The sequence below is a fragment of the Rhizobium sp. NLR10b genome, from assembly GCF_019685435.1.
Classification (GTDB): domain Bacteria; phylum Pseudomonadota; class Alphaproteobacteria; order Rhizobiales; family Rhizobiaceae; genus Rhizobium.
The window spans coordinates 170641-392919 of the sequence record NZ_JABDWV010000002.1; the positions used below are offsets into that span (position 1 = coordinate 170641).

General features: G+C 61.6%; 226 protein-coding genes, 1 tRNA gene, 13 pseudogenes and 1 riboswitch (2 of these 241 cut by a window edge). Of the genes and pseudogenes, 124 read left to right on the forward strand and 116 right to left on the reverse strand.

Going from position 1 to position 222279, the window contains the following annotated elements; genetic code table 11:
• The 3 genes from HJB91_RS03245 to HJB91_RS03255 all read right to left on the reverse strand — a co-directional run.
• On the reverse strand, positions 1–115 hold the 5' end (the start) of the coding sequence (locus tag HJB91_RS03245; protein WP_210630685.1) for a cupin domain-containing protein. Its footprint begins 302 nt before the window's first position; 115 of the gene's 417 nt are visible here — the first part of the coding sequence; its start codon is at positions 113–115; its stop codon lies beyond the left edge, outside the window.
• Positions 116–181: 66 nt separating this feature from the next.
• Positions 182–937 carry an SDR family oxidoreductase gene (locus HJB91_RS03250; RefSeq protein WP_210630687.1) on the reverse strand — a complete coding sequence of 252 codons (756 nt, stop codon included), beginning with the start codon at positions 935–937 and terminating at the stop codon, positions 182–184.
• 66 nt (positions 938–1003) lie between these two features.
• Positions 1004–1483 (reverse strand): carboxymuconolactone decarboxylase family protein, encoded by a 480-nt coding sequence (locus HJB91_RS03255; RefSeq protein WP_085778718.1) that lies wholly within the window; start codon positions 1481–1483, stop codon positions 1004–1006.
• Positions 1484–1614: 131 nt separating this feature from the next.
• Here HJB91_RS03255 and HJB91_RS03260 point away from each other — a divergent pair, with 131 nt between their 5' ends.
• Complete coding sequence (locus tag HJB91_RS03260) at positions 1615–2541, forward strand: LysR family transcriptional regulator (RefSeq protein ID WP_221145483.1); 927 nt, start codon at positions 1615–1617, stop codon at positions 2539–2541.
• A gap of 84 nt (positions 2542–2625) precedes the next feature.
• The gene (locus HJB91_RS03265) at positions 2626–3753 is read left to right on the forward strand and encodes an ATP-dependent RecD-like DNA helicase (RefSeq protein ID WP_210630692.1); all 1128 of its coding nucleotides are present in this window, start codon (positions 2626–2628) and stop codon (positions 3751–3753) included.
• Between the two features lie 53 nt (positions 3754–3806).
• On the opposite strand, the gene HJB91_RS03270 is transcribed toward HJB91_RS03265, so the two are convergent.
• Positions 3807–4499 (reverse strand): MerR family transcriptional regulator, encoded by a 693-nt coding sequence (locus HJB91_RS03270; RefSeq protein WP_221145482.1) that lies wholly within the window; start codon positions 4497–4499, stop codon positions 3807–3809.
• 431 nt (positions 4500–4930) lie between these two features.
• On the opposite strand from HJB91_RS03270, the gene HJB91_RS03275 reads away from it, so the two are divergent.
• A complete protein-coding gene (locus HJB91_RS03275; protein ID WP_210630696.1) occupies positions 4931–5683 on the forward strand; it encodes a pyridoxine 5'-phosphate synthase in 753 nt (250 codons plus the stop codon).
• 350 nt (positions 5684–6033) lie between these two features.
• Here the strand turns inward: HJB91_RS03275 and HJB91_RS03280 are convergent, their stop codons facing one another.
• Positions 6034–6939 (reverse strand): SDR family oxidoreductase, encoded by a 906-nt coding sequence (locus HJB91_RS03280; RefSeq protein ID WP_221153436.1) that lies wholly within the window; start codon positions 6937–6939, stop codon positions 6034–6036.
• A 122-nt stretch (positions 6940–7061) separates the two neighbouring features.
• Between HJB91_RS03280 and HJB91_RS03285 the strand changes: the two genes are divergently transcribed.
• A complete protein-coding gene (locus tag HJB91_RS03285; RefSeq protein ID WP_210630699.1) occupies positions 7062–7478 on the forward strand; it encodes a helix-turn-helix domain-containing protein in 417 nt (138 codons plus the stop codon).
• 99 nt (positions 7479–7577) lie between these two features.
• Here HJB91_RS03285 and HJB91_RS03290 read toward each other — a convergent pair whose 3' ends face one another.
• From HJB91_RS03290 to HJB91_RS03305, 4 genes are all read right to left on the reverse strand, one after another.
• Positions 7578–8792 carry an MFS transporter gene (locus tag HJB91_RS03290; RefSeq protein WP_221145480.1) on the reverse strand — a complete coding sequence of 405 codons (1215 nt, stop codon included), beginning with the start codon at positions 8790–8792 and terminating at the stop codon, positions 7578–7580.
• A gap of 108 nt (positions 8793–8900) precedes the next feature.
• On the reverse strand, positions 8901–9524 hold the full coding sequence (locus HJB91_RS03295; protein WP_221145479.1) for a TetR/AcrR family transcriptional regulator: 624 nt from the start codon (positions 9522–9524) through the stop codon (positions 8901–8903).
• Positions 9525–9585: 61 nt separating this feature from the next.
• Positions 9586–10503, reverse strand: a complete 918-nt coding sequence (locus HJB91_RS03300) for a helix-turn-helix domain-containing GNAT family N-acetyltransferase (RefSeq protein ID WP_221153437.1) — start codon at positions 10501–10503, stop codon at positions 9586–9588.
• Positions 10504–10741: 238 nt separating this feature from the next.
• Positions 10742–11461, reverse strand: a complete 720-nt coding sequence (locus tag HJB91_RS03305; protein ID WP_221153438.1) for an aspartate/glutamate racemase family protein — start codon at positions 11459–11461, stop codon at positions 10742–10744.
• A gap of 155 nt (positions 11462–11616) precedes the next feature.
• Between HJB91_RS03305 and HJB91_RS03310 the strand changes: the two genes are divergently transcribed.
• From HJB91_RS03310 to HJB91_RS30530, 5 genes are all read left to right on the forward strand, one after another.
• Positions 11617–12081 (forward strand): Lrp/AsnC family transcriptional regulator, encoded by a 465-nt coding sequence (locus HJB91_RS03310; protein WP_210630708.1) that lies wholly within the window; start codon positions 11617–11619, stop codon positions 12079–12081.
• Between the two features lie 173 nt (positions 12082–12254).
• On the forward strand, positions 12255–12788 hold the full coding sequence (locus tag HJB91_RS03315) for a BA14K family protein (RefSeq protein WP_221153439.1): 534 nt from the start codon (positions 12255–12257) through the stop codon (positions 12786–12788).
• Between the two features lie 178 nt (positions 12789–12966).
• Entirely contained in the window at positions 12967–14232 is a 1266-nt protein-coding gene (locus HJB91_RS03320) for an NAD(P)/FAD-dependent oxidoreductase (protein ID WP_221153553.1), read from the forward strand.
• Positions 14160–14591, forward strand: a complete 432-nt coding sequence (locus HJB91_RS31100; protein WP_311044432.1) for a LysE family transporter — start codon at positions 14160–14162, stop codon at positions 14589–14591. The genes HJB91_RS03320 and HJB91_RS31100 overlap by 73 nt, the downstream gene beginning before the upstream one ends.
• Positions 14474–14767, forward strand: a complete 294-nt coding sequence (locus HJB91_RS30530) for a LysE family translocator (RefSeq protein ID WP_282615061.1) — start codon at positions 14474–14476, stop codon at positions 14765–14767. Before HJB91_RS31100 ends, HJB91_RS30530 begins: the two co-directional genes overlap by 118 nt.
• Before the next feature lie 112 nt (positions 14768–14879).
• Here HJB91_RS30530 and HJB91_RS03330 read toward each other — a convergent pair whose 3' ends face one another.
• The gene (locus HJB91_RS03330) at positions 14880–15926 is read right to left on the reverse strand and encodes an NAD(P)-dependent alcohol dehydrogenase (protein ID WP_210630712.1); all 1047 of its coding nucleotides are present in this window, start codon (positions 15924–15926) and stop codon (positions 14880–14882) included.
• A 202-nt stretch (positions 15927–16128) separates the two neighbouring features.
• Between HJB91_RS03330 and HJB91_RS03335 the strand changes: the two genes are divergently transcribed.
• From HJB91_RS03335 to HJB91_RS03345, 3 genes are all read left to right on the forward strand, one after another.
• Positions 16129–17037 carry an AraC family transcriptional regulator gene (locus tag HJB91_RS03335; protein ID WP_210630714.1) on the forward strand — a complete coding sequence of 303 codons (909 nt, stop codon included), beginning with the start codon at positions 16129–16131 and terminating at the stop codon, positions 17035–17037.
• 100 nt (positions 17038–17137) lie between these two features.
• Positions 17138–18196, forward strand: a complete 1059-nt coding sequence (locus HJB91_RS03340; protein ID WP_210630715.1) for a glycosyltransferase family 2 protein — start codon at positions 17138–17140, stop codon at positions 18194–18196.
• Positions 18196–19878 carry a hypothetical protein gene (locus HJB91_RS03345; protein ID WP_221153440.1) on the forward strand — a complete coding sequence of 561 codons (1683 nt, stop codon included), beginning with the start codon at positions 18196–18198 and terminating at the stop codon, positions 19876–19878. Before HJB91_RS03340 ends, HJB91_RS03345 begins: the two co-directional genes overlap by 1 nt.
• Before the next feature lie 31 nt (positions 19879–19909).
• Here the strand turns inward: HJB91_RS03345 and HJB91_RS03350 are convergent, their stop codons facing one another.
• Entirely contained in the window at positions 19910–20914 is a 1005-nt protein-coding gene (locus HJB91_RS03350) for a sugar-binding transcriptional regulator (RefSeq protein ID WP_210630719.1), read from the reverse strand.
• Positions 20915–21005: 91 nt separating this feature from the next.
• The gene (gene ugpC, locus HJB91_RS03355; protein ID WP_221145472.1) at positions 21006–22040 is read right to left on the reverse strand and encodes a sn-glycerol-3-phosphate ABC transporter ATP-binding protein UgpC; all 1035 of its coding nucleotides are present in this window, start codon (positions 22038–22040) and stop codon (positions 21006–21008) included.
• Between the two features lie 150 nt (positions 22041–22190).
• Between ugpC and HJB91_RS03360 the strand changes: the two genes are divergently transcribed.
• The 6 genes from HJB91_RS03360 to HJB91_RS03385 all read left to right on the forward strand — a co-directional run bounded on the left by HJB91_RS03360 (position 22191) and on the right by HJB91_RS03385 (position 28725).
• The gene (locus tag HJB91_RS03360; protein WP_210630722.1) at positions 22191–23549 is read left to right on the forward strand and encodes an extracellular solute-binding protein; all 1359 of its coding nucleotides are present in this window, start codon (positions 22191–22193) and stop codon (positions 23547–23549) included.
• A 13-nt stretch (positions 23550–23562) separates the two neighbouring features.
• Positions 23563–24528, forward strand: a complete 966-nt coding sequence (locus HJB91_RS03365; protein WP_221145667.1) for an ABC transporter permease subunit — start codon at positions 23563–23565, stop codon at positions 24526–24528.
• 2 nt (positions 24529–24530) lie between these two features.
• Positions 24531–25451: an ABC transporter permease subunit gene (locus HJB91_RS03370; RefSeq protein WP_210630724.1), complete on the forward strand. Its 921-nt coding sequence runs from the start codon at positions 24531–24533 to the stop codon at positions 25449–25451.
• A gap of 27 nt (positions 25452–25478) precedes the next feature.
• Entirely contained in the window at positions 25479–26207 is a 729-nt protein-coding gene (locus tag HJB91_RS03375) for a glycerophosphodiester phosphodiesterase family protein (protein ID WP_210630726.1), read from the forward strand.
• A gap of 3 nt (positions 26208–26210) precedes the next feature.
• The gene (locus HJB91_RS03380; RefSeq protein WP_210630728.1) at positions 26211–26927 is read left to right on the forward strand and encodes an HAD family phosphatase; all 717 of its coding nucleotides are present in this window, start codon (positions 26211–26213) and stop codon (positions 26925–26927) included.
• A 166-nt stretch (positions 26928–27093) separates the two neighbouring features.
• Positions 27094–28725, forward strand: a complete 1632-nt coding sequence (locus HJB91_RS03385) for an FGGY-family carbohydrate kinase (protein WP_221145469.1) — start codon at positions 27094–27096, stop codon at positions 28723–28725.
• 26 nt (positions 28726–28751) lie between these two features.
• Here HJB91_RS03385 and HJB91_RS03390 read toward each other — a convergent pair whose 3' ends face one another.
• Positions 28752–29210, reverse strand: a complete 459-nt coding sequence (locus HJB91_RS03390) for a hypothetical protein (RefSeq protein WP_405047648.1) — start codon at positions 29208–29210, stop codon at positions 28752–28754.
• A gap of 188 nt (positions 29211–29398) precedes the next feature.
• Between HJB91_RS03390 and HJB91_RS03395 the strand changes: the two genes are divergently transcribed.
• The 4 genes from HJB91_RS03395 to HJB91_RS03410 all read left to right on the forward strand — a co-directional run bounded on the left by HJB91_RS03395 (position 29399) and on the right by HJB91_RS03410 (position 33793).
• Positions 29399–30049, forward strand: a complete 651-nt coding sequence (locus HJB91_RS03395; RefSeq protein ID WP_210630733.1) for a TetR/AcrR family transcriptional regulator C-terminal domain-containing protein — start codon at positions 29399–29401, stop codon at positions 30047–30049.
• 50 nt (positions 30050–30099) lie between these two features.
• Positions 30100–31119, forward strand: coding sequence for a ketol-acid reductoisomerase (gene ilvC, locus HJB91_RS03400; RefSeq protein ID WP_210630735.1), 1020 nt, complete (start codon positions 30100–30102; stop codon positions 31117–31119).
• Between the two features lie 195 nt (positions 31120–31314).
• On the forward strand, positions 31315–32376 hold the full coding sequence (locus HJB91_RS03405) for a polysaccharide pyruvyl transferase family protein (RefSeq protein WP_210630737.1): 1062 nt from the start codon (positions 31315–31317) through the stop codon (positions 32374–32376).
• A 115-nt stretch (positions 32377–32491) separates the two neighbouring features.
• On the forward strand, positions 32492–33793 hold the full coding sequence (locus tag HJB91_RS03410; RefSeq protein ID WP_221153441.1) for a Coenzyme F420 hydrogenase/dehydrogenase, beta subunit C-terminal domain: 1302 nt from the start codon (positions 32492–32494) through the stop codon (positions 33791–33793).
• On the opposite strand, the gene HJB91_RS03415 is transcribed toward HJB91_RS03410, so the two are convergent.
• Genes HJB91_RS03415 through HJB91_RS03425 form a run of 3 tightly spaced genes read right to left on the reverse strand, consistent with a single transcriptional unit; the run spans position 33767 to position 36473 of the window.
• Positions 33767–34741 (reverse strand): beta-xylosidase, encoded by a 975-nt coding sequence (locus HJB91_RS03415; RefSeq protein WP_210630740.1) that lies wholly within the window; start codon positions 34739–34741, stop codon positions 33767–33769. The genes HJB91_RS03410 and HJB91_RS03415 overlap by 27 nt on opposite strands.
• A gap of 32 nt (positions 34742–34773) precedes the next feature.
• Entirely contained in the window at positions 34774–35373 is a 600-nt protein-coding gene (locus HJB91_RS03420) for a histidine phosphatase family protein (RefSeq protein WP_210630742.1), read from the reverse strand.
• Positions 35370–36473 (reverse strand): inositol-3-phosphate synthase, encoded by a 1104-nt coding sequence (locus HJB91_RS03425; RefSeq protein ID WP_210630743.1) that lies wholly within the window; start codon positions 36471–36473, stop codon positions 35370–35372. The genes HJB91_RS03420 and HJB91_RS03425 overlap by 4 nt, the downstream gene beginning before the upstream one ends.
• 142 nt (positions 36474–36615) lie before the next feature.
• Between HJB91_RS03425 and HJB91_RS03430 the strand changes: the two genes are divergently transcribed.
• Entirely contained in the window at positions 36616–38367 is a 1752-nt protein-coding gene (locus HJB91_RS03430) for a hypothetical protein (protein WP_221145459.1), read from the forward strand.
• On the opposite strand, the pseudogene HJB91_RS03435 reads toward HJB91_RS03430, so the two are convergent.
• The 9 genes and pseudogenes from HJB91_RS03435 to HJB91_RS03475 all read right to left on the reverse strand — a co-directional run bounded on the left by HJB91_RS03435 (position 38331) and on the right by HJB91_RS03475 (position 44796).
• Positions 38331–39127 (reverse strand): annotated as a pseudogene (locus HJB91_RS03435) (TIGR04290 family methyltransferase). The gene HJB91_RS03430 and the pseudogene HJB91_RS03435 overlap by 37 nt on opposite strands.
• Before the next feature lie 25 nt (positions 39128–39152).
• A complete protein-coding gene (locus HJB91_RS03440) occupies positions 39153–39416 on the reverse strand; it encodes a DNA-directed RNA polymerase subunit alpha C-terminal domain-containing protein (protein WP_210630747.1) in 264 nt (87 codons plus the stop codon).
• A 136-nt stretch (positions 39417–39552) separates the two neighbouring features.
• Entirely contained in the window at positions 39553–39876 is a 324-nt protein-coding gene (locus tag HJB91_RS03445; RefSeq protein ID WP_210630749.1) for a hypothetical protein, read from the reverse strand.
• Between the two features lie 74 nt (positions 39877–39950).
• Positions 39951–41522 (reverse strand): sorbosone dehydrogenase family protein, encoded by a 1572-nt coding sequence (locus HJB91_RS03450; RefSeq protein ID WP_221122673.1) that lies wholly within the window; start codon positions 41520–41522, stop codon positions 39951–39953.
• Between the two features lie 8 nt (positions 41523–41530).
• The gene (locus HJB91_RS03455; protein WP_221153442.1) at positions 41531–41959 is read right to left on the reverse strand and encodes a DUF2231 domain-containing protein; all 429 of its coding nucleotides are present in this window, start codon (positions 41957–41959) and stop codon (positions 41531–41533) included.
• A 278-nt stretch (positions 41960–42237) separates the two neighbouring features.
• Positions 42238–42825, reverse strand: coding sequence for a cyclopropane-fatty-acyl-phospholipid synthase family protein (locus tag HJB91_RS03460; RefSeq protein ID WP_221145457.1), 588 nt, complete (start codon positions 42823–42825; stop codon positions 42238–42240).
• Positions 42815–43150 (reverse strand): type II toxin-antitoxin system RelE/ParE family toxin, encoded by a 336-nt coding sequence (locus HJB91_RS03465; RefSeq protein WP_221153443.1) that lies wholly within the window; start codon positions 43148–43150, stop codon positions 42815–42817. Before HJB91_RS03465 ends, HJB91_RS03460 begins: the two co-directional genes overlap by 11 nt.
• A complete protein-coding gene (locus HJB91_RS03470; protein ID WP_210630758.1) occupies positions 43134–43385 on the reverse strand; it encodes a type II toxin-antitoxin system ParD family antitoxin in 252 nt (83 codons plus the stop codon). The genes HJB91_RS03465 and HJB91_RS03470 overlap by 17 nt, the downstream gene beginning before the upstream one ends.
• 310 nt (positions 43386–43695) lie before the next feature.
• Positions 43696–44796, reverse strand: a complete 1101-nt coding sequence (locus HJB91_RS03475) for a branched-chain amino acid aminotransferase (RefSeq protein ID WP_221102477.1) — start codon at positions 44794–44796, stop codon at positions 43696–43698.
• A 388-nt stretch (positions 44797–45184) separates the two neighbouring features.
• Here HJB91_RS03475 and HJB91_RS03480 point away from each other — a divergent pair, with 388 nt between their 5' ends.
• Complete coding sequence (locus HJB91_RS03480; protein WP_221145453.1) at positions 45185–46405, forward strand: PLP-dependent aminotransferase family protein; 1221 nt, start codon at positions 45185–45187, stop codon at positions 46403–46405.
• A 278-nt stretch (positions 46406–46683) separates the two neighbouring features.
• On the opposite strand, the gene HJB91_RS03485 is transcribed toward HJB91_RS03480, so the two are convergent.
• The 3 genes from HJB91_RS03485 to HJB91_RS03495 all read right to left on the reverse strand — a co-directional run bounded on the left by HJB91_RS03485 (position 46684) and on the right by HJB91_RS03495 (position 49683).
• Complete coding sequence (locus HJB91_RS03485) at positions 46684–47727, reverse strand: DUF2278 family protein (protein ID WP_221153444.1); 1044 nt, start codon at positions 47725–47727, stop codon at positions 46684–46686.
• 204 nt (positions 47728–47931) lie between these two features.
• Entirely contained in the window at positions 47932–48990 is a 1059-nt protein-coding gene (locus HJB91_RS03490; protein ID WP_221153445.1) for an aldo/keto reductase, read from the reverse strand.
• Positions 48991–49212: 222 nt separating this feature from the next.
• A complete protein-coding gene (locus HJB91_RS03495; protein ID WP_221153446.1) occupies positions 49213–49683 on the reverse strand; it encodes a MarR family winged helix-turn-helix transcriptional regulator in 471 nt (156 codons plus the stop codon).
• Positions 49684–49876: 193 nt separating this feature from the next.
• On the opposite strand from HJB91_RS03495, the gene HJB91_RS03500 reads away from it, so the two are divergent.
• From HJB91_RS03500 to HJB91_RS03545, 10 genes are all read left to right on the forward strand, one after another.
• Complete coding sequence (locus tag HJB91_RS03500; RefSeq protein ID WP_210630768.1) at positions 49877–50644, forward strand: alpha/beta fold hydrolase; 768 nt, start codon at positions 49877–49879, stop codon at positions 50642–50644.
• Between the two features lie 122 nt (positions 50645–50766).
• Positions 50767–51744, forward strand: coding sequence for an ABC transporter substrate-binding protein (locus HJB91_RS03505; protein ID WP_221153447.1), 978 nt, complete (start codon positions 50767–50769; stop codon positions 51742–51744).
• 7 nt (positions 51745–51751) lie between these two features.
• Positions 51752–53446 (forward strand): iron ABC transporter permease, encoded by a 1695-nt coding sequence (locus HJB91_RS03510; protein ID WP_221153448.1) that lies wholly within the window; start codon positions 51752–51754, stop codon positions 53444–53446.
• The gene (locus HJB91_RS03515) at positions 53434–54453 is read left to right on the forward strand and encodes an ABC transporter ATP-binding protein (RefSeq protein WP_221153449.1); all 1020 of its coding nucleotides are present in this window, start codon (positions 53434–53436) and stop codon (positions 54451–54453) included. Before HJB91_RS03510 ends, HJB91_RS03515 begins: the two co-directional genes overlap by 13 nt.
• Before the next feature lie 117 nt (positions 54454–54570).
• Complete coding sequence (locus HJB91_RS03520; RefSeq protein ID WP_221153450.1) at positions 54571–55680, forward strand: endonuclease/exonuclease/phosphatase family protein; 1110 nt, start codon at positions 54571–54573, stop codon at positions 55678–55680.
• Between the two features lie 8 nt (positions 55681–55688).
• Positions 55689–56459, forward strand: a complete 771-nt coding sequence (locus tag HJB91_RS03525; protein ID WP_210630777.1) for an NUDIX hydrolase — start codon at positions 55689–55691, stop codon at positions 56457–56459.
• Positions 56460–56686: 227 nt separating this feature from the next.
• Positions 56687–57598 (forward strand): PhzF family phenazine biosynthesis protein, encoded by a 912-nt coding sequence (locus HJB91_RS03530; protein ID WP_210630779.1) that lies wholly within the window; start codon positions 56687–56689, stop codon positions 57596–57598.
• A gap of 219 nt (positions 57599–57817) precedes the next feature.
• Positions 57818–57893: transfer RNA gene (locus tag HJB91_RS03535), tRNA-Lys, on the forward strand.
• Positions 57894–58034: 141 nt separating this feature from the next.
• A complete protein-coding gene (locus HJB91_RS03540) occupies positions 58035–58331 on the forward strand; it encodes a hypothetical protein (protein WP_210631595.1) in 297 nt (98 codons plus the stop codon).
• Between the two features lie 804 nt (positions 58332–59135).
• Complete coding sequence (locus HJB91_RS03545; RefSeq protein WP_210630781.1) at positions 59136–59438, forward strand: acid shock protein; 303 nt, start codon at positions 59136–59138, stop codon at positions 59436–59438.
• A 513-nt stretch (positions 59439–59951) separates the two neighbouring features.
• On the opposite strand, the gene HJB91_RS03550 is transcribed toward HJB91_RS03545, so the two are convergent.
• Entirely contained in the window at positions 59952–60266 is a 315-nt protein-coding gene (locus HJB91_RS03550) for a hypothetical protein (protein WP_221145435.1), read from the reverse strand.
• A gap of 332 nt (positions 60267–60598) precedes the next feature.
• Between HJB91_RS03550 and HJB91_RS03555 the strand changes: the two genes are divergently transcribed.
• Together HJB91_RS03555 and chrA are read left to right on the forward strand one after the other, a co-directional pair.
• A complete protein-coding gene (locus tag HJB91_RS03555) occupies positions 60599–61414 on the forward strand; it encodes a sulfurtransferase/chromate resistance protein (protein WP_210630785.1) in 816 nt (271 codons plus the stop codon).
• A 1-nt stretch (position 61415) separates the two neighbouring features.
• Positions 61416–62837: a chromate efflux transporter gene (gene chrA, locus HJB91_RS03560; protein ID WP_221153451.1), complete on the forward strand. Its 1422-nt coding sequence runs from the start codon at positions 61416–61418 to the stop codon at positions 62835–62837.
• On the opposite strand, the gene HJB91_RS03565 is transcribed toward chrA, so the two are convergent.
• The 4 genes from HJB91_RS03565 to znuA all read right to left on the reverse strand — a co-directional run bounded on the left by HJB91_RS03565 (position 62838) and on the right by znuA (position 67554).
• Positions 62838–64169, reverse strand: a complete 1332-nt coding sequence (locus HJB91_RS03565) for a hemolysin family protein (protein ID WP_210630788.1) — start codon at positions 64167–64169, stop codon at positions 62838–62840.
• Positions 64170–64262: 93 nt separating this feature from the next.
• On the reverse strand, positions 64263–64646 hold the full coding sequence (locus HJB91_RS03570) for a VOC family protein (RefSeq protein WP_210630789.1): 384 nt from the start codon (positions 64644–64646) through the stop codon (positions 64263–64265).
• A gap of 475 nt (positions 64647–65121) precedes the next feature.
• Positions 65122–66327 carry a zinc metallochaperone GTPase ZigA gene (gene zigA / locus HJB91_RS03575; RefSeq protein WP_221153452.1) on the reverse strand — a complete coding sequence of 402 codons (1206 nt, stop codon included), beginning with the start codon at positions 66325–66327 and terminating at the stop codon, positions 65122–65124.
• Positions 66328–66471: 144 nt separating this feature from the next.
• Positions 66472–67554, reverse strand: coding sequence for a zinc ABC transporter substrate-binding protein ZnuA (gene znuA, locus HJB91_RS03580; RefSeq protein WP_221153453.1), 1083 nt, complete (start codon positions 67552–67554; stop codon positions 66472–66474).
• A 101-nt stretch (positions 67555–67655) separates the two neighbouring features.
• Between znuA and HJB91_RS03585 the strand changes: the two genes are divergently transcribed.
• From HJB91_RS03585 to HJB91_RS03610, 6 genes are all read left to right on the forward strand, one after another.
• On the forward strand, positions 67656–68606 hold the full coding sequence (locus HJB91_RS03585) for a metal ABC transporter ATP-binding protein (RefSeq protein ID WP_221153454.1): 951 nt from the start codon (positions 67656–67658) through the stop codon (positions 68604–68606).
• Positions 68599–69411 (forward strand): iron chelate uptake ABC transporter family permease subunit, encoded by an 813-nt coding sequence (locus HJB91_RS03590; protein WP_210630811.1) that lies wholly within the window; start codon positions 68599–68601, stop codon positions 69409–69411. The genes HJB91_RS03585 and HJB91_RS03590 overlap by 8 nt, the downstream gene beginning before the upstream one ends.
• A complete protein-coding gene (locus HJB91_RS03595) occupies positions 69408–69806 on the forward strand; it encodes a Fur family transcriptional regulator (RefSeq protein WP_221153455.1) in 399 nt (132 codons plus the stop codon). The genes HJB91_RS03590 and HJB91_RS03595 overlap by 4 nt, the downstream gene beginning before the upstream one ends.
• Before the next feature lie 143 nt (positions 69807–69949).
• Positions 69950–71458, forward strand: coding sequence for a hypothetical protein (locus HJB91_RS03600; protein ID WP_221153456.1), 1509 nt, complete (start codon positions 69950–69952; stop codon positions 71456–71458).
• Between the two features lie 158 nt (positions 71459–71616).
• Entirely contained in the window at positions 71617–72192 is a 576-nt protein-coding gene (locus HJB91_RS03605; RefSeq protein ID WP_221153457.1) for a transglutaminase-like cysteine peptidase, read from the forward strand.
• A 68-nt stretch (positions 72193–72260) separates the two neighbouring features.
• The gene (locus tag HJB91_RS03610) at positions 72261–72659 is read left to right on the forward strand and encodes an ester cyclase (protein ID WP_221153458.1); all 399 of its coding nucleotides are present in this window, start codon (positions 72261–72263) and stop codon (positions 72657–72659) included.
• Positions 72660–72679: 20 nt separating this feature from the next.
• Here HJB91_RS03610 and HJB91_RS03615 read toward each other — a convergent pair whose 3' ends face one another.
• On the reverse strand, positions 72680–73051 hold the full coding sequence (locus HJB91_RS03615; RefSeq protein ID WP_210630816.1) for a hypothetical protein: 372 nt from the start codon (positions 73049–73051) through the stop codon (positions 72680–72682).
• A 311-nt stretch (positions 73052–73362) separates the two neighbouring features.
• On the opposite strand from HJB91_RS03615, the gene HJB91_RS03620 reads away from it, so the two are divergent.
• Both HJB91_RS03620 and HJB91_RS03625 read left to right on the forward strand, forming a co-directional pair.
• On the forward strand, positions 73363–73764 hold the full coding sequence (locus HJB91_RS03620; protein WP_210630817.1) for a hypothetical protein: 402 nt from the start codon (positions 73363–73365) through the stop codon (positions 73762–73764).
• Positions 73765–73978: 214 nt separating this feature from the next.
• Positions 73979–74686 carry an isoprenylcysteine carboxylmethyltransferase family protein gene (locus tag HJB91_RS03625; protein WP_210630818.1) on the forward strand — a complete coding sequence of 236 codons (708 nt, stop codon included), beginning with the start codon at positions 73979–73981 and terminating at the stop codon, positions 74684–74686.
• A gap of 178 nt (positions 74687–74864) precedes the next feature.
• Here HJB91_RS03625 and HJB91_RS03630 read toward each other — a convergent pair whose 3' ends face one another.
• The gene (locus tag HJB91_RS03630; RefSeq protein WP_221153459.1) at positions 74865–75395 is read right to left on the reverse strand and encodes a gamma carbonic anhydrase family protein; all 531 of its coding nucleotides are present in this window, start codon (positions 75393–75395) and stop codon (positions 74865–74867) included.
• Between the two features lie 10 nt (positions 75396–75405).
• A complete protein-coding gene (locus HJB91_RS03635) occupies positions 75406–76101 on the reverse strand; it encodes a fumarylacetoacetate hydrolase family protein (RefSeq protein WP_221153460.1) in 696 nt (231 codons plus the stop codon).
• Positions 76102–76373: 272 nt separating this feature from the next.
• Here HJB91_RS03635 and HJB91_RS03640 point away from each other — a divergent pair, with 272 nt between their 5' ends.
• Positions 76374–77126 carry a nucleotidyltransferase domain-containing protein gene (locus HJB91_RS03640; protein WP_221153461.1) on the forward strand — a complete coding sequence of 251 codons (753 nt, stop codon included), beginning with the start codon at positions 76374–76376 and terminating at the stop codon, positions 77124–77126.
• 566 nt (positions 77127–77692) lie between these two features.
• Here the strand turns inward: HJB91_RS03640 and HJB91_RS03645 are convergent.
• The 4 genes from HJB91_RS03645 to HJB91_RS03660 all read right to left on the reverse strand — a co-directional run bounded on the left by HJB91_RS03645 (position 77693) and on the right by HJB91_RS03660 (position 85639).
• Entirely contained in the window at positions 77693–78673 is a 981-nt protein-coding gene (locus HJB91_RS03645) for an SDR family oxidoreductase (RefSeq protein WP_221153462.1), read from the reverse strand.
• A 171-nt stretch (positions 78674–78844) separates the two neighbouring features.
• Positions 78845–79402, reverse strand: a complete 558-nt coding sequence (locus HJB91_RS03650) for a DUF308 domain-containing protein (protein ID WP_210630823.1) — start codon at positions 79400–79402, stop codon at positions 78845–78847.
• 553 nt (positions 79403–79955) lie between these two features.
• Entirely contained in the window at positions 79956–81923 is a 1968-nt protein-coding gene (locus HJB91_RS03655; protein ID WP_221153463.1) for an adenylate/guanylate cyclase domain-containing protein, read from the reverse strand.
• Positions 81923–85639: a FecR domain-containing protein gene (locus tag HJB91_RS03660; RefSeq protein ID WP_311044433.1), complete on the reverse strand. Its 3717-nt coding sequence runs from the start codon at positions 85637–85639 to the stop codon at positions 81923–81925. Before HJB91_RS03660 ends, HJB91_RS03655 begins: the two co-directional genes overlap by 1 nt.
• A 130-nt stretch (positions 85640–85769) precedes the next feature.
• On the opposite strand from HJB91_RS03660, the gene HJB91_RS03665 reads away from it, so the two are divergent.
• Positions 85770–86309: a Pycsar system effector family protein gene (locus HJB91_RS03665; RefSeq protein ID WP_210631596.1), complete on the forward strand. Its 540-nt coding sequence runs from the start codon at positions 85770–85772 to the stop codon at positions 86307–86309.
• A 54-nt stretch (positions 86310–86363) separates the two neighbouring features.
• Here the strand turns inward: HJB91_RS03665 and HJB91_RS03670 are convergent, their stop codons facing one another.
• Both HJB91_RS03670 and HJB91_RS03675 read right to left on the reverse strand, forming a co-directional pair.
• Positions 86364–86852, reverse strand: a complete 489-nt coding sequence (locus HJB91_RS03670) for a RidA family protein (RefSeq protein WP_221145424.1) — start codon at positions 86850–86852, stop codon at positions 86364–86366.
• Positions 86846–87571: an SDR family NAD(P)-dependent oxidoreductase gene (locus HJB91_RS03675; RefSeq protein WP_221145423.1), complete on the reverse strand. Its 726-nt coding sequence runs from the start codon at positions 87569–87571 to the stop codon at positions 86846–86848. The genes HJB91_RS03670 and HJB91_RS03675 overlap by 7 nt, the downstream gene beginning before the upstream one ends.
• 186 nt (positions 87572–87757) lie before the next feature.
• Between HJB91_RS03675 and HJB91_RS03680 the strand changes: the two genes are divergently transcribed.
• Both HJB91_RS03680 and HJB91_RS03685 read left to right on the forward strand, forming a co-directional pair.
• Positions 87758–88660 carry a LysR family transcriptional regulator gene (locus HJB91_RS03680; protein ID WP_210630828.1) on the forward strand — a complete coding sequence of 301 codons (903 nt, stop codon included), beginning with the start codon at positions 87758–87760 and terminating at the stop codon, positions 88658–88660.
• A 191-nt stretch (positions 88661–88851) separates the two neighbouring features.
• On the forward strand, positions 88852–89628 hold the full coding sequence (locus HJB91_RS03685; RefSeq protein WP_221153464.1) for a DUF1194 domain-containing protein: 777 nt from the start codon (positions 88852–88854) through the stop codon (positions 89626–89628).
• A gap of 132 nt (positions 89629–89760) precedes the next feature.
• Here the strand turns inward: HJB91_RS03685 and HJB91_RS03690 are convergent, their stop codons facing one another.
• Positions 89761–90450, reverse strand: coding sequence for a VOC family protein (locus HJB91_RS03690; RefSeq protein WP_210630830.1), 690 nt, complete (start codon positions 90448–90450; stop codon positions 89761–89763).
• A gap of 298 nt (positions 90451–90748) precedes the next feature.
• Complete coding sequence (locus tag HJB91_RS03695) at positions 90749–91183, reverse strand: 6,7-dimethyl-8-ribityllumazine synthase (RefSeq protein WP_210630831.1); 435 nt, start codon at positions 91181–91183, stop codon at positions 90749–90751.
• 79 nt (positions 91184–91262) lie between these two features.
• A riboswitch (FMN riboswitch) is annotated at positions 91263–91405 on the reverse strand.
• 463 nt (positions 91406–91868) lie between these two features.
• Between HJB91_RS03695 and HJB91_RS03700 the strand changes: the two genes are divergently transcribed.
• Both HJB91_RS03700 and HJB91_RS03705 read left to right on the forward strand, forming a co-directional pair.
• Positions 91869–92315, forward strand: coding sequence for an SRPBCC domain-containing protein (locus tag HJB91_RS03700; protein ID WP_210630832.1), 447 nt, complete (start codon positions 91869–91871; stop codon positions 92313–92315).
• A gap of 173 nt (positions 92316–92488) precedes the next feature.
• Positions 92489–92797: a GCG_CRPN prefix-to-repeats domain-containing protein gene (locus tag HJB91_RS03705; protein ID WP_210630833.1), complete on the forward strand. Its 309-nt coding sequence runs from the start codon at positions 92489–92491 to the stop codon at positions 92795–92797.
• 80 nt (positions 92798–92877) lie between these two features.
• Here HJB91_RS03705 and HJB91_RS03710 read toward each other — a convergent pair whose 3' ends face one another.
• On the reverse strand, positions 92878–93102 hold the full coding sequence (locus HJB91_RS03710; RefSeq protein ID WP_210630834.1) for a hypothetical protein: 225 nt from the start codon (positions 93100–93102) through the stop codon (positions 92878–92880).
• 456 nt (positions 93103–93558) lie between these two features.
• On the opposite strand from HJB91_RS03710, the gene HJB91_RS03715 reads away from it, so the two are divergent.
• The 3 genes from HJB91_RS03715 to HJB91_RS03725 all read left to right on the forward strand — a co-directional run bounded on the left by HJB91_RS03715 (position 93559) and on the right by HJB91_RS03725 (position 96722).
• Positions 93559–94656 (forward strand): adenylate/guanylate cyclase domain-containing protein, encoded by a 1098-nt coding sequence (locus tag HJB91_RS03715; RefSeq protein ID WP_221153465.1) that lies wholly within the window; start codon positions 93559–93561, stop codon positions 94654–94656.
• A gap of 186 nt (positions 94657–94842) precedes the next feature.
• Entirely contained in the window at positions 94843–95493 is a 651-nt protein-coding gene (locus tag HJB91_RS03720; RefSeq protein ID WP_221145419.1) for a helix-turn-helix transcriptional regulator, read from the forward strand.
• Positions 95490–96722, forward strand: a complete 1233-nt coding sequence (locus HJB91_RS03725) for an MFS transporter (protein WP_210630837.1) — start codon at positions 95490–95492, stop codon at positions 96720–96722. Before HJB91_RS03720 ends, HJB91_RS03725 begins: the two co-directional genes overlap by 4 nt.
• Positions 96723–96736: 14 nt before the next feature.
• Here the strand turns inward: HJB91_RS03725 and HJB91_RS03730 are convergent, their stop codons facing one another.
• The 4 genes from HJB91_RS03730 to HJB91_RS03745 form a co-directional block, all read right to left on the reverse strand.
• Positions 96737–97642: a LysR family transcriptional regulator gene (locus HJB91_RS03730; RefSeq protein WP_221153466.1), complete on the reverse strand. Its 906-nt coding sequence runs from the start codon at positions 97640–97642 to the stop codon at positions 96737–96739.
• Between the two features lie 182 nt (positions 97643–97824).
• Complete coding sequence (locus HJB91_RS03735) at positions 97825–98847, reverse strand: LLM class flavin-dependent oxidoreductase (RefSeq protein ID WP_210630839.1); 1023 nt, start codon at positions 98845–98847, stop codon at positions 97825–97827.
• 145 nt (positions 98848–98992) lie between these two features.
• Complete coding sequence (locus HJB91_RS03740) at positions 98993–99328, reverse strand: hypothetical protein (protein ID WP_210630840.1); 336 nt, start codon at positions 99326–99328, stop codon at positions 98993–98995.
• Between the two features lie 5 nt (positions 99329–99333).
• On the reverse strand, positions 99334–100131 hold the full coding sequence (locus HJB91_RS03745; RefSeq protein WP_221153467.1) for a DUF899 family protein: 798 nt from the start codon (positions 100129–100131) through the stop codon (positions 99334–99336).
• A 115-nt stretch (positions 100132–100246) separates the two neighbouring features.
• Here HJB91_RS03745 and HJB91_RS03750 point away from each other — a divergent pair, with 115 nt between their 5' ends.
• The 4 genes from HJB91_RS03750 (at position 100247) to HJB91_RS03765 (ending at position 104446) form a co-directional block, all read left to right on the forward strand.
• Entirely contained in the window at positions 100247–101467 is a 1221-nt protein-coding gene (locus HJB91_RS03750) for a helix-turn-helix domain-containing protein (RefSeq protein ID WP_221145413.1), read from the forward strand.
• 27 nt (positions 101468–101494) lie between these two features.
• Positions 101495–102124 (forward strand): PQQ-binding-like beta-propeller repeat protein, encoded by a 630-nt coding sequence (locus HJB91_RS03755; RefSeq protein ID WP_221153468.1) that lies wholly within the window; start codon positions 101495–101497, stop codon positions 102122–102124.
• Between the two features lie 167 nt (positions 102125–102291).
• Positions 102292–104034, forward strand: coding sequence for an ATP-binding protein (locus HJB91_RS03760; protein ID WP_221153555.1), 1743 nt, complete (start codon positions 102292–102294; stop codon positions 104032–104034).
• Positions 104035–104044: 10 nt separating this feature from the next.
• Positions 104045–104446 carry a PleD family two-component system response regulator gene (locus tag HJB91_RS03765; protein WP_210630844.1) on the forward strand — a complete coding sequence of 134 codons (402 nt, stop codon included), beginning with the start codon at positions 104045–104047 and terminating at the stop codon, positions 104444–104446.
• Between the two features lie 131 nt (positions 104447–104577).
• Here the strand turns inward: HJB91_RS03765 and HJB91_RS03770 are convergent, their stop codons facing one another.
• Complete coding sequence (locus HJB91_RS03770) at positions 104578–105999, reverse strand: PLP-dependent aminotransferase family protein (RefSeq protein ID WP_210630845.1); 1422 nt, start codon at positions 105997–105999, stop codon at positions 104578–104580.
• Positions 106000–106180: 181 nt separating this feature from the next.
• Between HJB91_RS03770 and HJB91_RS03775 the strand changes: the two genes are divergently transcribed.
• Entirely contained in the window at positions 106181–107044 is an 864-nt protein-coding gene (locus HJB91_RS03775) for a DMT family transporter (protein WP_221153556.1), read from the forward strand.
• Between the two features lie 29 nt (positions 107045–107073).
• Here the strand turns inward: HJB91_RS03775 and HJB91_RS03780 are convergent, their stop codons facing one another.
• Positions 107074–107226 carry a hypothetical protein gene (locus tag HJB91_RS03780; RefSeq protein ID WP_221102478.1) on the reverse strand — a complete coding sequence of 51 codons (153 nt, stop codon included), beginning with the start codon at positions 107224–107226 and terminating at the stop codon, positions 107074–107076.
• Here HJB91_RS03780 and HJB91_RS03785 point away from each other — a divergent pair.
• Complete coding sequence (locus HJB91_RS03785; RefSeq protein ID WP_210631599.1) at positions 107219–107665, forward strand: DUF4168 domain-containing protein; 447 nt, start codon at positions 107219–107221, stop codon at positions 107663–107665. The two genes, HJB91_RS03780 and HJB91_RS03785, sit on opposite strands and share 8 nt — an antisense overlap.
• A 72-nt stretch (positions 107666–107737) precedes the next feature.
• Here HJB91_RS03785 and HJB91_RS03790 read toward each other — a convergent pair whose 3' ends face one another.
• The 3 genes from HJB91_RS03790 to HJB91_RS03800 all read right to left on the reverse strand — a co-directional run bounded on the left by HJB91_RS03790 (position 107738) and on the right by HJB91_RS03800 (position 109509).
• On the reverse strand, positions 107738–108124 hold the full coding sequence (locus HJB91_RS03790) for a cupin domain-containing protein (protein ID WP_210630846.1): 387 nt from the start codon (positions 108122–108124) through the stop codon (positions 107738–107740).
• A 154-nt stretch (positions 108125–108278) separates the two neighbouring features.
• The gene (locus HJB91_RS03795; protein ID WP_221122703.1) at positions 108279–108545 is read right to left on the reverse strand and encodes a DUF2277 domain-containing protein; all 267 of its coding nucleotides are present in this window, start codon (positions 108543–108545) and stop codon (positions 108279–108281) included.
• Positions 108546–108906: 361 nt separating this feature from the next.
• Positions 108907–109509, reverse strand: coding sequence for a hypothetical protein (locus HJB91_RS03800; RefSeq protein WP_221153469.1), 603 nt, complete (start codon positions 109507–109509; stop codon positions 108907–108909).
• Positions 109510–109558: 49 nt separating this feature from the next.
• On the opposite strand from HJB91_RS03800, the pseudogene HJB91_RS30535 reads away from it, so the two are divergent.
• Positions 109559–109669, forward strand: a pseudogene (locus HJB91_RS30535) (dihydrofolate reductase); the annotation flags it as partial.
• On the opposite strand, the gene HJB91_RS03805 reads toward HJB91_RS30535, so the two are convergent.
• Positions 109669–110118, reverse strand: coding sequence for a DUF6130 family protein (locus HJB91_RS03805; RefSeq protein ID WP_221145402.1), 450 nt, complete (start codon positions 110116–110118; stop codon positions 109669–109671). The pseudogene HJB91_RS30535 and the gene HJB91_RS03805 overlap by 1 nt on opposite strands.
• A gap of 75 nt (positions 110119–110193) precedes the next feature.
• On the reverse strand, positions 110194–110604 hold the full coding sequence (locus HJB91_RS03810; RefSeq protein ID WP_221145400.1) for an organic hydroperoxide resistance protein: 411 nt from the start codon (positions 110602–110604) through the stop codon (positions 110194–110196).
• Between the two features lie 406 nt (positions 110605–111010).
• On the opposite strand from HJB91_RS03810, the gene HJB91_RS03815 reads away from it, so the two are divergent.
• Positions 111011–111232: a DUF2798 domain-containing protein gene (locus HJB91_RS03815; RefSeq protein WP_210630850.1), complete on the forward strand. Its 222-nt coding sequence runs from the start codon at positions 111011–111013 to the stop codon at positions 111230–111232.
• A gap of 95 nt (positions 111233–111327) precedes the next feature.
• Here the strand turns inward: HJB91_RS03815 and HJB91_RS03820 are convergent, their stop codons facing one another.
• The gene (locus tag HJB91_RS03820; RefSeq protein ID WP_221145398.1) at positions 111328–112242 is read right to left on the reverse strand and encodes a LysR family transcriptional regulator; all 915 of its coding nucleotides are present in this window, start codon (positions 112240–112242) and stop codon (positions 111328–111330) included.
• Positions 112243–112560: 318 nt separating this feature from the next.
• On the opposite strand from HJB91_RS03820, the gene HJB91_RS03825 reads away from it, so the two are divergent.
• Positions 112561–113529: a DMT family transporter gene (locus HJB91_RS03825; protein WP_221145395.1), complete on the forward strand. Its 969-nt coding sequence runs from the start codon at positions 112561–112563 to the stop codon at positions 113527–113529.
• A gap of 330 nt (positions 113530–113859) precedes the next feature.
• On the opposite strand, the gene HJB91_RS03830 is transcribed toward HJB91_RS03825, so the two are convergent.
• From HJB91_RS03830 to HJB91_RS03890, 13 genes are all read right to left on the reverse strand, one after another.
• Positions 113860–114504 carry a hypothetical protein gene (locus HJB91_RS03830; protein ID WP_210630853.1) on the reverse strand — a complete coding sequence of 215 codons (645 nt, stop codon included), beginning with the start codon at positions 114502–114504 and terminating at the stop codon, positions 113860–113862.
• 174 nt (positions 114505–114678) lie between these two features.
• Positions 114679–115617 carry a sialate O-acetylesterase gene (locus tag HJB91_RS03835; protein ID WP_210630854.1) on the reverse strand — a complete coding sequence of 313 codons (939 nt, stop codon included), beginning with the start codon at positions 115615–115617 and terminating at the stop codon, positions 114679–114681.
• A gap of 423 nt (positions 115618–116040) precedes the next feature.
• Positions 116041–116379 carry a slr1659 superfamily regulator gene (locus HJB91_RS03840; protein WP_210630855.1) on the reverse strand — a complete coding sequence of 113 codons (339 nt, stop codon included), beginning with the start codon at positions 116377–116379 and terminating at the stop codon, positions 116041–116043.
• 7 nt (positions 116380–116386) lie between these two features.
• A complete protein-coding gene (locus HJB91_RS03845) occupies positions 116387–116947 on the reverse strand; it encodes a slr1658 superfamily regulator (RefSeq protein WP_210630856.1) in 561 nt (186 codons plus the stop codon).
• A gap of 3 nt (positions 116948–116950) precedes the next feature.
• A complete protein-coding gene (locus HJB91_RS03850) occupies positions 116951–119311 on the reverse strand; it encodes a SpoIIE family protein phosphatase (protein ID WP_221122682.1) in 2361 nt (786 codons plus the stop codon).
• Complete coding sequence (locus tag HJB91_RS03855; RefSeq protein WP_210630858.1) at positions 119308–120480, reverse strand: class I SAM-dependent methyltransferase; 1173 nt, start codon at positions 120478–120480, stop codon at positions 119308–119310. Before HJB91_RS03855 ends, HJB91_RS03850 begins: the two co-directional genes overlap by 4 nt.
• Complete coding sequence (locus HJB91_RS03860; protein WP_210630859.1) at positions 120477–120986, reverse strand: hypothetical protein; 510 nt, start codon at positions 120984–120986, stop codon at positions 120477–120479. Before HJB91_RS03860 ends, HJB91_RS03855 begins: the two co-directional genes overlap by 4 nt.
• A 72-nt stretch (positions 120987–121058) precedes the next feature.
• Complete coding sequence (locus tag HJB91_RS03865) at positions 121059–122702, reverse strand: bifunctional diguanylate cyclase/phosphodiesterase (protein ID WP_210630860.1); 1644 nt, start codon at positions 122700–122702, stop codon at positions 121059–121061.
• A gap of 239 nt (positions 122703–122941) precedes the next feature.
• Positions 122942–123772, reverse strand: coding sequence for a sugar phosphate isomerase/epimerase (locus HJB91_RS03870; protein ID WP_259669828.1), 831 nt, complete (start codon positions 123770–123772; stop codon positions 122942–122944).
• Positions 123772–124977, reverse strand: a complete 1206-nt coding sequence (locus HJB91_RS03875) for an NAD(P)/FAD-dependent oxidoreductase (protein WP_221122683.1) — start codon at positions 124975–124977, stop codon at positions 123772–123774. Before HJB91_RS03875 ends, HJB91_RS03870 begins: the two co-directional genes overlap by 1 nt.
• Positions 124978–125078: 101 nt before the next feature.
• Entirely contained in the window at positions 125079–125390 is a 312-nt protein-coding gene (locus HJB91_RS03880; protein ID WP_210630863.1) for a MocE family 2Fe-2S type ferredoxin, read from the reverse strand.
• Positions 125387–126421 carry a sterol desaturase family protein gene (locus tag HJB91_RS03885; protein WP_210630864.1) on the reverse strand — a complete coding sequence of 345 codons (1035 nt, stop codon included), beginning with the start codon at positions 126419–126421 and terminating at the stop codon, positions 125387–125389. The genes HJB91_RS03880 and HJB91_RS03885 overlap by 4 nt, the downstream gene beginning before the upstream one ends.
• 169 nt (positions 126422–126590) lie before the next feature.
• Entirely contained in the window at positions 126591–127592 is a 1002-nt protein-coding gene (locus HJB91_RS03890; protein WP_210630865.1) for a LacI family DNA-binding transcriptional regulator, read from the reverse strand.
• A 268-nt stretch (positions 127593–127860) separates the two neighbouring features.
• Between HJB91_RS03890 and HJB91_RS03895 the strand changes: the two genes are divergently transcribed.
• The 3 genes from HJB91_RS03895 to HJB91_RS03905 all read left to right on the forward strand — a co-directional run bounded on the left by HJB91_RS03895 (position 127861) and on the right by HJB91_RS03905 (position 129580).
• Entirely contained in the window at positions 127861–128553 is a 693-nt protein-coding gene (locus tag HJB91_RS03895; protein ID WP_210630866.1) for a type 1 glutamine amidotransferase domain-containing protein, read from the forward strand.
• Positions 128554–128610: 57 nt separating this feature from the next.
• Positions 128611–129024, forward strand: a complete 414-nt coding sequence (locus HJB91_RS03900; RefSeq protein ID WP_210630867.1) for a GFA family protein — start codon at positions 128611–128613, stop codon at positions 129022–129024.
• Positions 129025–129136: 112 nt separating this feature from the next.
• Entirely contained in the window at positions 129137–129580 is a 444-nt protein-coding gene (locus tag HJB91_RS03905; protein WP_210630868.1) for an SRPBCC family protein, read from the forward strand.
• Between the two features lie 144 nt (positions 129581–129724).
• Here HJB91_RS03905 and HJB91_RS03910 read toward each other — a convergent pair whose 3' ends face one another.
• From HJB91_RS03910 to HJB91_RS03925, 4 genes are all read right to left on the reverse strand, one after another.
• The gene (locus HJB91_RS03910; RefSeq protein ID WP_221153471.1) at positions 129725–130048 is read right to left on the reverse strand and encodes a hypothetical protein; all 324 of its coding nucleotides are present in this window, start codon (positions 130046–130048) and stop codon (positions 129725–129727) included.
• 81 nt (positions 130049–130129) lie between these two features.
• On the reverse strand, positions 130130–131059 hold the full coding sequence (locus HJB91_RS03915) for a hypothetical protein (protein ID WP_221153472.1): 930 nt from the start codon (positions 131057–131059) through the stop codon (positions 130130–130132).
• 280 nt (positions 131060–131339) lie between these two features.
• Positions 131340–131513 (reverse strand): hypothetical protein, encoded by a 174-nt coding sequence (locus HJB91_RS03920; RefSeq protein WP_097593426.1) that lies wholly within the window; start codon positions 131511–131513, stop codon positions 131340–131342.
• Between the two features lie 134 nt (positions 131514–131647).
• The gene (locus HJB91_RS03925; RefSeq protein WP_221153473.1) at positions 131648–131998 is read right to left on the reverse strand and encodes a hypothetical protein; all 351 of its coding nucleotides are present in this window, start codon (positions 131996–131998) and stop codon (positions 131648–131650) included.
• Here HJB91_RS03925 and HJB91_RS03930 point away from each other — a divergent pair.
• Positions 131991–132191 (forward strand): hypothetical protein, encoded by a 201-nt coding sequence (locus HJB91_RS03930; RefSeq protein ID WP_064803441.1) that lies wholly within the window; start codon positions 131991–131993, stop codon positions 132189–132191. The two genes, HJB91_RS03925 and HJB91_RS03930, sit on opposite strands and share 8 nt — an antisense overlap.
• Before the next feature lies 1 nt (position 132192).
• A complete protein-coding gene (locus tag HJB91_RS03935) occupies positions 132193–132402 on the forward strand; it encodes a hypothetical protein (protein WP_210630871.1) in 210 nt (69 codons plus the stop codon).
• Positions 132403–132684: 282 nt separating this feature from the next.
• Here HJB91_RS03935 and HJB91_RS03940 read toward each other — a convergent pair whose 3' ends face one another.
• Positions 132685–133575: an SDR family oxidoreductase gene (locus HJB91_RS03940; RefSeq protein WP_210630872.1), complete on the reverse strand. Its 891-nt coding sequence runs from the start codon at positions 133573–133575 to the stop codon at positions 132685–132687.
• 90 nt (positions 133576–133665) lie between these two features.
• On the opposite strand from HJB91_RS03940, the gene HJB91_RS03945 reads away from it, so the two are divergent.
• On the forward strand, positions 133666–134490 hold the full coding sequence (locus HJB91_RS03945; RefSeq protein WP_210630873.1) for a helix-turn-helix transcriptional regulator: 825 nt from the start codon (positions 133666–133668) through the stop codon (positions 134488–134490).
• 27 nt (positions 134491–134517) lie between these two features.
• Here HJB91_RS03945 and HJB91_RS03950 read toward each other — a convergent pair whose 3' ends face one another.
• Positions 134518–135036 carry a hypothetical protein gene (locus HJB91_RS03950; protein WP_259669820.1) on the reverse strand — a complete coding sequence of 173 codons (519 nt, stop codon included), beginning with the start codon at positions 135034–135036 and terminating at the stop codon, positions 134518–134520.
• Between the two features lie 83 nt (positions 135037–135119).
• Positions 135120–136142, reverse strand: a complete 1023-nt coding sequence (gene ftsZ, locus HJB91_RS03955; RefSeq protein WP_210630874.1) for a cell division protein FtsZ — start codon at positions 136140–136142, stop codon at positions 135120–135122.
• Between the two features lie 318 nt (positions 136143–136460).
• Here ftsZ and HJB91_RS30540 point away from each other — a divergent pair, with 318 nt between their 5' ends.
• Positions 136461–136856 (forward strand): hypothetical protein, encoded by a 396-nt coding sequence (locus tag HJB91_RS30540; RefSeq protein ID WP_247241721.1) that lies wholly within the window; start codon positions 136461–136463, stop codon positions 136854–136856.
• A gap of 187 nt (positions 136857–137043) precedes the next feature.
• Here the strand turns inward: HJB91_RS30540 and HJB91_RS03965 are convergent, their stop codons facing one another.
• Positions 137044–137451, reverse strand: a complete 408-nt coding sequence (locus HJB91_RS03965; RefSeq protein WP_349239622.1) for a 2'-5' RNA ligase family protein — start codon at positions 137449–137451, stop codon at positions 137044–137046.
• A 33-nt stretch (positions 137452–137484) separates the two neighbouring features.
• On the opposite strand from HJB91_RS03965, the pseudogene HJB91_RS03970 reads away from it, so the two are divergent.
• From HJB91_RS03970 to HJB91_RS04055, 18 genes and pseudogenes are all read left to right on the forward strand, one after another.
• Positions 137485–137601, forward strand: a pseudogene (locus HJB91_RS03970) (peroxiredoxin); the annotation flags it as partial.
• A gap of 114 nt (positions 137602–137715) precedes the next feature.
• Positions 137716–138996, forward strand: a complete 1281-nt coding sequence (gene blh / locus HJB91_RS03975) for a bifunctional sulfur transferase/dioxygenase Blh (protein WP_221153475.1) — start codon at positions 137716–137718, stop codon at positions 138994–138996.
• 105 nt (positions 138997–139101) lie between these two features.
• Entirely contained in the window at positions 139102–139665 is a 564-nt protein-coding gene (locus tag HJB91_RS03980; protein WP_221145381.1) for a hypothetical protein, read from the forward strand.
• Between the two features lie 155 nt (positions 139666–139820).
• Positions 139821–140744, forward strand: a complete 924-nt coding sequence (locus HJB91_RS03985; protein WP_221153476.1) for an MYG1 family protein — start codon at positions 139821–139823, stop codon at positions 140742–140744.
• A gap of 223 nt (positions 140745–140967) precedes the next feature.
• On the forward strand, positions 140968–141357 hold the full coding sequence (locus HJB91_RS03990) for a cytochrome c family protein (protein ID WP_221153477.1): 390 nt from the start codon (positions 140968–140970) through the stop codon (positions 141355–141357).
• 143 nt (positions 141358–141500) lie between these two features.
• Positions 141501–142319: a cytochrome c oxidase subunit II gene (locus HJB91_RS03995; protein ID WP_221153478.1), complete on the forward strand. Its 819-nt coding sequence runs from the start codon at positions 141501–141503 to the stop codon at positions 142317–142319.
• A 51-nt stretch (positions 142320–142370) separates the two neighbouring features.
• Positions 142371–144149 (forward strand): cytochrome c oxidase subunit I, encoded by a 1779-nt coding sequence (gene ctaD / locus HJB91_RS04000; RefSeq protein ID WP_210630881.1) that lies wholly within the window; start codon positions 142371–142373, stop codon positions 144147–144149.
• The gene (locus HJB91_RS04005) at positions 144146–144859 is read left to right on the forward strand and encodes a cytochrome c oxidase subunit 3 (protein WP_210630882.1); all 714 of its coding nucleotides are present in this window, start codon (positions 144146–144148) and stop codon (positions 144857–144859) included. Before ctaD ends, HJB91_RS04005 begins: the two co-directional genes overlap by 4 nt.
• A gap of 23 nt (positions 144860–144882) precedes the next feature.
• Positions 144883–145602 carry a heme-copper oxidase subunit III family protein gene (locus tag HJB91_RS04010; RefSeq protein WP_210630883.1) on the forward strand — a complete coding sequence of 240 codons (720 nt, stop codon included), beginning with the start codon at positions 144883–144885 and terminating at the stop codon, positions 145600–145602.
• Between the two features lie 24 nt (positions 145603–145626).
• Positions 145627–145992: a cytochrome C oxidase subunit IV family protein gene (locus tag HJB91_RS04015; RefSeq protein ID WP_210630884.1), complete on the forward strand. Its 366-nt coding sequence runs from the start codon at positions 145627–145629 to the stop codon at positions 145990–145992.
• A 109-nt stretch (positions 145993–146101) separates the two neighbouring features.
• Positions 146102–146683 carry a dienelactone hydrolase family protein gene (locus HJB91_RS04020; protein ID WP_221145373.1) on the forward strand — a complete coding sequence of 194 codons (582 nt, stop codon included), beginning with the start codon at positions 146102–146104 and terminating at the stop codon, positions 146681–146683.
• A gap of 143 nt (positions 146684–146826) precedes the next feature.
• Positions 146827–147834 (forward strand): AraC family transcriptional regulator, encoded by a 1008-nt coding sequence (locus tag HJB91_RS04025; protein ID WP_221122688.1) that lies wholly within the window; start codon positions 146827–146829, stop codon positions 147832–147834.
• 366 nt (positions 147835–148200) lie between these two features.
• Positions 148201–149379: an efflux RND transporter periplasmic adaptor subunit gene (locus tag HJB91_RS04030; RefSeq protein WP_259669821.1), complete on the forward strand. Its 1179-nt coding sequence runs from the start codon at positions 148201–148203 to the stop codon at positions 149377–149379.
• 56 nt (positions 149380–149435) lie between these two features.
• A complete protein-coding gene (locus tag HJB91_RS04035; RefSeq protein WP_210630887.1) occupies positions 149436–150140 on the forward strand; it encodes an ABC transporter ATP-binding protein in 705 nt (234 codons plus the stop codon).
• Positions 150137–151276: an ABC transporter permease gene (locus HJB91_RS04040; RefSeq protein ID WP_221145371.1), complete on the forward strand. Its 1140-nt coding sequence runs from the start codon at positions 150137–150139 to the stop codon at positions 151274–151276. The genes HJB91_RS04035 and HJB91_RS04040 overlap by 4 nt, the downstream gene beginning before the upstream one ends.
• Before the next feature lie 4 nt (positions 151277–151280).
• Positions 151281–152501 carry an ABC transporter permease gene (locus tag HJB91_RS04045; RefSeq protein ID WP_221153479.1) on the forward strand — a complete coding sequence of 407 codons (1221 nt, stop codon included), beginning with the start codon at positions 151281–151283 and terminating at the stop codon, positions 152499–152501.
• A gap of 385 nt (positions 152502–152886) precedes the next feature.
• Positions 152887–154377: a right-handed parallel beta-helix repeat-containing protein gene (locus tag HJB91_RS04050; RefSeq protein ID WP_210630890.1), complete on the forward strand. Its 1491-nt coding sequence runs from the start codon at positions 152887–152889 to the stop codon at positions 154375–154377.
• A gap of 386 nt (positions 154378–154763) precedes the next feature.
• The gene (locus HJB91_RS04055; protein ID WP_221153480.1) at positions 154764–156233 is read left to right on the forward strand and encodes a right-handed parallel beta-helix repeat-containing protein; all 1470 of its coding nucleotides are present in this window, start codon (positions 154764–154766) and stop codon (positions 156231–156233) included.
• 51 nt (positions 156234–156284) lie between these two features.
• Here HJB91_RS04055 and HJB91_RS30545 read toward each other — a convergent pair.
• From HJB91_RS30545 to HJB91_RS04065, 3 genes and pseudogenes are all read right to left on the reverse strand, one after another.
• A pseudogene (locus HJB91_RS30545) lies at positions 156285–156634 on the reverse strand (nodulation protein).
• A gap of 44 nt (positions 156635–156678) precedes the next feature.
• Positions 156679–157454 (reverse strand): annotated as a pseudogene (locus tag HJB91_RS04060) (protocatechuate 3,4-dioxygenase).
• A gap of 122 nt (positions 157455–157576) precedes the next feature.
• Complete coding sequence (locus HJB91_RS04065; protein ID WP_210630892.1) at positions 157577–159478, reverse strand: potassium transporter Kup; 1902 nt, start codon at positions 159476–159478, stop codon at positions 157577–157579.
• 217 nt (positions 159479–159695) lie between these two features.
• Here HJB91_RS04065 and HJB91_RS04070 point away from each other — a divergent pair, with 217 nt between their 5' ends.
• Complete coding sequence (locus HJB91_RS04070) at positions 159696–161279, forward strand: Na+/H+ antiporter (RefSeq protein ID WP_221153481.1); 1584 nt, start codon at positions 159696–159698, stop codon at positions 161277–161279.
• A gap of 326 nt (positions 161280–161605) precedes the next feature.
• Here HJB91_RS04070 and HJB91_RS04075 read toward each other — a convergent pair whose 3' ends face one another.
• The gene (locus HJB91_RS04075; RefSeq protein WP_221122693.1) at positions 161606–161779 is read right to left on the reverse strand and encodes a hypothetical protein; all 174 of its coding nucleotides are present in this window, start codon (positions 161777–161779) and stop codon (positions 161606–161608) included.
• A gap of 133 nt (positions 161780–161912) precedes the next feature.
• On the opposite strand from HJB91_RS04075, the gene HJB91_RS04080 reads away from it, so the two are divergent.
• Positions 161913–162335 carry a TIGR02594 family protein gene (locus HJB91_RS04080; protein ID WP_210630895.1) on the forward strand — a complete coding sequence of 141 codons (423 nt, stop codon included), beginning with the start codon at positions 161913–161915 and terminating at the stop codon, positions 162333–162335.
• 236 nt (positions 162336–162571) lie between these two features.
• On the opposite strand, the gene HJB91_RS04085 is transcribed toward HJB91_RS04080, so the two are convergent.
• The 3 genes from HJB91_RS04085 to HJB91_RS04095 form a co-directional block, all read right to left on the reverse strand.
• The gene (locus HJB91_RS04085) at positions 162572–163060 is read right to left on the reverse strand and encodes a hypothetical protein (protein ID WP_221145354.1); all 489 of its coding nucleotides are present in this window, start codon (positions 163058–163060) and stop codon (positions 162572–162574) included.
• A gap of 276 nt (positions 163061–163336) precedes the next feature.
• Positions 163337–164740, reverse strand: a complete 1404-nt coding sequence (locus HJB91_RS04090; RefSeq protein WP_221153482.1) for a pyridoxal-dependent decarboxylase — start codon at positions 164738–164740, stop codon at positions 163337–163339.
• Positions 164741–164905: 165 nt separating this feature from the next.
• Complete coding sequence (locus HJB91_RS04095) at positions 164906–165820, reverse strand: phytanoyl-CoA dioxygenase family protein (protein ID WP_221145352.1); 915 nt, start codon at positions 165818–165820, stop codon at positions 164906–164908.
• Between the two features lie 93 nt (positions 165821–165913).
• Between HJB91_RS04095 and HJB91_RS04100 the strand changes: the two genes are divergently transcribed.
• The 3 genes from HJB91_RS04100 (at position 165914) to HJB91_RS04105 (ending at position 168066) form a co-directional block, all read left to right on the forward strand.
• A complete protein-coding gene (locus tag HJB91_RS04100; protein WP_221122696.1) occupies positions 165914–166735 on the forward strand; it encodes an AraC family transcriptional regulator in 822 nt (273 codons plus the stop codon).
• Between the two features lie 185 nt (positions 166736–166920).
• The gene (locus HJB91_RS30550; RefSeq protein WP_311043516.1) at positions 166921–167250 is read left to right on the forward strand and encodes a hypothetical protein; all 330 of its coding nucleotides are present in this window, start codon (positions 166921–166923) and stop codon (positions 167248–167250) included.
• Between the two features lie 309 nt (positions 167251–167559).
• Positions 167560–168066 carry a GNAT family N-acetyltransferase gene (locus HJB91_RS04105; RefSeq protein WP_221153483.1) on the forward strand — a complete coding sequence of 169 codons (507 nt, stop codon included), beginning with the start codon at positions 167560–167562 and terminating at the stop codon, positions 168064–168066.
• Positions 168067–168206: 140 nt separating this feature from the next.
• On the opposite strand, the gene dapB is transcribed toward HJB91_RS04105, so the two are convergent.
• Positions 168207–169010: a 4-hydroxy-tetrahydrodipicolinate reductase gene (gene dapB / locus HJB91_RS04110; RefSeq protein WP_221153484.1), complete on the reverse strand. Its 804-nt coding sequence runs from the start codon at positions 169008–169010 to the stop codon at positions 168207–168209.
• Positions 169011–169154: 144 nt separating this feature from the next.
• Complete coding sequence (locus tag HJB91_RS04115) at positions 169155–169370, reverse strand: hypothetical protein (protein ID WP_210630900.1); 216 nt, start codon at positions 169368–169370, stop codon at positions 169155–169157.
• Positions 169371–169402: 32 nt separating this feature from the next.
• On the opposite strand from HJB91_RS04115, the gene HJB91_RS04120 reads away from it, so the two are divergent.
• Both HJB91_RS04120 and HJB91_RS04125 read left to right on the forward strand, forming a co-directional pair.
• Entirely contained in the window at positions 169403–169720 is a 318-nt protein-coding gene (locus HJB91_RS04120) for a hypothetical protein (RefSeq protein WP_221153485.1), read from the forward strand.
• Positions 169677–170150: a VOC family protein gene (locus tag HJB91_RS04125; protein ID WP_210630901.1), complete on the forward strand. Its 474-nt coding sequence runs from the start codon at positions 169677–169679 to the stop codon at positions 170148–170150. Before HJB91_RS04120 ends, HJB91_RS04125 begins: the two co-directional genes overlap by 44 nt.
• 39 nt (positions 170151–170189) lie before the next feature.
• Here HJB91_RS04125 and HJB91_RS31105 read toward each other — a convergent pair.
• The 6 genes and pseudogenes from HJB91_RS31105 to HJB91_RS04150 all read right to left on the reverse strand — a co-directional run.
• A pseudogene (locus HJB91_RS31105) lies at positions 170190–170273 on the reverse strand (GFA family protein); the annotation flags it as partial.
• 6 nt (positions 170274–170279) lie between these two features.
• The gene (locus HJB91_RS04130) at positions 170280–171056 is read right to left on the reverse strand and encodes a phosphodiester glycosidase family protein (RefSeq protein ID WP_221153486.1); all 777 of its coding nucleotides are present in this window, start codon (positions 171054–171056) and stop codon (positions 170280–170282) included.
• Between the two features lie 22 nt (positions 171057–171078).
• Positions 171079–171300 (reverse strand): annotated as a pseudogene (locus HJB91_RS04135) (4-hydroxybenzoate octaprenyltransferase); the annotation flags it as partial.
• 367 nt (positions 171301–171667) lie between these two features.
• Entirely contained in the window at positions 171668–171841 is a 174-nt protein-coding gene (locus HJB91_RS04140) for a hypothetical protein (RefSeq protein ID WP_210630903.1), read from the reverse strand.
• A 509-nt stretch (positions 171842–172350) separates the two neighbouring features.
• Complete coding sequence (locus HJB91_RS04145) at positions 172351–173349, reverse strand: DUF808 domain-containing protein (RefSeq protein WP_221153487.1); 999 nt, start codon at positions 173347–173349, stop codon at positions 172351–172353.
• 173 nt (positions 173350–173522) lie between these two features.
• A complete protein-coding gene (locus HJB91_RS04150) occupies positions 173523–174335 on the reverse strand; it encodes a hypothetical protein (RefSeq protein ID WP_221153488.1) in 813 nt (270 codons plus the stop codon).
• 154 nt (positions 174336–174489) lie between these two features.
• Between HJB91_RS04150 and HJB91_RS04155 the strand changes: the two genes are divergently transcribed.
• Positions 174490–175365, forward strand: coding sequence for a bifunctional helix-turn-helix transcriptional regulator/GNAT family N-acetyltransferase (locus tag HJB91_RS04155; RefSeq protein ID WP_221153489.1), 876 nt, complete (start codon positions 174490–174492; stop codon positions 175363–175365).
• Positions 175366–175495: 130 nt separating this feature from the next.
• On the opposite strand, the gene HJB91_RS04160 is transcribed toward HJB91_RS04155, so the two are convergent.
• Positions 175496–176149, reverse strand: a complete 654-nt coding sequence (locus HJB91_RS04160) for an O-methyltransferase (protein ID WP_221153490.1) — start codon at positions 176147–176149, stop codon at positions 175496–175498.
• 91 nt (positions 176150–176240) lie between these two features.
• On the opposite strand from HJB91_RS04160, the gene HJB91_RS04165 reads away from it, so the two are divergent.
• The 3 genes from HJB91_RS04165 to HJB91_RS04175 all read left to right on the forward strand — a co-directional run bounded on the left by HJB91_RS04165 (position 176241) and on the right by HJB91_RS04175 (position 179217).
• Positions 176241–176879, forward strand: coding sequence for a TetR family transcriptional regulator (locus tag HJB91_RS04165; RefSeq protein ID WP_221145349.1), 639 nt, complete (start codon positions 176241–176243; stop codon positions 176877–176879).
• A 515-nt stretch (positions 176880–177394) separates the two neighbouring features.
• Positions 177395–178840, forward strand: coding sequence for an adenylate/guanylate cyclase domain-containing protein (locus HJB91_RS04170; protein ID WP_221153491.1), 1446 nt, complete (start codon positions 177395–177397; stop codon positions 178838–178840).
• A 17-nt stretch (positions 178841–178857) separates the two neighbouring features.
• The gene (locus HJB91_RS04175) at positions 178858–179217 is read left to right on the forward strand and encodes a hypothetical protein (protein ID WP_259669823.1); all 360 of its coding nucleotides are present in this window, start codon (positions 178858–178860) and stop codon (positions 179215–179217) included.
• Positions 179218–179333: 116 nt separating this feature from the next.
• On the opposite strand, the gene HJB91_RS04180 is transcribed toward HJB91_RS04175, so the two are convergent.
• Positions 179334–179975 carry a dihydrofolate reductase family protein gene (locus HJB91_RS04180; protein WP_221153492.1) on the reverse strand — a complete coding sequence of 214 codons (642 nt, stop codon included), beginning with the start codon at positions 179973–179975 and terminating at the stop codon, positions 179334–179336.
• An 89-nt stretch (positions 179976–180064) separates the two neighbouring features.
• Between HJB91_RS04180 and HJB91_RS04185 the strand changes: the two genes are divergently transcribed.
• A complete protein-coding gene (locus tag HJB91_RS04185; protein ID WP_221153493.1) occupies positions 180065–180586 on the forward strand; it encodes a helix-turn-helix domain-containing protein in 522 nt (173 codons plus the stop codon).
• Between the two features lie 13 nt (positions 180587–180599).
• On the opposite strand, the pseudogene HJB91_RS04190 reads toward HJB91_RS04185, so the two are convergent.
• Both HJB91_RS04190 and HJB91_RS04195 read right to left on the reverse strand, forming a co-directional pair.
• Positions 180600–180887 (reverse strand): annotated as a pseudogene (locus tag HJB91_RS04190) (GNAT family N-acetyltransferase); the annotation flags it as partial.
• Between the two features lie 139 nt (positions 180888–181026).
• The gene (locus HJB91_RS04195; RefSeq protein ID WP_221153559.1) at positions 181027–181515 is read right to left on the reverse strand and encodes a BA14K family protein; all 489 of its coding nucleotides are present in this window, start codon (positions 181513–181515) and stop codon (positions 181027–181029) included.
• A 386-nt stretch (positions 181516–181901) separates the two neighbouring features.
• Between HJB91_RS04195 and HJB91_RS04200 the strand changes: the two genes are divergently transcribed.
• A complete protein-coding gene (locus HJB91_RS04200) occupies positions 181902–182882 on the forward strand; it encodes a hypothetical protein (RefSeq protein WP_221153495.1) in 981 nt (326 codons plus the stop codon).
• Between the two features lie 143 nt (positions 182883–183025).
• Here HJB91_RS04200 and HJB91_RS04205 read toward each other — a convergent pair whose 3' ends face one another.
• The 3 genes from HJB91_RS04205 to HJB91_RS04210 all read right to left on the reverse strand — a co-directional run bounded on the left by HJB91_RS04205 (position 183026) and on the right by HJB91_RS04210 (position 184545).
• On the reverse strand, positions 183026–183241 hold the full coding sequence (locus tag HJB91_RS04205; RefSeq protein WP_210630913.1) for a hypothetical protein: 216 nt from the start codon (positions 183239–183241) through the stop codon (positions 183026–183028).
• A gap of 186 nt (positions 183242–183427) precedes the next feature.
• Positions 183428–183661: a hypothetical protein gene (locus HJB91_RS31220; protein WP_405047651.1), complete on the reverse strand. Its 234-nt coding sequence runs from the start codon at positions 183659–183661 to the stop codon at positions 183428–183430.
• A 47-nt stretch (positions 183662–183708) separates the two neighbouring features.
• Positions 183709–184545 carry an alpha/beta fold hydrolase gene (locus tag HJB91_RS04210; RefSeq protein ID WP_221153496.1) on the reverse strand — a complete coding sequence of 279 codons (837 nt, stop codon included), beginning with the start codon at positions 184543–184545 and terminating at the stop codon, positions 183709–183711.
• Between the two features lie 544 nt (positions 184546–185089).
• On the opposite strand from HJB91_RS04210, the gene HJB91_RS04215 reads away from it, so the two are divergent.
• Positions 185090–186046: a S1C family serine protease gene (locus tag HJB91_RS04215; protein WP_221153497.1), complete on the forward strand. Its 957-nt coding sequence runs from the start codon at positions 185090–185092 to the stop codon at positions 186044–186046.
• A gap of 135 nt (positions 186047–186181) precedes the next feature.
• Here HJB91_RS04215 and dusA read toward each other — a convergent pair whose 3' ends face one another.
• From dusA to HJB91_RS04235, 4 genes are all read right to left on the reverse strand, one after another.
• Positions 186182–187183, reverse strand: a complete 1002-nt coding sequence (gene dusA, locus HJB91_RS04220) for a tRNA dihydrouridine(20/20a) synthase DusA (protein WP_210630916.1) — start codon at positions 187181–187183, stop codon at positions 186182–186184.
• A gap of 184 nt (positions 187184–187367) precedes the next feature.
• A complete protein-coding gene (locus HJB91_RS04225; protein ID WP_003540801.1) occupies positions 187368–187580 on the reverse strand; it encodes a cold-shock protein in 213 nt (70 codons plus the stop codon).
• A gap of 667 nt (positions 187581–188247) precedes the next feature.
• Positions 188248–188715 (reverse strand): DUF3828 domain-containing protein, encoded by a 468-nt coding sequence (locus HJB91_RS04230; RefSeq protein ID WP_210630917.1) that lies wholly within the window; start codon positions 188713–188715, stop codon positions 188248–188250.
• Positions 188716–188833: 118 nt separating this feature from the next.
• Positions 188834–189220, reverse strand: a complete 387-nt coding sequence (locus HJB91_RS04235) for a GNAT family N-acetyltransferase (protein ID WP_221153498.1) — start codon at positions 189218–189220, stop codon at positions 188834–188836.
• 396 nt (positions 189221–189616) lie between these two features.
• Between HJB91_RS04235 and HJB91_RS04245 the strand changes: the two genes are divergently transcribed.
• Positions 189617–190315 carry a hypothetical protein gene (locus tag HJB91_RS04245; protein WP_221153499.1) on the forward strand — a complete coding sequence of 233 codons (699 nt, stop codon included), beginning with the start codon at positions 189617–189619 and terminating at the stop codon, positions 190313–190315.
• A 167-nt stretch (positions 190316–190482) separates the two neighbouring features.
• On the opposite strand, the gene uvrB is transcribed toward HJB91_RS04245, so the two are convergent.
• From uvrB to HJB91_RS04260, 3 genes are all read right to left on the reverse strand, one after another.
• The gene (gene uvrB, locus HJB91_RS04250; protein ID WP_221153500.1) at positions 190483–193494 is read right to left on the reverse strand and encodes an excinuclease ABC subunit UvrB; all 3012 of its coding nucleotides are present in this window, start codon (positions 193492–193494) and stop codon (positions 190483–190485) included.
• Between the two features lie 154 nt (positions 193495–193648).
• Complete coding sequence (locus tag HJB91_RS04255; protein WP_221153501.1) at positions 193649–194155, reverse strand: hypothetical protein; 507 nt, start codon at positions 194153–194155, stop codon at positions 193649–193651.
• Between the two features lie 59 nt (positions 194156–194214).
• Complete coding sequence (locus tag HJB91_RS04260; RefSeq protein ID WP_221153502.1) at positions 194215–195954, reverse strand: rhomboid family intramembrane serine protease; 1740 nt, start codon at positions 195952–195954, stop codon at positions 194215–194217.
• Positions 195955–196765: 811 nt separating this feature from the next.
• Here HJB91_RS04260 and HJB91_RS04265 point away from each other — a divergent pair.
• The 4 genes from HJB91_RS04265 (at position 196766) to HJB91_RS04280 (ending at position 198666) form a co-directional block, all read left to right on the forward strand.
• On the forward strand, positions 196766–196999 hold the full coding sequence (locus HJB91_RS04265) for a DUF982 domain-containing protein (protein ID WP_259669832.1): 234 nt from the start codon (positions 196766–196768) through the stop codon (positions 196997–196999).
• A gap of 147 nt (positions 197000–197146) precedes the next feature.
• Positions 197147–197536: a hypothetical protein gene (locus tag HJB91_RS04270; RefSeq protein ID WP_210630921.1), complete on the forward strand. Its 390-nt coding sequence runs from the start codon at positions 197147–197149 to the stop codon at positions 197534–197536.
• 76 nt (positions 197537–197612) lie between these two features.
• Complete coding sequence (locus tag HJB91_RS04275) at positions 197613–197990, forward strand: hypothetical protein (RefSeq protein WP_221153503.1); 378 nt, start codon at positions 197613–197615, stop codon at positions 197988–197990.
• A gap of 334 nt (positions 197991–198324) precedes the next feature.
• Positions 198325–198666, forward strand: a complete 342-nt coding sequence (locus HJB91_RS04280) for a lipoprotein (protein WP_221153504.1) — start codon at positions 198325–198327, stop codon at positions 198664–198666.
• 149 nt (positions 198667–198815) lie between these two features.
• Here the strand turns inward: HJB91_RS04280 and HJB91_RS30555 are convergent.
• Together HJB91_RS30555 and HJB91_RS04285 are read right to left on the reverse strand one after the other, a co-directional pair.
• Positions 198816–199006, reverse strand: a pseudogene (locus tag HJB91_RS30555) (DUF805 domain-containing protein); the annotation flags it as partial.
• Between the two features lie 56 nt (positions 199007–199062).
• Positions 199063–199782 carry an adenylate/guanylate cyclase domain-containing protein gene (locus HJB91_RS04285; RefSeq protein ID WP_221153561.1) on the reverse strand — a complete coding sequence of 240 codons (720 nt, stop codon included), beginning with the start codon at positions 199780–199782 and terminating at the stop codon, positions 199063–199065.
• Positions 199783–200093: 311 nt separating this feature from the next.
• Between HJB91_RS04285 and HJB91_RS04290 the strand changes: the two genes are divergently transcribed.
• The 5 genes from HJB91_RS04290 (at position 200094) to HJB91_RS04310 (ending at position 202889) form a co-directional block, all read left to right on the forward strand.
• A complete protein-coding gene (locus HJB91_RS04290; protein ID WP_210630924.1) occupies positions 200094–200882 on the forward strand; it encodes a DUF899 domain-containing protein in 789 nt (262 codons plus the stop codon).
• Positions 200883–201008: 126 nt separating this feature from the next.
• Positions 201009–201377: a DUF4087 domain-containing protein gene (locus HJB91_RS04295; RefSeq protein ID WP_221153505.1), complete on the forward strand. Its 369-nt coding sequence runs from the start codon at positions 201009–201011 to the stop codon at positions 201375–201377.
• Positions 201378–201508: 131 nt separating this feature from the next.
• On the forward strand, positions 201509–202069 hold the full coding sequence (locus HJB91_RS04300) for an NADH-quinone oxidoreductase subunit B family protein (RefSeq protein WP_282615039.1): 561 nt from the start codon (positions 201509–201511) through the stop codon (positions 202067–202069).
• Positions 202070–202208: 139 nt separating this feature from the next.
• Positions 202209–202586, forward strand: coding sequence for a response regulator (locus HJB91_RS04305; protein ID WP_210630926.1), 378 nt, complete (start codon positions 202209–202211; stop codon positions 202584–202586).
• 48 nt (positions 202587–202634) lie between these two features.
• Entirely contained in the window at positions 202635–202889 is a 255-nt protein-coding gene (locus tag HJB91_RS04310; RefSeq protein WP_210630927.1) for a hypothetical protein, read from the forward strand.
• 30 nt (positions 202890–202919) lie between these two features.
• Here the strand turns inward: HJB91_RS04310 and HJB91_RS04315 are convergent, their stop codons facing one another.
• A complete protein-coding gene (locus tag HJB91_RS04315; protein WP_221153562.1) occupies positions 202920–203843 on the reverse strand; it encodes a LysR family transcriptional regulator in 924 nt (307 codons plus the stop codon).
• A gap of 100 nt (positions 203844–203943) precedes the next feature.
• Here HJB91_RS04315 and HJB91_RS04320 point away from each other — a divergent pair, with 100 nt between their 5' ends.
• The 4 genes from HJB91_RS04320 to HJB91_RS04335 all read left to right on the forward strand — a co-directional run bounded on the left by HJB91_RS04320 (position 203944) and on the right by HJB91_RS04335 (position 208944).
• Positions 203944–204825, forward strand: coding sequence for an NmrA/HSCARG family protein (locus HJB91_RS04320; RefSeq protein ID WP_221153506.1), 882 nt, complete (start codon positions 203944–203946; stop codon positions 204823–204825).
• 151 nt (positions 204826–204976) lie between these two features.
• Positions 204977–205777, forward strand: coding sequence for a class I SAM-dependent methyltransferase (locus tag HJB91_RS04325; RefSeq protein WP_210630929.1), 801 nt, complete (start codon positions 204977–204979; stop codon positions 205775–205777).
• Between the two features lie 472 nt (positions 205778–206249).
• Positions 206250–207761, forward strand: coding sequence for a DUF1800 family protein (locus HJB91_RS04330; RefSeq protein ID WP_210630930.1), 1512 nt, complete (start codon positions 206250–206252; stop codon positions 207759–207761).
• A 10-nt stretch (positions 207762–207771) separates the two neighbouring features.
• A complete protein-coding gene (locus HJB91_RS04335; protein WP_210630931.1) occupies positions 207772–208944 on the forward strand; it encodes a DUF1501 domain-containing protein in 1173 nt (390 codons plus the stop codon).
• A gap of 211 nt (positions 208945–209155) precedes the next feature.
• Here the strand turns inward: HJB91_RS04335 and HJB91_RS04340 are convergent, their stop codons facing one another.
• Both HJB91_RS04340 and HJB91_RS04345 read right to left on the reverse strand, forming a co-directional pair.
• A complete protein-coding gene (locus HJB91_RS04340) occupies positions 209156–209743 on the reverse strand; it encodes a hypothetical protein (protein ID WP_210630932.1) in 588 nt (195 codons plus the stop codon).
• Between the two features lie 18 nt (positions 209744–209761).
• Positions 209762–210148: an acyl-CoA thioesterase gene (locus tag HJB91_RS04345; protein WP_064803309.1), complete on the reverse strand. Its 387-nt coding sequence runs from the start codon at positions 210146–210148 to the stop codon at positions 209762–209764.
• Between the two features lie 273 nt (positions 210149–210421).
• Here HJB91_RS04345 and HJB91_RS04350 point away from each other — a divergent pair, with 273 nt between their 5' ends.
• From HJB91_RS04350 to HJB91_RS04360, 3 genes are all read left to right on the forward strand, one after another.
• Positions 210422–212242 (forward strand): methyl-accepting chemotaxis protein, encoded by a 1821-nt coding sequence (locus HJB91_RS04350; RefSeq protein ID WP_210630933.1) that lies wholly within the window; start codon positions 210422–210424, stop codon positions 212240–212242.
• A 151-nt stretch (positions 212243–212393) separates the two neighbouring features.
• Positions 212394–213740, forward strand: a complete 1347-nt coding sequence (locus tag HJB91_RS04355; RefSeq protein ID WP_221145322.1) for an extensin family protein — start codon at positions 212394–212396, stop codon at positions 213738–213740.
• Positions 213741–213855: 115 nt separating this feature from the next.
• Positions 213856–214203 carry a CAP-Gly domain protein gene (locus HJB91_RS04360; RefSeq protein ID WP_210630935.1) on the forward strand — a complete coding sequence of 116 codons (348 nt, stop codon included), beginning with the start codon at positions 213856–213858 and terminating at the stop codon, positions 214201–214203.
• A gap of 77 nt (positions 214204–214280) precedes the next feature.
• Here HJB91_RS04360 and HJB91_RS04365 read toward each other — a convergent pair whose 3' ends face one another.
• Positions 214281–214613, reverse strand: a complete 333-nt coding sequence (locus HJB91_RS04365) for an NUDIX hydrolase (RefSeq protein ID WP_221153507.1) — start codon at positions 214611–214613, stop codon at positions 214281–214283.
• A 97-nt stretch (positions 214614–214710) separates the two neighbouring features.
• A pseudogene (locus tag HJB91_RS30560) lies at positions 214711–214821 on the reverse strand (siderophore-interacting protein); the annotation flags it as partial.
• A gap of 109 nt (positions 214822–214930) precedes the next feature.
• Between HJB91_RS30560 and HJB91_RS04370 the strand changes: the two are divergent.
• Both HJB91_RS04370 and HJB91_RS04375 read left to right on the forward strand, forming a co-directional pair.
• Positions 214931–215890 (forward strand): acetylxylan esterase, encoded by a 960-nt coding sequence (locus tag HJB91_RS04370; protein WP_221153508.1) that lies wholly within the window; start codon positions 214931–214933, stop codon positions 215888–215890.
• Positions 215887–216614 (forward strand): annotated as a pseudogene (locus HJB91_RS04375) (esterase family protein). The gene HJB91_RS04370 and the pseudogene HJB91_RS04375 overlap by 4 nt, the downstream one beginning before the upstream one ends.
• A gap of 48 nt (positions 216615–216662) precedes the next feature.
• Here HJB91_RS04375 and HJB91_RS04380 read toward each other — a convergent pair.
• Positions 216663–217088: pseudogene (locus HJB91_RS04380) on the reverse strand (type II toxin-antitoxin system VapC family toxin).
• A pseudogene (locus tag HJB91_RS04385) lies at positions 217085–217284 on the reverse strand (FitA-like ribbon-helix-helix domain-containing protein). Before HJB91_RS04385 ends, HJB91_RS04380 begins: the two co-directional pseudogenes overlap by 4 nt.
• Before the next feature lie 359 nt (positions 217285–217643).
• On the opposite strand from HJB91_RS04385, the gene HJB91_RS04390 reads away from it, so the two are divergent.
• The 4 genes from HJB91_RS04390 to HJB91_RS04405 all read left to right on the forward strand — a co-directional run.
• Positions 217644–219089 carry an MFS transporter gene (locus HJB91_RS04390; protein WP_221145315.1) on the forward strand — a complete coding sequence of 482 codons (1446 nt, stop codon included), beginning with the start codon at positions 217644–217646 and terminating at the stop codon, positions 219087–219089.
• Between the two features lie 127 nt (positions 219090–219216).
• Entirely contained in the window at positions 219217–220281 is a 1065-nt protein-coding gene (locus HJB91_RS04395; RefSeq protein WP_221153509.1) for a sensor histidine kinase, read from the forward strand.
• A gap of 200 nt (positions 220282–220481) precedes the next feature.
• Positions 220482–221033, forward strand: a complete 552-nt coding sequence (locus HJB91_RS04400) for a DUF924 family protein (protein ID WP_221153510.1) — start codon at positions 220482–220484, stop codon at positions 221031–221033.
• Positions 221034–221168: 135 nt separating this feature from the next.
• Positions 221169–222279, forward strand: partial view of a mechanosensitive ion channel family protein gene (locus tag HJB91_RS04405; RefSeq protein WP_221153511.1) — the 5' portion only. It continues 1412 nt past the right edge of the window; 1111 of the gene's 2523 nt are visible here — the first part of the coding sequence; the start codon lies at positions 221169–221171; its stop codon lies off the right edge, out of view.

The window sequence follows — 222279 nt, forward strand, 5'->3', positions numbered from 1 at the left end:
GCAGTTCGTGCTCATAGACGAGCGTCACCTTCGCGGATTTGCTGCTGTCGTGGGCGGCGGCACCGGTCGCGGCGAGAAAGGCGAGCGCGGCGGCGATGATTGATGCTCTGATCATGGGAATCTCCTTTGTTGCTGAGGTGGAGAGGACGCGTCCGAGCGGCCGCGTCCTGAGGCAGGCCAATCACTTCGACCGGGCTGATTTGGCGAACCACTCTTCGAAGGTGATCGTGCCGAGCCGCGGATTATCATCGGAGACGAGCGACTGATCGTTCAGCCTTGCGCCGAAATATCGCGCCTCTGCATCGGCCTCGACGGTCCTCGGGTCTTTCACCGCCGTCAGGTAGCGGGCGACGAGCTCGCTGAGGCGGGCGCGCTCGGGACCTGCGATCTCGACCGTCGCATTGGCCGGGGCTGAAAGCGCCACATCGGTCATGGCGTCGGCAACATCATCGGACGCGATCGGCTGCACATAGGCGGGCGACAGCCGAACCGTCTGGCCGACCGTGCCGGATTGGGCGATGCCGTTCAGGAATTCCATGAACTGCGTCGAATGCACAATGGTATAGGGAATGCCCGAGGACTCGATCAGCTTTTCCTGGGCGAGCTTGCCGCGGAAATAGCCGCTTTCCTGCAGGCGCTCGGTGCCCACGACCGAAAGGGCGATATGGTGCTTGACGCCTGCGGCCTTTTCGGCGGCGAGAAGATTGCGTCCCGAGGTCTCAAAGAATTCGAGCACGGCCTGGTCCTCGAAGGAGGGTGAATTTGCAAGGTCGAGCACGACCTGGGCGCCCGCAAGCGCTTCCGCCAGCCCTTCTCCGGAGATCGTGTTGACGCCTGAGTTCGGCGAGGCGGCAATCACCTCATGCCCGCGTTTGCGCAGGCGCTCGACAGTCTTCGAACCGATGAGGCCGGTCCCGCCGATGACGACGATTTTCATAAGGGATCTCCTTTCGCTGCCGCGGCGCGGCAGCGTCAAAATTGAATCTTCTATGAGTTGCGAGGCTTAGTTCAGGCCTGCCTTATCGAGGCCATAGGCTTTGTCGGCCGTGCCGGGCACGGTCTTGAAGCCGACATTGACGCGGTTCCAGGCATTGATGGCCATGACAACGAAGGTCAGGTCGGAGATTTCCTTTTCGGAAAGCTGGCCGCGAACCCGCTCATAGATCTCGTCGGGTACGCCGCCCTCGGGAAGTTTCGTCAGCGCTTCGGTCCAGGCCAGCGCTGCGCGCTCGCGGGGAATGAACAGGTTCGATTCCCGCCAGATGGCGACGTGATAGATCCGCAGCTCGCTCTCGCCGAGGATTTTGGCCTGCTTCACATGCATGTCGAGGCAGAAGCCGCATCCGTTGATTTGCGAAGCGCGGATCTCGACCAGGGCCTGCAGCTTCTCGTCGATCACGCTGCTGCGGAGCGCCATGCTGAATTCCATGAATTTCTTGAAAAGTTCGGGGGACTGCTGGGCGTAGTTCAATCGCTGGGTCATGTCTTTTTCCTCTAATTAAGGATATTTTTCATCCTTATGGATAAACGATATCCTTAATTGCTGGACTGTAAAGCCATTCTCGCCTAGTCTGGCGGCATAAAGCCTATGCGCAAAAGTATGAGGGGGCTGTCATGGATATCGTTTCGGCATTGCGGAGCTTTCAACGCGTCGTGGAGACGGGCTCGTTTTCAGCGGCAGCACACGATCTCGACGTGACCCAGCCAGCGGTCTCGCGGCAGGTTGCCGCACTCGAAGGTCATTTCAACACGCGCCTCCTGCATCGCACGACGAGCGGCCTGTCACTGACGGCGGAAGGGGAACGGATGCTGCCGATGGCGCTCAGGATTCTCGAAGCGGTGGAGGAGCTCGGCGATGCCGCCGGATCGGATGGAGTGGTCGCTTCGGGCAAGGTCCGGCTGAGCGTTCCGGCACCGCTCGGCCTCTATCTCAGCGAGCGGCTGGGCGATCTTCTCGCCGCCCATCCGAAGCTGTTGGTCGAGCTGCTTTTCAGGGAGCAGAGCTCGGATATGATCGAGGAGCGCCTGGATCTCGAAGTGCGCCTTGGCCCGGTCGCCGACAGCAGCCTCGTCTGCCGGCGGATCGGCTGGACGACGGCTTTCCTCGTCGCTTCTCCCGCCTATCTCGCACGCAGGGCGGCGCCGCGCGCCCCGAAGGACATCAAGGACCATGAATGCCTGTGCTACAGCAGGGCAGGCGAGGCCAACATATGGTCCTTCTCGAATGGCTCGGAGGACATATCCGTCAGGATATCGCCGCGGCTGACGGCCTGTAACGCCGTCGCCATTCACAGGGCGGTCCTTGCCGGCGCGGGGCTTGCGGTGCTCTCCCACGTCATCGCCATGCCCGACATTGCCGCCGGGCGGCTGATCCCGGTGATGAAGGATTTTCAGCCGAGCCGGCTGCCGGTTACCGTCGTCTATCCCTCGCGACGCAACATGCCGCTGCGCGTCAAGACTGTTCTGGATTTTCTGATGGATGCGATGGCGCAGGACCCGTCGATGTGCGCAGGCGGCGTGGACCGGGGCTGGGACGGGTGATTTGGCAGGATCTGCCGCCATCGGCCATGCGGTGTCAGTTTCCGCCTTGCCTAATAGCGGCGAATCCTGCCAAGTCGTCCGATCATGCAATTTGCGCCGCAACAAGACGAAGCCCTGAAGGCTGTTTCGAAATGGCTGAACGAAGGGCGCTCGCCGCTCTTTCGCCTGTTCGGCTATGCCGGAACGGGCAAGACGACGCTTGCCCGGCATTTTGCCGAGAATGTCGACGGCGACGTGCTGTTTGCCGCCTTTACGGGCAAGGCCGCGCAGGTGCTGCGTTCGCGCGGCGCCTCCAACGCCAAGACCATTCATTCGCTGATCTATCGCCCGCGTGGCGAGGAGGCGGTGGAGGACGAGGAAACCGGCAAGACTTCGATTGCGCCGATGTTTGCGATCAACCGGCAGAGCCCGGTGGCGAAAGCGGCACTGATCATCGTCGACGAATGCTCGATGGTGGACGAGGCGCTCGGCAAGGACCTGATGAGCTTCGGCACGCCGATCCTGGTGCTTGGCGATCCCGGCCAGCTGCCGCCCGTCAGCGGCGGCGGCTACTTCACCAACCAGGACCCGGATTATCTTCTGACCGATATCCACCGGCAGGCGCGCGACAATCCGATCATCAAGCTCGCCATGCAGGTGCGCGAAGGCAATGAGATCATGTATGGCGACTACGGCACCGCCAAGGTGATTTCGAAGAATGAGGTGACGCAGCAGCTCGTGCTCGATGCCGACCAGGTGCTCGTCGGTACCAACCGCACGCGGCGGCGCTATAATCAGCGGCTGCGCGAATTGAAGGGTTTTTCCGCCGATTATCCGCAGACCGGCGACAAGCTCGTCTGCCTCCGGAACGATCCGGCCAAGGGCCTGCTCAACGGCTCGCTCTGGCAGGTGATGACCTCGTCGAAGGAAACGACGAAGCCCGGCATCAATCTGCTCGTCCGTCCCGAGGACGACGACATGGATCGCGGGGCGGCCAAGATCAAGCTGCTGAAACAAGCCTTCGAGGATGTCGAAGGCGAGATTCCTTGGAACACCCGCAAGCGCTATGACGAGTTCGACTACGGTTATGCCCTGACCGTCCACAAGGCGCAGGGCTCGCAATGGAATGACGTCGTGCTCTTCGATGAGAGCTGGGCTTTTCGCGATACGCGGGAACGCTGGCTCTATACCGCGATCACGCGCGCGGCGGAGACGCTGACGATCGTTCGCTGACAGCGCTCGGCCGGGGGAAGGGGACGGTGGCGAACGTCCGGGCACGACCCGGGCTAAGCTTGCACGATGCCGAGCAGGACCGCCTTGGCGATTGCCTGGAAGCGATTGTTGGCACGGAATTTCAGGATGATGCCGGCTTCGAGATCGCGGGTCTCGTCATGCTTCAGGTCGAGCGCCCGGGCGATGCGCTGGGTGGAATAGCCCTCTGCCATCAGTTCCAGGCAACGCAGTTCCTGCGCGGTCAGGCTGGAACTGTCCTGATTGTCGTTGAGCGGCGGCGTCTCCATGCCGTCGTCGAAATCCAGGAGATCGCCGACCTGTTGGAGCTGGCGGTGCAGCGTCGACATTTCGGCCGTCAGTTCGCGCTTGCGCACCTGCAAGGCCTCGCGAAACATCGCCTCGGCTGTTTCCTGCGAATCGGCCTTGCGAAGCTCGTCCATCAACTCCTGGATAACCGCGATCGGCATGCCTGTCTCGCGGCAGACTGTGATGACGGCCATGCGCATCACGTCGTCCTGGCCATAGACCCGCATCAGGCCGATGCGATTGGCCGATATCAGTCCCTTTTCTTCGTAGAAATGCAATGTCCTGTGCGTAACGCCGAATGCGTTGGCCATATCGGCGATAGGCACCGGACCTCCCGGTAGATCCGGCGGCAGCGCGGCCGAAGGCAGGAACCGGTATTTCGACCGGGCCTCCGAAACGATACCGGCGGCAGCAAACAGGCGTTTGGAACCGTCTGGCATGAACCCTCCTAGGGCATCTTGTTGCACCTCATGCGGATTTGCCAGTTGCTTCCCGGTCGCGGCGAGTGGGGTTTCCTCTGAGCGTCTTACATGGGGAAAGAAGCAGTACGCGGCCTACGTTTACGCGACACAATGTCCACGTTATGCGTGAACGATCTTTTTTAGAAGTGCTAAAAATAATCTCTTTTAAATGGGATAGCAACGCGACGGCGTGCTTTGCAGGCTTTGCGCGAAGGTTCTGGCAAAACACGTGCCGCACCCGCCGCATCTTCGCAGCGGCGGGAACTGCTATTCCTGGTAGCTCCTCACTGTTGTAATGCCGATCCATCAATGATCGGCGTCGCATTCATCTGCGATTCTCGTTGGCCATCGCCGGACACTTGGCTTAAAAGCGGGGCCACCCGTTTCCGAGACCGATGGATAATCCCGCCATGCCAGCCAAGCTCTCCGTGAACCTCAACGCTATTGCCATGCTGCGCAACCGGCGTGATCTGCCCTGGCCGAGTGTCGAAGTCCTGGGGCGCATAGCCCTTGCATCAGGCGCCAGCGGCCTGACGGTGCATCCGCGCCCCGATCAGCGGCATATCCGTTTTTCCGACCTGCCCGTTATCCGCAACCTGATCGACGATGAATTCCCCAAGGCCGAGTTCAACATCGAGGGATACCCGACTGACGAATTCCTCAATCTCTGCGCCGGCGCTGCACCCGAGCAGGTGACGTTGGTGCCCGACGATCCCTCCCAGGCGACCTCCGATCACGGCTGGGATTTCCGCAAACATCAGGCGTTCCTCACCGATGTCGTCGCCCGGCTGAAGAAGATGGGATGCCGGGTCTCGCTCTTTGCCGACGGCGACGGCGATGCGGAAGCGGTCAAGATCGCCAAGGCGGTCGGCGCCGACCGAATCGAACTCTATACCGGCCCCTATGGCGGCTGCTACGACGCGCCCGAACGGGCGGCTCCCATCCTCGAAGCGCTGGGAAAGACTGCAGACGCGGCGCTGGCGATCGGCCTTGGCGTCAATGCCGGGCACGATCTGACGGTCGCAAACCTGCCTGATCTGGTGAAGCGCATTCCAGCGCTTGCCGAGGTTTCCATTGGCCATGGACTGACTGCCGATGCGCTGGAATATGGCATGGCGGAAACGGTGAGGCGTTTTTGCAGGGCATGCGGGCAGAAGGTTTGAGGAAGGCCGTTGCCTCTGTGTTTTGACCGGAATCGAGTCATGACGTTTCTGGCGGCAGGCGCAGTGGGCGTATTGGGTCGTCAGCGCCCAAGGACTTGGGCGCACTGGATTCCTGCGACAAGCACAGGAATGAGGGAGATCAAAATAAGCGCTGTTGCCAGAATTTCCGGTCGTCATTGAGACAGCAGGTAACGGGAAGCGTTACCTTTCCGCCCCTCATTCCTGTGCTTGTCACAGGAATCCAGCCACGGCGCGTCCGCGCCGTGAATGACTCGTTTGCAGTAACGAGGTTTTCTCATTCAAAACCTGACCGCTCATCCCTGCGACACGCGCAGGGATGAGCGGAATGTTCAATGGGCATCGGCGCCAGCAGCCGTCAACGCAGCCTTATGCGCCACGAAGAAATCCTTCAGCGGCTGCGGCTGTTTACCCGTCAGCTTGATGAAGTCTTCGGTCATGATCTCGAACTTGCCGGCGCGGATGTTGGCGTCGGCGGAGACCAGCATGTCGGCGATGAAGCCGGGGAGGCCGGCGCCGCGGATGCCCTGGCCGAGCTGCTCGTCATTGACGTCGACCACGTCGAGCGGCTTGCCGGCGGCCCCGGAGACGGTGGCGGCGACCTGCCGGTTGGTCAGCAGTTCAGTGCCGGTCAGGGTATAGGTGGCGCTTTCGGAGGTGCCGGAGGCAAGCGCTGCGGCGATCGCCAGGGCGCAGTCGTCGCGTGCAATAGTCGAGATCTTGCCGTCGCCCGTGGCGCTGTACCATTTGCCGCCTTGCAGGTTGTGCGGCATGCCGTGCAGGTAATTGTCGTGATACCAGGCGTTGCGGAAGATCGTATAGGCGATGCCGCTCGCCTTGATAGCGTTTTCGGTGCCGAGGTGGTCGGGTGCGAAGATGACGAGCGAATTGTCCGGGGACGGCATCGAAGTATAGGCAATGTGTTTGACGCCTGCCTTGGCGGCGGCAGCGACGGCAGCCTTGTGCTGGGTGAGGCGCTTGCCGGGGGTATCGAGCGCGTCGGTGCTGATGATCAGCAGCCGGTCGACGCCGGCGTAGGCCTTCTCCAGGCTGGCCGCATCATCGAAATCGGCCTTGCGGGTGGCGACGCCCTTGTTCGCCAGCTCAACGAGCTTTTCCGGGCTGCGCGTTGCCGCGACGATCCTGCCTGGGGCGACCTTGTAGGTGTCGATGAGGTGATGGATGACACGCTGGCCGAGCTGTCCGGCGGCGCCGGTGACCAGGATGGTTTCGCTCATACGTCATTTCCTTCTGCGTTTGATGACAGTCTCAAAAAGAGACTAACACTAGAATAGGAATTGACTTGGCGGTGTAAAGCAGGCAGTTTTTCGGCTCTACGTTACCAAAAGGGAACCAGCAGATGAGCGGCGAGGTCCTCAGTTTGAAGAACAGGATGCCGGAGATGCGGCGCGAGATCGATCTCGCTGGTCTCGATTTTTCCAACTGCCCAGTCAGGGACATGATGCAGCATATCGGCGGCAAATGGTCGACGTTGCTGCTTGAGATATTGGCGGCTCGGCCTTGCCGGTTTGGCGAGTTGCGGCGGATGCTCCCCGATATCTCACAGCGCATGCTGACGCAGACGCTGCGCGACCTGCAGAGGGACGGTTATGTCAATCGCGAAGTCTTCCCCACCAAGCCGCCGAGCGTCGAATATTCGATGACCGATCTCGGCCGTTCGCTCTACCAGCCGCTGTCGCAGCTCTTGAATTGGGCGGAAGCGAACCACGAAGCGGTTCGTGACGCTCGCTTGCGCTTCGATTCTGCAGAGAGCTAAAGCATGTCGCGATCTTTCAGATTCGCTATCATGCTTTAGGTCTTTGTTTTTCCGCATGTCTTAATCGCAAAACCGCTGCACGCTTTTGCGAGACATGCTCTAGGCTTTGTTGCCACGCCCTTCCGTCAGGAACAGCAGGAAGGCCAGCGCAGGGAAGGCGAAGCCGATCCACGACGTCATCGTCCAGCCGCCGGTCGCATAGGCCCAGCCGCCGAGCGCCGAGCCGAGCGCGCCGCCGCCAAAGAAGGTGGCCATGAAGAGGCCGTTCAGTCGGCTGCGATGTTCCGGGTTAAGGCCGTAAATGGCGCGCTGGCCGCAGACGAGATTGGTCGTGACGCCGAAATCGAGCATGATCGCGGCAACGGTGAGAAGGATCAGGGCGGCGAGCGAACCGTCGCTTGCGAAGTGGCTGATCAGGAAGGAGGCCATGCCGAGCAGCATGGCGATCGTCGAGGCGATTCTGGTCATGCCGCGGTCGGCAAGGCGGCCGGCGATTGGCGAGGCGACGGCGCCGGCGGCACCGGCAAGCGCAAAGAGGGCGATGCCGTTCTGCGTCAAGCCAAAAGCCGGGCTCGCGAGCAGCAGCGGCGTCGTCGTCCAGAACAGGCTGAAGGCGCCGAACATGCCGGCCTGGTAAAGGGCGCGGCGCTGCAGCACCCGCGAGGTCAGGGCCAGACGGGCCATGGAGGCCAGCAGTTCGCCATAGCCGAGCCTCGTCTTCGGCACACGGACCGGCAGGTTGGCGCGCAGCACGATGGCGAGCACGAGCATCAACGCTGCCGTGACGTAATAGACCATGTGCCAGGAGGAGGCCTCGGCGACGAAGCTCGCGAAGGGCCGCGCCAACATGATGCCGCAGAGTAGGCCGCTCATGACATTGCCGACGACCTGGCCGCGTGTGGCATCCGGCGCCATGTTCGCGGCAAAGGGTACGAGCACCTGGACGGCGACGGAGGCGAGGCCAATGGAGAGCGAGGCGGTGAGAAACATCGCAGGCGTCGTCGACAGGGCGGCGCCGATCAGTGCCACCGCAGAGACGGCGATCAGCAGCAGCACCAGCCGGCGGTTTTCCGTGAGGTCGCCGAGTGGCACGATCAGCAGCAGGCCGAGGCCGTAGCCGATCTGCGTCAGCGTGACGATCAGGCCGGTTGCGGCAGGGGAGAAGCCGAGATCGGCACTGATCGGGCCGGCAAGCGGCTGGCCGTAATAGAGATTGGCGGCGACCAGCCCGCAGGCGGCGGCGAAAAGGAAGGTGAGCCAGGGGGATAGTGCGCGTGGAATGGCTTTATCCGGCGTGGTGGCTGAAATGCTCATCAGAAACTCCGGTATTCAAAGATCGTGAGAGTTGAATGCAAAAATGCTGTCTTCGGCCACCCGATCCTTGAGCGGATGCCACTATTTCGATCGTCTGGACGTACCCGTTCAGGTCACGAGCTTCATCGCCGCTTCGGCTGCGGCAACCATCTCCTGCCTGCTGCGTCCTGTTTTGCCGATGACGCGCAAGCCCTTGGTAAAGCAGAGAAAGGCGAGGGCGGCGGCATCAGGGTCCACCGTCTGCGGGATGGTGTGGTCGGCCTGGCCGATGCGGATGAGATCGGCCATCAGCTTCTCGTCAGCGGCAAAGGCAGTGGCGACATGGGCGGCCGTTTCATCGTCGAGCAGGGCGAAGTCATTGGCACCGCCGACGACGAGGCAGCCTTTGCGGCCGGCCTCGCCATGGGAGAGCTCCGTATAATACATCACCATCTGGAAGACCTTTTCGCGGCCTGTTTCCGCAGACGCAATCATCGCTTCCAGGCGCCGCCGGCCGAGTTGGCGATAACGGGAAAAAGCGGCGACAAAGATACCGCGCTTGTCCTTGAACGCCTTGTAGATGCTGCCCGAGGCAAGGCCCATCCCCTCGGCCAGATCGCTGATGGAGGTGGCGTGATAGCCGCGTTCGGAAAAGACCCGCAGGGCCGCATCCAGGGCCGCGTCCATATCGAACTCCCGCGGACGGCCACGGCTGCGGGTTTTTTGATCTGATGTGAGGTCGGCGATGATCATGGCCCCTAATTAGGGAACGATCATTTCCAAATCAAGCGGAATTTTCTGCTATGCAGCAAATTCAGAGATCGAGTACCCATGTCTGCCCGTTCGCCTCCGGGCCGAACATCTGATGTCTCTCCTCGGAGACAAGTCGGAAGCCGGCCTTGATGTAGATCGCGCGGGCCGTATCCAGCATGTCGTTCGTCCAGAGCGAAAGCTGGCGATAGCCCTTGTGTCTGGCGAATCGGATGCATTCCTCGACCAGTAGCTTGCCGAGCCCGAGCCCGCGGGCGGATTTGTCGACATAGAGCAGGCGCAGCTTGGCGATGCCGTCGCCGCCATTGGTGACGAGGACCGAGCCGATATTGACGCCGCCGCGCTCGGCGATCCAGCAATATTCCTTCTCGGGATCGAAATTGGCGAGGAATTTGCCGGCGACCTCGGCGATCAGCGCCTCAAAGCGCAGGTCCCAGCCATATTCGTCGGTATAGAAGCGGCTCTGGCTCTCGACGATCCAGCCGATATCGCCGGCGCGATGGGCGCGGATGATCGCCGGCACGGGCTTTGCCGCCGGGTCGAGCAGGACGCGGATCGTGTTCATGGCCGAGACGACAGCCTGCGGCTCGCTGGCTGCAAGCGTGTCGAAACGGGCGGCGATCTGCGCATTGGCGCGCCGGCCGAGTTCTTCGAACTCTTTGCGTCCCCGGTCGGTGACAGTGATGATCTGGCTGCGCAGATCGGCTGGATCGGCGCTGGTATCGATCAGCCCTTCGGCGCGGAAACGCTTGAGGATGCGGCTGAGATAGGCCGGATTGAGATGCAGGTCGCGGGCGAGTGCGGTGGCGCTGACGCCCGCATGCGAGCCGATCTCGAAAAGGATGCGGGCGTCCGTCAGTGCATAGGGCGAGTCGAGATAGGCCTTGTTCAGGAGGCCGAGGAAATTCGTGTAAAAGCGGTTGAAGTCGCGGGCGGTTTCGATGAGGGCGATGTCGGACATGGTGATCTCCAGGGGGAGATCTCGCCAGACTGCTGATAAGGCCCGCTCCTCGCTCGCCGTCATCCTCGGCCTTGTGCCGAGGATCTGCCACCCTATCGACCGGAAGCAGACGCTCGGGACAAGCCCGAGCATGTCGAAAGAAGGGTTGGCCGACTGAGTCAACACACTGACAATAGTCTCCGTATGAAGACTATTGTCATGCATTTAGTTGACTGAGTCAACTACATGTCGACCTGCATCAAGCGGCTTCCTCTTCCACTTCTTCCTCTGCGCCGAGGACGAATTCGACCGCAGCCCGGGCATGAATCGCCGTGGTGTCGAAGCCCGGCAGCGGCAGACGGTCGGGATCGAGGATCAGACAAATCTCGGTGCAGCCGAGGATGATACTGTCGGCGCCGTTTTCCACGGCGCGGTCGGTGATATCGATGAGTTTCTCGCGCGAGCGGTCATGCACCTTGCCGGCGCACAGTTCGTTGAAGATGATGTCGTGCACAGTGGTGCGGTCGGCGGCGTTGGGCACCATGATGTCGAGGCCAAGGTTCTTCATGCGGTCGGCGTAGAAGCCGTGCTCCATCGTGTAGCGGGTGGCAAGCAGCAGCGGGCGCTTGCGGCCGGCCGCATGCAGCGATTTCGCCGTTTCGTCGATGATGTGGATCAGCGGCACGGAAATCCTTGCCGCGACTTCCTCGGCGATCAGGTGCATGGTATTGGTGCAGATGAGGACGCAATTGGCGCCGGCGATCTGCAGGCGCAAGGCCACGTCGGCGAGGCGGCGGGCGGCTCCATCCCAGTTACCGGCCTTCTGAAGCGCGACGATCTCTTCAAAATTGACCGAATGCATTATGACCTCGGCCGAGGCGAGGCCGCCCTTGCGGGTGCGCACCATCTCGTTGACCAGCCGGTAATAGACCGCCGAACTTTCGAAACTCATGCCGCCGATCAGGCCGATCGTTTCCATCTCTTCATGCTCCCATGTTTCAACTTTTGGAAATGATGCCGCAATGCCGGCGCGGTGTGTTTGCGTTGTTTGTCCTGCTCGTCTAATGTGTGCTATTATTTTGCGCGGTTTGGAGTGATGGCGCAAAATTAAGGCGGAAGGTTCACTTCTCACACATGCTGGATGATCGCGACAGACGTATTCTCGATATGCTGCAGAAGGATGCGGGCATCTCCGTAACCAACCTTGCCGAGCGCGTAGCGCTTTCGGTGTCGGCCTGCTCGCGGCGCATCCAGCGGCTGGAGGAAAGCGGCCATATCGCCCGGCGCATCGTCGTGCTCGACCGCGAAAGGATGGGCGTTCCGACGACGGTCTTCGCGCTGGTGAAGACGGCGCATCATTCCGATGAATGGACGGAAAGCTTCCGCCGGATCATCAGCGACATTCCCGAGATCGTCGAGGCCCACCGGTTGACCGGCAATCACGATTACATCCTGAAGATCGTCCTGCCGCGCGTCGAGCACTACGACGTGATCTACAAGCAGATCGTGCGCAAGCTGGAACTCTTCGACGTCTCGGCGTCGATCTCCATGGAAGAATTGAAACATGGAATGGCGATACCCGTGGGTTACGCCCGGTGAACCGTGCCATGCGGAAAAAGTAAGGTCGGAATGCAGGAGGAGCCGATAATCCTCAGTGCCATCGGCAGCGATTAATTTGTCTCGATACGGAACGTTTTTCGTTATATTATGTTCACCTTTGGTTCAGGAGGAGGGGAGGATATTCCTCCTCTTGGAGGAAGAGGAGAACAGTCATGAGAAAGCTGGCAATCGTCACGTTGGCCTTGATCGTGGGTGCCCCCGGCGTCACGCCGGCTCAGGCGTTTCCGGCTATCAACCCACCCAGGATCGAAGCACAGCAGCAAATCGAGCAAGTGCAGTGGCGTGGCCACGGCGGTCATTGGGGTGGCGGTTATCATGGAGGCGGGTATCACGGCCATCATCACCACAATGGATCGGGCTGGGGCTGGGCCTTGGGCGGTCTAGCCGTTGGCACCATCATTGGCGGCGCGTTGGCGCAGCCCTATTACGGCTCGTACTACGGTTCACCCTACGGCTATTACGGTTCGCCTTACCGCTATTATGGCTCGCCCTACGGCTACTACCGCCGGCCTTTCGGGTATTACGGCGGCTATTATGGCCGGCCCTATCGGGCCTATGCGTCGTCTGCCTACTATGGAGGCAGCCACGAGAGCTGGTGCTATGCCCGGTATCGTTCGTACAGAGCGTATGACAATACCTTCCAGCCCTATTCTGGCCCCCGTCGTCAGTGCATCGGTCCCTATTGATCGGCACTGACGCCATCTGCGTTATGAACTGGTTTCAGGCCGCCCAACTTCTTCGGATCCGTCGGGCGGCCTTTTCGGCTGCGATCGGCGCAGGGGAGACATGCCGAAACGGCGGTTGGCAAGCTTTGCGCCGAGGCCCACATTGGCTTTCAGCGAAATGGCGCAAAAGGGGCAGGTCATGGGCGATCATCACGTCGTCGTTGTCGGCGGCGGATTCGGCGGGCTGCAGCTCGTCAACGGGTTGAGAGACGCAGGCGTGAAGATCACGCTCGTCGACCGGCGCAACCACCATCTCTTCCAGCCGCTGCTCTATCAGGTGGCGACGACCATTCTATCCACCTCGGAAATCGCCTGGCCGATTCGCCGCCTCTATGCCGATCGGCCCGACGTGACGGTGCTGCTCGGCGAAGTCACCGATGTCGACAGAGGCGCAAAGACGGTCTCGTTACGCAGCGGCATGACTCTGGGTTACGACACGCTGGTGCTGGCGACCGGGGCGACACATGCCTATTTCGGCCATGACGAATGGGAGCCGGTGGCGCCCGGCCTCAAGACGCTGGAGGACGCGACGACGATCCGCCGGCGGGTGCTGCTCGCCTTCGAGAAGGCGGAGATGGAGGCCGATCCGGCGATACGCGATGCGCTGCTGACCTTCACCATCGTCGGCGCCGGGCCAACCGGGGTCGAGCTTGCCGGCATTATCGCCGAGCTCGCGCATTTCACGCTGCCGGACGAATTCCGCAACATCGATACGCGCAAGACCCGCGTCGTGCTGGTCGAGGCCGGCCCGCGGGTGCTGCCGACCTTCGCCCAGGAGCTTTCGGCTTATGCACAAAAGGCGCTGGAGAAACTCGGGGTCGAGGTCCTCCTCGGCAAGCCGGTGACGGAGTGCGGCGCCGACGGCGTGCAGATCGGGGAGACCTTCATCCCTAGCCGGACGATCGTCTGGGCCGCCGGCGTTACGGCTTCGCCGGCCGCCCGGTGGCTTGACGTGCCGGCCGACCGGGCGGGGCGTGTGGTTGTCGAAAAGGATCTGAGCGCGCCCGGCCTGCCCGATGTCTTCGTCATCGGCGACACGGCCTCCGTGATGCGCGAGGACGGCAAACCGGTGCCGGGTATCGCACCCGCCGCCAAGCAGCAGGGCGCTTATGTCGCCAAGGTCATCCGCGCGCGTCTTTCGGGCAAGCCGGCACCGGCGCCCTTCAAATACTGGCACCAGGGCAGTCTGGCGACGATCGGCAAGAGTGCCGCGATCATCGATTTCGGCCGGATCAAGCTCAAAGGCTGGATTGCCTGGTGGATCTGGGGCCTTGCCCATATCTACTTCCTGATCGGCACCCGCTCGCGCTTCTCCGTCGCCTGGAGCTGGCTGTGGATTTATCTGAGCGGCCAGCACAGCGCCCGGCTGATCACTCAGCGGGAGACGATGCGGGAGGAGGGGTAGGCTGCTTCTTGGGGCAAGTCACAACCGTCCTTGCCGAGGCCATCCAGGTCTCGTTGCTGATCCTGGGCGTTGCCTCGTTGCTTCAAGCCTCGCCGCTTGCTTTCGACATTCTGCGCTGGGCGGGAGCCGCCTATTTGGCCTGGCTGGGCGCCAACCTTATTGCGGAGCAGGCCGACACGGCGCCGGCGCAAGGGCGGCGGCGCGGTCCGTCTCGACTGCGGCAGCGCTTCGCGAGGGTACGATCAACAATCTCACCAATCCGAAGGCGCTCGTCTTTCTCTTTGCCTTCCTTCCGCAATTCGTCAATCCTGAGAGTTCCTGGCCGGTGGCGGTTCAGCTTCTTGTTTTCGGGGCGGTGACGAAACTTTCAAATTTCGTCATCCTCAGTTCCGTCGCATTCGGCGCGAGCACGCTCGGCGGCTGGCTCTCGCGCCGTCCGATGCCGATCGTATGGCAGGAGAGGTTCGCCGGTATCATGATGGTCCTCCTCGGCCTCCGGCTCGCCTTTTCAGGGGATGCCCGAGTTGCCCGATAGCCGTCATCTTCAGCAGACACGAAGACCGCCGCCGAAGTCGAGCTTTCCGACTTCGGCGGCTGCCGGCATGTCACATTGGCGCGGCTGTCGGAGCAGCCGCCTCCCCCTATCTTCAGGCCGCCAGCGAGGCGATGTCGATGACGAAGCGGTAGCGGACGTCGCTCTTCAGGACGCGTTCATAGGCTTCGTTGACCTGGTCGATGTCGATCTTCTCGATCTCGGAGACGATGTTGTGCTTGCCGCAGAAATCCAGCATTTCCTGGGTCTCCTTGATCGAGCCGATCATCGAGCCGGAGATACTCTTGCGGCCGGGGATAATCGAGAAGGCGTGCACCGGGATCGGATTCTCCGGCGCCCCGACGACCACGAAGGAGCCGTCCACCTTGAGAAGGCCGAGATAGGCGTTCCAGTCGATCTCGGCGCTGACGGTGCAGATGATCAGATCGAACGTGCCGGCAAGCTTCTTGAAGGTTTCCGGGTCGTTGGTGGCGTAATATTCCTTGGCGCCGAGCTTCAGCCCGTCTTCCTTCTTGGAAAGGCTCTGGGAGAGAACGGTGATATCGGCGCCCATGGCCGAACCCAGTTTTACGCCCATATGGCCGAGGCCGCCCATGCCGACGATCGCGACCTTCTTGCCGGGGCCGGCATTCCAGTGGCGCAGCGGCGAATAGAGGGTGATGCCGGCGCAGAGCAGCGGCGCGGAGGCGTCGAGCGGCAGGTTGTCGGGGATGGACATGACATAGCCCTCCTTGACGACGATCGAGTCGGAGTAACCGCCCTGGGTGCGCGTCTTGCCGTCGGCTTCGAAGTCATTGTAGGTGCCGCTGAGACCCGGCATGTACTGTTCGCGATCGAGGTCGCGCTCGGCGCAGCCGATGCAGGAATCGACGAAGCAGCCGACGCCGACGCGGTCGCCGACCTTGAACTTGGTGACAGCGGAGCCGATGGCCGTGACGATGCCGGCGATCTCATGGCCGGGCACGATCGGATAGACGGCGTTCTTCCATTCGTTGCGGACGGTGTGGATGTCTGAATGGCAGATACCGGCAAACTTGATGTCGATGACGACATCATCTGGTCTGGGGTCGCGGCGCTCGAAGGTGAAAGGAGTCAGCGGCTTGGAAGCGTCGGTGGCGGCGTAGCCTCTTGCAATCGGCATGGGAACCTTCCTTTTCGTTTTGGGAGGGGTTGAATGGGATGGCGGACTATTGCCCGGAACGACGGGAGAGGGTTAGAGCGATCCTCTCAGCTTTTTGCACGATCCTGCAAAAGTGAGGCGCCTATCTGTTTGCGAAACGGCCGTGGCACTCTAGATAGAGACGGTATCGCCGGCTCAGACAGTTGACAGAAAGAGTTGCCGCATGACTTTGCCCTTCAGCCCCTATCAGGAAATCGTCGACATCGCGATGCGCTTTGCGCCCAGCGACGGCGAGTTCTCGACTGCCATCGGCAATCTTCATGTCAGTCGCCGGTCCAAGCCGAGCGATCCCTTGCACAGCAGTTATCGGCCCTGTTTCGCCTTCGTGCTGCAGGGCGCCAAGAGCCTGCAGCTTGGGACGGAGCAGATCAGCTACGGGACCGGCGATTATCTCCTGACCTCGCTCGACCTGCCGGTCGCTTGGCGGGTCACGGAGGCGAGCCCCGAGGTGCCGCATCTCTGTCTTGGGCTGGCAATCGATTCCGAGAAGCTGCTGGAGTTGCTCAGCCGCATCGACGTTCCGCGCCCGGCCGCCCATACCGATGGGCAGCGCGGGATGGTGGTGAACGTCGCGCCGCCGGAGCTGATGGATGCCGCCGTCCGCCTGCTGCGCTTGCTCGATCGTCCAGGTGACATTCCTGCCATGGCGCCGCTGATCGAGCAGGAAATCCTTTACCGGGTGCTGACCGGGCCGCACGGCGCGCGGCTGATCAACATCGCCACGGCAGACAGCCACAGCAACCGGATTGCGCGCGCCGTTGCCTGGCTGAAAGAGAATTTCGCGCGGCCGCTGCGCATCGAAGACCTTGCCGAGCGCGTCAATATGAGCGTGTCGTCCTTCCATCACCATTTCAAGTCGGTGACGGCGATGACGCCCGTCCAGTATCAGAAGCAGCTTCGTCTGCACGAGGCGCGCCGGCTGATGCTCGTCGAGCGGCTCGACGCGGGCACGGCTGGCCACCGCGTCGGTTATCAGAGCCCGTCGCAATTCAGCCGCGAATATAGCCGCCTCTATGGCGCGTCGCCGGCCCGCGATGTCGACGGCGTGCGCGAGATCATCGCGGCGGAATAGCGCTGAGGGGCGTCGGCGCGGCTGCCGGCCAGCCATTAAAGGATGTTTGACCTTTCCCGGCTAGGCTGGCGCCATCAAACAAGCAGGCACCGCCGTCCGCATGACGCAAGCACCGTTACTTTCCATCGTCGCGCCTTGTCATAACGAGGAAGACGGCCTGCGCGAATTCTGCCGCCGCGCCGCCGCCGCTGCGCAGAGCGTCGCCGGCGACGCCTTCGAGCTCATTTTGGTCGATGACGGCTCGTCGGACGGCACCTGGGAGATCATTTCGGATCTGGCGGCAAAAGTGCCGCAGGTGCTCGGCGTCCGTCTCCTGCGCAATCACGGCCATCAGCTGGCATCGACGGCCGGCCTTTCGGCGTCGCGGGGCGAGCGCGTGCTTTTGATCGACGCCGATCTTCAGGACCCGCCCGAACTGCTGTTGATGATGATGCCGATCATGGAGCGCGGCGCCGATGTCGTTTACGGCCAGCGCACGCGTCGCGAGGGCGAAACCTGGTTCAAGCTCGCCTCCGCGTCGCTCTTCTATCGCACGCTCTCGAGACTCGCTTCCGTGACCATTCCGCGTGACACCGGCGATTTCCGGCTGATGCGCCGGCGCGTCGTCGATATCCTGCTGGCGATGCCGGAGCGCGATCGTTTCATCCGCGGCATGGTCAGCTGGATCGGCGGCCGGCAGGTGGCTCTGCCTTACGAGCGGGACGCCCGTTTTGCCGGCACGACGAAATATCCACTGCGCAAGATGATCAATTTCGCGCTCGATGCGATCACCAGCTTTTCAACGACGCCGCTGCGCATCGCCACATGGCTCGGCATGATCAGCGCCGGTGTGGCGGTGGCGCTGCTCGTCTATACCCTTGTTCGCTGGCTGCAGGGCGAGACCGTCACCGGCTGGTCGTCGATCATGGCCGCCGTCAGCGTATTCAGCGCCATCCAGCTGATCTGCATCGGCATCATCGGCGAGTATCTTGGTCGTCTCGTCCAGGAGAGCAAGCGGCGGCCGATGTTCATCGTCGAGACGATCCTGCGGGGCAGCTACCATGCCGAACTGCCGACGGCTTTTTCGGAAATGAGCGCCGGCGACCGGCGCGCGGCGCTGGATTCGGCCTTCGCGCCGACAGAGCCGCCGCGGCCGCAAAGGAGCAACCGGACCAAATAATGAATCGAATTGCTGCGCCTATTCATGCCGCGGCCGGGCCGGAGGATTTGATCGCCCGGCAAGACTCCACCATAGCGATCGCCGTGTTCGTCACGCTTGCGGCTGCATTGGTCGGCCTGTTTCACTTCCCGCCGGTTCTCGACTACGCCAATCACTACGCCCGGATCTGGCTGCTTTCGGGCGGCATCGGCGAACAGCCGTTCCCTGAGATCTATGCGATCGATTGGAACCGCACCTTCACCAATGTCGGAATCGATCTTGTCGCCGTCTGGCTGGGGCCGCTCGTCGGCGCCGACAGGCTGGCGCGGGCATTGCTTTTTCTGGCGATCGTGTTGCCGCCGCTTGGTGCGATCGGGCTGCACCGCGCGCTGTTCGGCGGCCGGCACTACTGGCAGATCGCCATGCTCTCGTTTAGCTGGTGCGCCACGATGATCGGCGGCTTCATCAATTTTCAGATCGGCCTCGGCATGGCCTTGTTCTTCTCGTGCATCGATCTGCGGCTGCAGGGCGGAAATCCGGTCTGGATTTTTGCCTGGCGCCTCGCCGCCGCATTGCTGCTGACAGTGATGCACATCTTCTCGCTCGGGTTCTATATCGCCATCGTCTGCGGCCTCGAATTTTCCTGGCGCATCGACATATTGCGATCGAGGGTGGGGTTGGCAAGGCTTGCCGGCCGCTTGGCGCTCGTGGTCAGTGTCTGCGCCCTACCGCCGCTCGCTTTGTACCTCCGTACTGCTGCTTTACCGGATGCCGGCGGGAGCGGCCTTGGACTTGCCTGGAACGATGGCGTCATCCTGATCCTGATAAACATTGCCTCCGCCATCACGACTTATCTTCCGTTGGTTGACGTCGTGCTGATTCTGCCACTGATCCTCATCTGCACGCGGGCCGCACGGACGGGCGACATTCAGGTGCATGCAGGGCTCGCGGTCACCGCCTGCGGATTGTTGCTTCTTTCCTGTATTTCGCCACGACACGCTCTCGGCACCGGCTGGATCAGCTGGCGCTTTCCGATCATGACAGCACTCGTGGCCATGGCGATGGTGTGCCCGTTTGCCAATTTGACGCGCCGGCAGGCGCTGTCGCTGGCGCTGATCATCAACCTTGCGGTCTTCGGCCGAGCCGCCTGGATCGGCTGGAATTGGTGGCTGGCGCAGAAAGATGTCGCGGCTGTCGAGACTGCGCTGAGAAAGATGCCTGCCGGCGCGGCCGTGCTGCCCCTGGGGCATGAACCGGAGACCGCCAGCAGCCTTGCCCATTCCAATCGGCACTTCGCCTGGGGATTGGATACCTTCCGGCATCTGCCGACGCTCGCCGTGCCGTTCTCGCATGCTTTCGTGCCGACGCTCTTCACGGCAAAAGGCAAGCAGCCGCTTTCCGTCCTGCCGCCATGGTCTCATATCGCGGTTCCCGAGGGCAATCTGGTGTCGATCGGCGTACTTTCATGCCCGGCAATGATGCGGGAGTATGAGGGCTTTACGCCCTATCTTTCGGATTGGCGCAGGCGTTTCGATTTCATCCTCGTCGCCAATGCCGATATCCCTGACCGCTACGTCGGCAACTCAATGCCGGCGGGGCTGACGCTTATCGAGGATGCCGGTTTCGCCAAGCTTTATGCGATCGACAAGGTAACGCCGGCGGAGCCTCTCTCGCTCCCGGCCGGTTGCGCCAGGGCGTCTTAGACTTAGCTGCCGATGCCGTGCATGTCCGGCGCTACGAACTGCCGCTCGTCCTGAGCTCGCCAGCAAGCTGTTGTGCCTGTCGTGCAGTGTCTTCATCGCAAATCAACACGTTGCCGAGGCCGGACAGCAGCACGGCTGCGATAGCCTGCGCCTTGTTCCAGCCGCCTGACGCGAAGACGACATTGGGAATGGAGCGCAGAGCTTCCAACTCGGGAGCGATCGCGCACCTGTTTATCGCATGGTCGATCGGCCGCCCGATCTTATCGACGAACTGGCCGAGCACGTCGCCACAGGCACCGGCTGCGAGCAATTCCTCAATGTTGATGTTGCGCGGCAAGCCGTAGCGCATCAGCAGCGAACGCTCGGTCATGTCGCCGATGCTGAGCACGATGACGTCATTGGTCTCGATCTGTCGAAAGGCCGATTCAAAAACATCCTGTTGGATGATTGCCGTCCGCGATTCCGGGCTGCCGGCGTAGATCGGCGCAGCAAGATAGGAGCATTCGGCATTGAGCTGGCGAGCAAGGTCGCTCGCAATGTCAAAGGTATTGATTTCGATGCCGTGCGTCAGCCCGCCCATGACCGAATTGACGCAGATATCAGGCCGTTTGAGGGAGGGCATATGACGCACCATCTCGCGGAGCGTCGCTCCCCACCCGACGCCAACGCCGCGGATATTGCCGCCGTTCAGCAACTGGACGAGATAATCGGCGGCCGCCTGGCCGAGCAGGACGGGGATCAGTTCCGCATCCTCCGGCGTCGGTACGATAATTGCCCGATTGAGGTTGAATTCTGCCGCCAGCTGCTGCTCCAGGGCGATACAGGAGGTCAGCCGGGAATTGAGGGTGATCGTCACAAGGCCGGATCGGCGCGCCTCGGCGATGATCTTGTTGACGCGAAGCCTGTTGGTCGAAAGCGCTTCGGCGATTTCGCCCTGGGTGCGTCCCTCCATGTAATAGAGCCAGACGACGCGCACCTGCATCTGCTCGTCCGGCAGCGCAACGGGCGCGGAAGAAGCACTTCTGTTCTGTGACATGCAATAATCTGCGCCTCCGTTCGACGCCATGGATCTCAAATCCCCGGCGCTTGTCAATCGCAGGGGCCCGTCGTCGGCCGCTTCACCGCGGTCAGTCGGTTCGCCGGCCGGTCGACTTGTTGAAGGGATGCAAACCTTCCATGCGTACATGGCACGAAATGCGGTCGTGTTCCTGCAGACGCCGATCGCTAGGCACGCTCGCGACGATGTGCTTCCGGCTGTCGTCGATGCGCAGATGCACGTTGTTCTCATCGCCAACGGTTTCGATCAATTCGACATAGGCGTCGAACCGGAGATCATGCGCCGATCCGACCCCGAGGTTGATCGAACCAGGTCTGACGCCGACGAGATCGGTGTCTTTCGGAAGCGCGATGTCGCTGAGGCCGAGTTCATCCAGTTCGATCAGATTCATCGGCGGCGAACCGATGAAGCCGGCAACGAAGACGGTTTCGGGACGGCGATACACCTCGATCGGTGTCCCGATCTGCTCGATTCGGCCGCCGTTCATGACGACGAGCCTGTCGGCGAGGGTCATCGCCTCGAGTTGGTCGTGCGTCACATAGAGGCTGGTCGTCTCGAGCTGCCGCTGCAACCTGCGGATTTCGACGCGCATTTGCACGCGAAGCTTCGCATCCAGATTGGACAACGGTTCGTCAAAGAGGAAGGCGGCTGGATCGCGGACGATGGCGCGGCCCATGGCAACGCGTTGGCGCTGTCCGCCTGAGAGCTGACGAGGGCGGCGCTCGAGGAATTCGCCGATTTCCAGAATGTCGGCGGCGTCAGCGATCCGCCGGTCGATCTCGGGGCGAGGAACGCGGCGGTTCTTGAGTCCATATTCGAGATTCTGCCGAACGGTCATATGAGGATAGAGCGCGTAGTTCTGGAAGACCATCGCAATGTTGCGGTCGGCCGGATCGACACGGCCAACGTCGTTGCCTGATATCCTGAGGTGCCCGGAGCTTATGGCTTCGAGCCCCGCGATCATCCGCAGCAAGGTCGATTTCCCACATCCTGATGGCCCGACCAATACGATCATTTCGCCGTCCGCGACGGTCAGATTGATCCCTTTTACCGCGGGAACCGGTCCGTAATTCTTCCTCAGGTCGATCAGTTCGATAGCGGCCATGGCATCCTTCCTCCTGGATCGTCATACATTTGTAACATGCTATTGACATTTGTAACAAGTGACCCCAACCTTGTTTTATCGCCACTCTGGGAGGGGTTGACCGACGCTCGACGCCCGGTCGGCGAACAAGGCAATGGAGAGGAAAACCAAATGACGGCAATGTCTTCGATAAGGTCCCGCATGGGGCTGACGATCCGGTCATTCGCGGCGGGCGCTGCACTGATGACGCTCGGATTGGCAAATGCGGGCGACGCCAGCGCAGCCGATCGCGTCAAGATCGAATGGTGGAATGCGGCAGGCGGCCGCCTGGCTGAAATCACCAATCAGTTGATTAAGGACTTCAACGCCTCGCAGGACAAATACGAGGTCGTCGGCATCGGCAAAGGCAATTATGAAGAGACCATGGCGGCAATGGTGGCAGCCTACCGCGTCCATCAGCAACCGGTGCTGATCCAGGCGGCCGAGCGCGGCTTTCTGACCATGTACAATTCCGGCGCGATCATTCCGGTGCCGGAGCTGATGGAGAAGGAAGACTACAAGATCGACTGGAACGATTTCGTCGCTCCGGTCGCCGGTTTTTATCTCGTCGACGGGAAGCCGGCGGCAATGCCCTTCAACAGCTCGACGCCGATCTTCTGGTACAATGCCGATCACTTCAAGGCAGCCGGGTTCGACAAGCCGGGCGAGACCTGGCAGGAGCTCGACAAGCAGCTGCGCGCCATCAAGGACAAAGGCGTTTCAAAATGCCAGATGGCGCTTGCGAACGACTTCTACTGGAGCCTGATCGAGAACTATGCCGCGATCCAGGATCAGCCTTACGGCACCAAGGCGAATGGTTTCGGCGGCCTCGACACCGAATTCATCTTCAACAAGAGCCCCTTGCTGGTGGGTCAGGTGACGCGCCTCAAGACGTGGATGGACGCCGGCATCCTGCAGATCGCGGGGCAGGGCCTCTCGCCAGACCAACTGTTCACCTCTGGAACCTGCTCGACCTATGTGGCCTCCACCGCGGCGCATGCCGCCGTCGAGAGCGGCGCGAAATTCAATTGGAGCGCAACGTTCCTGCCGCATGAGGAAGGCGTCGAGCCGAAAAACAGCACCATTGGCGGCGGTGCGCTCTGGGTTCTCAAAGGCAAGACCGAGGAAGAATACGCCGGCGCGGCCGCCTTCCTGAATTTCGTCGCCTCGCCGAAGACGCAGGTCTGGTGGAGCAAGCAGACAGGCTACGTCCCGGTTACGAATGCCGCCTATGAGCAGGCCAAGTCCGAGGGCTACTTCAAGGACCACCCGACCCGCGAGATCGCCATTCTCCAGCTCACGCGCGGCACCCCGACCGATAATTCGCGCGGCTTCCGCTTCGGCAATCATAATCAGGCGATGGCGCTTCTGGTGGAAGAGATTCAGGGTGTGTGGACCGGCCAGAAGACACCACAGCAGGCGCTGGATGCCGCGGCGGCCCGCGGAAACCAGATCCTCCGCCAGTATGAGCAGCTTCATGCAGCAAAGTAGAACCCTGGGAAAGATGGAAGGCGCCGCCCGGCGCCTTCGTATCCCCGATCTTCCGTCGACGGGCCGCTCGGTTGCGCAGCCGTCGGAGGCCGGGTTGAAGTCCGCCCACTTCAGCAAGCCGTGGCTCGCCTTCGGCCTGGTTGCGCCGCAACTGGTGATCCTGCTGTTCTTCTTTTTCATCCCATCCTACAAGGCGCTGTCGCTGGCCTTCGTTCAGGTCGATCCCTTCGGCGGCACGCAGATTTTCGTCGGGCTCACCAATTTCTACAATCTGTTTGCAAGCCCGGAGTATCGCGCCAGCGCGCTGTTCACGCTGTGGTTCACCGTTGCACAGAACGCCGCAACGCTTCTGCTTGCCGGGCTCTTTGCCTTCGCGACCGATTTCGTGATCAGAGGTAGGGGGATCTACAAGAGCATCATCCTGCTTCCCTATGCGATCGCGCCTGTCATATCGGGCGTGATCTGGGCCTTCCTGTTCAATCCGGCGGTGGGGCCGATCGCGCAGCTTCTGCACGGGTTCGGCTTCGAATGGGATCCGAACCGGCGGCCTTTCGATGCGCAGCTTCTGGTGACCATCGCTTCCGTCTGGAAGAATGTCTGCTACGACTACATCTTTCTCGTCGCCGCATTACTCGCCGTGCCTGTCTCGCTTCTGGAAGCGGCAAAGCTCGACGGCGCAAGACCCGTCCGGCGCTTTTTCACGATTTCGCTTCCGCTGATCTCGCCGACGATCTTCTTCCTCGTGGTGATGAACTTCGTCTACGGCTTGTTTGAAACCTTCGGCATCATCGATGCGGTCACGCGCGGCGGCCCAGCGGGGGCGACGAACAGCCTGGTCTACAAGGTCTATCAGGACGGCTTCGTGCAACTGGATCTCGGCTCGTCGGCCGCCCAGTCGGTGCTTTTGATGCTGATCGCCGTCCTGTTCACCATCGTTCAATTCCGCTCCCTCGAGCGCAAGGTCAATTACCAGGTGTAGTCATGCCCGAACGTCATCTCGGTCTGTCGATCTTCTGCCACGCGATCTTGCTCGTCGGCGCGGTTTTCGTCTGCCTGCCTCTTTATTTTGCCTTCGTCGCCGGGTCGCTCACCTTGCAAGAGGTTCAGCAGGCGCCGTTCCCGGTGGTGCCGGGCAGGCATTTCTTTGAAAACCTGGCAGCGGCCTGGCAACAGGGCGAATTCTCCCAGCTGTTCCTGAATTCGATCATCGTCACCGCCGGCATCGTCATCGGCAAGCTGGCGATCTCGCTGATCGCCGCATTCGGCGTGACCTATTTCCGCTTCCCATTTCGCATGACGGCCTTCTGGCTCATCTTCGTGTCGCTGATGCTTCCGGTCGAGGTCCGCATCATTCCGACCTACGAGGCGGTCGCCGATGCCGCCGGCCCGATCCGCTGGCTGGTCGGGACCGTCGGGCTTTCCGGCGTCGTGGAACGGCTGACAGGATACAGCATCGAAGCCTCGTTGAAATGGAACATGGTCAACAGCTATGCCGGCCTGATCCTGCCGCTGATTGCCTCCGCCTCCGCAACATTCCTGTTCCGACAGTTCTTCCTGACAGTTCCGGATGAACTTTGCGAGGCGGCCAAGCTCGACGGCGCCGGTCCGCTGAAATTTTTCAAGGATATCCTTCTTCCGCTGTCGAGCGCCAACATCGCGGCCTTGTCGATCATCCTGTTCCTCTATGGCTGGAACCAGTATTTGTGGCCGCTGCTCTTCACCACGGACAAAGAGATGGGAACAGCGGTGCTCGGGCTGAAGCAACTCGTTCCGGTCTCCGACTCCGCACCCGCCTGGAACATTGCGATGAGTGCTGCGCTGCTCGTCATGCTTCCGCCGGCAGCCGTCATTCTCTTCATGCAACGCTGGTTCACCAAGGGGCTGGTGGACTCCGGGAAGTAAACGCCGAATCTCAAGGATATTCAGACGATGGTGCATATCATCGGCCACCGCGGTGGCCGCAATCTCTGGCCCGAGAACAGCCTCTCGGGCTTCCGTAAACTTGCGCAAATGCCGGTGGATGGCGTGGAATTCGACATCCACCTGACACGATCGGGAGAAATGCTGGTCATTCATGATCCGACGCTCGATCGCACGACCGATGCGCAGGGCATGGTCGCCGACCTCGGCCCCCGACAACATCGCGAAATCCGTCTCAAGGAAAGCGTTGGGGAAACGATCCCGGCGCTGGAAGAGGTCCTCGCCGTCTTCAAGAACACACCCCTCGAGCTTCATATCGAGCTGAAGACCCAGGCCGATGGGACGCCTTACGAGGGGCTCGCCGCCACGGCATTTGCCGCCGTCGAGCGGCTTGGTCTTGTGGAGCGCTCGATCCTGACGAGCTTTCATCCCGATGTGCTTGCCGATATTCGCAAGGTCGCTCCTGGAATTCGCATCTTGTCGTCCTTCGACACCAAGTCCGCCGAACGCCTCGGCCTTGCGAGCGGCCTCAGCCTGATGAAGCGATGCTCGGATATCATCGCCGTCGAAAAATCTCTCCTGCAGGCGAAGTGGGACGAGATCACCCAAATTGTGCCGCTGGACCGCCTCGGCGCCTGGGTTCCGAACGAACTGAGCGATCTCGACTATTGGCTTGCCAAACCGATCCGGCAGATCACGACGGACCGTCCGGATCTCGCCTTGCAGGCGCGGGGTTGAGACATGCTCAATAGCCGCATCGATTATCCCGGCATCCCAGGCGCCGTGGACAGCATCGACCTCGTGATCTTCGATTGCGACGGCGTGCTGATCGACAGCGAGCCGATCGCCAGCCGCACACTGGCAGATACGCTCCAGGGCGCAGGCATTGCGATCACCGCAGCCGAGGCGCATGTCAAATTCACCGGAAATTCGGAAAGCATCATCGCCGAGATGTGCCGGCGTGAATACGGGATCATCGACGTCGCCGCGCTGTTCGAGAAATGGCATCTTCACCTGTTCGAGGAATTCGCGCGCTCGCTGACGCCCATTGCCGGCATCGCCGAGGTCGTCAACAGTCTCGACCGCCCTAAATGCGTCGCATCGAACAGCACGATGCGGCGGTTGCGCAACAGCCTGGGCAAACTCGATCTCTGGAGCGCCTTCGGCGAAGACGTGTTCAGCGCCGAATTCGTCTCCCGGCCGAAGCCGGCGCCCGATCTGCTGCTATATTGCGCCGAGCGTTTTCGGGCCCGGCCGGCGAGATGCATCATGATCGACGACAGCGTTCATGGTGTGACGGCGGCAATCGCCGCAGGCATGACGGCCATCGGATTCGTCGATCCGGCCGATCCGAGGCCCGGCCGCCGCGCCGTGCTCGATGCCGCCGGAGCCACCGCCGTTGCGACAGGGGCAGGGGAGCTTACCGCCATTCTGGAAAATGTCGGAGGGAGGCTGTGAGGCGCCCCGGGCGGTGGGCGCGCTCGGTGCCCAGCCTCCTTGCCATGTCGCCGTGACCGCGTAATGTCAGCCTCCCTGGAGGCGGGACTCTTTCCAGACAACAGACTTCGAAATTCGACCCCAGCCGCTAATCAACCCGATCCTTGGCGATCTGAAACGAGAGACCATGAGCGACACATCTCATACAGCGGAAGCCGGCGCTAAATATGTCATCGGCGTCGATGTCGGCACCGGCAGCGCTCGAGCCGGCCTGTTCGATATGGCCGGCCGCATGCTTGCCTCCGCCAAGCGAAATATCAGCCTGTTTCATGAAGCCGGTTCCATCGTCGAACAATCGAGCAGCGAAATCTGGAGCGCCGTTTGCGCGGCCGTGCGAGAGGCGGTTGCCGCAGCCGGCGTCGACCCGGCTTCCGTGGTCGGGCTCGGATTCGACGCCACCTGCTCGCTCGTCGTCCTCGGCGAAGGCGGCAAGTCGCTTCCCATCGGGCCTTCGGAAGATCCGGACCGGGACATCATCGTCTGGATGGACCATCGCGCCGTCTCGCAGGCGGAGCGCATCAATGCGTTTGGGCATGAGGTGCTGCGTTATGTCGGCGGTCGTATTTCGCCCGAAATGGAAACACCCAAACTTCTCTGGCTCAGGGAAAACCGCCCTGGCGTCTTTGATGCTGCCTGGCAGTTTTTCGATCTTGCGGATTTCCTTACCTGGCGGGCGACTGGCGATCTGTCGCGCTCGACCTGTACAGTCACCTGCAAATGGACCTATCTCGCTCATGAAAAGCGGTGGGACAGCGGTTATTTTCATCAGATCGGTCTCGGCGTGCTGGCAGACGAAGGGTTTGCCCGCATCGGAAAAGTCATTGTCGAGCCCGGTTCGGCACTCGGCCAAGGACTGACTGCGGCAGCGGCGAAGGAGCTCGGCCTGACGCCGGGCACGGCCGTAGCAGCCGGGCTGATCGATGCCCATGCCGGCGGTGTCGGAACCGTCGGTGCCGATCCGGAAGCCAATCTTGCTTATGTTTTCGGGACCTCTTCCTGCACGATGACGTCGACGGCAGAACCGTCTTTCGTGCCCGGTGTCTGGGGACCTTACTATTCGGCGATGGTGCCGGGCCTGTGGCTGAACGAAGGCGGCCAGAGTGCCGCCGGCGCGGCGATAGACCACCTCCTCTCCTTCCACCCGGCGGCCGGCGAGGCGAAGGAGCTTGCAAAGAGCGCCGGTATTGCTCTGCCGGTCTTGCTTGCCGACATGGCCACCCGCAAGGCGGGGCGTTCTTCCGGCGCCGTCAAGCTGGTGGCCGGGCTGCACGTCGTACCCGAATTCCTCGGCAACCGTGCGCCCTTTGCTGATCCGCATGCCCGCGCGGTCATTGTCGGTCTCGGCATGGAGCGGGATGTCGACAACCTGGTCGCGCTTTATATCGCGGGGCTTTGCGGCATTGGCTACGGCCTCAGGCAGATCATCGAAACGCAGGGCGAGGCGGGGGTGACCATCGAGAACATCGTCATCAGCGGCGGGGCCGGCCAGCACGATTTCGTCCGCCAATTGCTCGCCGATGCGAGCGGCAAGCCGGTGGTGGCGACGAAGGCCGAGGAGCCGGTATTGCTGGGAGCGGCCATTCTCGGCGCCGTCGCCGGCCGGCAGTTTGCGGATGTCCGAGCAGCGATGAGCGAACTCACCCGGGCGGAAACACGGTTTCAGCCATCGGGGGGCGAAATTTCCAATCTCCACCGCAAGCGTTACCAGGCGTTCAAGGAGCTTCAGACGTTGGCGCGCAAGCTTCGCAGCGATGGCTGACATCGCTGTGCGACAAATGCCGCGGGCTAATTATTGATGGCGATGATCGCCCAATGGCTCTCCTCGCAGGCGTTGTCGTCGCAGACTGCACCCATCCAGACGGCGCCATTTGCGAGCATCACTCCTTCGCTGCTGACGAAGAGATCCTCATACTGCTGGCGGCCGACAGCGCGGCGGGTCTCCTGGGTCACCAGATCGTCGAAATTCTCGATGAAATCCTCGGCGTTTTCGACATCATAGGTTTCGCCATCTGCCTTTACGCTCAGCGGATATTCGGCAAGGCCTGCGATGGTTTCTGCATCGCCGGCGCGCATCGCCTGGACGAGTTGGCGCAGCGGCCGGTCGAACCCGGCGGCATCGCCGTGCAATTCCTCGATGCGATTATAGACCTCACTATCCGACTGCGCGGCGGCGCGGCCGGTGAAGGACGTCGTTGCCAGGAGCATCGCTCCCGTCAGGAGAAGGGCGGCAGATGGACGCAACATGGAAGACTCCCGGCAAATGATTTTGCGCGGCATTATGCAATCTGCATCCGGTGTCCGCCTATCCAATTCTGGTGCAGCGCCGGCCTTTCCCGTATAAAAATCTGCCTGGACCTGCTTGACGGCCCGATCGGATTGTCGCATAAAGCTCGCGAACCGTACCGTACGGTACGTATAGGGGAGCCTTGACCGTGTCCGTCGATACTGCAGAGCCGAACGAATTTTCGTCGCGCCAGAACGCCGTTCTGGAGCAGGCGCTGCGGCTGCTCGTTGATGGCGGCGAGAAGGCGCTGACGACCTCCGGTGTTGCGCGCGCCGCCAATTGCTCCAAGGAAAGCCTCTACAAGTGGTTCGGCGATCGCGACGGCCTCTTGTCGGCGATGATCGCCTATCAGGCGAGCAAGGTGCGCACCTTCGAGCGCAACGGCGAACGGCTGACGGCGACGAGCCTGCACGATCATGTCGTCATCTTCGCGCGGGACCTGCTGGAGGTGCTCGCCGGCGACGTCTCGCTGGCGCTGAACCGGCTTGCCATTGGCCAGTCGCACCGCGACGGCTCGAAACTCGGCAAGCTTTTGCTCGAACGCGGCCGCCGCCAGATCGACCGGCGCGCCATGGCGCTGATCGACGCCGGAAAGAGGGCAGGGCTGCTGCGGTTTTCCGATGCGGACGAAGCCTATCATACGCTTTACGGCCTTGTCGTTTCCGACCTGCATGTGCGCATGCTGCTCGGCGAACCCGGCCTCAAGGATACCGCGCGCCAGGCGGAGAGGGCGGTCACCGCCTTCCTCCGGCTCTACGGCACGGACAAGGTTCTGGCGGAGATGCCGGCTCTCGGCTGATTTCGCCTTAATGACAGTCAACAGGACAAGCACAAGGGAAGGAACTTCAAATGCGCGTCTATTACGATCGTGATGCCGATCTCAACCTCATCAAGGCCAAGAAGGTCGCCGTCATCGGCTACGGCTCGCAGGGCCGCGCCCATGCGCTGAACCTCAAGGACAGCGGCGCCCAGAACCTCGCCATCGCGCTGAAGGCCGGTTCGCCCACGGTCAAGAAGGCCGAGGCCGATGGCTTCAAGGTCATGACCGTCGCAGAAGCCGCCGGCTGGGCCGACCTGATGATGATGGCAACGCCGGACGAACTGCAGGCCGACATCTACAAGTCGGACATCGCGCCGAACATCCGCGACGGCGCCGCCATCGCTTTCGCCCACGGCCTCAACGTTCACTTCGGCCTGATCGAGCCGAAGGCTTCGGTCGACGTCGTCATGATCGCCCCGAAGGGCCCGGGCCACACGGTTCGCGGCGAATACCAGAAGGGCGGCGGCGTTCCCTGCCTCGTCGCCGTTCATCAGAACGCCTCCGGCAACGCTCTTGAACTCGCTCTCTCCTACGCCTGCGGCGTCGGCGGCGGCCGTTCCGGCATCATCGAAACCAACTTCCGCGAAGAGTGTGAAACCGACCTCTTCGGCGAACAGGTCGTTCTCTGCGGCGGTCTCGTCGAGCTCATCCGCGCCGGTTTCGAAACGCTGGTTGAAGCCGGTTACGCGCCTGAAATGGCCTATTTCGAGTGCCTGCATGAAGTGAAGCTGATCGTCGACCTGATCTATGAAGGCGGCATCGCCAACATGAACTACTCGATCTCCAACACGGCCGAGTGGGGCGAATACGTCACCGGTCCGCGCATCATCACCGAAGAAACCAAGGCTGAGATGAAGCGCGTGCTCAAGGACATCCAGACCGGCAAGTTCACCTCCGAGTGGATGCAGGAATACCGGTCGGGCGCCGCCCGCTTCAAGGGCATCCGCCGCAACAACGACAGCCATCAGATCGAGGAAGTCGGCGCCAAGCTGCGCGGCATGATGCCCTGGATCGGCAAGAACAAGCTGGTCGACAAGTCGGTCAACTAAGCTGTTTCAGCAAGGCCGGAGTGAAAGCTTCAGCCTGCAAACTGCTGATAACCCCCGGCTGAGCTGGGGGTTATCTGATTCATTGCGACATGCTGAAGAAAGCTGCTCCCGAACCAGGAGCGAGCTGCGGTTTGTTGGGAACGGAACTGGAGTTGGTCGGTTAGTGGAATCTATTCGATCTGCTTCAGGGACCAGATGCCTAAGGCCGGAATTCTTACCTTTCATCGCTGCATAAATTACGGCTCCTATTGGCAGGCACGCTGTCTGGCCGAAGGCCTTGCGTCCATGGGAGTGGAAGCCGTTCTTCTGGAACATGTGTCCGATCGCGTGAACCGCGCGGAATGGCGATGCGCGCTGCAACCGCTGCTTCCTGCCGCAACGCCCAAGGAAGACTACCCGCTCTACAAAGCGAAGATCCGGAAATTCTTTCACTCGTTTGCCAGCCTACCTCTTTCATCGCCTTTTCCCTTGGAGAACCCAGCGGCGATGGACGACTATTCGCTCATCGTCGTCGGCAGCGACGAGGTGTGGAACCTTCGCCATCCCTGGTATGGCGGGTATCCGCTGTTTTATGGAGAGGGCCTGCGATGCGGGCGTCTTGTCTCCTATGCCGCGACGTTTGGAAGTCTGGCGTCGTCGGAGCGGCTGGAGGGTTGGGCGGAAAAGCTGCGTAAGTTCTCTCATATTTCGGTTCGGGACCTCCATTCGGACCGGATCATCCGCGAGACATTGGGACTGGAGCCCGAACTCGTTCTCGACCCGTGCCTGCAATTTCCGCAGACGATGAAGGCGAGCGGGGATGACGGGGAGGCGGCAGCGTATATAGCCGTCTACGGGCACAGTTTTCCCGTGTGGTTTCAGGATGCAGTGCGCCGATGGGCACGAGACCGGGGTCATCCGCTTGTCAGCATCGGCTATCGGAACGATTGGGCCGACGAACAATGGATTGATGCCGGCCCGGAGGACTTCGCCAGCTTCATTTCCAAAGCAAAGGCTGTCGTAACGAACTTCTTTCATGGATGCGTGTTCTCGCTCGTCAACGACAAGCCATTTGCATGTGTGCTCTCCGATTACCGCTCCAACAAGCTTCGCGATCTAACGCGGCTCGTCCGAGCCGAACATCATGTGCTGACCGAAGATACGACGCCCTCGCATCTGGATGTTATCCTCGGTAACCCACTTCCTATGGGCATTTCGCAGCGCATATCTTCGCTGCGCGATACATCCAACGTCTATCTCAGCCATGCCTTGCAATAGCTCCGCTCGACAGAATCGGCTCACGCCGGGCATCGCTCCCAAGGATATTGCAGGCGCCGGCTTCTGCATCGGCTGCGGCTCCTGTGCCGCAAGGTCAGCGCGACCTGATGTGCGCATGGAACTCGACCGGTACGGGCAGATGAAGCCGACAGGCCCGACGACTTGGTTGCGGGGCCGTGATGAAGAATTTGCGCGAATTTGCCCGTTTTCGCCGGTGGCCCGGGACGAGGACGAATTGGTAGCCGAATACTTTGCCGGTGCGAGAAACCGAGACCCTCTGCTGGGCCGTTTCGAGGCTGCCTTTGTCGGCCATGTCGAGGAAGGGGAATATCGTTCGAGTGGCAGTTCCGGCGGCATGGTCACCTGGGTGGCGGCGGAATTGCTGCGCCTGGGGCTTGTCGACGGTGTTGCTCACGTCAAGGCGAGCGATGATCCGCAATCGGAAGGGCGCCTGTTTCATTATTCGCTGTCACGTAATCTGCAGGAACTTCAGGCCGGCGCTAAATCCCGATATTATCCCGTCGAGCTTTCCGGCGTGCTTCAGTCCATTCGCGAGGCGCCCGGCCGGTACGCCGTGGTTGGCATTCCCTGTTTCATCAAGGCGGTGCGACTGGCCTGTGCCAATGACCCGATATTGAAGGAGCGAATTGCCTTCACGCTTGGGCTGTTTTGCGGCCATATGAAAAGCGCGCGCATGGCCGAGAGCTTCGCATGGCAGATGGGGCAGGACATCAGCAGGGTTAAACGGCTCGACTACAGGAAGAAAGCCCAGGATCGGCCTGCGAATTGGTATCGGGCTGAGTTGACCCTCGAAAACGGAGAGACGTGCGCCCAAGACTGGTGGCATCTGGCCGATGGGGACTGGGGCGCGGGCTTTTTTCAGAATTCCGCCTGCAATTTCTGCGACGACGTCGTTGCGGAAACGGCCGATATCGCTTTCGGGGATGCCTGGAAGGAGCCCTATTCCTCTGACGGAAGAGGAACGAACGTGGTGGTCGTCCGCTCAACTGCACTTCTGGATGCGATCCATGCCGGGATCGCTGAGAAGAGGATCGTACTGTCTTCAGTGGATTCCGACTTCGTTATCGCCACCCAGGCCGCCGGATTCCGCCAGCGTCGCGAGGGCCTCGCATTCCGCTTGACCTGGCCTCGCATGGGTATGCGCCCGCGTAAACGCGTCCGTGCCGGCAGCCCGAACCTGTCTCGGCAGCGCATGGCGGTCTACATCATGCGCTATGGGATCAGTTTCTGGAGTCATCGCGTCTTTTCGATCGCCGTTTTCCTGCATAGCCCCGGACTTTACATTCTGTGGGCTCGTGCTGCCCTGGCATGCTATCAGGGCGTCGCTTATTCCCGGGGACCGATCGGCAGGATAGCCCAGAGCCTGGGTTTAGCCGGCTCCGAGGGACGCACGTGATTCAAGCCCCAGCAGTCGGGCTGCCGACTTGGCAACGCGCGACACATATCCGCTATCCCTGTGCGGCGCGTAACGGTCGACCATTTCTTCGCAGAAGCCGGCGAATTCTTCGGGCACCAGGGGTGCACTGGTATGGTGCGGCGCGATACCTCGATGCTCCGGAGTGAAGCAGAATGTCACCGTTACGTCAAAATCTTCGAGGGCCCGCATCTGTCGGTCGAACCAATCGAGGGCATTGGGCCGGAATCGGTCTGCCCAGGAAAGCCCGGTACGCACAGATTTCACGCCCAGCCGCCTCATCCAGGCAGCGGCCTCATCCAGCCGCGGATCTTCGAAATGGAACCATTGCACCAGTCCGAAATCCGGCGTGTGTTTGGCAAACTCCTCAAGCGCCGGTTTCGGCGTTCCGTCTTCGCGCAAAATGCCCATATAGTAGTGTCGATAGTAGGAGGAGCCTTCGGCTTCGCGATGACGCGTTGTTGCCTCCCATGATCGTGGGAGGTCGTAGAGGCTGTACCATTGGCAGCGCTCGACTTTGCCCTTGAGCAACTCGGCAGTTCGTTGGAGACCCCACAACTGCACTTCCTCCGCGCCGAAGGTCGAGACGCCCACTTCGCTGACCCAGATCGGCAGATCGGTGACGGCGCGTATTTCGTTGATTTTCTCCGGCCAGTCATGAATCTGCCAGAGGTTCCAGTCGAGCGGGAAACCATGCAGCGCGACGGCATCAAGGTGATCGAGCACACCGTAATTCTTCATGCGGCTGATGAAGAAGGGGTCTATCGGAGATATTCCGCCGAGCACCTTCGTCAGTTCCGGATTCTTGGCTGCGATAGCATCGGCCGCCAGGATTGCCATTTGCGCAAACAGGCTCCATTCGGGATCGATCTCAGGATCCCAGTGCGATTTGTTGTTCGGCTCGTTCCAGATCATTGCAGCTTCGATCATTTGACTTCCCCGGGCAGGATTTAACGAACGGGTTATAAGGTCACTTCGTTGAGCGTCATCACTTTTGCACCCCAGTCGCCGATCACAACCGTCGTGACGGAGGCGGGCGCGATATCAAATCTCGGCCAAGCATCGAGCGGCAGTCCCAGAACATGGCAGACCGCCGCCTTGATCACATCGGCATGAGACACCAGAGCTATTCGCTTCCCATTCCCGCAGCTGGTAAGGCTCTCCATGAGGCTGAAAATCCGAGCCTGGATGTCCAGCATGGTCTCGCCTCCGGGCGTGCGGGTGAGGCTGCGTGTGGTATTCCAGCGGCGCCACAGGGGATCGTCGTTGAGAACGTCGAACGTCTTTCCGGACCAATTGCCGAAATTCACCTCGTCCAAAGCATCGTCCGTTTGCGGTAGAGACAGGCCACAGGCCGATGCGATACCTTCTGCCGTCTCCCGTGTTCGTTCGCGCGGGCTGGTGTAGATCTCATTGATGTCCTCGCGCCGCAGCCTCTGCCCGAGACGCTGAACTTGCGAGCGGCCGGCTTCGCCAAGCGAAATACCGGCTGTACGGCCCGCCAGGAAATTCCCGACATTGTCGTGCGCGGCGTGACGCACCAGGAAGAACGTTGCCGTCATTCCGCGGCTCCGCGCAGAACATCCTCCTGGTCATCGATGAAATTCTGCGTTCGGCGGCGGGCCTCGTAATCGGTGAACTGCTGCGGCGGCGATTTCATGAAATAGCTCGATGGCCCTGTCAGAGCTCCGCCTAGGCCTCGGTCGAGGGCCAGTTTGGCGCAGCGTATTGCATCGATGACCACGCCGGCGGAATTGGGCGAGTCCCACACCTCAAGCTTGAGCTCTGCATTGAGCGGCACGCCCCCGAAAGTGGTACCCTCGAGCCGAATATAGGCCCATTTCCTATCGGTGAGCCACGGAACATGGTCACTCGGCCCGACATGTACATCGTCTGCAGGAAGCGGAATGTCCAATTGGCTGGTGACCGACTGGGTCTTGGAGATTTTCTTTGATTCCAGCCGCTCGCGCTCGAGCATATTGAGAAAATCGGTGTTTCCGCCGAAATTGAGCTGGTAGGTCCGATCTACACGGACGCCCCGTTCGCGGAAGAGATTGACGAGCATTCTGTGGACGATGGTCGCCCCCACCTGGCTTTTGATGTCGTCGCCGATGATCGGCAGCTTTCGGGCGGCGAACTTCTGCTGCCATTCCGGTTTGGAGGCTATGAAGACCGGAATGCAATTGATAAAGGCGCAACCTGCCGCGAGCGCCTGTTCGGCGTACCACTTCGTTGCTTCTTCCGAGCCAACGGGAAGATACGAAACCAGCACGTCCGTGCGGGTTTGCCTGAGGATTTCCGCCACGTCCGCTGAAGGCTCCGTCGATTCCTCGATCCGATCCTTAAGATATCTCCCTATCCCATCCATCGTTCTGCCGCGATTCACCTCGACCCCGAGCGGAGCGACATCTGCGAAACGTTGCGTGTTGTTTGGCTCGGCGTAGATCGCTTCCGCGACATCGCGCCCTACCTTTGAAGCCGCGACATCGAAGGCTGCGGATATCTCAATATCGTGCACGTGATATCCACCGAGATCAATGTGCATGAGGCCCGGAACCGGCTCGTTTTCCCGGGCGTTATCATAGTAGGTAAGTCCTTGAACCAATGACGAGGCGCAATTGCCAACTCCCACCAATCCAACGCGAATGGATTTCGAACGCATGGTTCCCTCCAGGGGCTGCTTGCCGAGGCATCTACAAAGCTAACAAGCGGGAGCCGCCACGGTTCCCGGCCCTCCCGATTATTTCAATCACGTCTGGCGGTCGTCGAGTTCGGGCAGGCATTGCCGCAAAGAGGAGGACCGGATGCTGGTCTATGGCGATGTCGAGCACATCGAGAACGCAGCTGCAGTACGCGCATCGATTTCCAAAATGATGATGGCGTGCATCGACATGCAGCCGAGCCGGCAGCGCCACGAAGCCCTGGTTCGTGCATTCATCCTGACTGGGGAACTGGTTCAGGGACTGGCCGATCAGGAATTCGGGAGAAAGGGCGCGGACGATATGTCCGTGTCTCAGGACGCAGGCGCGAAACTTCTGCGCATGCAGGCACGGGCGATCATGCGATCGTGGCGAAACGGTTTTGCCGGCAGTCTGTCCTTTCCAGAGGATTGGCGAGCCAAACTCGATTGTCTTGCCAGTGCCGATCCGGTGCGGACGAAACGCGCAGAGGGCTACGCTTTTTATGCTGTGTATCCCGAGAGCTATATCGAGTCGGCTTCGATCTCCAATTTGACGCCTAAGACAGTCGTCATCGGGATACGAAGCATAGGAACCGGACTCGCGGCCCTGGTTTCTGCAGCCTTGGGTGCCGAGCCGGCTTATTCGTTGCGCCCGACTGGCCACCCCTTCGAGCGGCGTGTACGTGTCGCACCGGCTCTATCGAAGCGCATTCTTGCCGACCCTGAAACCGATTTTGCCATCGTCGATGAGGGGCCGGGGCTATCGGGGAGCTCGTTCGGTTGCGTTGCGGACTGGTTGCAGGAGAACGGCGTGGCGTCTGGCCGGCTTCATTTTTTCCCGAGCCACACGGGTGAACCGGGCCCGCATGCAAGCGAGCCCCATCGGACCCGTTGGCGAGATCGGCCACGCCATGTCGTCAGCTTCGACGATCTTGTCCTCAAGCCCCAAGATCCGAAACACCGTCTGCAGACATGGGCGGCCGATGTTGTCGGAGTTGCGCGTTCATCGTGGCGGGACCTGTCCGGTGGCGCTTGGCGCGGGGTTCGGTATCGCGATCCTTCACATTGGCCGCCGAGCTACATGCAGATGGAAAAACGCAAATTCCTGATGGAGGCCGAAGGACGGGCCTGGCATGTCAAGTTTGCCGGACTCTGCGGGAGCGACGTCGACAAGGCCAGAAGAGGCTCTTTGCTGAGCGAAGCCGGCTTTATCCCGAAGATTGCCGGCACCTGTTACGGATTTCTCATCGACGAGTGGCTGGATGGAACGCCCCTCGACCATAGCGGCGTCAGCAGGCGCGACATCGTGGATCACCTCGGACGTTATCTCGGTTTTCGTGCCCGTCACCTCCCGGCACGAAGCGGCGGCGCCTCGATCCAGAAACTGTATGAGATGGCCACTCACAATATTGCGGAAGCGGCAGGATCGGACACGGCAGAAAATTTGAGGTGCCTGACAGGCACGCCCGGGCGGCTAGCCGGACGATTGCGGCCGGTCGACACGGACAACCGGCTTCACCCCTGGGAATGGCTGACGACCACCGCCGGGCGGCGCATCGTGAAGACGGATGCGCTCGATCACAATGCGGCCCACGATCTGATCGGGTGCCAGGACATTGCCTGGGACGTCGTGGGTGCCTGCGTGGAATTCGAACTCTCGAGCAAGGAGCGTGATCGTCTTGTCGATCTCGTCGGTCGGGAAGCGGACTGCGATCTCAGCGACGACGTGCTCAGGTTTTTTGAGCCCTGCTATCTCGGTTTTCAGATAGGCCTGTGGTCGCAGGCCAGGGCCAGCGTCGATGGCGCGGAGGCAGAGCGCATTGAAAATACCATCAAACGTTACCTGGACCGCCTGCCGCCATTGATTGGACCATGACTGCGGCGATCTGGCAGTTTATCAGCAAATAACGGAGGCGGTTCCGCCATCGGGTGGCGAGTTCCATGTTCCACCAGATAAACTTCACGTTCCGGATTGGCACGAATGACAAACCCGGCGCTTCTCAGCATCGCTTCGACCGCCGCCTTGTTCGGAATGAACCAATTGGTCGGGTCGCCAGCGTAACGTTGTTCCACGAAATACACTTTGGGAAAGCCGCGCTGCTCAAATATTGTCGTGTTGAAGAAGTCGTAGTTTTCGCTGAGTGCCGCGACTTCCTCTTCACCGCGCTGCATGCATTGAAACAGCATCTGGCCGCCGACAACATGCTCATGCAGAAGGTCGAGCGCCAGCAGCGGATGCCGCAGGTGATAAAGGACACCCATGAAAAGGACCAGGTCAAATCTCTCCTTCAGTTTTTCCACCTCGTACACCGACATCAGCTTGAACTCGATATCCTCACCTGTCTGTCTGGCTGCGAACTCGGCTTGCCTGAGGTAATGCGGGTCGGAATCGATTCCGACGACCCGTCCGGCATTTCTTCTTTTCATTTCAAGTGAATAGAACCCGGCGTTGCAGCCGATGTCGAGAACGCTGCACCCCCGGAGATCTTCAGGCACAACCTGCTGAAAGTGGGCCCATTTGAAGGAGGGGTAGTCACCAAGGAAATGATCAGGTGCTGTCTGAACGCCGTTAATTCGTTGTGAAACCATGGCCTCAGGGCTGCGATGTCGCTTTCCAGTCGAGCCTTCTCGTTCATTCCGTGCTCCGATCCGCAGCGTCGATCATTGCTTCGACTGTGCCGCCGAGATGTGTGTTCGGTTACGTTTGAATTTTCTGATCGCCGACCGTATCTGCTCGACGGACCGGGGGCCGATCCCCGGGAGTTGGAGGAGTTCAGCGTTCTTCATATCTGCCAATTGGCTCATTCGGTGAATTCCGCTTCTGCCGAGCGAACGGGCGATCCATCCAGCGAGACAGGTGGTCAATAAGGGATCTTCGGTATCTCCCCCTCCAATCTTCGTCCGCTTTTGAGATACCTGCGGCATGTTCAGCTTTAGCCGGCTTCTTCAGATGTGGTCGAACCCTCTTGATGGTTTTCGGTTCCCGCTGAAGAAGAAAAACCCGTCAATTCTGTGCGACATTGTCCTTGTCGGCTCACACAAAGATTTCTGGACGGTGAAACTAATCATCAGAATTGTTCGACGGATTGGTGTTGGGCGGCATATCTCCCGGACGGATGATGCGCGAATAACCGGTGTCGGGCGCCGGCTCCACCATCTCGGCGTCGCCGACGGGAGGGGGCCTGAGTTCGCCGTTGCATTCGTCCAGTTTCTTGGAGAGATCTTGGTGGTCATCCGCTGAACCGCGGCTCTGGTTTGGCTGTGACGGGGCGACGCATTTGTCAGGCGGCGCCTGCGCGTTCGCCTGGAGCGGTAGGGGAAGGATCGCCACGGCGAGCGACAGCGCGCTTAGGAGTCGTTTGAACTCCCGGGATGTGGTCGGCATGCCTGAAACCTCCGTTTGTAGTTTATCCAGATGTCATCTCAGTCCTTCTTTCGAATTAGGCCTCCACCAAGTCCTTAGGGGCCGGCCGCAGGGGCAATCTGCATCGGCCCAGGCTGAAACTTGTCCGGCAGTCCGGAAAGTGGTTTTTGGCCGGTCAAGCGCTCGTCGACCGAGGCCTGGTGTCCCTGGGTTTGGGCGGTGGAATTCGTCGGTTCCGTTCCGATGCCGGGGTTCGAAGCGAAGGTCGGCGCTGTTTTCGAATTCGTCGAGCCTTGTGGATTCCCCGATAGCTGATCGGTGCCAATTGGCTGCGGCGTGACTTTGCCGTCGGATGAAGCGACGCGCCAAACGGTGTTGCCGGCATCATCTGCAACAAGCAGCGCTCCCGTCCCATCGATCCCCACTCCGACCGGCCGCCCCTTTGCCTGATCGCCCTGGATAAAGCCAGTGACGACGTCCTGGGCCTTGCCAGATGGCTTGCCATTCTGGAACGGTACGAAGACTACTTTGTAGCCATTGAAGCTATTCCGGTTCCAGCTGCCGTGCTCGCCGATGAAGGCGCCGTTGGCGTATGCGGCTGGCAGCGCGGAATTCATCGAGAAGGTCAATCCGAGCGCGGCAACATGGCTGGACAGGGCGTAGTCCGGTCGGATTGCCTTTTCGATCATATCGGTTCGGGGCGGATGAACGCGAGCGTCGACGTGATTGCCGTAGTAGCTCCACGGCCAGCCGTAGAAGGCGCCGTCCTCCACAGAGGTCATATAGTCGGGAACGAGGTTTGGGCCGAGCTCGTCACGCTCATTGACGACAACCCAGAGCGCCCCCGTTTCGGGATTGAAGGTGAGACCGTTCGGATTGCGCAGACCGGAGGCGAAAACGCGGGCGGCGCCGGTTTGCCGGTCGACCTGCCAGACCGCTGCACGGCCTTTCTCTGCCTCCAGCCCGTTCTCGACGATGTTGGAATTCGAACCGACCGAGACATAGAGCGTCAGGCCGTCGGGGCTGAGGGCCAGATCCTTTGTCCAATGATGATTGATCGGGCCGCCGGGAAGCGGCGTCAGGATTTTCGGCTGCGCGGTGATGTCGTTCCGGCCGAGTTCGTAAGGGTAGGCAAGGATGGCGCTCGTCGTGGCGACGTAAAGCGTATTGTTTATCCAGGCAAGGCCGAAGGGGGAATCGAGCTTCTTCAGCAGGTCATGGCGTTCATCGACGGTGCCGTCGCGATTGGTGTCACGCAGCAGCGTAATGATATTGCTCTCTTTCTGTTCACCGCTGCCGCCGTGGGCGATAGACATGATCCAGCCGCGGATGAGATCCTTCGGCCGCGAGGTCGGTTCGCCGGTCGGGCCGCGGGACTGGACGACGAGCACGTCGCCGTTGGGCAGCGTATGGACCGTGCGCGGATTGGCAAGGCCCTTCGCATAGGCAGTGACCTTCAAGCCATCGGGAACGGCAGGCGTCTCTCCTTCCTTCCAGTCGACCACTTCCGCGACCTTGAGATCAGATATCAGGGAGGAAGACGGCTCAGGCAGAACCGGGTTCGGGCCGATCTGCTGCGACAGATCGAATTCGGCCTCCTGCGCCGACGTGCCGAATCCGAAGAAAAGCAACAGAACCGACGGGCCGAGAATGAGGGACCTCATCATCATATCCTCTAGGCCAATCTGGCATATTTGCGGGCAGAAACAGCGACTGCCACCAGGCAAAGCGCTGATGTAACGGCCGAGAGCGTCAGCCCATAGGGAACCACGGCAGTCCATCCGTCGCCGGCATGGACAAGGCTGTTCAGGAAGGCGAGGACGAGGATGATCAGGTAGAGAAGCACAGACGGGAAAGCCGACCGCAGCGGACGGGTGCGGGGCCGCGCAAGGTCAATCAAGCCAGCCAGGATCGCAATCGCGCCGAACACCACGCCGGCGCACAACAGCCAGGCGGAGAAGTTCTGCCACATGAGGTTGTTGCTCTGCCAGAAGGCGATATCGGTCGCGAGCGCAAGCGTGAAGCAGACGAAAGGGAACGGGACGAAGAGCGACTGTATCGGATAGGCGGTCGCGTCCCGATCGTTGGGGGAAAGTATAGCCATGGCATGCTCCGAGCGGCAAGAGCGCAGATATGCGATCCAACCGTGGAGGCAGCGGATAGTTCCGTTGCGGCGGCACCGGTTCGTCGATCGCCTCCTCGGCGAAATCGCAGAATTGCGGCGGCCGCCTTTCGCGTTGCACTACCGGAATGACAATGTTTGGAGGCCCCTCTGTCGGTCATGCCTGCGACAGGCGGAGGAATGAAGGAGGGGCAGCGTTTTCGCCTGAAAGGGCGACGGTGCCAAGACTGCCGCCGAACACGGGGACGAAGCGCCGACCTTTATCGTTGCGCACTCACGATGAGCCAGCGGGTCGGCTTGCCGTCATATCCGCCGCCGTCGCTTTCCTCGACGGCGAGGTTGCGCCAGCCGCCTGCCGTCAGAAGCGCCGACAGCCAATCGGCGGATGGATAGTTGTAATAGCGCCCGAAGCCGTCATGCCCTTCGGCTTCTCCCGACTTGAAGCTTGCGTGGAGGATGCCGCCGGTTCTGAGCGCGCGGTGAATACGGGCGAAGATGTCGGGCAGGGCCGATCTCGGGACATGAAGGAGACTCGCTTCGGCCCAGACGCCGTCGAACGCGACCTCGGCGTTGAGATCCTCAAACAGCATGACCTTGACCTTCCTGCCGATTCGCGCCTCGGCCTGTGCTGCGAGTTCGGGTGAGCCGTCGGTTGGCGTCACGTCAAAGCCTTGAGAGAGCATGTAGGCGCTGTCCTGGCCGCCGCCGCAGCCAAGTTCGAGGATCGCGGCTCCCGGCGCAAGTCGGGCAAGAAAGGCGTCGAGCTTCTGTTTCGGCAGGCTGCGCGCGCGGTTGGCGTATATCTCTGCGTTGTTGTCGTAGAAGGCGGAGGTGCTGTTATGGGGCATGGGGGGTGGCCGGTCCGGGTCGTCGGTGGGATTGGAGATGTCTTTCGGCAAGTCGGTCGGCGCCGATGATGTCGATGACGAGTATGCCGTCGGGTATTTCCCGGTAGAAGGCGACGTGGCGCATGTGGAGGAGGCGGCGAAGGCCGGCGCCGAGCGCGTCACACTCGTCGCCCATGGAGGGCACGCGCGAAAGAAGTATGAAAATCCGGTCCCAGTCGAGAAGGTAGGCATCCGCCTGCGCCTCGCCGAAATGCAGATTGGCATACTCGTCAATGCCTGACAGTACGGCGTCGGCCGTTCGGGTCAGCCTATAGGTTGATGTCACGCAGCTTCACCTTCGTTTCCAACAGGATATCGTGAATGCGCCGGTCGCTGATACCGCTCTCCTCGGCCTGCCTCAGGATCTCGCGCAGTTCGTCGTCGTCGAGCTTACGGTGGTCCTGGTCCTTCACGATCAGCTCCGCCACGAATGCGTCGGCGCTGTCGTATCTGCCGCTTGCGACACAGCGCGAGATGTAATCCGCCAGATTATTCGGAAGCGAGATCGTCATTTTCGCCATTGAATTCGCTGCCGTCCGTGCGTGCCGGTTCAGCCGTCCCTGATGCCCGTTACCATTCCCGACCGTTGATAGAAGCGTTGGCACCCGCAGTCGAGCGCTTGGGTCACATGATGGTCAGTCTTCTTAGCGCTGTAGACGGCGCGTTCGAGATCCTTGACACGGGCGTCGCAAGTCAGGATGCCGGCATCGTGGCGCTCGTGGTCGCGTAAACGATCGTATTGGCGTCAGCCCGACTGCTTTGAAGGCGAGGCCGAGAGCGGCGCCTATCATGCCAGTGTTGGCGCCGCCGTTCGCGTGGAAAGCCTGACGTTCAGACCGGGATGAGGCGCGTCCAGCCGTGCTCATCGTTCGTTACGCCCTTCTGCAGACTGACGAGCTGCTGGCGCAGTTCGCTGGTCAGCTTGCCGGTCTGTCCGTCTCCGACCAGAAACTCGCCGCCGGCATGTCGAACCAGGCCGATGCCCGCCAGGACTGCGGCAGTGCCGCAAGCGAAGGCTTCGACGAGCCTGCCACTGGCGGCATCCTCTTGCCATTCCGCGAAGGAGTAGGGACGCTGCTCCACGCGCAAGCCCCTTTCTTCGGCGAGCACGATGACGGAAGCCCGGGTGATGCCCGGCAGGATCGTGCCGCCAAGGGGCGGGGTCACCATCGATCCATCATTCATCACGAAGAAGACGTTCATGCCGCCGAGTTCTTCGACCCAGCGATGCTCCGCGGCATCGAGGAAGACGACCTGATCGCAACCCCTCTTCGCGGCTTCCGCTTGCGCCACCAGGCTGGCAGCGTAATTTCCGCCGCATTTTGCAGCGCCGGTGCCGCCGTTGGCTGCACGGGTGTATTCGGTCTCGACCCACAGGGAGACGGCCTTCGCGCCGCCCTTGAAGTAGGCGCCGACCGGAGAGGCGATGATGCAGAAGACATATTCCTGAGCCGGACGAACGCCGAGAAACGCCTCGTTGGCGAACATGAAGGGGCGGAGGTAAAGGCTGGCGTCGCCGGACGGAATCCAGGCCTTGTCGACGCGGACCAGTGCTTCGACCGCCTTCAAAAAGAGTTCTTCGGGCACAGGAGGCATCGCCATGCGGGTCGCCGACTGCGCGAAGCGGCGTGCGTTCTCTTCAGGCCGAAAGAGCAGAATCCGGCCATCGTCTGCTTTGTAGGCTTTCATGCCCTCGAAGATTTCCTGCGCGTAGTGCAGCACGGCGCTCGCGGGATCGAGCTCCAAGGGCCGCCTGGGCGTAACCTTCGCGTCGTGCCAGCCCTTGTCGGCCGTCCATCGGGCCAGGACCATGTGATCCGTGAAGAGCTTCCCGAAGCCGGGCGTCTCCAGTGCCTGGATCCGGTCGGCATCCGAGACGGGAGACTTGTGGAGTTCGATTTTGATTTCAGGAGAGGCCGACGTCACGGTCATTGCTGGCACCTTGATAGCAAATAAAATGGTGGCGGCGACACTACCCCCGCCGAGCCGGTTTTGGAAAGGTCTGAAGCAGCCGGTTTCGGCTTTGATCAGAGGAATAATCGCTTGAGGTGGCTGACGTCGAGCAACAAATTTGGAACCGAGCGCCTTCGATCAGGGATGCGTCACCATCAAGTGAAACCGCGACATCAGCATTACCCGAAAGGCTTCGGTCGGTTCGGGAATTTCACTCCTATCGGGAATGACGTTCGCGAATTTTGCACCAAGGCCTTGGAATATGAGATCTCCGACTTGTCACCATGACAAGAAAATAGGTCAGCATTATTGACATAATTTCCGCCGCATGATTTGTCGGCGACATAGAAAATACGAGGAAACCTCCATGCTGAACTGGGACACCATGTTTGCGTCGCGATCGTCGCGCATGCGCGCATCCGAAATCCGCGAGCTCCTGAAGCTTCTCGACCAGCCTGACATCATTTCCTTTGCTGGCGGCATTCCGGATCCGGCGCTGTTTCCAGCCGACGAATTCCAGCGGGCCTATGCGGATATTTTCTCGGGTGCTGCGGTCAACTCGGCGCTGCAATATTCGGTCAGCGAAGGATACAAGCCGCTGCGCGAATGGCTGGCCGGGCAGATGGCGGCGCTCGGCATTCCCTGCGAACTCGACAACGTCTTCATCGTTTCCGGCTCGCAGCAGGGGCTCGATTATCTCGGCAAGCTCTTCCTGTCGCCCAATGATACCGCGCTCGTGACCTGGCCGACCTATCTTGGCGCCCTGCAGGCCTTCAACGCCTATGAACCGGCCTACGACCAACTGACGCTGAACGGCAACCGGACACCCGAATCCTATCGCGTTGCCGCGGCCGCTGCCGGCGGCAAGGTGAAGTTCGCCTATCTCTCGGCGGATTTTTCCAATCCGACCGGCGAAACGGTCGATCTCGATGGCCGCAAGAAGGTGTTGGCGCTTGCCGAAGAACTCGACGTCGCCGTCATCGAAGATGCTGCCTATCAGTCGCTGCGTTACGATGGCGATCCGATCCCGCCGATCCTGGCGCTCGAAATAGCCGAAAAGGGCCATATCAACGATACTCGCACGATCTATTGCGGCAGCTTCTCCAAGACCCTCGCGCCCGGCCTTCGCGTCGGCTTCATCGTCGCCAATGCGCCCGTCATCCGCAAGCTGGTGCTGATGAAGCAGGCGGCCGACCTGCATTCCTCGACGATCAACCAGATGGCGATATCGGATGTCGCCGTGCGCGGCTTCAACAAGCAGGTCGCCAAGATCAAAGCGGTCTACAGCCATCGCCGCGACTGCATGCTGGCAGCGCTCCAGAAGTACATGCCCGAGGGCACGGGCTGGACGAAGCCGGAAGGCGGCATGTTCATCTGGATCACGCTGCCGGAAGGCATGGACGGCGCCAAGCTGCTGGCGAAATCGCTCGAAACGGTCAAGGTCGCCTTCGTGCCCGGCAAGGCGTTCTTCGCCGACGGCTCCGGCGCCAACACCTTCCGCGTCAGCTTCTCCTGCGCGAATGAGCAGATGATCGAGGATGGGATTGGTCGGTTGGGTAGGATGATCGCTGAGGAGATTGGTGGGTGATTGCTTGAGAGATGAGAAGACGCCGCGGCACTCACCGCCGTCCCTCATTCCTGTGCTCGTCACAGGAATCCAGCCACGGCGCGTCCGCGCCGTGATGGACTCTTATTCGTGAAAGACTCTCTCGTGCCCAAGTCCTTGGGCACGCTGGATTCCTGTGACGAGCACAGCAACGAGGGAGGGGAGGGAACTACTTCCGCCTTCTTCTCTCAGAGGAAACGGGTAAGCGGTTTATCCTTCCATTGCCATGCTTTCGGCAAGCCAGCCAGGCGGAACAACAATCAAAAAATCGTCGTCCAGCCCTCGTTCGCCGTTTCGCTCTTGCCGTAGCCGACGCGGTCGGCGACCGCTCCGTCGGTGTTGCGCAGGATGATGTCGCCGCCCCGGTTGGCGAACTGCGGGCCGCCGGCGGCTGCGTCGAGCGCGATGGTGCGGATCTCGCCTGCGGCAAGCGCTCCCGACAGCGTCTGCGTCCGGCCGTTTTCGTCCTCCAGCTTCCAGCCATCGAGCGATACCGATATGTCGGAACGGTTGATAATCGTCACCGTCTCATTCTCGATGCCGCCTGCGCCGTTCACCGGGTTGATCAGCGCGGCGATGATGCGCAGGGATGAGGCGACGACCGGCTGCGGCCGGCGGGTGCCTTCGCCGCGGCCCTGGCCGCCGCGATTTTCCGAAACCGGATGGCCGGTCGCCGCATCGGTGTTCCAGTTCTGCGACTGGAAGCAGAGGAAGATTGCCGCCCATTCGTCGGTATCGGTGAAATGGACGAGCAGCGCTCCGTCCTGGTTCGGCCCGTTGGTGGCCTTGAAACCGCCACTGTCTCCCTGGTTCATATGGATATCGTGGATGCCGTTGCCCGGCTCGAATTCGAAATATTGGTCGGGTTTGTTGTGCTCGGGCCCCCAGGCTTCGCCGAAGGCATAGAAATGGATGTCGGGATCGGCAATGCCTTCGTCGACGATCGGCTCGATGAACTCGCGAAGATCGTTCTTCGGGCCGGAGAGCTGGAAGGGCGCGACGTTCATGTCCTCGCGCTCGATCAGGCCGCCACGGACATAATCGATCGCAAGCTCCGGACGATCCCTGCGGATGTCGGTCAAGCCCATCGGCAGGGCTTCGAGCGCCTCCGTCAGCGTCCCGTGCTTGAAATCGACGACGCTGGCATAGAGCAGGTCGTGCGGCGATTCCTTGGAGCGGACATTCAGCGCGATGCGGTAGCTGACGCCGTTCGCCTCGATGCGGATTTCGAGATGGGGATCGTTGTCGTCATCAAGGGCGAGCGCGCTCGCGGTGCCTTTCAAGACCTTGTAATTCTTCAGCATGAGAACCTCGCGGGAATGGCGGGACCTCACGATAACACGGCGAAGGCGCATCTTTTGTGATGGCTAAATCGCAGCGCGATCCCTCAGATTCGGTGCCACGATTTAGCTTTTTAATTTCACGCATGTCGTCCCCGCGAAACCGCTGCACACTTTTGCGCGACATGCTTGTCTTTCGCCGTGCAATGGCTGACTTGCAGCTTGGTGCTATTGCTGCAGATGTGGGCCAAAAAGCTCGAGGTCGGCTTCGCCGAGCCTGTCGCTCGCCGTGTTCAGCTGGTGCCAGTAGGGATAGATCACCGGCGGCAGGCTGACGGCGTCGAGACGCTTGCGCTCCTCTCTGGTGAGCTTCAGCTCTGCGGCGGCGATGTTGTCGCGGAACTGGGCTTCGGTGCGCCCGCCGATGATGACCGAGGTGACGGCCTTGCGGCCGACCAGCCAGGCGAGCGCCACTTGAGCGGCCGAAACGCCGCGTTCCTCGCCGATCGCCACCAGCGTCTCGACGATGTTCCAGAGGCGGTTTTCGTCGCGGATCGGCGGTTCGGTCCAGCCGGCGAACTGGCGCGTGCCTTCGGGAGCGGCCTGGTTGCGGCGGTGTTTGCCGGAGAGCAGACCGCCGGCAAGCGGGCTCCAGACCAGCACGCCGAGGCCCTGGTCAATCGAAATCGGCAGCAGCTCGTATTCGGCGTCGCGGGCTTCGAGCGTATAATGGATCTGCTGACTCACGAAGCGTTGGTAGCGGTGTTCGTTGGCAATGCCGAGCGCCTTCATGATGTGCCAGCCGGAATAGTTCGAGCAGCCGACATAACGCACCTTGCCCTGCCGGATCAGCGTGTCGAGCGCTTCCATCGTCTCTTCGAGCGGCGTCTGGCCGTCCCATTCATGCACCTGATAGAGGTCGATGACATCGGTCTTCAGGCGCTTCAGGCTGGCCTCGCATTCGCGAATCAGGTGGTAGCGCGACAGGCCGCAGTCGTTCGGGCCGTCGCCCATGCCGAAGCGGGCTTTGGTGGCGAGCAGCACGCCCTGCGGCCGCTTGCCGGCGAGCGCCTCGCCGATGATATTTTCGCATTCGCCTGACGAATAGACGTTGGCGGTGTCGATCAGGTTGATGCCGGCATCGATGCAGATGTCGATCATCTTCTTCGCCTCGGAGACGCCGAGATCGCCGACCATCTTCGCCCAACCGACGCCGCCGAAGGTCATCGTGCCCATGGTCAAAGTCGAAATCTTCAAGCCGGAACGGCCGAGCAGACGATATTCCATTGAAACTCCTCCTTCATCGAAACGCGATTGACGTACCTCAACGCAATAGCATGACAATGGCGGCATGTTCACGCCTGCGTGAGGGGTCGGCGAGATTGCGGGCGCCCGAGGCTAAGATCAATTGCGCGGCGCTGGGGCGCGGGCAGATCGTACAATATGTGATCGGCTTGTCGACGGAAATCGTTCTGGCGTGGAGACGACGCAGCGGGGGGCTGCCGCGGGTCAGGTCTCGTCCTTGTTCTTCTTGTGAATGTTGTCGCGGAGCGAAGCGATCGTATCGCGAATCTTGCTCACGGTCTCGGCGTCGAGACCGACGGCTTTGCCGATGCAGTCGAACACGTGGGTCGCGCGGCTCTTGAGGGATTGTCCCTTCTGCGTCAGGCGCACAAGCACCTGGCGCTCGTCGGCGGGATTCCGGTTGCGAGTGACGAGATCGACATTTTCCAGTCGCTTCAAGAGCGGGGTGAGAGTGCTGGAATCGAGGAAAAGCGTCTCGCCGAGATCCTTCACCGTGCGGTCGTCGCGCGCCCATAAGGCGGTCATGACGAGGAATTGCGGATAGGTCAGATCCAACTCGTCGAGCAGGGGGCGGTAAAGCTGATTGAAGGCGTGGCCTGCCGAATAGATTGAAAAGCAAAGCAATTCATCGATCTTCGGCACGTCGGCAACACCATTCGATGGCGTGTCTTTCATCACGTTCTCCTCTGCGCTCAATATAATTTGCGCACGATCTGTTTGCAAGCTATTGACGACGTGAACGATGAAGGTTATTTATATCGCACACAAATAAATCGTCCACAAATTAGATTCCGATTTGGAAACTTGAAGGCACGCGAACGTACCAGTTCGGCTCCTTTGAACTTCAACCGACGAAAGGAAATGACCCATGTTCAAGTTTGCTGCAGTCGTCGCCCTGGCGGGCGCTCTTCTTTCCGGGGCTGCCGTCGCTCAGTCGGCCAAACCTACCGTCGTCCTCGTTCACGGCGCCTTTGCCGATTCATCCAGCTGGAACGGCGTGGTCGAGATCCTGCGCAAGGACGGTTTCCCGGTCGTTGCTGCCGCCAATCCGCTGCGTAGCGTTTCCGGCGACGCCGCCTATGTTTCCGATGTCGTCGGCAGCATTGCCGGCCCCGTCGTCTTGGTCGGCCATTCCTATGGAGGGCAGGTGATCTCGACCGCCGCGAACGGCCATGACAACGTCAAGTCCCTGGTCTATGTCGCGGCCTTCGCGCCGGAGGCAGGGGAATCGGTTGCGGATCTCGCCGGCAAGTTTCCCGGCGGTACGCTGAGCGGAGCGCTGGCGGTTCCGGTGAAGCTCAGTGCAGGCGGCGTCGATCTTTCCATAGACCAGACCAAGTTCCATGACCAGTTCGCCAGCGACGTGCCGGCTGAGCAGGCTGCCCTGATGGCGGCGGCCCAGCGGCCGATCACCGAAGCGGCCCTGACCGAAAAATCCGGCGAGCCTGCCTGGAAGAAACTGCCGTCATGGTTTGTCTACGGCACCAGCGACAAGAACATCCCGGCCGCAGCTCTTGGCTTCATGGCCGAGCGGGCAGGGTCCAAGCTGACCGTCGTGGTCGATGGCGCATCCCACGTCGTGATGGTTTCGCAGCCGCAGAAGGTGGCGGAGCTCATCGAAGAGGCCGCGAAGTAACGTCTCTCTGAAGGGTGACGGCAATTCAGCAGCACAGGGCGCAGCGCAGCCGCTGCGTCCTGTCACATACCTGTCAACGACCCCTAATAAGGGAGGGTGACGCAATCCCGAGGACCCCTCCCATGAAGACGATCGTTTCCGCCGCTGCTCTTCTCGCCGCGAGCCTTTTTGCCATTCCGACCTCGGCCGCAAACCTCGTTCTCTACACCAGCCAGCCGAACGAGGATGCGCAGGCGACGGTCGATGGCTTCATGGTCGCCAATCCCGATATCAAGGTCGACTGGGTGCGCGACGGCACGCCGAAGATCATCGCCAAGCTCCAGGCCGAGATCCAGGCCGGCAACCCGGTCGCCGACCTTCTGCTCATCGCCGACATGGTGACGCTGGAGCGCTTGAAGCAAGACGGCAAGCTGCTCGCCTACAAGTCGCCGGAAGCCGCGCAATACGACGCCAGTCTCTATGACGCCGACGGCTACTATTACTCGACCAAGCTGATCACGACAGGCATCATGTACAACACCTCGGCCGGCATGAAGCCCGCGGGCTGGAAGGACCTGACCAAGCCGGAGGCCAAGGGCCTCGTCACCATGCCGAGCCCGCTCGCCTCGGGTGCGGCGCTCATCCACGCCCAGACACTGGCTGCCGTTCCCGGCCTCGGCTGGGACTTTTACAAGGCGCTTCAGGCAAACGGCGCGATTGCCGCCGGCGGCAACGGCGCCGTGCTGAAGTCGGTCGCCTCGGGCGAAAAGGCTTACGGCATGGTCGTCGATTACCTGCCGATCCGCGAGAAGGCCAAGGGCGCGCCCGTCGAGTTCGTCTTCCCGAGCGAAGGCGTTTCCGCCGTCACCGAGCCGGTCGGCATTCTCGCCAGCACCAAGAATGCGGAGGCGGCGAAGAAATTCGTCGATTACGTGCTCTCGGAAAAGGGCCAGGAAGGCTTCCTCAAGCTCGGCTATATCCCGGCCCGCAACGACATGAAGCTGCCGGAGGGTTTCCCGGCGCGCGACGCCATCAAGGTGCTGCCGATCAAGGCGGAGGAAGCTCTGAAAAATACCGATCAGGATCTGAAGACCTTCTCGGGCATTTACGGTTCGAACTGATCCTTCCATGCATGGTTATGTGAGATCGGGAAACAGCCAGCCCGCCTGGCTGTTTCCTTTTATCGTCATATCAGTCCTGATCCTCAGCGTGCTGCCGCTCGCCCGCCTCGCCATGGTCGGCATTGCGGCCTTCGCCAACGGCGGCGTCATCGATGTGCTGAGCGAACCGTCGCTCTGGCAGGCCACCTATTACACCATCGTCACCGCGGTCTTGGGCACGATCATCTCGCTTCTCATCGGCTGCCTCTTCGCCTTCCTGCTGACGCTGACCGATCTTCCCGGCAAAGGGCCGCTCAGCTTCTTCTTCGTGCTGCCGATGATGATCCCGCCGCAGGTGACGGCGCTTGCCTGGGTGCAGATGTCGGGGCCGTCGAGCCCGTTGTTGAAGGCGCTCTCGCTTGCGCCGCCGCTGGGGTCGCCGCAGCCGCTCTATTCGGTGGGCGGCATCGCGCTGCTCTATGGCGTGCAGCATGCGCCGCTGGTCTATCTGGCGCTCAGGGCCGGGCTGATGACGCTGCCGCGCGACGGTGTCGAGGCCGCGCGGCTTTCCGGCGCCTCGAGCCTCAGGGTGTTCCGCGACATCATCCTGCCGCTGTCGCTGCCCGGCATCATCGCCGGGGCGGCAATCTCCTTCGTCTCCTGCACCGGCAATTTCGGCATTCCCGCCATTCTCGGCATCCCCGCCTCGATCTATACGCTGCCGACGCTCATCTTCACCAAATTCTCAGCCTTCACCAGCCGCACCTTCGGCGATGTCGCCGTGCTCTCGGGCATCATCGCGATGATCTCGGTCGCAGGGCTGATGATCCAGGACCGGGCGCTCAGAGGCCGGGACTATCGTGTCATCGGCCTGTCAGGGGCAAGTGCCGCTTTCCAGCTCGGCCCCTGGCGCTTCCTTGCCACGCCGCTTCTCTGGGCGATCCTGTTCTTCATGCTGGCCGCACCCTTCTCCGCGCTCGTCGCCGGCGCGCTGGTGCCGGCCTATGGCGTGCCGCTCACCTTCAAGACCATGTCGCTGCATGCCCTTCAGGAGATCCTATTCCGGCAGGCGGTCACGCGCACGGCCTTTGTCAATTCGCTGTCGCTTGCCGGCGCCACCGCGCTTGGTCTGCTCGTCGTAACGGTGCTTGCGGCTTATGTGCTGACGCGGCGCAGAGACCTGGCGTCGCGCATCGTCGCCAGCCTGATCGAGATACCCTATTCGCTGCCCGGCATCGTCTTGGCGGTCGCCTTCATCCTGGTCTTCGCCGCACCCGTCCCGGTCCTCAACATCTCGCTTTACGGCACGATCTGGATCATCCTGATCGCCTATTTCTCCTCCTTTTTCGCCGTCAGCCTAAAACCGCTGATCAGCGCCTTCCACCAGCTCGATCCAGCGCTGGAAGAGGCCGCACGGCTTTCCGGCGCCGGCTTCGTCCGCCGACTCTTCGATATCATCGTGCCGCTGATTGCGCCCGCCGTCGGCGCCTCGGTCATCCTCGTCTTCCTGATCGCCTGCGACGAGCTGACGATCTCGGCGCTGCTCTGGTCGGCCGGCACCCAGACGCTCGGCGTCGCGATCTACAATCTCGATGACAGCGGCAGTTCCGACCTTGCTTCGGCGCTCTCAGTGCTCGTCGTGCTCATGGTACTCGTCATGATGCTGCTGCTCGAGCTTCTGGCCAAACGCCTTCCGAAAGGGGTGGTCCCATGGCGCAACTGATCCTCAATCAGGTGGCCAAGGATTTCGGCACCGGAAGGGCGGCCGTCAGCGGTTTTTCGCTCGATGTGCGCGAGGGCGGTTTCCTGGCGCTGCTCGGGCCTTCCGGCTGCGGCAAGACGACGGTGCTGCGGATGATCGCCGGTTTCGAGGCGCCTTCCGACGGCTCGATCCATCTCGGGGAGCGGCTGCTTGCCGATGCGGCGCAATCGCTGCCGCCGGAAAAGCGCAATATGGCGATGGTCTTCCAATCCTATGCGCTCTGGCCGCATATGAGCGTGGCCGACAATGTCGGCTATCCCCTCAAGGTGCACGGCATCTCGGGTGAGGCCTACCGGGCGAAAGTACAGGACGCGCTCTCCACCGTCCGGCTCGCCGATTACGCCGGGCGGCGGCCGGCCGATCTCTCCGGCGGCCAGCGCCAGCGAGTGGCGCTCGCCCGCTGCCTGGTGACGTCGCCTGACGTCGTGCTGCTCGATGAGCCGCTCGCCAATCTCGACCGGCACCTGAAGCAGGAGATGGAGGAGACCTTCCGCGAGTTCCACCAGCGCTCGGGCGCGACGATGATTTACGTCACCCACGATCAGAGCGAGGCGATGGCGCTCGCGACCGACGTCGCCGTCATGTCGGAGGGCCGGCTGCTGCAGGTGGCATCGCCGGCCGAAATCTATGCCCGGCCGGACGGCCGCATTGTCGGCGGGCTGATCGGGCGCGGCGCGATCCTGACGCTGCCTGTGATGGGCGGCGAACGCCATCTGGAGTGGGATGAGTTGCAGGATGCGCTGCAGGCGGCCAATATCGATGGCGCCGATATTCTGGTGCGGCCGGAGGATGTGATCATCGGCGGCGAGGGCGCTCCCGCGACCGTCGAATCCGTGCTTTTCGAGGGCGAGCGCTACGCCGTCAAACTGACGCTCGGCAACGGCCAGACGCTGCGCGCCTACAGCCGCGTCGTCGTCGAGGCCGGAGAAGCCGTGCGTGTCGTCATCCGCGCGGGGTGGCGGCTCTGATCGAGATAATCGCATCCGGGGGCGGCAAGAGGGGCGTTTGTCCGCAATTTTCTCGGCCCGCCACCTTTTCCTGCAGCGATTGCCGGATAAGGTACTGCGCGCAACCGGACTCATTCCATGTCGCTTCGCCTCGCCACTTTCAACGTCGAAAACCTGCTCACCCGTTTCGATTTTACGGGTTTTCGCAACCAGCTTCGCCAGGACCGCGTCATCAAGCTTTTCGAGGTGAACAGCGAGGGCGTCTATCAGCAGCTCGAGCAGGCGCGCGTGATCGCCGCCACCGATGATACGAGGCAGATGACGGCGCTGGCGATCGCCGATGCCGACGCCGATATCCTCTGCCTGCAGGAAATCGACAATATGGCCGCTCTTCAGGCGTTCGAATACGGCTATCTCTTCCGCATGGTCGGAAACGGCTATCGGCAGAAATTCCTGGTCGAGGGCAATGACAGCCGCGGAATCGATGTCGCCGTGCTGATGCGCGAGGAAACGCGCGACGGTCAGAAGATCGAGCTTCGGGATATCAGAAGCCATGCGATGGCGACCTATCGCGATTTCGATCTCTTCGACGAGGAACTGGCGCTTACCAACCGTATCGACGACAAGATCTTCAAGCGCGACTGCCTGGAGCTCGACCTCCTGATCGGCGGCAGGCCTTTCTCGCTCTATGTTGTGCATTTCAAGTCGATGGGCAATCCGCGCGACGGGCTGGACGGGCGGCAATCGACACTGCCGCTCCGTCGCGCCGAGGCGCGCGCCGTGCGTCGCATCATCGAGGACCGCTTCGGCGTCGGCCACACCGCCTCGAAGAGCTTTGCGATCTGCGGCGACATGAACGACTATCAGGAGCGCGTCGCCGTCGTTGGGCGGCGAGGCGCCGGTTATCATTTCGAGCATCAGGCGGAGACCGAAAGCGCGCTCGACGTCTTCAGCCATGACAGTTTTGCGGAAAATGTCGTCCGCCGTCGTCAGCCCCTCGACCGCTGGACGCTTTATCATGCGCGCGGGCCGCAGGAGCAGCACCTCTGCCAACTCGACTATATCTGGCTTTCGCCCGCACTTGCCGCCCATAATGCCGGCCGCCTGCCCGAGATCATCCGCAGCGGCCAACCCTACCGCACCATCTTCCCGCCGGGGCAGGAGGTGGAGCGTTATCCCCGTAGCGGCTGGGACCGGCCGAAGGCCTCCGACCATTGCCCCGTCGTCATGACACTGGATCTCCCCTGAAAGCGAACATGAAAACGAATTTGAGCAGAAATTTTCCGAACGCCGATTTTCCCGATGATTTCGCCGGCTGGCCGCCGGAGAACACGGTCTTCCCCATCGCCGGCGTTGATCTCCGCGTCCTGCCCGGCACTCATCCTTTCGTCGCCGCCGAGGAGACGGCGATCCGCGAGAATTGGGTGAGGGAGATCGCCGCCAACCCGGCGCTCTTCGATGGGCGGCTGATTTTCCAGCAGCGGCTGTCGCTCGGTAAGGAAGGAATTTCGGGTGAGGGCTACGTCACGCCCTTTTCCGCCTTCATGTACTGGCGCCGCCAGCCCCAACGCCAAGGCGGGCTGCACATCTTCGCCTATCCCGTGCTCGAAAGCTCCGACGGCGCGCTGGTTGCGATCCGCATGGGTGCGCACACCGCCAATCCCGGCCAGGTCTATTTCGCCGCCGGCTCGCTGGAACCCGAGGATATCTTCAACGGGCGCTGCGACATCGAAGCCAATATGCGCCGCGAGGTTCTCGAGGAAACCGGCCTCAATCTTTCCGATTCGGTGGCGGGGCAGCAGCTCTTTTCCAGCCACGCCAGGCGTACGGTGACGTTGCTGAGGCTCTTCCGTTTCGACCTGACGGCAGACGAGATGGTCGATCGGATCGAGGCCCACATGCTGGTCGCCGAAGACAAGGAGATCGCGGGTGCGGTGGCGATCCGTTCGGCTGATCGTGACGCGTATCCGTATAACATCTCCATGCTGCCGGTGATTGACTGGTATTTCGGGAAGAGTGGCGCATAGGGCGCGGCAATCGGAGGCCGCCCTCGTCCTTCGGGGCCCCTTTCGGGGGTACCACGCTCGTCAAGCGCTTCCGAGAAAAAATCGATTTTCATTAACGATCCCGCGCAAATTGCGGGCTGCCGACGTCTCGTGCCGGAGACGGGTTGTTCTTACCCGAGTTAGCGCCTTGCACTCGGTCGCATGGTCGGGCAGGTTGGCGGCGCGACGATCGATTCAAGGAGGCCGATGTGGCGCGAAGCTACAGCGTCTATGACGTGTTCACCGATCGAAAGCTTGCGGGCAATCCGCTGGCGGTGGTTTTCGACGGCGACAATCTCAGCGACGAGGCGATGCAGGCGATCACCCGGGAGATCAATCTCTCCGAAACGGTTTTCGTGCAGCCTTCAACCAATCCCGCCTACGCGGCGAAGCTCAGAATCTTCACGCCGGGCCGCGAGCTGCCCTTTGCCGGTCATCCCACAGTCGGCACGGCGGTGGCGCTGGCCGAGCGGGCTCATGGCGCAGCGGCGCTCGATCTCGTCATGGTGCTTGAGGAAAATGTCGGGCCGGTGCGTTGCGCCGTGCGGCTGAGGCAGGGCGAGGCGAGCTTTGCCGAATTTGACCTGCCGCGCAAATCGCAGCAGGCCGTCATGCCGCTCGACAAGCTCGGTATTGCCGATGCGCTGTCGTTGAAGGTCACCGAAATCGGCTTCGAAAACCACGTTCCGTCGGTCTGGAGCGCCGGCGTTCCGTTTCTGCTCATTCCGGTGCACGATGTCGGCACGGCGCAGCGGGTGGAATTCGATCCGCAGCTTTGGGAAAAGATCGTGCCCTTCGTCGATGGCGCGCTGGCCTCGGCCTATGTCTATTGCCGCGGCGGCGTCAACCACGTGGCGAAGTTCCATGCGCGCATGTTCGCCAGCGGCATGGGCATCGTCGAGGATCCGGCCACCGGGGCGGCGGCGGCCGCTCTCTCCGGCGCAATCCGCCATTTTGACCGGCTGACCGACGGGCACCACCCGATCATGATCGAGCAGGGCGTCGAGATGGGCCGTCCGTCCTTCATCCACCTGCATATCGATGTCGAAGGCGGGACGATTTCCAACGCGCGGATCGGCGGCCAGGCGGTGCGACTGGCGAGTGGCACACTCGATCTTTGAGTTTATGAGAGCGCCGCGCTCCGGCAGGCGGGACGCTCTATCATCTTGAATTGGCGCATCATCCCTCGCGGAGATCGTTTCCGATTTTTAGGATTGTGCGCCGCATTTCGGCGCTGCGGAAAAATCTTTGAGATTAACCAAAGAATTTTCGCTGATGCGCTGGACAAGCCTGCCGATCCTGTTTATACGCCCCGTCACACCGCGCAGCCAAGCGCGAACGGGTGATTAGCTCAGTTGGTAGAGCAGCTGACTCTTAATCAGCGGGTCGTAGGTTCGAGCCCTACATCACCCACCAATCTTCTTGAAAAGATCGAGATTTTTAAATTCGGACCGGGCTTCCGGTTTGATGGAAATCGTTCCAGAAACGGAAGATCTGGTTGATACTGGCTGCACCGACACGCTTGCCCTATGTTCTTCTCCGAAGCTGGAGGGTTTCATGAAAAGCGTCGTCTTTGCCGTTGCCTTGTCGCTGTCGTCGCCGGCTCTTGCTGGCGGCGTGATGGAAGTCAAAGCGAGCGCACATAGCTGCGGCGAGATTGCGCAGATCATCCGTCAGAATAAGAAGGTCTTCGTTCGAGTCGGTTTTGGCGGGCGCAGTTTTCGGTATCCGCCGGCGCAATGCAGCCTGGGCGACAAGCGCAGCACGGCGAGTTTCCGCGATGCTGAAGGGCGGCAGTGCGTCCTTGATTATGCCTGCGTCTATGATCCCGCCTCGCTTTACAATTTCCCCTGACAATGCGGCAACTGTCTTAACTCTTTGAGAACCATTGACAAATGGGAGCGAAACTCCTTGAACCCGGAGCCTCAATGCCAGGGAAATGTCATGTCAGAGCAGCCTGGCTTTAGCATCGGGGCCGCCGTAACCGGTTGGCCACCTTCAGAAGTGGATCTGGCTGCCTCTATTTTGCGAGCACATAAAAGCTATGCGCTCGCTACTATCGCAACCTGCTGGCCGACGCCAACTTCTTGAGAGATCAGCTCCTTATCGCCAGCAGTCTGATGTCGAAAAATATCGTGCGCCGCTTGAAGGCTCAGAAAGAGCGTCTTGTACCATGAAGCACCAGAAGGGCATCGACCTTGTCAGGTCTGGCGCCGACGCCGGCTACTCAGTCAACGAAGGCAGCCGACGAGGGGCTTCAGGACTGGGCTCGACCAAACCTGCGAGAAGGGCCACGGCCTATGGCGGGGATCAGCTGACATTGGCCGAGGTCAAGAAAGGGGAGAGCCTCAGCGCGAGGTGCGTGGCATGCTGTCACGAAGCCCGGATCGACCATTCGGAGCTCGCGCGACGGTTCGGCGCCAGTACGATGATCGGCATGCCGACGCCAAGGCTGCGGTGCGGATCGTGCGGCAATAAGGGTAACAACAGATGGATTGCGGATGGAGGGGCATCGCATCACTAGGCACCACACGTCAGGCGATGGTCGCTTTGAATGAGAGCGGGCGGGAATTCCTGCTCCGACGCGGTGCAGGCGAATTCCCTACTGGCCCTCTGGGCCGAGCGCCCTACTTCAGCCCTCCCATCCAGGAGTTACCCATGAAAAGTGTCGTCGTGGCCGTCGCGTTATCGCTGTCGTCGGCAGCCTTTGCCGCCGAGACGGTGGAAGTCAATGCCAGGGACCACAGCTGCGCGGAACTCCGACGCGTCATTCAGCAGGAAAAGCGGGTCTTCGTGCGCATGGGATTCGGCGGCCGCAGCTTTCGTTATCCGCCGGCGAGGTGCAATCTGGGGGACAAATACGACACTGCGCGAGTGAGAGACGCAGACGGCAAGATCTGCCTCCTCGACCATGAGTGCGTCTACGATCCTCAGTCTTTCTATAACAGAATCCCCAACTAGCCTTTGAATCCCAGCGTCGCTCGACCAATCGAGCCTGCGAAAGCGCCGGCCCGGTCCGGACCGATGGCGGCGATGTCGACACGATGGAGAGCCATTCCGGCGGCAGTTACAAGACCTCCGGTAGCCGAGACCGCTTTTCCAGACCGGCAGAGCCTTAAGGGTCCGACGGCAAGAAATCAATAAAGGCAGGTAGCCGGACTGGTTCGGAGTTGGTGACGAGAACAAGAAAAAAGGCCGGGCGAAACTCGCACCGAGCTTCCTCGATCTGTCTCAATGACGGCTGCCAGTACATCCGTGGTCAGCCGTCAGAGACAAATTTAATAATCTCTAAATAAGTGCCGATTGCGGTTATTCAAGGGCCGGCCGCACAAAAGAAGCTCGTGCCCGCGCGTCACCCTGAGATTGCGGTCACCTTAGGATCATACGCATCTTCGATGCATAGATCCTCCTTGGCGTGTCCTGGCCGGACGCGCCAAGGAGGTATCTAGCGCGGCTCCTTTCGACCGGCAGCGGTTACTGCTGAGCAGGAGCGGCCGGCGGGGTAGCCGGTGCGGGTGCCGGAGCAGGCGTTGCGCTGTTATCGGTCGGAGCGATCGGCTTAGCCGGGGCCGGCTCGGACTGGGTCGTGGAGGCTGTCGTATCCGGCGAAGTGCCGGGAGGTGTGCTGCTCCACTGCGAATAGGCGAATGCAGCAACAGCGATCACGGCCAATGCAGCAACCCAAACAACCCACGTATTGCTGCTGCGCGTCGTCGGCGTCGTGCGCAGATCCAGGTTCGGGTTCAGCGGGCGGTTCGGATCGTTGGCATTATTGGGGTCGTACGTCATGGTACTTTCTCCTCTTTCGGTGATGAAGTAATGGATCAGTGGGACTTTTGTTCCATTCTGGGGCCGAAGTGCCTGTGTTGGCGGGATTTTTGAGCCTGGAGCGGCTTCTTGAGCGGAAAGCAAAAGGCAATTGCGGGGATGACGCCTGAGGAGATCGTGCTGTCATACGCACAGCACAGCCGCCGTATAGACGGGCATAACCGCAGCGGAAGCGTCGTTCTTGACAGGACGGGGTGTCTTTGCCAATGCTTTGGATCTGGGGTCGCGATCACCCCACGAGGCGTCATGCTGAAGAATCGCGTCCGGTAAACCCGATCAACGGAGGACGCGTCATGCCGTCATTTCTCGAAATTTCTCCCGACAAGCTCAGCCGCCTCATTGGTACTCCTGGGGCGCCCTGCATCATCGACGTCCGCACGGACGAGGATTTCGGGCTCGATCCGCGCCTGGTGCCGGGCTCGATCCGGCGCGACCACGCCGAGGTTGCGTCCTGGGCTGATAGCATCAATGCCGATGCCGTCGTCGTGGTCTGCCACAGGGGCGCCAAACTCAGCCATGGTGTCGCCGCCTATCTCAGGCATGCCGGGATCGAGGCGGAAAGCCTCGAAGGCGGCTTCGAAGCCTGGGTCGCGGCGGGACCCGTCGTGCCCGAGGCGAAGCTGCCGCGTCGCGACGGGCAGGGACGCACCGTCTGGGTGACACGGGCGCGGCCAAAAATCGACCGCATTGCCTGTCCCTGGCTGATTCGGCGTTTCGTCGATCCGAATGCCGTCTTCCTGTTCGTGCCGGCGCCTGAAGTTGTCGCCGTCGGCGAGCGCTTCGGGGCTGCGCCCTTCGATATCGAGGACGTGTTCTGGAGCCATCGTGGCGAGCTCTGCACCTTCGACGTGATGGTCGAGGAGTTCGGCCTGGCCTCCGAACCGCTCTTGCGCCTGGCGCGGATCGTCAGGGCGGCGGATACGGCCAGGCTCGATCTCGCGCCCGAGGCATCCGGTCTGCTTGCCGCCTCGCTCGGCCTCTCGAGAATGTATTCCGACGATCTGGAGCAGCTCGAGGCCGGAATGCTTCTCTACGATGCCTTCTTCCGCTGGTGCCGCGATGCGACCGAAGAGACCCACAACTGGCCCGCGCCGAAAAAGAGAGTATGAGATGGTCGACATGACGGAGAATGCGCCCGCCGGACAGGCGGGCAAGAAGGACGCGGGCGAGGGGCATCACCACGGCGTTTCGTTTGGGGAGGCGTTCCGGGTGTGGCTGCGCGTCGCCGCCTTGAGCTTCGGCGGCCCGGCCGGCCAGATCGCCGTCATGCACCGCATTATCGTCGACGAGAAGCGATGGATCGGCGAGCACCGCTTTCTGCATGCGCTGAATTATTGCATGCTGCTTCCTGGCCCCGAGGCGCAGCAGCTCGCTGTCTATATCGGCTGGCTGATGCACCGCACATTGGGCGGTCTCGTTGCCGGCGTGCTCTTCGTGCTGCCGGGCTTCCTGTCGATCCTCGGCCTCAGCTACATCTACGCGGCCTATGGCAGCGTCGGCATCGTCGCCGGCCTGTTCTTCGGCCTGAAAGCGGCCGTCCTTGCCGTCGTCGTGCAGGCCGTCATCCGCATCGGCAGCCGGGCGCTGAGGAACCGCGTCATGCTTGCCGTGGCGGCCGCGGCCTTCGTCGCCATCTTCTTCCTCCACGTGCCGTTCCCGCTGATTGTGTTGGCCGCCGGAATCATCGGTTTCTTCGGCGGCAGGCTCGGTCTCGACGCCTTCAAGGCGGGCGGCGGCCATAAGGCCGCAAGCGGCGCGATGCTGTCGGATGCGGAATCGGCGCTAGGCGAGGGTATTCCGGCGCATGCGCGCGCCAACCTCGCCTGGTCGATGCGCATATCAGCTATACTGCTCGCCCTCTGGCTGGTGCCGGTCGCCACCCTTTACGCGTTCATCGGCCCAGGTGACGTCTTCAGCCAGATCGGCCTGTTCTTCAGCAAGATGGCGGTCGTCACCTTCGGCGGCGCCTATGCCGCGCTCGGCTATGTCGCGCAGGAGGCCGTGCAGCATTTCGGCTGGCTGAAGCCGGGCGAGATGCTGGACGGTCTCGGCATGGCCGAGACGACGCCGGGGCCGCTGATCATGGTGCTCCAGTTCGTCGGCTTCATGGCCGCCTTTCGCAATCCCGGCTCGCTCGATCCGATGCTTGCCGCCACCCTTGCTGCGATCCTGACGACATGGGTAACCTTCGTGCCCTGTTTCCTCTGGATCTTCCTTGGTGCGCCCTTTATCGAAAAGTTGCGCGGCAATGTCGCGCTTGCCGGGGCAATGTCGGCGATCACGGCGGCGGTGGTCGGCGTCATTCTCAACCTCGCCATCTGGTTCGGCCTGCATACGCTGTTTGCCGAAGTCGCGCAGGTCAGTTTCGGAAACCTGCGGCTCGATATTCCACAGCTGCAATCTGCCGTACCGGCGGCGATCGCGCTCTCTGTCGCCGCCGCCATCGCACTTTTCCGCTTCAAGACCTCGGTTATCACGACGCTCTTCGGCTGTGCGATCGCTGGCATGCTCTGGACGCTGGCGATAAACTGATCAGGCCTCTGTTCCCTCGGCGGGAACGCGGGTTGCGAGCATCTTGTCGATGCGCATGCCGTCCATGTCGAGCACCTCAAAGCGCCAGTCTTCGAAGAGGAAGGTTTCGCCGGCTTCCGGGATATGCTGGAGCTGATGCAGCGCGAAGCCCGCCAGCGTATGAAAATCGGCGTCGGGGCGATCCTTGAGGCCCAGCCGTTCGAAGGCGTCGAAGGCCGGCATCATCGCGTCAATCAGCAGCGAACCGTCTTCCCGCACGACAATGTCGGGCTCCTCGTCGGCGCCCGGCAGATCGCCGGCGATGGCTTCGAGCAGGTCGGTCTGGGTGACGATGCCTTCGAGACTGCCATATTCGTCGACGACGATGGCGAGGCGAACGGGCGACGCCTTGAAGCTGTCGATGACGCGCACGACCTTGCTACCCTCGTGCAGCACCAGGGGCTGCTTGATCACCTCCAGCGGCCTGACCTTGCCGCCGTCGAGGACCTGATCGAGAAGATCCTTCTTCAACACCATGCCGATCGGTTCGTCGATCGAGCCGCGGGCGACCAGCAACTGCTCATGGCTGCACTCTCGGATCGTCTTCAGAATCTCCGCCTCGCTGTCGTCGGCATCAAACCATTCGATGTCGAGACGCGGGGTCATGATGTCGGAGATCGGCCGGTCGCCGATGTTGAATACCCGCTCGACGAGTTGCTGCTGCACCTGGTTCAGAAGACCGGCCTCCTGGCTCTCGGCGACCAGCAACTTTAACTCCTGCGGGGAGTGGAACGAGGATTCTCCGGTTCCGGCGCGAAGGCCGACCGCCCGCAGCACAAGGTTGCCCATACCGTTCAAGGTGAAGATCGCCGGCTTGAACAATAGCAGGAAGAGGCCGAGGGGACGCACGACGGCAAGCGAGGTCGCCTCGCTGCGCTGCAGCGCCAGGCTTTTCGGCGCAAGTTCGCCGAGCACGATGTGCAGCGCCGTGATGATGACGAAAGCGATGACGATGGAGACGGTATGGGCGCCGGTTGTCGCCCACGGTTCAGGCAGCCAGGAGAGCAGCGGTTCGATCAGATGGGCGAGCGCCGGCTCGCCTACCCAGCCCAGAGCCAGCGACGAAATGGTGATGCCGAGCTGGGTTGCGGCGAGATTAGCATCGAGATTGTCGATGGCGCGCTGGAGAGCGGAGGCGTTCATGCGACCGGCCGCGACAAGCTCGGTAACACGGCTGCGCCTCATCGAAACCAGTGCGAATTCTGCGGCGACGAAGAAGCCATTGGCAGCGACGAGAAAGAACACGGCTAGTATCCCGACAAAGTCGAAGAGCCCGCCCGCGGATTCGGACATATTTTGCTTACCCCTGAATTGATGCGAGTCCGAAACTACACGCTCGCACAGAGCTGGCAAGGCGCGGCCGCCATTCTTGCGATGCCGCGGCGCTTATCGCTTCGGCGCTTCGAAGAGCTCGACAGGGTTTCCGGCCGGGTCTTCCAGCAGGATCTGCTTGCCGCCGATGCCCTGGACTATGTCGTTGCGAAAATGCGCGCCCGCCTGGCGCAGTTTAGTGACTTCGGCTTCGAGGTCGGCGACTTCGATCTGGATGCGGTTCCATCCACCGGGCTCCGGCCATCGTCCGTCCGGCATCGCCTGGGAGGCTCCGCCCGGTCCGGTTGTGCCGCTGACGAGCAGACGAAAACCGTCCCTCGTCAGAATAGCGAAGCTCGGGGCCGGGTGAAGCGCGACCGAAAAGCCGAGATGCCGCGTGTAGAATTCCAACGCGGCGTCGACGTCGTCAACGATATAACGCATGCTGATGCCGGGCATGATTTCCTCCATCATCTTTAAGGCGAGCGATCCCGAACGACGGATCCAATGGCCCCAGGCGCTCGATCGAAGGTGCGGAGCAGCGCTCCGTTATTTGAATCTGCGCCCAATTCCGCACAAAATCGAATCCGATCCTCGGGACTATGCGTCGATCGCGTCGTGTCGGGAAGAACGGCAGTTCACTGGAGTGTGTAAAATTAAACTAAAACGCCGATTGGGAATGGATGAGGGCGGTGAAGGGATAAGCACAGTCGCTCTCCCCGCCTTCCTCATTCCTGTGCTCGTCACAGGGATGAGGGTGGGTGAGGTGACGCCTGCCCTAAACCTTCCGGCGCACAGCGGCGATGATGCCAAGCAGTCTCTTCGGCATCAACCTTCACATCGCCCTCATGCGTCGACGGATGCAGCCCCTCGACCGGCGGCAACGGATCGCATTCCTCGCAGACGCAGCGATATCGTTTGATCGCTGTCGCCTTCATGCCGCCTGCCGGCTCCAGCTGGCGAAGGGGTCGGGCAGGTTGCGCCAGCGTTCAGGTGTGAAGGCATCACTTTCCACCAGACAGGCGTCGAGTTCGCTGCTGATCCACGCGTCGTCCATCGGGTCGGCGCCGATGAAGACGATTTCCTGGCGACGGTCGCCCCATACGGGGTCGAGATAGGGGCCGATGGCGCTGAGGAAACCGGGCGCGTCGGGCCATTGTTCGCGCGGCACGGAAGCCCACCACAGGCCCATCTTGCCGGTGCGCACGATCGCGCCGGCCTGGCTGATCTCGCCGACATGGTGCGGTCGGGTCGCCAGCCAGAAGAAGCCCTTGGCGCGCACCACGCCCGGCCATGTCCGATCGAAAAAAGCCTGCAATCTTGCCGGATGGAAGGGCCGCTTCTCGCGATATACGAAGGAGCGAATGCCGTATTCCTCGGTCTCCGGAACGTGATCCCTGAAGCCGTGCAGTTCCTTGTACCAGAGCGGATGGGTCTCGGCCCTCTCGATGTCGAAACGGCCGGTGCCAAGCACCTCCGCGAGCGGCACCTTGCCGAAATCCGCCTCGATCAGCTTCGCATCCGGATTGAGGCCGATGATGATCTTGCGTGCGGCGTCGCGCTGCTCGTCGCTTGCCGTGCCGATCTTGTTCAGCACCACGACATCGGCGAATTCGATCTGCTCGACCAGCAGGTCGACGATCATCCTGTTGTCGCCGTCGCCTGCGGTTTCGCCGCGGTCGGCGAGGAGATCGGCCGAGGCATAGTCGGCCAGCAGATTGGCGGCATCGACGACGGTCACCATCGTATCAAGCCTTGCGACATCGGACAGGCTTTCACCGTTCTCGTCGTTGAATTCGAAGGTGGTGGCGACGGGCAGGGGTTCGGCGATGCCTGTGGATTCGATCAGCAGGTAATCAAAGCGGCCCTGATCTGCGAGCTGACGCACCTCCTTCAGCAGGTCGTCGCGCAGAGTGCAGCAGATGCAGCCGTTGGTCATCTCGACCAGCTGTTCCTCCGTGCGAGAGAGATTGGCGCCGCCATCGCGCACCAGTGCGGCGTCGATGTTCACCTCGCTCATGTCGTTGACGATCACGGCGACGCGCAGGCCCTCGCGATTGGCGAGCACATGGTTGAGCAGGGTCGTCTTGCCGGCGCCGAGAAAGCCGGAGAGCACCGTGACCGGAAGTCTGTTGTCCATGGGAACCTCATCGGATCGATATTTGATGTTATATCATTACATCTGTGGCGACGAAAAAAGGCGGAACGGGGTCATCCGCCTCTTTCCGCCTCAGCTCTCCCCGGGAGGCCTTTTATCAAGGCGCTCCCGCGCGTCGCATGAATGTCATGCGCTGGAGAGGCAGGCCTTCATGCTGTCGGCAATGCCGCGCATGAGGGTGAAGTAGAGATCGGGGCCGGCCTTGAGGGTCGCTGCTTCCGGATCGAGCACACCTGATTTGGCGCTCGTGCCTTCGATGACGACCTTGACGAGGCGCGGCTCGAATTGCGGTTCGGCAAAGACGCAGGTTGCGCCGAGTTCGCCGACCTTGCGGTGGATTTCCGACACGCGCTCGGCGCCGGGAATGGTTTCCGGGCTGACGGTGATCGAGCCGGCGACGCGGATGCCGTAACGGTTCTCGAAATATTGGTAGGCGTCGTGGAAGACGACGAAAGGCTTGTCCTTGACGGGGGCGACGGTGGCGGCGATCTCCTTGTCCAGCGCCGTCAGCTTATCGTCAAGCGCCTTGGCATTGGCCTGATAGGTCAGTGCATTGGCGGGGTCGGCGGCGACCAGTGTCGTGGTGATGACAGTCGCCATCGCCTTGGCATTCATCGGGTCGAGCCAGAGATGCGTGTCGAAGGCGCCGTGGCCGTGCTCATGCTCTTCATGATCATCGTGATGCGCGTGGCCACTGTCATGTCCGGGCTCAGCCGCATGATCGTGGCCATGGTCATCTTCGGCGGCATCCGCTTGCTCGGGGGCGCTTTCGTGGTCCCCGTCGTCATGCGGCTCGAAGGCGCCGCCTTCGCGGAAGGGCAGCTTGGTTAGTCCTGGAGCGTTGTCGAGTTCGACGACACTGGCGTTCGAGCCCAGCGTCTCGAGCGGCTTTTCCAGGAAAGCCTCCAGGTTCGGGCCGACCCAGAAGACGACCTTCGCCTCCTGCAAGGTCCGCGCGTTCGAGGGCTTCATGCTGTAGGTGTGCGGGGAGGCGGCGCCATCGACGATCAATTCCGGCTCGCGCACGCCCTGCATGATCGCCGCAACCAGTGAGTGGATCGGCTTGATCGAGGTGACGACGACGGGCGCATCGGCAGCCCGCATCGTCCCGGCCAAGAGCAGGGCGGGGATCGCAAGGACCGGGATGGCGAGGGCAGCCGAAATTCTGAGGGCCAGGGTTTTCAGGGCAGGCCCCAAGGCGCGTTTCATCATCTGCTCCGCTTGAATTACAAATGTTATGTTATTACATCAATTGCGTTATGCTATAACGTGTGCAATAGCAGGATGCAACAGCGCTTTCGGAAAATTTGATGCTCTCTCCCGCAAATACCAAGGGCGAACGGCTGGTTTCGCTCGAAAATGTCGGCGTGTTGCGCGGCGGCCGCTGGCTGGTGCGCGGCGTGGAATTTTCCGTTTCGCGCGGCGAAATCGTCACGCTGATCGGGCCGAACGGCTCGGGCAAATCGACGAGCGCCAAGGCGGCAATCGGTGTGCTGAAGCCGGACGAGGGCAGGGTGGAGCGCCTCTCCGGCCTCAAGGTAGGCTATGTCCCGCAGAAGCTTTCGATCGACTGGACGCTGCCGCTGACGGTGCGCCGACTGATGACGCTGACCGGGCCGCTGCCAGAGCGCGACATACAGGCCGCACTCGAAGCCGCCGGCATTGCCCACATGATTGGCGCCGAGGTGCAGCACCTTTCCGGCGGTGAGTTCCAGCGGGCGCTGATGGCCCGGGCGATTGCCCGCAAGCCTGACCTGCTGGTGCTCGACGAGCCGGTGCAGGGGGTGGATTTCTCCGGCGAGATCGCGCTCTACGACCTCATCAAATCGATCCGCAACGCCAGCGGCTGCGGCGTCCTGCTGATCTCGCACGATCTCCATGTCGTCATGGCCGAGACCGATACGGTGATCTGCCTCAACGGCCATGTCTGCTGCCGCGGCACGCCCGAGGCCGTCAGCCGCAGCCCGGAATATGTGCGCCTGTTCGGCAGCCGGGCGGCTCAGACGCTCGCCGTCTACAGCCATCATCACGACCACACGCACCTGCCGGATGGTCGCGTGCTGCATGCGGACGGCTCAGTGACCGACCATTGCCATCCCGAAGATGGACATCACGCGCATGAGCACGCTCACGATTCCCGTGAGCATGCACATGGCCAAGATCATAGGCATGCGCATGCCCACGCTCATGGCGATCATCATGGGCACGATCATGCTCATGAACATGCCCATTCCCGCAGCGGGGAGGGCCGCCATGCTTGACGATTTCTTCGTGCGCGCCATCCTTGCCGGCGTCGGGCTGGCGTTGACGACCGGGCCGCTCGGCTGCTTCATCATCTGGCGGCGCATGGCCTATTTCGGCGATACGATCGCCCATTCGGCGCTGCTCGGCGTCGCGCTTTCGCTGCTCTTCGAATTCAACCTGACGCTAGCCGTCTTCGCTGTCGCCGCGCTCGTCTCGGTGCTGCTGCTCTTCCTGCAGAAGCGCCAGGCGCTGTCGGCCGATGCGCTGCTCGGCATCCTCTCGCATGCGACGCTGGCGATCGGCCTCGTCATGGTCGCCTTCATGAGCTGGGTCAGGATCGATCTCATCGCCTTCCTGTTCGGCGATATCCTCGCCGTGTCCACCACCGATATTGCGCTGATCTGGGGCGGCGGGCTGTTCGTGCTGGCGGCGATCGCCTGGCTCTGGCGGCCGCTGCTCGCGGCCACCGTCAATGCCGAGCTTGCCGAGGCCGAGGGGCTGAGACCCGAGCGGGCGCGGCTGTTCTTCATGCTGTTGATGGCCGTCGTCATCGCGATTGCCATGAAGATCGTCGGCATCATGCTGATCACCTCGCTGCTGATCATTCCGGCGGCGGCGGCGCGGCGCTTCTCGGTCACGCCGGAGATCATGGCTGTGCTGGCCTCGCTGATCGGAGCGGCCGCCGTCGTTGGCGGGCTGTTCGGCTCGCTGACCTACGACACGCCGTCCGGTCCTTCGATCGTGGTCGCGGCGCTGATCCTCTTCATTCTCAGCCTGCTTCCCGTCAGGCGCCGCGCGCTCGCGCAAGGACAAGGCTCATGACAACACCGCAACTCACCAAGAACCAGTCGCTGGTCTTCGAGGTGCTTGAGAAGGCCGAGGGGCCGCTCAGCGCCTATACCATCCTCGACAAGCTGCGCGACCATGGTTTTCGCGCGCCGCTGCAGGTCTACCGGGCGCTGGAGAAGCTGCTCGAATATGGTGTCGTGCACCGGCTCGAAAGCATCAGTTCCTTCGTCGCCTGCGCCCATCCGGGCGACAATTGCCACAGCCACGGCATCGTCGCCTTTGCCATCTGCGAAAGCTGTGGCCAGGTGATGGAATTCCACGATCACGAGGTCGACCACCGGCTGATGAGCTGGGTGCGCGGGCAGAAGTTCAAGCCCGAGAAGACCACGATCGAGATTCGCGGATTGTGCGAGGCCTGCGCGGCGTAAGACGGGGAGCCGTCCCGTTGCAAACAACAGGGCGCTCAAAAGGATAAGGCCGGCAAACCGGCCCTCCACATGCTGACAACCTTTTTCCGTCCGAGTCAGCCTCGCGCTGGCTTCGAGGATCTGCTTGGTGCGACCGCACGGAGATGCTCGCGACAAGCGCGAGCCTCAGGAAAGAGGGGTTCGCCCGCTCTGCCGGCCAGCGGAGTGGCGCGGGCAAACCGCCTCAATCGTTCCGATCAGTTTTTGCCGGAACCGCCCTTGCCGGCACCATCATTGCCGCCCTTGCCGGCGCCGTCATTGCCGCTGCTGCCCGCGCCGTCGTTGCCGCCCTTGCCGGCGCCGTCATTGCCGCTGCTGCCCGCGCCGTCGTTGCCGCCCTTGCCGGCGCCATCATTGCCGCTGCTGCCCGCGCCGTCGTTGCCGCCCTTGCCGGCACCATCATTGCCGCTGCTGCCCGCGCCGTCGTTGCCGCCCTTGCCGGCGCCATCATTGCCGCTGCTGCCCGCGCCGTCGTTGCCGCCCTTGCCGGCACCGTCATTGCCGCTGCTGCCCGCGCCGTCGTTGCCGCCCTTGCCGGCACCTCCATTGCCGCTGCTGCCCGTGTCGTCGTTGCCGCCCTTGCCGTGGCCGTGATCTTCCCCGTCCTTGCTGCCGCCGTGATGGTCTTTTCCACCCTTACCGGGTTCGTCCTTGGCGTGGTCGTGATCCTTCCCGCCTTTGCCGCGGCCGTGATCATCGTGGTCCTTGCCGCCCTTGTCGCCTTTGTCGCCCTTGTCGCCCTTGCCGCCCTTGTCGCCTTTGCCGCCCTTGTCGCCCTTGTCGCCCTTGCCGCCCTTGTCGCCTTTGTCGCCCTTGCCGCCCTTGTCGCCTTTGCCGCCCTTATCGCCCTTGTCGCCCTGGTCGCCGCTGCCGCCCTGGTCGCCGCTGCCGCCCTGGTCACCGCTGCCGCCCTGTTCACCGCTACCGCCCTGATCACCGCTACCGCCCTGATCGCCGCCACCGCCCTGATCGCCGCTGCCGCCCTGATCGCCGCCACCGCCCTGATCGCCGCTGCCGCCCTGATCGCCGCCACCGCCCTGATCGCCGCTGCCGCCCTGGTCGCCGCTGCCGCCCTGATCGCCGCTGCCGCCCTGGTCGCCGCTGCCGCCCTGATCGCCACTGCCGCCCTGGTCGCCGCTGCCGCCCTGATCACCGCTACCGCCCTGATCACCGCTACCGCCCTGATCGCCGGTACCGCCCTGATCTCCGCTACCGCCCTGGTCGCCGCTACCGCCCTGATCGCCACTGCCGCCCTGGTCGCCGCTGCCGCCTTGATCGCCGCTGCCGCCATTCTGGCCGACGTCTTCGCTGTCCCCGCCATTGCCACCGTTGCCATTGCTGGCGTGCGAGCTGGTGCTGGAAGTCTTCTTGCCACCGGCGTCATGGCTGCTGCGATCCTTATCGTTCGGACCGAATTTGCTGTCGGTCTGTATTGCCCGCGTGGGCATGCACAGCCTGTATTCGAGGGTGCCGCGGACTGCGGCCTTGCAGTTAACGACTGTGGGGGCTGCCGTCGCCAAGCTGCTGCTTGCCAGAAGGGACGCCACAGCGAGGCTGAATTTTGCTGCTCTGCTGATCATTTCACTCGTCTCCCAAGGTTAATTAACCGTTAATGGGGAGAAGACTTATACTAACAAGGGATTAACATGAAGAATAAACAATGGTTAATCTGTTTCTATCGCCAAATAGAGTTAAATTCGCAAGTATAAAATTTTAATAAATTTTTATACTGGTCGTGATATTCTCCCGTTACGAACAGAAGGAATCGGCCATGAAGCGTCTCCTTTCTCTTGCGATATTTTTGGTAATTGTTCCGCATTTTCCGGCAGTTGCGGGATCATCGCTGCCCGTGAAGCGAAGCATCGGCGCACCGGTGGGATTCGCTGCGGCCTGCGCCAAGTACAAGTGGCTGTGCGGCAGGACGGTGGCGCAACAGTTGGACGAGCAGGCGGGAATAGCGCTTCTTCAAAAGGTCAATCGTGCCGTAAACGGACGTATCGTTTCGGCGGAAGATCGCTCGTCATCCGGAAATGGGGATGTCTGGTCACTGCCAGCTGCCGGCCGTGGCGACTGCGAGGACTATGCGCTGCAGAAGATGAAGGACTTGATCGAGGCGGGTTTTCCATCGAACAGACTGGCGCTTTCCGTGGTGATCGGACCGCATGATCAGAACCACGTCGTTCTGATTGCCCGCACGGCCGGCGGCGATTATGTGCTCGACAATCTGACCAGCACCGTGAAGCCCTGGCGCACGACGGGTTACACGTTTTTGGCCACCCAGGATTTCCAGTCGCGCACAGGCTGGCGCGTGACGCTTGCCGGTCCCCGCGCCGGCGAGTTCTCCTGAGCTGAAAGCCGCGAGTCGGCGCGCTCGCCGCCGCTGCCGAATGCTTCAGCCGAGCAAGGAATTCGTTCGTGACCAAAGCCGAACTTGCCGATCTTTACCGAGGCTACATCGCCTGCCTGAACCGCCAGGACTGGCCCGATCTCGGCCAGTTCGTCGACGAGGATGCGGTCCATAATGGCCGGCGGCTTGGACTTGCGGGCTATGTCGCCATGCTGGTGCGGGATTTCGATCTGATTCCCGATCTTTCTTTCAATGTGCGAATGCTTCTTATCGATCCGCCTTACGTTGCCTGCCGTCTGGGCTTCGACTGTTCGCCGAAAGGAAAATTTCTCGGGCTGGATGTGAACGGCAGGCACCTTTCCTTTACCGAAAACGTGATCTACGAATTTCGCGGCAGAAAAATCATCGAGGTCTGGTCGGTCATCGACAAGGCGGCGATCGAGGCTCAGCTTGTGGACGGGCTGTGACACGGCGGAGCGGGACTTCGTCAGAGGATGGCGACGCGCTCGCCGAAAGGCGTATCGTCGTCGAAATTGCGGGTGCCGATCCGCTCGCTTTCACCAGACAGGAGCGGCTGTTCCGCGTCTTCGCCGGCCTCTTCCCCTTCGCCCGATCGCGCATGCCCATGCTGCTTTCGTGGATGCTCCTCGTGGTCGACAAGCAGATCCGCATGCGGAACAAGAGTGCCCGCACCATTCGTCTCCGCGGCTCCCTTGGATGCGTGCTGATCGGCCGTGATCTGCGACTGGCGGGCGGCAACCCAGGCATTGTCGGGTTCCGAGCCGATCGAGGTGCTGATGCCGACCTTGGTGGGCTCGGACGCGGCCGTGGAGGAGATGCGGTTGACGGCTTCGACCATGGGGCACTCCTGCTGGTGTGAACCGGCGGACCAGTTGAGCCGTCATCCGACGGCTGATTGGCCGATCCAGGTTTCATATATTGGGCCTCAACGGGAAAACGCAAGGCGGCTTGGCTGCCCGCTGGAAAAGGCGGAATCGGGTGCAAAGGCAGGAAATTCGACGATGGATTGCATGGCCGGCAAGCTGCCTGGCGCGTGCAAGATGTAAGAATCAGAAACACTTTGTGACTAAGCTACTACAAAAGCTGCACTTTTCGACTTGCGAGGCAAGTAGAGATGACGGATATTGCTCTCATGTTGAGGACGCTCTCATGATCCGAATGATAGAAGACCCTGCCGAACTGGCTGGCGAAGACATCACTGGCAAATATATTCTCCGGAAGCTGAATTATCATTGGTTCGCCTACGGCAAGGCGGCCATCGTGACCGCCTGTAAAGGCACGATCCTCCATCTCGATCGGGAGGAAACGGTGTATTCCGAGCGCTGGGGCCGTCGTGCCTACACGGGGACCGGTAAGCGTTATCCCGGCGGCATCTGTCCAATTTCGGCGGTTGCCTGTGTTTGCGATACCCCTGATGACGTCAATGCCGTCATTCAGCTGGATGTGGAAGCACAGGACGAATTCTATCAGCTGATCGCCAAGACGGAAGCCAAGGTTCGGGCGCTTGCCGCTTCGTCGGGCGAGAACCAGTTCTTGGAAGCGGCCGAATAGGCGTTTTTCAGCAATATCCAATCCTGCCGCAACGGCAGTCTCCGGCCACGCAACTGCGGAAACAATGACGCCTGTTATCGGGGGGGTTTCATTTGCCGTCTCGCCACGGGTTGTTGCGCGCGTTTCACTTCCTAAATCAGGCGTAGGACAGTCAGACTTTTGCGGCCGCTGCCGACAGCAGAAGGCGCTTGCCCGGTGGAACGGAAAAACGGTCATGACGCAGGAACACAGCCGGCCGCGTCGCTCGTTTGCGGCGGCGCCGTCGCTCGGATCGCTCGCGATAACCGTTGCAGTGATGATTGTCGCACTGTTCTGGCCCGCCGGCACGTTCGCCTGGCCGCGCGGCTGGATCTTTCTCGGCCTCTTCGTGGCGCTGACAGCAATCGCGCTCGTCTGGATCTGGCGGACGAATCCGGAGTTGTTTGCGGCGCGTAGCCGATATCAGAAGGGAACCAAGCGCTGGGACGCCGTGGTCGCGACGCTGACGATCATTCTCTTTGCCGCCATTCTTCCGGTCGGCGCGTTCGATGACGGCCGTTTCCACTGGGCGCCGCAACCCTGGTGGGTCGTTGTCCTCGGCTATCTCGTGATGAGCGCGGGCTATCTCGGCCTCACCTGGGCACAATCGGTCAACCGGCATTTCGAGCCGACGGTGCGCATCCAGACCGACCGCGACCACAAGGTGATCGACAGCGGCCCCTACGCCGTCATCCGCCACCCCGGCTATGCAACCGCCATTTTGCTCGCCGCCGGGACAGCGCTGTCACTCGCGTCGATCTATGCGTTGATCCCCGTGGGGCTGCTCGTCGTCGTGCTCTTTGGCCGGACGCTCGGAGAGGAGGCGGAGTTGCGCAAGGGGCTTGAAGGATATGCGGAGTATATGGAACGGGTGCGCTGGCGGTGGATTCCCGGTGTTTGGTGAGCGGTTTCAAGCGCCTGTGACCGGTCCTCGTCCTTCGAGGCTCCGGCCCTTTCGCCTGCGCATCCGAGGATGAGGGTTGATCAGTATGCCGTGTGGCCGGGCCTGCGCGAAGTCCGAGGTTGCCAGCCAGCCGCTAGGCTTGCTTTCCGATGAGGGCCGCGAGGGCTGCCACCGGCAATCACGCAATCACCCTGAGATCCCGCCCGAACCGCTGCCAATTCGCCACATAATTTTCCGCCGAGCGGCGAATACCCTCGACAGCCGCCTCGTCAAGCACCCGCACCACACGGGCGGGTGCGCCGACGATTAACGAGTTGTCAGGGAATTCCTTGCCCTCCGTCACCAGCGCATTGGCACCGACGAGGCAGTTGTTGCCGATCTTGGCGCCGTTGAGAATGGTCGCACCCATGCCGATCAGCACGTTGTCGCCGAGCGTGCAGCCGTGGAGGATGGCGTGGTGGCCGATGGTGCAGCCCTTGCCTGTCGTCAGCGGAAAGCCCATGTCGGTATGGGCCATCACCCCTTCCTGGATATTGGTGCCGGCGCCGATGGTGATTTTCTCATGATCGCCGCGCAGCACCGATCCGAACCAGATGCCGACATTCTCGCCGAGTTCGATATCGCCGATCACATGCGCATCCGGCGCGATCCAGTGGAGGCCGGCGGGCGGCAGTTTCGGCATCAGGCCGCCGAGGGCGTAGACGGGCATGGGTCTCTCCTCAGACAATGTCGACGGAGAGCATCGCGACGCCCTCGATGCCGCAGGTGATGCGGTCGCCCCTGGCAACCGCGCCGACACCGGCCGGCGTGCCGGTCATGATCACGTCTCCGGGCGCCAGTACGAAGAGCTTCGACAGTTCGGCGATGATCTCCGGCACCTTCCAGATCATCTGGTTGAGGTCGCCGTCCTGGGCGCGCCTGCCGTTCTGCTCCAGCCAGATCCGGCCGTCGGCGGGATGGCCGAGGCGGCTCGCCGGCACGATCGCCGAGAGGGGGGCGGAATGTTCGAAGGCCTTGGCGAGTTCCCAGGGACGGCCGAGCGTCTTGGCCTCGCCCTGCAGGTCGCGGCGGGTGAAATCGATGCCGACGGCATAGCCGTAGATGCAGTCAAGTGCATTCGCGGCCTGGATGTTCGCACCGCCCGATTTCAGCGCCAGCACGCATTCCACCTCGTAATGCACGTCGTTCGACAGCGGCGGGTAGGGGAAGGCATTGCCAGGCGGCAGCAGATTATCGGCGTTCTTCTGGAAGAAGAAGGGCGGCTCGCGGCTCGGATGATGACCCATCTCGATCGCATGGTCGGCATAATTACGCCCGACGCAATAGACGCGGCGCACCGGAAAACGCTCGTCGCTGCCATCAACCGGCAGCAAAACCGGTGCGGGACGCGGAATGACGGTGGCGGGATGGGGCATGGCGGGGCTTCCTGTTCAACGAGTCTTAGGCTCATCTTAGACGGAAAACAGTGTCGCGGGGAAGCGTGCTTGGCGGATTGACGCTGTTGCCGGCGGGCGATAACTTACGTCCATGAGCAGGATTTTCGCAGTCTCCACGACGTCTACGACCACCGCTTGGCGGCGGGTGGCAGACGCGTGAACTGAATTCCGTTCATCGCAGAAGACACCAACCCGCCGGAAACGAGCGGGTTTTTTGTTGCCGCTCGTCTCCCGCATTCGAGGACGAGAACATGGACGATATCGGGAAACAAATTGTTGCCGAGCGGACGCTTGCCGCCGCCTGCCGCTCTCTGGCCAGCCGTTATGCCGGGGCCGCCTTCGCCTATGTTTCCGGTTCCATCATGCGCGGTGAGGGGACCGAGTTTTCGGACATCGATCTCGTCGTTGTATTTCCGTCGCTCGAGCGGGCCTGGCGGGAATCCTTCACCGAAGACCGTTTTCCGGTCGAAGCCTTCGTCCATGATCCGCAGACGCTGGCGTTTTATCTCCATCAGGATGCGGAGGGCGGCTGTCCCATCATGGTCCATATGGTTGCGACGGGCAGCATCGTCGGGCCTGACATCGAGCGTGCGCGGTTCATCCAGGCGAAGGCGGCGAGCGTTCTTGCCGCAGGGCCGAAGCCTCTCGATGGCCCGAGCTACGATATGCTGCGCTATCAGGTCACCGATCTCGCCGATGACCTGCGCGGCCACCGCCCGCCTGAAGAGATTGCCGCCATCGCCGCGCTTCTCTATCAGAAGCTCGCCGATTTGATGCTGCGCGGGCGCGGCGCATGGGCTGGTCGCGGCAAGTGGGCGCCGCGGCTCCTGCGGGAGCTCGATGTGGAACTGGCAGCAGACTTCGATGCCGCGTTCAGACTGGCGGTGCAGGGTGACGGCGCCCGGTTCCTGGCTCTCGCCGATCGGGAAATTGCCCTGCATGGCGGGCGCTTTTTCGACTGCTTCAGGCAGGAGGCTCCTGTGGAGGCGCGGCGGCGAGAATAGGCGCGAGCGGTGCGCCGCTGTCGGATGTAGGCAAGAAGCAGGGTTGCGCCCTGTCTTCGGGCTCCGGCCTTTGGCCTGCGCGCCTTCAGGATGAGGGATGTTGGAGGATGCCGCGCCTGATAAAAAGCGTTGGAGAATGCCGCGCGTTAAAACAGACGTTGGGCTATCGCGTGACAGCCTTGGAAGCCGATGCCTTGAAAACAGGGATAGCTTTCTCGAGCGTATGTCCTGAATTAGCGCGGGGGCCTATCTGGTGGGAAGGAAGGTTGATTATTATATCAGACCCATCAAGGGCTTGGAGGATGATTTCTACCGTGACGAAAAAGAAGCAATGAGCTGTGGGCCGGTTGATGTCACTGGTGGCGATCGTGTGGAACATTTCGGTCACTGTTACAGCTACCGCAGCAGGTGCCTATTTCGGCTGGCAAAGTCACGGGCTTGTGGGAGCGTTGGCACTTGGTCTTGTAGGGGTCGTGGTGGGAGGCCTCCTCCGTTCGCCCTCGGCCCTTTTGGAGATGCTGACTTAAATTCTATCTGACCTTGAGCCTCAGCCCTAAAGAGCAGACCTAACCAAGAGCACTCTGCTCTGCGCAAATCCTATCAATCAACGCATCCAGCTCCCCCTTCGGCGGGCGGCTCTTCGCCAGGCGCTGCTTGAGGTGCATGATAGAGTCGGCCAGGATTTCGTCCAGGCTCTCGGCGCAGGTAAAGTCGCCAGCCACGCGCTTGACCTTCGAATTGTCGAAGATCGCAGTCCAAGCCTTGTCGCCGAGGAGGGGGCCGATCCAATCCGGATTGTACTTGATCAGCGTGTCCGTCGGCACGTGGACGATCTTGGCCTCCACGCCGAGCAATCTTGCGATGGTCTTCTGGATATCGTTCCAGATGTGGGCGCGGTCCGAGGTGATGTGGAAGATTTCACGGAGCGCCGCGCGATTGCCGAAAAGGCCGATGAAAGGCACCGCGAAATCGACTGAGCGGGTGAGTGTCCATGGAGTGTGGCCGTCGCCGGCCACGATGATGGGGTCGCCGTCCAGCATGCGCCTCGCCATGATGTCGCTGTCGCCCATCATGATCGGCAGGCCGGTGCGGACGGTGTGGCTGGGGCGGACGATCGTCCATGCAAGATCACCGGATTTCCTGAGCAGTTCCTCGCAGGCGATCTTGGCCTGGCTGTACGGCCAGTAAGGATTGATCGCCGGGGTCTTCTCGGTGATCACGTAATGACGCGGCGGTTTTTCGTAGACCGAGGCCGATGAGATGAAGATATATTGGCGGCAATTTCCGGCGAAGACCTCGATGTCACGTGCCACCTGATCTGGCGTGAAGGCGATGAACTGGCAGACGACATCATAGTTCGCTTTGGCGAGATTGGCATAGGCGCTCGATCCGAGTTCCCCGACGATCGGGGTTACCCCGTCAAGCAAGGCTGTGCTTCTCAGGCCGCGATTGAAGACGCTGACATGATGGCCCTCGGCAACGGCGCGTTCGACGCATGGATGGGAGATCTGGCCGGTGCCGCCAATGAAGAGGACTTTCAAAGCCATGGAGTGACCTCAGGGCCTGTGGGCGGGATATGCGGTCACTCTTAATAGCCGGAAAGAAGGGGGGCGTCTCCCCCAATCTCGTGTGCTGCCGAGAGCATGGGAGTGGCTGGTGCCCGACCCCCGCCGGTGGCGATGGATGCCCCGAGATTGCCGCCGTGTGGCCGGGGCCGTTTATGCACGTGCCTTGCGACGGACTGCGACGACGAGCCAGACCGAGGACAGCAGGAAGTAGAAGGCGCCGAACCCGGCATAGGGCACGATATCGAGGATATTCGGCGCGGCGGCGGCAAAGGACTGGCTGATCATGAAGCCGCCGGCAAGGGCCGATTGCGCGCCGCTCATGATCATGACCCATTGGGCGCCGTAGATGCGCCAGCGCCTGACGCCGGTATAGAGCTGCAACAGGCCGGAAAGGATCGCCCAGGCCCCGAACACGGTCAGGACCGCGTAGGTGCTGTGGCCGAGCGCGATGACGACGGCGAGGGCCGTGACGGTGCTGACAGCGACATTCAACGTCTGAGACGGGTTGGCCTGCAGGCCGCCATTGACCCTGGTGTCGACCAGATTGGCCAGCGCATCCCACAGGGGATAGATCACCAGCAGAAAGGCCACGGCGCTTGGCTGCCGGGCAAGGAGAATGGCGGCGGCAATCCAGATCACGGAGAAGGCGGCACGGATGAAATAATAGGATCTCAGCCAGTCGGACTGGGGGGAAGATTGAGTTTGCATCGGCAGATTCCTTTCTAATTGCCATCCTACTAGTAGGTAAATAAAAACGAGAGTCAACGTCTCGGCCGCACACCTTCTTGTGATGCCGCGATGCACCGAAAGACTTGACAATCTATCTACCAGAAGGGAGGCGTTATCTCCCCGACAAGGGTGGAGATTGGCAAGTGGCCTGACCGTCGCTCCTTCCCAGCCGGCAGCGACAATCATGGTGCTTTAGTTGTTTGGGGAAGCCGTTACGCCCAGCCGATCTCCCCTCCTTGTGGGGGAGATGTCCGGCAGGACAGAGGGGGTGCCACGCGGCACGCCCATCCACTCCCACCTGAAATAGGCATCCCAGTCGCACAACGCCACTATACAGCAACGGCAACGTACAAGGATGAGGAGCGCGTTGGAGGATGCCGCGCCGAAGCTCAAGAGAGCCTCATCCTGAGGTCCCCGCAGGGGCCTCGAAGGGCGAGGCGGGTGCGCCAAGGCTGGATGGATGCAAAGGAACAGCGTTGGGGAAAACGAGCGGTTCCTGGAGGAGCATCTGTGCACAACTGTCGCTGCGCGATTACTCCCCGCCTTCCGTCAGCGCATCCCTGACGATCGCATAATAACCGGCAAGCTCGGGAATATCGGCAGACAGCTTGTCGAAGACCGGGTCCGACGGGGCGAGCGTGGCGGAATATTTGGCGTCGATGAAGGCCTGGTGGGCGGCCAGCGCTTTGGCGTCGGCTTTGTGAACGACGGTGAAGACGGGTGAGGGGGCGGTGCGGCCCTTGACGATGATGCGGTCGAGTTCGACGACGATATAGGTGTCAGCGACCAGCCTGGCGGTTTCTTCTCCGAGCAGCAGCGCCACGCCGTAATTCTTCGATGCGCCTTCAAGGCGGGAGGCGAGGTTGACGCTGTCGCCGAGGCAGGAATAGTCGAAGCGGCGGGTCGAGCCCATGTTGCCGACGATGCATTCGCCGGTGTTGATGCCGACGCCCATCTTCAAAACATGCGGCTTGCGGCCGAGTGCAGCCGCCTCCCGCTCCAGCTGCCCGTTCAGCCGGGAAATCGCCGACTGCATGGCGAGCGAGGCGCGCACGGCGTGAAGCGCATGGTCGGGGTCGTCGAGCGGCGCATTCCAGAAGGCCATGATGCAGTCGCCCATATATTTGTCGATCGTGCCGCCGTGATCCATCACCACGTCTGAAAGCGGCGTCAGCAGACGGTTGATCAGGCCGGTCAGCTGCTCCGGATCCTCCTTCAGCGTCTCGGCGATCGTGGTGAAGCCGCGTACGTCCGAGAACAGCACCGAAAGCGTGCGCCGCTCGCCGCCGAGCCTCAGCTGCGACGGGTCACTCGACAGGCGCTTGACAAGATCAGGCGAGATGTATTGGGCGAAGGCGCGGGTGATCTGACGCTTGTTGCGGCGCTCCTCGGCGAAATCGAAGGCGGCCTGGGCGAAGACGACGGAGATATAGGCGACGGTCGGGCCGAGCGGTGAAACGAAGACATGGGTAAGTCGGATGCCGGCGGCACTGACGGCCGCGAAGGCGAGGAGCGCCGCCGCACTGTTCACCACCGTCAGCCAGCCCGTTGAGCGCCAGACGGTGGCGGCGGCAAGCAGCACCGATACCAGGATGCAGGCGGCAACCGTCGGCAGCCGGCCCTCGGCGATCGATAGGCCGCCGCGGATATTGTCGTAGATCGTCGCCTGGATTTCGACGCCGGAGACCAGCTTGCCGGTGTGAACTGTATAGGGTGTGGCGAAGGCATCGACACCGCCCTTGTCGATGGCAGGTGCGTTCTGCAGGCTTAAGCCGACGAGCACGACGCGGTCCTTGAAGTAGCCCGGCGGCAACAGGTTCTTCGGGTCAAGCGCCTGGTAATAGGAGACTGTGGGATAGCTGCGGGCCGGGCCGAAGGATTGGATAAGCCGGCCAGCCGGCAGCGCTTCGGGCGCCACGCCCGAGACCTTTGCTAGCATCGCCGCGAAGCCATCCTCATAGCCCGGGATGCGCCGGAAGATGCCGTCGCCGCTCAGATCGATCGAGGCGATGCCGGTGACGGCGCCCGCTTCGATCATTTGCGGCAGGGGTGTCGCGCGGATCAGTTGCGAGGCCTGCGGCGTCTCGATCAGTGTCTCGTCGCCGGCCAGCACCACATCGGGGCCGACCGCCCTGGTGATCGCCGCGTCATTATCAGATGTAGAGGGTTCGGCCATGATGATATCGAGGCCGATCACGCGGGCGCCGGCGGCGCGCAGTTGGCTGATGAGCTCGGCATGCAGGCTGCGCGGCCAGGGCCACTGCGCATTGATATCGGCAAGCGAGGGTTCGTCGATCGCCACTATGACGGGTCCGCCGGGTGGCGGACGGGGGTCGTCGACGGTCGAGAGATAGTCGAAGCTTCTGAGCTCCAGCAGCGACCAGGCGGGCAGGCGCGACAGGAGCAAGGTGGCGATCAGCGTGGTCAGCGATAGCACCAGCAGCCTGAGATGGCGGCTCCTGGTCTGCCTGGCCTGCAGGGGCTTGTCCCGCACCCGCATCAGAAGCGGACTTTGAGGGTGCCCTTGAAGGCGCGGCCCCAGCCGGGCACGCCGGGCGTGATCTCGAAGTCCTCGTCGAGCAGATTATAGGCGGCCGCTTCCAGCTCCATGCGCTTGTCGAAGGGCTCCCAGACCAAGTGGGCGTCGAGGCTCCAATAATCGTCGAGTTTGGTGCCGAACCGATCGCCGTCGCGCTCGCCGATATAGTTGGCGGCAACCGTCGCCTTGACCTTGGCTTCGTTGACCCAGGTCAGCGCAATCTGTCCTGAATTCTGCGGTATGAAGGGAAGGGGGCCGCCGTAGATCGGTTCGAGCGGATCCCTGTTTTCCGAATCCATGTAGGCGTAGGTGGCGGAAAGGCCGAAACCATGGCCGAGCACGACGTTGGCGGTGACGGCAGCGCGATCGATGCGGCCGCGCGAGATCGGCAGACTCGTATCCGAGGGCAGCGAGATGAGCGGAAAATCGATCGAGAAATCATGCAGTTCCTGATGCTGGTACTCCACTGACGTGAAGAAACGGTCGGTCCATTCGGCATCCCACTGGAGGGCGACCGTATCCGTATAGCCTTGCAGATTGTTCGAAAACTGGTTCGCCTGCAGCCCAAGTACGCCGATCGGGGAAAGAGTCGGCACGGTGGTATCAAAGCTCTGACGCATGAAGGCAGCACGCAGCCAATGGTTTTCAACCGGCGCCCAGGCAAGACCGAAGCGCGGCTCCAGCCGGCTGATATCAATGCCGTCCCCCTCCATGCGCGTGGCGAACAAGGCGTATTCGCCCTTGAGATCGGGCGTGATCTCATGCAGCACATCGACATAGGCGCGGCCGATATCGATGGTATTCTCGGTACGATCGGGAGGAGCTGTCAAGCCCAGGAGCGTCGTATCGACGCTGCTGCTGGCATCCATCCAGCCGCCTTCGATGCCGTAGCGAAATGTCAAAGGTCCGGCACCTATGGAATGGCTCAAAGCGCCGATATAGGTATGAGATTCGATCTCCTGAGTGACGTTGGTAAAGGGAATGACGAAGGGAACCCCTGCGCCGATAAACACCGGGTCCACGTCGACATCAAGCGCGCTGTTCGTGGTCGATTTGCTTCCTGAATAAAGCAACGCTCCATTCAACACGTTTTCATAGGCAAACGTATGGCTCCAGCCGATGCCGGCATATGTGGTTTCTCGTGCGGTCTGCTCTGTTGTGTAGAGAGGCAGCGCGATAGGGACACGGAACAGGAGTTCCATGAACCCGGTGTTTGAGGACAACGCATTCAGGGTTCCATCGTTCTTGCCATGGTTGACGAAGGCTACTACGCGATCGTCAGGCGTGACTGTTGCCGTCAGATAACCGTTGGCGCCCAGCAGCTTGTTATCCGTCTGGACACCGCCGAAATCCCGGTAGTCGCGGTCGAGCGCCAGTTCTTCCCAGGTCAGATTGCCGTAGAAGCTGATCGGGATCGTCGCGTTTGAATAGCCTTGGATATCGGCTTCGCCGATGCGCCTTGTATGGCCGTCGACACTGTTGATGCCGCCGCCGAGCGAGCCTTCGATGAAGGGCACGTCGAATAGAGTTGCCGAGCGCGAGCGGCCGGAGAGCATGTGCGGAGAGATCAGCAGGCCCTGGATGAAGGATGAGTAGCTCGACGCGTTGCCGCGGTTCTGGATGATATTGTCGTCGCTGAAGTTCGTCGCGTTGACGAAAGGAAAGATGCTGCCCTTGATCGACTGATCGATATAGCCGCTGCCTTGGAAGGGATCGAAAACCGCATCGCCGTAATAGCGGCCCCAGGCATCCAGCCCCTGGAGCCGGAAGGCGTCGTTCAGCGTCGAGCCGGCGCTCGCATTGGCGCCGAGGCCGCTGTAATCGCCGCCGCGGGCGCGCGAGCGGCGCAGGAACTCCTGCGCGTTGCGGATCGCGCCGTCGGCGGCGTAATCGTCGATATCGACGGCAGTGCGGAATGCCGAGATAGCCGGATCGTTCTTGTCGAGGCGGTCGGCATTGTCGAGTGCCTGCTGGGATGGAATGCGGTCGCCCTTTTCGTAATGGGCGGCAGCGAGCATCAACTGCGACTGCGAATGCGCCGGATTGGCCGTGCTGGCGGCAAGCAGATCTTGCAATGCTTTGTCGCGCTCGCCGGTCTGCAGGTAATAGCGGCCGCGGGCGAGCAGGACGAGATCGAAGGATGGATCGAGGGCGATTGCCGTATCGATCTCGCGCTTGGCCTCCTTCATCCGCCCCTGGTCGAGATAGAGGATTGCCAAGTTCGCGTGCAGCAGCGGGTCCTGCGGATCGAGCTCGATCGCCTTCTTGAAGGCCTTTTCCGCTTCGCCATTGGCGTCGCGCGAACTCTCCAGCAGGCCGAGCGAATTCAGCGTGCCTGATGCGCCGGGGGCAAGTGCTATGGCGCGGTTCAGATCGGCAAGCGCGCCGTTGATGTCGCTCTGATAAACCGCCTTGTAGCTCGCGCGAGCGGAGAGCGCCATCGGATGGTCGGGGTCGAGCGCCAGCGAGCGTTCGATCGCCTCCTTCATCTGTTCGCGGTCGTCGGTGAGCTGCGCCAGCTGGGCGCGGACCGCCGGCAGGGTCGGATCGTCGGGATAGCGCTGTTCGGCTTTCTTGATGATCTCGAGAGCTGCGCGCGGGTTTTGCAGGAAGCCGGCCGTATAGGCCTGCATGATGGCGCCGTAGGGGCCGGTGGTATTGGCCGGCGGCGGTTCGGCATGCTTCGGATCGGCAAGCGAGCGGGCGAAATAGGCGCCATATTGCGCCATGTTGCGGCGTGTCGGATCGAGATGCGGCAGGGCCTTCTGGAAGAGCTTGGCGGCATCGCCATAGCGCTTTTCAGAGCCGGCGATGGTGGCGTCGATCAGGTCGATGCGTGCCTGCTGGGCTGCCGTCAGCTTGCGGCCGCGGATATTCTCTAGTGTTGCGGCTGCGGCCTGGCGTCCGTCGAAGGCGCTCTGCACTTCGGCGAGTTCCAGCCAGTCTTCGGTGGTGCGGCGCTCCGGCGGCAGCGCCAGCAGGCGGCGGCGCTCCGTCGCCATGCGGTCGGCCCGCAATGGCGAGGTCGGCATCAGGTCGAAGCCGTCGCGCAGGTCCAGATAGAAGAGCATTTGCTCGCGGTCGTCGGGATTGACGCTGATGATCTTGTGCGGCGCCTGGCCGATGGTGGCGACTGCCCCTTCACCCTCGCTGACCTCGACGCTGCCCTGCGGGTTGGAGAGCGCCACGCGGCCTTCGAGCACGATCATCGAGGTCTTGGCGCCCTCGACAGTCATCGTCCAGTCGGTGCCGCGGATCGCGGCGGCGGCGGCCGGTGTTTCCACGGTCAGGCCCTGGCCGCCGCGCTCTGCGCGTGCCCAGATGGTGCCGGATTGGAGATTGAGCACCGTATCGCCGCTTGCGGCCATCTTCTTGACTTGCAGGGAGGAATTGCGGCCGAGTCGCACCTGCGTATGATCGGAAAAGACGATGGCGAGCTGGCCATTGGCATTGGTGCGCAGCACGTCGCCAGTCAACAGATCCTGGTTGATGTCAACGACGCGCCAGTCCGACACGTCGATGAATCGCACTTCCTCGCCGGTCTTTCGGGCGATCACCGAGCCGGCGACCGGCGTGGCGCGCGGCACGGGATCAGCCATCGCCGGCAGCCCGAAACCGGGCACGGCAAACGCAAGCGCCATCCCGATGCGACAGATGTTACTGGAATAACCCCGCATGTCCTCGACCCCATACCCCGCTTCCCCTTTGTCCGCGTAGAGTGGAAAAGTCAAGCATGTTGCACACGTGTTCTTGCTTTCGCCGAGGAGTGTAATATCAGGGAAACACTTTGGGGTATGGAGTATTCAGGTGAGCGAGTTTGAAAATGCCACTGAGGTAATGCTGAGCAATCCCTCAAGCGGGGACGTCAGCACCGAGTATTTCGATCATATCAAGAAAATCAACGACATATTTTATGATCAGATCAAGATATCCGATCAGAAGGCCGCCTATATCTTTACCTTCATGCTTGCCTTTCTGGTGAGTTCCAGCGAGGTGCGGGCCGTCTTCAGCCTGGGGCGCTACACAGGCGGCACGCCGGGCAGCATACTGTTTTCCGGCCTGCTTGCCGCAGCCTCGGTCTTCTCCATCCTGTCGGCGATTCTTGTCGTGCTGCCGCGGCGTCTCGGCGCCTCCACCTCGCTGTTCTGGGGCTCTTGGCCCAAGCATCGCGACATGTTCTTCGAGGCCGCTGTTCGCCGTGACGAGCGCTACCTCTTCGACCAGTATTTTGAAAACGCCAACATCCTCTCTGCCATCGCCTGCAACAAATATCGCTGCGTCACCTTCGCCTTTCGTGGCTTGATGGTGAGCGTGATCGCCTATGTCTTGCTTTTGATTGCCGGGTGAGGGTGAGGCGGCGATGCCAGGGATGCGGGGCACGCCGAGGCGCGCCCTGATCATTCAATCTTCGACTTCGAGGACGAACTCGATCTCGATCGGCACACCTAAGGGCAGGCTGGCGACGCCGAGGACGACGCGGCCGGAGAGTCTTTCCTCGCCGAAGACCTGGAGCAGCATTTCGGATGCTCCATCAGCGACCTTCGGGTGGTCGCGGAAATCGCCTTCGGTGGCGATATAGACGCCGAGCTTGACGACCCTGACGACCCTGTCCAGCGAGCCGAGGTACTCTCTGGCGGCGGCGAGGGCGCTGAGCGTCGCCGTTTCGGCTGCCTTCCTGCCGTCTTCGGCCGTCAGCGTACCGCCGACGCGGCCGATATAGCGCGGTTTGCGGTCGATGACCGGCAGCATGCCGCTGAAGAAGACCAGCTTGCCTGTCCGGATCGCCTCGACATAGGCCCCGAAGGGCGTCGGCGGCGGGGGAAGCGTGATGCCGAGGTCCTGCAGCCGCCGTTCCGCGCTGGCTGCCTGCGCTTTTCGATGGTTTACCATTTGCCCAGATGTGCTCCGCCGTCGACGTGCAGCACCTCCCCGGTGATACGCGGGGCTTCCATCAGGAAGAGGACCGCTTCGACGATCTCATCGACATTTGAAATGCCAGCTATCGGCGACAGCGTGCTCAGGAAATCCTTCGGATTGTCCTTGTGCAGCGGCGTGTCCACGACACCGGGAGCCACGATATTGAAGCGAATTTTCTCGTTCGCATATTCCATCGCCAAGTTCTTGGAGATCGCGTTGATGCCGCCTTTCGTCATCATCGACACCGAAGCGGAGAAGCCGGCGATCGGATGATCGGTCAATGGCGTCGTGATGCTGACGACGCTGCCGCCTGACTTCTGTGCGCGCATCTGTCTGACGGCCAGTTGGGTCAGATGGATGAAACCTTCGAGATTGGTCGAAGACAACGTCCTGAAATCCGTCATCGTGAAATCGACAAACGGCTTGGCCAAGAAGATGCCGGCATTGTTGACGAGCGCGTCGATCGAGCCGAAACGGTCGATCGCGGTTTTGGCCACGTGGGCCGCAGTCTCGGGATCGCCGATGTCGCCGTCGACGAGGGCCAGCCTGTCGGAAGCCGTGAGAGCATCCGACGCGCTGACCTGGCGGGAGGTGGCGACGACGTTGTAGCCGCGTTCGACGAAGGCATTGACGAGGCCTGCTCCGATACCCTGGGAGGCCCCGGTAATGATGACTGTCTTTTGCTTGGTCATGTTGAACTCCATTAATCTGGTTCGGGCAACACGAGCCTTGCGAGGGCGGGTCGCTCGAGATGGGCCGGCGCCTTAGCGCCGGCCATCGGTTGATGTGTTTTCGCAAGGTGAATATGGCGAAAACCCTATTGCTCGATTAGATGGAAATATCTGGATTCTCTTTTGCAATGATGCAAGAGTGAAGGCATGGCGGACCTCAACGACATCGCTGTTTTCGTAAAGGTGGCGCAGTACGGGAGTTTCAGCCGTGCGGCCCATTCCCTCGGCATGCCCGTTTCAACTGTCAGTCGGAAGGTGACATCGTTAGAAGAACAGCTCGGTGTGACGCTCATCCAGCGCACGACGCGTAAGCTCAGTCTTACCGCGCAGGGGCAGGCCTATTACAATAGGTGCAGCGAGCCGCTCGCTCATCTCGTGGACGCCGAGCAGGCTCTTACGAAAACGCAAAGAAAGCCGGAGGGATTGTTGAAGATCTCCGTTCCGGTGATCTTCGGGCAGGAACCCTTCTACGAATTCGTCTCCTGTTTTCTGAAGATCTATCCCGATATTCAAATCGATCTTTTCGTCACCAATCTGTTTCTTGATCTGATCGCCGAAAATATCGACCTCGCCATCCGTTTCGGCGAGCTGAAGGACTCCTCCATCGTCGCGCAACGGCTCGGCAAGAGCGTCCGATATCTCGTCGCCGCACCCAGCTATTTCGAAGGCCGGGCGCTTCCTTCGAAGCCGGAGGACCTTAGGGATCATGATTGCGTGCTCCTGAACGGCCGCAACGGCGAAGGGGAGTGGCATCTGGTCAGCGGTCGGCGAGCGATCGACGTCCGTGTTAAGGGGCCGGTCTCCAGCCGGGATTTTGATGCAGTCAGCGCCTTTACCTATCGCGGCCACGGAATCGGGCTGCTGCCCTCGACCTATTGCGACGACGAAATCCGGAGAGGTGAGCTCATCCGCCTGCTGCCCGACTGGTCGTCGGAGGAAATCTTCGTACATGCCGTATACCCCACCCGGCGCTTCCTGCCCTTGCGCCTTCAGGTCTTTCTGGAAGCGCTGAAGACATGGAAAAGCCCATTGTGGTTGCCGCTCCACTGAATGCGGGATGGCATAAGGGACAGATGTCCCATAGCAGGCCTGACATAAGGCCCGGGAATACGCCAAACGAGCACTCACAGGCGCGCCTGGCGCTTTGTCATCACTGAAAATTGAAACCGCCGGCGCGTCCGAGCACCCGCACCTCCGCAAGCTGTGTTACAGTTTCTTCGCTTCCTGACGAGGATTTGCCGATGCTGACGACACTTGCTGTGCTCATGGCTATTACCGGCGTCGCGCCGGCAGCTGGGGCGGGCGGAAACGAGGTCGACGTGACGCTTGTGCTTGCCGTCGACACCTCGCGGTCCATGGATTTCGAGGAGATCGGCATTCAGCGCGACGGTTATGTCGAGGCGCTGAAGCATAAGGAATTCATCGATGCGGTCAAGGGCGGTCTCACCGGCCGCATTGCCATCAGCTATTTCGAATGGGCTGGCTATGTCGTCCAGGATTCGATGATCGACTGGCAGGTGATCGAGACGGAAGCGGATGCGATCGCTTTCGCCGACAAGCTCGATGCCCGGCCGATCGCCACGCAACGACGCACCTCGATCTCCACCGCCATCGATCAGGGCGCCAGCATGATCATCACCGGTCCCTTTCGCGGCAGGCGCGAGGTGATCGACATTTCCGGCGACGGCCCCAACAATTCCGGCGATCCTGTCACACCCGCCCGCGACAAGGCGGTGGCATCAGGCATGATCATCAACGGGCTGACCATCATGCTGCGTCCTTCCGATGCACCCGGCGGGCTCGACAAATATTATGCCGATTGCGTGATCGGCGGCCCCGGCAGCTTCGTGCTGCCGGTCAACAAGATCGAGGATTTCGCCATCGCCGTGCGCCGAAAGCTGGTGCTCGAGATCAGCGGCATTTACCCGTCGCCTGGGGTGGAGAGGATCGCCGCCGACGCGCCGACGACGGATTGTCTGATCGGCGAGAAGCAGTGGCGGGATATATTTGATCGATGAGGTGCGGGCTATGGCGCGCGACTTGGGACGAGCAGAGACGGGGGTGCCGCATGGCACCCCTAGAAAGGAAAGAAGCCTCGCCCTGAGGGGCTCGAAGGCGAAGCGGGTACTCCCAGCGTCTGTCGCCGCAACCTACAACGGCAGCTGCCTGCCGGCCTGCTCGCTGACCATGTATTCGGCGTACCAGTCCGGCCAGTTCTCGTCATGCTTGCCGCCGTTGCGTTTCTCGTGTTCGCCGTGGGCTTGGGCGGCGCGGCGGAGTGCCGCCGCAAGGTCGCTCGATGTCGAGAAGGCCGTCTCATCGGCGTCGATGCGTCCCGGCAGGCGGGTGGTGACTTCCTGAAACAACCAGCCGTTGCCATCCGGATCCTTGAAGGAGGCGAAGGAACGGTAGCTGCGGTGCTCGGGGTCGCGGCCGGCGACGCGCAGGCGGCCGAAGAGATAGGGCTCGTCCGTGCCGGCATAGACGCCCGATGCGTCGTGGAAGACCTCGCTCACCTCGACGCCGCGGGCGATGAGATCGCGCCGCGCGGCCTCGATGTCGGAGACGATCAGGTAGAGCCCTTGCGCTGAGCCGGGGGCGGCGGCCGTGACGTTCCTGCCGAAGATGATGGCGCAGCCGGAGCCCGGCGGGGTGAACTGAATCACCCGGAAATCGACATCATTGGCAAAGTCGGCGTCGAGCCTCCAGCCCAGGTTCTCATAAAAGCGTTTGGCGCGGTCGACGTCGGAAACGGGGATGACGACCACTTCGAGCTTGGTGTCGATCGGCCGTGTTTCTGGAATTTCGATGGGGGTTTCACTGCGCATTGCATTGCTCATCTTCAGCTCCCCTGAGGTTTGGACGCATTAAGAATGGCGATACATGTCGGGATCGAGTGGACCACAGCGTGGGGTGGGCGTCGAATCAATTATTCTGCTGTTGGAGAAGACGGCGGGCTTCTCCCGCCGTCAGTTTGTCGACAAGCCCGTCCTCTATTTGGCGTCGTCCTCGGCCTTGGCCGATGATCTGCTGCACCTGATGTAGATGCTCGACAAACCCGAGCATGACGAAAGAGCGGTTGGCCGACTTCGTCAGTTGGGGGATAGCGGACCGATCCTGCGCCTGTCGCGCGGGCTTCTATGCCGCAAGGGCGGCGCGCGTTTTGCCGATCATCAGGGCGGCGCGTGCCGCCTCGCGGCCTTTCTCGACGAAGTGCGCGCGATAGATCTGGGTATGGTGTTCCGTCTCCTGATACTGGTGCGGTGTCAGCGAAACGGATAGCACCGGCACGCCCGTATCCATGCCGGCACGCATCAGGCCGTCGACGACGGCCTGGGCGACGAATTCGTGGCGGTAGATCCCGCCGTCGACGACGAAGGCAGCGGCGATGACGGCGGCGTAACGTCCGGTCGCGGCAAGATCGCGCGACAAAAGCGGCATTTCGAAAGCGCCGGGGACATCGAATATGTCGATCTGTTCGGCGGGAACAAGCTGTTGGAAGCCTTCAAGCGCACGGTCGACGATATCGGCGTGCCAGCCGGCTTTGACGAAGGCATAACGGGTGGGTGTCATGGTAATCTCCTTTGGCGTACAGACACATCACCCAAGGCGATCACGAGCATCCGCCGCCAGCCCGGAGGGCAGCAGCAGCGCACGTTCTCTTTCATCCGGACTATGACCGTCGGCTCAGGCATCTCACCTGATCTGCTGACCCTTCCGAGGAAGGCGCTCGCGGGCTCGCAATCGAAACTGCATACCGCCGGTAGGGACTTTCACCCCGCCCTGAGAACGGCGCGGACAATAGGGGCAAGGCGGCGGGCTGGCAATAGGGTAAGATGGTTTCCGGATGGGTGCGTTGGTGTGTCCTCTAATATGGCCATTTGCCTTTCGCTGCAGCTCAAGGCGTTCATCGCTTTCGCTCCCCGCCCCTCATCTGCCTGCCGGGCTTCTTTTCCCCGCTGGGGAGAAGGGGAATCGCGGCGGGCGCCTCGCTCCATTTGAGATGTTTGCGGTAGGTATGGTCACCGTGAGGCTTGCTTCCCCTTCGCCCCAGCGGGGAAAAGAAGCCCGTCAGGGCAGATGAGGGGGTGAGCGACGATGGGAGCGAATGCGCTGAGCGTCAGCGAAGGGCACATGCTCCACCACCCTTGTTGAGCATGCCCTTCCGCCTACATGCTTCTGCTGAGGAATATCCATGTCGAAAAAGCATGCTGCTCCGCCTCACTGAGGGGTAGAGCAGCAACCATGGGAGAGAGCGATGCCAGAATCTTTCGTCGTGCGCCGCGAGACGCATCTTGCAGCGCCGCCGGCGGCGGTGTTTGCGCTGATGACCGATCCGGAGAAGATCCTGCGCTGGATGGGGACGGAGGCCGAGGTCGAGCCGGAGCCCGGCGGGCTCTATCTCGTCAACGTCACCGGCGCCCGTTTTGCGCGCGGCTCGTTTCGCGAGGTGGTGCCGGTGCATCGGCTTGCCTACAGCTTCGGCTGGGACGGCAGTGAGGTGGTGCCGCCCGGGTCGAGTCTGGTCGAGATCGACCTGATCGAACAGGGAGGCGGGACGCTTTTGCGGCTCACCCATAGCGGCCTGCCGAGTGCGGAGCAGTGCGCTGGCCACGAGGAAGGCTGGGCGCATTACCTCGGACGGCTCACCGAGGTCGCCGCCGGGCGCAACCCCGGTCCAGATCCATTTTACGGCAGGAGATGAACGGTTTTCGGCAGGCGGCGGGACGCCCCTCAAGCGCTTGACGCTACGGGAAGAACGGTTTGCCGCGGTCAAAAAAGTGCTGCTTTTTCGTCCGCAAACATGAACGTGCAGTTCATCTCCAGTTCAATTTGGCGGTCCTAAGGTGATTGCGGCTGGATGAAATGGAGTTTTCGATGAAGGCACTTTCTATCGCGGCTGCCTTGCTCGCTGGCAGCCTCTCGATCGGCACGGCTCAGGCGATGCCGATCGGGGCAATCAAGGTTGAGAGCACTGTCACAAAGGTCGACTACGCCTGTGGTCGCGGTTGGCACCTGACCCGCTGGGGCGAATGCCGGCGCAACTGGCACCGCCCGCCGCCTGTAGCTTTCTATGGCGGTCCGCCCCGCTGGGGCTGGGAGCGGCGTCATCGCGATTGGGATGGCCCGCGCTGGGGCTATGAGCGGCGCTGGGACCGCGAACGCCGCTGGCGGGATGACTACTAAAAAGCCTTTGACAGAGGCAGACAAACGAGGGCCGGTGCGATGTTTCGCCCGGCCTTTATCCGTTGAAATAACGAATGCGCTCAAATGCGGCTGACGAGCCAGTGCTTTCCGTCGATCAGCTCTTCAAGCTCGGCCGGATCCTTGACGCCGAACTCGAACCATTCCACGAGTTCCTTCGCCTTCCGCTTGCTTTCCTCGGCTGTAAAGTCGATCCCATAGCGCTCGCACCAGCGTCGAAGGATCGACGTCAGCAGCGTCATGTCATTCCCGTCAAGCGGGTCTTTCGGCCAGTATGTCGTGCCCATCGCAACCCCTCAATCGCTAATGACAGGCTGGCACATAATCGAATCAATGTCGCGCAATTTAAAAGTGTTTATTGGGTTGTTTTCCACCGTGGTGAATGGTTTTCCACAGAGTTGTTGGACGGTGGGGTTGACAGGGGTGCGGAGGGACCCGGCTGGCGCAAGTGCCGAAAGGAAATCCCCCGGACACCTGAGGTGTCCTCAGTTGCCGACAAAGTCTCCTCCGTCATGCCCGGCCTTGTGCCGAGTATCTGACCAGGGCAGTTGTTTGAACGAAAACCGTTTATTTTCAGATGCATAATTGGATCGTCGCAGATCCTCGGCACAAGGACGAGGATGACGTCGGGGGTTTTGGTTGCCAACAGGCGGATACCGGAGACCACCTCAGAGGCCGCGGGAGTGTCCGTGGGCTGATGTCTCGGGGTTGCCCACGTCCTGTTGCAATGCCAATGTTAACCCATGGATCTGCCTTCCTCTCTTGCCTGGCTGATTGACGAGGCTGCGGCTTCGCCCGGTCCCGAACGGTTTCTGGCCGAGCTCGGGCGCCGGCTGCTGGCCGATGGCTTGGCGCTTTCCGGCGGCGCGCTGACACTTTCGGTGCCGCATCCGATCATCGCGCGCCGTACCTGGCTGTGGCGAGCCGAAACCGGAGCCGTCATCGAGGCGTTGGGTTTTGCCGCCGCACCTCAAAGCGATGCCGGGCGCGAATGGCTGGCCGGGCTTGGGCCGGTTTGGGAGGAGAGCATTGGAGCTTCGCGGGACGGCGCTGTGCTCGGCTGGGCGGGCGTCGGCAGGAGGACGGGGGCGGACGAATTTTCTCCTGATGAAGCCGCGCGGCTGCAGGAGATCGCGCGTTTTGCCGCCGCGCCGCTTGCGGCCCTTGCGGCGCGGGAGGCGCGGGCGGCACTGCTTGAAGCCTATCTCGGCCGGCGCAGTGCGGCTCGGGTTCAGTCCGGTGCACTTGCCCGCGGCACCGGCGAAACCATTCGCGCCGCTCTTCTCTGCGCCGATTTGCGGGATTTCACCGCACTTTCCCAGGTGACGGAGCCGCAGGCGATGATATCAGCGCTCGACGCCTATTTCGACCGCGTCGCCGGCGCCGTGCACGCCTTCGGCGGCGAGGTGCTGAAATTCATCGGCGACGGCGTGCTGGCGATCTTTCCCGTCACCGCCGCTTCCGGTGACGAGGCCCGGGCTGATCGAGAAGCCTGCGAGGCGGCGCTTCGGGCCGTCGCCGCCAGCCGCGCCGGCATGATCCATCTCGATCGGATGCGCGAGGCTGAGGGGCTGGCGCCGCTGCCCTTCGGCGCCGCCCTGCATTTCGGCGAAATCCTCTGGGGCAATATCGGCGCCGCCGACCGGCTTGACTTCACCGCCATCGGCCCGGCGGTCAATCTGGTTAGCCGGCTGGAAGGGCTCTGCAAGCCGCTCGGCCACAGCGTTCTGATCTCAGGTGCCGTGGCGGCGAATACCGAGGCCGCGCTGACGCCGCTCGGCGAGCATGCCCTGCGCGGCATCGCCGAGCCCTGCGCCATCTTCACTTTGGCTGGGGTTTGAACCCTGAGATCGGGCTGTCCGCCTTCACCTGCCATGGCATGTTTTCCCACAAATCGCGCAGAAGAATCATTCTCGTAGGCGTTTGATCAAGCCTGGCCATCGCTGAAGATCGTTTTCGAATCTCCTTCGGAAAAGGTCTGCAAAGAAATATTTGCAAAGATATGTTTGCGATTGTATCCTTGGGTCATGAATGAGTACAATCCCCGACCCTCCCCAGATGCCGCCATCTCCCGGACCGTCAGCCGGGTCGTGCCCGAACCCACCGCACTGAAGGCGCTGGCGCACCCCGTCCGCCTGCGCATGCTCGGCATGCTGAGGATCGACGGCCCCGCCACGGCGACGCAGCTCGCCGCGCGGCTCGGCCTGAACAGCGGCGCGACCAGCTATCATCTGCGCCAGCTTGCCCAATATGGCTTCATCGAGGAGGCGCCGCATGGCTCACGACGCGACCGTTGGTGGCGCGCGCGCCATGAGCTGACCTCGGTGCCCGCAAGCGAGACGCAGGGGGAGGCGCTCGATCTCGATGTCGCCTTCAATCAGGCGGCGCTCTCGCTGCAGGTTGACCAGATGCAGCAGGCGCTTGAGGAATATGCGGAGCTGCCGGCCAAATGGCGCAAGGCGACGGCCGCCGACGACATCATCATCCCGATGACCGCTGAAAAGGCCGAAGCCCTGACGAAACGGCTGAGCGATATCATTCTCGAAGCGATGCGGGAGGCCCCGCCGTTGGGGGAGGCGGCGTCTCGCAATCCTGACATCGTTCCCTTCTATGTCATGTTGCACGCCTTCCCCTATCCAGGCCGTGTTCCGCACCGCGAGCGGGATAACGAGCCGTGAGAAGGGGCAAGCCGTTTCTCGCGCTCGCCGCCGCCGAGACGCTATCGCTGTCCGGCACCCGGCTTTCGACTGTCGCCGTTCCCTGGCTGGTGCTGAGCGCCACCGGCAGCCCGGTGCTGACCGGGTTGACGGCGATGATGGAGATGCTGCCTTACGTGCTCGCCAAAGCGCTCGGCGGGCCGCTGATCGACCGGGTCGGCGCCAAGCGCATCGCCATCATCTGCGACGCCGCTTCCATGGCTGTGGTGGGTCTCGTTCCGCTTCTCGATCTCTTCGGCGTGTTGACGGTGCCGATGCTGCTGCCTCTTGTCTTTGCCATGGGTGTGCTGCGTGGTCCCTCCGACGCCGCCAAGCAGGCGATGGTTCCCGATATCGCCGCTCTCGCCGATGTGCCGCTCGAACGGGTGACCGGCGTCTCCAGCGCCATCGAGCGGCTGGCCTCGACGATGGGCGCGGCCGGCGCCGGCTTGCTGATCGGGCTGATCGGCCCGGGGCAGGCGCTCATCGTCAACGCCGCCACCTTTGCCGCGGCCACCGTAATCATTGCGACTGGCATACCGGGCATCCGCCGCACTCCTGCGATCCTCGCCGCGTCCGACGCGCGGCCAGCTTCATCCTATCTCGACGATCTCCGGGGAGGCTGGCGCTTTCTGCGCAGCGATGCCGTGCTCGTCAGTATTGTCACCATGGTGGCGATCACCAATCTGCTCGATCAAGCCTATCACGCCGTGCTGCTGCCCGTCTGGACGAAGAACGCCGGTCATGGGCCGGAGCTGCTCGGAGCGATGTTCGCCGCCTTCTGCGGCGCTTCCGTCGCGGGGGCGGCGATTGCCGCTGTTATTGGCGAGCGCATGCCGCGTCTGATCGTCTATACCGTGGCTTTCCTCCTGACCGGATGTCCACGCTTTCTGGTGCTCGCGGTGGATGCGCCGCTCGGCTCCGTCTTTGCGACGCTCGCAATCGCAGGCTTTGCCTCCGGTTTCCTCAACCCTATCCTGTCGGCGGTGATCTTCGAGCGCATCCCCAAACCGCTGACCGGCCGCGTCACGGCGATGAATACCGCTCTCTGCTTTGCCCTCATCCCCTTCGGCGGCCTCGTCGGTGGCGCGCTGATCAGCACGATCGGGCTTGGCGCGGCGTTGCTCCTTTGCGGCCTCGCTTACCTCGCTGCGACCCTCTTTCCGCTGGCGCTCAAGAGCTTTCGCGGTTTTGACAAGGCCGTGGCATGAGCCCCGCGCAGGCCCTAGCCTTGCCCTCCGATTTCCTCGAACAACAGATCGATGAAGCAGCGCACTCGCGGCTCCAGCATGCCTTTGTCGGGATAGAGCGCCACGATCTTCGTGTCGTCGGTTTCGAGGTCAGACAGGACCTGCCGGAGACGACCGGCGGTCAACTCGGCGGCGACAACGAAGTGCGGAAGAAGGGCGATTCCGAGGCCGGCCATGCAGGCGTCACGAACGGCTTCACCGTTGTCGAGCCTCAGGCGGCTGCGCCCCTGCGCCTTGATCCAGCCGCCACCACTGCGAAAGCGCCAGCCCTGCCTTTGGCCGCGGCTGGTGAAGAACAGGCAGTCATGGGCCGCCAGATCCCCTATATCGCGAGGCATGCCGCGTTCGGAGAGGTAGGAGGGCGAGGCACAGAGCCGCGCCTTGTCACTGGAGATCACGCGCGCGATCAACCGGCTGTCGGCCGCCGATGGCGTCGCGCCAATCCCGATCGCCAGATCGAAGCCATCTTCGACGTTGTCGGCCGGGCGATCGGTGAAGTTCACTTCGACCTGCATGTCGGGCCAGGTGCGAAGATATTTTTCGAGTAAGGGAAGGACGACGAGCCGTCCGAAGAGACCGGGAACGGCAAGCCTGAGAACGCCTCGCGGCGTGCCGCTTTGCCCCGCAATGCTCGCCTCCGCCTCGTCGACCGATGCCAGGATCTGCAGCCCGTGCTCGTAGAACAGTCGTCCTTCGTCGGTCAGGCTCAGTGTTCTCGTTGTCCGGTTGAGCAGGCGCGCCCCGAGCCGCTCTTCCAGGCGGGTGACGGCCTTTCCCGCTGTCGAACGGGAGAGGCCCATGGCCTGGCCGCCGGCGATAAAGCTTCCGGCATCGACGACGGCCATGAAGATCAGGATATCGTTCAGGTTCGTGCGCGGCATTAGGCAACTCGAGCGATTTGACTGCAGCCTTAAGTCGGTCGCGATGTGACAGATTCAAGGCTCGCATCATCAACGTCGACCGCGCCAGTTAGGTCCCGGGTGCATCGAAATGATGGCGGCCGACGACAGCTGCCGTTTCTCATCACCACCGCTTCTATTGAAGGCTCGCGCAAGCCTCGCTGTCAGCGCCAGCCGAGCGCCGGAGCGACGTGGGTGAGGATCGCTTCGATGACGTGGGCGTTGTAGGCGACGCCGAGCTGGTTTGGCACGGTGAGCAGCAGCGTGTCGGCCTCGGCAATCGCCTCGTCTTCCGCAAGCTGCTTGATGAGCACGTCAGGTTCGGCGGCGTAGCTGCGGCCGAAGATCGCCCGGGTCTTCTCGTCGATGAAGCCGATCTTGTCGCCTTCGTCGCCGCCAAAGCCGAAATAGGCGCGGTCACGTTCGTCGACGAGCGCGAAGATGCTGCGGCTGACCGAAACGCGCGGTTCGCGTGTATGGCCGGCCGCCTTCCAGGCTTCACGATAGGCGCGGATCTGGTCGGCCTGCTGGACGTGGAACGGCTCGCCGGTTTCGTCGTCCTTCAGTGTTGAGCTCTGCAGGTTCATGCCGAGCTTGGCGGCCCAGACGGCGGTGGCGTTGGAGCTCGCCCCCCACCAGATACGCTCGCGCAGGCCTTCCGAATGCGGCTCGAGACGCAGGAGGCCGGGTGGATTCGGAAACATCGGCCGCGGGTTCGGTTTGGCGAAGCCTTCGCCGCGCAGCACCTCAAGGAAGACTTCGGCATGATGCCTGGCCATGTCGGCCTCGCTCTGACCTTCCGGCGGCGCATAGCCGAAATGGCGCCAGCCGTCGATCACCTGTTCGGGCGAGCCCCGGCTGATGCCGAGTTGCAGCCGCCCCCCGGCGATGAGATCGGCAGCACCGGCATCCTCGGCCATATAGAGCGGGTTCTCGTAGCGCATGTCGATCACGGCCGTGCCGATTTCGATCCGGTTGGTCCTGGCGCCGACGGCCGCCAGCAGCGGAAAAGGCGCTGCGAGCTGCCTGGCGAAATGGTGCACGCGGAAATAGGCACCATCGGCGCCGAGCTCCTCGGCCGCCACGGCAAGGTCGATCGACTGCAGCAGCGCATCGCCCGCCGAGCGCGTCTGCGATTGAAGCGAGGGCGTCCAGTGCCCGAACGAGAGAAAACCGATCTTCTTCATGTCGCACCTTTATCCGTTGCGTCATAGTGGATCGGTCATGGCATAGTTTCGGTGCGTAAGACAATCACAACCAGAGAGAACGGCGCGCTTTCCCGGAGGCGTTTGCTCAAGCGGGACGCGAAGCAATGTCAGAGGCGCCGAACCGTCATCTGCACCCCAGCCCCAGCCTGCTGGCAAGCCCCAGCCAGGGAGCCAGGTGAAAGGCGCTCATCAGCAGGTACATCGGCACCATCCCGCCGATCGGGAAGGCATCCGATGTAGTCGTGCAGATCGTGTCGGCGCTGCCGGTTACTGCCGTCAGCAGCGCCATGATCGCAAATGTTGGGGCGGCGGCGAGAGACAGAAAATCGGCGGCGGCGAGAGCGGGCTTGACCGGCTCGTCGGCGGGTCCGTCAGCGGCGGCGATCGACAGCCAACTCGCGGTGCCGAGGGAGGGGCTGACGTCGTCAGCCCGTTTTGAGGCGTGAGCGAAGAGCGCCATTGTTGTCACTCCTTGCCGTAGCGGTCGTGGTGGCGCCACCAGATGCCGGTTTCGTTGCGGCCCTTCGGCGCGCGGTCCAGCCATTGGTACACGCCCCAGAGCCCGTCGAGTCCGCGCGCATAACTGGAATAGCTGTGGTAGACGCCGCCATCGATGAGTTCGAAAGCGCTGACGCCGGGGCGGTCGCGGGTGTAGGTGGGAACGTCGGTGCCGGTCATGGACGCGATCTGGACGATGGGTTCGTCGCTGCCGCGCGACTGCCAGTCCGGCACGGTCTTGCCCGCCGGCGGTTCGGGGGCGGGCGGTTCGCGACGGTAGTTGTATTCGATCTCGCCGAGACGCTGCTGCTCCGGGCTGAACCAGACGCTGAAATCGGCGTTGAAATCGCTGCCGGCTGACGAGGCCCAGGGAAAGCTCCAGTTCATGCGCCGCTTGAAGGCCTCAAGCTTTGCAAGCGGCGCGCGCGAGACCGCCCAGAAGGCGACGTCGTGATTTTCCAGGTGGACGAAGAAACCGTTGAAGCCGTCGGCGATCGAGGAGCAGGAGGGGCATCCGGCGCTGTAATCCGGCCCGAACATGAAATGATAGATCAGGAGCTGCGAACGCCCGCCGAAGAGATCCTTCAGCGAAGCACCGCCGCCTTCGGTGTCGAAGTGGTAGTCCTTGCCGATCCTCACACGGGGCAATTGCTGGCGTTTGGCCGCCAGCGCATCGCTTCGCCGGGTCAGTTCCTTTTCCTCCTCGAGCAGATCAAGTCTCGCCGCCAGCCATTGCTCGCGAGTTGCGTTCAGCATTGCCGTCATGGGTCTTCTCCTTTGCCTGTCTCTCGTCGTAGCATCCGGCGCGCTTGCCTGCCGTTGAAAGAAGATTACGGCGGGAGGGACAAATGCCGGGAGTGACAAGTGTGACGGGATTTGAATGGACTCGCTGATTACGGCCGCGGCGCAGGCGCTGGCATCAGGCGATACGCTTGGCGCGCTGAAACGGGTGGCGCTGCGCGACGATGCGCCTGCGCTGGCGCTGCGCGGCATCGCCATGGCGCAGCTCGGTGACCTCATCCGCGCCAAGGCGCTGCTGAAGAGCGCTGCGCGCGCATTCGGACCGCGGGAGGCGGTGGCCCGCGCCCGCTGTGTCGTCGCCGAGGCCGAGATCGCGCTCGTATCGCGCGATCTCACCTGGCCGCCGAAGGTGCTGGAGGGGGCGCGCAAGGTTCTGGAAGCGCATGGCGACCGGGTCAACGCCGCCCATGCCGGCAATATCGCCATTCGCCTGATGGTGCTGATCGGCCGGCTCGACGAGGCCGAGCAGGCGCTGGCCGCGCTCGACCCGACGCCGCTGCCGCCGGCCTTGCTGGCCGCCCATGAGCTTGTCGCGGCTGGGATCGCGGTCCGGCGCTTGCGGACGCAGCCGGCGCGCGCGGCGCTCGAACGGGCAAGGCTTGCGGCGCGGCGGGCCGACATGCCCGTGCTCACGGCGGAGGTCGAGACCGCTGGACATGTGCTCGATCTGCCGGCGGCGCGCCTGGTTTCGCGTGGGCATGAACGGCCGCTGCTGCTTGCCGAGGTGGAGGCGCTCTTTTCAAATGGCACGCTCGTCGTCGATGCCTGCCGCCATGTCGTGCGCGCGGGCAGTGCGGTGGTGCCGCTGGCGAGCCGGCCGGTGCTTTTCGCCCTCGCTCGTGCGCTTGCCGAAGCCTGGCCGGCGGATGTGTCGCGCGGGGCGCTGATCGCACGCGCCTTCCGCGGCAAGCATGCCGATGAATCGCATCGCGCCCGGCTGCGCGTCGAGATCGGCCGGCTGCGGACGGAATTAGCCGGGCTGGCGGAAGTCTCGGCTACCGAGCGCGGTTTTACCCTTTCCCCTGCCGGCGCCGCTGAGGTTGCAGTGCTTGCCCCGCTCGTCGAAGGGCCGCATGCGGCGGTGCTCGCCTTGCTCGCCGATGGCGAAGCGTGGTCGAGTTCGGCGTTGGCAATCGCGCTCGGCACCAGTCCGCGCACCGTGCAGCGGGCGCTGGATGCGCTCGCCGGCGAGGAGAAGGTGCAAGCGATCGGACGCGGGCGGGCGCGCCGCTGGATGAGCCCGCCGCTCTCCTCTTTCCCGACGATCTTGTTACTCCCGGGACCGCTGCCGAGCGACTAGTATGGGTCAACCGACAAGGAGGAAGACATGAAGACATCGGCTGCGACCATTGTGCGTGAATATGGACCCTTTCCGGGTGCGGAGCGCGTTCACGGCGTCACCTTCGACGGCCGGCATGTCTGGTTCGCCTCGGGCGACAGGCTGAACGCACTCGATCCCGACAGCGGCGAAGTGGTGCGGTCGATCGAAGTCGCCTCTCACGCCGGCACGGCTTTCGACGGCGAGTTCCTCTATCAGATTGCCGAGGACGTCATTCACAAGATCGACCCGAAGACCGGCCAGATTCTTTCCACCATCCCGGCCCCCGGCAATGGCGGCGATTCCGGCCTTGCCTGGGCCGAGGGCACGCTCTGGGTCGGCCAGCATCGCGGCCGCAGGATCCATCAGATCGATCCTGAGACCGGCAAGATCCTGCGCACGATCGAATCCAACCGCGTCGTGACAGGCGTCACCTGGGTCGACGGCCAGCTCTGGCACGGCACCTGGGAGGGCGACGACAGCGATGTCAGGCGCATCGACCCCGAGTCCGGCGAGGTGCTGGAGCGGCTCGACATGCCCGAAGGCACTGGCGTCTCCGGCCTCGAATCCGACGGCGGCGGCTGCTTCTTCTGTGGCGGAGGCAATAGCGGCAAGATCCGCGCTGTGCGCCGGCCGTGAGGGCTGCGCCGCCAGGGTGGGGCTGCTCATTGCAAGAAGCCGGCGTCAGCGCACCCGCCTCGCCCTTCGGCGCCCCTTGCGGGGCACCTCAGGCTTAGGCTCTCGTGGGTGCCGGCGGCTCCGGCCACGCAAATACCTGCGGGGAGCAATTCACCGTCCGTCAACTTTTGCGTGTCAATTTCGAGGGAAGGGGCGCCATCAAAAGGTTGCAAGTATTGAAGGTCAGGCTCACATCGCACATCACGCTCGTCCTGGTGGCGCTCACCTGTGCGGCGGCCGTATTGCTGTGCGGATTCGCATGGATTGCCGCCGTGAACGTCGATGATCTCTACTTGCGCCGCCAGGCCGACTTTGTGCGACAAGGATTGGATGAGCAGTTCAAGGCGCTTCCCCGGGAACAGGAAAGCGTCACGAAATGGGACGACGCCTTTCTTTATTCCAAGCAGCGGAACCATGAATGGTTGCTTGACAATGTCGGCCGCTGGACGAGCCAATATTTCGGACACGATAGAACCTACATCTTCGACAATACCAATCGCCTGCTGTTTGCGTTCCGCGACGGAACGGACACCATGCCGCCGCGCCTCGGCAGCGACGACGGCGAGGAAATGACGGCGCTGGCCGGCGAGACGCGGGCGGCTCTCGTCGAGCGCAAAAGAAGCGGTGGCGAACCGCTTGGCCAGCTGGCCAGGGTACGCACGATCATGATCGGCAACAGACCGGCGATAACAAGCGCGCGCCCTGTTATGCCGAGTTCGACAAGGATGCAGATCGAAGCGGGTCAGGAGTTCATCGCCGTCTCGGTCAAGTTCATCGACGGAAAAGCGGCTGAAAGCATTGCCCATTATGCGCGGCTCGAAGGATTGCATTTTTCCCTTTCGAAGGGAGACGACGAGCGGGCGCAAGTGCCTGTCTCGTCCTATGACGGCGGGGTGATCGGCTATCTCGTGTGGCAGCCGATCCGCCCGGGCTTCATGCTGCTCCAGCAGATCGCGCCGGCAGGGCTCGGCTGTCTGGCTCTGTTGATCGCCGCGGTGTTCTGGCTCGGACGAGGACTGCATCGCACCTCGCTGACCCTGCTGGACAGCCAGGCCGAACTCACCCACCACCGCCACCATCTGGAAGAGATGGTGGCGGACCGAACAGCCAAAATCGAAAGACAAAGGCAGGAGCTGGACCGCCTGCTGGTGCACGAACGCCAGGTGAATGCGCTGCAGCGCCAGTTCGTTGCTATGGCCTCGCACGAATTTCGAACGCCGCTTGCCATCATCGATGCGGCCGCCCAGCGGCTCTGCCGCTCGACGACCAACGTCAGCGGCGAGTATGTTCACGAAAAAGCCGGAGTGATCCGCAGCGCGGTAGTGCGCATGGTCGATCTCATGGAGAGCATCCTTGCGAGCGGCCGGCTCGAAACCGGACAGATCATACTGAAGAGGAGCGAAGGTGATCTGAAAGCCTTGCTCGTCGCCTGCTGTGATCGGCAGCGCGAACTCAGCCCTTCGCATGTCTTCCATCTCGATCTCGAACTCATACCTGACGTATTGACCTTCGATCGAAGCGCGATGGAACAGGTCTTCATCAATCTGATGTCGAACGCCGTCAAATATTCGCCCGATCAGCCTGACATTTATGTTCACGCCCGGGTTGAAGAGAAAATGGTGGAAATCGCCGTTGCCGATAGCGGCATCGGCATGGATGCGGATGATCTGCCGAAACTGTTTCAACCTTATTATCGCGCCCGCAGCGCGACGGGTATTGCCGGAACCGGCATTGGCCTGAACGTCGTCAAGCAGGTCATCGAGCTGCACGGCGGCACCGTCGAGGTGACGAGTGAGCTTGGCAAAGGCACAACATTCACCATCTCTCTGCCAATAGAGTTTCTATTGTCGGATCAACAAGTCGCAGCTTAAGGAAGAGCTTATGGTTACAGTCCTGTGCATAGAAGACGAAGTCGAGATCCGGAATCTCCTCGTCGAAGAGTTGAGCGAAGCCGGCTACAGGACGCTCCAGGCCTCGAACGGCGCAGAGGGCCTGGAAATGATCCTGTCGAAATGGCCTGATATCGTCATCAGCGACATTTCCATGCCTGTTATGGATGGGCATCAGCTTCTGGCGGAAATCCAGATCAATCACCCGGAGCTCTCCAACATTCCCTTCATCATGCTGACGGCGCTGACAGACCGGGAAAACACGCTCGCCGGCCTGCGGGCCGGTGCTGCGGATTATCTGACGAAGCCGCTCGACTTCGACCTGCTGCTCGCCAAGCTGGAGGGCTGCGTGACGCGGCTGGAGAACGATAAGGCGCTCAATCGGTCGTTTTGATTGGGTGGGGTGAGACCAGCGCGTCCGAAATCGTTGGCTGATTCTACCGGCAGGCCAGAGGGGGTGTCTCACGCATGACCTTTCGGTCGCTCTGATGTCTTCGCGGTTTTTCCGAGGGATGTGCTGTAGCTTTATCGCGCGGCCTTTCCCAACACATCCCCCAATACCGCAAATACTCTCTCATCCAGCGTCTGCGACACATTGAAGCGCATGAAATTCGTCGCCGATTGCGACAGGCTGAACGCATTGCCCGGCGCCAGCACGATCCGCTTTTCCAACGCCGCTCGCGCCACATCAGCTGCGTCGATGTCATCGGGCAGGCGGCACCAGAGGAACATGCCGGCCTGGGGCTCCAGCCAGGGTTTTATCCCGAAGCCCTTCAGACGAGCGGTGACCTCGGTCATGGCGCGCGCCAGCCGCTGCCTGAGCATTTCCATGTGTTTGCGGTAACCGCCGTCGCTCAAGACCTTGAGCACCAGCTCGGCCGTCATCCGGGCGCCGCCGAAGGAGGTGGCGATCTTGAGGTCGGTGAGGCCCTCGATCCATTCGGGCCTGGCGACGATGAAGCCGCAGCGGGCAGAGGCCGAAAGCGTCTTCGAAAAGCTGCCGATATGGATGACGCGCTCGAGCCCGTCAAAGGCGGCGAGGCGAGGCGCGACCGAATATTCGAAATCTGCGAAGATATCGTCCTCGATGATGGTGAGATCGAACTGGTCGGCGAGTTTCAGGACCCGGTGGGCTGTGACGGGGGAGAGTGTCGCGCCGGTCGGATTGTGGATGGCCGAGTTGGTGATGTAGAGCCGCGGCCGATGTTCGGCGAGCGTCTGCGCGAAGAGTTCGACATCGGGGCCTGACGATGTGTAGGGCACACCGACGATCTTCGCCCGGTGGGCGCGCAGCAATGCGTGGAAGTTGAAGTAGCAGGGATCGTCGACCAGCACCGTGTCGCCGGGTTCGAGCAGGAAACGGCAGAGCAAGTCGATCGCCTGCGTGCTGGACTCGGCGAGCAGGATCTGAGCCGGCGAAGCCTCGATGCCGCGCTCGCCCATGCGCCGCGAAATCAGCTGGCGCAGCGGCCGCAGGCCGAGCGGCGAGCCGTAATCGGCAAGGGCCGGCCCCTCGGCGCGCGCAAGCGTTCGGAGCGCCCGGCGCATGCCCTCGCCAGGCAGCCAGGAGGACGGCAGCCAGCCACAGCCGGGTTTGAGATCGGCTTCATCGGACTCCAGCGATTGCCGCGAAATCCACAAGGGATCGACGGCGCGGTCGAGTTTCGGCCCGGCCTCGGCCAGTGCGAAGGGGGCCGCCTGGTTGGCGACATAGAAGCCGGAACCCGGCCGTGAGATGATCGCGCCCTCGGCGGCCAGGCGCTCATAGGCGTCGACGACGGTCGAAGTCGAGAGCTTCATGCTGGACGCCAGGCTCCGCACCGAAGGCAGCCTTGCCCCCGGCGTCAGGCTGCGCCCGGCGATGCGCTGCCGGATCGTCGCCATCACCATCTCGACGCGGGTGCGTCCCGCTATCTTTTCGTTCATCCGTACTGCCTTTTGAACCATAACAGTTTTGCGAAACCGTATCAGACCGTCACTGTCGTGGCTATCGGTTTTGGCGGATAAGGCTGGACGGCCCGTTCTTGTGAATTCGATTCAGCTAACGCGCCTCAGGTTATTGTTTATGCATGCCGTTCTCTCAAGGCCGCAGGGTTTCGACGACATGCATCTGGGAAGGGAACGCATGATGGAGCGCATGACGGCAGGATGGGTCAATGGTTTGATTGGTGTGGTGATCTTCAGCGGCTCGCTGCCGGCGACGCGCGTGGCGGTGGCGCAGTTCGATCCGGTCTTCCTGACTGTTGCGCGCGCGGCGATCGCCGGGGTGCTGGCGCTCTGCCTGCTGATCGTCTTTCGTGAGAAGCGGCCGGCCGGGCGCGATATCATCTCGCTTGCCGTGGTCGCGCTTGGCGTCGTGGCGGGCTTTCCACTGCTGACGGCGCTGGCGCTGCAGCATGTGACGTCAGCCCATTCGATCGTCTTCGTCGGTCTGCTGCCGCTGGCAACGGCGACCTTCGGCGTCATCCGCGGCGGCGAACGGCCGAAGCCGGCCTTCTGGCTGTTCTCCATCCTCGGCAGCGCGCTGGTGGCGGGCTTTGCCCTGACGCAAGGTCTGACGGCCTCGCCGGTCGGCGACCTGCTGATGCTCGCGGCAATCGTCGCCTGCGGCCTCGGTTATGCCGAGGGCGGCCGGCTGTCGCGCACGCTCGGCGGCTGGCAGGTGATTTCCTGGGCGCTGGTCCTTTCGCTGCCAATCATGATTGCAGTCGCGTTCGTCTACCGGCCGGAAAGTTTCGCCGACATTGGAACGCCGGCGCTCATCGGCCTTGCCTATGTCTCGCTGTTCTCGATGCTGATCGGTTTCATCTTCTGGTATCGCGGCCTCTCGCAAGGCGGCATCGCCGCCGTCGGCCAACTGCAACTGCTCCAGCCCTTCTTCGGCCTGGCGCTCGCCGCCACGCTGCTGCACGAACCGGTCACCTGGGCGATGCTCGCGGTGACGGTGGCTGTCATTTTCTGCGTAATGGGGGCGCGCAGGTTCGCGCGGTAATAGTTGAGCTGGGGCCACAAAGCTGCCGCTCAATCGTCAGAAAATGGCCCCTTTACCGCCGCACCGAGCCCTTTTCCGGGCTTCATCGTCGTGACCTCGCCAGCCTTTCCAGCGGCTGAGCGATCGACCGAGGCGGTCTTTGCTGCCGTCCAAATCACCGGAAAAGGAATGAAAATGATCACTCGTTACACATCCCTCGCAACGATGACAGCCGCGGTGTTCAGTCTGCTTGCTCTCAGCCCGGCATCCGCGACCGAGCTTGCCCAGGCGCAACAGCAGCCGCCGGCACAGGGGCAGGCGCCGATGCAAGGACAGGGTGGTACCGGTGCGGCTGCCCCTGTCAGTGATCAGAAACTCGAGGCCTTTGCCGTTGCCTACGTGCAGGTCGACAAGGTCAGGCAGGAATATTCGGCCAAGATCGACGCGACCAAGGACCAAGCTGCGAAGCAAAAGCTGCAGGAAGAAGCCAAGAAGCAGATGGTCGACACCGTCCAGGCCTCCAACGACATCTCCGTCGAGGAATATTCGTCGATCCTGACGGCAGCGCAGAGCGACCCGGCGCTCGCTAAGAAGGTTCTGGACAAGATCGGCACCCCGCCGCCGGCGCAGCCGCAGCAATAGGCTTAAACTGGAGCCAAGGCGCGGGTCCACGCGGCGAGTGCTTCCCGCGCCCGCCCCAATCCTGACGCGGCCTCAGTTGGCGGGCACGACCAGCGCTTCGCCCTTACGGACGATGTAGGTCGCCAGCTCCGAAGCCTTGCCGCTGCCGACGTTTCTGGCCGAATGCACGACGCCGGAGGGAATGAACAGCGATTGGCCGGCCTTCAGCGTTACCGGCTCCTGCCCGTCGAGCCGATATTCCAGCGTGCCCTCGATAACGAAGGCGATTTCTTCGCCCGGATGCGCATGCTTCGGCGCGAGAACGCCGGGGGCGAAATCGACGCGCACCTGAACGGCCTCGTGGCCGGGTACATCGATATCGCTTCTGACGAGGTCGGTGCGCTGCAGCGGCTGTTCCGCATGCGCTATCGCCGCGCCGCCAAGGAGAAGGGCGAGCGGTATCGCCTGGATCATTTTCATCGTGTCATCCTTCCTGAATTGACCATTGCAGCGAATCGGCCGCATCGCCATTTCAGTCGATGATTGAACCGGGCATGTGTCGGGAAACCGGCATTTTTGTAAGCGAATGTATCCGCAGCCCGGCTGAGGCTTCCCGTAAGAACGGGACCCTTTTTTACGCGAACCGCATCGCGGATTTCGCACGCGCCTTCGCCGCTACTTCCTCGCGATCGCGAGGCGGCTGAGACGTCTCCAACGAATCGAGCAATTCACGGGCGCAAGCTGCGATCGAACTGACCGCGCGTTCGAACGCGGCCTCATTGCGCTTCGACGGCTTGGTCGCTCCGCTGAGCTTGCGCACGAACTGGAGCGCGGCATCATGAATCTCTTTGTCCGTTGCAGGCGGATCGAAGTTGAACAGTGGTTTTATGTTTCGGCACATGGCTTGCTCGCGTGATGTTCTCTTTGCCACTGGGGAAAGTGGCCTCGCACGAAAGGTAGTCGCGTGAGCGCGAATTGCAACGAGGCGTGGGAGATGGCGCGCCGATCTGAACGAGTTCAGGGATCCACGACCGGACGCCGCTTGAGTGCCGCCACTTGTGATGGAGTGGGAGGAGGCTCCGGGCCTCCGCATCGAAACTCTCCGTCGATGACGAGATGTTCGGAGTGAGGACAATTCGACCAAACTGCCGGATAGGGAAAGGGCACAGCCGCCAGTCGCCATCGACTCGCGACGACGGAGTGATAGGCAGGGAGAGTGCGCCCAGCGGGCTTTCTGGGAAGATAGAGGGGACACGATATCTCTAGTTGCCCCAGCCGATTTGCAACCGATCAAATCGAACCTCGCTCAACGGTTGGTTGGAGGGGCTCAGCCTCACCGAACGAAGAACGAGATGAAGCTCGGGGGAATAGTATTGTTCGAAAATGATCGGAGGCAATTCCGTCAGTTTCAGACGGCTGTTAATGGCCCAAACTTTGTAGGAACAAGATGCAATTGTTTCCTCTCCCAAGCCGTCGAACCGTATAAAAGTCGTGCCCGAATCAGTTTTTTTGCCATTGATGAAAAGCGTGGTGCCGGATTGCCAGGCCTTCTTCTGTGGTAGATCGTCCAACGCAATCGCGTTCGCGTATTTCAGCTCATGCGTGCCGCTGGCACTCACTCTCTTTTCGACGAGCAAGGGGTGCACATATACGGCCGACACCGGCTGCAGTGAGCCGTCGCGCTCCATCAGCCGCTGTTCGGTGAGACCCGGGCCGTCGGGCTTGTAGAATACGGAATAGAAAGGCGCTTCTCTGGTCAGCAGCACGCCCTGTTTGGTCTCACTGGCGGTTAAGCAATCGCCAAAGGCTGGCACCGCCAATGTTATTCCAACCAGTAACGACAAACTTCTTAGCAAGATCGACATCCCAGATTCCGCTCATCCAAGTCCGCTACCACCGTGCTTGGGTGAAATTGGGGAGATCGACGTCGCTGGCCCGGAGTTCGTCCACATCCTGACCGAACTTGGTCTGATCGACGAGTATCGGATCTACTTGCACCCGGCCGTGGTGGGGCAGGGCGAGCCCTAATGTTGCGCGCCGCCGACCGGCGGTACGGTAAATTTCACAGGCTTTCCGCCCAGCACTTCGTGCACTGGAGTGGCAAGTTCGATGAGCACCTTGTGTTCGCCCGGCGGCAGGCCGGTCAGGACGATGGCGCCGGTGCCGCCCGCATCGGCCCACCGCCATGGCAGGTCGTCGATGCTGACATGAAGGTGTCCGGCCCGAGGCGAGACATCGGTCGCGCTGGCGCCGAAAATGGGCAGGATGCGGAAGTTCTCGGTTCTATAGGGAATGATGGCCACGCCTCTGGTGGCCAGCGGTTCTGGAAGGGGCTGATCCACGAAGAGCTTGGGTGCGGCTTCGTTCTTGATCGGAAGGAACTGCGTCGCCGCCTGATGCGGCGCCTGCGCGTGGAGGGATGTGCCGGTGAGCAGGAAGGCTGCTGTTGCGAGGGCTCTTGCGACCGTGGTCATGACATAATCCTTTGTAGACGCGCCTGTCGTGACCGACATCGTCGGGACACCGGAGCGACGCTGAGTTGAGGCCGATCAGGCGGCGTTGAGTTCGACGGCGATGTTGCCGCGTGTGGCCTTGGAGTAGGGGCAGAGCTGGTGAGCGCGCTCGACCAGGGACTTGGCGATGTCAGTCTCGATGCCCGGCAGCGTCGCGTTCAGTCGCGCCTGCAGGACATAGCCGCCGTCATCGTTCGAGACGAGGTCGATCTCGGCATTGACGGCAGCATCGGCGGGGATGCGAAGCTGGCGTTCGGCAGCCGCTCTTCCGATCGCACCGAGGAAACAGGCGGACCAGGCGGCGGCGAAGAGCTGTTCGGGATTGGTGCCTGGAGCCGAGGAACCGGGCGGGGAGAGTTTCACATCGAGGCGACCGTCGGAAGTGCGGGATGCGCCGTCGCGTCCGCCGGTGGTGTTGGTGGTGCCGGTGTAGATGACTTTCGACATTTGGATGCTCCTTGTTCGATTTCAGCCGGTGGGACAGCACACTGCTGGTGTCTCAGGCGCCGCCACGGCCCAGCAGGGTTCCGGGCGGCGATGACGGGAATATGAGCTCGGCAAGACTTGCCCGGTAGCGAGCAGGCGTGAGAGCAAGCCTCTCGTTTTCGCTCAGTCCTGCACCAGGTTGCCAAGCCGCAGCGCTGTGGAGGATGTCGAAAGCAGCGCGTTGCGGGAGGCATATCGCTTCCAACCGCCGAGGGTTCGCCGTCGTTCGGAACTTGCCGAACTCAAGAGGCTGCCTCTCAGGTTTCCCCGCTACCGCCGGTGCCGGCATTGCGCGATCTTCGAAGTGCTAACCGGGATTGAGACCTGCCGAGGCGGTCTTGATCTCTCATCCAGCCAGGAGACGGACATGAACACGCTTTTCAAACGCAAGGTCGCCTTCGCCCTGTCGATGGGCATCGTAACGACAGGGATCATCTCTTTCACACTGCTCGCGCTCAATCTGGGTTTTTCCGAGGAATTCGTGCTGACGTGGCTGCGCTCGTGGAGCATCGCCTATCTCATCGTCATTCCGGCCATCCTGCTGATTGGCCCACACCTTCAGGCGCAGGTGGACCGCATCGTTCGCTGACGAATTGAGTCTCAGCGACCGCCATGACAATGACCATGCTTGGCGATTATCGGCACCTCCAGGATCGGGCGCGGACGGTCGGGGAAGTGCGCACTTCATTCCGGTGACGGCGCATCGCCATATCTGCTGCAGGCCGCGCGAAGCCGCGGCAGAATCCAGTCGATGAAGGCGCGCAGCTTGAGGGCAAGCAGGCCCTGTCGGGAATAAACGATGTGGATCGGCTTGGGCCCGCCGTCATAGTCCTTCAAGATCTGCACGAGCATTCCCGAAGACAGCTCCTCGGGAACTTGATAGTCGAAGAGGCGGGCGATCCCGGCTCCATTGCACGCGGCGGCGACGCAGTTGGCCGCGGTGTTCACCTCGATCCGGCTCCGTGGCGTCGCCTCGACCGGCTTCCCCTCGATCTCGAAATTCCAGAAGAAGGACCTGTCGTTGAACATGATGCCGTCGTGATCGGTGAGCTCGGTCGGATGCTGGGGCGTGCCATGCCGCTCCAGGTAGGCCGGGCTTGCGCAGGTCAACAGGCGGAACTCGCCGGCCTTGACCGCATAGAGCGAACTGTCGGCCAACTCGCCAAGTCGGATCGCGACGTCGACCTGTTCGTTGACCAGATGAACAGAGCGGTCGAGGGACAGAAGGTTCAAGGTCACTTCGGGATGCTTGTTCATGAAATCGAGCGCGATCGGCAGAACGTAGCGGTGGCCAAACTCGATCGGCATCGTGATGGTCAGCAGTCCCCGCGGCGTCTGATATTCGCCTGAGGCCCTGCGTTCGACCTCCTCGAGATCGGCAATGATCCTGCGCGCCGCATCGACATAGTCGCGACCGGCATCGGTGAGCTGCAGGTTGCGGCTTGTCCGGATGATGAGGTTTGCGCCGAGATATCGCTCCAGATCGGCAACCTTGCGGCTGACGCTCGGCAGCGGCGCGTTCAGCTTCCGGCTGCCCGCCGACAAGCTGCCGGCGTCAACCACTGCAAGCAGAACCCGCATTGCATCAAGCCGATCCATAACACCCCGACGAGTGAAAGCCTCGATCTTGAGGATATGGGAAATCGGTTCTGATGAACAGCAATGGCCGCGGGCGCACCCCTCATCATCACCCGGGTAGCCTCTTGTCGTTCAAACGGTCTCGCCGATGCGGAACCGCTTCACGATCCGGTGGATGAGCATTGAGAAGGTGGTTCTCAATTTCACCGGCTGCCGGCCAGGGCTCCCGGCCAGTACATTTCTCCCATCCGATCAAGGGTTTCGCTGACTGCCGATAGACACCGTCGGTGTCACGGAGATCAACGGCTCGGTGACGCAACTTCAGAAGGAGTAATCGTCATGGACAGAATCTTCTATGTTGGCGTGTCGGCCGCTCTCTTTGCGGCTTTTGCCTTTTCGCTCAACTTCATCGTGCCCTTGATCATCGGCGACTATTCCACCTTTGATTTCGCCCTCGTCCGTCATGGTGTCTCGGCGCTGGTCGGACTTTACATCCTGTTTTCCGAGAAGGGTGTCCTGCGCCACCTGACACCTCGCAACTGGCTGAATGCAATCTGGCTCGCTTTCATCGGATATGTCGGCTACTTCCTGACTGTGACGGGCGCGGCCGTCTTTGCCGGTCCGGTCATCGCTCCTGCCTTTCTCGGCCTGGTGCCGATCGTATTGATGGTCGTTGGTAACAAGCGTCAGGGATCATTGCCATGGCGATCTCTCATGATGCCTCTGGCGCTGGTGCTGGCCGGCCTTGCTCTCGTCAACGGCACGGCACTTACGACCGAAGGATTGAATTCGGTGCGATCATTTTGGGTTGGCGTGCCACTGGCGCTGGCCGCCGTGGGACTTTGGGTCTGGTTCGCTCTTGCCAATCAGGCTGCACTGGCGGCCCGGCCGGAAATGCCCTCCGGTGTGTGGGCTGCGTTGATATTGGTGGGAGGTGGCATCCTGATGCTGGCCTTCTACCCCTTCGGCGCCGCGCTGGACCTCTTCCGGCTTCCAACGCTGGGATTCGGTTGGAGTGCCGCCGGCAGCTTGTATGTTTGGGGCGCTTCTTTCGCGCTGCTGGCAACCGTAGGCGGCGTCTGGGCCTGGAACATTGCGTCGCGGAGCCTGCCGGTTGCCTTGGCTGCGCAATTGATCGTCTCGGAAACGGCCTTCGGTGTGATCGGTGGACTTGTCGTACATGCTCGTTGGCCGACCCCGATCGAAAGCGCTGGGATTGTCGTCCTCATCGCGGGCGTTGTTCTATCCGTGCGAATTTTCTATGAATTTCGGTGTACATCAGGAAGGACATTGCTTGCGCAAGAGTGACATGCCGCACGCAAGACAAGTGATGGTCTAGGTCGTCCGGCGCTCGGGCCCGCTATCCGGGTGGGCTGGCGAACAGTAAGATGCTGAACTTGTGTGGCGCAGGATCATATCGGCGGAAGTGCAGGGGTGGGGTCCATCTCTGACTATGCGAACCATGTCTTCGCAGATCTGGCGGCAGACGCGGAATGACTGATAAGGAAGGCTTGGGCCGCCGGAAAATTGGCAAAAAAATAGAGCATTTCCGGACGCAAACAGAAACGGAAATGCTCTCGTAGTTCGGTGCGAAGCTTACCAGAGTCGGCTTCGCACCTCTCACATCTCGCCATGTGGCTATTCGTCTGGCGCCGCCGACGCGGCGTTTTCCAGCGAGGTGCGGATTTGATCAATCTTGCCGTCGGCATCGCCAACCCCGAGAATGGTCTTGGCTTGATCCAGGACCGCCGGGCTGACCTGACCGGTTTTCGTTGCGGAAGCCAAAGCGTCCTCCAGCGCCTGATCGCCCAGCAGGGGATCGTCGGCCGCGGGCTCGATACCGTTGTCGATTTCATACTGGGCATAAGCCACGGCGTAGGCCGAGATGGCGGCCATGCGCGGGTCCGATGTGTTCATCAGCGCCCTGTAATTCCGTTTCAAGGAATTCAGGCCCGCAAGCTGTGCTGAAAGGTTCTTCTCTTTCTTGTTGGTGGCTGCGGTATCTGACTTGCCCGATTTGGACTTGCCCGATGCCTCTGACGATTTGCCTCTCACGGCTGACGAGTTGGAGTTGCCATGGTTTGAACCGCTGTCGTGGCCGCCACCGTTTCCGTGGCCGCCGCCATTACCGCCGCCGTTGCCACCACCATTGCCACCACCATTGCCGCCGCCGTTTCCGCCGTCCTTCGCCAGCGCGCTCATGTCGAGCCCCGCAATCGTTACCGGGCTTGCTGCAAGCGTCAGCGAAAGCACGGCCAGGGACGCTAAGGTTGCTTTCCGCATCGTTTTCCTCCGAATGAGACCACCAGATGGCGTGCAACTGCACGTCGAGATCTGACTTGAAGGATAGATTGCTATCGCGCGCTGCACATCGGACTGAGGTCCGGCGAAAGGCCCCGGCTATGGTCCTAAGGAAACATCCAAGCTCGCCAAGGCGCGCAAACGGTTCAGGGAAGATTATCGCGAGCTTTCCAGGTGGCTCTCGCCACGCAAAAGGTTCAGCCAGGCCTGCGACACTTTCTCCGCGCCTGAGCCCCCGATATGGCAATCGTCGTAGCGGTCGTCTCCATCGAGCAAGGCGTCAGAATTCGCGCCCTCTCGGATACCGTGGCCGCTTTTTGACAAGGCCAGTTGCGCCCGTACAATAGGATTGTCTGGAATATGTTCCTTGAAGCCGCCGTTGCTCGGTTCGAGGCATTTCGATGCGATCGAAATGTAAACGGGGGCTTCGACGCCGTGCTGACGCAATGTGTCAACCATCGACATGAAATGTTTCTGATAGGCCTCCGAAGTGGTGCCCAGAACGAGGTCCGCCTCTCCTTGCACCCAGAGGACGCTCGTTATTCTATAACCGGAATCCTGAAGCTGTTTCATTGTATCGATCAGCACAGGATTGAGGTCACCGCCTGTCGCCCATCGAGCGACCTCCGATCCGGAATATGCGAGTGGTGCGAGAATGACGCTGTCATTTTGTCCCGACCCGATCAATTTGTTCCCAAGAAGCGTCCAGTACTCCCCCTTGGTATTGGTCGATCCAAGAAGTGGCGACGCAGCGATGAAGCACCGTTTGTCAAAGGCGTTTACAACGCGAGCGCCATAATCCGACCGGTGCCGTTGTCCACCGTAGTTGGCCGCGTTCGATTGGCCAAGAATGAGTAGGACGGCAGTCCGATCAGTTTGAGTCGGGCAGGTCACAGCGGTTTTTGATTCATCTGCGATGAGTCGTTCCTTGTCGTCGAAAGTATAACGGCTTGAAGCCGCCGCCTTCTCTCCGGCAATCGTTTTCTTCAGCGCGGAAAGTTGTGGCCAGGGAAAGATCTCATGTCTCGCGCTCATGCCGCCGAGAACATAGATGGCGATCACGGCAACCAGGCCGATGGCCATTGTTTTGCGCATGTCGTTACCCTTTAAAGATCATCCGACGACATGGAGCCTACGGACCGACCAAGGCTGCTCCAGCCATGACGGTTCCTTTACACCAGCCGCATCTGCTTGCTCGGGCATGCTCTTCAAAAAGAGTTCGTCGCGAAGATCGAGCCCCAATCGATGACTATTTCGATGGAGTTGCCGAAAACCTGCCCTAGACTATAGTTCGGACCAGTGATTGCAATCATCCGGATGGGTGAAAGATCGTGCTATGCGGCATGAATTCCATGGAGCAAGTTCCCTTTGCTCGGCCATGGAAGGGTGGTCACAGATTGGCGCGGTGAGGTCAAACGTGGAGCGGAGCACCGGTCGTCATCCGAGATGCGGCATGCGGGCCTGCCGAGTTTGGCGAGACGCCAACCCCAATCTCCGTCGTCCTCGGCTCAAGGTCGATCACGCCAGGCGCAAGTCGAGCAGCGGGTGCAGCTTCTTCAGATTCGGGAGGGATTTTGCCTGCCACGGATGTTGATTGGTGCCTTTGACGATAAGCAGGAGGTCGCCCATCTTTCTGGCTTCGATGGTGAGCTTCGCCAGGAGGTTGATGCCCGAGGAATTCAGAAATTCGAGGCCCGTCAGGTTGAACGTCACCTGTTTGTGCCCTTCATGGAGAAGGCCTGTTATCATTGAATAGATCGGCGCATAGGCGTCCGGGCCTGCCAGGCGGAAGACGCCGTCGAAATACACCTCGTTTTTTTCCGCCCATACGCGGAAGTTTTCGTCGCTGATTTCCATTCTTCGCTCACAGATTGGAGGAGGGCGGCATCGCCACAGCTGCAGTCGTCGTCAGTATGATATGCTCGTCCTTATTCTCTTCGAATGTCCATGCCATTCTCGCATCGTAATCGCTCAAAAGGGTGAGCAGGCCCAAACCGGAACCGCTTTCCGGCGATATGGCGTTGGTTTCGATTTGCTCAAGAAGGAGTACGCCGGGTTCCTTCGATTGAAGGCGATGCAGGAGCTGCTGGAAGCGCGACGACGTCGCGCTGTCGATGGCATTCTTCACCCTGAGCAGAAAGCTTCCTTCGATTATGCCGGCTTCGATGAGGATCTCGCCAGGCTGTCGGAATTTGACTGCATTTTCGATCAGCTCGTTGCTGAGGTATCCAATATCATGATGCGCCTGCAGATAATCTTTCCTCGACCGGGAATAGGGCAGCGCCATGATCTTCGCTAGGAAGTCCGAAGTCATTCCCGAATGCTTCCATCTAAGCTGAAGCGGCCCATCGCTCAATGTCAGGCGAGCGCCAGAACCCAGGCTGATGTCCGCCAGAGATTCGATGCCATATATTTTGGGCGCCATGTCTCACCTATGCCGTACCGCGAGAAGCGTGATGTCGTCGTAGATTTTCTGCGATCCGATGAAGAGCATCAGCGTTGCAACAATTTCAGAAACGACTTTCTCAGCACTCTGACCTTTCAAGCGAAGTGCTTCCCTGCAGAGACGTTCGATGCCGAACAGCTCTCCCGCATCGTTTGCGGCTTCTGTCACGCCGTCGGTGTGCAGGAGTATGAGGTCGCCCTTCTCGAATGCTATTTCACGTGTTTTGATAAAGGTGGAAATATCGGCTTCCAATCCGATCGGTATACCGAGATCCATGGTGTCGATGCGTTGGATCTCACCGTTCGCCCGCACGATGACGACTTCCTCGTGCTGTCCCGACAAGATCATCTCCTTGCCGTCATAATCGAGAAAGGCCAGGGTGAGATGTTTGTCTATTCTGGTCCTGACTATGTTTTTGAATAGGGCACTGTTTAGATTCGCCAGAAATTTGACGGCGTCGGAGTTCCCCGCTTCCTGAAGAGCGCGGGCGACGGACTGGACCATCAGCATCAACACGCCGCTTTCGAGCCCGTGGCCGGTGACGTCGCCGATGCCGATCTTCAACCGTTTTCCGTTCTTCAAGACGTCGTAATAATCGCCGCCGACTTCTTCCGCAGGTCTCATATAGGCTGCGATCTCGATGTCCTGAAATTCCTCAAGCTCCTGTTGCAGCGGCAGAACCATCAGCTGGATTCTCTCGGCGACGGCGAGCTCCGTTCCCAGACGACGATTTTCCCGCTCGAGCTGCGCATTCAGCGTCGAAATCTCTTCCTTCTGATCTTCGATCTGGGCGGTTCGTTCTTCGACGAGTTGCTCGAGATTTTCGGTGTGATAGCTGATCTGCTCGGCCATCCGATTGAAGGCCTCACCGGCCGCGCCGACCTCGTCCTTGCTTGTTATTGCCACTCTGACTGAATAGTCCTGCGCCTGAATCCGCTTGGCGGCGCCGGCAAGTGCGCTGATCCCGCTCGTTATGCGTTTCGAAGCCGCAAACACCGCGATCGTCACGATGAGCAACGACATCAAGATCGCCAGGATCTGGTAGATCACGATGCGGTTGGTGGCCTCGGAAATCTTGGCCTGGGCGGCATAGAGGGAGGCGTCGATTTCCCGTTCCGGAACAACTACCCCAAGCAGCATTGCCTCCTGCCGAACCGGGCCGCTGGACCACAGGTTGGTCGCGGGCAGTTTCTTGACGATGACAATATAGGGAACCTGGTTGCCGTCCCGCTGCAGCAGCAGATGTTGAATGCCCTGTTCCCGGTCGAGAGCCAGTTTCGCTATCGCAGGCTGGGAGCTTCCTTTCAAGGAACGTTCCAGCCCGGTCACGCCGGTTCCGCTCGCATCGCTCGCGGAACGCAGACCGAGCGTCTCTTCGCCGGTGCTGTTGATCGCGACCACGTTTCCGTCGGACATTGCCAGAAATCCGAAGCCGGACTGGGCCACCTTCACGTTTTCAACCGTCTGGGCGAGCTGGTCGAGCGTGATATCGGCGCCGGCCGTCCCGGCGACATCCTTCCGATCGGCGGTCCAAAGCGGATGAAAGAAACTGACGATCAGCTTCCCGGTAATGGCATCGGTATAGGGAGCCGTTTGCGTGATGTCGTCCGCGACCGGTCGCGTCTTCATGTCCCTGGCCCAGCCTTGCCAGGACTCGTAAAGCCCGGGAAAAAAGAAGTTCCAGAAATCAGCCTCGTTGTGCCCGGGATAAAGGCGGTCGAAGGTCTGAGCCTGGTCGGTGTAGGGCGCTGTCCTGAAGATCGGTCGTTCCCTCGGTCCGATGTAATACATCTGCAGCTTTGACGCGCCGTGCTGCAGCAGGCTCGGCGCAACGAGATCGAGAACCGCGCTTGTCTCTATATCGCGCCTGATTTCGGATTTCGGCTGATGGTCCTGTCCGAGCAGGTAACCCCAGACGCTGACGACCGAAGCGGAGCCGGGCGCGTTCTGCGACCATTTCCCCTTCTCGTCGTAAGATAGACTGACGCTGTCCGGCGATGTGCGGGCGATTGCCGCGCCGACATCGGTATTGCGGGCGGGGTTGTCGATCTGCGCCTGCAGCACGCCTGCCAAAGTGTCGACGTCGTTGTGAACCTGGCGCAGGAGCAGGTTCACCTGGGCTGCGGTCGAATCGGCATAGGTGCGTATATATTCCTGGCTGGCGGCTTCGAGACCCTGGCCGACTTCGAGTGTCGCGTCACGCGACAGCCTCTGAACATTCCAAAGCGCCAGGCCACCGCTGACCAGCAAGTCGAAGAGAACGGCTCCACCGACGACCAGGATGAATTTCGCCCGAAACGAGGCCAGTCCTACCGTTCTTTTCGATAATCCTCCATCCATCACAGCGGCTTTCGACCAGAGGCTGCCCAGATCGGCCAGCCGGCATAACCTTTGGGGTGAAGAGCGGCAAAGACGTGATCCTTGAATCCTTGCCGGAATCTGCGAATGAAATCCGGCGAGTCGCCGCGGCGGACGGCCATCTCACCGGCATAGACATTTTCCCAGGCCTCGATGATGTCTGCGAAGTCCTGGGGATCGCCGTCAAGGTTCGTGACCATGAAGCAGTCGACCTGGATGTTATCGAATCCGGCGTTGAGCAGGAGGTGGCGGCTTTTCGGCCCCATCTCGACATCCATGTCGAAGTGCCTGAACAATTTCGCCACTTCCTCGTAGGTCCATCTGATCGAGTCGGCATGCGGCTCACCCAGACAATGCGAGTTCTTTTCGTTGGTGATGTAGACACGGCCGCCGGGCTTGCAGATGCGATAAAGCTCACGCAAGAGCATTTCGGGGCGGTCGAAAATCTGCAGCGAGTGCCGGCAGGTTACGAAATCGAATTGATTGTCTCGAAGCAGCATCTGAGACGCATCGCCATAGGTGTACTCGATGCCTTCCAGGCCGAACTCGGCAGCGACCTTGCGGGCATAATCGAGACTGCGCACCGAGTGGTCTAGTGCGACAAGGCGCGTCGGCTTGAATTCCCGTTGAACCAGAGCTGCGAAATCACCAATGCCGCAGCAGATATCGGCCATGGCGAGACTGCTGCGCAGACCGTGGCGCGGCAAGAGTTCGCGTTCGTGCCTCCATGTCATCTTCGTCTGCGTGCGCAGAATGGGAATGAAGCTCTCGTCCTCGACGAAGCTTTGCCCCGGATAGAATGCCGAATCATAGACCTCGACCGACAGGTTTGGCTGCGATGCTGCCAGCATCTCGAAGAGCGAGGCAGACCATGCCATCACGCTCGACGTAATAATCTTGATCTCCCGTTCCGGCCGAGCTCGGCAGCCTGCTGCCAGGACATCGGCCAGAGCGGCGAAGGCTGTCATGTTGATGTGGGTGAGGCGTTTGACGTTGAGATAAACGATGCCGCTATATCTTTCCAAACTCTGCCGCACCAGCTCGAGAGCTTCGCCAATCTCGGCGGCGCTTTCCGGCCGCATTTTGCCAGACAGCACGAGCTCCTGATTTGTCGGATCAGACCGTACTGTGAAGGGCAGGGGAAGAAGGTTCATTGGAAGTCCTCGGCCGAGGGGAAATCCGCAACGATTTCGATCCCATCGACATCATCTTTCTCGATGCGGATCGCGGCGCCGAATATTGTTGTCAAACTGTTGAGCAAAGCCGTTCTATCAGACCTTGCGACCAAGTGACCGGACCCGCTGTCGAGGGGCTGTGTTTTCCCTGATGATCTTGGCTTTGTGTGCTTGTGGGCAACTTCTTCCTCGTAAGGAAACGTAATTCTCAGCCGATTGAATGTCGCGCTGCGATAGAGGCTGAAACTTATCCTTCCCCGCTTGTCCGTCGCGCGGAAGGCAAATTCGATGAGCTCGTTCGCCGCGACCGAAAGAAAGTTGGAGTAGCGAGCGGGATCACTGTGGCCCTGGCCGAGAATGTCGGAGATATATTCCGCTATCTCATCGCAAAATTGCCATTGAGATTTGAACATCGCGATATTCATCTCAAGCGATACCATCGGCGAAAATGCCGGATCGTCGAAGCGGGATGCTTCCTCTTCCAATATACCCTCCAATCGTCCGTCTGGAGCGTCAGATCTGCGTGGTCTAAATGCACGGCGAAAATCGGCGCGTGGTCAAGCTTGCTTTTTGGATCCTTCTGCCCGGGTAATGAATTCCTCAATGGCCTCGACCGGAAGTGGCCTGCTCACCAAATAGCCCTGAAGCCTGTCGCAGCCCACGCTGCGCAACCATTCCGCCTGACCGGGCGTCTCAACCCCCTCGGCCGTCACCTGCATGTCGAGGTCATGTGCGAGGTTCACGACACAGCGGACGATTGCCTGGCTTTTCACATCGGTTTCGAGATCGGTAATAAAGTACTTGTCGATTTTGATCGTGTCGAAAGGGAATGTCTTGAGATAGCTCAGGGAAGAATATTCCGTGCCGAAATCATCCAGTGAAATCCGCAGGCCCAACACGTTAAGGGTATTCAGAGTGTCGATGTTGTTGACGGTCCGCTCGAGCAGCACGCTTTCGGTTATTTCGAGCTCCAGACGCTCGGGCTGAAGTCCGACCAAGTCCAGCGTCTGGGAAATCCGGTCGGTGAGACCGCTTGTCAAGAATTCAGCCACCGACAAATTGACGGCGACTATGTAGTTATCAGGCCACTTCTTCGCCTCGCGGCATGCCTGCCCCAAAACCCACGCGCCTATCTCTGGCATCATTCCATCCGCCTCGGCCATCGGAATGAATGCCGCCGGTGGTATTTTTCCAAGCAGAGGGTGGTGCCACCGCAGCAATGCTTCGAAACCGACAATGCAGCCGTGCTCGGCGATGGGCTGGTATTCGACATAGAACTGCTGTTGGTCGAGCGCCGTGCGCAGGCTGCGGCGCAGCAGTTCCCGCTGCTCCAGCAATTCGAGCATTGTTGGGTCATAGGCTTTAGCCCGACCACGCCCTTCTTTCTTGGCGGCGTAGAGTGCGAGGTCGGAAGCCTTCATCAGCTGTTCCGGACTCGTGCCGTCCGGCGGAGCGGTGGATATGCCGATGCTGGTGCCGACAAAGACCGCAATGCCGTCTATCGCGAAGGGCTTTTTGAACGCAGCAACCAGATCTTCGGCCAGGCGATGGGCTTTGGCGGGATGTCCCCCGCCGACGGAAATCACCGTGAATTCGTCGCCGGCCAGTCGATAGGCTCTGTCATCGCTGGAGAGGCAGGCTTGAATACGCTTTGCAGCCGATTGAAGAAGCTTGTCGCCCGCGGCATGCCCGAGCGTGTCGTTGACGGGTTTGAAGTCGTCAAGGTCGAGTTGCATCAATGATAGAGTTTCGCTCGTGCCTGCGATCTCCTGCAACAGCGCGGTCAGGTCCTCGCTGAATTGGCGCCGGTTCGGCAGTCCAGTCAATGGATCGTGGGTGGCGAGATGCAAAAGGGTTGCGCGTTCGTCGTCAACCTGCTCCTCGGATCGGACCACGGCAAACAGATCACCGATCCGATAGATCGTCAGGTCATGTGATCCGCCGAGTGCGTCTGTTATTCGCAAAGGCTGGGCGCTGTCACCCAGTGAACGGAAAGCGAGCATGACTGCCGATTTGTCCAGCTCCGGAAAATGCTCCCAGAAGGAGGCGGCTGGTTTGACGGAAGCGGGCAGCGCATTGCCAAGCAAATTTTCAACGGGATTGAAATCGCGATCAAAGAACAAAAGCCGGTCGACCAGGCCCCCCGAATCGATTGTCTCCGGTTTTTCGAGGGCCAAGCTGGCAGCAGGAATTTTCCGCATGTCGGAGGCTCTCCCTGATTGAATGCCCTACCAGATATTATAGCAACTTAACTACCGCACAACTTGTGCACGTTAAGAAATACATTAGGCAATTCTGATTAACAATCCCCAACCTCCGCCAACGCGTTCACGGGCTGTGGACGCATCTGCAGTGTTCTGACCGGTTGTTTGCCGCCGCCTTGGAAGCGGTGCCTGGGGGCTGACGAAAGAACGACTTGCCGCGCGATTGTTCCGGCGGTTCAGGCAATGGCAGTCCACAGTTCGCGCACCATCTGGCGCAGCGCCAGTGATTCGGCCCATCTGTCCGTCGAGTCGTTGCCGTCTCTGCCGGTGATGGCATAGGGCTTGGGCCCTAATTCGCAGGTAAAGACCAGCTCGGCATCATCGGCTGCACGTGATCGCCAATGGCGAAAGCCGTAGTCCCACCACTGCAGGAAGAGATCAACCCACGGCCGGTGATGCGGGAAGGAAATTTCGATCTGCACCTGTTCGCGTGAAGCGACGCGGCCGTGAAATGCATGGGCATTCTGCAGGATGCGCCTGACATGCGCGTGATTTTCCTCATCGACCGGAAAGGCGAATTCGCGCCCGACCAGGAAATGCGAAAGATCGGCCAGCAACGGCAGATCGGGGCGTCGATCGAGCAGATCGAGCGTGAAGAACAGGTCCGTCGTCATCCTGTCGCGATGGGTTTCGATGAATACCGGGATACCCGCATCTTCGGCGAGCCGCATCCAGCCATCGAGAATCGGCAGGCAATCCTCGATCCGGCGGGGGCGGATATCGGGCTGCAGATTGATGTGGCTGACCGGAAAGGCCGCGGCAAGTTCCAGCGGCAGACGCAAATCCTCGACGCAGCGGGGGAAGCAGACTGCCTCGATCTTCAAGCCGGTGCCTCGGATGGCCTGGTTGAGGCGGATGACATCGCCGCGGTTTGTATAGTGCGCACTGATGCCGTCGAAGCCCGCCTCGCAGATCGCAGCGATATTGTCGTCGAGGCTGGGCTCGAACCCGTCCGTGTGCCGGCGCTCCATGGCCCAGAGCGACTGGAAGATCAGGAGCTTCTGCATCACGCGGCCCGCGCGCTTTTCAGAAGGGTCTTGAGGTTCACGCCCGGGTCGGCCAATGCCGCAGGTTCGGGACTGATACAAGCGGCGATCAGCATTTCGGCAAGTTTGATATGCTTGGCCAGGCCGTTGCCGATGCCGAGACCCGCGGCGGCTACCAATCGCCCGTCATCGAGATAGAATTCGAGCTCTCCCTCCGCTGCCGATCGCCGGACGCTCTGATGCCCGGGCAGCGGCTGCCCCGCCACCTGGAGGCCGAGATCGTACTGGTCGGACCAAAACCAGGGAATGGCGGCAAAAGTCTCGGCGGCGCCGACCATGTTCCGTGCTGCGGTCTCGGCCTGCATTCTGGCATTCCGCCAGCTTTCAAAGCGGATGTGTCCTCCGCCAGCTTGAGCCACCGCCGCGCAATCGCCCGCGGCAAATATGTTCGGCGCGCTGGTGCGAAGGCATGCGTCCGTCAGAATTCCGTTGCCCGTGGCCAGTCCCGATGCTTCCGCCAAGGTCATTTCAGGCTGGACCCCGATGGCGCTGACGACGAGGTCAGCGGACAGGATGGTGCCATCGCTCAAGACGACACTATCGTTACCGATTTCCGCAACGCTCCGATCAAAGTGGAAGCGCACGCCTTCGGCGGCATGCCGGGCATGCAGCTTGTCGGCAAAACGGGCAGGGACGGCGCGGCCCAAAGGTTTCGGCGCGGCCTCGATCACATCGACCGCAACGTCCTTTGCACGAAGGACCGATGCGAGTTCCATCCCGATCAGACCTGCGCCGATGATCGCGACGCGCCGGCCGGGCGCAACCTTGGAGAAGATCGCTTCGGCGTCCGCGTGGGTGCGAAAGTCGAGCGCGCGTTCTGCGCCGGCACAGGCAAGCCGCCTCGGCCGTGCGCCGGTGGTCAGCAGCAGTTTTTCGTAACCCAATAGCTGACCATGGCTCAAGCTTACGGTTGCGGCGACGGGATCCAGCTTGGAGACCGAGCAGCCCTTGAGATAGGTGATGCCGGCCGCCTCAAGCGCTTCTTTCGCGCAGATCAGCTTCATCTGCACCGTGTCGTCGACGATTTTCGACAGAGGTGGCCGTTCATAGGGCAGATGAGGCTCGGCTCCGACCAGCGTGACTGCTCCGCAATAACCCGCCTCGCGCAGGGCGAAGGCCGCCCGGGTTCCGGACTCGCCCGCACCAATGATGACCATACCGTTCATAGCATTCTCCGACAGCAAGAGCAGCCGGCGCTCGTGACGAGGAGACGCCGGCCGGCGAGGTTCAGTTCTTCTTGGCGTATTCCGCCATGTTCTTTGGCCACTTAACCGAGGGCCACGCGCACCTCTCCGTCGACCACCTCCGCCGGATAGGTCTTCAGATTCTCGCAAGCCGGCAGCCTCAGCGCTTCACCCGTGCGGTAGTCGAAGGCGCCGGAATGCTTCGGACATTCCACCTCGAAATCCAAGACCAGTCCGTCGGCGAGGTGAATCGCCTCGTGGGTGCAGAGCCCGGCGGTGCAGTAGACGCTGTCATCCGGGCCACGGTAGATCGCGTAGGTGCGTCCGCCATGGTCGAAACGGATGGCGCCTTCCTGTTCGATGTCGTCAAGTCTGCCAGCTGAAACCCAGGTCATTCGGCGGCTCCTTCGGCTTCCAGGCGAGCCTTGCGGGCTGCGAGCCTTTCCTTGCGCCTGCGGTAGCGTTCCTGCATCTGCACTTCGCCTTCGGGCGAGCCGTCGTGCCAGGTGCCGAACCACTTATCGAGCGGGATCAGGGCATCGCCGTAGTTCACCTCGAAATATTTGTGGTGGAGGTAATGCGCATAGGCGTGGCTATCGATCAGCCTGTCCTTGCCGACCTCGACCTTGTCAAAGCCGACATGGCCGGGAATTGCCCCGAAGCCGGCATAGTGCAGTTGATAGAGCATGATGACCGGGTTGGAGGGCAGGATCAGGTGGTAAAACGCCGTTCCGAAATAGAGCAGATGCTCGACTGGGTGCATCGACAGCGACGACCAGGGGGAGGGGTTGACGGAATTGTGGTGGACCGAATGCACCCACTTATAGAGAAAGGGCGTGTGGATGAGCCGGTGAATGCAGAAGAAGTGGAACTCGTGAATGATCGGAACGACGAGCGCGACGAGCGCCAGCGTCCAGGGGTTTTCGGCAAGGCCGAGCCACGGCGCATAGCCGTTGGCATAGGCCCAGAGCATGCCGACCTCGATGGCGGTCCAGATCACGACGCCCGAAAGGAAAGTGCGCAGAATATTGTCAAGGTTCTGGCTTTGGAACCAGAAAGCATTGTTTTTCTGGTCGGCGGGGAACTTGCCATTGTACTTGAAGCGGTTTTCCTGGCGCTTCAGAACATAAAGATGCAGTTCAAAGGCTCCATAGAACAGGAATACGCAGATCGCATTCACGGCGAATAGCCACGCTATCCAGCCGAAGCTCAGCGTCTGCATCGTGGCGACCGGGGGAATGATCCAGGCCCAATAGGCGAGCGCAGACACCGCAAAAATCAGGTTCCAGGGAAGGAAGTAGTGCGGCAGCCATTTCAGGATTGCCGTCAGTTGCGGGGGGAAGACGAAAAGCGGCGCGGTTTCGACCGGGTGGTTCGGCGCCCAGTCGCCGCGCTTGTTACGCTTGCCGAAGTTCAGATCATCCATTGGCATCTCCTCCGGGCGCCTGATGTCTCCGTGCCCGCACTCTTTTTTGGTAAAGGAGAGCGCCCCGTGCGCCTTGATCCGCTTCGGCTTCTTGCGCGCCGGATCTTCTCCTGACGCGAAAGTAGCAGGGGGCGTTACGAACACCGAAGCCTTCTTTGATCTAATTAGATCAAAGTCCTTCCTTAGTGATGGTGATGAAGCGGATCGGGGTCCGGTCCGGCTCGATATCGGTCAAGCCAATACGGCGCAGGATGTGGTCGAGCGCCCGCCGCGCTTGGGCTTCCGGCGCCTGATCCAGCACGACATCCATGATGCCGTCCTTCAGGGCCGCGCGGGTATAGTCCGTCAATTCATGTCCGACGAAGAACACGTTGCCGCCGCTCGGATGGCGGCGCAGCACTTCGATCAGGGCGGAATTGGCGCCGCCGGCATTGTAGAGGCCGGCAAGGCCGGGATACATCTCCAGAGCCGACCACAAGAGATCGGCGCTGGCGCGCTCTTCATCGCCGCCGAAGCCCAGCCATTCGAAATTGGAGGCGCCGGGATGGTCGCGAAAATAATCCGAAAAGCCGCGAATCCGGTCGCGGTGCACCTGATAGATGGGATGGCAGATCGCAACGACAGGGCCGGTTCGAAGGGCCATTCGGCTGATATAGAGCGCAGCCGTCCGGCCCGCGGCAGTATTGTCGATGCCGACGAACTCGCCGACGCGCTCGGAAGCGCGGGTGACGACGTGGACTACCGGCAGGCCTTGCGAATTTACCTTTTCCACCGCGGCGCTGATCAAGGGGCTGCTCGGCACGGCAAGGATCAAGCCGGCACGTGAAAGGTCGGTGGAGAGGATGCGCCGCGCAATCGCCTCCGGATTCATCTCGTCGGTGAAACTGCGGTGCACAACCACCAACGGATCAAGGGTCGCAGCAATCCTTTCGAAGGCGTGGGAAAGGCGACGATAGAAGCTCGTTTCCGGGCGAACCATCAGCACTTCTATCCTGAGCAGGCCGCGATGGGTGTCGGGAAGCTTGCGCGGATAGTCCAGGTGCCGCGCGGCGGATATGACCTTCTCGACCAGTTCCGGCCGAACGCCCCCGCGTCCGTTCAGGACCCGCTCGACCGTGGCCGTTCCAACGCCCGCGTGGCGGGCAATATCCCGATAATTCGGCTTGATCACTTTCCAGATCCTTCGGATGCCAATGCAGTGCGGCCGATCCTATGGGCGATTTGTCCTTCTTCATACACCCAGGCCCCGAAACGCACAGGCACGCTTTTGCGTGGCACGCTATCCGAGCGCCGGCAGCGCTGGCCGATGGCGGAAGGCTTGTGTCGCGGGTGCAGCCGATCTATGCTTTCTCTCATTCAGCATGAGATTGCAGGCAGTCATCACCGTTAAACCGGACGCGGGGAGCTTTGTCCGCCGGCCGGATCGAAGGAGCTGAGCAATGAAAATTCTCATGGTTCTCACATCACATGATCAGCTGGGAAATACCGGCAAGAAAACGGGCTTCTGGCTTGAGGAGCTCGCGGCCCCTTACTTCGTCTTCCGTGACGCCGGGGCGGAGGTCGTGCTCGCGTCGCCGAAAGGGGGCCAGCCTCCGCTCGATCCGAAGAGCAATGAGCCGGCGTTTCAGACGGACGACACGAGGCGATTTGAAAAGGACCCGACCGCGACGGCTGCGCTTGCCAACACGTTGAGGCTGTCCGACATCGATCAGGCCGATTATGACACTGTGTTCTTCCCCGGGGGCCATGGCCCGCTTTGGGACCTGACGAACGACCGCAATGCGCACACGCTGATCGAGGAGATGCTTGCGGCGGGAAAGCCGCTGGCGCTCGTCTGTCACGCACCGGGAATCCTGACCAATGTAACGGCGCCGGACGGCGGGCCGATCGCGAAGGGGCGCACGGTGACCGGCTTTACCAATTCCGAGGAGGCCGCCGTGCACCTCGTCGAGGTCGTGCCCTATCTGCTCGAAGACGTGCTGAGGGAGCAGGGGGCGAAGTTTTCGGCGACTGAGGACTGGGCCGTGCATGTCGTCCAGGACGGGCTGCTGATCACCGGACAGAACCCGGCCTCGTCGAAGCAGGCCGCACGGCTGCTGCTCAATGCGCTGGGCGAGCAGGCTGCAGCCTGAAACGCGGGAGGCGGGGGCGCGCCCGCCCATCTGCAACATCGGATGAAAGGGCCTGGTATGAGCAGGAAATATACGGGGAAATGTGCCTGCGGCGCGATACAGTTCGGCTTCGATACAGATCCGACCTTCGTTGCAGACTGCCATTGCCTGGATTGCAAGAAAGCCTCAGGCGGCGAGGCCGCCACTTTCTTTGCCGTGCCGCAGGACGATTTCGCCCTGACCGTCGGCAGTCCGAAAGCGTTTCATTACGTCGCCGATTCCGGCAGGGGCCTCGACCGTAACTTCTGCCCCGAATGCGGCGCGCGGTTGTTCAGCAGCAATCTCGAAAGTTTTCCCGGCCTCGTCTTCGTCACCCTTGGCAGCCTGGATCGGCCCGAACTGATACAGCCCGGCGTCGAGATGTTCACCAAACGCCGGCTGGCTTGGGCAACGCCCCTCCACCTTCCGCAGTTCGAAGGCATGCCGAGCTGATGGCCGCGCGACCGGGCATGATTTTTTGAAGAAAAGATCGAACCCGTGTCGGATGGGCGATGGTTTATCCGTCCTTAGCTCGTTCATTCCGTCCACCCAAAGGATCACGACCATGCCAAGCACCATACGCCTGCACCGCGTTTTCGCCACCAGCCCGGAGAAGGTCTATCGCGCCTTCGTCGAGGCCGATGCGCTCGCCAAATGGCTTCCGCCGAACGGGTTCCTCTGCACCGTGCATCACCTGGAACCGGCGGTCGGCGGCACCTTCAGAATGTCGTTCCGCAATTTCACGACCGGCAATAGCCACGCCTTTGGCGGTGAATTTCTTGAACTCGTCCCGGGCGAACGCGTTCGTTATACGGACAAGTTCGACGACCCGAACCTGCCGGGCGAGATGGAGGTCACCGTAACGCTTAAGAAAGTCTCGGTCGGCACCGAAGTGGACATCACCCAGGCCGGCGTGCCCGACGTCATCCCGCCCGAAGCCTGCTATCTCGGCTGGCAGGAGTCGTTACGCAATCTTGCCCGGGTCATCGAGCCTGACATCAACGAATAATGCAATTGCTGCTCGAGACTTGAAGAGCCGCGCCGCCGCTTGCCGCCTCTCCGCCCGTCATTCCGCAAATATTCTATGGAGCGGGGGCGGAAGGTGAAAGTTGCAGAGACTGTGGGGGTGGTCGGCCGCAATCGGCCGAAGTTGCTAAGCGTAATCCGCGCTTTGCTTGATTGAGCCGATCGTCTCGCGTGCGGGAAGCAGCGAAGACAGCCAGAGGGAATAGGTCAGGGATATACCCGTCGACCACAGGACCATCGGCAGTGTCACCACCTCGGAGATCAGTTTGGCCAGTTCCGGCGGATCGATCTCCCAGGAGAACAACGCCGCCCGCGGCTCCGGCTGACGGGTCTCCAGGCTTGCTTTCTGCATGTCTTCGAGCACGGACGCAGTGGCGGCTTGTTCGCCTGCTGACGGCTTCTGAACTGAAACGATGGCGGTCTTACCATTATTTTTGGCTTTGCCGGACATTTGGAGCTCCTTGTTTGGCTTCGTTGTAGAAAGCCGATCCGGAGCGAGAAGTTTCATGACATGTCGATGAAATGATCGGCTCTAAAGCCTGATCCCGCGCTTCGCCAGCGCTTGGCGCGCCGCCGTCGCTCCCCAGTCCTCGTCGGGGTTGCGGCCTTCGATCTCAGCTTCGGCGACCGGCGTCGCGCGGATCAGCGGCACGGAGCCGAAGGGCAAGCCGTCGATGCGGCTGGTGTCGCAGCTCAGGATGATGCGGGTCAGCGGCGCGTAATCCTCTGTCAGCCGGCAGAAGAGGATGGCGCCGTGCTTTTCGACGTCCCGGGCAACGCGGTGGCCGTTGGCGACGAGATCGCCGAGACTGATCAGGAGATTTGCCCAGTTTGCCGTTCCGGTTGAATTCAGCGTCGCAGGATCGAATTCCATGAAGAGCTCGCATTCGACACCATTCTCAGGCTCGGCAATGCCCGCCCAGGGAGTGGAGAGGCCGTCGGTAGCGAGGATGAGCTTTTCCGGCGCTTCGACGGCGAGGACGCGGCGGTGCGGACCGAACCATTTCGTCTGGTTATGGACGTTGGCCGTTTCGCGTTCGGCAGCGAACCCCTCCCGCATGCCGCCGCGGGTCTGCCAGAAGACGCGCCGCGCGGTTGCGGCCGCCTCATAGGCCGGGTCGCCGCGCCCGCGCGGAACGATCGATTGATCATAGGCGGGGTCGATGGTGATCTCGCCGCGCATAAAGGGGAGCTTCGCCTGCTTCCAGCGGATCACCACCTTGTTGAAGCGTTGCGATGCGGCCGCATCGAGCTTCTCGATAACATCCTCAATGATATCAAGCGACTTAGTCGATTCCTCGCTGACAGGGTTTCCCCCGGCATCGCGATAGCCGCCCGTGCGTGAGGAATGTCCGGCCTGCATGGTGGTGGCGATCCACTCGCCGCTGACGGCGCCCTCGGGCGCCTTGCCGAGAACCGGAGTGAGCTCCCGGATCGCATCGTCAATCGAATAGGATGCCACGTCGCCCCTCCGCCTTAGTCCCGCTATGGTCCGCTAGCCGCCCGCAGAAGCTAGCGCAGGGGCGCTTCCGTTCAAGGTAGCTCGGCAAGGTGCTCTGTCGTCCGATCGGCGCAAGGCTCCGCCCTTCGGGCAGGGCGTCTCTTCATGGTCGTTGCGATACGCTGTTGCTCTTGGCGAAGGTTAAACGGGAACGGAGAAAGGGGCGCGCCGCGGAGGTGTCCCACAGCGCGCCTTTTCGCAATATTCTATCACTGCAAACGCGAAGGAAAGGCGCCCCGTCTCAATTGCTCCCATCGTTCGGCCTTGCCTTGGCGCTGTCGTTGGTGGTGTCCGACGCTGTTTTTCCGTCTGGTTGCTGGCCGAAATAGGTGCCGCCGAGGTGGCCGCCGGCGCTGGTGTTCTTGACTTGCTGTTCGGCGCGTTTCTGAAGTTCACGAACGTTGGTCTTGCTCATGTTCGGCTCCTTTTTCGAGGTTCACGACCTTTCACCAACCGATGGGGGCCGACACAGTTCCATATTTTCCGGGAACCCTTCGTCCGGCCGCTGGTTCCTCAGACATGAGATTCCTTGCCGTCATCATCACGGGCTTAGCGGTCTTGGCGCCTGCCGCCCACCTTCTCTCGCTCCCAAACAAGATCGGGATGGAGAAGGCGGATTATTATGTCGCTCAGCGGGCCTGTGCCGGATGGTGGATCGTCGGCCTCATGCTGCCGCTCGCTTTTCTCGTGAATATCGGCAATGCCGCGGTCCTCAGAGCCGATGGACCGGCCATGACGCTGTCGATCTCTGCCGCCGTGCTGATCGTGGTCAACATCGTCATCTTTATGATCTTCACCCGACCGGCCAATGCGGCGACGAAGAACTGGACGGTGCTGCCGGAACACTTCGCGATCTTTCCGGTTTTCCCTACTCAACCAAGGAGAAACGATGATGGGCATGACGACCCCCAAGGACGGCGCCCCCGGCACGACCGACCAGTCTCCCCGCTGGGAAGGACCGAAGGGCAACAGACCGCGCGGCTATCTCAAAGCCAAGGACGATCCGGACAAAAATCGCGACGCCAATGGCGAAAACAATCGCGATCCCGAAATGAACGACATTTCCGACGCGATGAAGCAGAAAGGCGAATGACATGGCCAATCCCGAAAAAGACGCAGCCGGCCAGTTCGCCAAATCCCGGGCCGACCGCAAAGCCAGCGGTGTGGTGAGCGCCAAGCCGACCGTAATCACCGGCTCCGAGGACGCCACGGTGAATAAGCGCCCGCCCGGCAAGAAGAAGCCCGAGAAGGACTGGGACATCAATTACGATCCCACCGACATGAACGAGGGGCGGATGCGCTGAGATGGTGGTGCGCCCGCCTCGTCCTTCGAAACCCCTGCGGGGCGTCTCAGGATGAGGCTCTCTTGGGCGGCGCACTCTCTCACCTGACGTGCATCCCCCAGCGCCTCCTACCGACGCGGCGTTCCCAACGCTCGTTATCCTGAGGTGCGTAGGCCGAAGGCCGGAGCCTCGAAGTACGCGCTCCAACATCGTTTCTTGCATCCATCCTCTGTCAGCGCACCCGGGTCACCTCAGGATGGCTCTCGTGGGCAGTTGGCGCGGTATCTCCCCCTCAGGTTGAAGCTACCTGCCGAAATAGGCCGAGTGGTCGATATCCGCAAGCAGGCCAGGCTCCCTCGGCTGCCAGCCGAGGAGGGCGCGGGTGTGAGCGCTGGAGGTCGGCACGTCGAAGCCGGCAAACATTGCGAACCAGCCGAAATGCTCCGCCGCCTCTTCCCGTGATAGCGAGACGGCCGGCACGCCGAGGTGGCGGCCGATGAGTTCGGCAATCTCCCGGAATGGTATGCCCTCTTCTGCTACTGCCAGAAAGGGGCCCCCCACGGCGCCGCGTTCCAGCGCCAGGCGGTAGACCCGGGCGGCATCGCGCCGGTGGACGGCTGGCCAGCGGTTGCCCCCATCGCCTATGTAGGCGGAGACGCCCGTCTGCCGGGCCGTCTCTATGAGAATCGGCACGAAGCCGTGATCGCCGTGACCATGTACCGACGGCGGCAGCCGGACGGTGGAGGCGCGCACGCCCCGGGCGACAAGCGATACTGCGGTGATTTCGGAGGCGCGGGGATAGGTCTGCGTCGTCGGCATCGGCGGGTCCTTCTCGGTGCCGATGCGGCCCGGCGCATGTCCGAGGCCGGCGGTGACGAGCAGCGGGCGCTCCGAGCCGCTGAGGGCTTCGCCGAGCGCCTCGATGGCGCGCCGGTCGACGGCGCAGTTTTCAGCGAATTTGGAGAAATCGTGGTTGAAGCCGGTGTGGATGACACCGTCGGCCTCGGCTGCGCCGCGTCTGAGGCCTTCCAGATCCTCCAGCATGCCGCGCTGAACGTCGGCGCCGGCGGCTGCCAGTTCCGCCGCCCCCTTGTCCGAACGGGCAAGTCCAAGCACGTGGTGGCCGGCGCCGATCAATTCGCTGACGACGGCCGAGCCGACCCAGCCGGTCGCTCCAGTGACGAATACACGCATGTCGATATCTCCTGATGTGACGGGACAGATATCGAGTAGGCTGCTATCATGGTAAAGTAGTGATATTATCATCGTATAAGAGCTAACTGGATGAACGAATTCATCAGCTCCGAAAATCGGCTGGGCGCTTACCTCAAAGATCGCCGCGCCAGGCTCGATCCCGCCGCCCTCGGCTTTGCCGGCGAGCGCCGCCGCACGCCCGGCCTGCGCCGCGAGGAGGTGGCGAGCCGCGCCAATATCAGTCCGACCTGGTACACTTGGTTGGAGCAGGGCCGCGGCGGCGCGCCGTCCGCCGACGTGCTTGACCGGATCTCACGGGCGCTGATGCTAACCGATGTCGAGCGCGAGCACCTCTTCCTGATCGGCCTCGGCCGCCCGCCAGAAGTGCGCTACCGCAGGCAAGAGGGTGTCACGCCGCGGCTGCAGGGCGTGCTCGACGCGCTCGACCCTTGCCCAGCGCTGATCCGCACCGCGATCTGGGATGTCGTCGCCTGGAACCGCGCGGCGACCGTGCTGCTTACCGATTATGGCGCGCTGGCGCCGGAAGAGCGCAACGTGCTGCGCTTCATCTTCCTCGATCCGCGGGTGCGCGCGGCCCAATATGACTGGGAAAGTGTCGCCCGCTTCGTCGTCGCCGCTTTTCGGGTGGATGCGGCGCGCGCCGGTGCTGCCGCCGAGGTGGAGCCGCTCGTCGACGAGCTCTGTCGCAAGAGCCCGGAATTCCGGGCCATGTGGCGCGACCACGATGTACGCACCCACGGCGAGGGCGCCAAACACATCAAGCACCCAGTGCTCGGGCTGCTCTCCTTCGAATATTCGGCGTTTCAGGTGGATGGCCGGCCGGATCTCAGCATGGTGGTGTACAATCCGGCGACGGCGCAGGATGTTGCGAAGATCAGGGCATTGGTCGGGTGAGGCAGCCGGCGCTGGCGGCAGATCCCTTCAGTCGACTACCTTCACGCTCAGCACACTTTCTTCAGTCTTCTTCTCTTCATATGGGGAGCGGATGACGAGCCGGTCGCTACCGGTGTAGCCCTTTTTAGCGGTATAATACCCGACGACGCCGTTGACCTTGACCGTCTGGCACTTTGAGGTTTTTCCCTCGAGCTTGGGGAAGAGGGGTTCGTGGACGATTTCAAGGCGCCCGTGTTTGGGTTTTTCGACAACATCCATGGCGGGATAGTCAATATGGCGGCAGTCGTCGTCGATATGCCAGTTCTTGGCCACCAGGGTTCTGACGCCGCTACGCACTGGGAAAGATAGGGACTGCTGTCGGAAGCCCTCCGAGCTTGTCGTGCAGCTCGAAAGGAGACCCGTCACCAGGGATAATGCGGCGAATATAAATAGGTTTTTCAAATTTTCTCCGTCGATCTCTGCGGAGGCTCTGATGAGCTTCGATGCGGCATTCCCGACCACCCTCATGCTGAGGCGCGCAGCCTGAAGGGCGGAGCCTCGAAGCATGCGCCGCCGCATTATTCTTGCGTTTGGGGAGTGATGTTTATCCGGCCGATGTCTGACAATCCGGCCGGTATATCTGTCACCGCTTACTGCAGCGTGCGCGTCTGAATGGGTTCGGCCGGCGCATGAGAAGGGGACGCGGACAGAGAGTTTCCTTCCAGGCCAGTCGCCACCACCGAGACGCGGAATTTGCCGTCGAGGCTGCGGTCGAAAATCGCGCCGACGACGATATCGGCATCGTCCTGCACTTCGTCGCGAATGCGGCTTGCCGCTTCATCCACCTCGAACAGGGTCATATCCGAGCCGCCGGAGATCGAGATCAGCACGCCCTTGGCGCCCTTCATCGAGATATCGTCCAGAAGCGGGTTGGCGATTGCCGCTTCCGCCGCCTTCATCGCCCGGCTTTCGCCGGCGGCTTCGCCGGTGCCCATCATCGCACGGCCCATGCCCTGCATGACCGACTTCACGTCGGCGAAATCGAGGTTGATCAGACCTTCCTTGACGATGAGATCGGTGATGCAGCCGACGCCGGCAAAGAGCACGCGGTCGGCCGTCATGAAGGCATCGGCGAAGGTAGTTTTCGCATCGGCGATGCGGAAAAGGTTTTGATTGGGAATGACGATCACGGTATCGGCCGCCTGACGAAGCGCCTCGATGCCAGCTTCCGCCGTCCGCATGCGGCGATTGCCCTCGAAGGTAAACGGCTTGGTGACGACACCAACGGTCAGGATGCCGGCCGCACGTGCGGCGCGCGCGATGACCGGGGCTGCGCCAGTGCCCGTTCCTCCGCCCATGCCGGCGGTGACGAAACACATGTGCGATCCTGCCAGGTGATCCATGATCTCGTCGAGCGACTCTTCTGCCGCCGCATGTCCGATTTCCGGCAGGGAACCGGCGCCGAGGCCCTCCGTCACATTCGCGCCGAGCTGAATGCGGCGCGATGCCTTGGATGTGGCGAGAACCTGGGCATCGGTGTTTGCGGCGACGAATTCGACGCCCGCCAGCTTTTCCGCGATCATATTGTTGATCGCATTGCCACCGCCGCCGCCGACGCCAACCACGGTGATTTGCGGCCGCAGCCCGGTAATGCCGCTCTTGGCGTCCGTCATCGTCTTCTCCTTTGGTATCTCGTTTCCGCACGCCCTCGTCGCGGACAGCGAATCGGCGTTGAGCATAGTCGCCCAACAAGGCAGAGGCGAGGCGAAAGAAGCCGTGTCGACTTGAGCGACACGAAGTTCTCGGCAGCTCTGCATCGGCAAATCCGAAGCGGCGGGCAAGCGCATGACGCTTCCTCTCGCAGCCGGGCGTGTTCGCAGGTGAAACGTCCCGGCCGCGCTGCTGATTTCGATTACAAGCGCCAACGGGGCGTGAACTAAAGCCGCGCCGCGGTGTTTACAGGCATGCGTCTTCTCTGAAAGGAACATACCATGCAAAGACTCTTACTATCCGGTCTTGCCCTTGCAGCGTCGGCCGCCGCCGCGTTTGCCCAACAACCGCCCGCCCCACCACCCGCCAGCGAGCCACCCGCAGCGAACGAGCCCGCATCGCCACCCCCGCCTGCGCCTGATGATGAGAGGGTGATGCGTCGCGGGCCGGATGAGCAGTCCCGAGACCGCCCCGACTACCGGTGGCATGGTTCGAGAGGCGACATGGGCTTCCGTGGTTACCACGGTCATCGCCTGCCGCCGCCGTCCAAGGCAGCCCGTTTTCAGATCGAGGATGGAAATACACGGATCGACCTGAAATGCGCCGAGGACGAACCGACGAAGGTATGCGCCGATCTCTTGCTCCAGGTTATGGATCGCCTGCAGGGTCAGGATTGACTTCACACAGCCGCGCTTGTCACGCAAGGCTCGCGCCAGCTTCGATTGGCAGAAGGCAATCATTGATTCCTCCCAGGACTTAATGCCGACCGATTTTCAGCATGAGCAACCCCGTCAATGATTGGCGGGGTTTTTTGCTGGCAGGCAGGCGATGTCTGCGATCATCGCGACGCCAGCCTAACTTCGCTCAAGACCTGCACGGCGGAAATCGCACACAGTCCGCGGCATCGAACGTCACTGACAATTGCACCCGGTTCCGATTTGCCCAGTTGATCGCTGGCTGCGATTTTGCCTTCGGGATTTTGGTGGCGATCGTGCAATGCGGCACCCAGTTGCCGGGCCGATAGTGCTCGCGACAGTGGAATGGATCGACCTCCTGGTGAAGGGCCGCATGTAGCCGGATGAGCAGTTCGTCGTCGTTCGGCCGCGCCCATAAGACGAGGAATTCGTTTTCGAAGTAACTAATCTCTGAAAAACTTAACGTAACGGCAGGGTGGATGCGGAAAACACGCTCGGCTGCCTCGGCCATTCGGTCGACTGCAATCTCCTGATAAACGGCGAGGGTGATATGAGGCGGATAGTTCAAAGCCCGCATCGAAGCCGTCTCTTCGAATGCCGCGGCCTCATCCCCTGCGTCACCTCGCGCGGTTACGCGCAGGACGATCTCCTCGACGGCGTCGTCATCGTCGGCGCCAGCGCCATGCATGCGGAGATCAAGCAAGGGGCGGCGACGCTGTCGTTTTGACCAGCTGGGCGAGCGCGAGAACAGGCGCCTCTATTCTTGCGCTCGGCAATATACTTGTGAGATTGTACGGTTATACGTGCGATACTGCGTGGTCAGGGCGGCGCGGAGGCTTCGATGATGCCCGTGAGGGTCAATGAGCGGATATCGGTGGCGGGGCAGCCCGATCCAGCCGGTTTTGTCGATTTCGCCAAGGAGGGGTTCGCCGCCATTATCAACGCCAGACCCGATGGCGAGGAGCCGGGCCAGCCAGGCAATGCAGCAGAAAAGATTTCCGCTGCCGCCGCCGGGCTTTCCTACAGTTTCGTGCCGGTGAACGGCAAAGAGATTACCGAGGGCGATATCCGCGCCTTTCAGGCGGCGATGACTGAGGCGAAGGGACCGGTCTTCGCTCATTGCAAGAGCGGCACGCGGGCATTGACACTCTATGTGCTGGGCGAGGTGCTCGACGGGCGGATGAAGCCGGAGGACGTCCAGACCTTCGGCGAAGGCCTCGGTTTCGATCTTGCCGGCGCGTGCCGCTGGCTCGAAAAAGCGGCAAGCCAGCGGCTTCAGGTGAAGGCCTTTTTCGAGCCCCGCACCTGCAGCGTGCAATATGTCGCGTCAGATCGGGTGACGAAACGCTGTGCGATCATCGATCCGGTATTCGACTTCGACGAGATGTCGGGCGCGACGGGAACGGTGAGCGCCGACGCCATCCTTGCCTATATCGAGAGCGAGGGGATGACGGTCGAGTGGATACTCGACACACATCCGCATGGCGATCACTTCTCCGCCGCCCATTATCTCAAGGAAAAGACCGGCGCGCAGACGGCGATCGGCGTCCATATCACCGATGTGCAGAGGCTTTGGAAAGAGATCTATAACTGGCCGGCGCTAGCGACCAACGGCTCGCAGTGGGACCGGCTGTTTGCCGATGGCGACACGTTTGAAATCGGCGGCCTTACGGCCCGCGTGATGTTTTCGCCCGGCCATACGCTGGCATCGGTGACCTATGTGATCGGCGACGCCGCCTTTGTGCACGATACGATGTTCACGCCGGATTCAGGGACTGCGCGCGCGGATTTTCCGGGCGGCAGTGCGGCCGCTCTCTGGCACTCGATCCAGGCGATCCTGTCGCTGCCGGAGGAGACCCGCCTCTTTTCCGGCCATGATTACCAGCCGGGCGGTCGTCACCCGCGCTGGGAAAGCACGGTCGCAGCCCAAAAGCGCGCCAATCCGCATATTGCAGGCATGGATGAGGCCGGTTTCGTGGCGCTGCGTCAGGTGCGCGACCGTACGCTGCCCAAGCCGAAGCTGATGCTGCATGCGCTGCAGGTCAACATTCGCGGCGGTCGGCTGCCGGAACCAGAGGAGAATGGCCGCCGGTATCTGAAGATCCCGCTGGATGCCCTATGATGGAGGCGGCGAGGTGCCGACTGCCGTCATGAACTCGCTGGCCTTTTTCCCGGACTGGCCTATGATTTCCCAGAATGTATGCGCCTGGTCGAACGGAGTTTCGAAATGCTCGAACGAAATCAGCTTCCTTTGCGCCCGGCAGCTGCGGGTTTCGCCGTCGCCTGGGTCACGGTCATTGCCGGCGTCAGTGTCGCTCTCAGCCTGCTTTTCGCCTGCGTCACGCCTTTCGTTGCCCTGGCGACAGTCTCGGCTGTCGTTCTTCCCCGGAAGATGGCGATAATGGCGGTGCTGCTCGCCTGGCTTGCCAACCAGACGGTCGGATATCTCATACTCGGCTATCCCCAGACCTTCGACAGTTTTGCTTGGGGGCTGACGATCGGTATCGCCGCATTTGCATCGCTCGCGGCATCACTCGGCGTGCTTCGCCTCAAGGCCGGCCCTGCCGCCACCATGGCCGGCGCCTTTATCGCCGGGTTCGTCGCGTATGAAGCTGTGCTCTTTGCCGCGACGGTAGTGCTTCCGGCCGGCGACGGCGCGTTTTCGGCAGCGGTCGTCGCCGAGGTTCTTTTGATCAATTCTCTCGCTGTGATCGGACTGATCTGCCTGCATGCCGGTGCAGCGGCCGGCCGCGCGCTTGTTGCAGCACAGCCGGGACCGGCGCTGCCTTAGGCCTTTGCCTTCACGCATGTCGTTTCAAAGCTGCCCGGTGGCCTTCCGACGCTGCGCAGAATGTGTGAAGGCGGGTTGAGATAGCGGCCGCCAACGGCTATCTCGTTCAGACCCGCAAGCGGATCCTCCGCCAAACCACAAGGCGCATAGCTTCCATGAGCCCCGATTTCCTCGTTACCCATTCCGGTGGTTTCCATGCCGACGAACTGCTGTCGAGCGTCATCCTGACGCGGCTTTTCCCGCAGGCGCGTCTGATCCGCAGCCGGGCGCCGGAATGGATTACGCCAGCCCCGGACCGGATCGTCTATGATGTCGGCGGAGCCTATGATCCTGCCGCGGGCATATTCGATCATCATCAGCGCGGCGCGCCGCTGCGCGACGATGGCCAGCCCTACAGCTCGTTCGGCCTGATCTGGAAGCATTATGGCCGCGAATATCTCGCAGCCTCCGGTCTTCCCGATCATTATGTCGAAGCCCTCCACGCCGCTTTCGACATTGGTTTCGTGCTGCCGATCGACCTGACCGACAATGGCGCGCTCAGCCCTTCGGGTCCTTTGGCGGGCCTGACGCTGCCGGCGCTGCTCGAGACCCTGAAACCGGTGTTCGATGAGGTGGAACCTGAGGCTGACGATCGTGCCTTCCATGCGGCGCTGGCCATTGCACGCCGTTTCATCGATGCCGGGATCGCCCAGAGGGCCGCAAAACTGCGGGCCGAGGCGATCGTGTATCGGGCGATCGGGGCTTCGGCGCAGGGGCGCATTCTGGAATTGCCGAGAGGGATGCCCTTCCGCCCAGCCATCGTCAAGGCCGGCGCCGACCAGCTGCTGTTCGTCGTCCACCCGCGCGAAAAGGATTGGTGCGTGACCGGCATTCGCCGCGCCGACGACGGGTTCGAGCTCCGGGCCGATCTGCCGGCAAGCTGGGCCGGCCTTACCAATGGTGAGCTGGAGGCGGTCTGCGGCATCGAGGGAGCGAGCTTCTGCCATAACGGCCGCTTCATCGCTGCCGCCAAGACCCGAGAGGCGGCGCTTGCCATGGCCGAATTGGCCGTACAAGAGGCGCTTTCGATCGGAGCATAAGTCGGATGGCGCGGCGCCATTCTCCAGCAGATCATCGCGTGCTGACCGGATTTTGGACCGGCATTCGCGTCGGGCCACAGGGTATCGGATTGTGCCCAAGTGCCAGCAATCGTGGAAGCGATTGACTTGCATCCGCGATGGACTAACTTTAACCCCTAGCAACCACCACCCCCGCGCGAATGATGGCCGAGGGTGAGAGTGGCTGGCGACCTTGAGGTTTGCCGTGGATTACCGTGTTATTCTGCTGATCGCCGCATCCGTCATTGCCCTTTCCCCTCCCAACGCTGGAGCGCAGGAGGGGGACGCAACGGCCGGCGCCACCGTTTTCAAAAAATGCGCGACCTGTCATATCGTCGAGTCCGATACGAACAAGGTGGGTCCGTCACTGAACAAGCTGTTCGGCCGAAAGGCCGGAACGCATCCTGATTTTGCTTATTCTGCGGGAATGAAGGCGGCCGGCGAAGGTGGTCTCGTCTGGGACGAGACTACGTTGCGTGACTATCTGCACAATCCGAAAGCCAAGGTGAAGGGCACCAAAATGGCCTTTGCAGGGGTGAAGGATGACCAGGAGATCACCAATCTTATCGCCTATCTCAAACAATATTCCCAATGATGGGGAATACTTCCAAATGACGGGTTGCCGGCGGCGGCGCATGCCTAAATCGCCGTAATTGCCGACATTTTCTATTTGTGCGATAATAAACTCGACATTTGTGGAGTGCGGTTTCACGGTCGGTCGGCCCAGGAGGGGCGGAAATGGCTGTTGTACTGGTTCTCGTCCTGGTTGTTGTTGGCTCCGTGCTGTTCCATGTGCTGAGCCCGTGGTGGTGGACGCCGATTGCGTCCAACTGGAGTTATATCGACAAAACGCTCGTCATCACCTTCTGGATCACCGGCATCGTCTTCGTGGCGGTGATTTCCTTCATGGCCTATTGCGTCTTCCGCTTCCGCCACAGACCTGGCAACCGGGCGCATTATGAGCCCGAAAATCGCAAGCTGGAATTGGTTCTGGCCTCGGGAACGGCGGTTGGCGTTGCGGCAATGCTGGCGCCCGGCCTGATCGTCTGGAACCAGTTCATCACAGTGCCTGCCGATGCCGCATCGGTCGAAGTCGTCAGCCAGCAGTGGCTGTGGAGCTTCCGCCTGCCGGGCGCGGACGGAAAGCTCGGCCGTGCCGAGACGCGTGACGTCACTTCCGACAATCCGCTCGGCCTCGACAAGAACGATGCGAACGGCCTCGACGACATCATCGTCGAAGGCGGCGAGCTTCATCTGCCGATCGGTAAGCCGGTGCATATCCTGCTGCGCTCCGTCGATGTGCTTCATGATTTCTACGTGCCGGAATTCCGCGCGAAGATGGACATGATCCCCGGTATGGTCACCTATTTCTGGCTGACACCGACGCGCACAGGCACGTTCGAGATTCTCTGCGCTGAACTCTGCGGCGTCGGTCATCCACAGATGCGCGGCACCGTCATCGTCGACAGCGAGGCAGACTATCAGACCTGGCTGGGGCAGCAGCAGACATTCACCCAGCTTACGGCGTCATCGGGAGAGCCGCCGCCGGCGAACTGAACCGGGACGACGGCCGGTTTGATCAACCAGCCGGGTATAGGAGGAGATATCATGGTCGAGATTCCGTCCGGCAGCGCAGGTGTCATCCCGCCCGCGGAAGTCGAGGATGTCGAGCTTTATCATCCGCACAGCTGGTGGACGAAATATGTGTTCAGCCAGGATGCCAAGATCATTGCCGTGCAATATTCGCTGACTGCCATCTCGATCGGCCTGGTGGCACTGGTGCTCTCCTGGCTAATGCGGATCCAGCTCGCCTTTCCCGGCTATTTCGCCTTCATTGACGCCGATCACTATTACCAGTTCATCACCATGCACGGCATGATCATGGTGATCTATCTGCTCACCGCGCTCTTTCTCGGCGGCTTCGGCAACTACCTCATCCCGCTGATGGTCGGCGCGCGCGACATGGTGTTTCCTTACGCGAACATGCTGAGCTACTGGATCTATCTCATCGCGGTGCTGATCCTGGCCGCCGGCTTTTTCGCCCCCGGCGGCCCGACAGGCGCGGGCTGGACGCTCTATCCGCCGCAATCCGTTCTATCGGGCACGCCGGGCGGTAAGGACTGGGGCATCCTGCTCATGCTCATCTCGCTGATCGTCTTTATCATCGGTTTCACCATGGGCGGCCTGAACTATGTGGTGACCGTGCTGCAGGGCCGCGCACGGGGCATGACGCTGATGCGGATGCCGCTCACCGTCTGGGGCATATTCACCGCGACGGTGATGGCGCTGCTTGCCTTTCCTGCGCTCTTCGTCGCCTGCGTCATGATGCTGTTCGATCGCCTGCTCGGCACCAGCTTCTTCATGCCCGCCATCGTCGAAATGGGCGAGCAGCTGAAACATGGCGGCGGCAGCCCGATCCTGTTCCAGCACCTCTTCTGGTTCTTCGGGCATCCAGAGGTCTATATCGTCGCACTTCCGGCCTTCGGCATCGTTTCGGATCTCATCAGCACGCATGCGCGCAAGAACATCTTCGGCTACCGCATGATGGTCTGGGCGATCGTCATCATCGGGGGCTTGAGCTTCGTCGTCTGGGCGCATCACATGTATGTCAGCGGCATGCACCCGGCCTTCGGCTTCTTCTTCGCCACCACGACGCTGATCATCGCCATCCCGACGGCGATCAAGGTCTACAACTGGGTGCTGACGCTCTGGCGCGGCGATATCCACCTGACGCTGCCGATGCTCTTCGCACTGGCCTTCATCGTCACCTTCGTCAATGGCGGGCTCACCGGCCTCTTCCTGGGCAACGTCGTCGTCGACGTGCCGCTATCCGATACCATGTTCGTCGTTGCACATTTCCACATGGTCATGGGCGTCGCGCCTATCCTCGTCATTTTCGGGGCGATCTATCACTGGTATCCGAAGGTGACGGGACGCATGCTGGACGAGACACTCGGCCACATCCACTTCTGGATCACCTTCCTCGGCACCTATGCGATCTTCTTTCCGATGCATTATCTTGGCCTGCTCGGCGTGCCGCGCCGTTATTTCGAGATGGGAGAAACGGCCTTCGTTCCACCTTCGGCCCATACGCTGAATATCTTCATCACCGTCATGGCGCTCGTCGTCGGCGCCGGACAGATGGTCTTCCTGTTCAATCTCGCCTGGAGCCTTTTCCGGGGCAGGGAGGCGGGCGGCAATCCATGGCGGGCGACGACGCTCGAATGGCAGACGCCTGAGACGCCGCCCGCGCACGGCAATTGGGGCAGAGACCTGCCCGTCGTCTACCGTTGGGCCTATGATTACAGCGTGCCTGGCGCGGCCGAGGATTTCATTCCGCAGAACGTGCCTGCAACGGGCGGCGCCACGCGGGAGATTCCGGCATGAACGTCATGCTGATCTTCCTCGCCGCTGTCGCCGCCATCATCATCTGGTGGCTCTCCGGCCAGAGGTTGGCCTCGAAGCCCTGGCTCGAAACCGGGTCGGTGGAGCTGCCGGCGCATGACGGCGCCGAACGGTCGCCGGTACCGGCAGTCAAGATCGGCCTCTTCGTGTTCCTGGGCGTCGTCGGCGCGCTCTTCAGCCTTGCCGTCAGCGCCTATTTCATGCGTGCGGCCTCGGCCGACTGGTGGGGGATGCCGGTTCCGCGCCTGCTCTGGGTAAATACCGCAGCCCTTGCGCTGAGCAGCGCGGCGCTGCAATGGGCCAAACGCGAAGCGCAGCATGGCCGCATGGAAAGCCTGCGGCCGGCGCTCGTCGCCGCATTTGCGCTTGCCGTCTTCTTTCTCGCCGGGCAGATCCAGGCATGGCGGGAGCTGACGGCGACCGGCTACGTGCTGGCCGACAATCCCGCCAATAGCTTCTTCTATATGCTGACCGGCCTGCACGGCCTGCATATTCTCGGCGGCCTTGCCGTGCTCGCCCACACGACGGTCAGGGCATGTTCAGCCGAAGTGCAGCCGGAGAGGCTGCGGCTCAGCGTCGATCTCTCGGCCATCTATTCGCATTTCATGCTGGCCGTCTGGCTCGCGCTCTTCGCGCTCTTTGCGGGCTGGGCCAACGATTTCGTCGATCTCTGCCGCACATTGATCAATTAGGAGCCGAACCAGGAGGTTTGGACATGATGCAGATTATCCAGACACATGGCGAGCAAGGCCTCAGGCCGGCGGGCCTGCGCGGCGTCGCGGCCGATTTCAGCTCGGATCAGCGCGCCTTCAAGACCGCCTCCTGGGGCAAGGCTATGATGTGGATCTTTCTGCTTAGTGACACCTTCGTCTTCGGCTGTTTCCTGATCGCCTATATGACCGCCCGCATGTCGACGCCCGTCGCCTGGCCCAATCCGAGCGAGGTCTTCGCGCTTCATATCGGCGGCCAGGATGTGCCGCTGATCCTGATCGCGATCATGACCTTCGTGCTGATCTCCAGCAGCGGCACCATGGCGATGGCGGTCAATTTCGGCTATCGCCGCAACCGCCGCGTGACGGCGATACTGATGCTGCTGACGGCACTTCTTGGCGCAACCTTCGTCGGCATGCAGGCTTTCGAATGGACGAAACTGATCACCGAAGGCGTGCGCCCTTGGGAGAACCCATGGGGAGCGGCGCAATTCGGATCGACCTTCTTCATGATCACGGGCTTTCACGGCACCCATGTCACGATCGGCGTGATCTTCCTGCTCATAATCGCCCGGAAGGTGTGGCGGGGCGATTTTGACATAGAGCGGCGTGGTTTTTTCACCAGCCGGCGAGGGCGCTATGAAGCAGTCGAAATCATGGGCCTCTATTGGCATTTCGTCGACCTGGTCTGGGTCTTCATCTTCGCGTTTTTTTATCTGTGGTAGGGCTCTATCTATGGTGAGGTCGTCATGAGCGAGACAACGGCGCATGCCCAAAGCCAAACGGTGCATGCACAAGCACACACCGGACAGCAGCATCCGATCCGGCTCTATCTCTTCGTCTGGGGCCTGCTCTTCGTTCTCAGCGCCTTTTCCTACCTGGTCGATTATTTCGGCATTCAGGGCTATCTCCGATGGACGCTGATCCTTCTGTTCATGATGCTGAAGGCCGGGCTGATCGTTGCGGTCTTCATGCATATGGCCTGGGAGCGGCTGGCGCTCGTCTACGCCATCCTGATGCCGCCGGTGCTGGTGCTGGTCTTCGTGGCACTGATGGTATCGGAATCGCAATACACGATCTTTACGCGGCTCGCCTTTTTCGGCGCAGCCCCTTAAATACCGTCATCGTGGCCGAGCGCGACGCCGGAGATAACTGCCGCGGGCCAGTCTGAACTCCTTTGAACCTTGTCATCGAGCGGGCCAAAACCGCGACGGGAGGCGCCTTATGGCTGAGATCTTGCTGTTTCATCACGTACAAGGGCTGACCCCTGGAGTGCGTGCCTTCGCGGACGCCATCAGGGCGGCGGGCCACATCGTCCACACGCCTGATCTTTTCGATGGACGCACGTTCCATAGCATCGAGGAGGGGCTCGCCCATATCGGCGAGATCGGATTCGACACCATCAGGGAACACGGTGTCCGGCTCGCCGCCGAACTGCCTCCCGAACTGGTCTATGCCGGCTTCTCATTTGGCGTGCTGCCAGCGCAGAAACTGGCACAAACGCGGCCCGGCGCCCGCGGGGCACTGCTTTTCCATTCCTGCCTGCCGATCAGCGGCGAGTGGGCCTTCGGACCCTGGCCAGACGAGGTCCCGGTCCAGATCCACGGCATGGACAAAGATCCGATTTTCGTCGGCGAGGGCGATATCGATGCCGCCCGCGAGATCGTGGCGAAGGTCGCGGACGCGGAGCTTTTTCTCTATCCCGGCGACCAGCACTACTTCGCCGACAGCTCGCTTCCGTCATATGACGCCGATGCGACCGCGCTCCTCACTGCCCGTGTGCTTGAGTTTCTGGGGCGTGTCTGATTCCGTCGTTCACGGCTCGCTCTAACCCGCGGCCGCCAATCCAAAAAATCCCAGATAAACGTGTCCTAAAACATGATGGAGGTCGCGCCGGGCGGCGGACTCGGCGATGATGGCGCCGTTCGCCATTCCGATCTTAGAGCCCCATGATCTTCATTCCTCTTCCCTTCGTCGCTGCCCTCCTGCTGCTCATCCTGTTCGTCGCCGTCCTCAGGCGCGACGAGGAGGCGGCGCCGAACCTGCCCTTCCTGGCGCTGATCCTGCTCTCGGCGCTGCAATCGGTGCTTTCCGGCCTGCGTTGGGGTTATGGCGTGCAGGCGGTGGGGCTGGTTGCGCCGGTGATGGCGGCGATGGTGCCGCCGCTTGCCTATGCCGGGGTTTCCCGGCTGGTGAGGACGAGCCGGCGGCCGCTTGCGGCGCGGATCGGGCTGCATGCCGTGCCCGCTATCCTCATCCTGCTGCTGGTGGCCTTCTGGCGGGACGCGATCGACATGGCGCTGGTGCTCGTCTTCATCGGTTATGCCCTGGCGATCCTGCTTTTGATGCGCCCGGGGGCGGACGCGCTGCGGCTCGCGCCCTTCGAAGGCGCCGCGCCGGCCTATCGGGCCATCATCTTCGCGGCCGGCGCACTGTGTCTCTCGGCCGCCGTCGATACTCTCGTCTTTCTCGATTTGACCTCGGCGCATGGTGAGCGGGCACTGGCGCTGATCAGCACCGGAAATCTCGTCGGCCTCGTCATCCTCGGCATTGCAGCGGCGGCCGCCAGCCGCAGCTCTGTCCCCTCCGAGCCGGCGGAGGCCGCGCCCAGGCCCGATGCCAGCGAAGACAAGGAGACGATTGCAGCGGTCGACGCGCTGATGGAAGCGAAGAAGCTCTATCGCGACGCCAATCTCAACCTCGACCGGCTCGCCCGCAAGGCCGGCATCCCGACCCGCCAGATCTCGGCGGCGATCAACCGGGCGATGGACAAGAACGTCTCGCAATATGTCAACGACTACAGGATCGGCGAGGCCTGCCGCCTGCTGTCCGCCACCAAAAAATCGGTGACCGAGGTGATGTTCGAGGTCGGCTTCCAGACGAAGTCGAACTTCAATCGGGAGTTCAGGCGCGTGACCAATATGACGCCGGTGGCTTGGCGGCAGCAGAGGGGGTGAGGTGCGGAGCCACCCCGCCACCAGTGTGCTATCAATAATTCGCGCAACGTGTGCACTCAGCCACATGCCCGTCCTTCGAGGTTCCGGCCTATGGTCGACGCATCTTAAGATGAGGGCTGGTCTTTATGCCGCATGGGGAGAGGCGGACCAGTGTGCTGTGTTGCTGAGGTTGTAAGCCACGCTCTGCCTCTGGCAAGCCAAGCGCCGCCCTCTCTCCAACCTCATCCTGGTGCCCCATAGGGGCTTCGAAGAACGAGGGCGGCCACGTCGCCTCTCTTTCCCGACACCGCGTACACAATCACGATCGAGGCATGCCTGAAACATGTTCGAGGTCGCGGTTTTTTCGCCGGCAGCCATTCTGTCGGCATGAACACAACATCGGAACATGAACGAAACCTTGCCGCCAGGATCAGATCGCTGTCGATCGAGCGCGCGGCCTTCGAGACGCAGCCGCCGGAGCGCCGAGTCCGGCGGCGGGGGTTCCCGACGAGGCTGGCCCTTGCGGGGGCAGTGTCGCTGGCGGCGTGTCTTCTTTATCGGCCGAATGCGCTGGAGCGGATCGAGACCGCGCTTGCAAGATTTATGGATGATGACGCAGGTGTATCGGCTGGTGGGGCGGCGTTGCCAGTCGCGGCTGAGAATGCGGCGGTTGACGAAGCCACGCCAACTCCGGGCACCGCCGCACCGAACCGGGGTGCGGGCGCGCCAAGCCGTGAGATCACAGGCTCCGGTTATGTCGTGGCGCCCGACATCGCCACCGTTTTTTCCAAATATGAGGGGCGAATCGTCGCCGTCGAGGTCGAGGCGGGCTATCGGGTAGCGGCCGGCCAGGTGCTCGTGCGGCTTGATGATGCGGGCGCACGCTTCGCCCTCCGGGGCGCTTATATAGCAGGGCGGATGGCGGAACTGTCGCTGGACGCGAGGAATATTGCGCTCGTCCAGGCGCGGTCTTCGCTGGATCGTGCAGAGCGGTTGGTTCAGCGTGACGCCATGTCGGCCGAGGCGCTGGAGGCAGCGCGCACCGCCTTCGCTACGGCCGGGAATGCCGTGGCACAGGCAAGACAGAATCTCGACAAGGCGAAGCTCGATATCGACAGGGCGCGCGAGCAGATGGAGGCGCTGACCGTGCGGGCGCCGATTTCCGGCACCGTGACGCGGCTTGATGCGCATGCCGGCGACACGGTGCTGTCGCGCGAAGATAGCGTGCGGGAGAACGAAAGCCTGCTTGCCATCACCGATACGGCAAGCCTGGTCATCGATGCCGATGTGGCCGAGGCCAATATGGCGCTGCTGCGACCGGGTCTCAAAGGCGAGGCGGTGCTCGACGGCTTCCCCGATAAACCGTTCGCGGTCGAAGTGGCGAAAGTTGCGCCGGTCATTTCCAAGGAAAAGGGCACTGTGACCTTGCGCCTGTCGCCCTCTTCGCCGCCACCGGGCATGCGGCCTGCAATGGCGGCGCGCGTCCGGCTGGTGGTGGGCGAGGAGGCTCATCACCCGTCCTCGTCCTTCGAGGCTCCTCACGGGGGTCCTCAGGATGAGGGCTGATCGGTCGGCCGCGAACATTCGAGCCCATAAGCAGTCAACCACAAAGGAGCAGAACCATGACCTACACCACAGAACCTTATATCGCCCTTGCTGGCGTCAGGAAGTCCTTCCGAATCGGTGCGGAGACGATTTCGATTTTTTCGGGACTCGATCTCTCCATTCCGCGCGGCGATTTCGTCGCGGTCATGGGACCGTCTGGTTCCGGGAAATCGACATTGCTCAACATGCTCGGTGGTATCGACAGCCCGGATGCCGGCGAAATCAGGGTCGGCCGCAGCCATCTCGAGCAGATGGGCGAAGGGGCAAGGGCGGTCTGGCGGGCACATGCCATGGGCATCGTCTTCCAGTTTTACAATCTGCTGCCAATGCTGAATGCGGCGGAGAATATCGAGTTGCCGCTACTGTTGAAGCCGCTCGGCCGCAAGGAGCGGCGGGCTCGCGTCGATACGGCCATGGATCTCGTCGGGCTTGCGGGCCGGCAGCGGCAGTTTCCGTCGAGCATGTCGGGCGGGCAGCAGCAGCGCGTTGGCATTGCCCGCGCCATCGTCACCGATCCCGATCTCATTCTCTGCGATGAGCCGACCGGCGATCTGGATCGCAAATCCGCCGATGATATCCTGGAGATGCTGAGTTTTCTCAATCGCGAGCTTCAGAAGACCATCATCATGGTCACGCATGATCCCGAGGCCGCTTCCTTTGCCCGGCGCACGCTGCGTCTCAACAAGGGCGAATTCGTCAGCGAGGAAAGGGCGGGCCGATGACGTTCCTCCAGCTCATGCGGCGCAATGCCTGGCGCAAGCGGCTGCGCTCCATTTTGCTGATGTTTTCAGTCGGCATCGCCTTCCTGATCTACGGGCTTACGGCGAGCTTCGTCAGCGGCAGCCAAGGCGCGGCCGGCGCCAGCGATAATCTGCTCGGCGTCTTCAACAAGTCCAGCCGCGGGCTGCCGCTGCCGCTTGCTTACCTCAACCGGATCGCGGCTGACGTCGATGTCGCCGCGGTTGCCTATACCGCACGCATGCGGGGCTTCGTCGAGGTCGAAAAGAATGTGGTTGCCGTCAGCGCCGTCGATCCACAGGCGATCGCCGCGGCCAACGGCGACGAGCTCAAACTGACGCCGGAGCTGATCGCGGCATTGGAAGAGGCCGGTGATCGGGTGCTGGTCGGGAGGGCACTGGCGGAAGCCGAGGGCTGGTCGATCGGCCAGCGCATCGGCTTTACCGGGCAGCTTGCCAGGGCTGACGGCAACCGCAATTGGAGCTTCACGATCGCCGGTATTTTTGAGGGTGCGGATGCCAGAACCGATACCTATTTCATGCTCGCCCGCTACGACGCCCTCAATGCCGCTCGTGCGCGCAACAAGGATACGGTTGACGCCTTCGTGGTACGTCCGCGCCCGGGGGTGTCGCCAAGTGTGCTGGCGGCGCGGATCGATGCTCTATTCGCCAATTCGGCGGCGCAGACGAGGACGCAGTCGGAAAAGCAGTTTCTTGAAGCGTTTCTCCGGCAATTCGCTGACATCGGCCTGATCGTCAGCCTCGTCGTGGGTGCGGCCTTCGTCACCATCCTGATGATCGCGGTCAACACTATGCTCTTTGCGGTGAGGGAGCGGCGTTTCGAGATCGGCGTCTTGAAGGTGCTCGGCTTTTCCAGTCCGCGGATCCTCGCGCTCATTCTTGGCGAGACGTTGTTTATTTTTCTTGTCGGCGGCGCGGGCGGACTTGTTCTCGCCAAGCTTGCGACGCTTTCCATCGGACCGGAGTTCGGCCTCGTCTTCGGCGCGAGCGTGCTTGCGAAATCTCTCGCCATCATAGCGGGGCTCGGCCTGCTGACCGGGCTGTTGCCTGCCGTGACCGCCGTGCGCCTGCCCATCGCCAACGCCTTCAGAACGAGATAATCCAATGCCATCAACGCTCAAGCAGACCTTTCTTATGATCAGAGTCAACCTTGGCAGCCTGCCGCGACGGCTGTGGATCTCGTTGTCGATGGTGCTATCGGTCGCCCTTGTCGTGGCGGTGCTCTCAGGTTTCCTGGCGATGGCGCGTGGCTTCGAGGCCGTCCTCGCCAGCGCCGGCTCGCCTGATATCGCCGTTATTCTCGGCGGCGGCACCAACCAGGAGACTGGTTCCGAGGTGCCGGCCGAGGCGACCCGCAGTCTTGCGGCCATGAGCGCCGACACCGGGATCGCCCGCGACGGCGCAGGCGGGCTGGCATTGTCGCGTGAAACCGTCGTTCCCGTCGATGTGAGACAAGGCGAAGGCGTCGAGCAGACGCTGTCGCTTAGAGGCATGGATCCGGCAGGCCCGGGTCTGCGTGAACGCGCGCGGCTTTCGCAGGGGCGGCTGTTTTCGCCAGGAGCGCGCGAGATCGTCGTCGGCGCCCGCGTCGCCGACGCCTTTCCCGGGTTCGCAGTCGGCGAGACGATCCGGCTGGGCGCACTCGATTGGAGGATCATCGGGCATTTCACTTCGGGCGGCAGCGCCTTTGAATCGGAGATCTGGGCGGATCTGGAGGCGGTGCAATCGGCTTTCGACCGACAGGGGCAGGTGCAGAGCCTGCGTGTGCGGCTCGACGGCGGAGGCGATCCCGCAAGAGCACTGGCGGCGTTGCGTGACCGCCTGCCGGCTTTGCCCGGCATGCCGCTCGTGGCGGTTTCCGAGGCTGATCTTTACGCCGGCCAGGCCGAGCGCACCGAAAGCCTGATCCGCCTATTCGGCTGGCCGATCGCGCTACTGATGGCGATTGGTGCGGCGGCGGGCGCCTTGAATACGATGATGAGTTCGGTTTCCGACCGCAGCGTCGAAATCGCGACGCTACGCCTCCTCGGCTTTGCCCGCCTGCCGGCCTTCGCCGCTACCTGGGTGGAGGCGGTGCTCCTGTCGGTGGCCGGCGCCGGCCTCGGTGTCTTCGCCTCCAAGCTCGGTTTCGACGGTTGGCAGGCAAGCACGATGGGCGCCAACAATACCAGGATGGCCTTTCAGCTCGACGTCACGCTGGACGCGGTCTTCACCGCCGGCCTGCTGGGCCTTGCCATCGGCATCCTCGGCGGCGCCCTGCCGGCGATTGCCGCCGCCCGGCTGCCGCTGACTTCGGCTTTGCAGGCGAGGGGGGAATGGCGCTGAGATGATCACCCACACCTGATTCGAGACGGCCCCTCGGGCGTTCTCACCATTGGGCTAATCGGCATGCGTGGCGCTTTGGCTTGAGCGTAAGCGAGAGCAGAATCACTACGGTGCAGCCTGAAGGAGAGATATCTCCCGCCCCCGTTCCTTAATTTATTCCCCTTCAAGTCGCTGTTTTCTCGACTCTAGTTGCAGCTTTTCAGCGCCTTATCATAGCCGGCGCCATTGCCTGTGGAGTAAAGCCCGTAAACCGGTCCGCTGCCGCATTGCCAACATCTTCTCGCCTTCTTGCCGTGGGCGGTTGCCCCCGCCGCAGGCGATTGGCCGATCCCGGCCGGTCTCAGTGGCGACATAGCGATCCGACGAACAGGGCAACATTGGCGATATGACAATCTACTATGTGAACTCAGCAACTGGCTCCGACCGCAACGCTGGGACGAACCAGAACTCGGCTTTTGCGACTTTGTCCAAAGTGGAATCCTTAGCGCTGAAACCAGGCGACAGCGTGCTCCTTGCCAAAGGGAGCGTATTCAACGAACAGTTTGATATCAAATATTCAGGCAGCGAGAGCGCGCCGATCAAAATCGGCAGTTACGGAACGGGGGCGGCACCCGTCATCCATAGCGGCGGTGACGGCATTCATAGCCTTTATGCGTCGAACATTGTTATCGAGAACCTTAAAATAACAAATAGCGGTGGTTCGGCCATCTCTGGCGGCAGCGTTTCGAACTGGACGGTTCGCCATGTCGAAGTCGACAAGGCGGGATTGTCGCGCGAAGTAGGTTCCGTGAATTTCCGCAATAGCAGGGACATCACGATCGAGAACAGCAAGATCTCGGCCGGGAAGGGCGACGGCTTCTGGATCGAAAAAGTCGAGGGCGTCAAGCTTCTCAACAATACCGTGACGAACAGCCACGGTGCCACGGCCGATGCCGTCCAGGTGAACGACAGCAGCAACATCGTGATCCGGGGCAATCATCTCGACCAGACGCATGCAGATAGCCCCAAAGGCGTCATCGTGCTCATCAGACCGGTGAACGCGGTGGTTGAGGACAATACTCTGAGCGGCGGCGGCTTCGGCATCAGCGCGCAAGCGGGCAAGAACGTCGCCATCCACGACAATGATATATCGGGATTTCACGGTTACGACTGGTCCTTCGCCATCGGTCTCGGTGATCAGGGCAACACGCGGGATTATGATATATCGGGAAATCACATCCATGACGGCGCATGGGGCGTGGTCATTACCGATCCCGCCGACAGCGCCAGCTATATCCGCACGAATATCCAAGTCCATGACAATGTCTTCGACGACCTCACGCAGGCGGCGCTGAAGGTCGACAGGCCAGCGTCCGGCTCCTTTTACAACAATACGATCGAGAGCGGCGTAGAGGCGACCAGCATATCGCCGGCCATCGCCGACGCGCACACCTTTTCCGTCAGCAACAACCATACGGTCACCAGTGTCGAGACGGTGCTGGCGAGTTCTGATGCCAGGTCCGCCGCAATGACGGATGCGAACGTGGATCCGGCGGTCGTCGCCGTCCATGACAATTTGAAGATCATCACCGATACCGGCGATGCCCATCACGGTAATCTCCTCAAAAACGACAGCTCGGACAACGGGACCCTGGCGCTCCGCCGCTTCGGTGACCAAAGCGTCGGCAAGCACGGTCTGACGCTGACCGGTGAATACGGCGTCATCCACGTGGACCGGGAGGGCAATTATGCCTATACGCTTGATGAGACGAAGCTCCCCGACCACGGCGGACACGTCAGCGAATCCTTCAGCTACGGGATCAATGACGGGACCTCGCATCACAGCGACGGGGATACGCTGACCGTCTTCGTCCATCTGGATGGTTTGCTGAGCTGATGTAAGGTGGCGGGCTGATCGCCCGTTCCTCGTCCTTCGACGCTTCGCACCTGATCTCAAGGTGCCCTAAGGCCTCGAAGGACGAGGGCGGCGGTTCGAATGAGGGCTGATCCACGCGGTAACCTCGCCCCTACCTCCGTGACAGCACGGCAGGTTACCGTTCATTCACCTTTTAGTCGCTGTTCTCTAGATTATTTTCTCGAAGGTTGTATTCTCCCAGGCGCAGCCTCCGCAAGGCGCCTCTCCGGAGCAAGGCAGGCCAGTCCCTGTCGACGCCGTAACGGCAATCGAAGGCCGTGTTGATATGGCCTTCAGTCCCTACCGCATCCGATCCACTCGTTGCAGCTGAGCCAGACGGTTGCGCGACAATGCGAGAACAAGGCGATATGACAATCTATTATGTGAATTCAGCGACGGGCTCCAACGCCAATGCCGGAACCAGTGCAGACGCGCCTTTTGCGTCGTTCTGGGCAGTGGAAAACCTGAAGCTGCAGCCGGGCGATAGCGTGCTGCTTGCGGCCGGCACCGTCTATAACGATCAGCTCGACCTGAAATATTCCGGCACCGTCGATGCCCCGATCACCATCGGCAGCTATGGGGTCGGCGACGCGCCTGTCATTCACAGCCCCAATGATGCCATTCACAGTCTCTATACGTCGAACATCGTCATCGAGAATATCAAGATCTCAGAAACCGGCGGCGCAGCCATCTATGGTGGTTATGTCTCAAATTGGACCGTTCGTAATGTCGAGGTCGATCACACCGGATTGTCGAAATCCGGGTCCATCACCTTCCGGACCGGCTCCAACATCACCATCGAAAACAGTACGATCAATGACGTCAACGGCGACGGCATTTGGATTGAGAAGATCAACGGGGTCACTCTCCTCAACAACACCGTCACGAACGCCCACGGCACTGCGGCGGATGCCGTCCAGCTAAACGACAGCAGCAACATCGTCATCACCGGCAATTATCTCGATCAGACCGGTGCGGTGACGCCGAAGGGAGTACTGACGCTCATCCGGCCTGTGGACGCGGTGATCGAGGGGAACACCATCCTTGGCGGCAGCTTCGGGATCAGCGCGCAGGCCGGCACGGATATTGCTATCCATGACAACGATATATCCGGCTATGGCGGCTACAGCTGGTCTTACGCCATCGGTCTTGGCGATACGGGCGATACGCGCAACTACGATATATCAGGCAACTATATCCATGACGGCGTCTGGGGCGTGTCGGTCAGCTCCGCCGGCACGACGACCTATGTTCGCGAGGGCATCGATATTTACGGCAATCTCTTCGATGACCTGACCCAGGCAGCATTGAAGGTCGACCGGCCGGCATCCGGATCCTTCCATGACAATTTCATCGCGAGTGATGTCACGCCATATAGCATCTCCCCCTCGATCATCGCCGCAGGCACGTTTCCCGTCAGCGATAACACGATCATCGAAGAAGGTCCTACCACGCTTGCAAGCGCCGACAGCCTCGCCGCCGCGGATGCGAGCGTCAGCCTCGTATCGGACACCGGGGTCACATCCCACAATGACCTGAAACTTGCTGCCGACAAGATTGCTGCGGATAAGGTCGGCGCCCATCACGACAATCCCATCTGGGAAAACGGTGTATCGGATGAAACCCTGCTGCTTCGTCACTTCGGCAAGGCGGCTGTCGAAAAGCACGGGTTGACACTCGGCAACGGCGATCACGGCGTCACCATCGAAGCCGCTGATCTTGCTGGCCCGGAAAACGGCAGCGAAATTTCGCACCATGAGATCACGCCTCAGCCGTTGCATCATTCAGAAGCGGACCCGGTGATCGCCTCTATCCTTCATCACGGCGTGCTGCACTGAGGATAGCCGGACGCACGCCGCTACGGCGAGAAGCCGTGGCGGCAGGGACCATCAGAGGTCGCCGAGCAGCGTTCGCAAGACGTCGGCTTCTATTTCCGCGCAGATGATCTCGTATTCAGGGACGATCGCAGAATCGGCCGACAATCCTTGCGCATGCTGTCGAGGACGGAGCAGGCTTCGCCATAGGCGCCGCACAGCTCATAGAGATGGGGTTGGCCCGCTGCGGCGGCTCTGATCGTCGCCCGCGTGGCAGGCAGCCTCAGCATCAATCTCGCCAGCCCCTCCCGGTGGTATGCTTGGCTATATGGGCGATGCTTCCTTCTCTGACGATGCCACCATCCCTCGCGGTCTGTGTTCTGCCGTCGAGGGGAAATACGCAGAAATGCTGCCGTTGGTTTCATGATGCGTGTGGAAAGGGCTCACCCGTCGCTCCGCTGCTATCGGCTCAGGAAGAGAGGCCGATCGTAATCGTGGCGGAAAGCACGCCGCCACCCAGCTTTTCAAAATCGAAGATGTGATCGGTGGCATCCTGCGGAACGAGGCCGTCGTCGTCGTTGCGCGTATCGCGGCGGGGGCGTCCACGATAATCGGGATGCTCACCATAGATGATGTCGCTCAAGGCATCGTCGAAATAGACCTGGCTGACGAGAAGCTCCTTGCCATCCACGAGGATGCGGCAATGAACATGCGGCGTGCGGCCACTATACCATCCCGGATAGGCGGTCAGAAAACTTGCCTGGCCGGTCATGTCAGTCAGCTGGCGACCGCGAAAGGCGAGCCCGCTTATCGCCTCGGCATCACCAAGCGTACACATCTTCGCAGCCTCTCGGCCGGAATAGATACCACGGTGATCGGTATGCCAGATTTCGATATCGGCGTTTTCGACCGGCAGGCAATCGGCTGCATGGACGATGCGGAGGGCCAGCCGCAACGGTAGTCCGGCTTCTCCTTCCGAGATGTCCTGGCGGGCCGGGACGTCGTTGACATGGCAGGGACCAAGGGTCTGGGCGATGGTCACGAGGCAATCGGGCGAGTGCGGAAGAGCGGCGCGGGCAGCTTTTCCAAGGCGACAGACTTGGTGCCGCCACTCAGGAAATCGGTGCCCTTCCAGGCGAATGTCCTGGCTGCCGCCACGACATGTCGCCGCGGCCAGATTGCCGCAGCAACGACCGACGATGCGGCAATCGCGGCGCCGCCAAGTACAAGAGTCCGCCTCTTCATATGCTCTCCTTTGTCTCGGGACTTGGCGTGTAAGGGGGATAGGCCGGGACTTCCAATTAAATCCCGGCAATGATCGACGGTGACGAGGCTGCCGCCGCGAAGCAGGGCGAGGCCATCAGACTTTATATGGCAACCTGTTCGCCAAGCTCGACGACGCGGTTGGACGGCAGGTTGAAATAGTCGGAGGGGTCGATGGCAAAGCCTTCCAGAGCCATGAATATGCGTTCCTGCCAGCCGGGCAGGCCGGTGTTCGGCGTCCTGACGAGGTTGCGGCGACCGAGATAGAAGGACGTTTTCATGATCTCGAACTTGAAGCCTCCCTCCCGGCAGAGAGCCAGCGCCCTGGTGACATCGGGCTCGTCCATGAAGCCGAAGGTGATATCGAGACGCACGAAACGCGGCGACAGCTGGCTGATTTTGGTGCGCCTGCTGTCGGGAACGTAAGGTTCATCCTCGGTCCAGACCGTCAGGATGACGTTCTGCTCGTGAAGCACGTGGTTATGCTTGAGATTGTGGAGCAGGACATTCGGCGTCCTGTCGGGGAGGCTCGTCAGGAAGACCGCCGTTCCCGGAACCGTAACCGGCGAATGATCGGACTTTCGCTCGATCGAGCGGATGAAGGAATCGAGCGGGATCTCGTTGTTCGCGCGCAGCCGCTTCAGATAGGCCTGCCCGCGTGTCCATGTCCACATCAGCATCATAATCACCAGTGCCAGGGCGACAGGAACCCAACCACCATCGTAGATCTTCAGCAGATTGGCCGCCAGGAAAACGACTTCGATGACCAAGAGCGGCAGCAGCACGCCAGCGGCGAGCACGAGAGAATAACCCCAGACGGCGCGGAGAAACTGGAAGGCCAGCATGGTTGTGATCACCATGGCCCCAGTCACCGAGATGCCGTAGGCCGTCGCCAGGGATTCCGAGTCGCCGAAGGAAAAAATCAGCATCAGCACGCCGATCAGCAGGAGAAGATTGACGCTCGGCACGTAAATCTGGCCGGTGTTGGTCTCCGAGGTGAATTTGATCCGCAGCCTTGGCAGAAAGCCGAGGTGAACCGCCTGGCGGGCCAACGAAAATGCGCCGGTGATCACGGCCTGGCTCGCGATGATTGTAGCGAGTGTCGCCAGGAGAACCACCGGCAGCAAGGCCCAGTCGGGATACATCAGAAAGAACGGATCGGCGATCGCAGCAGGTTGGCTGAGGACGAGAGCGCCCTGGCCGAGATAATTCAGCAGTAATGCCGGAAAGACGAGCACGAACCACGCCGTGTGAATCGGCCGCCGCCCGAAATGCCCGAGATCGGCATACAGCGCTTCGGCACCCGTCACCGTCAGAAAAACGGCGCCGAGCACAATGAGGCCGACGGTGCCGGCATGGGCGAGGAACGAGACTGCGTTGATGGGATTGATCGCGGCGAGAATTCTCCAGTCGTCGCCGATATGGATGACGCCGCCTGCCGCCATGGTAAGGAACCACAATACCGTTATCGGCCCGAAAAACATTGAAACAGCGGCGGTTCCGCGCGACTGCGCGGCAAACAGAGCGATCATGATTGCTGCCGACATTGGCGGAACATACTCGGCAAAGGTCGGCGTGACCAGCTTCAGGCCTTCGAGCGCTGACATGACCGAGAGGGCAGGCGTGATCATCGCATCGCCGATGAAGAGGGCTGCTCCGATCAGGCCCGCGAAGAACAGCACGGGCACGTTTCGTCCCATCTTTTTCATCAGGAGGGCAAGAAGCGAGAGGGTGCCACCTTCGCCGTCATTGTCCGCCCTGAGAAGGAACAGAACATATTTGAAGGTCACGATCACGGTTAGCGTCCAGACCATCAGCGAAATGAGACCAATTACCTCGAACTCGTGAACGCCATCGGCCGTGAACGGTCTGAGCGCCTCGCGAAAGGCGTAAAGCGGGCTGGTGCCGATATCACCATAGACGACGCCGACGGCGCCAACGACCAATCCGACAAAGCCGGTTCGGCTGACGGCATCACCGGTTTTGTCTGCGTGTGTTGAAGTCATGTTTCCCCGCTCACGCCGCTTGCCTGCATGCATGCAGAAACATATGCCGCATTGAAGAAGGGCAAGTAAATTCGTACCGGTGCAAACTTTTCGTGACGGCCAAGCGCAATTGTTGGCTGATATGGAAAACCGTGACAAGCGCGGGATGGGTAGATTTCGATCCGAGAGATTATGTTGTAGGCATTCGACGTCAGTTTCCAAGCCGGGGGCAGGGCAGATGGAACCAACTCAATTGTTCGAGCTTGTCATCGGGATGTTCCTTGCGATCATCGCGCTGCAATATGCCGCCCATAGGCTCGCACTGCCGCCATCCGTCGCACTGCTGGCCGGTGGTGCATTGCTTGCCTTCGTGCCGGGGCTGCCGGCAATCACCGTCGATCCCGAGTTGGTGCTCGTCATCTTTCTGCCGCCGCTCCTGATGGACGGCGCCTGGTCGATCCCCCTGGCGCGCCTACGGCGCCACATGATCGGCATCGCCTCCCTAGCCGTCGGTGCCGTGTTGTTCACCTGCGCGGTCGTGGCCGTGACTGCGCATCTTCTTTTTCCAGCACTTCCCTGGGCTGCCTGCGCGGCCTTCGGCGCGATCGTTTCGCCGCCGGACGCAGTGTCAGCCCGCGCGGTGCTGGAGCATGTCAGGCTGCCGCGGCGACTTCAAATTCTGTTGGAAGGCGAGAGTTTGCTCAACGACGCGAGCGGTCTGGTTCTCTTCCGTTTTGCCGTTGCCGCCGCCGCAACAGGAACTTTCAGCGTGATGGAAGCGGCCGGCAACTTCTTTGTGCTGGCGCTTGGCGGCGCCGTCGTCGGTTCCGTTATCGGAACGACATGGGTCAAACTTGTCCGGCGTCTCGGCGACGAGTATCTCATCATCGCCGCCACCGTGCTGCTCGCCTGGATTTCCTATCTGCTCGGCGAGTTGCTGCATGTTTCCGGCGTCATCGCCACCGTGACCACAGGGTTGATCGCATCCTGGCACCAGCACACCGTCTTTTCAGCCGCAACGCGGATGCGCGGCACGTCCTTCTGGACCGTGATGATCTTCCTGATGGAAGCTTCTGTTTTCACATTGATCGGGCTGTCTCTTCGGGACGTGGTCGAACGCGGCGGCGGCTTCGCCACCGTGCTCGCGACCATGGGTCTGCCGATGCTCGCGATCCTCTTTGCGCTGGTGATCGCGCGTTTTGCCTGGGTTTTCGCCTCCGATTTCGTCATCCGGTTCTGTGCTGTCCTCGGCTTCGAACGCGCCCGACCGCTGGGCGCCGGCGGCGCCGCCGTCCTCAGTTGGGCGGGCATACGCGGGGTGGTGACGCTCGCCTTGGCACTCAGCCTGCCCGAAGATTTCCCGGGCCGCGACCTCATCCTCGTAACGTCGTTCGCCGTTATTCTCGGAACCGTACTTGTGCAGGGCACGACGTTGGGGCGGGTGATTGCTTGGGCGCGGCTGGCGGGCCCCGAGTTGGAACGGGCGCGCCTTACCATGAGTGAGGCCGAAGCCGCCATGGCGCAGGCGCAGCTCGGGACGGTACAAAACCTGGCGTATGATGCAGAGGGGACTCTCATCCATCCTCAATTGCTGGAGCGATACCAGCGAAGGGCCACAGCGATCGTCGACTACGCCGCGAGAACGGAGCACTACGTGCCGGTTCTCCACGCTCACTTCGATGTCGTTCTCGAGGCTGTTGCAACGGGACGCCGGGAACTCATCCGACTCCACCGCGCCGGCGATATCGATGACGAAACGTTACGCGAGCTGGAGCGGGATCTCGATCTCGAGGAACTGAGTGCGATCTCGGCCAAGGCCTGATTTCGCAGCCCAACCGGAATCGACAATCCATCTTTCAAACCTCGTCGGCAAGCTCTCACAGCCCTCTTTCCGCGTCGATACCCTCAAACAAGGCTGCTTGGTACTCGCGGTTCAACGCTGCTCGGCACGTCGCACGGAGCTCGCGCGACCGTCATTGCCCGCCGGATCGGTTGTTCGTCAGCAAGGGGCCGAGGCAGTCCGATCCGGTTGGCGCAGTCAGGTGGGAGCTTAGCGCGAGGAGAATGTATTGCCCTTTGGGTCCAAGTATTCGTCGCGCCGCTGGGAATATATCTCGTTGAGTGGCCAAGCCGAGCTATGCAATGGTGTTAGGCTGCGGTGGGTATGATGATCGGGCCTTGGTGGGGGCTGGCCGGCTCATTAGGGGCGAAGGCGGCTTTCATCGCGACACTCTCCTTCTTCTGGTGTGCAATCAGCGCATTTCCGATCGTCGGACTGTCTGCTTTCAAGCCATGTCGTTCGCCCTCTTCCTCGTTGATCATTGGGTATTTTCGTGGAAATACGCGGCTAAATTGATTCTAATTGCTGCCATTATTTGAACATACGTTTCCGCCTGCGATTTTTTCTTCGCCACATTTCGGATGTTCCAAATTATCCAGACAATGGTGAGAAGCAATGAGAATTATTCTCGTCATAGCCCTCACGGTTTTTGCCGTACCGTGTGAGGCCGACATGCTGGTCACGGCTTCGAAATACGATCGCATGCATGAACGCTCCATTTCTTTTCTCGGCATCAATCCCCGGAGAACATCGTGGTGCGGAGCTTTCCTCGCCTTCGTCGCCAAACGATCGTCTCGCCAGCCTCCGGCCAATCCCAACATGGCGGTATCCTGGAAAAGCTTTGGCAAGCCGGTCTTCTTCCGCTCGGCGAAGCGGGGAGACGTCGTTGTCATCCGAAGCGGCAGGCGGTTCCATGTCAGCCTGTTCGATCATTTCGATCAGCGACGCCAATACGTCTACCTCTTTGGAGGCAATCAATCCAACCGGGTCCAGCTGTCGCGCTACCGCGCCAGCTCGGTCGTCGCCGTTCGGCGATGAAGCCGGAATTATGCCTTTCTGCTAGTTCCAGTAAATCCAATAGCTTCGTGGTGGCGGGCCTCGTCCTTCGAGGCCCCTGCGGGGGCGCCTCAGGAGGAGGGCGGAGAGAGGGCGGCCTTGGTTCGTTGTCAGCCTCGGCGGCGCTTGGCCCGACGGTCAGCCCCCGTCCTGAGGTGCGGAGGCTTGAGCCTCGAACGATGAGGGGCGGCTTATCATCGGACTCACCACACAGACCGTCAATCAACCCCGTCCAACACACATATCACGTCGTCGGCGGGAATGGCCGCCAGCCTTTCGCGCTTGACGTCGAACCGCCAGGCTTTGACCACATTCTCGGATCGATAGGAGCCATCCGGTTGCTCCACCATCCTGCCGAGCGCAAAGACGGCGACGTCGGGAAACCGGCTGGATGAGCAATAGGCCGGCTGCAGAAGCTCGTGGCGGGGCGACGGCTTTGAGATCGTCACCTGGTCGATCACGGTCCAGACGGGAAGGGTTCCATTCCTGCCGGTCTGGCGTTGAAGCACCAGCGACAGCTTTGCGCCGCATTTGAGCTCGGCTGCCGCATAGGCCGAGCCCTCGGCTGTTCCCGACAGAGCAGTTCCGCTGACCTCAGCGCAGTCCTTCGCCGGAGGAGGCGTGGATTTGCCACGTGCCTCGCTGGCATGGGAGGCGGCCGGCACCAGAGCGAGAAGAGCGGCAATCGCAGGGAGATATTGAGACATGGGAGGCCGTTGAGAACATGTGGCGAGGGAGGGGTGCTGGCTGAATCCTTAGTCCTGCACAGAGGACGGTAGCTTTGCTCGGAGATGAGTCAATAGCCGATCCGCTACGGTGTGCGGAACTTCGGCAGCGCCGGCGCGTGGACGCCCTCGTCCCGTGTTGTTGCGGTGCGCAGGCCAGAGGCCGGAGCCTCGAAGGAGGGGGGCGGGTGGCTGGGCACTTGGCAGCGCACGCAATATGCAATGGCGACTCTGACGCAATGTTAATTAGCACTGGCGTCAGCCGCAGCTGACGCTCCGGAAGGCAGCGATGATGCTGTCGGCGGCCAGCCGGGCTTCGTCCGCGGTCGTCTGGAAATGGGTGACGGAGAGGCGCAGGACGTCGTGGCCGCGCCATTTGGCGCCGCCGGCAAAGAGGGTGGCGTCGTCGCGGATCTTTGCGATGGTCTTGCGGGTGATGGCGTCGCTTTCATCGTCCGGGCGGTCGGCGGCGAAGCGGAGGATGAGCTGGTTCAGCGTGATCTCGTTCAAGATGGTGATGCCTGGTTCGCGCTGGAGGTGCTCGGCCAGCAGGCGGGCGGACGCGCAACATTGGTCGACGAGGGCGGCGATGCCATCGCGGCCGAGATGTTTCAGCATCGCCCAGGTGGCGAAGCCGCGGGCGCGCCGGGAAAGCTCCGGCACGTAATGGGAAGGATCGCGCTCGCCCTCGGCGGCGAGCGGCAGGTAGCTTGCGGCGATCGTCATGGCGCGGCGGTGGGCGAGTTCGTGGCGCACGATGGCATAGCCGCAGTCATAGGGCGTCTGCAGCCATTTGTGGCCGTCGGTTGCCCAGCTGTCGGCCGTCTCGACGCCACGGCTGAGATGGCTGAATTTCTCCGAAGCCTGCGCCCACAGACCGAAGGCGCCGTCGACATGCACCCAGGCGCCTTTTTCCCGAAGGGCCGGGATCAAGCGGATGAACTCGTCGAAGCCGCCTGTATTGATCTGCCCGGCCTGGAGAATGGCGATGCAGGGGCCGCTGACCGGGGCAAGCGCGTCGCCGAGTGCGGCCGGATCGATCCGTCCCATCGGGTCGGTCGGCAGACGCAGCACGCGGTCATGGCCGAGACCGAGGAATTGAAGCGCCGAGAAGACCGTCGTGTGGGCGTCGTCGCCGATCAGCACGGTGATCTCGGGCGCGCCGAACAGGCCTTTGGCATCCGCATCCCAGCCGGCCTTGCGCAGCACCTCGCCGCGGGCGGCGGCAAGGCAGGTGAAGTTGGCGACCGTGGCTCCCGTGACGAAGCCGACGGAGCTTTCGGCCGGCAGCTTCAGGATGTCGAGAAGCCATCTCGCCGCGATGGTTTCGACGGCGGCCGCGGCCGGGGCGGCGACGTGGTTTCCGGCATTCTGGCCCCAGGCGCTGGTGAGGAAATCGGCCGCGACGCCGACCGGATGAGAGCCGCCGATGACCCAGCCAAAGAAGCGCGGGCCGGTGGTGAAATGCAGGCCGGGCTCGGCGTCCGCTGCGAGCTGTCTGATGACATCGCCCATCTCGGCGCCAGCGGCCGGCAGCGGCTCGTCGAAGGCGGCGAGCGAGGCGGCGTAATCGTGCCGGGGCACATGGCGTGCCGGCGCGCGCTCACGAAAGCCGGCTGCAAGCCGGGCGGCTTCCTGAAACAAAGATGCGATTGCCGACATGCGGGTTCCCCCTGCACCGACGCCCGCCGCTCCTGGGGACCGCCTCCAAGCAAGCTGTCGGTGCCGGCAAGTCTAGCCGATATCGCAGTGGCTGTCTTGGTTCGCAAAGGATCGATCCCAGGCGGGTTTGGCTTCGGCTGAAGCATTGCGGCGCGGAGCAAAGCCTTACAGCATATCCCCCAGGCTCCAATGGTTGTTCCAGCGGACGTCGATTTCGTCGTCGACATTCTGGTAGCGGATATCGGTAGAGAGGCGGAGCCGCCGGGCGCGGTCCTCGTTGGTGGTGGCGGCGTGAATCATGTAGGGGGAGTGCAGCACGACGTCGCCAGCCTCGTAATCGGCGGCGAGCCAGCGGGTGTTAAAGCGATGGGCCATGTCGGGCAGATCCTTGGAGATCCAGCCGCCCTCGGCCATGTGGCTGTTATAGGCGCTGATCCGCTCTTCCGGCGAGAGATCACCGCTCTTTGCCTGGAATTCGGCCTCCATCCCGCGGCCGAGCGCATGCGAGCCTTCGAGATAGACGAGGCCGCCCATTTCGGCAGGAGTGTCGCCGATCGGGATCCAGGCGGTGACGAGCCGGCTGGTGCCGCCGCGGAGGTAGACGAGGTCGTAATGGGCGGGCGTGGCCACCGCCGTGCCGGGTTGGACATAGCGCATCAGCTTGCGTTTATGGAGATAGGAGATGCCCTGGAGAAAGATGTCCATGAAGTGCGCGAGCCGCGGCTGGGCGCAGAAGCCTTCATAGGCAGCCGAGCGGACGATCGACATCAGGCGCCGGTTGGCAAGGTTCCAGTCGACGTCCCCGACGGCAGCGACGCCGAGGGCAAGATCATAGCCCGGCGCCAACAGGCCGGCTTCGGCGAGGTGGGTGAAGACCCAACGACGGAAATCAATCACTTCGGCGCGCGGCAGGAGGCCTTTCAGCCAGACATAACCATGCTCCTCATAGCGGTGGCGGATAGCCTCGGTGCCAATTCCGGGATCGGTCGGCGCGAGTGCGCCGAGCCTTGCAGCGGGGATCGTTTTACCATGGGCGGCGAGGGGCGTTTGCATCTCGGCGGCATTCGCGACAATTGACATTTCATTCACCCCCGCTTTGACTTACCTGCCTTCAGCCTGCGGGCTGCGTGGGCTGGCCGCCATGGAGGAAAGCTGCAGCTGGATTTTTCGCTCATGACACAAGCCGAGGCCATCTATCGATCTCCCCTTGCCGCCGCCGGCGGGCTTGCCGTGGCCGGCAGCGGCAGGCAACATGCGCGCCATGCCGTCAAGGACAGGAAGCTGCCGAGTTTTGCAGCCGTGCTGGTGGAGCGCGGGCAGGGGTTTCTCGAAACCGCTGCAGGCGGGCGCCAGCCCGTGGAGGGGCCGGCGCTCTTCTGGCTGTTTCCGAACCGCCCGCACTCCTATGGGCCTGACGAAGGCGGATGGGATGAGCGCTGGGCGCTGTTTGAAGGTTCGTTCACGCGCGATTTCGTGCGGATGCGGCTGGTTGACGAGCGCCATCCCCTCGTGACTCTGCGCCATATCGAGGAGGTGGTGCGGCTCTTCGCGCAGTTGCATGCTGATCTCATCGACGACAGCCATCTCGGACAGGCCTCGGCGGCATTGGCGCTCCATCGCATCGTCATCACCGCTGCGCGGCAGGCGAGCGCTGCGGCAGGTCGCAAAGGCGAGGGCGCGACTGGCGATCTCGTCGAGACGTTGCGGGGCAGGGCGCTGCAGCCGCTCGACCTTGCCTCGTTTGCCGCCGAGCATGGCATATCTCCCGCGACGCTGCGGCGGAAATTTATCGCCGAAACGGGCATGCCGCCCAAGGACTTCCAGCTTCGGGCGCGTATGGACCAGGCCAAGCAACTGCTCGCCACGTCAGACGAGAAGATCGAAACCGTCGCAGCCATGGTCGGCATCGAAGACCCGTTCTATTTTTCTCGCGTCTTTCGAGAGCGCGAGGGCTGCAGCCCCCGTGAATTCCGGATGCGGTTCAAGCGGGGTTGAGCTGTTGCAGCCATAGGTTCCTCGCCTTTGGCCGGGATGCTGCAGAAATCAAGCAATGCGTGAGGCATTGCGCGATTTTCTCCAATAAAGTTTCTATTTCATGCTGTCTATTTTTGAAATTTTCCAGGAATTGCTAAAATCTATTGCCTTCTCTCTAAGTATCCATCAATGATGTGCGAAATATCATTCGCGCTGCTGTCAAGGCCGCTCTGTCGATCAGCGAGGGATGTGCACTGAAATATTTCATTCTCTATGCGCTCGTGTGCTCGGCGGTCGGGATAGTTCTTCTCGTCGTCATCCATCAGATTGCATCGTTTCAGATGGAGAGGCCTGGGGATCAGACGGCCTTCGAACCGGATGATCTGGTCGTGCGGTCGACCCGCGAACCGGCACCGGGGGCGAGCGGCCAGCAACCAACCCAAGGACCATCGGTCCGCACCGATCAATGGGATCTCCGCCCAACCGGCGAGCCGACTGTTCGCAAGGGTGGCAGGGTGGGAACTCCGGCGCAGTGATGGTGCTGTCGTTAGGTTTGTTGCATGGGGACGCTTGTCCTTTGGGCACCTTTGACGGACGCCACTTCCCCTCCCTCATCCCTGTCCTCGGGCCTGACCCGAGGACAGGGATGAGGGAATTGGGAGCAGCGTTCGCGCCCGGTTCTCCCAGCCTCGTTGGTGCGGTGCCCTCCAACCTCCCTCATGACGAGGTTCTCTCGAGCCTTGGCGTGCCGCGACGGGACAACAGAAGCCGAACCCGCCGCTTTCCCGATTGCATCCAATGCAGCCGGCTGCGATGACATATCTCCGATATTCCGGGAGGTGGCGATGGATGCAGGCGGCGTGACGATCAGGCTCATAGGTGGAGACGAGGTGGAGGCTTTTCGGCGTATCCGCCTGGAAGCGCTTCGCGCCGATCCGTCTTCCTTTGCCAGCCGCTACGAAGACTGGGAAATCCTGTCTCTGCAGGAGTGGCGCGATCGGCTGAGCGAACCGGTTTTCATCGCCTTTCAGGAAGGCGAACCCGTCGGCATCATGGGCCTGTTTCGGCAGCGGCCGAGCAAGATGGCCCACCGCGCCACGATCGTCATGGTCTATGTCTGCGCCAAGCTTCGCGGAACGGGCCTTGCCGTCAAACTGCTGGAGACGATTTCCGATCACGCGCGCGATATCGGCATCCGTCAATTGGAACTCTTCGTCAGCGCCGAAAACTCGGCGGCGATGCGGTTCTACCAGCGGCAAGGTTTTGCCGAGATCGGCCGTATCCCCGGCGGCGTGCTGGAGGATGGCAGAGAGATCGACGACGTGATGATGGCGCGGCGGCTGGTGGGTTAGGCCGGGGCCGCGCGGCGGGCCATCCGGCCTCTTGACCTCCAGCAGGATTGGGGTTGCAGGATGCCGCCTGAATCGGAGGTTGCCGTGATGAAAATCCTGATGGAGAGTGTGTCGGTGTAGATTTTGATTCAAGAAGGTGCTCAAGCCTCTTCACTCGGTCTATTCGCGCCTTCTGCCGTCAGGCCCAGCACATCCCGCATGCCATATTCGCCGGGTGCGCGCCCTGCGATCCAGCGGGCGGCGGCAAGCGCGCCGCGGGCGAACATGCCGCGATCGAGAGCCGAATGCGACAGCGTCACGACTTCATCGGCGGCGGCGAACAGGACGCTGTGTTCTCCGACGAGCCCGCCGGCGCGCACGACGGCAAAGCCGATCTCGCCGGGCGGTCGCTGGCCGGTGACGCCGTCACGCCCACGCCGCTCGACGGATGCGAGGGAAACGCCGCGGCCCTCAGCGGCTGCTTTGCCGAGCATCAGCGCCGTACCGGATGGTGCATCGATCTTTCTGTTGTGGTGGGCCTCGAGGATTTCGATGTCCCAGCCATGCGCGGGAAGAGCGCGCGCAGCCTGGGCGACGAGGCCGACCAGCATGTTGACGCCAATGGAGAAGTTGCCGGAGCGCAGGATCGGAATCGTTCGGGCGGCGGCTGCGATCCTTTGGATCTCATTCGGCTCGAAACCTGTCGCTCCGATCACCAGGGCCGGCCCGCCTGCCGAGGCGCAGAGGCCGGCGAGTTCGGCGGCGGCATTTCCCGTCGTGAAATCCAGGATCACGTCGGCGGCTGCGATTGCGGCCGCACGGTCGATCAGCCCTTCACCGGCGGAGCCGGGACGGCCGATACCGCCGATGACCGCAAAAGCCGGATCGGCCGCGAGCAGCGGCAGTATGGTGCGACCCATGCGGCCGTTCGCGCCGGCGACGGCTATTTTGACAGGTGAGCTCACTTGTTTTCCTTGACTGGCATATTTCCGATGGAGCGGCCGCTTGCATCCGGCATTCGCGCCGGAACGGCATTCTGCACCTACCGCACTTGCGCTCCCGGCGCAAAGCAGGGGATTTGTTGCCACCGTCCCTGTGAACGCCTGGCTTTACCAGTTGCCGGGATCGGCGGTGTGATCGATGCTGGCGAATTCATCAGCCTTGTTCCGGTCGAGATTTATCTCCGTGGTCGCCTTCTTCTCGTCGGTGACCGAGTAGCGGTCAGGGACCGGTCCCTTCGAAAGTTCCTGATACAGGAGCAAGGCTGCCTCCTCGGCGGTATCGGCGTCGATCTCGCGGGTGAGGGTAACGGTGAACTTGTGCATTGGCTTCGTACCTTTCAATCGGCGCGCAGACGATGCGCAGCCTGCACAGTCTGACACGCTTTGCGGCCGGACACAGCAAGCGATGGTTCCAGATCTTTATGGATGTCGTGGCGCCGGAGCCGCCGTCAAGCCAGTCATCGATACGCATCCGCGATCTGCGCGTATCGCCTGCGCGGCGATCGCCTTCGCCGGGTGCGTGGATCAAGCCGAACAAGGCCCTCGCCGAAATAAGCTGTATGGGCTGGAGAAAGGCGGTTTCCCTCTTATTTGAACAGGAATTGCAAACCAAGAGGGAAGGACCGCATAATGGCAAAAAACACGATCTGCCTATGGTACAACAAAGACGCTGAGGATGCCGCCCGCTTTTATGCCGCGACTTTTCCCGACAGCGCGGTGGGTGCTGTCACTCGGGCGCCGGGAGATTATCCTGACGGCAAACAGGGAGACGTTTTGGTTGTTGAATTCACCGTCGCGGGTATTCCTTGCATCGGTCTGAACGGCGGCCCTGCATTCAAACACAGTGAAGCCTTCTCGTTTCAAATCGCCACGGAGGATCAGGAAGAAACCGATCGCTACTGGAACGCCATCGTCGGTAATGGCGGCCAGGAAAGCGAGTGTGGCTGGTGCAAGGACAAATGGGGTCTGTCCTGGCAGATCACCCCCCGCGTCCTCTCGGAAGCGCTCTCGGCGGGTGGTGATCAGGCGAAGCGTGCTTTTGACGCGATGATGACGATGAGAAAGATCGATGTCGCGGCGATCGAGGCGGCTCGGCGCGGTTGAGGCGCCATTGCCTGCCCGAGGCCGACAGGTGCCAGCCTGTCAGAACCAGAGATCGCGTACGCAGCGCCCGTCGGAGGGAAGGTCTTTGAATGTGTCCAGCCCGTCGAAATGATCGATGGGGAGATCAGCTTATTCCACAAGTCCGAAAATGGGGCCGTAGCCGCCGTGCCAGGACCAGTCGTTGCGGCCCAATGCCGGATAGTAAAGCCCAACACCTCGTCCGCCATCGAGGAACAAGGCGTCGGCGCATTGCAGCCGGTCCCGGAAGAGCCGTGCGAAATCGTGGAAATTGACCCTGTCTTCACTGATTGCGAAGCGAACCACGCCGTCCGCGCAAACGCCGACCCCGCTCCGGCGGGTTCGATCTGTCGATGCGAAGATGAAGATCGGATTCAGCTTTCCCGCGATGACGAGCATCGGGCCGGACTGCGTGGCGAACCGCACTTTTAGGGCACGCGTCAGAAATTCATCGGTCGGAAGTATGCCGGCGCCTGCTTCACCGAGAAAGAACACGCCGCTCGGTTTCTTGTAGAAATTCGGGACCTGACCGGGGGCGCCTCCCGTCTCTGTGGTATTGGCGGGTTTCAATTCCGTGGCGTTTTCGACGTACAGCCCCATCGGCGAAAAATCGGCTCGGTACATTCCGGCATTGACGGCCAGTACCAGCGTTTTCCCCTCGGTGCGAATGGCTTCGGCAAGGCTCGAAAAAGTGCGGTATGGCGCGCCATCGGCGCCCTTCCAGAACAGGCGCAGGTCGGCCTTTCCTCCTTCCAGCGTGCAGACGACATATTTTGCCGCTTCGAAGGTTTCCGGTTCGCATGGCTCGGCATGCGCCTGATGTCCGGACGCCATCGTTGCTGCCAGCATCATGGCCGCGGCGAGCACGCCTTGTTTGAGACCGATCATTCGTATTTCGTCCTCGAACCGCTCACCATGTGCCCGCCAACGCGGTGCCGGCGAGCAGCACGCCGGTCAGGATATTGGCGAGGAACAGGCGGTAATTCAGATCCGGGCGGGCAAGGTCTAACCGCCGCGTCTGCCAGAAAAAATGGGCGATCACCAGCATCCCGACCGCAGATGGCGGCGGCATCTCCAACAGCCAGCCCCCGAGCGACCACGCCCCAACCGCCAGAGCATAGAACAGGCCAATCTGCGCCAGCCGCGTGTATGGCCGCCACGCGGCCGGTAACCGGCGATCCCCCCAGTCGCCATGGTGGGATGTCGCCGAGATCCGGGCGGCCGAGAGTCGTCATGTTGTGGCCTGAAATTCCTATCGCAAACTCTGGAATGCCTCAGCTTTTCATCGCATCGGCGGCGACCAGAATAGGAATTTTTGCAAGTACGGCAACGTCTCGCCCCTCCGTGAGACCTCCGTTGCGAGAACGAAAGCTGCGCGGCTTACTCCTTTTCTCTCCGGCGGGGAGAGGCGCCTATCGGGCAGATAAGGGTGAAGAGTATTCGACGGGCGCCTTGAGCATAAGCGAAGGGCACAGACATCCCGAAATTCCGAGACATTCCTACCAGGCGGTGCGGGCGGTCCCGAGTGCTGTCGTGTGAGACGACGTGACGTATGCGACGTACGTCTTGAGCGACACGACGCAGTTTCCGGGATAGCTGAGTTTGTGCAACGTCAAGTGTTTCAGCAACGCATCGGCATTGCGCTTTTCGGTTAGCGGAAATGTCATCGTCATGCGAGTTCTCCAACGAACAGACCGAGCATCGGCAGAAGTAATGTTTAGATTCTTTTGCGTCGCAACAAGAAAGTTTTAATCACAAAATTAAAATCGATTAGCCCTGCGTCGGCGATTTTTAAAATCGTTTGAAATGGCATAGCCTTTCCATGGGAACCTTAGCTGTCCTGGGCGTCGAGAATCCCGGAGTACGGCTCCCCCCGGAAGCAGAGCCGAAACGCTGAAATGATGGAACTGACGGGGCGCAGCAAGGCGACAGGCTTGCTGATCGCTTCGGAGAGGATGGCGGCGGTTTCGGCACCCGCTCACTGGGCGGAGCAGAACATGGACGCAATCTTTGCGGCGCAGCATGCTTACGATGAAAGGGACACTGGTTGATGGTGCCGGCACTTCGAAGCATCTGGTTGCGCCGCGCCGCAGGGCTGGTTCGCGCCAAGGAAGATTTGCGAGCCATCATGGCGCCTTCTGCACAACGCGTGATGTCGCAAGCAACATCTGCTGTCACTCGCTTACGCGGTCCTCATCCTGCGCAGGCGTGCTGCGCACCACCGCCATGCAGGCGCAACGACGTAGCCGACGGCCGGGATGGCTGCAAGGCCGAGGAGGATGCCGACGAGACCTGAGCCGACAGCTTGGACCAGCCAGGAAACCACGCCGCCAACGGCCGGCATTGCATGCGCGGCGCCTTCTCCGGCATCGTGGAGCAGATGGCTCAGCCAGGCAAAGCCAAAGCCTTCGGCGCCGTGCACAATGATGCCGCCGCCGACCCAGATCATCGCCGCCGTCCCGATGAGACCCAGCACCTTGAGAAGATAGGGCATGCCCCGCACAAGGCCGCGCCCGAGCAAGCGCGGGAACGCGCCTGTCCGCGAGCGGGAAGAGCGCTGGGCAAGCCAGAGGCCGAAGTCGTCCGCCTTCACGATCAAGGCGACGACGCCGTAAACAGCGGCTGTGATCAGAGTGCCGACCAGGGCGAGGACCAGCGCCTGCATCGCCAGACCCGACTCCGACAGCGAGCCAAGGGTGATCGCCATGATCTCGGCCGAGAGGATGAAATCGGTTCTGATGGCGCTCGCGACCTTTTCGTCCTCGAAGGTTTTGGGGTCGACGCTGATCGTCTCGAGGGCGTTCTCGTGGGCATGGGCCGCGTGCGGCACGACGAGTTCGTAGACCTTTTCGGCGCCTTCGTAGCAAAGGTAGAGCCCACCGAGCATGAGCAGCGGCGTCACTGCCTGCGGCATGAGAAGGCTGAGGACGAGTGCGGCCGGCAGGAGGAACACCAGTTTGTTCTTGAGAGAACCAATGGCGATTTTTGCGATGATCGGCAGTTCGCGTGCCGCCGAGAGGCCGGTCATATAACGCGGCGTGACGGCTGCGTCATCGATCACGACGCCGGCGGCTTTGGCGCCGGCTCTGCCCGCCTGGGCGACTACGTCGTCCAGAGAAGCGGCGGCCGCCTTCGCAAGCGCTGCGACATCATCAAGGAGGGCAATCAGGCCGACACTCACAAGCAAACCTCTCATTCAGGGACAATGGCTGGCAAGAATATCCAATCGGGCGACAGCCGGGAAGGGCGCCTCTTCGAATGGTTGGTGGTGCCTGATCAAAAGGTCAGGCATCACCCCGGCGGGACGGAGTACATGGCGTAGATGGGATTTCCTGCCGTGTGCAAGCGAGCCGCTCATTCAATCTGGATATGCATATGGTCATCATGACGCGCGGCTCGGCAGCCCTGGAAGCGGACATGGGCGTCGGTGATGCCAAGCGCATTCTTCAGATGCGGCTCGATGAAGATCTTCTGCAGGTCATAGCGTGCGACGCCTTCCGTCGTCAGCCAGGCGATCGCTGCCGCGGTGCGCTGCTCCTCGATCCCGTAGACAGGGAAGAGAGGCTGCAGGGCATCAAAATCCCAACGCGTGGTGAGCCAGTCGTGGCGACCCGCGCAGGGCAGTTCGTCGCCCGGGGCAGGCTCCTCGAAGGCAAAATAGCCGATCGGGGAGCGTGTGGCGCCGTTCAGGAAGGCGCCGTCGGCATCTTTGTAATAATAGGCGAAATCGAGCTTCTTGCCGTCGGCATGTGAGAGATGCGGCAGTAGCGGAAAACCGTTGGCGAAGGGAAAGTTCGCATCCAACGCGACGGTAACGGTACCGGGAAACTGCTTATCCATGTGGGCGGCGAGTGCCCCTGCCAGATCGCGCAGTTCAGGCGTCACGTAGTTGCGGTTGAGCGCGCAGTAGATTGGCGAGCGGATGACCAGCGGATCGGCAGTGCCGGCGAAGCAGGAAAGCGGAACCCGGCCGAATGTGGGTGCGGTGAGGTGCGCGACGAAGGTGGCGCCGGCGTAGAGAAGCAGAAAGAGCGCGAGGCTGGCCGCAAATCGGCGCAGGCGCAAGGCGCGTGCGACGGCAAGCGTTATCAAATAGGCGAGGCCGCCGATCTGGGTGAGCAGCGTCAGAATGATGACGATCAGAGCGTGGAGGATAAAGCGGAGCACGGGGCAGCCCTGTGGAGGGGAAGTTGCATTGCCATAGGTGAGGGAGTGAGGATGCGCAAGACGGTCGGCGCACCCGGCTGACACTTCGAGCACTTCGGGTCCATTTTGGCAGCCGGAATTGACAGCGGAATTTATCTGACTTAAGTCAGATAATATGGCTTGCGATCCTGTCGCCCGCGTCCGTCGCTTCAACCGCGCCGTCACCTCTGAAGTCGGCGCTCTGGATACGTCTTTCCTTGGACGCGGTCGTCCGCTCGGTGCTGCTCGCGTCCTCAATTCGATCGGTCGTGGCCAATCGGATGTTGCGGCAATCCGCGATTATCTCGGTCTTGACTCGGGCCTGATGAGCCGTCTGCTGCGCGGGCTGGAGGAGGAGGGGCTGATCGAGACCATCCCGAACGATCGCGATGCCCGTCGCCGCATCACCAGGTTGACCAGCATCGGCGAGTGCGAGTTTCAGGCTTATGAAGCACTTTCCAATGCCCAGGCCGAAGCGTTTCTGGCGCGTCATCGCCGCCCGGACGAACTCCTGCGCGCCATGGATATGGTCGCCTGCTCGCTTGGACGCGACCAGATCGTGCTGGAGGAGAAAGATCCTCGGCACGACGATGCCCGCTATTGCCTGAACGAATATTACGGCGAACTCGCACGCCGTTTCGACAAGGGTTTCGACGTCTCGCTTTCCCGCGATCCTGACGCCAAGGACATGATCCGCCCGCGCGGCGCGTTCCTGGTCGCGATGTCCGACGGCCTGCCGATCGGTTGTGTCGGGTTGAAGGGCAATGGCGGCAAGGTGGCGGAGATCAAGAGGCTCTGGGTCGCCCCTTCCGCGCGTGGCCTCGGGATGGCAAAACGGCTTATGTCGGCTGCCGAGACGATCGCCCGCGAGTTGTCCATCCGGCTCCTGCGTCTGGATACCAACAGCGTTCTTGCCGAGGCACAGCAGCTCTATCGCGGTACCGGCTGGACCGAGATCGAGCGGTTCAATGACGATCCATATCCGGATACGTTCTTCGAAAAAAGTCTTTGAGCGGGACCAGCTTTGTCCTGAGATGGCTGCGTTGGTGCTGTGCGACGCTTGTGCGCGGCGGCGCGGCCTCACCGTTGATGGCGTTGCGGGACATCCAAGGGTGAGGGCGCGGAGCCAGTTGCGAATATCCTCAGACGCGCATCGACAGCTCGATGTCCTCTTCGAACGGGACGGACAGATAGCCAGCGGCGGCGGAGCGAACGCGGGCGAGATATTCGGGACTGAGGTCGGCATTGTCAGCGACGATGAGGGCACCCGGTCGAAGTCGGTCTTCTACCAGCTCCAGGATGTCACGATAAAGGCCCTTGGCGCCGTCGAGAAACAGGAGGTCGATGGTATCAGGAAGATCGGTGCCGAGGGTGTGGAGGGCATCTCCCTCACGGGTTTCGACAAGGTCGATGAGGCCGCCAGCCGTCAAGTTTTCGCGCGCCCGCCTCAGTTTCGACGGTTCGAACTCGCTGGTGATCAGCCGGCCGCCGCCATTGTCGCGCAGTGCTGCAGCAAGGTGGAGGGTCGAGATGCCGAAGGATGTGCCGAACTCGATGATCGTTTGAGCACGGCAGCTGCGCGCCAGCATGTAGAGCAGCGTGCCGGCCTCGCGCGAGACAGGAAGCCAGAGATCCCTCAGGCGCCCGTAAAGGTCGAGATATTCCGTCTTGCTGCTGATCAGGCGCATCCTCTCCTCGCTGGAAAGCTCGCATATGGCGGGGCTCGTCGCCGCAGCGGCTTCTTCGAACAGGCGGTGGAGGAGAGGCGCGAGCGGCGCGGTGGTGAGTGTCGTCATTGGAGGGCTCCTTGGAATGATGAGGTTCTTGCGCTGGGTGAAAAATACGAATATTCCCTCGCGTTTTCCAATCGCATTGCGGAGCGCCGCCATGAGCGACCGGCCAAGTACCCGGATTTCTTCACGAAAGCAGCCTAAGCAGGCCCGCTCGACGGAGCTCGTGGCGGCGATCCTCGATGCTGCTGCTCAGGTTTTGGCGCGTGAGGGAGCCCATCGCTTCACCACGGCGAGGGTAGCGGAGAGGGCGGGCGTCAGTATCGGTTCGCTCTACCAATATTTCCCCAACAAGGCGGCAATCCTCTTCCGGCTGCAGAGCGACGAATGGCGGCAGACGAACGGCATGCTCGCCGATATTCTTGCCGATGCACAACGACCGCCGTTCGAACGGCTGCGCAGCCTCGTTCACGCCTTTCTTCGCTCCGAGTGTGAGGAGGCGGCGATGCGAGTGGCGCTTCACGACGCAGCGCCGCTCTATCGCGATGCGCCGGAGGCGCAGGCGGCGAGGGCGTCGGGAGACCGCATCATCGGGCTGTTCATGGAGGAGGTGCTGCCATCGGTCTCGGAGGCAAGCCGGGCACTTGCCGGTGACCTGATCGTCACGACGCTCGCCACGGTGGGCAAGCAGTTCTCGGAGGCTCCCCGAAGCTTGAGCGAGATCGAAACCTACGCCGAAGCCATGGCCGAGATGTTCGCAGCCTACCTCGAAAAGCTCGAATCCGGGACACTGTGAACTCCTAACAAAGGACCGCATCACGGCAAATGAGAGGCTTTCTGCGAGCCGCCCACGGATTATCGCAACCCTATCACGGCGCAGGGGGCAGCCCTGATGGACCGATTTCTGCTTTCTACTGATGGTCCAACTGCTTCGACAGTTCGACAAAAAGCCCGTCCTGGGCGATGTCCATCTGAACGAGATCGATGGCAACGGTGATGGCGCGGCGTCCTTTCTCTACGCTCATTCTGCAGCAATGCCACAGCTATTTGGACACGCTTGGTTGACGACAAGTCGAGAACAGGACTGCCGAGCGTTCTGGTCCGCTGACGCAGGTAGGATGTCGCAGACAGCGAATGCCGAGATTGGGCGATGTCGAGCGGGAAAAGTTTCTGAAACCCTGGCGTCGCCTTACCGGGCTAATCCGTAAGACTTCTGCTTGGCCAGGCTCCGTTTGATCCGCCCGGACGAGCGTCTGTTATAATCGCGGCGATCCCGGTCGCATGGACCGGCCGAACTTTGCGAGGCGTCAGATGACTGACGTTCAGGAACGGCTCCTCGAGAGCAAGATGACCGAGATCCGGCAGGCCCGGTCCTGGAGTCCGCGGGGCATCGCCAAATTCGAAAGCCTGATCCGCAGCGGTGACGATCTGTCCCTCTACCGCATCAACCCGCTGGCTTTCGCGCACGACGGCGCCATTTCGGAGGCGGAAAGCATCGATCTCTTTCTCCATGCGACGCGCAGCGGTTTGTTCGAGATGCGCTGGGACGTCGTGTGTCCCCAATCCGGAATGGTGCTCGACAGTTTCGGCGCCTTGAGAACGCTGAAGACGCACTATGTCTGCGGCCTGTGCGACGTCTCCGGCGAAACCGACCTCGACGATTTCATCGAGGTCACCTTCACAGTGTCGCCGCAACTGCGCCGGCTGTCTTTTCACGATCCCGGCTCGCTCTCGGTCGAGGATTTTCACTGGAAGGCACGGTTTCTCAGCGATGCGCGACTGCCCGGTCAGCAGGTCCGCTTTCTCGACGTCCTGAAAGGGCTGGTGCGCGGCCTTTCCTTCCTGGCGCCGGGTTCAGTCACGACGATCAGGGCTGAACTCGGCCCAGGTGCGCTTGCCGGCATCAATGTTGAGACCCAGGCGAGCTTTGCGCTGCCGGTTGCAGGCGAGCCCGTTACGGCGCCGGCACTCCTCAGGATTGGGTACGACGGTCGGCATTTTTGCCGCTCGTCCTCAGCGGTTCGGCCCGGTCCGGTCATCGTCGAAGTCGAGAACTCGGCTGCCGTGCGTGGCTCGCTGCTTCTCATCAACTGGCCCCCCGAGATTCTGGCGCAGGCCATCAAGCCTGTTCTCGATTTCGATCCTTACATGTCGGGCGGAATGCTGCTTGCGCGCCAGACATTTCGGCGGCTGTTTCGCTCCGAATGCGTTGATGAAAGGGAGGGCCTCGGCATCCGTCAGGTGACGCTTCTGTTCACCGATCTCAAGGGGTCGACCGCGATGTACCAGCGGCTCGGCGATCTCAATGCCTATGCACTGGTGCGTGAACATTTCGCCCTGCTCGGCGCCACGGTGCAGGAGCATTCGGGCGCAATCGTCAAGACGATCGGCGACGCGGTGATGGCGGCCTTCTCCCGCCCGAGCGACGCCATCTCGGCTGCTCTGCATATGCTTGAAGAAATCGAGCGCTTCAACGGCGAGCATGGCGATCCCAGCATCATCCTGAAGATCGGCGCCCATTGCGGCCCGTCGATCGCCGTGACCTTGAACGACAACCTCGATTATTTCGGGCAGACCGTCAATGTCGCGGCACGAGTGCAGTCATTGGCCGAGGCCGGCGAGATCTGTCTATCCGAAGCCCTGTTTTCGGCGCCTGACGTCAGCCGGCTGCTCTCCGGACACAGGGCGGTCGCCTTCGAGGCTCCGCTTCGGGGCGTGGAGGGGATGGCATGCGTCTACCGGGTGATGCCGGGCTAATCTCACGTCCTTGATTTATGCATGACTTCATCCCGCGCCGCGGCACCTTCTTGGGCACATGCATTTCACCATTTGCAACGGGCAATGCTGCCCAGAAGGAGGAGAATACGATGTTGAAACGCACAGCTGCAGCCATCGTTGTCGCCGCCGCATCCGCATTGCCTGTCCTTGCACAGGATGCGATGATGAAATGCGACGAGGCGTCGATAATGAAAATGCAGTCCGACATGGACGCCATGACCGATCCGGCCATGAAGGAAAAGAAGGAAATGGCCTCCAAGGAGATGATGATGGCCAAGGATTCCATGACGGCCAACAAGATGGACGACTGCAAGATGCACATGAAAAACGCCCTGAAAAGCATGGGCAAAATGTGACGCTGATGACACCGGACGAGATGGCCTTGGACCGCCGCCTCGTCCAGGCGGCGGGATGAATGTGTTTCCGGCGGCGCTCGCGCCGGAGAGATCGCCGGACTGAACCGGCGGCTCGGTTATTTCGCCAGCACGAGATGCGTGGCTTTTTCGCTGGCGACATGCTCGGTGACGCGGAAGCCCAGCGCAGGAAGATCGATGCCTGCAAACATTGCTTCGCCCTTGCCGAGCACGACGGGCGACACAGCGAAATGCAGCTCGTCGATCAGACCCGCCTGCAGATATTGGCGGACGGTCGCCACTCCGCCGCCGATCTTCACATCTTTATCGCCGGCCGCCGCCTTCGCCTGATCGAGCGCCTCATGAATGCCGCCGGTGACGAAGTGGAAGGTGGTGCCGCCCTCCATGACGAGCGGTTCGCGTGCATAATGGGTGAGGATATAGGTCGGCGCATGATAGGGCGGGTTCGGCCCCCACCAGCCTTTCCAGGCATCATCGGGCCATTCGCCGCGGATCGGGCCGAACATGTTGCGCCCGAGAATGAAGGCGCCGAAATTGGCCATGGCGCGGGACGCATAATCCTCGTCGATGCCGGAAGAACCGTCGTCCTTACCCAGCATCGCGCGGAAGGTGCGCGTGTGGAAGAACCATTGAAACATTTCCGGCCCGCGCTTTCCGAGCGGATCATTCAGGCCCTGCTCCGGCCCGGCGCCGAAACCATCCACAGAAACCGAAAACCCTGCGACGCGCACCTTGGACATGCTTTTCTCCATCTGATTGCGAATTGAAACTAGTTGTTATCTCGCATAAGTAATCCTATAATGCAACTGGTTTCTACAGGAGATGCTTGGTGGATATAGAATTGCGGTCCGGCTGTCCGATCAACCTGACGATGGAGGTGCTGGGTGACCGATGGAGTCTGATTATCATCCGCGACATCATGTTCGGCAACCGCCGGCATTTCCGCGATCTGCTCACTCATTCGGAGGAGGGGATCGCCTCCAATATCCTGGCCGCCCGGCTGAAGCGGCTGCTCTCGCTCGGCTTCATCAGCAAGCGCAACGATCCGAGCCACAGCCAGAAAGCGATCTACAGCCTGACGGAACCGGCAATCCAGCTCGTTCCCCTCTTCGCCATGATCGGCGCCTGGGGTAGGCGTCACCTGCCGGTGAGCGAGGATCTCAGCATCCGCGCCGAGTTGCTGGAAGAGGGCGGTCAGCCGCTCTGGGACGAATTCATGGAGGATCTCCGGCAGATCCACATCGTTGATCCGATCGGCGGGGCGAACGGGACAGTGACCTCGCCGGTGCTGACGCGATTGACGGCGGCGTTTCTGGAGGTGCGGGAGAAGATGGCGGCTGAGGTGGCGTGATTTAGGCGAAGGGCATGTTGCCGTAGAATTCGCCGTCCCAGATCCAGAAGAGAAGGACTGTCAGCAGCGGTCCCGACACAATGCGCGGTTTGCCGCCGACATTGAGATCGTCGAGGAATTTTGGTCGGTCCTGGCGCAGCCGCTGGAGTTCGCCGCGGATATAGGCTTGATGGCTGGCACGACGGGGATCTGAAGACCAGCCGGCGGCGAGCGCGGCTTCGAAGCCCGTGAGGTTATCCAGTTCGGGCGCAAGCAGGACGACGCGGATGGCGGGCGGCGTCATGGCGTCTGCTGATGTCATAGATCACCTTGCAGATGCAGCCGTTCGGAAAGATCTTGGGGAAACAAGCACGACAGAGCGCTGATGCGAAGCGTTTCCGTGGCAGCAGAAAGCACCGCATCAACGGGCGGGGCCTTCTCTCAGTACCGGCTGACTGAATTTACTGGCACTGGCGGCGTGGGCCGTAGTTAGGCTGGTAGGTGTTGTCCGAGGCGCGGTACGACCGATAGCGGGCGTAGCAATATTCAGCATGCGAGCTGTAACCACGTGAACTGTAGGCGCCGGACTGCGAGGCGATTATGCCGCCGATGAGGGCGCCTGCCGCCAGGCCGCCGATGATGGCGCCGGTGTTGTCGTGGTGGTGCCAGTGGCGGTGATAACGGTGGTCCCAGCCGTAGCGGTCGTCACGATAGTCGTGACGACCACGGTAGTAACGTCGGTCGCCATAATATCTGGGGCGCTCGCCGTAGTGTGAACAGACGATCGAGAACCTGCTGCAACCGACAGTCATAATTCGAGCATCGGTAGTTGCCTGTGCCGGCTGCGCCGCCTGTTGTACCGGACTCGGCACGAAGTTTGGGCCTGCGGATGCCGGCATTCCGGAGAATGCCGTCCCTATCGACAGAGCAATGATGGCCAATCTTTTCATCTCACTCACCAGGACACATGGAAAGACAACGCGGATTGAGAAAATAAGTTTCATTTGGGAATTCTGAACAGCGACCTATGTGCGTATCCGCTAACGCAATGAGACTGGGCGGCCGTGCTATTGCGATCGTTACGGTGGTAGGGCCGCGTCTCTCTGAAAGCGCGCAACGGACATTATCTCATTTGAGCGGACGCATCAGGTCTTCCAGGCGTCGAGGCGTGGGCGGGGAAATGGGATCTGCTAAGGGATAAGCCTCCCACTCTCGGCCAGGACGACCAGAATTCGCAGGAAGTTCAAATTGCAAGGAGATCTTAAACTGGTTCTTATGGAGCTGCTGCTTCAATACCTGACATGTAACGCGTCACCTTAATGTCAGAAAGACTACCATGCAGCTTTCCAGAATCATCGGCCTTCTCTGTCTATCCACCAGCCTTGCGCTTGCGCCTCTCAACATCGTCTTTACCGATACATCGCCCGCCTTCGCAAAAGGTGGTGGCGGTGGCGGCAACGGCGGTGGCGGTGGTGGTCACGGCGGGGGTGGTGGCGGTGGTGGTAACGGCGGCAGCGGTGGTGGCGGCGGCAGCCATGGCGGCGGCGGTGGAAGCAGCGGCAGCCACAGTGGCGGCAGCAGCAAGAGCGGCGGCGGAAAGGATAGCGCCAGCTCCCGCGGTAAGACGACCGGCAGCCGCAGTGCGAAAACTTCGGGCAAGTCGGTCCAAGCCGGCAAGACGAAAACGACCAAGCAGACCGTCAGCACGAAAGGCGCGGCCAAGAAGACGACTATCGCCGCAGCGCCTGCGACTCGGCCCGCGAAGAAGCCCACGGCGGAACTCGCGGGACTGAATTCGCTGAAGCGCAATTACCACGCGCTGATGAATACCGCAGACCCCAAGATGGCAGCGATTTCGGCCTATGCTACCGCCTATGCGCAATATGAATTGGCTAATGGCGTTGCGCCGCCCGCGGACGATCCTGTTCTCGGCGACGCCGCTCTGACGGCAGCACTGGCTTCGGCGACCAAGACGGGCACGCTCAGCCCCGAAGCTTTGGCCTGGGCCAAGGATACGCTCGGCATCGGCACGGCTGTCGGCACGATCGATCAGATGAGAGACGCGTTGGCGGCTGCGGCGCCGGTCGCGGAAGAACCGGTGGCGGAGACCCCGACGACGGAGACTCCGGCAACCGAGACTCCGACTGGCGAAACCGCCGAGGGGAGCGAGACGACAGATCCTAGCGCGACCGCAGAAACGCCGGAAGCCGAGACGGGCAGCACGGAAGAATTATCGGGAACGACCGAGTCGGCGCCGGCAGTCGATTCAACCGAAACCTCGGCCACAGCAACGAGTACCGAGGCGACCGGCCTCTAAATCACCGGAAATGGCTAGCGTATCGGCTCGAAATCGGAATAGATTTTCGAGCCGATACATAGATTCAGAGTGTTAGCGCGCCCTTTGTGCGTCTGAAGCGGGGATCATGGGCAGAGGTTTCGCGAGGAAACTGACGCGCGCGGTCAGACGCGCTTCCCACCAGCAAGCAGTCGAAGCTGGTCTTCATCATGCACACCCTGCCGATAAAGCTCGATGATCAGAGCTCCGAGACGATCGGCGTCCCCGCCTGATCTGTCAATATCGAGCCCGCTACACAGGGCTTCATGCACACGCCTGCAAATATCCAGATCTGCGGAGGCGAGTGGTTCGTCACGCGTGCTGAAAAGCTTGTCTGACATCGCAATCAGCCCTTTTGGGATGCCGTGAATCGCTATTGTGCAAAAAGATAATTTCGCAGCCTTTGCTCTGCAAGATGGGCGAACGTCCGAAATCAGAACAATATGGCCACGGCAGGCGCGACGCCAAGGGATCAAGTTGAAATCAATCGGCGCCTCGACCTGATGGAATAGGCGGGGAGAAGATCTCTATTTGGCCGCGGGATCCTTACCGCCCTGCTGCGACAGGCGCAACTCTTTCAGGCGTTTGGTCTTTTCCCGGCGAGCCCGCTGCTCCGCCTCGATGGTTTCCTTTGCGGCTCGCTCGGTATTTTCGAAACGATCCTGACGGTAAGCCTTTGATGAGGGTTCACGTTCTCTTGTCATGGCGGCTAAACGCAAATCGACGAAAACGGTTTCATGATAAAACCGTTTTGCCGAAATGCGGCGCGGCCGGCGGACGCCTTCCCAGCGCCCGGCGACACGTCGGATCAGCCTTTGATGAAGGCGAGGATGTCGGGATTAATGATATCGGCATGGGTCGTGCACATGCCGTGCGGGAATTTCTCGTAGACCTTCAGCGTCGCATTCTGCAGAAGTTTCGACGAAAGCAACGCGGAGTCGGCGATCGGCACGATCTGGTCGTCGTCGCCATGCATGACGAGGGTCGGAATCGTGATGATCTTCAGGTCTTCGGTGAAGTCGGTTTCCGAGAAGGCCTTGATACCGTCGTAATGCGCCTTGGCGCCGCCGATCATGCCCTGGCGCCACCAATTGTTGATGACCGGTTCCGACACTTTCGCCCCCGGCCGATTGAAGCTGTAGAACGGGCCGGCGGGAAGGTCATGATAGAATTGGGCGCGGTTAGCAGCGAGCTGTCTGCGCAGGTCGTCGAAGACTTCGATCGGCAGGCCGCCGGGATTGGCATCGGTTTTTACCATGATCGGCGGAACGGCGCCGATAATGACGAGCTTGGCGACTCGGCCCTGTGGCTGGCCGTGGCGGGCGACATAGTGGGTCGCTTCGCCGCCGCCGGTGGAATGGCCGACATGGACGGTATTCCTGAGATCGAGATGATCGACGACGGCTGCGGCATCGGCAGCGTAATGATCCATATCGTGGCCGTCGGCCACCTGGGTGGAGCGGCCGTGGCCACGCCGATCATGGGCGATGACGCGGTAACCCTTGTCGAGGAAGAAGAGCATCTGCGCGTCCCAGTCGTCGGAGCACAGCGGCCAGCCGTGATGGAACATGATCGGCTGGGCGCTCTTCGGCCCCCAATCCTTGTAGAAAATCTCGACGCCGTCCTTCGTTGTAACTGTGCTCATCTCATGGCTCCTTGTGGTTGGATCTGACTAAACAGGCTGCTGCAGGCGGGATTGGCAGCGCCACGAGCGCCGTGACGCCAATGACAGGATAAGAAAGTCGCGCTGGGGGATGGAAGCGACAATATGATGATGTTCTTATTGAATGCCTCGTTTTACTCTATTGATATGACAGAAGTTTGCATGATCAGTTGCCAGAACCCTCAGAGCCCTGTTAACCGGTGACGGCGACGCAATAGGGCGGTCCTTACCCGACTGCTTTCGCGCCGCGACATTCTTTGATCACGGTAGCTCGGCAGCGCAGTATAGGCGGCCGAGCTAACGGGCAATGTCCGCAATGAGCCACGTTATTCCGGTTCGTTCAATCTATACGTTCGGGTAGGTGTGTTCCGCCCACCATTACCTTGTGCCGGATGAAGCGCGCTGACGCTCACTTGAACAGGGATCGACGCCCAACCATCTAATCCCTCACAACAACGTCATGGCGACGATCGCATCCGCGATTGCTTTGCCGGCGGCGGGAAGTCTGCCGCCTGAGGATCAACACATGGGTTACATGGATAAGGATATAGTGCCCCAGAAAGACGGGGCGCTGATCGATGCCTATTCGCAGTCGATCGCAGGAGCAGTCGACATGGTCGGCCCGGCGGTCAGCCGGATCGAGCGGGTGGGAGGCCGGCAGGGACATGGGTCGGGCTTTGCCGTATCGCCCGACGGACTGATCATTACCAACAGCCATGTCGTCGACGACGCCAAGGTGGTTCGCATCACGACGCCTGACGGATTCGTCACCGAAGGCCGGGTGCTCGGTCGGGATATCGATACCGATATCGCGCTTATTCGGGCCAATGCCAGCACCGGCGCCTGGGCGAGACTCGGCGATTCCCAGCGTCTGCGCAGGGGCCATATCGCGATCGCGATCGGCAATCCGCTGGGCTTCGAATGGACCGTCACTGCCGGTATCGTCTCGGCGCTCGGTCGGTCGATGCGGGCGGCCAGCGGCCGGCTGATGGAGGATGTCATTCAGACCGATGCCGCGCTCAATCCCGGCAATTCCGGCGGGCCGCTGGTGTCTTCCGGCGGCGAGGTTATCGGCGTCAATACCGCCGTCATCCAGGGTGCACAGAGCATCGCCTTTGCCGTCGCATCGAACACGGCCAATTTCGTGGTGTCGGAGCTTCTTCGCTATGGCCAGGTCAGGCGCGCCTTTATCGGCATAGCAGGCGACACGATCGTGCTGCCGCGACGGGTCGCACTCGCGGCGGGTATGGTTCAAACGACATCCGTCCGCGTCCGCAGGGTCGAACCGGAGGGGCCGGCGGCAAAGGGCGGGCTGCAAGAGGGCGATTACATCCTCGCCATCGACAGCAGCCCGGTCGGCGGCGTCGACGATATCGTCAGGTTGATGGATGGCAGCAGGATCGGCAGGGAGACGGAGATTTTGGTTTTCTCGGTAGCCGGCCGGATTGAGAAGAAGACATTGCTGCCAATGCCGCGGTCATGATGACTGTTGCCACGGAACGTTGCCGGCAGCCGCAGCTTACCAAATGAGCGCGCGACCGCGACTGGCTCGTTGAGAAGGCGCGCTCCAGGCGCCAGCCATGACTTGCCGGTGAAAGAGAGACACCGTTCCGTCACGTCAGGCGCTGACCGCCTCCGTCTCCATGCCGGAAAAGTCCACTGCCGCGAAAGCCGCCGCCAAGACCTCCGGTCCGGCACCGCTTTTTGCCGCGTCGGTAGAGAGGATCTGGCGGTAGCGCCGTGCCCCGGGCAGGCCGGTGAAGAGGCCGACCATGTGGCGGGCCACCTGCTGCAGCCGGCCGCCGCCGGCGATATGGCGCTCGGCATAAGCCATCATCCGGTCGCACAGCGCCTGCCAGTCGGGCTCGGCCGCCGGCGCGCCGAAGAAGCGCCGGTCGACGTCGGCGAGGATCGTCGCGTTCTGGTAGGCCGCCCGGCCGAGCATGACGCCGTCGACATGGGCGAGATGCTCGGCGGCCTCGTCGAGCGTGCGGATGCCGCCGTTGATGCCGATGAACACATCGGGCCAGCGCTGTTTCATCCGGTAGACGATCTCGTAGTCGAGCGGCGGGATCTCGCGATTCTCCTTAGGACTCAGGCCCTTCAGCCAGGCCTTGCGGGCATGGATCCAGATCGCGTCGGCGCCGGCATCGAGAACGCGGGTGATGAGTTCCGGCAGCGCCTCTTCCGGCGCCTGCTCGTCGACGCCGATCCGGCATTTCACCGTCACCGGCGCGGTGGCGACCGCCTTCATCGCCGCGACGCATTCGGCCACCGTCTCCGGCGTCAGCATCAGGCAGGCGCCGAAGGTGCCCGATTGCACGCGGTCGGACGGGCAGCCGACATTGAGGTTGATCTCGTCATAGCGATAGGGTTCGGCGATTTTCACCGCCTCGGCGAGTTTGAGCGGATCCGAGCCGCCAAGCTGCAGCGCCAGCGGATGCTCGGCGGCGTCATGGCCGAGCAACCGCTCGCGCGGACCATGGATGATGGCGTCGGCCACCACCATCTCGGTATAGAGCAGCGCCTGCCGGCTGATCTGGCGGTGGAAATAACGGCAATGCCGATCCGTCCAGTCGATCATCGGGGCGACCGCAAAAATCGGCCTCTTCTCAGTCATCGACGATCCATTGTTCCTTGTAGCCGCGGCGCCTCAATGTTGGCGCCCTGCATCGCCGCTCGGGCGAGATCATCATTAAGGGCGCATATAGCACCTGGCCTTGCGATCGACAAATCCAAGCGTGGCAAACAAAAACGGCGCCCTTTTCAGAGCGCCGTTCCTGCCGCCGAAGCGATGATCTAGCTTACGAAGCCGAGATGTTAACAGCCTTCGGGCCTTTGCCCATGCGGTCCGGCTCGGTGTCGAAGGTGACCTGCTGGCCTTCGCGCAGCGACTGGATGCCAGAAGCCTGCAGCGCAGAGATGTGGACGAAAACGTCCTTTGCGCCGCCGTCCGGCGTGATGAAACCAAAACCCTTGTCCTGGTTGAAGAATTTTACGGTGCCTTTGGTGGCCATTGGGATAGTCCTTTTCCCTTAGTCTGTCTAGTATCCGCGCCCCCGAGAGGAAGCGGACGGCTTTAGCTTTCGCCCCGATCGATTGGGACGAAGGGTCAGTCGGAGAAGTCACGTACGGGGAAAGAACGTCTACGCAGGCGGGTATTCCCGCGCCCCTTCCGTAACGGAAGAGTACCACATCAGTCCAGTCACCGGCATGCAAATGCCCGAGTAGGTGGATTGGTGCCATCATTTCGGTCAAAATGCAAGCGCCATTATTGTGGCATGTCCTTTCTCGTGACAGGAAATGCCGAAGATTCAGTTACTTGACGAAAAGTTAGCAGATCCTTGCACGCCTGTGCCATATCGGGATTTCGTCCCGAAACGGGATGAGGGTCGCTTCGGTGGCCGGCTATGGATTTTGCGGAGCGGCGGTCGGAGCGGCAGGCCTCAGGTGAAGAGGATCGCAGAGCCTGCCTCCGGTGTTCTTGGCGCCGTCTTTGCTCCGGCCCTCATCCTGACGTGCGTAGCCCGCAGGGCGAAGCCTCGAAGGACGGGGGCGGCCACCGGCGCCATTGCGTTCGATTCAGCATAGGGGCTTTGTGGAATGCAGGTAAGGAGTTGCACGTCCGCCCTCGTGGTTCGAGACGGCCCTCACCATGAGGGCTCTCTTTTGACGCCTGCGGTTTTACTGCGCATCCCCCAGCAATGCGCTCAGGCTCCAGGGATTGTCGCCCTGCTGATCGGCGATGTCATCGACCTTCCAGCCGCCATGCTCGCGCACCAGGCTGTAGAAAAGCGTTACCTCCTTGCCGTTGTCGAACTGCACCTCCACCTCGGCCTTGTCGTCCAACAGGATCGGCTGCCCGATCCTGACATTGCTTGCCTCGCCATCCTGGCCTGCAATGACGGGATCGAAATCGACCGCGCCGACATCGCCCTCGGGCGTGTTGTCGAGATCGGCTTGGAGAAGTTTGTTCAGATGGTCGGAAAAGAAGATCGAATAGGGCGAGGGCGCCTCGGCGTCGCTCCTGTCGGTGTCGTAGCTGTAAAGCGCCTTGAGCAGCGCCTTCGGCGTCTTGTAGGTCTCCGCCAAGGCGGGCAGGGCCGCGAACGCCGAGATGGCGAGGGCGAGGATGACGGTTGGCAGACGCATGCAGGCTCTCCTCCGATGAGCAGAGAATCATAGCCGAAACGAGCGTTGAGGTGGAGCGGCATTTTCTGAGATGCCGCGACGTGACAGCCGGCCTTGCAGACCGAAGGAGGGCGGCATGTCAGGCCAGCTTGATCAGGCCTGCCTCTGTCGGCCTGAATTCGCAGTTGCGATAGAAGGAGGCGAGGTGCGGTTCGAAATCGACGTGCAGCCATTCGGCGCCTCGCTCGCGGGCAATCGTTGTCGCTTCTTTGACCAGCCGCGTCGCAATGCCTTGCCGGCGCATGCCCGGGTGAACGCAGGTATCAAGGATAAAGGCATGAATGCCGCCATCCCAGGCGACATTGACGAAGCCGACGAGCCTGTCATCGTGATAGGCGCCAATGTGAGCGAGGCTGCGAGGCAGGATGCGGGAGAAGTCAGGTGCTTCCGGCGTGTTCCAGGCTGCGGACCAGAGGCTGGTGAGTTCGGCGGGCGGGGGAAAAGGGTCGATGCGCAGGTCTGGCATGGCTGCTCCCGTTCGCTCATGGCTTCAGTTGCCGGGGCTGTTATCCGACAATTTCGCCCGCTTCGCAACCGATCTGCCGGACGCGAAGCGTATTCCAGCAGCGCACAACTGACGCTTTGTTGACCGGATCCTGTTCCGGAACATAATAAGAACATCTGAGATCTTTCCCGACCGAGCTGATGACGATGTGGAAGATCGGCCGAGGCCCCGGCTCGCCCAGGAATGACGGGCTCGAGATCATCGAGGAAGTCGAGGACGATCCGGAGCCGACGTTGATCTAGGGCAAGTCAGGCAAAGGCCGTGGCGGTTTTGCGTCCGGAATTGCTTTGATTTCACCGGCTCGGGCGGGAGCCATTCACGAAACCATGCGGCAAGACACGAGGAGAAGGACAACGCATGCCAGACGATGCCGGAACGCTGTTACGGTCATTCCTCAACAATGCCCTTCGCAGGCAGACGCAGCGCCGGATCCGGGATTTCGGCGGCTATGAGATCGGCAAGCGCCGGCAGCCTGGTGTCATCGATGCGATCGCAGACGAGGTAGCCGAATTCCTCTGCACCTATCTCGATATCAAGGCGAACGGCCGACCGGCGACCAGGGAAGGCGTGGTCTTCGCCATCGCCCTGGCACTGGGCAATGTGCCCGATGATCTCGCCTACAGGCTGACATCCCGCGACGACGATGGGTGGAGAACCGTCTGCGAGTCCGTCGCTGTTTTCCTGGAAGGCTGCATGACGTTCGGCCAGAAGCACTATGACGGCTCTCTGACGGCGCGATCGAATTATAACGGCTGGAAGGACTGGGAGGTGATCGTCAGCGGCGAGAGACCGAGGGGCAAATGGCGCCACGCCTGGAAGGAAAAGCCGGGCGACGATTTCATCGGCTTTGACGGCGAAACCTGCATGGGGCGGATCTTCAAGATCGATTTCACCGGCTCCGACGAGCGCTGGTACTGGCTGATATCAGCCGACGGCAGCCCGCGCCACGGCTGGCCGGCTGCGGGGTACGAGGCGAGCGCCAGGAGTGCGGCCTGCCGGGTAGAGCGGATTTATTTTGCCTTGGCGAAGGGAGAGGAGAGGGTTGTTTATGGGTGAGGGGGGACTGCGTGTGTGTACGGCGTTCTGATGCTCAGAATGGTTGATAGTTTTGATCGCTCCCTGTACCAGGCTAGCGCTGCTGGGGACCCAGACAAGACTCCTATACAACGATAAGCTCAATTTTTCATGGCTTGTTCGGAGTCCTACTAGAAATATGCTTCCTTTTACCGCCCCGGCCGCCCGGTCTTCCCCTTCGTCCGCCCCTTGCGCTTCTGCTCGCCGGGCTCCTCATAGCTCCCGGCGCCAACCCGGCCGCGCACCACCGGCCTGACACCGTCGTCGCGCTCCGGCTGGCCTTCCAGCAGCGGCGAGAAGCGCTTCGTGCCCTTGGCGGCGTCGGGCTTGTCAGGCACGTGGCGGGTTACCGGCTTTTCCGTGCGGCCGACGGTCATTTCGTCGAGGGTGTTGCGGCGGAAGAGGCTCTTGCCATCGCCGGCGGGGGTGGCGACGTGGCGGCCCATTTCGTCGAGGTCGGGCTTGCGGAACAGCGGGGTGGCCGTGTCGGTGCCGGGGCCCATGTCGTCGAGCGTGGGTTTGGAGAAGTAGGAGGGTGTGGCCCCCTCATTCGTCCTGCCGGGCACCTTCTCCCCGGTGGGGAGAAGGGACTCGCGGTTGGCTTTTCCGTTCCTTTTGCCGCCTTCCTGGTTGCGGGCTTCTTCCCTCGCCATCGGGTCGTCCATCGCGGCGAGTTCCACGGCCTTGAGGCGTTTGATTTCGTCGCGGAGCCGGGCGGCTTTTTCGAAGTCGAGGTCGGCGGCGGCGTCGCGCATGCTCTTTTCGAGCGCGTTGAGATGGGCCTGGAGGTTGTTGCCGACGAGGTTGCCGCCGTCGGCGAAGCCTTTGCCCGAGACGCCGGAGATGTCGGCGCGGACGTGATCGCGTTCGTAGACGCTGTCGAGGATGTCGGAGATCTTCGCCTTGACCGATTCCGGCGTGATGCCGTTTTCGAGGTTATAGGCCATCTGCTTTTCGCGGCGGCGGGCGGTTTCATCCATGGCGCGCTGCATGGAGCCGGTGACGTTGTCGGCATAGAGGATGACCTTGCCGTCGACGTTACGCGCCGCACGACCAATGGTCTGAATCAGCGAGGTCTCGGAGCGCAGGAAGCCTTCCTTGTCGGCGTCGAGGATGGCGACGAAGCCGCATTCGGGGATGTCGAGGCCTTCGCGCAAAAGGTTGATGCCGACCAGCACGTCGAAAGCGCCGAGGCGGAGATCGCGGATGATCTCGATACGCTCCAGCGTGTCGATGTCGGAGTGCATGTAGCGCACGCGCACGCCCTGCTCGTGCAGATATTCGGTCAGGTCCTCGGCCATGCGCTTGGTCAGCACGGTGCAGAGCGTGCGGTAGCCCTTGGCCGCGGTCTCGCGAATTTCGCCGAGCACGTCGTCGACCTGGGTGCGCGCCGAGCGGACCTCGACCGGCGGATCGATCAGGCCTGTGGGGCGGATGACCTGTTCGGCGAAGACGCCGCCGGACTGTTCCATCTCCCAGGCGCCGGGGGTGGCCGAAACGGCGATCGTGTCGGGGCGCATGGCGTCCCATTCCTCGAAGCGCAGCGGCCGGTTGTCCATGCAGGAAGGCAGGCGGAAGCCGTATTCGGCCAGCGTCGCCTTGCGGCGGAAGTCGCCGCGATACATGCCGCCGATCTGCGGCACGGTGACATGGCTTTCGTCGATGAAGACGATGGCATTGTCGGGGATGTATTCGAACAGCGTCGGCGGTGGATCGCCGGGATCGCGACCGGTGAGGTAGCGCGAATAGTTCTCGATGCCCTGGCAGGATCCGGTGGCTTCCAGCATCTCGATATCGTAGCGGGTGCGCTGCTCCAGGCGCTGGGCCTCCAGCAGGCGGCCGGCCTTTTCAAGCTCGGCGAGGCGCAGCCGCAGTTCCTCCTTTATCGCCTTGATGGCGCCGTTCAGCGTCGGGCGCGGCGTGACATAGTGCGAATTGGCGTAGATCTTCACCGATTTCAGGTCGCCGGTCTTCTGGCCGGTCAGCGGGTCGAACTCGGTGATGGCGTCGATCTCGTCGCCGAACATGCTTATGCGCCAGGCCGCGTCTTCCAAGTGGGCGGGGAAGATCTCAATGGTGTCACCGCGCACGCGAAAACTGCCGCGGGTGAAATCCATGTCGCGACGCTTGTATTGCTGGGCGACGAGATCGGCCAGCAGCTGGCGCTGGTCCAGCCGATCGCCGACATTCATCTGGAAGGTCATCGCGGTATAGGTCTCGACCGAACCAATACCATAAATGCAGGAGACCGAGGCGACAATGATGCAGTCGTCGCGTTCGAGCAGCGAGCGCGTCGCCGAGTGGCGCATGCGATCGATCTGCTCGTTGATCGAGCTTTCCTTCTCGATATAGGTGTCGGAGCGCGGCACATAGGCTTCCGGCTGGTAATAATCGTAGTAGGAAACGAAATATTCCACCGCATTGTCGGGGAAGAAGTTCTTGAACTCGGAATAGAGCTGGGCGGCCAGCGTCTTGTTCGGCGCCAGGATGACAGCCGGGCGCTGTGTCTCCTCGATCACCTTGGCCATGGTGAAGGTCTTGCCCGAGCCGGTGACGCCGAGCAGCACCTGGCTACGCTCGCCGCTCTGCAGGCCTTCGACGAGATCGCGGATTGCCGTCGGCTGGTCGCCGGCCGGCTTGTATTCGGAGTCCATGCGGATGGTGATGCCGCCCTCGGATTTGTCCGGGCGGGCAGGGCGGTGCGGCGTCCAGATCTTGCCGTTCTTGTGCAGCGGATTGCCGCTCTCGATCAGCTTAGACAGCGCCTCGACAGTGGCGGTGACGCCGCCAGGCGAGATGCTGCCGGCATCCTCGAGCGAAATGTCGAGACCCGCCACCGGGTTCAGGCCGGCGGCGGCGCGGGTCTTCGGATCGGAGGAACCACCGATCGAGACGCCGCGCGCAGTCTTGCTCACCGTCGCGTTCTTGTTGACGCTGACGGCTTCCGAATGCTTGCGCGCCTCATTCTCCACCTTCTTGCGGTGCTTGCCGGCTTTCGAGGCGATTTCGCGCTGGCTTTCGACGCCGGACGCTTCGGCGTCCGCCTCCAGCTGCTTCACCCAATCGGCGACGGAGCCGGAGAGGGGCGCGCCCTCAAAGGACGATTGCGGGGCTTCCTCGAAACCATTCGAGGGCGAAGATTTTTTCGGAGATCTGGCCATGGCGCGAATATGGAGAGAGTCAGCGCGAAATGGAAGAGGGGAAAGAGTACAAAAGGGAAACGAACTGTGTGTTCGAAAGATGGAATAGTTGATGGCTTGGCTCAAAGCTTGGGTAGATCACTGCACCTTTGCGCCAATAGCGGACCTTGCACCTTCAAGGCTTGGTTTCCGTCGTGCAATTCGTGTTCGCATTGAAGAAATTGAGATGAATACCGAGTTTTTCGTCAGTACTGCTGAGCTGTATGGTGACGCTTTCCCCCGAGGGTGAAGCGAAACTGGCGTCGATATTCGATATCCATGTCGGCCCGACCGGGAATGTCACAATGGTCGTTTCCGGCTTGCCGTATTCTATTTGAAAGTGTTGCACGATCAATGCGAAGTCATGAAGTCCGCCATTGCGATGCTGTTGGATGGAGCCGACTTTGTCGTTGCATATGAACAGACCGAGATTCGACCCTTCCACGACCCAATTGCCAGGAAGGTTGGGGGAAAGCTCTTTCAATCTCCAACCTTTTTCGCTCGCGTTCCGCTGGGCATCGGCAAACGAGCTACCCAATTTGAAATCGTGCAAACCGTCCGGCGTTTGTGCGCAAGTTGCGCCGCTTGTCAGTGCCATCAGGGCAAAAGCAAAGCCGCAAATCAAAGGCAGTCCGTTGGGCATGAAGGCCGTCCGCCATAAAAAGTTGAGCGCGGCGTGGGCAGCGATGCCGCGTCGGGTGATTATTTCGCGTCGAGTTTGCTCAGTTCGCCACGTGCTCCATCATATTCGATGAATGTGGTCGGGCAGGACGCCAAGGCGATCTCGAACTTGCGACGTGCCTCCTGCGTGGCTCCAGCAAAGAGATACCATTCGCCAACGTAGAAGGTGGCCTCGCAAATCTGGTTGCTGTCGGCCGCCTTCGCTGTCAACTCTTCCGGCTTCAGATCGTGGAGGAAAAGACGATAGATGGGATAGGGCCATGCCGCTTGGTCGATCTCGCCGGCTGCAGCCCTGAGATCGGCGGGCGCATTTAGATCGCGGCCTCGGGTCCGAGCCATGAAACGCCAAAGACGATAATAGGGGGCAGTGCGTGGATCCTGGCTTGCCAAGGCGGCAAATCCCGTCGCGGCCTGCTCATACCTTCCCCCGAAATAGTTGGTCATCGGGTCGTTGACATAGAATTGGCGCATATCGGTGATGGGCCAAAGCGACCCGGTCGCGATGAGGACAAATGCAGCGCTGAAGGCGATCGCAGCCGCGCCGAAACGCGGCGTCGAGCGTTCCCGCGGCCAAAGGGTCAACAGCAGGAGCGAGAGCGCCGCGCCGGTCACCGCGCCGCCGAAGTGGCCGGCATAGTCGATGGTCTGCCCCTCCTTCGCCGCAGAGAGGAACGGCAGCAGCGAGGGAACCAGAATCTGGATGGCGCCCACCTGCAGTGAAGATGCGACCGGCGTCGACCGGAAACGAATGCTGCCGGCGATCACGGCGGCGAAAAGTCCGACGATGCCGCCGGAAGCGCCGACGCCAACCGTATGGACGTCATTGATCCAGACCGACGCAATGGAGCCGCCAAGAGCGCTGGCGAAGAAGATTGCCGCAAACCATCGCCAGCCGATCAACTGTTCGAACAGCATTCCCGCCATCCACAAGCAGAAGCAATTGGAGGCGAGATGGACGATGCCTCCATGCATGAAGGGTGCGGTAAACAGCCGCCACCACTCGCCGCCCTCGACGATGCTCGGGCGAAACGTGCCGCCGAGCACCAGCAATGTGCGAATACTGGGAGAGCCGGCCTTAGATACTTCGACGCCGAAGGCGAGTTCACCGGCATAGACGGCGACGAGAACGGCAAGAAGAACATAGGTGAAGACGGGATAACGGGCGCCATCGAAACCCGGTTCGGGCACTTCGTCTTCCTCTTCCTCGGCGATCGAACCGGCTTCCTGCAACGCTTGCCATTTTGCTTCGAACGCTTCGATCGCCATTTCCGCAAATTCGTTGAATATGGAGTTCGAACGGCCCCGCAACATATGCAGGGGGATGCCGACCTTGAGGCGCGAACCAACGAACCATTCCGGCAGCTTGGCGGCAAGCCCCCGCCTGATCAAGGCTTCGGCGGCGGCGGGATCAAGATGAAGGACTATGGAATCCGAACCTTTGCTCTGCAGCCTTTGGAAACTCCGGACGGCTGACCACCGCACGATCTGGTCGGGAAAAATCGGCAGCCGGACGCCCTCCGTCGAAATCACCATTCCCGGTTCCCTGGAGAAAAGCCTGGGTACGAGCAGCAATGGGAGCAGGCCGAAGAACCCTGCAGCCAGCAAAGAGAAGAACCAGATTACATAGGGGTTCTTGTCCTTTGGCGGATGGAAGCCTAGGAAAACGGCTCCTGCTGCAATGGAAAACATGATCAGGATAACGACTAGCAATTTGCCTTTGTTGTAGGCGTATTCCGATCTACGCAATTCTTTCGGCTTCATTCAAAATTCTCACTGAAAAAGACATTCATCGCACCGCGCTGATCCGAGATCGCAAGCGAGTGGTTTCGGTATCAAAAAGATTTATCCGAGAGAGACTATCTACTTGCAATAGAATTTTGCAAGCTGGGCTTCGAAGAACTCGAACTCGAACTCGAACGGATGCGGATGACGGTCGGCCCGTGGGCGCGTCATCATCCTATGCACGCTGGAAGCTTGCGTGAGGATGAACAACACCCACGTGGCGCAATCCGTTGCAGACTCCCAGCGGCCGCCTTCCAGCGCAGTTCGACACGAATATGTCGACGCTCTGCGGGCACCCACCTCTCCTTCCTCATTCCTGTGCCTGTCACAGGAATCCAGCCACGGCGCGTCTGCGCCGTGAATGACTTCTATCAAGCAAAGGAGTCTCCCGCGCCCAAGGACATGGGCGCGCTGGATCCCTGTGACGGGCACAGGGATGAGGGCATTGGGGTTGCTTCCTCCCAGAATGTTCTGTCAACCACAGGGATGGCGCTTCTCCTCCCCCTCTCGTTAGGCGCGGCATCCTCCAATACCCCTCATGCTGAGGCGCGCAGCCCGGAGGGCGAAACCTCGAAGCACGCGCCGCAACGCTGCTGCTAGCATAGGTCAACCGGTGCGCTCGCCTCCGTGGGATCGGGGCACAGCGGCCAAGCGCCGGCCCGGCGCTGGAACGAGATCGGCTTTCCGCAGTTAGTTCCCTGTCAATTCAGCTGCAGGTGCGACTGCCATTAGCGACCATTCCGCCTTCTGGAAAAAACCGATCTCGATCGAACTTGATACCGGCGAACGGCTGGTTCTCCGCTCACCGCAGGATGCGCTTTACGCACTCGTCTCCGACTGGCCGATCAATGGCGGCGTCCATCAGCAGAGGGCGATCGATTTCTGCCGCGCCTGGCTTGCCGGCCGAATGCCGGCGGAGACGGTGCGGCAGGCTTTCATCCTTGCAGCGCTGGAGGCTGGCGTGGCGATCAATGATGAGGATGGGAATGGGACCACAGGTTCCGTTTCAAACCCACCTGTATAAATAGAGCGACGCAATCAAATTTACACGGTGCGCGATCAACGCGCAGCGTCAAATACTGTTTTTTTGTGTATTGCAAATATTATTCCCGCGATGTTTGTAGGAATACGCAGGGTTTATCACGATCCGATTCTTTGGAGATTCACCTGAATGAGAATAAAAGTCCTTGCTTGCGCTGCCCTGCTGATGTTGGCCGGCTGCAACGCCCCCGTATCGCAATCCGTTGCGGATTCCCAACGTGCTCCCTCCAGTGACGTCCGGCAGAACTTCATCAATATTGTATTCAAGAGGAGTTATAGACACGAAGCGGGCGAAGTGGTTTGGGCGCGGATTTCCAGTGTGGTGCTGCTTGAGCCCGAGAAAAAGATCTATGCCTACTGTGTGCGGGTCGTGCCCAAGCGCAGCTGGGGCGACTGGGCCTACCTCGGCGTCTCCTTCACGGATGGCCAAATCCTCGGCGCAACTGCGAATGACTATCGTTGCAAGGATAAGCGGCTTCACTACTACCCGTTTCCTGAGCTGACCGGCATGAAGACCTGACAGAGGGCAAAGGGCTTCGGACGGGTCATTGCCGTCTGCAGCCATGACCCCATCAACTTTGATAAAGAGAATTCAAATGAAAATGAGAATACTTGCGAGCGCGGCTCTGCTGGCGCTGACCGGCTGCCAAACCGCTCTGCCTCAATCCGTTGCGGACTCGCAGCGTCCACCCTCCAGTGCCGTTCGACACGAGAATGTTGACGCTCTCCGCGGCGTCATAGAACCGGGAAACTTTCTGCGGGCTGAGATTTCCAGCGTCGTTCCGCTAAAACCTCAAGAGCAGACCTACGCCTACTGTACGCGGACCACGGAGCGTAGCAATCCAGACTGGTCTTACATCGGGTTTACTTTAAAACATAACATGATCGTGGGCGTGAAAAAAAACGAACTTCGTTGCCACGACAGGCGGCTGCGGTACTATGATTTTCCGGAACTGCGGAAAATGAAGTACTGAGGAGGAGCCGGGGCATCTGCCAGCCTCGCCGGTCCCTTCCGGAATCCTCGGAACCAGAGATCCCTTACCCCAGCGCCCATCGAGGAAGGTCGTCGAACGTGTCGAACCCATCGAATGGTCGAGGGGCGGGTAGGAGATGAGCTCCAGGCGCGAGCCGCACGCTAACGGCCGTGCGGCGGCGGCCGTCCCTTTTCAACGCACAGGGCGCGCGGCAGCCCATCGTGCGGCAACTGAATGCATGCCTGACAAATAAAAGTTCTGTGGTTGAAGGGGGTGTCCCCTCCCGCGATGCGCGCAGCAATGTTACAGCTGATGCGGGAATTGGGGATTCTTCATGAGAAAAATTTTCATTGCATTCGCGGCTGCCGCGGCGCTGGCCGGCTGCGCCAAGCGTCCTGACGCCATCGTTCAGGCCGATATTCCGATGGCGGCCTATACGAACCTCAGTTGCGGGGCGCTCGCCGCGGAATTGAGGAAAGAGAAGGCGAAGCTCGACGACCTGTCGAAGCAGCAGATCAGCGCGGCGAATGGCGATGCTTTCGGTGTCTTCCTCGTCGGCGTTCCGATCGGCAGTGTCGCTGGCGGAGACAAGGAAGGCGAAATTGCAGCATCCAAAGGCAAGGTCTCGGCTATACAGTCCGCCGGCATGAGCAAGGGCTGCAAGCTGCCCGGCTGATAGTGGTTCGTCAGGACCACTAAGAAGGCAGGCACCGGTTTACGGTCGGTGATACTTGGAAGCGGACTGCGCATCCCGCAATGCGCTCAGCGGATAGGCCGTGCCACGAAGGCAACACCTAACCCGCGAGGGCCATCCTCACACCTTGCTCAAGCTAAGACGGCCTCCCTGGAAGCATCTGCTGTCGACGCCCTGCAGTACCATACGAGCGCGACAGCCGATCCAATGGGAACTAATAGTCCAAGAAGCTGCCACCACCCGCTTCGGTTGATGTGTCGTGAAGGCGTCGGGCGGCCATGGCGATCGACGGAAGAAACTTGACCGGCGACGAGATCCGGCTGCAGCTCCCATGTTGGCGGCGGGATGATGCTTTGAGAAGACCGCAATCGCCGTCGCTCAACGCTTGACCAGAACGCGTGCCTGCACGGGCTGCTCGATGCCCTTCAGCGCCAGCATGCGCGTTTCGGCGTCTGCCGCGAATTCGGGAGCCTTCGCGGCCGTTTCGGCCGAGATCAGGATCTCGCCGGCTGCCGCTTGGGATTCGAGCCTTGCGGCCTGGTTGACAACGCCGCCGATCGCAGTGAAATCGCTGCGGAAGCTCGAGAATTCGCCGATCTGGACCTCGCCGGAATGGATGCCGACGCCGACGCCCAAGGTGCGGCCGGACAGGGCGTTGAGTGCCAGCCCGCTCAACGCCGCGGCGCAGTTGCGCTGGATCTCCTGGGCGGCGCTGATCGCGGCGCTGGCGTGATCCTTGCGGATGATCGGGAAATTGAAGATCGCCATCAGGCCGTCGCCCATTTGCTTGTTGACGATGCCGTCATGCGCCCAGATCGCCTGGGCGCAGCGATCCTGGAACAGGCTGACGATTTCGCTCAAGCGCACTGCCTCTATACGCTCGGAAAGATCGGTAAAGCCCCTGATATCGGCAAACAGGATGGTGGCGTCGACGGTGATCTGGCGCTGCTTCTTCACATATTGGAAGGAGCGCTCGCAAATCGTGCAGATATCGGGATTCATCTTGCTGCGGGTAATGCCGAAGGCGCGAAAGGGAAGCGCGAGCGGGCCGCCGATCGGGATCGGCATATGCATCTGATCCCAGCAGCCCCGGCAGATCCTGGCGCTGCCATGCCGTGCCTGCTCCGTGAAGGTGGTTCTGTCGTCATGTCACGTGATCCAATGGCCTTGGTGAAGCTTCCGTCAACATGTGGGTTTTGGCAACTGTTGTGTTGGTTGAGGAGGTATCGTCGGCCGCGGGCGGAGCCATTGCGTTGGCCTACGGACCAACTGCGTTGGCCGTGGGATAACAGACACAGTTGTTACTCCCACTGTTCGATGCCCGATGCGAAACTATCTGCGACCAATCGCGATGCACCGGCTTTCGGACAGGAGGCGCGGGAACTCGCCCCAAAGAGGAGATTGAAGCGATGACTGCAACGGTTCAGAATGGAAAGGGCGGACAGGCCATGCGGAGGCCGCCCGTCGTGTCGCAGGAGGACTGGGAGGCGGCTCACAGGCTGCTTCTCGTGAAGGAAAAGGCGCATACGCGTGCCCGAGACGCGCTTGCCGCCGAGCGGCGGCGCATGCCGTGGATGGCCGTCGAAAAGCAATATGCTTTCGAAGGACCGCGGGGCAGGATCAGCCTGCTTGACCTGTTCGAGGGCCGGCACCAGCTCATCGTCTACCGCGCCTTTTACGAGCCCGGCGTCTTCGGCTGGCCCGAGCATGCCTGCCGCGGCTGCTCGATGGTGGCCGATCAGGTCGCCCATGTCGCTCATCTCAACGCCCGCGACACGACGCTGGTCTTCGCCTCGCGCGCGCCGCAGGCCGACATAGAGCGCCTGAAGGAACGGATGGGCTGGACGGTGCCGTGGGTGACGATCACCGACGACTTCGACAAGGATTTCGGCGTCGACGAGTGGCACGGCACCAATGTCTTCTACCGTGACGGCGAGCGCATCTTCCGCACCTATTTCGTCAACAATCGCGGCGACGAGCAGATGGGCGGCACCTGGAATTATCTCGACATCACGCCGCTCGGGCGCCAGGAAGTCTGGGAGGATTCGCCTGCGGGCTATCCACAGACCCCGACCTACAAATGGTGGAACTGGCACGACAGTTACGTTGCCGACGCCGAGCCAGACAAGAAATGGGTTGAAGTGTCAGATGCCGGCGAGGCGGCGTTCAGGGAGGAAGCAGCAAAGGCGAAATCATAGGCCGGAGCCTCGAAGGGCAAGGGCGGGTGGATGACACCGATGGAGGTCGTCCCAGGCCAATTGGAAAACCCCAGTTGCCTTGCCGGGCACCGACCATGCATAGTGGGAGGTGACTTGGAGGGGCCGATGACCAGATTGCATGCGCTTGTTCTAATGGTGCTTCTCGCGCCCGCCGCGGCGCATGCCGAACGCCGCTGCGGCTGGCTGGACAATCCCTCGATGGCCAAATGGTTGCTCATGGACGCCGGCGGCGGCTGGACCATCATGGACAATGGCAGCGGCTACAATGCGGCCGAGGGAATGGACAAGATCCCCGACCTGACGGCCGGCGAATTTGTCTACACCTATGCCGCGCATGGTTATGCCTGCGCCTGCATGGATGTTGACACGGACGGTGAGGAGGGGATCACCCGTATTCACTCCGTGCGGCAATTGCCGCTCTCGCGATGCCGCAACGACGCCGCGATCCGCGGGTTCCTCGATAAGGATCAGTGATCCCGGCTGCCGGTGCCGGCGTCGGACTTCCGAAAAACATAGGAAGCAAATGTTCGCTATTGTACCGGGGCGGGTGCGGCAGAAACTTTGGCGTCTCCGCTTCGTTGGAGGTCGGCTCAGAGGAGAAGACGGTGCCGCCCTTTACGCAACCGCACCCGACTCCAGGCAATTTCCGGTTTCCCGGTGAACAGCGGCAGGGCGACCCGATGATGGGAAAGATCAATGCCGAGCTTGCCGACAAGGGTTTTCTCGTTACCAGCACCGACGAACTCATCACCTGGGCGCGCACCGGCTCACTGATGTGGATGACCTTCGGTCTTGCCTGCGGCGCCATCGAGATGATGCAGATGTCCATGCCGCGCTACGATATCGAGCGCTTCGGCGTCGCCCCGCGCGCAAGCCCAAGGCAGTCGGACCTGATGATCGTGGCAGGTACGCTGTGCAACAAGATGGCGCCGGCGCTGCGCAAGGTTTATGACCAGATGCCGGAACCGCGCTATGTCATCTCCATGGGCTCCTGCGCCAATGGCGGCGGCTATTACCATTATTCCTACTCCGTCGTGCGCGGCTGCGACCGGGTGGTGCCGGTCGACATCTATGTTCCCGGCTGCCCGCCGACGGCCGAAGCGTTGCTCTACGGCATCCTGCTCCTGCAGCGGAAGATCCGGCGCAACGGCAGCACCGAGCGGTAGCTCGCGATGGCCTTACGGGATTGCTTACCATTTTCCGCACGCCCATCCTTCGCTGCGGAAACTTTCGAGCGGGAGTTGCGTTAGGACGGTGACCGGGGATGTATCCACCGGCGAGCCTGCCATGGGAGGAGGATGATCCATGAAAGTCATGATCGTTGAAGACGAGGGTTTTATTGCCCTGGAACTCGAACGTATCGCGCAGGATGCCGGGCACCAGACGGTCGGGCCGGTTTCGACCATTGAGCAGGCTCTCGCTTATGCTCCGAAAAGCGATCTCGCACTCGTCGATCTCAGTCTCGCCGACGGGGTCAGCGGCGCGCAGCTCGCACGCCGGCTGATCGACCGCTACGGCGTCGACGTTATCTTCGTGACTGGCAGTCCGGAAAGCGTCGGAAACGGCATTGAGGGCGCGCTCGATGTGATCGCCAAACCTTTCACCGACGAGAGGATCACCGGCGCACTGGCGAGGGCGCAGGCGTTGCGCAGAGACTACGAAGGCAGAAACGCTGTTTTCTGAGTGAGCAAAGTTGTATTCTTCCGTTACCATTATCACCGGGAGGCCAGGATGAAGCACGCGCTCTTTGTCGTTTTCTTCGCCCTTACCGCGTGCGCCAGCACCGCCGGCGGACCGCAGCCTCTTCCGGATAGTCTCACCTATGGCGGAAAACTAGTGCGTTCACCTTATCGTCCGGGAACGGTGGTCCAGCACACTTTTCTCGGCGCCTTCGGCTACCGCGTCTTCGAGACCTATGTCGTTCAGCCGGACGGAACGCTCAAGCTGACCTCGCAGACGACCGGGCCGGATTTCCTCTGGCGGTAAAACAGGCAGCATTTTCACCGAGGCCAGGGCTTATTGCGATATGATCGCCGGCGCATTCAATGCGCCATAGCCGACGTTGAGCCGATCGATTGCCAATTGGACGAATGCCTTGACCAGCGGCGACAGGTGCTGACTGCTGGGATAGACGACATGCAGGCCGCCGGCTGGGGTCGTGTAGCCGTCGAGGACGCGTTGCAAACGGCCGTCGGCAATACAGGCTGCGGCGGCGCCGTGCGGCAGTTGCGCGATGCCGTAGCCGGCGATCGCGGCGGCCATGACCGCCTGCATCTCGTTGGCGGCGAAGCGTCCCGATACCGCTACGGTTTCCCGAATGTCCGCGCCCTCCAGCACCCAGTGCGCATTGGCCGCCGACGGACCGGCGATGACGCAATCGTGGCTGGCGAGGTCCGCCGGCCGATCCGGTGCGCCGCAGCGCGCGAGATAGTCGGGGCTGGCACAGAGAATCCGGTAGGTCGAGCCGAGCTTGCGGGCGATCAGCGTCGAATCCTCCATAATGCCGGTGCGGAAGGCGAGGTCGATGCCGTTCTCGATGAGGTTGAGCCGGTCGTCGGACAGGTGCAACTCCACCCTGGTTTTCGGGTAAGTCGCCAGGAAATCGAACATGGTGGCGGAGAGGAAATGACCGCTGAAGCCGACGGGCGCGGAGATCCGGATCGTGCCGGCGGGCTCGGTCCGCGCCTCGGCCAGCCGAAGGTTCGCCTGCTCGAGGGTGCGAAGCGCCTCACTGCTCTCCTCGTAATAGAGGCGTCCCGCATCCGTCAGCCTGAGGCTGCGGGTGGTCCGCTGCAGGAGCCGTACACCGAACTCGCGCTCGAGCGCGGCGATACGACGGCTGACCGTCGTCTTTGGCATGGCAAGCAGGCGGGCGGCGGCGGTGAAGCTGCCGGCCTCGACCACGCGGGCGAAGACGACGATATCGTTGAGATCGAGCATTGTATTCACCAGTGGCACGATGTTTCTCATTCTTAGGCTATTATGGTTCAATGCGGCAAGCCTTACCTCTGGCTCATCGCCAACCACAAGGAGCAGAGACATGAGCAAGGAAAGAAGTGTACTGGTAACGGGCGCGACCGGACAGCAGGGCGGCGCGGTCGCACGCGCATTGCTGGCGCGGGGCCACCGCGTCAGGGCGATCTGCCGGAATCCGGAGAGCGACAGCGCCAGCCGCCTGGCCGCGGCGGGAGTCGAAGTTGTCGCCGGTGATCTCGACGATGCCGGGTCGGTGACGCAGGCTGCGAGCGGCGTGGATACGATGTTCCTGATGGGCAATAGCTACGAGGCGGGGACGGATGCGGAAAACCGCCAGGGCATCACCGCCGCGAATGCGGCGAAGGCTGCCGGTATCGGGCACTTGATTTATTCCTCCGTCGCTGACGCCGATAGAAAGACCGGCATTCCGCATTTCGACAGCAAGTTTCTGGTCGAGCAGCATATTGCCGGGCTCGGCGTTCCCTACACGATCAGCGCGCCCGTCGCCTTCATGGAAAACACCGTGGCGCCCTGGGCTCTCGACGGGCTGCGCCAGGGCGTCTACGCCGCGGCCCTGCCGTCCGGGCGCGTGCTGCAGCAGATCTGCCTTGCCGATATCGGCGCCTTCGTCGCGGCCTTGGCCGAACGGCGCGAACGGGTGTTCGGCAGGCGTTTCGACATCGCCGGCGACGAATTGTCCGGCGAGGAGCAGGTGAAGATCCTATCGGAAGTGCTCGGCCGCCCGATCGGCTATCAGGAATTGCCGATTGCCGCGATGCGGCAGCAGAGCGAGGATGCGGCGCGGATGTACGAATGGTTCGATCGCACCGGCTACGACGCCGACATCGCCTTCCTTCGCCGCGATTTTCCTGATGTCGGCTGGCACCGTTATGCCGATTGGGCACGCGGGTTTGATTGGAGCGTTCTGGATAAAGCTGGCGGCTGACGCGCTCCACGGCGGTTGACGGGTGGCAGATCCTCGGCGCAGGGCCGAGGATGCGGGAGAAGGAGGTCCGGCGGACCGACAGCGATTATCCGCTTGCGGCCGCCGATGGCGCGTTCATAATCAGCCATCGTCCTTGGGGGAGGAGGCTTTCATGCCGTCGAGTTTTCATGTCGAAAGTGCGGATGGGTACGAGCGGCTGATGGGCCGCTGGAGCCGGAAGCTGGCGCCGATGCTCATCGATTTTGCCGGGCTGGCGGATGGCGATCGCGTGCTCGACGTCGGCTGCGGCACCGGCAGCCTGGCGTTTACGCTTGCGCAAACGCCAGGCCTGCGGGAGATCGCCGCCATCGATTATTCTCCTGTCTTCGTCGAGGCGGCGAAACGGGCCAATACCGATCCACGCATTTCGATCCAACAGGCGGATGCCTGCTCCTTGCCTTTCGAGGACGGCTGTTTCGACAGGGCGATGTCGCTGCTGATGCTGCATTTCGTGCCGGAGGCCGGCAAGGCGGTGGCCGAGATGGCCCGCGTCGTCCGCCCCGGCGGTGTGGTCGCCGCCGCCGTCTGGGATCATTACGGCGGTATGTCGAATATGCGAATGCTGTGGGATACGGCCGTCATGCTCGACGAGGACGCGCTGCCGCTGCGCCGCCGATATTGTTTCCAGCCGATGATGCGGCCGGGGGAAATGAAACAGACCTTCATCGCGCAAGGCCTTTCCGACGTCGAAGAAACCTCGCTCCTGGTGCGGATGGACTATCTTTCCTTCGACGATTATTGGCAGCCGATCGCGGCCGGCGAAGGGCCGCTCGGCAGATACGTTGCGGGGCTCGAGCCGGACAAGAAAAAGGCCGTCGACGCCGCCATTCGGGCCGCCTATGAGGCCGGCGAGCCGGATGGGCCGCGATCGTTTGCTTCGGTGGCGTGGGCGTGCCGGGGCAGGGTGGCTTGAGACGGTCGGGCGGATGCGTCTGTTACGATGAAGAGGCGCAAGGGCATGCGCCAGCGCTCAAGAGCCTCATCCGCAGGTGCCTCGAAGGACGAGGCGGGTGTTGCGGCGGCGAAAAGTTGCAAAAAGCAAGGTTGAGGCGCGTGCTTCGAGTTCCGCCCTCGGGCCGCACACCTCAGCACGAGGAAAGCTGGAGGATGCCGCCAAAGGCCCGAGAGAGCCTCATCGTGAGGGGCGTTGGCGGGAGCCGCGTTCGAAAGTGCTCGCTGAATGAAATGCCAGAGCCGTCGGCGGGTTGAAACTGAAGCCGCCTACGGCAGTACATCGGAGCATCCTTCATTTTCCGCGCATGAAACCTGAGCGTTTTCAGTAGATTACAAATCGTCCATGTCGTGATATCGCCGCATTTCCTACAGATTCCCGTCGCAATCGGCTGTCAGCCTGTCACCATCAAGTGATCAGGAGGTGATCGGGCATGAGCCTCTCTTTCCCGACGATGGCGGCGATCCGTTTCGGTTATGGTTTCCGGCCGGGCGAGGTGGCGCCGCAAAGCAAGGACGAGCTGATCGGGCAATTGTCCAAAGGCGCGGCGGCAACGCCGGATTTTCCGCTCGGCGGCCCCGATATGCGTCACCGGGCGATCCTCAGCCTGCAGGCGCAGCTGAAGCAGATCCGCGAAGATGCCAAGACGGTCACCGACGATCCGACGCGGCGCGAGATGCGCAAGGCTGTGCAGCGCCAGGCGCAGCAACAATTCCAGCACGATGCAAACCTGCGGCTGATGCAGGCGGTGCTGTCGCCCTACGGCTTTTACGAGCGGCTTTCGACCTTCTGGACCGATCATTTCTCCACCAGCGCCAACAAGAGCCTGCCGATGCGCCTTATCGTGCCGCTCTACGAGGCCGAGGCAATCCGGCCGTTCATTTCGGGCAGGTTCGGCAATCTCCTGCGCAGCGCCACCGCTCATCCCGCCATGCTGATCTACCTCGACCAGGCGGATTCGCTCGGGCCGGATTCGGCGGGCGGCGTCAAGCGCAACAAGGGGCTGAACGAAAATCTCGGACGCGAACTCCTGGAACTGCACACGCTCGGGGCCGGCAGCGGCTATACCCAGGCGGATGTTACCGCCGCGGCCATGGTGCTGACGGGCCTCACCATCGACCGCAAGGAGATGGATATCGCCTTTCGGCCGACCATTTCGGAGCCCGGCACGCATGAGGTGCTCGGCGTCAGTTATGGCGGGCGCCGGCGCTCGCGCGAAGATTATCTCGACATGCTCGATGACCTCTCGGTCCATCCGAAGACGGCGGCGCATATCAGCCACAAGCTCGCGGTGCATTTCGTCTCCGACCAGCCAGACGAGGGGATGGTCTCTGACATGGCGGCGGCTTGGAGAAAGACAGATGGCGATCTCACCGCCGTCTACACCGCCATGCTCGACCATCCGGCCGCCTGGCAAAACGAGGGCGCCAAGGCGCGTCAGCCATTCGATTTTATCGTTGCCGGCCTGAGGGCGCTGAATGCGGGGCCGGTCAACGGCGTCGTCGGCAGCTTCCTGGCAGCCAATCAGCAGGGAACGGATGAGGGCGATATGGCTGCCAATACGCCCGGCATGGCGGGAGCGCCAGTGACGACGGACCCCGCCGGAGAGGCGAGGGACAAGCGGCTCAAGGCCTTTCGGGCGGCGCGGGCGTTGGGGCAGGGGGCGCTGAAGCGCATGGGCCAGCCGACCTGGCTGCCGCCGAGCCCTGCCGGTTTCGAGGAAGGCTTTTCCGCCTGGATCAGCGGCAGCCAGCTCGCCGAGCGCCTGGCCTGGGCAAGGCGGGCCGCGGCGCAGTTCGGCCGCGACGAGGATCCGCGCGAGTTCCTGAGATCGACGCTTGCCGATGCCGCCCGCGACGAGACGATCCGCGTGGTATCGCAGGCGCCGAACAAGATCAGCGGTTTGACGCTGGTGCTGGCATCGCCGGAATTCAACCGCCGATAGGAGGCTCTCAATGAACCGGATTTTGCTTTCCCGCCGCGGCTTTCTGACATCGGCCTGCTGTATTGCCGCCGCCCCCCTCTTCACGCCGGTCACCTTTGCGGCGATGCCGGGCGATAATCGTTTCGTCACCATCGTCCTGCGCGGCGCAATGGACGGACTCGACCTGGTGCAGCCTTACGGCGATGCCGGCTTTGCTGCGCTCAGGCCGACCCTGGCGCTGACGCCGGACAGCGGACTTCTCGATCTTGATGGGCATTTCGGCCTCAATCCCGCCGCCGCCGACCTGATGCCGCTCTGGAAGAGCCGAGAACTCGCCTTCGTCCATGCGGTGTCGACGCCCTATCGCGACCAGCGCAGCCATTTCGACGGGCAGGACATGCTTGAGTCTGGCGGCGAACATGTCGCCGAGGAAAAGACTGGCTGGCTGAACCGGGCGCTCGCCGTCATCCCGCGGTCGGATGCGCGCAAGGCGATCGACGTCAACACGTCGACGGAACTGATCCTCTCCGGGCCGAACAATGTCGACGTCTGGGCGTCGGATTCCAATCTGGCGCCGGCGCGTGACGAGATGCAGTTCCTGGCGCGGCTTTATGCCGGTGATCCGCCCTTCGCCCAGGCGCTTGCCGAGGCGACGCGAGCCGACAGCGCGGCGATGATGGTCGAGCCGGACGGCGAGCGCGGCGAAAAGATCGGCGACGTCGCGGCGCTCGCGGCCAACATGCTGAAGGGCGACTACCGCATCGCCAGCTTCTCGATCACCGGCTGGGACACCCATATCGGCCAGGCCGGCCAGTTCAAGCGGCCGGCCGGGGATCTCGCCCAGGCGATCAACACGCTGAAGGTGACGCTGGGCTCGGAGATCTGGTCAAAGACGGTGGTACTCGCCATGACCGAATTCGGGCGTACCGTCCGACAGAACGGCTCCGCCGGCACCGACCACGGAACCGGCGGCTGCGCCGTACTTGCCGGCGGCGCGATCGACGGCGGCCGTATCCTCGGCCGCTGGCCCGGGCTCGGCGACGGGCTACTGCTCGACGACCGCGACCTGATGCCGACCGCCGACGTGCGCGAGGTGGCGGCGGCGATGCTTTACCGGCAGTTCGATGTCGGCGTGGATGATCTGACGGGGAAGATATTTCCCGGGCTGGGGTTTGATAGGGGGTCGCAGTTTTTGAAGGTGTGAGAGGTGGTTTCGCATAGCGGGATCGATCGGCCGGTGAACCAATTGCAGGGCCGGACGCTCTGAGGGAGGTGATGCGTCGGGCGGCCGCCTGCTCTTGCCTGTGCTTCGCCAAGGGAGCAAGCCGCTGCCCGGCCCTTCGCTTTAGGCTCAGGGCGTTCGTCGCTGCAATCGGTTCACTGGATCGATTGCTCGGGCCGCGCCCGATCGCTCCTCACCCCAACACATCGTAAAGTCTGAAGATGAAGCTCACCTGGTAGAGCAGGTTGGCGATGACGAAGATGGTGTGGAAGCGGCGGTTCGCGGTCCAGGCGGCGATGGCGCAGAGCAGGATGTAGACGATATTGCGGGCGGGATATTCCCAGCCGAGCGAGAGGATACGCTCCGGACCTTTGATCGCCGTATCGAGGATATCGACGGCGTAGATCAGGCCGAGGATGCCGAAGAACCATTTGCGCCTTGAAATGAAATATTCCTCGTAGCCGCCATATTCCTCGAGGCTCGCCGGGAAGAGCAGGGCGCAGAGCAGGAAGAACAGGCTGCAGAAGCAGACGAGGAAGAGATAGATGCCGAAGCCGATGGCGGGCACGGCCTGCAGGCGATATTCCCACCACCAGATATGGATGATGAAGAGGAACAGCGACAGCGCCCAGCCGAGGTGAATTGGATAAACCTTCGCCTTGGCCGGATGCTGGACGATGCCGGCAACGCCAGTGAGCAGCCTTGCAAGCGAAAGGCTGATGACCATGCCCATCACCACCTTGATATGAAGGAAGACTTCCGGCGAGCTGACCGTTTCCATCGTGTCGATCCCGGGCTGTCACTCCTCGGGGACTTGCTTGGGCTTGCCCTCTTCGTCGAGCGCCACCATGATGAAGGTGGCGGCGGTGACCTTTTCCATCTTGGCATAACGCGAGCGGTGCGCCCACGCTTCGACGATCAGCGTAATCGATGTGCGCCCGACGCGGTCGATATCGGTATAGACCGACAGCGTATCGCCGATCTTGACCGGCAGTTCGAAGGCCATCTCCTTGACGGCGGCGGTGACGACGCGGCCCTTGGCGCGCTCGGCGGCACGAATACCGGAGGCAAGGTCCATCTGCGCCATGACCCAGCCGCCGAAAATATCGCCGGCCGGATTGGCATCGCCCGGCATGGCGAGCGTGCGCAGCGTCAGTTCGCCTCTCGGCTTGGCGGCATCGGTCATGGAAGGTTCCCTCAGGCTGGGTGTTACGATTCTGCAGCCACGTTAGGCGAACTCGTTGTGTCGACCAATCCCTTTCGGTGCCAGCGAAGGCGGCGGTGCAAATATCGCGACCGTCACCGAGCTGAAATCTCAATCGATTTCAGCTAGTTGAATTTTACAACCGACACTTCAGCTTGCGTTATTTAATTATCTTCTAATAAAACTTTACGCTCCAGTAATTGAGGTGGTTCACAATGAAAGCGGTCTCATATCCAAGAATCGCCGGGAACCCTCATGCGTAACGTCAAGATTTCCACCCGTCTTTACTGCCTCGTCGGCTTCACGCTTGCCGTGCTTGCGGCGACGATGGTCTTCTTTCTGAACTTTTCCTATTCCGAGCTGGAAGCGGAGCGGAAGGCGGGGCTGGAGAAGATGGAGGCCACGGCGCTCGGCATCTTCGACAAATATTACAAGATGGAACAGGCGGGCACGATGACCCGCGAGCAGGCGCAGGCGGCCGCCAAGGACGTGATCGGCGCCATGCGCTACGGCGCCGACGGCTATTTCTGGATCAACGACATGCGCCCCGCCATGGTGATGCACCCGATCAAACCGCAACTGAACGGCACCGATATCTCCCAGATGAAGGACCCGACCGGCAAGTTCCTGTTCGTCGAGTTCGTCAACAAGGTGAAGAAGGACGGCAAGGGCTTCGTTGATTATTACTGGCCGAAGCCGGGCGCCGATGAGCCGGTGCTGAAATATTCCTATGTCGCCGGTTTCGAACCCTGGGGCTGGATCGTCGGCACCGGCGTCTATGCCGATGACCTGGCGGCGCTCTATCGCCAAAATGCGATCTGGGCGGCAGTGCTCTGCCTGCTTGGTGCGGCCGCCACCATTGCGATCGCCTATGCCATCGTCCGCAGTGTAACGGCGCCGATTGCCCGGCTGAAGACGGCGATGAACGCGATTGCTGCCGAGGAAGCATCCGTCGAGATCGCCGGCAGCGAGTGCCGCGACGAGGTGGGACAAATGGCCAAAGTGCTGCTGGTGCTGCGTGACTCCGTCGACGAACGCAGGGCGCTACGCGGCCGCGAAGACGAGCGGCAGCGGCAGATCGAGGACGAGCGCCGCGGCAACGAAGCGAGCCTGCGCTCGGCTTCCGAGCGGCAAAACCGCGCCATGCAGGCGCTCGGCGTCGGCCTGGAGAAGCTTGCAAGCGGCGACCTCACCGTTGCAATCGGCGACATCGGTGAGGACTACGCCAAGCTCAGGAATGATTTCAACGCGGCCGTCGATGCGCTGAACGGCGTCATTCATGCGATTTCCGAATCAAGCCGGGTAGTCAACGACAGCGCATCCGACATCAGTGAGGCGACCGGTAACCTGTCGAAGCGCACCGAGCAGCAGGCGGCCGCACTCGAAGAAACGGCGGCAGCGCTCGACGAAATCACCGCGACGGTCAAGACCGCGTCCGAGCGGGCGAACGAGGCGCGCGAGATGGTGGCCGAAACCAAGGCGAGCGCCGGCCGCTCCGGCGACATCGTCCGCAACGCCGTGACCGCGATGGGCCGGATCGAGGAATCCTCCAGCCGCATTAACCAGATCATCTCTGTCATCGACGAGATCGCCTTCCAGACGAATCTGCTGGCGCTGAACGCCGGCGTCGAGGCTGCGCGGGCCGGCGAGGCTGGCCGCGGCTTCGCTGTCGTCGCCCAGGAAGTGCGCGAACTTGCGCAGCGTTCCGCCAATGCGGCCAAGGAGATCAAGGAACTGATCAGCCGCTCGGCTGCGGAAGTCGAAGGCGGGGTTGCGCTGGTGCGCTCGACAGGTGACGCGCTGCTGGAGATCGAGGCACTGGTCAACCAGGTGAACGACCATGTCGCCTCGATCGCGACGGCGGCGCGCGAGCAGTCTACGGGCCTCAACGAGATCAACAGCTCCGTCAATCACATGGACCAGATGACGCAGCAGAACGCTGCGATGGTCGAGGAGACGACGGCGGCCAGCCGCACGCTCGCCGACGAAAGCACGCAGCTGAAGACGCTGCTTTCGAATTTCCGCCTGCGCGAGGCGGGGCGGCGGGCCGAGACCCGATACACACGGGCAGCGTGAGAAACAGCAGAAATCAAAGGCCGGGCGACCGGCCTTTTTCATTTCCACCGCCTTCAGATTGTGCCGGTAAGTTTTCATTCACCGTTTTTAATTAAAATTGGACCGAGTTTTTTCGGTCACTCTGCGGCCGGCCCATGGAAGCGATAAGAGTATGGCGTTTGTTTCCTTTCCGCGGCGAGCCTTCCTGCCCGTTCTGCTCTCGGCGGCGCTGACCACTTGTTCGATCAGCGACGGGCTGGTGCCACCGGCCAATGTCGACAACGGCACCCGGGTCAGTTCGATTTCACCGTCTCGCGGTGCAGCGCGTATGGCGCCCGCCGTGCGTATGGCGCGGGCGGAGCGCCTTGCGCCTGCGGAAACTCAAGCCTCATATCCCGTTTCCGGCGGGCCGGTCGGCAGCAGCCAGGGCTCGGTCGATTATCTCGATACGCCGAACCTTGCCGGCACCGGGCACGCGGCGCAGGCGCCGCGGACGCTGACGGCGCCGGAATCCCAGAGCCGAAAGCTGCCGATGATCGACAGCGATGAGGCGCTGGCGGCAGGCCAGCCGAACGGCAACTGGGGCGGCACGCAGAACCTTGCTGTCCCGTCCGGCGGTGTCAACATGGACGAGGAGCTCGGGGCCGAACCGGTCGTCGGGCTGGCGCAGGAACAACAGCAGCAGATCGCCGAGGGCAACGCCAGCGAACCTGTCGTCGACGGCATCGGCACCGACAACCCGGCTCAGATCAATCAGCCAGTGCGCCGGCCGGCGCCGCGGGCAATGCCGCAGCCGGCAGCCCAGGCTGAGATGAGCCGAGCCCCCGCCTGGAATGACGGCAGCCCTGTCTTGGAACCGACCCGCGTTCCCGAAGAGGACGAGAGCGAAGAAGTTGCGATGCTCCGGCCGAACAACCCGATGATGAGCCAGCCCGCAGCGCCGGTCGACCCGAGCGTCATGCCGGCTTCCGAGCTCGCCTGCCGGCGCGAACTGAAGCGTATGGGTGTGCTTTTCGACGAGAAGCCGCCGATCTCGCAGGGACCAGCCTGCCAGGTGCCCTATCCGGTGTCGTTGAAGGGGCTTTCCGGCAATATCGGCGTGAAGCCGGCCGTGACGCTGAACTGCCAGGTGACGCTTGCCTTCGCCAAGTGGGTGAAGAACGAGCTGGCGCCGTCGGCCCGCTACCGCTACTGGAGCGGCATCAGGACGATCCAGCCGCTCGGCGGCTATTCCTGCCGCCGCATGAACAACAGCCGGCAGAGATATAATCCGATGTCGGAACACGCCCGCGGCAATGCCATCGACGTCGGCAAGTTCGTGCTGAAGAACGGCCACGCGATCGACGTGCGTAAGAAGGGCCTGTTCTCCTATCGCGAGGGCCGGCTCTTGAAGGCGGTGCGCAGCGACAGCTGCCGCTATTTCAATACGGTGCTCGGACCGGGCAGCAACCCGGAACACTGGAACCACTTCCATTTCGATCTGCGCTCCCGCAAGAGCGGCAAGGTCTATTGCGACTAGGCGAGGGCGCGGCTGCAGCCGCGGCAATTAGGCCCTGTCCCAAGAAAAGGGTTCATCCCGGCCGCCGGACGCGCTATGGACCGGCGAGGCGGATTGCTATTGGAAAGTCTGATCCATGAGCTATGAATTCCATGTCGGCCAGAAGGTCGTCTGCATCAATGATACCTTCAAGCATGTCAGCATCGACCAGCTCATCCGCAAGGGCGAGATCTATACGATCCGCTGGGTCGGCGAATATACCCATTATGTCGATGGCACCTTCATCGGCGTGAAGCTTGCGGAAATCCATCGCGGCAATGATGACGGACCGGAGGGCTATGGTGCCGCCGATATGCCCTATCGCGCGACGCGCTTCCGGCCGCTGATGAAGGACAAGATCGCATCACTGCGCAAGCTTTTGGCGCCGACACCGGATGCGCCGGCGGAGCCGAAAGAAAAGACCAGAAAGAAAGAGAAGGTCTGAGCGCGGTTGTGTCAGCCCGTCTTCAGGCTGAGTGACAGCCCGGTTTGCCTGCTGAGCTCGAGAACGCCATCGCGCGCTCAATCTTTGCTGTTCCCCTGGATGGTCAGACTCATAAGGATTTTACTGAGCTCAGGCAAAGCCAGCTCCGTTTCGCATTTGATTTCGGCGGCGCTAAACCATTTCAGCTTGGTGTGTTCGTCGTCAATCGGTCGCGGGCAGCCTCGCCACCGATCGATGCGATAGATATGGAACCTGGCGGATGTGGCGGATTGGCCTTGCCATCCGAACTTTGTCACAAATTGGCCGCCGGGAAGGCTCCAACGATCCGGATGCTGCCTGCGCCCGGGACTTCGCCTTGCGAGGAGAACGCTTCCATTCTCGATGAGGGCGCCCATCGCGATCTCAGGCATGTCGTCTTCTCCTTTATGTCGGCAAATGCCGGCGAGCCCGCGCTTTTTCCCGGCCGTCTCCCCGTGAGAGGATGGCGGCCGGGTCGGCTGTTCCGGCCTAACCAAATTTCTCAGTCGCATCGGCGTTACCCTGTACCCAATAGCCGGATGCCTTGATCCAGGCGAGTGGGTAGCCCCGCTCCAGCAGATGGGCGCGAATGGTACGTGTCGTCGGGCTTCCGCCGCGGTCCGGTGGTGTTGTGGCGATGCTGATGGTCGCCCCGAGTAAGTACGCGGCAAAACTTGCATGGCCCGCCTTTTCGCGGGACAAGGCTCGAATGAGCATTCCCAAAATACATCCCTTTGCCTTCGATCCGACCTACGGCATGCGGCTTCAGGAGCTTCTTGCAGTCGAGCCGCCGGAGGAGCCCGACGGCTTCGACTCATTCTGGGAGGCGCGGTACCGGAGGGCGCTGACGGTCGATCCGCGGCCGATGCTTTCGCGCAGCCCGCTCAGCCATCCGGATTGGCATGTGCTCGATCTCGTCTATCGCTCGACCGGTGATTTCAGGATCGGCGGCTGGCTGCTGCTGCCGCGTGAGGGGCAGGTGAAGCGCGGCCTCGTCGTCGGGCATGGTTACGGCGGGCGGGATCAGCCTGATTTCGATCTGCCGGTCAGAGAAACGGCGCTGATCTTTCCCTGCTGCCGTGGATTGTCGCTGAGCAGCCATCCGCCGATCTCTCAGAATCCGTCCTGGCATGTGTTGCACGATATCGACAATCGGGACTCCTATATCATCGGCGGCTGCGTCGAGGATATCTGGCTTGCCGTCTCCACACTTGTCGCGTTCTATCCTTGGCTCTTTGGCCATATCGGCTATAGCGGCATCAGCTTCGGCGGCGGCGTCGGGGCAATGGCGATCGCTTATGACGGGCGCATCGACCGCGGCCATCTGGCGCTGCCGAGCTTCGGCCACCAGCCGCTGCGGCTGAAGCTGCCGAGCGTCGGCAGCGCGCAAGGGGTGCAGGAATATCAGGCGGATCATCAAAACGTGCTGGAGACGCTGCGCTTCTACGATGCGGCGACGGCGGCGCGGCGGATCGATGTGCCGATGCTGACGGCAGTGGCGCTTTTCGATCCCGCCGTCGCGCCGCCCTGCCAGTTCGCTGTCGCAAATGCGATACGGAAATATAATGAAATCTTCATCCTGGACGCCGGTCATTTCGATTACCCTGGAAGCGCAGAGCAAGAGGCGGTTCTCCGCGATAAGATCGGACAGTTCTTCAGGGTGACATGAACCGCAAATATCTCAGCTGGTATAGTCCGCGCCTGCATCGGGAGATGGAGATCTTGGTGTTCGGCCATGCCGGCGCCAAGGTGCTGGTGTTTCCGACGCGGGAAGGACGCTTCTTCGAATATGAACAGCTCGGCTTGGTCGGAAGCCTTGCCGATAAGCTCTCCGCCGGCCATCTCCAGCTCTACTGCATCGAGGGACTGGCGGCCGACAGCCTCTACGGCTTCCACCATCATCCGGCCGAGCGCATCCGCCGGCATGCGGCGCTGGAGGATTATATCCTCCACGAGGTGCTGCCGCTGATGGCGGCGAAAAACCCGCATGATTGCACCGTCGTGCATGGATGTAGCCTCGGCGCCTTCCAGGCGGCGAGCCTTGTCTTCCGCCACCCGCATCTCTTCCGTAAGCTCGTCGCCTTTCTGGGCGCTACGACCTGACGATGAAGGTGGACGTGTTCGGCGACCTGTTTGACGGCTACTACGACGACAGCATCTATTTCCACACGCCGACGCATTTTCTGCCCGGCCTCGGCGCCGACTGGCGGCTCGAGCGGCTGCGCGAGATCGAGATCGTGCTGACCATCGGCGATGCCGATCCCTTCCTCGACAACAACCGCTATCTCAGCCGGCTGCTCGGCGAGAAGAACATCCGCCATCAACTGCATGTTTGGGACGGCCGCGCCCACCGCGCCGGCGCCTGGCGAAAGATGGCGCCACTCTACATCTGACCCCTGTGAGCCCGTCCGCTTTTTTCGCTCTGCCGGTTGCGGGAGATGTCAGCCGCGGTCCTCCCATGAATTGATCATGGGGATGCCGGCGGCTTCAAAGGGGCCGGTGTCGCGTGTGGCCACCATGAGGCCGTGTGCGGCGGCTGTGGCGGCGATGTAGCCGTCGGCCTTGCCGTTTGCTTTGCCTGCGGGCTTGGCTTACGCCATCAGGGCGGCATAGGCTTGTGCGGCGCCGAGGTCGAAGGGCAGCACGCGCCCCTCGAACAACGGCAGCACGTCGCCCTCCAGCCGGTCATGCAGAGTGGTGCGGCGCTTGCCGGCGGGCATGGCCGCAATGCCGAAACGCAGCTCAGCGACTGTGACGGCCGAGAGATAGAGGGTTTCGATAGCTTGGGCGTCTATCCACGCCAGCACACGCGGATCGGGCGTGAGCTTCCATGGTTCCGAAATCATGTTGGTACCGATGAGGATCATTCAAACCTCATCGGATCTGCCGGCGTCTTGTCGCGCAACTGGTCGAACAGTTCCGCCTCGGCATCGGTCAGCTCCGCTTCGCGAGCGATGGATGCCAGCAACGAACCGAGCTTCACCCGCTCGGGGGGCGGACGGCCGTCTCAAGAATGTCTCGAATTTCCGCCTCGGTGCTGCGGCCATGCGTGGCCGCCCGAATACGAAGCGCGCAAAGTCTCGCAGCTGAAACCTACGCCGATCCCTCAAATTTCGTTTGCAGGGCGTACCGCTACGGTGAAATCTGGCCTCGCTGGCGGATGGGCAGCAGGATATGGACCTCGACGCCGCTCCTGTTTTCCCGGGAGCGGATCAAACTTGGGCCTCGCTTCGGCGGGGCTTTTTTCTTGGCTGGGCGGGGGAATATTCCCGCCCAGTGCTAGATTTAGCCTTTCCGGCGTGATGCAACGGGCGTATTCAGCCAATGTGTGGTTCACATCCACGCTCCCCGCGCGGCAGATCTCCGATCGGCTTCCTTCCCGCTTGCCTGTCGCGTCATCCGGATTTTTCATTGGCAGCTTCATGACAACGGCAGAGACGAGCGAGAACGGGCAAGAGGTGGCAACTGGCCGTCAGGCGAAGATCGTGGCTCTGGTCGTTGCCGTTTCCTTCTTCATGCAGATCCTCGACGGCACCATCGTCGCCACCTCGCTGCCGCAGATGGCGGCAAGCTTCGGCGTGCAGCCGGTGTCGATGAGCATCGGCATCACCGTCTACATGCTGACGATGGCGGCCTTCATTCCATTGTCAGGCTGGCTCGGTGACCGCTTCGGCGCGCGCCGCGTCTTCCTGGTGTCGATCGGCGTCTTCACCGGCGCTTCGCTGTTCTGCGGGCTCTCCGGCAGCCTCACGGAATTCGTGCTGTGGCGTGCGCTGCAGGGGGCGGGCAGCGCGCTGATGACGCCGGTCGGTCGCATCATCGTGCTGAAAAACGCCCGCAAGTCTGAACTCGTGCAGGCAATCGCGCTGATCACCTGGCCGGCGCTGACGGCGCCCGTGGTCGGGCCCGTACTCGGCGGCTTCATCACCACCTATGCCAGTTGGCATTGGAATTTCCTGATCAACATCCCGATCGGCATCATCGGTATGGGGCTGGTGCTGCGCTTCGTGCCCGAACAGCGCGAGGCCAATCCCGGCCGGCTGGATATTCTCGGCTTTATCCTGAGCGCGGCCGGACTGACCCTGTTGCTCGCGGCCTTGGAGCTTTCGGTCAAATGGGAAGGCGGGCTTTGGCCCGTCATCTCATTGCTGGCGGCGGGCATGATGCTCTCTGTCATGGCGACGCGGCATTTCCTCGCCGTCGACAATCCGCTGCTCGACCTCTCGGCCTTCCGCGTCCAGACCTTCTCGATGTCGACGCTTTCGGCGGGCACGGCATGCCGGACGGCGATCAATGCGACGCCTTTCCTGCTGCCCCTTCTGTTCCAGCTTGGCTTCGGGCTGAGCTCGATTGCCGCCGGCACCTATCTGCTCGTCTATTTTCTCGGCAATTTCAGCATGAAGGCGGTGACGACGCCGCTCTTACGCTTCTTCGGCTTCCGCACCGTGCTCGGGCTCAATGGGCTGATCGCGGCCCTTTCAATCGTTGCCTGCGGTTTCCTGACGCCTGACACGCCGCCGTTTTTCATGCATGCGCTGCTCTTTCTCGCCGGCCTGTCGCGGTCGATGGAGTTCACGGCGCTGAACACGCTCGCCTTTGCCGACATCGGCCCGGCGCAGCGAAGCTCGGCCTCGACGCTGTCGAGCATGCTGCAGCAGATGTCGATGCTGCTCGGCGTTGCGGTGGCCGCCGCCGTGCTCAACATTTCCTCTGCTCTCAGGGGTGCGGCCAATCCCGTCTTGGCCGATTTCCGCTGGGCCTTCGTCGTGATTGGCGCGATCGGCATCGTCTCGTCGCTGCGTTTCCTGCAATTGCCGAAGGAGGCTGGCGCCGAAGTCTCCGGCCACCGGAAATTCCAGAAGAGCTAACCACCTGCGACATGAGCGAGGGATCAGCGATGTTTACCTCAGGCGGTCAATGCAATACGACAGTGCCCATGCCGACGACTCGGACCCTTGCGGCCGTCGTTGCTTAGAGAGAACGCCGGGAGACCGAATGAGCAATTCTAGCGGCGATGCGGATGGCCTGATCCACATCCTCTATATCGACGACGACGAAGGGCTCGCCCTCCTGATGCAGAAGAACCTTGCGCGGCGCGGCTTTTCGGTCGAGTGGGCGCAGAATGGTGCTGCCGGCCTTGCGCGGATCGCCGAGGGCAGCATCGACGCCGTCGTGCTCGATCATCTCCTGAGCGGCGAGACCGGACTCGACATTCTGCCCTGCATCACGTCCGTGCCGGATCATCCGCCGGTCATTTATGCAACGGGGTCGGATGACACCAGCATCGCGGTCGCGGCGCTGAAGGCGGGCGCCGATGACTACATGCTGAAGGGGATTTCGGCCGATTATTTCGACCTGCTCGCCGCCGCCCTCGAACAGGCGCTGGAGCGGGCGCGCTTCCGCCGCGAGACGGCGCAGGCGCAGGAGGTGATCCGCCAGCAGCGCGACCATGCCGAGTTGCTGCTTGCCGAAGTCAATCACCGCATCGCCAACAGCCTCGGCCTGGTCGGCGCGCTGATCCGCATGCAATCTTCCGTGACCAGGGACCAGGTGGCGATCGACGCGCTGCACGAGACGCAGATGCGCATCAACGCCATCGCCAGCGTGCATCGCCGGCTCTACACCAACCGGCAGGTCGGCTCGGTGCAGGTGGATGAATATCTGAACAGCCTGCTGACCGAACTCGAAGCTTCGATGCGCGACGACAAGCGGCCGCACCGTATCGTGCTGACCGCAAAACCGGTCAATCTGGCGACTGACAAGGTGATCACGCTCGGGTTGATCGTCAGTGAACTCGTCACCAATGCTTTCAAATATGCCTATCCCGAGAGCGTCTCGGGCGAGATCCGCGTTTTTGTCGACCAGACGGACGGAGAATTGCACGTCATCGTCGAGGATGATGGAGCGGGGTTCGATCCAGAGGGCTCAGCCAGGGGAACGGGGCTCGGAACACGCATTTTGACGGCGATGGCCGCGAGCTTGAAATCGGATTTCGCTTACGACCCCAGGCATGAAGGGACGAGGGCGATGCTAGTGTTCTCGTTGCATGAGGAGAAGTAGGTAGAGGTGGAAGGTCACGATAAAGGGTGTGCCCGCGGCCCCCTCATCCGCCTGCCGGCACCTTCTCCCCGAGGGGAGAAGAGATTCGCGGCAACGTCTCGACTCCCTCTTCTACCCAACGGGAGAAGGTGCCCCCTTGTCCTATTTTTACAAGAGCTTGCCGGCATAACATCATGAACCTAACGCGACGGGAGGAAAGCATGACAACGATCCGCACACCTCGCGAAGTCTACGATTTCTGGTTCGTTCGATGCGGCCGCGAGCTATGGTTTCGCCCGCCGCCGGAACTCGATGTCGAGATCCGTGATATATTCCGCGATACGCATCTGGCGCTTGCCGCAGGCGTCGGCGACGAATGGCGGGCCGATCCGATGAGCCGGCTGGCGGCCGCCATCGTGCTCGATCAGTTTCCCCGCAACATCTATCGCGGCACTGGGCTTGCCGTTGCTACCGACGGGCTGGCGCTTCGGGAAGCCAAGCTTGCGCTTGCGGCCGGCGCCGACCAGGCGGTGGAACATGCATGCCGGACCTTCTTCTATCTGCCCTTCGAACATGCCGAGAATCTCGATGAGCAGGCGCGTTCGGTGGCACTGTTCACCGCGCTTGGCGACGAGGAATATCTCGATTATGCGATCCGCCACCATGAGATAATCGCCGCCTACGGGCGCTTTCCTCACCGCAATGCCATGCTCGGGCGGGAATCGACGGCAGCAGAACTCGACTATCTCTCCAAGCCTGGCGCGGGGTTCTGAGCTGTTTGGACGAACGTGCGCGGCATGGAACAGGCTCGGTGCAGGGCGCTTTAGGCATCTCCCGCCTTTCTGTCGCCTTTCTTTGCGATGAAAAGCGAGCATTCAATTTCGATGACAACCTTTCCGGAGGCCTTTTTGCGGCTGAGATCCATCCTGCTTCGCACCATTCTTCTCATGACGCTGGCGCTCGCCGGTGCGCATTTTGAGAGCGCAGCAGCCTTCGCGCAGGAACCGCAGCCGCAGGCGGCAGCAGAGACGCCGCCTGTCGATACGCCTTCCGCCCAGGCGGCGAAGGAGATCGAGAAGGCGAAGGTCCAGCTTGGTTCGCTGCAGGACAGCGTCAAGGAGAACGCCGATAATGACGATGCGCTGGTCGGGCTTGCGACCAAAGCCGACGAACTCAGCCGCGCCGTCATCACCATATCGGTCAACCTGAGGCCGCGTTTCGACCAGATCAAGAACCGGTTGACCGAGATCGGCGAGCCGCCGAAGGATGGGCAGCCGCCCGAGGCGCAGATCGTCACCGACGAGCGTAACGCGCTTGCCGCCGAGCGCGCGCAGATCAATGCGGTGACCGGTGACGCCGAAAACCTGTCGATCGCGGTGACGAAGCTCATGAACGAGATCATCGAGATGCGGCGGCAGCTTTTCGCCGATACGCTTTTCAGGCGCACCGAAATCTCGGTTTCCGTCCTTGACGATGCTGCGACTGCCTTCGTACGGGAGACTGGCGAATTTGCCACGGCGCTGTCGAGCTGGGCCACCTTCGTCTGGAAGTTCAAGCGCTTCCCGCTGTTCGCGGCGATCTTCCTGTCGCTCGCTTCGGCGCTCATTCTGCTTTCCGGCAGCTACCGACTGTTCGGCTCTTATCTGCGCCGGGACGATGCGGTCGAGAACCCTTCTTATATCGGCCGGCTGTCGATCGCCTTCTGGTCGACGCTGATCCGCACGCTGGCGCTGGCGGTGCTGCTCGTCACCTCCTTCTTCTTCCTCAACAGTTTCAACGTGCTGCGGCCGGATATCGCGCCGGTCATCGGCGCGCTGTTCGGAACAATCGGACTCGTCTATTTTGTCGGTCGCTTCATCAATGCCATCTTTGCGCCGCACGAACCGCGCTGGCGGCTCGTCAAGCTTTCCAACCTCGGCGCGCGCTCAATCGGTTATTGCCTGCTGGCGATGGCAGTCATCAACGGGCTCGACTATCTCTTCAGCAGCATCGGCGAAGCGATGGGCTCACCGCTGGTGC

Coding starts and splice junctions, on each gene's coding strand:
- HJB91_RS03250 (WP_210630687.1), bottom strand. CDS start 937: ATGAAAATCGTCGTCATCGGCGGGACCGGCCTCATCGGTTCGAAGACT.
- HJB91_RS03255 (WP_085778718.1), bottom strand. CDS start 1,483: ATGACCCAGCGATTGAACTACGCCCAGCAGTCCCCCGAACTTTTCAAG.
- HJB91_RS03260 (WP_221145483.1), top strand. CDS start 1,615: ATGGATATCGTTTCGGCATTGCGGAGCTTTCAACGCGTCGTGGAGACG.
- HJB91_RS03265 (WP_210630692.1), top strand. CDS start 2,626: ATGCAATTTGCGCCGCAACAAGACGAAGCCCTGAAGGCTGTTTCGAAA.
- HJB91_RS03270 (WP_221145482.1), bottom strand. CDS start 4,499: ATGCCAGACGGTTCCAAACGCCTGTTTGCTGCCGCCGGTATCGTTTCG.
- HJB91_RS03275 (WP_210630696.1), top strand. CDS start 4,931: ATGCCAGCCAAGCTCTCCGTGAACCTCAACGCTATTGCCATGCTGCGC.
- HJB91_RS03280 (WP_221153436.1), bottom strand. CDS start 6,939: ATGAGCGAAACCATCCTGGTCACCGGCGCCGCCGGACAGCTCGGCCAG.
- HJB91_RS03285 (WP_210630699.1), top strand. CDS start 7,062: ATGAGCGGCGAGGTCCTCAGTTTGAAGAACAGGATGCCGGAGATGCGG.
- HJB91_RS03290 (WP_221145480.1), bottom strand. CDS start 8,792: ATGAGCATTTCAGCCACCACGCCGGATAAAGCCATTCCACGCGCACTA.
- HJB91_RS03295 (WP_221145479.1), bottom strand. CDS start 9,524: ATGATCATCGCCGACCTCACATCAGATCAAAAAACCCGCAGCCGTGGC.
- HJB91_RS03300 (WP_221153437.1), bottom strand. CDS start 10,503: ATGTCCGACATCGCCCTCATCGAAACCGCCCGCGACTTCAACCGCTTT.
- HJB91_RS03305 (WP_221153438.1), bottom strand. CDS start 11,461: ATGGAAACGATCGGCCTGATCGGCGGCATGAGTTTCGAAAGTTCGGCG.
- HJB91_RS03310 (WP_210630708.1), top strand. CDS start 11,617: ATGCTGGATGATCGCGACAGACGTATTCTCGATATGCTGCAGAAGGAT.
- HJB91_RS03315 (WP_221153439.1), top strand. CDS start 12,255: ATGAGAAAGCTGGCAATCGTCACGTTGGCCTTGATCGTGGGTGCCCCC.
- HJB91_RS03320 (WP_221153553.1), top strand. CDS start 12,967: ATGGGCGATCATCACGTCGTCGTTGTCGGCGGCGGATTCGGCGGGCTG.
- HJB91_RS03330 (WP_210630712.1), bottom strand. CDS start 15,926: ATGCCGATTGCAAGAGGCTACGCCGCCACCGACGCTTCCAAGCCGCTG.
- HJB91_RS03335 (WP_210630714.1), top strand. CDS start 16,129: ATGACTTTGCCCTTCAGCCCCTATCAGGAAATCGTCGACATCGCGATG.
- HJB91_RS03340 (WP_210630715.1), top strand. CDS start 17,138: ATGACGCAAGCACCGTTACTTTCCATCGTCGCGCCTTGTCATAACGAG.
- HJB91_RS03345 (WP_221153440.1), top strand. CDS start 18,196: ATGAATCGAATTGCTGCGCCTATTCATGCCGCGGCCGGGCCGGAGGAT.
- HJB91_RS03350 (WP_210630719.1), bottom strand. CDS start 20,914: ATGTCACAGAACAGAAGTGCTTCTTCCGCGCCCGTTGCGCTGCCGGAC.
- ugpC (WP_221145472.1), bottom strand. CDS start 22,040: ATGGCCGCTATCGAACTGATCGACCTGAGGAAGAATTACGGACCGGTT.
- HJB91_RS03360 (WP_210630722.1), top strand. CDS start 22,191: ATGACGGCAATGTCTTCGATAAGGTCCCGCATGGGGCTGACGATCCGG.
- HJB91_RS03365 (WP_221145667.1), top strand. CDS start 23,563: ATGGAAGGCGCCGCCCGGCGCCTTCGTATCCCCGATCTTCCGTCGACG.
- HJB91_RS03370 (WP_210630724.1), top strand. CDS start 24,531: ATGCCCGAACGTCATCTCGGTCTGTCGATCTTCTGCCACGCGATCTTG.
- HJB91_RS03375 (WP_210630726.1), top strand. CDS start 25,479: ATGGTGCATATCATCGGCCACCGCGGTGGCCGCAATCTCTGGCCCGAG.
- HJB91_RS03380 (WP_210630728.1), top strand. CDS start 26,211: ATGCTCAATAGCCGCATCGATTATCCCGGCATCCCAGGCGCCGTGGAC.
- HJB91_RS03385 (WP_221145469.1), top strand. CDS start 27,094: ATGAGCGACACATCTCATACAGCGGAAGCCGGCGCTAAATATGTCATC.
- HJB91_RS03390 (WP_405047648.1), bottom strand. CDS start 29,210: ATGTTGCGTCCATCTGCCGCCCTTCTCCTGACGGGAGCGATGCTCCTG.
- ilvC (WP_210630735.1), top strand. CDS start 30,100: ATGCGCGTCTATTACGATCGTGATGCCGATCTCAACCTCATCAAGGCC.
- HJB91_RS03405 (WP_210630737.1), top strand. CDS start 31,315: ATGCCTAAGGCCGGAATTCTTACCTTTCATCGCTGCATAAATTACGGC.
- HJB91_RS03410 (WP_221153441.1), top strand. CDS start 32,492: ATGGAACTCGACCGGTACGGGCAGATGAAGCCGACAGGCCCGACGACT.
- HJB91_RS03415 (WP_210630740.1), bottom strand. CDS start 34,741: ATGATCGAAGCTGCAATGATCTGGAACGAGCCGAACAACAAATCGCAC.
- HJB91_RS03420 (WP_210630742.1), bottom strand. CDS start 35,373: ATGACGGCAACGTTCTTCCTGGTGCGTCACGCCGCGCACGACAATGTC.
- HJB91_RS03425 (WP_210630743.1), bottom strand. CDS start 36,473: ATGCGTTCGAAATCCATTCGCGTTGGATTGGTGGGAGTTGGCAATTGC.
- HJB91_RS03430 (WP_221145459.1), top strand. CDS start 36,616: ATGCTGGTCTATGGCGATGTCGAGCACATCGAGAACGCAGCTGCAGTA.
- HJB91_RS03440 (WP_210630747.1), bottom strand. CDS start 39,416: ATGCCGCAGGTATCTCAAAAGCGGACGAAGATTGGAGGGGGAGATACC.
- HJB91_RS03445 (WP_210630749.1), bottom strand. CDS start 39,876: ATGCCGACCACATCCCGGGAGTTCAAACGACTCCTAAGCGCGCTGTCG.
- HJB91_RS03450 (WP_221122673.1), bottom strand. CDS start 41,522: ATGATGAGGTCCCTCATTCTCGGCCCGTCGGTTCTGTTGCTTTTCTTC.
- HJB91_RS03455 (WP_221153442.1), bottom strand. CDS start 41,959: ATGGCTATACTTTCCCCCAACGATCGGGACGCGACCGCCTATCCGATA.
- HJB91_RS03460 (WP_221145457.1), bottom strand. CDS start 42,825: ATGCCCCATAACAGCACCTCCGCCTTCTACGACAACAACGCAGAGATA.
- HJB91_RS03470 (WP_210630758.1), bottom strand. CDS start 43,385: ATGGCGAAAATGACGATCTCGCTTCCGAATAATCTGGCGGATTACATC.
- HJB91_RS03475 (WP_221102477.1), bottom strand. CDS start 44,796: ATGACCGTGACGTCGGCCTCTCCTGAAATCAAAATCGAACTCCACAAG.
- HJB91_RS03480 (WP_221145453.1), top strand. CDS start 45,185: ATGCTGAACTGGGACACCATGTTTGCGTCGCGATCGTCGCGCATGCGC.
- HJB91_RS03485 (WP_221153444.1), bottom strand. CDS start 47,727: ATGCTGAAGAATTACAAGGTCTTGAAAGGCACCGCGAGCGCGCTCGCC.
- HJB91_RS03490 (WP_221153445.1), bottom strand. CDS start 48,990: ATGGAATATCGTCTGCTCGGCCGTTCCGGCTTGAAGATTTCGACTTTG.
- HJB91_RS03495 (WP_221153446.1), bottom strand. CDS start 49,683: ATGAAAGACACGCCATCGAATGGTGTTGCCGACGTGCCGAAGATCGAT.
- HJB91_RS03500 (WP_210630768.1), top strand. CDS start 49,877: ATGTTCAAGTTTGCTGCAGTCGTCGCCCTGGCGGGCGCTCTTCTTTCC.
- HJB91_RS03505 (WP_221153447.1), top strand. CDS start 50,767: ATGAAGACGATCGTTTCCGCCGCTGCTCTTCTCGCCGCGAGCCTTTTT.
- HJB91_RS03510 (WP_221153448.1), top strand. CDS start 51,752: ATGCATGGTTATGTGAGATCGGGAAACAGCCAGCCCGCCTGGCTGTTT.
- HJB91_RS03515 (WP_221153449.1), top strand. CDS start 53,434: ATGGCGCAACTGATCCTCAATCAGGTGGCCAAGGATTTCGGCACCGGA.
- HJB91_RS03520 (WP_221153450.1), top strand. CDS start 54,571: ATGTCGCTTCGCCTCGCCACTTTCAACGTCGAAAACCTGCTCACCCGT.
- HJB91_RS03525 (WP_210630777.1), top strand. CDS start 55,689: ATGAAAACGAATTTGAGCAGAAATTTTCCGAACGCCGATTTTCCCGAT.
- HJB91_RS03540 (WP_210631595.1), top strand. CDS start 58,035: ATGAAAAGCGTCGTCTTTGCCGTTGCCTTGTCGCTGTCGTCGCCGGCT.
- HJB91_RS03545 (WP_210630781.1), top strand. CDS start 59,136: ATGAAAAGTGTCGTCGTGGCCGTCGCGTTATCGCTGTCGTCGGCAGCC.
- HJB91_RS03550 (WP_221145435.1), bottom strand. CDS start 60,266: ATGACGTACGACCCCAATAATGCCAACGATCCGAACCGCCCGCTGAAC.
- HJB91_RS03555 (WP_210630785.1), top strand. CDS start 60,599: ATGCCGTCATTTCTCGAAATTTCTCCCGACAAGCTCAGCCGCCTCATT.
- chrA (WP_221153451.1), top strand. CDS start 61,416: ATGGTCGACATGACGGAGAATGCGCCCGCCGGACAGGCGGGCAAGAAG.
- HJB91_RS03565 (WP_210630788.1), bottom strand. CDS start 64,169: ATGTCCGAATCCGCGGGCGGGCTCTTCGACTTTGTCGGGATACTAGCC.
- HJB91_RS03570 (WP_210630789.1), bottom strand. CDS start 64,646: ATGCCCGGCATCAGCATGCGTTATATCGTTGACGACGTCGACGCCGCG.
- zigA (WP_221153452.1), bottom strand. CDS start 66,327: ATGGACAACAGACTTCCGGTCACGGTGCTCTCCGGCTTTCTCGGCGCC.
- znuA (WP_221153453.1), bottom strand. CDS start 67,554: ATGAAACGCGCCTTGGGGCCTGCCCTGAAAACCCTGGCCCTCAGAATT.
- HJB91_RS03585 (WP_221153454.1), top strand. CDS start 67,656: ATGCTCTCTCCCGCAAATACCAAGGGCGAACGGCTGGTTTCGCTCGAA.
- HJB91_RS03590 (WP_210630811.1), top strand. CDS start 68,599: ATGCTTGACGATTTCTTCGTGCGCGCCATCCTTGCCGGCGTCGGGCTG.
- HJB91_RS03595 (WP_221153455.1), top strand. CDS start 69,408: ATGACAACACCGCAACTCACCAAGAACCAGTCGCTGGTCTTCGAGGTG.
- HJB91_RS03600 (WP_221153456.1), top strand. CDS start 69,950: ATGCTCGCGACAAGCGCGAGCCTCAGGAAAGAGGGGTTCGCCCGCTCT.
- HJB91_RS03605 (WP_221153457.1), top strand. CDS start 71,617: ATGAAGCGTCTCCTTTCTCTTGCGATATTTTTGGTAATTGTTCCGCAT.
- HJB91_RS03615 (WP_210630816.1), bottom strand. CDS start 73,051: ATGGTCGAAGCCGTCAACCGCATCTCCTCCACGGCCGCGTCCGAGCCC.
- HJB91_RS03620 (WP_210630817.1), top strand. CDS start 73,363: ATGATCCGAATGATAGAAGACCCTGCCGAACTGGCTGGCGAAGACATC.
- HJB91_RS03625 (WP_210630818.1), top strand. CDS start 73,979: ATGACGCAGGAACACAGCCGGCCGCGTCGCTCGTTTGCGGCGGCGCCG.
- HJB91_RS03630 (WP_221153459.1), bottom strand. CDS start 75,395: ATGCCCGTCTACGCCCTCGGCGGCCTGATGCCGAAACTGCCGCCCGCC.
- HJB91_RS03635 (WP_221153460.1), bottom strand. CDS start 76,101: ATGCCCCATCCCGCCACCGTCATTCCGCGTCCCGCACCGGTTTTGCTG.
- HJB91_RS03640 (WP_221153461.1), top strand. CDS start 76,374: ATGGACGATATCGGGAAACAAATTGTTGCCGAGCGGACGCTTGCCGCC.
- HJB91_RS03645 (WP_221153462.1), bottom strand. CDS start 78,673: ATGGCTTTGAAAGTCCTCTTCATTGGCGGCACCGGCCAGATCTCCCAT.
- HJB91_RS03650 (WP_210630823.1), bottom strand. CDS start 79,402: ATGCAAACTCAATCTTCCCCCCAGTCCGACTGGCTGAGATCCTATTAT.
- HJB91_RS03655 (WP_221153463.1), bottom strand. CDS start 81,923: ATGCGGGTGCGGGACAAGCCCCTGCAGGCCAGGCAGACCAGGAGCCGC.
- HJB91_RS03660 (WP_311044433.1), bottom strand. CDS start 85,639: ATGCGGGGTTATTCCAGTAACATCTGTCGCATCGGGATGGCGCTTGCG.
- HJB91_RS03670 (WP_221145424.1), bottom strand. CDS start 86,852: ATGGTAAACCATCGAAAAGCGCAGGCAGCCAGCGCGGAACGGCGGCTG.
- HJB91_RS03675 (WP_221145423.1), bottom strand. CDS start 87,571: ATGACCAAGCAAAAGACAGTCATCATTACCGGGGCCTCCCAGGGTATC.
- HJB91_RS03680 (WP_210630828.1), top strand. CDS start 87,758: ATGGCGGACCTCAACGACATCGCTGTTTTCGTAAAGGTGGCGCAGTAC.
- HJB91_RS03685 (WP_221153464.1), top strand. CDS start 88,852: ATGCTGACGACACTTGCTGTGCTCATGGCTATTACCGGCGTCGCGCCG.
- HJB91_RS03690 (WP_210630830.1), bottom strand. CDS start 90,450: ATGAGCAATGCAATGCGCAGTGAAACCCCCATCGAAATTCCAGAAACA.
- HJB91_RS03695 (WP_210630831.1), bottom strand. CDS start 91,183: ATGACACCCACCCGTTATGCCTTCGTCAAAGCCGGCTGGCACGCCGAT.
- HJB91_RS03700 (WP_210630832.1), top strand. CDS start 91,869: ATGCCAGAATCTTTCGTCGTGCGCCGCGAGACGCATCTTGCAGCGCCG.
- HJB91_RS03705 (WP_210630833.1), top strand. CDS start 92,489: ATGAAGGCACTTTCTATCGCGGCTGCCTTGCTCGCTGGCAGCCTCTCG.
- HJB91_RS03710 (WP_210630834.1), bottom strand. CDS start 93,102: ATGGGCACGACATACTGGCCGAAAGACCCGCTTGACGGGAATGACATG.
- HJB91_RS03715 (WP_221153465.1), top strand. CDS start 93,559: ATGGATCTGCCTTCCTCTCTTGCCTGGCTGATTGACGAGGCTGCGGCT.
- HJB91_RS03720 (WP_221145419.1), top strand. CDS start 94,843: ATGAATGAGTACAATCCCCGACCCTCCCCAGATGCCGCCATCTCCCGG.
- HJB91_RS03730 (WP_221153466.1), bottom strand. CDS start 97,642: ATGCCGCGCACGAACCTGAACGATATCCTGATCTTCATGGCCGTCGTC.
- HJB91_RS03735 (WP_210630839.1), bottom strand. CDS start 98,847: ATGAAGAAGATCGGTTTTCTCTCGTTCGGGCACTGGACGCCCTCGCTT.
- HJB91_RS03740 (WP_210630840.1), bottom strand. CDS start 99,328: ATGGCGCTCTTCGCTCACGCCTCAAAACGGGCTGACGACGTCAGCCCC.
- HJB91_RS03745 (WP_221153467.1), bottom strand. CDS start 100,131: ATGACGGCAATGCTGAACGCAACTCGCGAGCAATGGCTGGCGGCGAGA.
- HJB91_RS03750 (WP_221145413.1), top strand. CDS start 100,247: ATGGACTCGCTGATTACGGCCGCGGCGCAGGCGCTGGCATCAGGCGAT.
- HJB91_RS03755 (WP_221153468.1), top strand. CDS start 101,495: ATGAAGACATCGGCTGCGACCATTGTGCGTGAATATGGACCCTTTCCG.
- HJB91_RS03765 (WP_210630844.1), top strand. CDS start 104,045: ATGGTTACAGTCCTGTGCATAGAAGACGAAGTCGAGATCCGGAATCTC.
- HJB91_RS03770 (WP_210630845.1), bottom strand. CDS start 105,999: ATGGTTCAAAAGGCAGTACGGATGAACGAAAAGATAGCGGGACGCACC.
- HJB91_RS03775 (WP_221153556.1), top strand. CDS start 106,181: ATGGAGCGCATGACGGCAGGATGGGTCAATGGTTTGATTGGTGTGGTG.
- HJB91_RS03785 (WP_210631599.1), top strand. CDS start 107,219: ATGATCACTCGTTACACATCCCTCGCAACGATGACAGCCGCGGTGTTC.
- HJB91_RS03790 (WP_210630846.1), bottom strand. CDS start 108,124: ATGAAAATGATCCAGGCGATACCGCTCGCCCTTCTCCTTGGCGGCGCG.
- HJB91_RS03795 (WP_221122703.1), bottom strand. CDS start 108,545: ATGTGCCGAAACATAAAACCACTGTTCAACTTCGATCCGCCTGCAACG.
- HJB91_RS03800 (WP_221153469.1), bottom strand. CDS start 109,509: ATGTCGATCTTGCTAAGAAGTTTGTCGTTACTGGTTGGAATAACATTG.
- HJB91_RS03805 (WP_221145402.1), bottom strand. CDS start 110,118: ATGACCACGGTCGCAAGAGCCCTCGCAACAGCAGCCTTCCTGCTCACC.
- HJB91_RS03810 (WP_221145400.1), bottom strand. CDS start 110,604: ATGTCGAAAGTCATCTACACCGGCACCACCAACACCACCGGCGGACGC.
- HJB91_RS03815 (WP_210630850.1), top strand. CDS start 111,011: ATGAACACGCTTTTCAAACGCAAGGTCGCCTTCGCCCTGTCGATGGGC.
- HJB91_RS03820 (WP_221145398.1), bottom strand. CDS start 112,242: ATGGATCGGCTTGATGCAATGCGGGTTCTGCTTGCAGTGGTTGACGCC.
- HJB91_RS03825 (WP_221145395.1), top strand. CDS start 112,561: ATGGACAGAATCTTCTATGTTGGCGTGTCGGCCGCTCTCTTTGCGGCT.
- HJB91_RS03830 (WP_210630853.1), bottom strand. CDS start 114,504: ATGCGGAAAGCAACCTTAGCGTCCCTGGCCGTGCTTTCGCTGACGCTT.
- HJB91_RS03835 (WP_210630854.1), bottom strand. CDS start 115,617: ATGCGCAAAACAATGGCCATCGGCCTGGTTGCCGTGATCGCCATCTAT.
- HJB91_RS03840 (WP_210630855.1), bottom strand. CDS start 116,379: ATGGAAATCAGCGACGAAAACTTCCGCGTATGGGCGGAAAAAAACGAG.
- HJB91_RS03845 (WP_210630856.1), bottom strand. CDS start 116,947: ATGGCGCCCAAAATATATGGCATCGAATCTCTGGCGGACATCAGCCTG.
- HJB91_RS03855 (WP_210630858.1), bottom strand. CDS start 120,480: ATGAACCTTCTTCCCCTGCCCTTCACAGTACGGTCTGATCCGACAAAT.
- HJB91_RS03865 (WP_210630860.1), bottom strand. CDS start 122,702: ATGCGGAAAATTCCTGCTGCCAGCTTGGCCCTCGAAAAACCGGAGACA.
- HJB91_RS03870 (WP_259669828.1), bottom strand. CDS start 123,772: ATGCAGAAGCTCCTGATCTTCCAGTCGCTCTGGGCCATGGAGCGCCGG.
- HJB91_RS03875 (WP_221122683.1), bottom strand. CDS start 124,977: ATGAACGGTATGGTCATCATTGGTGCGGGCGAGTCCGGAACCCGGGCG.
- HJB91_RS03880 (WP_210630863.1), bottom strand. CDS start 125,390: ATGACCTGGGTTTCAGCTGGCAGACTTGACGACATCGAACAGGAAGGC.
- HJB91_RS03885 (WP_210630864.1), bottom strand. CDS start 126,421: ATGGATGATCTGAACTTCGGCAAGCGTAACAAGCGCGGCGACTGGGCG.
- HJB91_RS03895 (WP_210630866.1), top strand. CDS start 127,861: ATGAAAATTCTCATGGTTCTCACATCACATGATCAGCTGGGAAATACC.
- HJB91_RS03900 (WP_210630867.1), top strand. CDS start 128,611: ATGAGCAGGAAATATACGGGGAAATGTGCCTGCGGCGCGATACAGTTC.
- HJB91_RS03905 (WP_210630868.1), top strand. CDS start 129,137: ATGCCAAGCACCATACGCCTGCACCGCGTTTTCGCCACCAGCCCGGAG.
- HJB91_RS03910 (WP_221153471.1), bottom strand. CDS start 130,048: ATGTCCGGCAAAGCCAAAAATAATGGTAAGACCGCCATCGTTTCAGTT.
- HJB91_RS03920 (WP_097593426.1), bottom strand. CDS start 131,513: ATGAGCAAGACCAACGTTCGTGAACTTCAGAAACGCGCCGAACAGCAA.
- HJB91_RS03930 (WP_064803441.1), top strand. CDS start 131,991: ATGGGCATGACGACCCCCAAGGACGGCGCCCCCGGCACGACCGACCAG.
- HJB91_RS03925 (WP_221153473.1), bottom strand. CDS start 131,998: ATGCCCATCATCGTTTCTCCTTGGTTGAGTAGGGAAAACCGGAAAGAT.
- HJB91_RS03935 (WP_210630871.1), top strand. CDS start 132,193: ATGGCCAATCCCGAAAAAGACGCAGCCGGCCAGTTCGCCAAATCCCGG.
- HJB91_RS03940 (WP_210630872.1), bottom strand. CDS start 133,575: ATGCGTGTATTCGTCACTGGAGCGACCGGCTGGGTCGGCTCGGCCGTC.
- HJB91_RS03945 (WP_210630873.1), top strand. CDS start 133,666: ATGAACGAATTCATCAGCTCCGAAAATCGGCTGGGCGCTTACCTCAAA.
- HJB91_RS03950 (WP_259669820.1), bottom strand. CDS start 135,036: ATGCTTCGAGGCTCCGCCCTTCAGGCTGCGCGCCTCAGCATGAGGGTG.
- ftsZ (WP_210630874.1), bottom strand. CDS start 136,142: ATGACGGACGCCAAGAGCGGCATTACCGGGCTGCGGCCGCAAATCACC.
- HJB91_RS30540 (WP_247241721.1), top strand. CDS start 136,461: ATGCAAAGACTCTTACTATCCGGTCTTGCCCTTGCAGCGTCGGCCGCC.
- HJB91_RS03965 (WP_349239622.1), bottom strand. CDS start 137,451: ATGCGGGCTTTGAACTATCCGCCTCATATCACCCTCGCCGTTTATCAG.
- blh (WP_221153475.1), top strand. CDS start 137,716: ATGATGCCCGTGAGGGTCAATGAGCGGATATCGGTGGCGGGGCAGCCC.
- HJB91_RS03980 (WP_221145381.1), top strand. CDS start 139,102: ATGCTCGAACGAAATCAGCTTCCTTTGCGCCCGGCAGCTGCGGGTTTC.
- HJB91_RS03985 (WP_221153476.1), top strand. CDS start 139,821: ATGAGCCCCGATTTCCTCGTTACCCATTCCGGTGGTTTCCATGCCGAC.
- HJB91_RS03995 (WP_221153478.1), top strand. CDS start 141,501: ATGGCTGTTGTACTGGTTCTCGTCCTGGTTGTTGTTGGCTCCGTGCTG.
- ctaD (WP_210630881.1), top strand. CDS start 142,371: ATGGTCGAGATTCCGTCCGGCAGCGCAGGTGTCATCCCGCCCGCGGAA.
- HJB91_RS04005 (WP_210630882.1), top strand. CDS start 144,146: ATGAACGTCATGCTGATCTTCCTCGCCGCTGTCGCCGCCATCATCATC.
- HJB91_RS04010 (WP_210630883.1), top strand. CDS start 144,883: ATGATGCAGATTATCCAGACACATGGCGAGCAAGGCCTCAGGCCGGCG.
- HJB91_RS04015 (WP_210630884.1), top strand. CDS start 145,627: ATGAGCGAGACAACGGCGCATGCCCAAAGCCAAACGGTGCATGCACAA.
- HJB91_RS04020 (WP_221145373.1), top strand. CDS start 146,102: ATGGCTGAGATCTTGCTGTTTCATCACGTACAAGGGCTGACCCCTGGA.
- HJB91_RS04025 (WP_221122688.1), top strand. CDS start 146,827: ATGATCTTCATTCCTCTTCCCTTCGTCGCTGCCCTCCTGCTGCTCATC.
- HJB91_RS04030 (WP_259669821.1), top strand. CDS start 148,201: ATGAACACAACATCGGAACATGAACGAAACCTTGCCGCCAGGATCAGA.
- HJB91_RS04035 (WP_210630887.1), top strand. CDS start 149,436: ATGACCTACACCACAGAACCTTATATCGCCCTTGCTGGCGTCAGGAAG.
- HJB91_RS04040 (WP_221145371.1), top strand. CDS start 150,137: ATGACGTTCCTCCAGCTCATGCGGCGCAATGCCTGGCGCAAGCGGCTG.
- HJB91_RS04045 (WP_221153479.1), top strand. CDS start 151,281: ATGCCATCAACGCTCAAGCAGACCTTTCTTATGATCAGAGTCAACCTT.
- HJB91_RS04050 (WP_210630890.1), top strand. CDS start 152,887: ATGACAATCTACTATGTGAACTCAGCAACTGGCTCCGACCGCAACGCT.
- HJB91_RS04055 (WP_221153480.1), top strand. CDS start 154,764: ATGACAATCTATTATGTGAATTCAGCGACGGGCTCCAACGCCAATGCC.
- HJB91_RS04065 (WP_210630892.1), bottom strand. CDS start 159,478: ATGACTTCAACACACGCAGACAAAACCGGTGATGCCGTCAGCCGAACC.
- HJB91_RS04070 (WP_221153481.1), top strand. CDS start 159,696: ATGGAACCAACTCAATTGTTCGAGCTTGTCATCGGGATGTTCCTTGCG.
- HJB91_RS04075 (WP_221122693.1), bottom strand. CDS start 161,779: ATGATCAACGAGGAAGAGGGCGAACGACATGGCTTGAAAGCAGACAGT.
- HJB91_RS04080 (WP_210630895.1), top strand. CDS start 161,913: ATGAGAATTATTCTCGTCATAGCCCTCACGGTTTTTGCCGTACCGTGT.
- HJB91_RS04085 (WP_221145354.1), bottom strand. CDS start 163,060: ATGTCTCAATATCTCCCTGCGATTGCCGCTCTTCTCGCTCTGGTGCCG.
- HJB91_RS04090 (WP_221153482.1), bottom strand. CDS start 164,740: ATGTCGGCAATCGCATCTTTGTTTCAGGAAGCCGCCCGGCTTGCAGCC.
- HJB91_RS04095 (WP_221145352.1), bottom strand. CDS start 165,820: ATGTCAATTGTCGCGAATGCCGCCGAGATGCAAACGCCCCTCGCCGCC.
- HJB91_RS04100 (WP_221122696.1), top strand. CDS start 165,914: ATGACACAAGCCGAGGCCATCTATCGATCTCCCCTTGCCGCCGCCGGC.
- HJB91_RS04105 (WP_221153483.1), top strand. CDS start 167,560: ATGGATGCAGGCGGCGTGACGATCAGGCTCATAGGTGGAGACGAGGTG.
- HJB91_RS04115 (WP_210630900.1), bottom strand. CDS start 169,370: ATGCACAAGTTCACCGTTACCCTCACCCGCGAGATCGACGCCGATACC.
- HJB91_RS04120 (WP_221153485.1), top strand. CDS start 169,403: ATGCGCAGCCTGCACAGTCTGACACGCTTTGCGGCCGGACACAGCAAG.
- HJB91_RS04125 (WP_210630901.1), top strand. CDS start 169,677: ATGGCAAAAAACACGATCTGCCTATGGTACAACAAAGACGCTGAGGAT.
- HJB91_RS04130 (WP_221153486.1), bottom strand. CDS start 171,056: ATGATCGGTCTCAAACAAGGCGTGCTCGCCGCGGCCATGATGCTGGCA.
- HJB91_RS04140 (WP_210630903.1), bottom strand. CDS start 171,841: ATGACGATGACATTTCCGCTAACCGAAAAGCGCAATGCCGATGCGTTG.
- HJB91_RS04155 (WP_221153489.1), top strand. CDS start 174,490: ATGGCTTGCGATCCTGTCGCCCGCGTCCGTCGCTTCAACCGCGCCGTC.
- HJB91_RS04160 (WP_221153490.1), bottom strand. CDS start 176,149: ATGACGACACTCACCACCGCGCCGCTCGCGCCTCTCCTCCACCGCCTG.
- HJB91_RS04165 (WP_221145349.1), top strand. CDS start 176,241: ATGAGCGACCGGCCAAGTACCCGGATTTCTTCACGAAAGCAGCCTAAG.
- HJB91_RS04170 (WP_221153491.1), top strand. CDS start 177,395: ATGACTGACGTTCAGGAACGGCTCCTCGAGAGCAAGATGACCGAGATC.
- HJB91_RS04175 (WP_259669823.1), top strand. CDS start 178,858: ATGCATGACTTCATCCCGCGCCGCGGCACCTTCTTGGGCACATGCATT.
- HJB91_RS04180 (WP_221153492.1), bottom strand. CDS start 179,975: ATGTCCAAGGTGCGCGTCGCAGGGTTTTCGGTTTCTGTGGATGGTTTC.
- HJB91_RS04195 (WP_221153559.1), bottom strand. CDS start 181,515: ATGAAAAGATTGGCCATCATTGCTCTGTCGATAGGGACGGCATTCTCC.
- HJB91_RS04200 (WP_221153495.1), top strand. CDS start 181,902: ATGCAGCTTTCCAGAATCATCGGCCTTCTCTGTCTATCCACCAGCCTT.
- HJB91_RS04205 (WP_210630913.1), bottom strand. CDS start 183,241: ATGTCAGACAAGCTTTTCAGCACGCGTGACGAACCACTCGCCTCCGCA.
- HJB91_RS04210 (WP_221153496.1), bottom strand. CDS start 184,545: ATGAGCACAGTTACAACGAAGGACGGCGTCGAGATTTTCTACAAGGAT.
- HJB91_RS04215 (WP_221153497.1), top strand. CDS start 185,090: ATGGGTTACATGGATAAGGATATAGTGCCCCAGAAAGACGGGGCGCTG.
- dusA (WP_210630916.1), bottom strand. CDS start 187,183: ATGACTGAGAAGAGGCCGATTTTTGCGGTCGCCCCGATGATCGACTGG.
- HJB91_RS04225 (WP_003540801.1), bottom strand. CDS start 187,580: ATGGCCACCAAAGGCACCGTAAAATTCTTCAACCAGGACAAGGGTTTT.
- HJB91_RS04230 (WP_210630917.1), bottom strand. CDS start 188,715: ATGCGTCTGCCAACCGTCATCCTCGCCCTCGCCATCTCGGCGTTCGCG.
- HJB91_RS04235 (WP_221153498.1), bottom strand. CDS start 189,220: ATGCCAGACCTGCGCATCGACCCTTTTCCCCCGCCCGCCGAACTCACC.
- HJB91_RS04245 (WP_221153499.1), top strand. CDS start 189,617: ATGCCAGACGATGCCGGAACGCTGTTACGGTCATTCCTCAACAATGCC.
- uvrB (WP_221153500.1), bottom strand. CDS start 193,494: ATGGCCAGATCTCCGAAAAAATCTTCGCCCTCGAATGGTTTCGAGGAA.
- HJB91_RS04255 (WP_221153501.1), bottom strand. CDS start 194,155: ATGCCCAACGGACTGCCTTTGATTTGCGGCTTTGCTTTTGCCCTGATG.
- HJB91_RS04260 (WP_221153502.1), bottom strand. CDS start 195,954: ATGAAGCCGAAAGAATTGCGTAGATCGGAATACGCCTACAACAAAGGC.
- HJB91_RS04270 (WP_210630921.1), top strand. CDS start 197,147: ATGAGAATAAAAGTCCTTGCTTGCGCTGCCCTGCTGATGTTGGCCGGC.
- HJB91_RS04275 (WP_221153503.1), top strand. CDS start 197,613: ATGAAAATGAGAATACTTGCGAGCGCGGCTCTGCTGGCGCTGACCGGC.
- HJB91_RS04280 (WP_221153504.1), top strand. CDS start 198,325: ATGAGAAAAATTTTCATTGCATTCGCGGCTGCCGCGGCGCTGGCCGGC.
- HJB91_RS04290 (WP_210630924.1), top strand. CDS start 200,094: ATGACTGCAACGGTTCAGAATGGAAAGGGCGGACAGGCCATGCGGAGG.
- HJB91_RS04295 (WP_221153505.1), top strand. CDS start 201,009: ATGACCAGATTGCATGCGCTTGTTCTAATGGTGCTTCTCGCGCCCGCC.
- HJB91_RS04305 (WP_210630926.1), top strand. CDS start 202,209: ATGAAAGTCATGATCGTTGAAGACGAGGGTTTTATTGCCCTGGAACTC.
- HJB91_RS04310 (WP_210630927.1), top strand. CDS start 202,635: ATGAAGCACGCGCTCTTTGTCGTTTTCTTCGCCCTTACCGCGTGCGCC.
- HJB91_RS04315 (WP_221153562.1), bottom strand. CDS start 203,843: ATGCTCGATCTCAACGATATCGTCGTCTTCGCCCGCGTGGTCGAGGCC.
- HJB91_RS04320 (WP_221153506.1), top strand. CDS start 203,944: ATGAGCAAGGAAAGAAGTGTACTGGTAACGGGCGCGACCGGACAGCAG.
- HJB91_RS04325 (WP_210630929.1), top strand. CDS start 204,977: ATGCCGTCGAGTTTTCATGTCGAAAGTGCGGATGGGTACGAGCGGCTG.
- HJB91_RS04330 (WP_210630930.1), top strand. CDS start 206,250: ATGAGCCTCTCTTTCCCGACGATGGCGGCGATCCGTTTCGGTTATGGT.
- HJB91_RS04335 (WP_210630931.1), top strand. CDS start 207,772: ATGAACCGGATTTTGCTTTCCCGCCGCGGCTTTCTGACATCGGCCTGC.
- HJB91_RS04340 (WP_210630932.1), bottom strand. CDS start 209,743: ATGGAAACGGTCAGCTCGCCGGAAGTCTTCCTTCATATCAAGGTGGTG.
- HJB91_RS04345 (WP_064803309.1), bottom strand. CDS start 210,148: ATGACCGATGCCGCCAAGCCGAGAGGCGAACTGACGCTGCGCACGCTC.
- HJB91_RS04350 (WP_210630933.1), top strand. CDS start 210,422: ATGCGTAACGTCAAGATTTCCACCCGTCTTTACTGCCTCGTCGGCTTC.
- HJB91_RS04355 (WP_221145322.1), top strand. CDS start 212,394: ATGGCGTTTGTTTCCTTTCCGCGGCGAGCCTTCCTGCCCGTTCTGCTC.
- HJB91_RS04360 (WP_210630935.1), top strand. CDS start 213,856: ATGAGCTATGAATTCCATGTCGGCCAGAAGGTCGTCTGCATCAATGAT.
- HJB91_RS04365 (WP_221153507.1), bottom strand. CDS start 214,613: ATGCCTGAGATCGCGATGGGCGCCCTCATCGAGAATGGAAGCGTTCTC.
- HJB91_RS04370 (WP_221153508.1), top strand. CDS start 214,931: ATGAGCATTCCCAAAATACATCCCTTTGCCTTCGATCCGACCTACGGC.
- HJB91_RS04390 (WP_221145315.1), top strand. CDS start 217,644: ATGACAACGGCAGAGACGAGCGAGAACGGGCAAGAGGTGGCAACTGGC.
- HJB91_RS04395 (WP_221153509.1), top strand. CDS start 219,217: ATGAGCAATTCTAGCGGCGATGCGGATGGCCTGATCCACATCCTCTAT.
- HJB91_RS04400 (WP_221153510.1), top strand. CDS start 220,482: ATGACAACGATCCGCACACCTCGCGAAGTCTACGATTTCTGGTTCGTT.